At 43.4% G+C, this 230,686-nt stretch carries 195 protein-coding genes, 6 tRNA genes and 2 pseudogenes (2 of these 203 cut by a window edge); 92 read left to right on the top strand and 111 right to left on the bottom strand.

Annotated features, from left to right (window positions below):
• Positions 1-99, bottom strand: partial view of a FecCD family ABC transporter permease gene (locus AVL57_RS08265; RefSeq protein ID WP_057792850.1) — the 5' portion only. 900 nt of this gene lie to the left of the window's left edge; the window shows 99 of its 999 coding nt (coding positions 1-99); it begins with the start codon at positions 97-99; the stop codon falls past the left edge of the window.
• Between the two features lie 3 nt (positions 100-102).
• Positions 103-570, bottom strand: coding sequence for a low molecular weight protein-tyrosine-phosphatase (locus tag AVL57_RS08270; RefSeq protein ID WP_057792852.1), 468 nt, complete (start codon positions 568-570; stop codon positions 103-105).
• A gap of 94 nt (positions 571-664) precedes the next feature.
• Between AVL57_RS08270 and pepE the strand changes: the two genes are divergently transcribed.
• Positions 665-1,387 (top strand): dipeptidase PepE, encoded by a 723-nt coding sequence (gene pepE / locus AVL57_RS08275; RefSeq protein WP_057792854.1) that lies wholly within the window; start codon positions 665-667, stop codon positions 1,385-1,387.
• Between the two features lie 27 nt (positions 1,388-1,414).
• Here the strand turns inward: pepE and bioD are convergent.
• From bioD to bioB, 4 genes and pseudogenes are all read right to left on the bottom strand, one after another.
• Positions 1,415-2,029: pseudogene (bioD, locus tag AVL57_RS08280) on the bottom strand (dethiobiotin synthase); the annotation flags it as partial.
• Positions 2,026-2,901 carry a methyltransferase domain-containing protein gene (locus AVL57_RS08285; protein WP_057792858.1) on the bottom strand — a complete coding sequence of 292 codons (876 nt, stop codon included), beginning with the start codon at positions 2,899-2,901 and terminating at the stop codon, positions 2,026-2,028. The pseudogene bioD and the gene AVL57_RS08285, both read right to left, overlap by 4 nt.
• Positions 2,898-4,166, bottom strand: coding sequence for an aminotransferase class I/II-fold pyridoxal phosphate-dependent enzyme (locus tag AVL57_RS08290; RefSeq protein WP_057792860.1), 1,269 nt, complete (start codon positions 4,164-4,166; stop codon positions 2,898-2,900). Before AVL57_RS08290 ends, AVL57_RS08285 begins: the two co-directional genes overlap by 4 nt.
• Positions 4,166-5,281: a biotin synthase BioB gene (bioB, locus tag AVL57_RS08295; protein ID WP_057792862.1), complete on the bottom strand. Its 1,116-nt coding sequence runs from the start codon at positions 5,279-5,281 to the stop codon at positions 4,166-4,168. The genes AVL57_RS08290 and bioB overlap by 1 nt, the downstream gene beginning before the upstream one ends.
• Positions 5,282-5,379: 98 nt before the next feature.
• Between bioB and bioA the strand changes: the two genes are divergently transcribed.
• The 3 genes from bioA to AVL57_RS08310 all read left to right on the top strand — a co-directional run bounded on the left by bioA (position 5,380) and on the right by AVL57_RS08310 (position 7,774).
• Positions 5,380-6,657, top strand: a complete 1,278-nt coding sequence (bioA, locus tag AVL57_RS08300) for an adenosylmethionine--8-amino-7-oxononanoate transaminase (RefSeq protein WP_057792864.1) — start codon at positions 5,380-5,382, stop codon at positions 6,655-6,657.
• Positions 6,658-6,786: 129 nt separating this feature from the next.
• Positions 6,787-7,308 (top strand): DUF2937 family protein, encoded by a 522-nt coding sequence (locus AVL57_RS08305; RefSeq protein ID WP_057792866.1) that lies wholly within the window; start codon positions 6,787-6,789, stop codon positions 7,306-7,308.
• Positions 7,309-7,492: 184 nt separating this feature from the next.
• Entirely contained in the window at positions 7,493-7,774 is a 282-nt protein-coding gene (locus AVL57_RS08310; protein ID WP_057792868.1) for a hypothetical protein, read from the top strand.
• A 211-nt stretch (positions 7,775-7,985) separates the two neighbouring features.
• Here the strand turns inward: AVL57_RS08310 and AVL57_RS08315 are convergent, their stop codons facing one another.
• Complete coding sequence (locus tag AVL57_RS08315) at positions 7,986-9,218, bottom strand: GNAT family N-acetyltransferase/peptidase C39 family protein (protein WP_057792870.1); 1,233 nt, start codon at positions 9,216-9,218, stop codon at positions 7,986-7,988.
• A 2-nt stretch (positions 9,219-9,220) separates the two neighbouring features.
• A complete protein-coding gene (locus tag AVL57_RS08320) occupies positions 9,221-10,720 on the bottom strand; it encodes a RimK family ATP-grasp domain-containing protein (protein ID WP_057792872.1) in 1,500 nt (499 codons plus the stop codon).
• 338 nt (positions 10,721-11,058) lie between these two features.
• Between AVL57_RS08320 and AVL57_RS08325 the strand changes: the two genes are divergently transcribed.
• Positions 11,059-12,027 carry a calcium/sodium antiporter gene (locus AVL57_RS08325; protein WP_057792874.1) on the top strand — a complete coding sequence of 323 codons (969 nt, stop codon included), beginning with the start codon at positions 11,059-11,061 and terminating at the stop codon, positions 12,025-12,027.
• Here AVL57_RS08325 and AVL57_RS08330 read toward each other — a convergent pair.
• Complete coding sequence (locus tag AVL57_RS08330) at positions 12,020-12,415, bottom strand: hypothetical protein (protein ID WP_057792875.1); 396 nt, start codon at positions 12,413-12,415, stop codon at positions 12,020-12,022. The genes AVL57_RS08325 and AVL57_RS08330 overlap by 8 nt on opposite strands.
• 293 nt (positions 12,416-12,708) lie before the next feature.
• Here AVL57_RS08330 and asnS point away from each other — a divergent pair, with 293 nt between their 5' ends.
• On the top strand, positions 12,709-14,106 hold the full coding sequence (gene asnS / locus AVL57_RS08335) for an asparagine--tRNA ligase (RefSeq protein ID WP_057792877.1): 1,398 nt from the start codon (positions 12,709-12,711) through the stop codon (positions 14,104-14,106).
• Positions 14,107-14,206: 100 nt separating this feature from the next.
• Here asnS and AVL57_RS08340 read toward each other — a convergent pair whose 3' ends face one another.
• Entirely contained in the window at positions 14,207-15,349 is a 1,143-nt protein-coding gene (locus tag AVL57_RS08340) for a hypothetical protein (protein ID WP_057792879.1), read from the bottom strand.
• A gap of 349 nt (positions 15,350-15,698) precedes the next feature.
• Between AVL57_RS08340 and AVL57_RS08345 the strand changes: the two genes are divergently transcribed.
• The 6 genes from AVL57_RS08345 to AVL57_RS08370 all read left to right on the top strand — a co-directional run bounded on the left by AVL57_RS08345 (position 15,699) and on the right by AVL57_RS08370 (position 24,664).
• A complete protein-coding gene (locus tag AVL57_RS08345) occupies positions 15,699-16,694 on the top strand; it encodes a paraquat-inducible protein A (RefSeq protein ID WP_231701302.1) in 996 nt (331 codons plus the stop codon).
• Positions 16,691-18,325 carry an intermembrane transport protein PqiB gene (pqiB, locus tag AVL57_RS08350; RefSeq protein ID WP_057792880.1) on the top strand — a complete coding sequence of 545 codons (1,635 nt, stop codon included), beginning with the start codon at positions 16,691-16,693 and terminating at the stop codon, positions 18,323-18,325. Before AVL57_RS08345 ends, pqiB begins: the two co-directional genes overlap by 4 nt.
• A 113-nt stretch (positions 18,326-18,438) precedes the next feature.
• Positions 18,439-19,059: a PqiC family protein gene (locus AVL57_RS08355; RefSeq protein ID WP_057792882.1), complete on the top strand. Its 621-nt coding sequence runs from the start codon at positions 18,439-18,441 to the stop codon at positions 19,057-19,059.
• A gap of 5 nt (positions 19,060-19,064) precedes the next feature.
• The gene (locus AVL57_RS08360; RefSeq protein WP_057792884.1) at positions 19,065-20,174 is read left to right on the top strand and encodes a GGDEF domain-containing protein; all 1,110 of its coding nucleotides are present in this window, start codon (positions 19,065-19,067) and stop codon (positions 20,172-20,174) included.
• Between the two features lie 168 nt (positions 20,175-20,342).
• Positions 20,343-21,497 carry an efflux RND transporter periplasmic adaptor subunit gene (locus AVL57_RS08365; protein WP_057792886.1) on the top strand — a complete coding sequence of 385 codons (1,155 nt, stop codon included), beginning with the start codon at positions 20,343-20,345 and terminating at the stop codon, positions 21,495-21,497.
• 11 nt (positions 21,498-21,508) lie between these two features.
• On the top strand, positions 21,509-24,664 hold the full coding sequence (locus tag AVL57_RS08370) for an efflux RND transporter permease subunit (RefSeq protein ID WP_057792888.1): 3,156 nt from the start codon (positions 21,509-21,511) through the stop codon (positions 24,662-24,664).
• Positions 24,665-24,988: 324 nt separating this feature from the next.
• Here the strand turns inward: AVL57_RS08370 and AVL57_RS08375 are convergent, their stop codons facing one another.
• Positions 24,989-25,354, bottom strand: coding sequence for a DoxX family protein (locus AVL57_RS08375; protein ID WP_057792890.1), 366 nt, complete (start codon positions 25,352-25,354; stop codon positions 24,989-24,991).
• A 128-nt stretch (positions 25,355-25,482) separates the two neighbouring features.
• Here AVL57_RS08375 and AVL57_RS08380 point away from each other — a divergent pair, with 128 nt between their 5' ends.
• Positions 25,483-26,385, top strand: a complete 903-nt coding sequence (locus tag AVL57_RS08380) for a LysR family transcriptional regulator (protein WP_057792892.1) — start codon at positions 25,483-25,485, stop codon at positions 26,383-26,385.
• 45 nt (positions 26,386-26,430) lie between these two features.
• Here the strand turns inward: AVL57_RS08380 and AVL57_RS08385 are convergent, their stop codons facing one another.
• Entirely contained in the window at positions 26,431-27,060 is a 630-nt protein-coding gene (locus AVL57_RS08385) for a TetR/AcrR family transcriptional regulator (RefSeq protein ID WP_057792894.1), read from the bottom strand.
• 155 nt (positions 27,061-27,215) lie between these two features.
• Here AVL57_RS08385 and AVL57_RS08390 point away from each other — a divergent pair, with 155 nt between their 5' ends.
• Entirely contained in the window at positions 27,216-28,289 is a 1,074-nt protein-coding gene (locus tag AVL57_RS08390) for an efflux RND transporter periplasmic adaptor subunit (protein ID WP_171008962.1), read from the top strand.
• A gap of 3 nt (positions 28,290-28,292) precedes the next feature.
• Positions 28,293-31,337, top strand: a complete 3,045-nt coding sequence (locus AVL57_RS08395; RefSeq protein WP_057792897.1) for an efflux RND transporter permease subunit — start codon at positions 28,293-28,295, stop codon at positions 31,335-31,337.
• A gap of 111 nt (positions 31,338-31,448) precedes the next feature.
• On the opposite strand, the gene AVL57_RS08400 is transcribed toward AVL57_RS08395, so the two are convergent.
• From AVL57_RS08400 to AVL57_RS08410, 3 genes are all read right to left on the bottom strand, one after another.
• Positions 31,449-31,871, bottom strand: a complete 423-nt coding sequence (locus tag AVL57_RS08400) for a CBS domain-containing protein (RefSeq protein WP_041452560.1) — start codon at positions 31,869-31,871, stop codon at positions 31,449-31,451.
• 91 nt (positions 31,872-31,962) lie between these two features.
• The gene (locus AVL57_RS08405; RefSeq protein WP_057792899.1) at positions 31,963-32,973 is read right to left on the bottom strand and encodes a zinc-dependent alcohol dehydrogenase family protein; all 1,011 of its coding nucleotides are present in this window, start codon (positions 32,971-32,973) and stop codon (positions 31,963-31,965) included.
• Between the two features lie 379 nt (positions 32,974-33,352).
• A complete protein-coding gene (locus tag AVL57_RS08410; RefSeq protein ID WP_057792900.1) occupies positions 33,353-34,348 on the bottom strand; it encodes a zinc-dependent alcohol dehydrogenase family protein in 996 nt (331 codons plus the stop codon).
• 110 nt (positions 34,349-34,458) lie between these two features.
• Here AVL57_RS08410 and AVL57_RS08415 point away from each other — a divergent pair, with 110 nt between their 5' ends.
• Positions 34,459-35,376: a LysR family transcriptional regulator gene (locus AVL57_RS08415; protein ID WP_057792903.1), complete on the top strand. Its 918-nt coding sequence runs from the start codon at positions 34,459-34,461 to the stop codon at positions 35,374-35,376.
• Positions 35,377-35,491: 115 nt separating this feature from the next.
• Here the strand turns inward: AVL57_RS08415 and AVL57_RS08420 are convergent, their stop codons facing one another.
• Together AVL57_RS08420 and AVL57_RS08425 are read right to left on the bottom strand one after the other, a co-directional pair.
• Positions 35,492-36,052 carry a cytochrome b gene (locus AVL57_RS08420; protein ID WP_057792905.1) on the bottom strand — a complete coding sequence of 187 codons (561 nt, stop codon included), beginning with the start codon at positions 36,050-36,052 and terminating at the stop codon, positions 35,492-35,494.
• A 229-nt stretch (positions 36,053-36,281) separates the two neighbouring features.
• Positions 36,282-37,088 (bottom strand): SDR family NAD(P)-dependent oxidoreductase, encoded by an 807-nt coding sequence (locus AVL57_RS08425; protein ID WP_057792907.1) that lies wholly within the window; start codon positions 37,086-37,088, stop codon positions 36,282-36,284.
• Positions 37,089-37,435: 347 nt separating this feature from the next.
• Between AVL57_RS08425 and asd the strand changes: the two genes are divergently transcribed.
• Positions 37,436-38,560, top strand: a complete 1,125-nt coding sequence (gene asd, locus AVL57_RS08430; protein ID WP_057792909.1) for an aspartate-semialdehyde dehydrogenase — start codon at positions 37,436-37,438, stop codon at positions 38,558-38,560.
• A gap of 181 nt (positions 38,561-38,741) precedes the next feature.
• Here asd and AVL57_RS08435 read toward each other — a convergent pair whose 3' ends face one another.
• Positions 38,742-39,098 (bottom strand): VOC family protein, encoded by a 357-nt coding sequence (locus tag AVL57_RS08435; RefSeq protein WP_057792911.1) that lies wholly within the window; start codon positions 39,096-39,098, stop codon positions 38,742-38,744.
• Between the two features lie 124 nt (positions 39,099-39,222).
• On the opposite strand from AVL57_RS08435, the gene AVL57_RS08440 reads away from it, so the two are divergent.
• Together AVL57_RS08440 and AVL57_RS08445 are read left to right on the top strand one after the other, a co-directional pair.
• The gene (locus AVL57_RS08440) at positions 39,223-40,995 is read left to right on the top strand and encodes a hypothetical protein (RefSeq protein WP_057792913.1); all 1,773 of its coding nucleotides are present in this window, start codon (positions 39,223-39,225) and stop codon (positions 40,993-40,995) included.
• Positions 40,996-41,044: 49 nt separating this feature from the next.
• Positions 41,045-41,890, top strand: coding sequence for a DUF6279 family lipoprotein (locus AVL57_RS08445; protein ID WP_057792915.1), 846 nt, complete (start codon positions 41,045-41,047; stop codon positions 41,888-41,890).
• 10 nt (positions 41,891-41,900) lie between these two features.
• Here the strand turns inward: AVL57_RS08445 and AVL57_RS08450 are convergent, their stop codons facing one another.
• Positions 41,901-42,956: a 2-dehydropantoate 2-reductase gene (locus AVL57_RS08450; RefSeq protein ID WP_057792917.1), complete on the bottom strand. Its 1,056-nt coding sequence runs from the start codon at positions 42,954-42,956 to the stop codon at positions 41,901-41,903.
• Between the two features lie 69 nt (positions 42,957-43,025).
• Entirely contained in the window at positions 43,026-44,384 is a 1,359-nt protein-coding gene (gene glpT, locus AVL57_RS08455; protein ID WP_057792919.1) for a glycerol-3-phosphate transporter, read from the bottom strand.
• Positions 44,385-44,784: 400 nt separating this feature from the next.
• Here glpT and AVL57_RS08460 point away from each other — a divergent pair, with 400 nt between their 5' ends.
• Positions 44,785-47,313 carry a hybrid sensor histidine kinase/response regulator gene (locus AVL57_RS08460; RefSeq protein ID WP_232363243.1) on the top strand — a complete coding sequence of 843 codons (2,529 nt, stop codon included), beginning with the start codon at positions 44,785-44,787 and terminating at the stop codon, positions 47,311-47,313.
• Between the two features lie 70 nt (positions 47,314-47,383).
• Here AVL57_RS08460 and AVL57_RS08465 read toward each other — a convergent pair whose 3' ends face one another.
• On the bottom strand, positions 47,384-48,166 hold the full coding sequence (locus tag AVL57_RS08465) for a CmcJ/NvfI family oxidoreductase (RefSeq protein WP_057792921.1): 783 nt from the start codon (positions 48,164-48,166) through the stop codon (positions 47,384-47,386).
• 360 nt (positions 48,167-48,526) lie between these two features.
• On the opposite strand from AVL57_RS08465, the gene AVL57_RS08470 reads away from it, so the two are divergent.
• The 7 genes from AVL57_RS08470 to map all read left to right on the top strand — a co-directional run bounded on the left by AVL57_RS08470 (position 48,527) and on the right by map (position 53,766).
• Positions 48,527-50,275: a DUF6152 family protein gene (locus AVL57_RS08470; protein WP_057792923.1), complete on the top strand. Its 1,749-nt coding sequence runs from the start codon at positions 48,527-48,529 to the stop codon at positions 50,273-50,275.
• Positions 50,276-50,286: 11 nt separating this feature from the next.
• On the top strand, positions 50,287-50,805 hold the full coding sequence (locus AVL57_RS08475) for a hypothetical protein (protein ID WP_057792925.1): 519 nt from the start codon (positions 50,287-50,289) through the stop codon (positions 50,803-50,805).
• Between the two features lie 12 nt (positions 50,806-50,817).
• Positions 50,818-51,504, top strand: coding sequence for a HupE/UreJ family protein (locus tag AVL57_RS08480; RefSeq protein ID WP_057792927.1), 687 nt, complete (start codon positions 50,818-50,820; stop codon positions 51,502-51,504).
• Between the two features lie 168 nt (positions 51,505-51,672).
• The gene (locus AVL57_RS08485) at positions 51,673-52,350 is read left to right on the top strand and encodes a hypothetical protein (RefSeq protein WP_057792929.1); all 678 of its coding nucleotides are present in this window, start codon (positions 51,673-51,675) and stop codon (positions 52,348-52,350) included.
• Positions 52,351-52,410: 60 nt separating this feature from the next.
• Entirely contained in the window at positions 52,411-52,644 is a 234-nt protein-coding gene (locus AVL57_RS08490) for an FtsZ/tubulin family protein (RefSeq protein ID WP_057792931.1), read from the top strand.
• A 155-nt stretch (positions 52,645-52,799) separates the two neighbouring features.
• Positions 52,800-53,006 (top strand): ParD-like family protein, encoded by a 207-nt coding sequence (locus AVL57_RS08495; RefSeq protein ID WP_057792933.1) that lies wholly within the window; start codon positions 52,800-52,802, stop codon positions 53,004-53,006.
• Positions 52,999-53,766 carry a type I methionyl aminopeptidase gene (gene map, locus AVL57_RS08500; protein ID WP_057792935.1) on the top strand — a complete coding sequence of 256 codons (768 nt, stop codon included), beginning with the start codon at positions 52,999-53,001 and terminating at the stop codon, positions 53,764-53,766. The genes AVL57_RS08495 and map overlap by 8 nt, the downstream gene beginning before the upstream one ends.
• A 7-nt stretch (positions 53,767-53,773) precedes the next feature.
• On the opposite strand, the gene AVL57_RS08505 is transcribed toward map, so the two are convergent.
• Together AVL57_RS08505 and AVL57_RS08510 are read right to left on the bottom strand one after the other, a co-directional pair.
• Positions 53,774-54,130, bottom strand: coding sequence for a HopJ type III effector protein (locus tag AVL57_RS08505; RefSeq protein ID WP_057792937.1), 357 nt, complete (start codon positions 54,128-54,130; stop codon positions 53,774-53,776).
• A gap of 46 nt (positions 54,131-54,176) precedes the next feature.
• Positions 54,177-55,688, bottom strand: a complete 1,512-nt coding sequence (locus AVL57_RS08510) for a GGDEF domain-containing protein (protein ID WP_057792939.1) — start codon at positions 55,686-55,688, stop codon at positions 54,177-54,179.
• Positions 55,689-55,969: 281 nt separating this feature from the next.
• On the opposite strand from AVL57_RS08510, the gene AVL57_RS08515 reads away from it, so the two are divergent.
• Complete coding sequence (locus AVL57_RS08515; RefSeq protein WP_057792941.1) at positions 55,970-57,673, top strand: protein adenylyltransferase SelO; 1,704 nt, start codon at positions 55,970-55,972, stop codon at positions 57,671-57,673.
• A gap of 60 nt (positions 57,674-57,733) precedes the next feature.
• Here AVL57_RS08515 and AVL57_RS08520 read toward each other — a convergent pair whose 3' ends face one another.
• A complete protein-coding gene (locus tag AVL57_RS08520; RefSeq protein ID WP_057792943.1) occupies positions 57,734-58,114 on the bottom strand; it encodes a glutathione S-transferase N-terminal domain-containing protein in 381 nt (126 codons plus the stop codon).
• A 273-nt stretch (positions 58,115-58,387) separates the two neighbouring features.
• Between AVL57_RS08520 and AVL57_RS08525 the strand changes: the two genes are divergently transcribed.
• Positions 58,388-58,822: a DUF1499 domain-containing protein gene (locus AVL57_RS08525; protein WP_057792945.1), complete on the top strand. Its 435-nt coding sequence runs from the start codon at positions 58,388-58,390 to the stop codon at positions 58,820-58,822.
• Between the two features lie 139 nt (positions 58,823-58,961).
• Here the strand turns inward: AVL57_RS08525 and AVL57_RS08530 are convergent.
• The 17 genes from AVL57_RS08530 to aspS all read right to left on the bottom strand — a co-directional run bounded on the left by AVL57_RS08530 (position 58,962) and on the right by aspS (position 71,461).
• Positions 58,962-59,051: transfer RNA gene (locus tag AVL57_RS08530), tRNA-Ser, on the bottom strand.
• Positions 59,052-59,233: 182 nt separating this feature from the next.
• A complete protein-coding gene (gene nadA / locus AVL57_RS08535) occupies positions 59,234-60,289 on the bottom strand; it encodes a quinolinate synthase NadA (protein ID WP_057792947.1) in 1,056 nt (351 codons plus the stop codon).
• Between the two features lie 376 nt (positions 60,290-60,665).
• Positions 60,666-60,741, bottom strand: a tRNA-Lys gene (locus tag AVL57_RS08540).
• Positions 60,742-60,836: 95 nt separating this feature from the next.
• Positions 60,837-60,912 (bottom strand) — tRNA-Lys (locus tag AVL57_RS08545).
• 24 nt (positions 60,913-60,936) lie between these two features.
• Positions 60,937-61,012: transfer RNA gene (locus AVL57_RS08550), tRNA-Lys, on the bottom strand.
• 335 nt (positions 61,013-61,347) lie between these two features.
• Positions 61,348-62,136 (bottom strand): tol-pal system protein YbgF, encoded by a 789-nt coding sequence (gene ybgF, locus AVL57_RS08555; protein WP_057792949.1) that lies wholly within the window; start codon positions 62,134-62,136, stop codon positions 61,348-61,350.
• Entirely contained in the window at positions 62,136-62,702 is a 567-nt protein-coding gene (gene pal, locus AVL57_RS08560; RefSeq protein ID WP_057792951.1) for a peptidoglycan-associated lipoprotein Pal, read from the bottom strand. The genes ybgF and pal overlap by 1 nt, the downstream gene beginning before the upstream one ends.
• 40 nt (positions 62,703-62,742) lie before the next feature.
• A complete protein-coding gene (tolB, locus tag AVL57_RS08565) occupies positions 62,743-64,098 on the bottom strand; it encodes a Tol-Pal system beta propeller repeat protein TolB (RefSeq protein ID WP_057792953.1) in 1,356 nt (451 codons plus the stop codon).
• Positions 64,099-64,102: 4 nt separating this feature from the next.
• Positions 64,103-64,882 (bottom strand): cell envelope integrity protein TolA, encoded by a 780-nt coding sequence (gene tolA, locus AVL57_RS08570; RefSeq protein WP_057792956.1) that lies wholly within the window; start codon positions 64,880-64,882, stop codon positions 64,103-64,105.
• 8 nt (positions 64,883-64,890) lie between these two features.
• Positions 64,891-65,316 carry a protein TolR gene (gene tolR, locus AVL57_RS08575; protein ID WP_057792958.1) on the bottom strand — a complete coding sequence of 142 codons (426 nt, stop codon included), beginning with the start codon at positions 65,314-65,316 and terminating at the stop codon, positions 64,891-64,893.
• Positions 65,317-65,364: 48 nt separating this feature from the next.
• A complete protein-coding gene (tolQ, locus tag AVL57_RS08580) occupies positions 65,365-66,057 on the bottom strand; it encodes a protein TolQ (RefSeq protein ID WP_057792960.1) in 693 nt (230 codons plus the stop codon).
• Positions 66,047-66,445 (bottom strand): tol-pal system-associated acyl-CoA thioesterase, encoded by a 399-nt coding sequence (gene ybgC / locus AVL57_RS08585; RefSeq protein WP_057792962.1) that lies wholly within the window; start codon positions 66,443-66,445, stop codon positions 66,047-66,049. Before ybgC ends, tolQ begins: the two co-directional genes overlap by 11 nt.
• A gap of 452 nt (positions 66,446-66,897) precedes the next feature.
• Complete coding sequence (ruvB, locus tag AVL57_RS08590) at positions 66,898-67,902, bottom strand: Holliday junction branch migration DNA helicase RuvB (RefSeq protein ID WP_057792964.1); 1,005 nt, start codon at positions 67,900-67,902, stop codon at positions 66,898-66,900.
• A gap of 86 nt (positions 67,903-67,988) precedes the next feature.
• Positions 67,989-68,609 (bottom strand): Holliday junction branch migration protein RuvA, encoded by a 621-nt coding sequence (gene ruvA / locus AVL57_RS08595; RefSeq protein ID WP_057792966.1) that lies wholly within the window; start codon positions 68,607-68,609, stop codon positions 67,989-67,991.
• Between the two features lie 129 nt (positions 68,610-68,738).
• Positions 68,739-69,257 (bottom strand): crossover junction endodeoxyribonuclease RuvC, encoded by a 519-nt coding sequence (ruvC, locus tag AVL57_RS08600; RefSeq protein ID WP_013784876.1) that lies wholly within the window; start codon positions 69,255-69,257, stop codon positions 68,739-68,741.
• Positions 69,257-69,697 (bottom strand): dihydroneopterin triphosphate diphosphatase, encoded by a 441-nt coding sequence (nudB, locus tag AVL57_RS08605; RefSeq protein WP_013784877.1) that lies wholly within the window; start codon positions 69,695-69,697, stop codon positions 69,257-69,259. Before nudB ends, ruvC begins: the two co-directional genes overlap by 1 nt.
• 3 nt (positions 69,698-69,700) lie before the next feature.
• Positions 69,701-71,461, bottom strand: a complete 1,761-nt coding sequence (aspS, locus tag AVL57_RS08610) for an aspartate--tRNA ligase (protein ID WP_057792968.1) — start codon at positions 71,459-71,461, stop codon at positions 69,701-69,703.
• 162 nt (positions 71,462-71,623) lie between these two features.
• On the opposite strand from aspS, the gene AVL57_RS08615 reads away from it, so the two are divergent.
• Both AVL57_RS08615 and AVL57_RS08620 read left to right on the top strand, forming a co-directional pair.
• Entirely contained in the window at positions 71,624-72,547 is a 924-nt protein-coding gene (locus AVL57_RS08615; protein WP_063457190.1) for a DUF72 domain-containing protein, read from the top strand.
• 175 nt (positions 72,548-72,722) lie between these two features.
• Positions 72,723-73,211: a GAF domain-containing protein gene (locus AVL57_RS08620; RefSeq protein WP_057792970.1), complete on the top strand. Its 489-nt coding sequence runs from the start codon at positions 72,723-72,725 to the stop codon at positions 73,209-73,211.
• A gap of 120 nt (positions 73,212-73,331) precedes the next feature.
• On the opposite strand, the gene AVL57_RS08625 is transcribed toward AVL57_RS08620, so the two are convergent.
• The 8 genes from AVL57_RS08625 to AVL57_RS08660 form a co-directional block, all read right to left on the bottom strand.
• Positions 73,332-74,672, bottom strand: coding sequence for a sigma 54-interacting transcriptional regulator (locus AVL57_RS08625; RefSeq protein ID WP_057792972.1), 1,341 nt, complete (start codon positions 74,670-74,672; stop codon positions 73,332-73,334).
• A gap of 2 nt (positions 74,673-74,674) precedes the next feature.
• Entirely contained in the window at positions 74,675-75,259 is a 585-nt protein-coding gene (locus AVL57_RS08630) for a hypothetical protein (RefSeq protein WP_057792974.1), read from the bottom strand.
• A gap of 1 nt (position 75,260) precedes the next feature.
• On the bottom strand, positions 75,261-76,658 hold the full coding sequence (locus tag AVL57_RS08635; protein ID WP_057792976.1) for a sensor histidine kinase: 1,398 nt from the start codon (positions 76,656-76,658) through the stop codon (positions 75,261-75,263).
• A gap of 103 nt (positions 76,659-76,761) precedes the next feature.
• A complete protein-coding gene (locus AVL57_RS08640) occupies positions 76,762-77,043 on the bottom strand; it encodes an EF-hand domain-containing protein (RefSeq protein ID WP_231518523.1) in 282 nt (93 codons plus the stop codon).
• A 286-nt stretch (positions 77,044-77,329) separates the two neighbouring features.
• On the bottom strand, positions 77,330-79,414 hold the full coding sequence (locus AVL57_RS08645) for an EAL domain-containing protein (protein ID WP_057792980.1): 2,085 nt from the start codon (positions 79,412-79,414) through the stop codon (positions 77,330-77,332).
• Positions 79,415-79,611: 197 nt separating this feature from the next.
• Positions 79,612-80,052, bottom strand: a complete 441-nt coding sequence (locus tag AVL57_RS08650; protein WP_057792982.1) for a tellurite resistance TerB family protein — start codon at positions 80,050-80,052, stop codon at positions 79,612-79,614.
• Between the two features lie 99 nt (positions 80,053-80,151).
• The gene (locus tag AVL57_RS08655) at positions 80,152-81,804 is read right to left on the bottom strand and encodes an ATP-binding SpoIIE family protein phosphatase (protein WP_057792984.1); all 1,653 of its coding nucleotides are present in this window, start codon (positions 81,802-81,804) and stop codon (positions 80,152-80,154) included.
• 38 nt (positions 81,805-81,842) lie between these two features.
• Positions 81,843-82,148: an STAS domain-containing protein gene (locus tag AVL57_RS08660; protein ID WP_057792986.1), complete on the bottom strand. Its 306-nt coding sequence runs from the start codon at positions 82,146-82,148 to the stop codon at positions 81,843-81,845.
• Between the two features lie 179 nt (positions 82,149-82,327).
• Here AVL57_RS08660 and yciH point away from each other — a divergent pair, with 179 nt between their 5' ends.
• The 3 genes from yciH (at position 82,328) to pheA (ending at position 85,018) form a co-directional block, all read left to right on the top strand.
• Positions 82,328-82,660, top strand: coding sequence for a stress response translation initiation inhibitor YciH (gene yciH, locus AVL57_RS08665; protein ID WP_057792988.1), 333 nt, complete (start codon positions 82,328-82,330; stop codon positions 82,658-82,660).
• Positions 82,661-82,703: 43 nt separating this feature from the next.
• Entirely contained in the window at positions 82,704-83,504 is an 801-nt protein-coding gene (locus AVL57_RS08670) for a response regulator (RefSeq protein ID WP_057792990.1), read from the top strand.
• Between the two features lie 332 nt (positions 83,505-83,836).
• Positions 83,837-85,018, top strand: a complete 1,182-nt coding sequence (gene pheA / locus AVL57_RS08675; protein ID WP_057792992.1) for a prephenate dehydratase — start codon at positions 83,837-83,839, stop codon at positions 85,016-85,018.
• Between the two features lie 94 nt (positions 85,019-85,112).
• On the opposite strand, the gene AVL57_RS08680 is transcribed toward pheA, so the two are convergent.
• The 4 genes from AVL57_RS08680 to AVL57_RS08695 all read right to left on the bottom strand — a co-directional run bounded on the left by AVL57_RS08680 (position 85,113) and on the right by AVL57_RS08695 (position 90,788).
• Positions 85,113-87,437, bottom strand: coding sequence for a methyl-accepting chemotaxis protein (locus AVL57_RS08680; protein ID WP_057792994.1), 2,325 nt, complete (start codon positions 87,435-87,437; stop codon positions 85,113-85,115).
• 191 nt (positions 87,438-87,628) lie between these two features.
• Positions 87,629-88,774: a bifunctional chorismate mutase/prephenate dehydrogenase gene (tyrA, locus tag AVL57_RS08685; protein WP_057792996.1), complete on the bottom strand. Its 1,146-nt coding sequence runs from the start codon at positions 88,772-88,774 to the stop codon at positions 87,629-87,631.
• Positions 88,775-88,817: 43 nt separating this feature from the next.
• On the bottom strand, positions 88,818-89,909 hold the full coding sequence (locus AVL57_RS08690; RefSeq protein ID WP_057792998.1) for a 3-deoxy-7-phosphoheptulonate synthase: 1,092 nt from the start codon (positions 89,907-89,909) through the stop codon (positions 88,818-88,820).
• A gap of 249 nt (positions 89,910-90,158) precedes the next feature.
• A complete protein-coding gene (locus AVL57_RS08695; protein WP_057793000.1) occupies positions 90,159-90,788 on the bottom strand; it encodes a trimeric intracellular cation channel family protein in 630 nt (209 codons plus the stop codon).
• A gap of 118 nt (positions 90,789-90,906) precedes the next feature.
• On the opposite strand from AVL57_RS08695, the gene AVL57_RS08700 reads away from it, so the two are divergent.
• On the top strand, positions 90,907-91,587 hold the full coding sequence (locus AVL57_RS08700; RefSeq protein WP_057793002.1) for an alpha/beta hydrolase family protein: 681 nt from the start codon (positions 90,907-90,909) through the stop codon (positions 91,585-91,587).
• Positions 91,588-91,609: 22 nt separating this feature from the next.
• Here AVL57_RS08700 and AVL57_RS08705 read toward each other — a convergent pair whose 3' ends face one another.
• The 8 genes from AVL57_RS08705 to AVL57_RS08735 all read right to left on the bottom strand — a co-directional run bounded on the left by AVL57_RS08705 (position 91,610) and on the right by AVL57_RS08735 (position 97,362).
• The gene (locus AVL57_RS08705; RefSeq protein ID WP_057796263.1) at positions 91,610-92,449 is read right to left on the bottom strand and encodes an alpha/beta hydrolase; all 840 of its coding nucleotides are present in this window, start codon (positions 92,447-92,449) and stop codon (positions 91,610-91,612) included.
• A 98-nt stretch (positions 92,450-92,547) separates the two neighbouring features.
• The gene (locus tag AVL57_RS21410; RefSeq protein ID WP_257721355.1) at positions 92,548-92,682 is read right to left on the bottom strand and encodes a hypothetical protein; all 135 of its coding nucleotides are present in this window, start codon (positions 92,680-92,682) and stop codon (positions 92,548-92,550) included.
• Positions 92,683-93,044: 362 nt separating this feature from the next.
• Positions 93,045-93,404 (bottom strand): 50S ribosomal protein L19, encoded by a 360-nt coding sequence (gene rplS, locus AVL57_RS08710; RefSeq protein ID WP_013784897.1) that lies wholly within the window; start codon positions 93,402-93,404, stop codon positions 93,045-93,047.
• Positions 93,405-93,422: 18 nt separating this feature from the next.
• Positions 93,423-94,184 carry a tRNA (guanosine(37)-N1)-methyltransferase TrmD gene (trmD, locus tag AVL57_RS08715; protein ID WP_082604946.1) on the bottom strand — a complete coding sequence of 254 codons (762 nt, stop codon included), beginning with the start codon at positions 94,182-94,184 and terminating at the stop codon, positions 93,423-93,425.
• A complete protein-coding gene (gene rimM / locus AVL57_RS08720; RefSeq protein ID WP_013784899.1) occupies positions 94,185-94,706 on the bottom strand; it encodes a ribosome maturation factor RimM in 522 nt (173 codons plus the stop codon). It lies immediately after the preceding gene.
• A 24-nt stretch (positions 94,707-94,730) separates the two neighbouring features.
• A complete protein-coding gene (rpsP, locus tag AVL57_RS08725; RefSeq protein ID WP_013784900.1) occupies positions 94,731-94,982 on the bottom strand; it encodes a 30S ribosomal protein S16 in 252 nt (83 codons plus the stop codon).
• Positions 94,983-95,183: 201 nt separating this feature from the next.
• Entirely contained in the window at positions 95,184-96,494 is a 1,311-nt protein-coding gene (locus AVL57_RS08730) for a M20/M25/M40 family metallo-hydrolase (protein WP_057793004.1), read from the bottom strand.
• A 208-nt stretch (positions 96,495-96,702) separates the two neighbouring features.
• Positions 96,703-97,362 (bottom strand): DsbA family protein, encoded by a 660-nt coding sequence (locus AVL57_RS08735; protein WP_082604947.1) that lies wholly within the window; start codon positions 97,360-97,362, stop codon positions 96,703-96,705.
• 148 nt (positions 97,363-97,510) lie between these two features.
• Here AVL57_RS08735 and AVL57_RS08740 point away from each other — a divergent pair, with 148 nt between their 5' ends.
• From AVL57_RS08740 to nhaD, 5 genes are all read left to right on the top strand, one after another.
• Positions 97,511-98,788 carry an O-acetylhomoserine aminocarboxypropyltransferase/cysteine synthase family protein gene (locus AVL57_RS08740; protein ID WP_057793006.1) on the top strand — a complete coding sequence of 426 codons (1,278 nt, stop codon included), beginning with the start codon at positions 97,511-97,513 and terminating at the stop codon, positions 98,786-98,788.
• 458 nt (positions 98,789-99,246) lie between these two features.
• Positions 99,247-101,007, top strand: coding sequence for an ABC transporter transmembrane domain-containing protein (locus AVL57_RS08745; RefSeq protein WP_057793007.1), 1,761 nt, complete (start codon positions 99,247-99,249; stop codon positions 101,005-101,007).
• A 131-nt stretch (positions 101,008-101,138) separates the two neighbouring features.
• On the top strand, positions 101,139-102,185 hold the full coding sequence (locus tag AVL57_RS08750) for an efflux RND transporter periplasmic adaptor subunit (RefSeq protein WP_372620357.1): 1,047 nt from the start codon (positions 101,139-101,141) through the stop codon (positions 102,183-102,185).
• Positions 102,178-105,297 (top strand): efflux RND transporter permease subunit, encoded by a 3,120-nt coding sequence (locus tag AVL57_RS08755; protein ID WP_057793009.1) that lies wholly within the window; start codon positions 102,178-102,180, stop codon positions 105,295-105,297. Before AVL57_RS08750 ends, AVL57_RS08755 begins: the two co-directional genes overlap by 8 nt.
• 299 nt (positions 105,298-105,596) lie before the next feature.
• Positions 105,597-106,841, top strand: coding sequence for a sodium:proton antiporter NhaD (gene nhaD / locus AVL57_RS08760; RefSeq protein ID WP_057793011.1), 1,245 nt, complete (start codon positions 105,597-105,599; stop codon positions 106,839-106,841).
• Positions 106,842-106,957: 116 nt separating this feature from the next.
• Here nhaD and AVL57_RS08765 read toward each other — a convergent pair whose 3' ends face one another.
• The 6 genes from AVL57_RS08765 to ffh all read right to left on the bottom strand — a co-directional run bounded on the left by AVL57_RS08765 (position 106,958) and on the right by ffh (position 115,574).
• Positions 106,958-107,377, bottom strand: coding sequence for a tellurite resistance TerB family protein (locus AVL57_RS08765; protein ID WP_013784908.1), 420 nt, complete (start codon positions 107,375-107,377; stop codon positions 106,958-106,960).
• Between the two features lie 274 nt (positions 107,378-107,651).
• Positions 107,652-108,872 carry a hypothetical protein gene (locus AVL57_RS08770; protein WP_013784909.1) on the bottom strand — a complete coding sequence of 407 codons (1,221 nt, stop codon included), beginning with the start codon at positions 108,870-108,872 and terminating at the stop codon, positions 107,652-107,654.
• The gene (locus AVL57_RS08775) at positions 108,869-109,504 is read right to left on the bottom strand and encodes a condensin complex protein MksE (RefSeq protein WP_013784910.1); all 636 of its coding nucleotides are present in this window, start codon (positions 109,502-109,504) and stop codon (positions 108,869-108,871) included. Before AVL57_RS08775 ends, AVL57_RS08770 begins: the two co-directional genes overlap by 4 nt.
• The gene (locus AVL57_RS08780; protein ID WP_057793013.1) at positions 109,501-113,241 is read right to left on the bottom strand and encodes an ATP-binding protein; all 3,741 of its coding nucleotides are present in this window, start codon (positions 113,239-113,241) and stop codon (positions 109,501-109,503) included. The genes AVL57_RS08775 and AVL57_RS08780 overlap by 4 nt, the downstream gene beginning before the upstream one ends.
• Before the next feature lie 254 nt (positions 113,242-113,495).
• Entirely contained in the window at positions 113,496-113,906 is a 411-nt protein-coding gene (locus AVL57_RS08785) for a hypothetical protein (protein ID WP_057793015.1), read from the bottom strand.
• Between the two features lie 240 nt (positions 113,907-114,146).
• Positions 114,147-115,574 (bottom strand): signal recognition particle protein, encoded by a 1,428-nt coding sequence (gene ffh / locus AVL57_RS08790; protein WP_057793017.1) that lies wholly within the window; start codon positions 115,572-115,574, stop codon positions 114,147-114,149.
• Between the two features lie 322 nt (positions 115,575-115,896).
• Between ffh and AVL57_RS08795 the strand changes: the two genes are divergently transcribed.
• Positions 115,897-116,688 (top strand): cytochrome C assembly family protein, encoded by a 792-nt coding sequence (locus AVL57_RS08795; protein WP_057793019.1) that lies wholly within the window; start codon positions 115,897-115,899, stop codon positions 116,686-116,688.
• Between the two features lie 128 nt (positions 116,689-116,816).
• On the top strand, positions 116,817-118,109 hold the full coding sequence (locus tag AVL57_RS08800) for an HlyC/CorC family transporter (RefSeq protein WP_057793021.1): 1,293 nt from the start codon (positions 116,817-116,819) through the stop codon (positions 118,107-118,109).
• Here AVL57_RS08800 and AVL57_RS08805 read toward each other — a convergent pair.
• Positions 118,106-118,294 (bottom strand): hypothetical protein, encoded by a 189-nt coding sequence (locus AVL57_RS08805; RefSeq protein WP_057793023.1) that lies wholly within the window; start codon positions 118,292-118,294, stop codon positions 118,106-118,108. The genes AVL57_RS08800 and AVL57_RS08805 overlap by 4 nt on opposite strands.
• 165 nt (positions 118,295-118,459) lie before the next feature.
• The gene (gene sixA / locus AVL57_RS08810; protein WP_231751183.1) at positions 118,460-118,972 is read right to left on the bottom strand and encodes a phosphohistidine phosphatase SixA; all 513 of its coding nucleotides are present in this window, start codon (positions 118,970-118,972) and stop codon (positions 118,460-118,462) included.
• 169 nt (positions 118,973-119,141) lie between these two features.
• Here sixA and AVL57_RS08815 point away from each other — a divergent pair, with 169 nt between their 5' ends.
• From AVL57_RS08815 to AVL57_RS21300, 3 genes are all read left to right on the top strand, one after another.
• Positions 119,142-121,889: an insulinase family protein gene (locus AVL57_RS08815; protein ID WP_057793027.1), complete on the top strand. Its 2,748-nt coding sequence runs from the start codon at positions 119,142-119,144 to the stop codon at positions 121,887-121,889.
• A gap of 156 nt (positions 121,890-122,045) precedes the next feature.
• Positions 122,046-126,593: an EAL domain-containing protein gene (locus tag AVL57_RS08820; protein WP_057793032.1), complete on the top strand. Its 4,548-nt coding sequence runs from the start codon at positions 122,046-122,048 to the stop codon at positions 126,591-126,593.
• A 192-nt stretch (positions 126,594-126,785) separates the two neighbouring features.
• Entirely contained in the window at positions 126,786-126,950 is a 165-nt protein-coding gene (locus tag AVL57_RS21300; protein ID WP_167542083.1) for a hypothetical protein, read from the top strand.
• A gap of 189 nt (positions 126,951-127,139) precedes the next feature.
• Here the strand turns inward: AVL57_RS21300 and AVL57_RS08825 are convergent, their stop codons facing one another.
• From AVL57_RS08825 to fadI, 3 genes are all read right to left on the bottom strand, one after another.
• The gene (locus AVL57_RS08825) at positions 127,140-127,337 is read right to left on the bottom strand and encodes a hypothetical protein (protein ID WP_057793034.1); all 198 of its coding nucleotides are present in this window, start codon (positions 127,335-127,337) and stop codon (positions 127,140-127,142) included.
• A gap of 205 nt (positions 127,338-127,542) precedes the next feature.
• Positions 127,543-129,681: a fatty acid oxidation complex subunit alpha FadJ gene (gene fadJ / locus AVL57_RS08830; protein WP_057793037.1), complete on the bottom strand. Its 2,139-nt coding sequence runs from the start codon at positions 129,679-129,681 to the stop codon at positions 127,543-127,545.
• Positions 129,682-129,700: 19 nt separating this feature from the next.
• A complete protein-coding gene (gene fadI / locus AVL57_RS08835; RefSeq protein ID WP_013784923.1) occupies positions 129,701-131,011 on the bottom strand; it encodes an acetyl-CoA C-acyltransferase FadI in 1,311 nt (436 codons plus the stop codon).
• A 305-nt stretch (positions 131,012-131,316) separates the two neighbouring features.
• On the opposite strand from fadI, the gene AVL57_RS08840 reads away from it, so the two are divergent.
• From AVL57_RS08840 to AVL57_RS08920, 17 genes are all read left to right on the top strand, one after another.
• Positions 131,317-132,273, top strand: a complete 957-nt coding sequence (locus AVL57_RS08840; protein ID WP_057793039.1) for an AAA family ATPase — start codon at positions 131,317-131,319, stop codon at positions 132,271-132,273.
• Between the two features lie 3 nt (positions 132,274-132,276).
• On the top strand, positions 132,277-133,239 hold the full coding sequence (locus AVL57_RS08845) for a DUF58 domain-containing protein (RefSeq protein ID WP_057793041.1): 963 nt from the start codon (positions 132,277-132,279) through the stop codon (positions 133,237-133,239).
• A complete protein-coding gene (locus AVL57_RS08850; protein WP_057793044.1) occupies positions 133,239-133,811 on the top strand; it encodes a DUF4381 domain-containing protein in 573 nt (190 codons plus the stop codon). The genes AVL57_RS08845 and AVL57_RS08850 overlap by 1 nt, the downstream gene beginning before the upstream one ends.
• A complete protein-coding gene (locus AVL57_RS08855) occupies positions 133,804-134,838 on the top strand; it encodes a vWA domain-containing protein (RefSeq protein ID WP_057793046.1) in 1,035 nt (344 codons plus the stop codon). The genes AVL57_RS08850 and AVL57_RS08855 overlap by 8 nt, the downstream gene beginning before the upstream one ends.
• Positions 134,838-136,835, top strand: coding sequence for a VWA domain-containing protein (locus tag AVL57_RS08860; RefSeq protein ID WP_057793048.1), 1,998 nt, complete (start codon positions 134,838-134,840; stop codon positions 136,833-136,835). Before AVL57_RS08855 ends, AVL57_RS08860 begins: the two co-directional genes overlap by 1 nt.
• Positions 136,836-138,593: a BatD family protein gene (locus AVL57_RS08865; protein WP_057793050.1), complete on the top strand. Its 1,758-nt coding sequence runs from the start codon at positions 136,836-136,838 to the stop codon at positions 138,591-138,593.
• A 153-nt stretch (positions 138,594-138,746) separates the two neighbouring features.
• Positions 138,747-140,600 (top strand): DUF885 domain-containing protein, encoded by a 1,854-nt coding sequence (locus tag AVL57_RS08870; protein WP_057793052.1) that lies wholly within the window; start codon positions 138,747-138,749, stop codon positions 140,598-140,600.
• A 172-nt stretch (positions 140,601-140,772) separates the two neighbouring features.
• Entirely contained in the window at positions 140,773-141,330 is a 558-nt protein-coding gene (locus AVL57_RS08875) for a sigma-70 family RNA polymerase sigma factor (protein ID WP_057793054.1), read from the top strand.
• Entirely contained in the window at positions 141,323-142,027 is a 705-nt protein-coding gene (locus AVL57_RS08880; RefSeq protein ID WP_057793056.1) for a DUF3379 family protein, read from the top strand. Before AVL57_RS08875 ends, AVL57_RS08880 begins: the two co-directional genes overlap by 8 nt.
• A gap of 255 nt (positions 142,028-142,282) precedes the next feature.
• Positions 142,283-144,292 (top strand): GGDEF domain-containing protein, encoded by a 2,010-nt coding sequence (locus tag AVL57_RS08885; RefSeq protein WP_057793058.1) that lies wholly within the window; start codon positions 142,283-142,285, stop codon positions 144,290-144,292.
• A gap of 150 nt (positions 144,293-144,442) precedes the next feature.
• Positions 144,443-145,951 (top strand): sodium/proline symporter PutP, encoded by a 1,509-nt coding sequence (gene putP, locus AVL57_RS08890; RefSeq protein ID WP_057793060.1) that lies wholly within the window; start codon positions 144,443-144,445, stop codon positions 145,949-145,951.
• Between the two features lie 286 nt (positions 145,952-146,237).
• Positions 146,238-147,152: a sulfate adenylyltransferase subunit CysD gene (cysD, locus tag AVL57_RS08895; protein ID WP_013784935.1), complete on the top strand. Its 915-nt coding sequence runs from the start codon at positions 146,238-146,240 to the stop codon at positions 147,150-147,152.
• The gene (gene cysC / locus AVL57_RS08900) at positions 147,152-147,748 is read left to right on the top strand and encodes an adenylyl-sulfate kinase (RefSeq protein ID WP_057793062.1); all 597 of its coding nucleotides are present in this window, start codon (positions 147,152-147,154) and stop codon (positions 147,746-147,748) included. The genes cysD and cysC overlap by 1 nt, the downstream gene beginning before the upstream one ends.
• A gap of 17 nt (positions 147,749-147,765) precedes the next feature.
• Positions 147,766-148,548, top strand: coding sequence for a 3'(2'),5'-bisphosphate nucleotidase CysQ (gene cysQ, locus AVL57_RS08905; protein ID WP_057796271.1), 783 nt, complete (start codon positions 147,766-147,768; stop codon positions 148,546-148,548).
• Position 148,549: 1 nt separating this feature from the next.
• Positions 148,550-149,965, top strand: a complete 1,416-nt coding sequence (gene cysN, locus AVL57_RS08910; protein ID WP_013784938.1) for a sulfate adenylyltransferase subunit CysN — start codon at positions 148,550-148,552, stop codon at positions 149,963-149,965.
• A 19-nt stretch (positions 149,966-149,984) separates the two neighbouring features.
• Complete coding sequence (locus AVL57_RS08915) at positions 149,985-151,715, top strand: SLC13 family permease (RefSeq protein ID WP_057793064.1); 1,731 nt, start codon at positions 149,985-149,987, stop codon at positions 151,713-151,715.
• A gap of 235 nt (positions 151,716-151,950) precedes the next feature.
• Positions 151,951-152,652 (top strand): YIP1 family protein, encoded by a 702-nt coding sequence (locus AVL57_RS08920; protein WP_057793066.1) that lies wholly within the window; start codon positions 151,951-151,953, stop codon positions 152,650-152,652.
• Positions 152,653-152,708: 56 nt separating this feature from the next.
• Here AVL57_RS08920 and AVL57_RS08925 read toward each other — a convergent pair whose 3' ends face one another.
• Positions 152,709-153,593 carry a DUF3025 domain-containing protein gene (locus AVL57_RS08925; protein WP_057793068.1) on the bottom strand — a complete coding sequence of 295 codons (885 nt, stop codon included), beginning with the start codon at positions 153,591-153,593 and terminating at the stop codon, positions 152,709-152,711.
• Between the two features lie 69 nt (positions 153,594-153,662).
• On the opposite strand from AVL57_RS08925, the gene AVL57_RS08930 reads away from it, so the two are divergent.
• Positions 153,663-155,351 carry a M28 family metallopeptidase gene (locus AVL57_RS08930; protein WP_063457191.1) on the top strand — a complete coding sequence of 563 codons (1,689 nt, stop codon included), beginning with the start codon at positions 153,663-153,665 and terminating at the stop codon, positions 155,349-155,351.
• Between the two features lie 95 nt (positions 155,352-155,446).
• Here AVL57_RS08930 and AVL57_RS08935 read toward each other — a convergent pair whose 3' ends face one another.
• Entirely contained in the window at positions 155,447-156,229 is a 783-nt protein-coding gene (locus AVL57_RS08935) for an RMD1 family protein (RefSeq protein ID WP_013784943.1), read from the bottom strand.
• Between the two features lie 391 nt (positions 156,230-156,620).
• Here AVL57_RS08935 and asnB point away from each other — a divergent pair, with 391 nt between their 5' ends.
• Positions 156,621-158,294 (top strand): asparagine synthase B, encoded by a 1,674-nt coding sequence (gene asnB / locus AVL57_RS08940; protein ID WP_057793070.1) that lies wholly within the window; start codon positions 156,621-156,623, stop codon positions 158,292-158,294.
• Positions 158,295-158,412: 118 nt separating this feature from the next.
• Here the strand turns inward: asnB and AVL57_RS08945 are convergent, their stop codons facing one another.
• The gene (locus AVL57_RS08945; RefSeq protein WP_057793072.1) at positions 158,413-159,273 is read right to left on the bottom strand and encodes a transporter substrate-binding domain-containing protein; all 861 of its coding nucleotides are present in this window, start codon (positions 159,271-159,273) and stop codon (positions 158,413-158,415) included.
• A 31-nt stretch (positions 159,274-159,304) separates the two neighbouring features.
• Positions 159,305-159,955 (bottom strand): 7-carboxy-7-deazaguanine synthase QueE, encoded by a 651-nt coding sequence (gene queE / locus AVL57_RS08950; RefSeq protein WP_057796275.1) that lies wholly within the window; start codon positions 159,953-159,955, stop codon positions 159,305-159,307.
• Between the two features lie 117 nt (positions 159,956-160,072).
• Here queE and queC point away from each other — a divergent pair, with 117 nt between their 5' ends.
• A complete protein-coding gene (queC, locus tag AVL57_RS08955) occupies positions 160,073-160,729 on the top strand; it encodes a 7-cyano-7-deazaguanine synthase QueC (RefSeq protein WP_013784947.1) in 657 nt (218 codons plus the stop codon).
• A 16-nt stretch (positions 160,730-160,745) separates the two neighbouring features.
• Here queC and AVL57_RS08960 read toward each other — a convergent pair whose 3' ends face one another.
• From AVL57_RS08960 to AVL57_RS08980, 5 genes are all read right to left on the bottom strand, one after another.
• Positions 160,746-161,153: a hypothetical protein gene (locus AVL57_RS08960; RefSeq protein WP_057793074.1), complete on the bottom strand. Its 408-nt coding sequence runs from the start codon at positions 161,151-161,153 to the stop codon at positions 160,746-160,748.
• Positions 161,150-161,488 carry a hypothetical protein gene (locus tag AVL57_RS08965; protein ID WP_231518478.1) on the bottom strand — a complete coding sequence of 113 codons (339 nt, stop codon included), beginning with the start codon at positions 161,486-161,488 and terminating at the stop codon, positions 161,150-161,152. Before AVL57_RS08965 ends, AVL57_RS08960 begins: the two co-directional genes overlap by 4 nt.
• 104 nt (positions 161,489-161,592) lie before the next feature.
• Positions 161,593-162,519 (bottom strand): LysR family transcriptional regulator, encoded by a 927-nt coding sequence (locus AVL57_RS08970; RefSeq protein ID WP_057793076.1) that lies wholly within the window; start codon positions 162,517-162,519, stop codon positions 161,593-161,595.
• 171 nt (positions 162,520-162,690) lie between these two features.
• Positions 162,691-164,706, bottom strand: a complete 2,016-nt coding sequence (gene uvrB, locus AVL57_RS08975) for an excinuclease ABC subunit UvrB (RefSeq protein WP_057793078.1) — start codon at positions 164,704-164,706, stop codon at positions 162,691-162,693.
• A gap of 28 nt (positions 164,707-164,734) precedes the next feature.
• Positions 164,735-166,108 (bottom strand): MATE family efflux transporter, encoded by a 1,374-nt coding sequence (locus tag AVL57_RS08980; protein ID WP_057793081.1) that lies wholly within the window; start codon positions 166,106-166,108, stop codon positions 164,735-164,737.
• 1,089 nt (positions 166,109-167,197) lie between these two features.
• Here AVL57_RS08980 and AVL57_RS08985 point away from each other — a divergent pair.
• From AVL57_RS08985 to AVL57_RS09050, 14 genes and pseudogenes are all read left to right on the top strand, one after another.
• Positions 167,198-167,274: transfer RNA gene (locus tag AVL57_RS08985), tRNA-Asn, on the top strand.
• A 28-nt stretch (positions 167,275-167,302) separates the two neighbouring features.
• Positions 167,303-167,379, top strand: a tRNA-Asn gene (locus tag AVL57_RS08990).
• Positions 167,380-167,592: 213 nt separating this feature from the next.
• On the top strand, positions 167,593-168,174 hold the full coding sequence (gene rsxA, locus AVL57_RS08995; RefSeq protein ID WP_013784953.1) for an electron transport complex subunit RsxA: 582 nt from the start codon (positions 167,593-167,595) through the stop codon (positions 168,172-168,174).
• Entirely contained in the window at positions 168,174-168,743 is a 570-nt protein-coding gene (gene rsxB, locus AVL57_RS09000) for an electron transport complex subunit RsxB (RefSeq protein WP_013784954.1), read from the top strand. The genes rsxA and rsxB overlap by 1 nt, the downstream gene beginning before the upstream one ends.
• Positions 168,744-168,746: 3 nt before the next feature.
• On the top strand, positions 168,747-171,356 hold the full coding sequence (gene rsxC, locus AVL57_RS09005; protein ID WP_057793083.1) for an electron transport complex subunit RsxC: 2,610 nt from the start codon (positions 168,747-168,749) through the stop codon (positions 171,354-171,356).
• The gene (rsxD, locus tag AVL57_RS09010) at positions 171,353-172,453 is read left to right on the top strand and encodes an electron transport complex subunit RsxD (protein ID WP_057793085.1); all 1,101 of its coding nucleotides are present in this window, start codon (positions 171,353-171,355) and stop codon (positions 172,451-172,453) included. Before rsxC ends, rsxD begins: the two co-directional genes overlap by 4 nt.
• Positions 172,454-173,122, top strand: a complete 669-nt coding sequence (rsxG, locus tag AVL57_RS09015; RefSeq protein ID WP_057793087.1) for an electron transport complex subunit RsxG — start codon at positions 172,454-172,456, stop codon at positions 173,120-173,122.
• On the top strand, positions 173,119-173,811 hold the full coding sequence (locus AVL57_RS09020; protein ID WP_057793088.1) for an electron transport complex subunit E: 693 nt from the start codon (positions 173,119-173,121) through the stop codon (positions 173,809-173,811). The genes rsxG and AVL57_RS09020 overlap by 4 nt, the downstream gene beginning before the upstream one ends.
• Before the next feature lie 83 nt (positions 173,812-173,894).
• Positions 173,895-174,527: an endonuclease III gene (nth, locus tag AVL57_RS09025; RefSeq protein WP_057793091.1), complete on the top strand. Its 633-nt coding sequence runs from the start codon at positions 173,895-173,897 to the stop codon at positions 174,525-174,527.
• A gap of 199 nt (positions 174,528-174,726) precedes the next feature.
• Complete coding sequence (locus AVL57_RS09030) at positions 174,727-175,209, top strand: hypothetical protein (protein WP_061093582.1); 483 nt, start codon at positions 174,727-174,729, stop codon at positions 175,207-175,209.
• Positions 175,202-175,492, top strand: a complete 291-nt coding sequence (locus AVL57_RS09035; RefSeq protein WP_057793095.1) for a transcriptional regulator — start codon at positions 175,202-175,204, stop codon at positions 175,490-175,492. Before AVL57_RS09030 ends, AVL57_RS09035 begins: the two co-directional genes overlap by 8 nt.
• Positions 175,493-175,530: 38 nt before the next feature.
• Positions 175,531-176,232 (top strand): CPBP family intramembrane glutamic endopeptidase, encoded by a 702-nt coding sequence (locus AVL57_RS09040; protein ID WP_057793097.1) that lies wholly within the window; start codon positions 175,531-175,533, stop codon positions 176,230-176,232.
• Positions 176,233-176,337: 105 nt separating this feature from the next.
• Positions 176,338-176,595: pseudogene (locus AVL57_RS09045) on the top strand (iron-sulfur binding domain-containing protein); the annotation flags it as partial.
• Between the two features lie 296 nt (positions 176,596-176,891).
• Positions 176,892-177,755 carry an alpha/beta fold hydrolase gene (locus AVL57_RS09050; RefSeq protein WP_312038625.1) on the top strand — a complete coding sequence of 288 codons (864 nt, stop codon included), beginning with the start codon at positions 176,892-176,894 and terminating at the stop codon, positions 177,753-177,755.
• A 147-nt stretch (positions 177,756-177,902) separates the two neighbouring features.
• Here AVL57_RS09050 and AVL57_RS09055 read toward each other — a convergent pair whose 3' ends face one another.
• Positions 177,903-179,981, bottom strand: coding sequence for a S9 family peptidase (locus tag AVL57_RS09055; protein WP_057793101.1), 2,079 nt, complete (start codon positions 179,979-179,981; stop codon positions 177,903-177,905).
• A 333-nt stretch (positions 179,982-180,314) separates the two neighbouring features.
• Here AVL57_RS09055 and AVL57_RS09060 point away from each other — a divergent pair, with 333 nt between their 5' ends.
• Positions 180,315-181,715, top strand: a complete 1,401-nt coding sequence (locus tag AVL57_RS09060; RefSeq protein WP_057793103.1) for a M20/M25/M40 family metallo-hydrolase — start codon at positions 180,315-180,317, stop codon at positions 181,713-181,715.
• Between the two features lie 148 nt (positions 181,716-181,863).
• On the opposite strand, the gene AVL57_RS09065 is transcribed toward AVL57_RS09060, so the two are convergent.
• The 4 genes from AVL57_RS09065 to cspE all read right to left on the bottom strand — a co-directional run bounded on the left by AVL57_RS09065 (position 181,864) and on the right by cspE (position 186,037).
• On the bottom strand, positions 181,864-183,060 hold the full coding sequence (locus AVL57_RS09065; protein ID WP_057793105.1) for an alpha/beta hydrolase-fold protein: 1,197 nt from the start codon (positions 183,058-183,060) through the stop codon (positions 181,864-181,866).
• A gap of 553 nt (positions 183,061-183,613) precedes the next feature.
• The gene (locus tag AVL57_RS09070; protein WP_057793107.1) at positions 183,614-185,281 is read right to left on the bottom strand and encodes a GGDEF domain-containing protein; all 1,668 of its coding nucleotides are present in this window, start codon (positions 185,279-185,281) and stop codon (positions 183,614-183,616) included.
• Between the two features lie 188 nt (positions 185,282-185,469).
• Positions 185,470-185,658, bottom strand: coding sequence for a hypothetical protein (locus AVL57_RS09075; protein WP_013784965.1), 189 nt, complete (start codon positions 185,656-185,658; stop codon positions 185,470-185,472).
• Between the two features lie 166 nt (positions 185,659-185,824).
• Positions 185,825-186,037, bottom strand: coding sequence for a transcription antiterminator/RNA stability regulator CspE (cspE, locus tag AVL57_RS09080; RefSeq protein ID WP_013784966.1), 213 nt, complete (start codon positions 186,035-186,037; stop codon positions 185,825-185,827).
• Between the two features lie 553 nt (positions 186,038-186,590).
• Between cspE and gloA the strand changes: the two genes are divergently transcribed.
• A complete protein-coding gene (gloA, locus tag AVL57_RS09085) occupies positions 186,591-186,977 on the top strand; it encodes a lactoylglutathione lyase (RefSeq protein WP_057793110.1) in 387 nt (128 codons plus the stop codon).
• Between the two features lie 50 nt (positions 186,978-187,027).
• Positions 187,028-188,050, top strand: a complete 1,023-nt coding sequence (glpQ, locus tag AVL57_RS09090; protein WP_082604949.1) for a glycerophosphodiester phosphodiesterase — start codon at positions 187,028-187,030, stop codon at positions 188,048-188,050.
• Positions 188,051-188,143: 93 nt separating this feature from the next.
• Here the strand turns inward: glpQ and AVL57_RS09095 are convergent, their stop codons facing one another.
• The gene (locus tag AVL57_RS09095; RefSeq protein WP_057796280.1) at positions 188,144-188,950 is read right to left on the bottom strand and encodes a flagellar protein MotY; all 807 of its coding nucleotides are present in this window, start codon (positions 188,948-188,950) and stop codon (positions 188,144-188,146) included.
• Between the two features lie 316 nt (positions 188,951-189,266).
• On the opposite strand from AVL57_RS09095, the gene rnt reads away from it, so the two are divergent.
• The gene (rnt, locus tag AVL57_RS09100; RefSeq protein ID WP_057793112.1) at positions 189,267-189,923 is read left to right on the top strand and encodes a ribonuclease T; all 657 of its coding nucleotides are present in this window, start codon (positions 189,267-189,269) and stop codon (positions 189,921-189,923) included.
• A gap of 178 nt (positions 189,924-190,101) precedes the next feature.
• Here rnt and AVL57_RS09105 read toward each other — a convergent pair whose 3' ends face one another.
• A complete protein-coding gene (locus AVL57_RS09105) occupies positions 190,102-190,707 on the bottom strand; it encodes a peroxiredoxin (protein WP_057793114.1) in 606 nt (201 codons plus the stop codon).
• A 262-nt stretch (positions 190,708-190,969) separates the two neighbouring features.
• Here AVL57_RS09105 and AVL57_RS09110 point away from each other — a divergent pair, with 262 nt between their 5' ends.
• The gene (locus AVL57_RS09110) at positions 190,970-191,164 is read left to right on the top strand and encodes a bacterioferritin-associated ferredoxin (protein WP_013784972.1); all 195 of its coding nucleotides are present in this window, start codon (positions 190,970-190,972) and stop codon (positions 191,162-191,164) included.
• 108 nt (positions 191,165-191,272) lie between these two features.
• On the opposite strand, the gene AVL57_RS09115 is transcribed toward AVL57_RS09110, so the two are convergent.
• From AVL57_RS09115 to AVL57_RS09135, 5 genes are all read right to left on the bottom strand, one after another.
• Positions 191,273-194,107, bottom strand: a complete 2,835-nt coding sequence (locus AVL57_RS09115; protein WP_057796282.1) for a TonB-dependent receptor — start codon at positions 194,105-194,107, stop codon at positions 191,273-191,275.
• Positions 194,108-194,476: 369 nt separating this feature from the next.
• Positions 194,477-195,553, bottom strand: a complete 1,077-nt coding sequence (locus AVL57_RS09120) for a FecR family protein (RefSeq protein WP_057793116.1) — start codon at positions 195,551-195,553, stop codon at positions 194,477-194,479.
• A gap of 1 nt (position 195,554) precedes the next feature.
• The gene (locus tag AVL57_RS09125; RefSeq protein WP_013784975.1) at positions 195,555-196,115 is read right to left on the bottom strand and encodes an RNA polymerase sigma factor; all 561 of its coding nucleotides are present in this window, start codon (positions 196,113-196,115) and stop codon (positions 195,555-195,557) included.
• Between the two features lie 147 nt (positions 196,116-196,262).
• A complete protein-coding gene (locus tag AVL57_RS09130; protein ID WP_057793120.1) occupies positions 196,263-198,824 on the bottom strand; it encodes a TonB-dependent receptor plug domain-containing protein in 2,562 nt (853 codons plus the stop codon).
• Between the two features lie 293 nt (positions 198,825-199,117).
• Entirely contained in the window at positions 199,118-199,468 is a 351-nt protein-coding gene (locus AVL57_RS09135; protein ID WP_013784977.1) for a Grx4 family monothiol glutaredoxin, read from the bottom strand.
• Between the two features lie 508 nt (positions 199,469-199,976).
• Here AVL57_RS09135 and sodB point away from each other — a divergent pair.
• The 4 genes from sodB to AVL57_RS09155 all read left to right on the top strand — a co-directional run bounded on the left by sodB (position 199,977) and on the right by AVL57_RS09155 (position 205,571).
• Positions 199,977-200,558, top strand: coding sequence for a superoxide dismutase [Fe] (sodB, locus tag AVL57_RS09140; RefSeq protein WP_013784978.1), 582 nt, complete (start codon positions 199,977-199,979; stop codon positions 200,556-200,558).
• A gap of 242 nt (positions 200,559-200,800) precedes the next feature.
• Positions 200,801-202,723 carry a PrkA family serine protein kinase gene (locus tag AVL57_RS09145; protein WP_057793122.1) on the top strand — a complete coding sequence of 641 codons (1,923 nt, stop codon included), beginning with the start codon at positions 200,801-200,803 and terminating at the stop codon, positions 202,721-202,723.
• A gap of 43 nt (positions 202,724-202,766) precedes the next feature.
• On the top strand, positions 202,767-204,053 hold the full coding sequence (locus tag AVL57_RS09150; protein ID WP_057796284.1) for a YeaH/YhbH family protein: 1,287 nt from the start codon (positions 202,767-202,769) through the stop codon (positions 204,051-204,053).
• A 3-nt stretch (positions 204,054-204,056) separates the two neighbouring features.
• A complete protein-coding gene (locus AVL57_RS09155; protein WP_057793124.1) occupies positions 204,057-205,571 on the top strand; it encodes a SpoVR family protein in 1,515 nt (504 codons plus the stop codon).
• 100 nt (positions 205,572-205,671) lie between these two features.
• Here the strand turns inward: AVL57_RS09155 and AVL57_RS09160 are convergent, their stop codons facing one another.
• The 4 genes from AVL57_RS09160 to prmB all read right to left on the bottom strand — a co-directional run bounded on the left by AVL57_RS09160 (position 205,672) and on the right by prmB (position 209,705).
• Positions 205,672-206,136: a hypothetical protein gene (locus AVL57_RS09160; RefSeq protein ID WP_057793126.1), complete on the bottom strand. Its 465-nt coding sequence runs from the start codon at positions 206,134-206,136 to the stop codon at positions 205,672-205,674.
• Positions 206,137-206,346: 210 nt separating this feature from the next.
• A complete protein-coding gene (locus tag AVL57_RS09165; protein ID WP_057793129.1) occupies positions 206,347-207,522 on the bottom strand; it encodes an MFS transporter in 1,176 nt (391 codons plus the stop codon).
• A gap of 128 nt (positions 207,523-207,650) precedes the next feature.
• Positions 207,651-208,760 (bottom strand): chorismate synthase, encoded by a 1,110-nt coding sequence (aroC, locus tag AVL57_RS09170; RefSeq protein WP_057793131.1) that lies wholly within the window; start codon positions 208,758-208,760, stop codon positions 207,651-207,653.
• Positions 208,761-208,769: 9 nt separating this feature from the next.
• The gene (gene prmB, locus AVL57_RS09175) at positions 208,770-209,705 is read right to left on the bottom strand and encodes a 50S ribosomal protein L3 N(5)-glutamine methyltransferase (protein ID WP_057793133.1); all 936 of its coding nucleotides are present in this window, start codon (positions 209,703-209,705) and stop codon (positions 208,770-208,772) included.
• Positions 209,706-209,793: 88 nt separating this feature from the next.
• Between prmB and smrB the strand changes: the two genes are divergently transcribed.
• On the top strand, positions 209,794-210,387 hold the full coding sequence (gene smrB, locus AVL57_RS09180; RefSeq protein WP_061093583.1) for an endonuclease SmrB: 594 nt from the start codon (positions 209,794-209,796) through the stop codon (positions 210,385-210,387).
• A gap of 65 nt (positions 210,388-210,452) precedes the next feature.
• Here smrB and AVL57_RS21005 read toward each other — a convergent pair whose 3' ends face one another.
• The 11 genes from AVL57_RS21005 to AVL57_RS09230 form a co-directional block, all read right to left on the bottom strand.
• Positions 210,453-210,578, bottom strand: coding sequence for a DUF3149 domain-containing protein (locus AVL57_RS21005; protein WP_082604951.1), 126 nt, complete (start codon positions 210,576-210,578; stop codon positions 210,453-210,455).
• Positions 210,579-210,851: 273 nt separating this feature from the next.
• Positions 210,852-212,234, bottom strand: a complete 1,383-nt coding sequence (locus AVL57_RS09185) for a sensor histidine kinase (protein WP_057793135.1) — start codon at positions 212,232-212,234, stop codon at positions 210,852-210,854.
• Positions 212,231-213,574 carry a sigma-54-dependent transcriptional regulator gene (locus AVL57_RS09190; protein ID WP_057793136.1) on the bottom strand — a complete coding sequence of 448 codons (1,344 nt, stop codon included), beginning with the start codon at positions 213,572-213,574 and terminating at the stop codon, positions 212,231-212,233. Before AVL57_RS09190 ends, AVL57_RS09185 begins: the two co-directional genes overlap by 4 nt.
• Before the next feature lie 22 nt (positions 213,575-213,596).
• A complete protein-coding gene (locus AVL57_RS09195; RefSeq protein ID WP_057793138.1) occupies positions 213,597-214,805 on the bottom strand; it encodes an ABC transporter permease in 1,209 nt (402 codons plus the stop codon).
• Positions 214,806-214,815: 10 nt separating this feature from the next.
• A complete protein-coding gene (locus AVL57_RS09200; protein WP_057793140.1) occupies positions 214,816-216,129 on the bottom strand; it encodes an ABC transporter permease in 1,314 nt (437 codons plus the stop codon).
• 1 nt (position 216,130) lies between these two features.
• Positions 216,131-216,865, bottom strand: coding sequence for an ABC transporter ATP-binding protein (locus AVL57_RS09205; protein WP_057793142.1), 735 nt, complete (start codon positions 216,863-216,865; stop codon positions 216,131-216,133).
• Positions 216,866-216,883: 18 nt separating this feature from the next.
• Positions 216,884-218,140: an efflux RND transporter periplasmic adaptor subunit gene (locus tag AVL57_RS09210; RefSeq protein WP_057793144.1), complete on the bottom strand. Its 1,257-nt coding sequence runs from the start codon at positions 218,138-218,140 to the stop codon at positions 216,884-216,886.
• Between the two features lie 369 nt (positions 218,141-218,509).
• Positions 218,510-219,457, bottom strand: a complete 948-nt coding sequence (locus AVL57_RS09215; RefSeq protein WP_057793146.1) for a transposase — start codon at positions 219,455-219,457, stop codon at positions 218,510-218,512.
• A 294-nt stretch (positions 219,458-219,751) separates the two neighbouring features.
• On the bottom strand, positions 219,752-220,390 hold the full coding sequence (locus tag AVL57_RS09220; RefSeq protein ID WP_013784996.1) for a transglycosylase SLT domain-containing protein: 639 nt from the start codon (positions 220,388-220,390) through the stop codon (positions 219,752-219,754).
• Between the two features lie 66 nt (positions 220,391-220,456).
• The gene (gshA, locus tag AVL57_RS09225) at positions 220,457-222,055 is read right to left on the bottom strand and encodes a glutamate--cysteine ligase (protein ID WP_057793148.1); all 1,599 of its coding nucleotides are present in this window, start codon (positions 222,053-222,055) and stop codon (positions 220,457-220,459) included.
• 91 nt (positions 222,056-222,146) lie between these two features.
• A complete protein-coding gene (locus tag AVL57_RS09230) occupies positions 222,147-224,984 on the bottom strand; it encodes a M16 family metallopeptidase (protein WP_145974496.1) in 2,838 nt (945 codons plus the stop codon).
• A 230-nt stretch (positions 224,985-225,214) separates the two neighbouring features.
• On the opposite strand from AVL57_RS09230, the gene AVL57_RS09235 reads away from it, so the two are divergent.
• From AVL57_RS09235 to AVL57_RS09245, 3 genes are read left to right on the top strand one after another with little or no spacing between them, the layout of a single operon-like run.
• Complete coding sequence (locus tag AVL57_RS09235; protein WP_057793151.1) at positions 225,215-225,772, top strand: Hpt domain-containing protein; 558 nt, start codon at positions 225,215-225,217, stop codon at positions 225,770-225,772.
• Entirely contained in the window at positions 225,773-226,582 is an 810-nt protein-coding gene (locus AVL57_RS09240) for a pseudouridine synthase (RefSeq protein ID WP_057793153.1), read from the top strand.
• A 7-nt stretch (positions 226,583-226,589) separates the two neighbouring features.
• Complete coding sequence (locus tag AVL57_RS09245; RefSeq protein ID WP_057793156.1) at positions 226,590-227,678, top strand: ketopantoate reductase family protein; 1,089 nt, start codon at positions 226,590-226,592, stop codon at positions 227,676-227,678.
• A 66-nt stretch (positions 227,679-227,744) separates the two neighbouring features.
• On the opposite strand, the gene lysS is transcribed toward AVL57_RS09245, so the two are convergent.
• From lysS to AVL57_RS09260, 3 genes are all read right to left on the bottom strand, one after another.
• Positions 227,745-229,301 (bottom strand): lysine--tRNA ligase, encoded by a 1,557-nt coding sequence (gene lysS / locus AVL57_RS09250; protein ID WP_057793158.1) that lies wholly within the window; start codon positions 229,299-229,301, stop codon positions 227,745-227,747.
• Positions 229,302-229,326: 25 nt separating this feature from the next.
• A protein-coding gene (prfB, locus tag AVL57_RS09255; protein ID WP_126871927.1) for a peptide chain release factor 2 occupies positions 229,327-230,425 on the bottom strand; the annotation gives its coding sequence in 2 pieces (ribosomal slippage) (positions 229,327-230,349 and positions 230,351-230,425; 1,098 coding nt in all).
• A 177-nt stretch (positions 230,426-230,602) separates the two neighbouring features.
• Positions 230,603-230,686, bottom strand: partial view of a DUF2177 family protein gene (locus tag AVL57_RS09260; RefSeq protein WP_057796290.1) — the 3' end only. The gene runs 354 nt beyond the window's last position; the window shows 84 of its 438 coding nt (coding positions 355-438); its start codon lies beyond the right edge, outside the window; its stop codon occupies positions 230,603-230,605.

Below are 230,686 nucleotides of genomic sequence, written 5' to 3' on the forward strand. Positions count from 1 at the left end.
AACAATGAGCAGAAAGGTAATACTGCAAAGTAGGAAGATGGCCGCGCTTCCTTTTCCCGCACCGTCCTTGACCGCCGAGCCCCTTGAAACCGTGTGCATAGCTTAGCTCTGTTGAATATGTGCAATCAGCCCATCAGAGGCCTCTTCTATTAAGTCTAACACTAATTCAAAACCCCGTTTTCCGCCATAATATGGGTCTGGAACTTCTTTATCTTCACTGTTAGCGAAGTCTAGAAACAAGTGGATTTTTTCGTGGTGTTCCGGCGCGGACATTTCACGTAGATTGTCTAAATTGCTGTTATCCATTGCCAGAATATAGTCGTACTTTTCGAAATCTTTGTCATCGACTCTTCGGCACTTTAAGCCTTTAAAGCTATAACCTCGCTCTACGCCAACCGCTTGCGAACGTTTATCTGGTTGTTTACCAATGTGATATCCATGGGTTCCGGCAGAGTCTATGTCTAGTTTTAACCCTGCATCAGCCGCTTTGCGAATAAACACAGCTTCGGCCGTAGGTGAACGGCAAATGTTACCCAAGCACACGAATAACACCGATGTGTTCTGACCCATATAAAAATTCCTTTAAAACCAATAACGGCACTAAGCTAAACTTTATGTTAACTTTTACGTAAATAACGCCGTTTAAAAAAATTGTGGAGCAGTAATGACCGCACATGTATTAATGTTAAGTAGTTCTCGTCAGGGCGACGAAGCGTACCTTGAACATGCGAGAAGCCTTATTCTTGCACACTTAGGTAGCATTCGCGACCTAATATTTATTCCTTACGCAGCAGTGACACAAAGCTACGACAACTATGTGTCTGCAGTCGCTTCAGCCTTGCCAGAATGTAATGTGACAGGGCTTCATACTTTTGATAACCCTATACAGGCTATCAATAATGCAAAGGTAAACAATCAAGCTATAGTAGTAGGCGGCGGAAATACCTTCCATCTGATGCATACAATATACCAACAAAATTTGTTAGCACCACTTCAACACGCTATTGCTGAAAGCACACCCTATATTGGCTGGAGTGCAGGCTCTAACATTTGCGGGCAAAGCATTCGAACAACCAATGATATGCCAATTGTTGAGCCGAAAAGCTTTAATGCGCTGAATGTAGTGCCTTTTCAGTTGAATCCGCACTACAGCGATTATCATCCGCCTGGTCACAATGGCGAAACGCGAGACCAACGGCTAGCGGAGTTTACAGTGTTAAATCCCGGCACACCTGTTGTGGCCATTCGTGAAGGAACCGCCCTTTCTTTGTCTCAGCAGAAGTTAACGCTAGTGGGTGAAAAAGGCGGGTTTATCTTTTTAGGTGATGAAAAGCGCTCAATCGCGCCTAATGATGATTTAACAGAGCTTCTGAATAGCAGTTTGTAGCGCTTCTGAACTTGGCGCGCTTGAAAAAGGCACTTCCAGCAATAACGGTGCTGGCATGGCATTTTTAAGCGTAGCCAAATTGTCATCGTATCGAGACATACTACCGGTGATATCGTTAGCTACCCAACCTACAATATTTAGCCCGTCGTTTTGAATAGCTTGCGCGGTGAGCAGTGCATGGTTTAAGCAGCCTAGCTTCATACCCACTACTAAAATAACATCCATTTTTAGCTCGCTCACTACATCTGACAGAAACAGCGTATCGGTTAACGGTAATCGCCAGCCTCCTGCTCCTTCCATTAATAGAAGATCTGGTGTTTCTTGTTGCAGGCGAACCAGCCCTTCAATCACTGCATTACTCGTTAATTCAACCCCCGCCTCTTTTGCGGCTATGTGCGGTGCAATGGGTGGTAAAAAAGCAATAGGATTGATGGTACTGATAGGAAGCTTAATGCTGCTTGCTTGTTGAATTTCTGATGCATCTTCGTTTATCCAGTCGCTGCCCACTTTTTCGCAGCCTGCCGAAATAGGTTTGTAACCCAAACTTGCTTTTTCAAAGCTTTCAGCGGCTTTTAGTAGGTGACAGGTAACGTAGGTTTTACCTACTTCGGTATCGGTTCCGGTAATGAAATACTGCTTCATGGTTTCTCTAATCTGAAATGACACACTTTGTAAGTAAGCGGTAGCACGCCATCGACAGCGCTAATATTTTTGTAGGCTAACGATAACTTTTTGATATCACTACGTGACAGCGATTGCTGCTTAGCTCCTGTAGCTCCTGCCCCTACGTTTTTGATTGAACGAAGCAAGGAAAGTACATCTTGGTGCTCATCAACATAATCTTTATTGATAAGGCGGCTAACCCGCAGCCCTGCCCCAAGGAACGATTTAAGCCACAACTGTGCTTCGGGCAAACTTGTTATCGCAGCAGGTAATTGAGCAATACTTCTCGCTTTATGAAGTTCAGCAAAAGAACCACTAACCATTATGGCAATTTCTGCCATACCTGAAGGCTTAAGTACGCGGTAAATTTCGCTGGCTACTGTTTGTGGGCTGTTACACCACTGCAATGCCATGGAAGAAAAAACAGAACTGAAGCTACTACTTTCGAACGGTAACGACTGTGCTGAACCTTGTTTAAAATCAACATCAGGGAAGCGAGCTTGTGCTCTATGCACCATACCTGGTGCAATATCTAATCCCATAACGTTTGCGCCACGTTGCTGTAACGTGTGGCTATGAGTTCCCGTAGCACAGCCAATATCAAGTAGTTCGCCGTGCAAGGCGTTAGGTAAATTGTTTAACCCTGCCTGTGCAATTTCGCGCTGAATATGTGCTTCGTTATCGTACTTATTTGCGGCTTTTGAAAATTGCTTCGCAACAACCGCTTCGCTTATTCCGCTTTCTGATTGAAGGGCTAATTGAAGATTGGAATGGTCATCTAAATGGACTGCAAAAGCGCCTTGGTGGGAAAGCTGCTTAGGCACTTGTTTAGCGAAAAATTGCGGACTCATGCTATCGACTCCATCGCAAGGGCAATAGCATCAACAAGTACATCTATGTCTTGCTGGGTATGGGTAGCGCTTAGGGTAATACGCAATCGGTCCTCCCCTTTCGGTACTGTAGGGTAGCGAATAGCAGGTATCCATATGCCACGCGCTTTAAGGGCATCACTTAACGCTAACGCGCGTTTAGGGCTGCCTACAATAATGGGCTGTATTGCGCTATTTGAATTCGCAAGTTGTAAATCGCCATTTCGATCATCCCCAATTTGGGCACTAAAGCGCTCGCGAAAATACGCAACATTGTAATTCAACGCGTCTGTCCGACTGCTATCTGCAGCAATGTGCGTCAGTGAATACAACGTGGCTACTGCTTGGGCTGGCGGCATGGCCGTGGAGTACACGTAATGCTTGGCAAAATTTACTAGGTAATCAATTAGCGCTTGGCTTCCAGCAATAAAAGCGCCCGCGGTTCCTACAGCTTTGCCGAAGGTGCCCATCACTATGGGTACATCTGTTTGAGATAGCGCTTGCGCTTCAATACTGCCCAACCCGTTTTCACCTAATACCCCCATGCCGTGTGCATCGTCTACCATCAGCCATACATTGTGTTGCTTCGCTATATCTGCCATATCACGAAGGGGTGCGGTGTCGCCGTCCATACTGAATACACCTTCAGTGACGACCAACTTGTCACTGTTACTGGTGGTATCAACCTTTTCTAATAAATTGGAAAGGTGAGCTAAATCGTTGTGCCTAAAGCGACGCAGCTTGGCTTTGGTTGCCATAGCTCCTTCAAGGAAGGAGGCATGCATAAGCCGGTCTGCAAAAATTTCACCGGAATGTTTAAAGCTGGCCGCGGCACTTGGGGTTTGATTACTAGCACTTTGATTATTAGCGCCTTGATTATGAGCATCACTAAATAGCGCCATGCATAATGCTTGGTTAGCCGCGAACCCCGAATTAAACAACAATGCGGCTTCTCGGTTTAGACCGTCGGCAATGTAAGCCTCTAGCGCTAAATGCGCTTGGGTATGACCGGTGACCAAGGGCGAGGCGCCGCTGCCACCACCAAATTGTGCCAAGCCTTCTACCCAGCTTTGCAATACGCCTTCATGGTGACGCATACCAAGGTAATCATTACTGGCAAAATTTAAATAGTGCTCACCATCAATGCAGATGATGTTGTCTTTTTCGTACTGCTGGCATACCCGCTTACGCAAGTATCCTTGTTGAGCCCGCTCGGCTAAGCGGGCTTCAAGCCAATCGAAGGACATTATGCCTCCGCAGGCTGTTTCTGTTTACGCGGTGCGCTAGCATCGTAAAATAAATCGCTAGCATCAGAACCTTGTTCTTGTTGCTGCGCAATTTCTTCTTCTAATACTTGCTGATGCGCTTCATCAGAAAAATCGCGAGTACGTTCTGTGTTTATGCCTAACTTTTTAAACAGTATCACGTCTTCGTGGGTATCAGGGTTAGACGTAGTAAGCAGTTTACAACCGTAGAAAATTGAGTTCGCACCGGCCATAAAGCATAGTGCTTGCATCTGTTCATTCATGGCTTCGCGGCCTGCCGATAAACGCACGTGAGATTTAGGCATCATGATACGGGCTACCGCAATAGTGCGAATAAACTCGAAGTAATCTAAATCTTCTAAACTGGCTAGAGGCGTACCTTTTACTTTAACTAGCATATTAATAGGTACACTTTGCGGCTGCTCAGGCAAGTTTGCTAATTGGATTAGCAAGCTGGCTCTGTCGCCTGCGGTTTCGCCCATACCTACAATACCGCCAGAACACACATTCATGCCCGCTGCACGCACATTTTCAAGGGTATTTAGTCTGTCTTGATAGGTACGAGTGGTAATAATATCGCCATAGTATTCAGGCGAGGTATCAAGGTTATGGTTGTAATAATCTAGACCAGCCTGCTTGAGGGCTACCGCTTGATCGCGGGTTAACATACCAAGGGTCATGCAGGTTTCAAGGCCAAGTTGTTTAACCTCTTCCACCATTTTTACAATATAAGGCATGTCTCTGTCACGTGGGTTACGCCATGCGGCCCCCATACAAAAACGGGTAGAGCCCACTTGCTTGGCTTCTTTGGCACGCTCAATCACTTTTTCGATTTCAAGCAAACGCTCTTTTTCTAAGCCCGTGTCGTAACGCGCACTTTGTGGACAGTATTTACAGTCTTCCGGGCATGCACCGGTTTTAATCGACAACAAGGTGCTTACTTGTACTTCGTTTGGATTGAAGTGTTGTCTGTGAACCACTTGCGCTTGAAACAGCAAGTCGTTAAATGGCAAGGCATAAAGCGCCTCTACTTCGGCTTGTGACCAATCGTGACGAATTGTATTATTTTGCGCGTCAGGCGCGAAAGCCAGAGTCATTGACTGTCCTTTACTAATTAAGAATGCTGGCTTAGTCTATGCTCCAAACACGAGTTGTCAACTCTGACCATTTCAAAAGCTTTACTAACGGTTGAATTTTGAACAATATAGATTTTGATAAAAAACACATTTGGCACCCCTACACCTCAGCAACGAACCCACTACCTTGCTATGAAGTGGTTGGCGCTAAAGGGGTTGAGCTTACCCTATCAACCGGCGAGGTATTGGTTGATGGCATGTCAAGCTGGTGGGCGGCTATTCATGGTTACAATCACCCTGTATTAAACCAAGCGGCGCACAGCCAAATTGACGCTTTTTCTCACGTTATGTTTGGCGGTATTACCCACCAGCCAGCTGTAGATTTATGCCGTACACTATTACAAATGGTACCTGACGGTATTGAACGGGTGTTTTTAGCCGACTCTGGTTCGGTTTCAGTAGAAGTGGCGATTAAGATGGCCATTCAGTATTGGGCTTGCCAAGGCCGCCCCGAAAAATCGCGCATTGTAGCGCCTCGCAATGGCTATCATGGCGATACTTTTGCGGCTATGTCGGTTTGTGACCCAGTAAACGGTATGCACAGCTTGTTTGAAAGCGTACTTAGCAAACAACTTTTTGCCCCTGCTCCGCAAACCCGTTTCGGCCAGACGTTCAGTGAAGACGACATTTTACCTTTAGCCGAACTGTTCGAAAAACATCACCAAGAAATGGCGGCGCTTATACTAGAGCCCGTTGTTCAAGGTGCGGGTGGTATGCGCATTTATCACCCTGAATATTTAAAACGCTGCCGCCAACTTTGCGATAACTACGATGTACTGCTAATTTGCGACGAAATTGCGACTGGATTTGGACGAACGGGCAAGCTATTCGCCTGTGAGCATGCGGGCATTTCACCTGATATCATGTGTTTAGGTAAAGCCATTACCGGCGGATATATGACCTTAGCGGCCACCTTATGTACTGAAGACGTGGCGTTAGGTGTCTGCCAAGGCTCGCCCGGTGTATTCATGCACGGCCCAACGTATATGGGTAACCCACTAGCTTGTGCTGTGGCTAATGCCAGTTTGTCATTAATAAACGAAAATCACTGGCAGCAACAAATCCCTGCCATTGAGAAACAATTACACGCTGAGCTGTCAAAATGTGCCAGTTTACCGACTGTAGCCGACGTTAGAGTGCTAGGTGCAATAGGTGTGGTTGAAACTTTACACCCTGTGAACGTGGCCGATATTCAGCGTCATTTTGTTAAACAAGGCGTGTGGATAAGGCCTTTTGGTAAGCTGGTATATATTATGCCTCCGTACATTATTAGCCCAGACCAGCTGAGCAAACTCACCCACGCTATTTATACCTATCTTAGCCAGGCTTTAAGGTAAGGAAACAAGGTATAAGGGCAAGGCGAAAAACGAGATATAAATGTAGGGTAAAAAGATATGTTTTGACTGGTCTAACGTAATTTCTACGCCGCTTAATCGCTGAAAAATAACTCTAGGTCAGTCACTTATATGTTTATACGCATTTTTGATAAAGTCGTTTTCGCAACCCTATTTGTTGCAGCACTACAGGTTCCTATTTTAGCCGACCACTATCGTCAATATTTGAGCGGCTATTACGATGCCACCCGCGAGGAAGTATCTGCCATGTCGGCGTTAGCAACGCAACACGGCTATGCATCAGTGGGCGCAATGTTAACGGCGTTAAAGCAAAACAGCGAAGCTGTGGTAAGGGCAGATGCAGAACGTAAATCAACGCTTTTCACCAAGCTTAGCCATATAGAACAAGGGATCAAAACCCTTGAGCACGGCCATTATTATGAAAAAGCTTGGTATATGGTTACTCCATCAAATGCGCCTACGCTGCAGAAGGTATTAGACAATTTCAGCCCTTCGGTGCCACTTACCCCATCATCAATTATTTTCAGCTTTATTACTGCTTTACTGATTAATTTATTATTGTGGAGCCCTTATCTTTGCTATTGCCAAGTTAGGCACTTGAAGCACAAGCCTCAGCACGCTAGCTATCGCTAATGTGCTTGGCTTATAGCTTATCCTCTTCCCAGCCCAAAATGCGCTTTGAATAACTTCTATGCAAATTTGGCACTTTCCATGCAGTAACCTTAATACGAGTTTTCTTTATTTAGCGTAAAAATATCGCGCCAATTACAAAAAAACGTAAATATTATAGTTAGTTAAATAGTAAGGAAGAATAATCATGCCTACTGACGCACAATTACTTATTGGGAAAGTGTTGCAAATAAAAGACAAAATTAGTGCAAAACGTCATTGCATTCCAACTGAGCTTCAGACCGAGTGGGACGCACTTGACAAGAAAACAGCCTGCTTCGAAAGCACAGCCATTTTTAAATCTGCGGTAAAGGGCCAACATACCAGTAAGCACCTCGCCTACTCTGGTTCAATTAAAGAACTATCAGGTTTAGTTAGCCGCTTGAACGCGTTGAATGAAGAAGTAACGATTGCACAGGTAAGGCACTAATAAAGGCGCTTCGTTTTCCTAACTCAAGGCTTTTAAACTTAGGCTTTTTAAGTCGACCTTAAGTTTGCGTTCCTTGGCTTTATGAAACAACCGCGCCTTTTATTGTTAGTACAATTTTGGCTACTCAGTTACTCCTGTATAGTTACAGAAGCTTTAGAAATAAGTTTTCAAGCAGCCGTTTTTAATCAGCAGCTCTTTAGCGAGCAGTTCTCTAGATAGCAGCTTTTGTAGACAGCAGCACCAGTGTGCGGACTTTACGTGTACCGTAACTGGCTAAACGAACAAAGTCGTCTCGTGCCACCGGAATGTGTTGAAATTCAACACGCTGACTCTCGTTTTGACTATCGCCATCGTCAGCATCCGGATCGTGCAAATAAAAACATTGCTCATCGTAACTGGTAATAGCCACCCAATGTGGTGCTTTTTTCTTATCAAATGCATAAGTGCTTATTAGGCACACCACCGCTTTGCCAGCATCTAGCGCTTGCTCAATGGTATCTACTCGCCACTCTTCGGTAGTAATAGCCATTTTACTTTTTTGCGCCTGATGCAAAAAGTCTGCTTCTACTTGCCCAACAATATGTTTTTTATGTTCACTTCTTACGCCATCTACAAATAACGGCAAAGGCTGGTTTATTAACACCTCTGCGGTAAACCCCTCTATTTGCGCCGCCAACGCCAACCCAATAGGGTGGCAGCCACCATGGCCTGACGTCATAAATATTGTGGTCGCTGTACGCCAAATCGCCAATTCTTTTTGCTGGTTCATTTCGCATTTTTTTTGCAATGAACACATGGCCATCATTAATGCCGATGGCCCGCAGGTAAATTCAGTCGTTTGCTGATACCAAGGGTATATAGCATGAGACATGGCTTTCGATGACACCAATACCTTCTGCATACGTAACGCGTTTGAATGGTCGTCGTAATAATCAACGTACATACCAAACTGTTTAAAACCTAGCCGTTGGTAAAGTGAAATAGCGCCCTTATTGTCCGCAGACACTTCTAGGCGCATAAAGCGCTTTCCCTTGGCTAACGCCTGCTCCCCTAATATTGTTATTAACTTTTCAGCTATTCCCAAACCACGGGCTTCTGGTAACACCGCAATTGAATACAGCCGGGTGAGTTGCGTGCCTCTACGAAGTAACAATAATCCATAACCCGCTAGGATAATTCCTTGTGCGGTGTGGTGCTCGGCAATATAAAATTCAGCATGTTTAGCCGTAACGTAAAATCGAAAGCGACGAACATTCAGCTTATCGCTTTTAAAACACGTGTTTTCGATGTGCTGTATTTGTTTCACATCCTCTAACGTGGCTTTTCTCAACTGAATGGTTTTAGCTGTATTCATTTCAGCCTCACGATCACTTTTATGTTCAGGCGACAGCTTATTGTATTCAGACGGCATGCCACTGTATTCAGACGCAAGTGCACTCTTCATGCTTATCGCCCTCGTCGCTCTAGTCTGTCAGCAAACTCCTGCATAATTAACTCATACAAGGCTTTACCTAAATATTTGTCTTCAACCCCAGCATCTATACTTGGGTTGTCGTTAACTTCAATCACGTATACCTGATTGCCAGAATGCTTGATGTCTACGCCGTATAAGCCATCACCCACTACTTTTGCTGCTTTAATTGCTGCCTGTAGCACTGGCTTTGGTACTTCAAAGGTTGGCATTGTTGTAAAGCCACCGGATGAAAAACGCTCACCTTGATGGTGATATATTTGCCAATGGTTACGCGCCATAAAATACTGACAGGCATAAATCGGCTTACCGCCTAACATACCAATACGCCAATCAAACTCGGTAAAGATGTATTCTTGAACCAGCACTAAGGCTGATTCAGCCAACATTTCAACCAAGCGTGCTTTTAACACATCACGGTTTTCTGCTTTGTGCACACCACGAGAAAACGAGCTTTCCGGTAACTTCAGTACCAAAGGTAAGCCAAACTCCTCTATAAGCTTATCGCAGGTTTCATCATCAGAATTCGACACAAACATAGCTTTCGGTGCCGGTACTTTTTGATACGTAAAAGCATCTTGTAAAAACACTTTGTTGCAACAGCGCAATATAGACTGGGTATCATCCATCACTATCACCCCTTCTCGCTCAGCCGCTCTGGCTAAACGATAGGTGTGATGGTCTATTGCCGTAGTTTCACGAATAAATAACGCGTCATAGTGTCCCAAATCTTCAGGCGATAAACGTGAAACCACATTGGCTCTAAATCCCACCTTTTCAGCCGCTTTTACAAAGTGGCGAATCGCTTTTTCGTCGCTAGGTGGCGTCGACTCATCAGGATTAACTAAAATAGCCATATCCCAACGAGTGCGTTTACTTGCTTTAGAGGCACGCCATTGTTTCGTGGTGTAGCTTTCTAACTGAGCAATACACAACTGCTGTTGTTTGCTATCTAGCGCAGTAAAAGGCTTAGCCGCAATATCAGCAAAGCCAACTACGTTGTGTTTGCCACTTACTTTTTTACTGATCTTCTTGTTCGCATGGGAATCAGTCGCTGTCAGGGTAAGTAGTAAAATCGGACATGGATACTTTTCAAACGCTTGACGGGCAACTCGCTTAAAACGCTGATCTTTAACTTCACCAAAAAGTACCAATAAAGGCGAAGCAGGAATATCAACTTCATCAACGGGTAACGACAACGCAAAAGGTAGTCTATCTACACTACGTGCTTCTGCTAGTCGAAGGTCGTTAATGGTATTTACGCCGGGTAATACCAAATGATTACGCGCCTGCGCCAACAATGAACAGTAATACCCTTGGCTTAAATAGCGGGTAGTGTCACACAGGTTTATTACCCGTATTTTCGGTTCATTAAGTTTCGGAAACTCCGCCAAGTAATCTTGAAAGGTAAGTACCGTTAACGCTGTTTCGCTAAATGGCGTAACATCGTCAGCCACAATCAACGTATTGTGCATGTAATTCGCTTCTAAATAATATTAAGTAAGTTACAATTCGAGAAGTGCGGCATTAAGAATAATGCTCACCACTACTCAAGTAAGAATGGCGCTAAGTTTACGCCGAAAGTGAAAATTGCAAAGTGAATTGAGCACGGCTTTTTTTCATCGTTAAGACAACGAAAACTAATCTATCTCGCAGGGTTATTTATGGCGAAGCGCAGTCGCTCGCTAAAAGCGCTAGACGGTGATTGAAGCTCAGCTAAAACAAGGAAACAGCCTAAGAATACTGTTGTTTTTACTTAACTTTTTATAATTTATACTGCGAGTAGATTTCAGAGAAACAAGTAGGAGATTGTATGTTATTAGCCAGTTTAGCCATTCTTATTGGGCTGCCGGTTTTGCTATGGAGTGCAGGGAAATTTGTGGGTGGCGCGGCATCCGTTGCCAATCACTTTGGCGTGTCCCCGCTTCTTATTGGTATGCTGATTATTGGTTTTGGAACATCAGCCCCTGAAATCATTGTCTCTATCTTCGCTGCCATTCAAGGTAATTCAGGTATTGCTTTAGGTAATGCCTACGGCTCGAACATTGCTAACATACTGCTTATTTTAGGATTAACCGCACTTATCAGCCCTATAGCGGTTAAATCGAACATTATTAAAAAGGAAATTCCTGTATTACTGGGTATTACCTTTTTCGCTTCTTGGCAGGTGCTAGACCAATCGGTATCAAAGGATGATGCTTTCTCATTACTTGGCCTGTTTGTACTGCTTATTTCATGGAGTATTTGGCATGGGATGCAAGGCAGTAAAGACAAACTAGCCGATGAATACAGTGAGGAAATAAATGCATCTGAAGGTACAATCAAAACCCATATAGTATGGCTTCTTACGGGCCTACTCTTGCTAGTAGCCAGCTCTCGTATGTTAGTGTGGGGTGCTGTTGAAGTAGCCACCTTCTTTGGCGTTAGCGATACTATTATTGGCTTAACGGTTATTGCAATTGGTACGTCGTTGCCTGAACTTGCTTCATCGCTTATCGCAGTGAAAAAAGGTGAGCACGATTTGGCCTTGGGAAATGTTATTGGCTCGAATATGTTCAACACCCTCGCCGTGGTAGGTATTGCAGGTACTATTCAGCCTATGTCGGTAAGTGCTGACTTCTTATATCGCGATGTTGTCGTAATGTTGGCAGCTACAATAGCACTGTTTGTATTTTGCATTGGCTACAAGCGTCAAGGGCGCTTAAACCGAGTAGAAGGAGGGGCATTTGTGGCAGCTTACGCCATTTACACTTATTGGCTCATTAGCATCGCCTTTATGTAGCGGCTCCCATGGTAGTGGCCAGCGTAATAAGGCTAATAACAGCTATGCTGGCCAATACGAATAAATTAAAACCAAACTGATCGCCCTGCCGCCTGCTGCGGCGGGCGCGCATTACAATACTAACCAAACTTACCAACAAACATACTTGCAGCATGATTTGCATGGCTTTTACATATTCAGCCGACCACCCTGTGTCGCCTTCAATGCCCCAGTATTCTTGAACACCGCTGATAAAGTCGGGGCGAGCAAAATGAAATAGAACCAAGGTTACTACTAGTGCCAACCAACCTATTACATTGAGAGCCAGCATCACGCGAAAGAAATTTGTTTCGGTTCTAGGCCTTGAACGTCGCTCTTCAACACCGTACGGATTATATTTATTTCCCATTTGTCACTCTGTTCTCTGGCATCCCGCTTTAGGTTGAGTATACTAGCGTGCTATTGGATTATGCGTGATTAGCGGTATTTATTTTTAGTCTTTTTGTAAACGCCATTCTCGCGTTTTTGAAATGACTAGGTGCTATCTCGCTTTTTCAGGATGAAAATTCTAAAACATGCTGAATTATCGGCAGAAAATCCAAAAGATTGACGTAAAAACCATTATTAGTGCAAATGCACATTGTTGTTGCTTGTGGAACAATGACACAAAACAGCATAAATCAGTGAGACGGAGAAATTAACATGACGCATGCGCCCGTTGTCGACGTACTTAAAGGTAAGTACGCAGTTGGCGAATCGGTAACCGTTAAAGGTTGGGTAAGAACACGCCGCGACTCTAAGGCTGGGTTATCTTTTATAGCACTACACGATGGTAGTTGCTTTGACCCTATTCAAGTGGTAGCACTGAGTTCTCTGTCAAATTACGCTGACGTACAGCGTTTAACAGCAAGCTGCTCACTATCGGTAACTGGTGTAGTAAAAGCCTCTCAGGGCCAAGGCCAATCGGTAGAAATTGAAGCAACTGAGGTTGAGGTATTAGGCTGGGTAGAAAATCCAGATACTTACCCAATGTCAGCGAAGCGACACAGTATCGAGTACTTAAGAGAATACGCTCACCTGCGCCCTCGTACTAATGTAATTGGTGCGGTAACGCGTGTGCGTAACTGTCTATCACAAGCCATTCATCGCTTCTTCCATGAGCGCGGCCATTTTTGGGTATCTACCCCAATTTTAACGGCAAGTGACACAGAAGGCGCTGGTGAAATGTTCCGCGTATCTACATTAGATATGATGAACCTGCCATTAGACGACAAAGGTAACGTTGATTACTCAGAAGATTTCTTCGGTAAAGAAACCTACCTTACCGTTTCGGGTCAGTTAAACGTTGAAACCTATTGTACAGCCATGTCTAAGGTTTATACCTTTGGGCCTACTTTCCGCGCAGAAAACTCAAACACCTCTCGCCACTTGGCTGAGTTCTGGATGATTGAGCCGGAAGTTGCCTTTGCTGATTTGAGCGATATTGCTCAGTTAGCTGAAGACATGCTGAAATATGTGTGTAAAGCCGTGCTTGATGAACTGCCAGATGACATGAACTTCTTTGCTCAACGTATTAAAAAAGATGCTGTTGAACGCTTAGAAAAGTTAGTGAGTTCTGACTTTGTTCGCATGGACTACACAGACGCAATCGACATTTTACAAAACTGCGGCAAAACCTTTGAATTTCCTGTTGAGTGGGGAATTGATTTGTCTTCAGAGCATGAGCGCTATTTAGCCGAAGAACACGTTGGTGCACCTATCATTATGCAAAACTATCCTAAGGATATTAAAGCATTCTATATGCGTATTAACGACGACGGCAAAACCGTTGCCGCTATGGACGTACTTGCACCAGGTATTGGTGAGATTATTGGTGGTTCGCAGCGTGAAGAACGCCTTGATGTTTTTGACGCCCGTTTGGAAGAAATGGAATTGTCGAAAGAAGACTATGCATGGTATCGCGACCTTCGCCGTTATGGCACCGTACCGCACTCTGGCTTCGGACTAGGTTTCGAGCGCTTAGTCGCTTATGTTACTGGTATGCAAAACGTGCGTGATGTTATTCCATTCCCACGCACACCAGGTAACGCTAGCTTCTAAATTGCGGTTAATCTTGTGTATGTAAAGCCAGCACCTTGTGCTGGCTTTTTTGTTACCTTCATTTAGCGTTTCTTACTGCGCATTGTTTCAAGCTAATCTATTATGGCGTAACGTCATTACCAATGGCCGCTGAGCGGCATGGTATTACGGTATAGGTGTAGCCAATATCATCGTTTTTCAAAGGACGAATTGTTAAAATTTCATAATCGTTCAATTCCACTACCCGCGTACCTTCGGGGTTAGCACAGCGAGAAAATTCATCAGCTTCATAATTAAAGATAAACTCAGCGAGCAACTGCTTTTGCATAAGTCGAAACGCTGCTCCTTGGGCTGAAAGGTCAAAGCCAACCACTCGCTCTTCTTCGGTTGTGGTTTCAGAAGCGTTTCCCGATAGGGATTCTGGTAAAGTGTTTAAATCGGCTTCAAGCGCAGTAGCAGGTTTAAATTCATCTTCTAACTCCGCCTTTATCTGTGCTTTTATACTGTTAGCAGCCTCTGCCAACGTTACTGGCTTTGTTGGGTTACCGATTTGAGCAGCAATCACCCCCTTATCCTTTACTTTTGAACTAGTTGATACGAGCTTTGAAGGGGTATCTGAGAAAAAACTAACAATACCAGACTCCATCGACACCTCTACCACTTTAACCAATACCAATAGCATCCATCCATAACGAATCAAAGCGGTGGTAAACACGAATCTATATTCTGGCGCATGCCACAATCCATGAACGCCAAAAGGCTTGAGCAAAAGTAGTACGAGCAAATACAGTGGCATGAGTAATTGGACTAGAACCAGAGCTAACAGAGTGGTTATAAAAAACCAACTTGGAAGCATCAGGATAATGGCAAAATTATGACTGTAGGGCAGAGACGCGGCACTTACACCCGAAACACTATTCACTAACCCACTTGCCGAAGCCAATGCAAAATTAGCAATTACGGCATAAATAAACAGGATAAAGGCTCTACCTGGTAAGCTATTCCAGACCAGCATGAACCTAGGCCAGAATTCGTAAAGTATGGCAATAGTGACCAATACACCTATTACGACTTTATAAAAGCTACCTTGAAGGCCGAAGAACAGTGCGCTAAAAAACACCAAGGTTGCGGCAGCATAACAACGCTGTGCTAAATTTAGGCTTTGCCAAAACCTGACTACCCCTGATGTTCGTCTCAGCAATCTTCGACTAACTATACGCTTGAACACCCCTAGGCGGCGCTGGATTTGAATTATTATGCTCATGTAATGTCTTATATTGTGATTATTTTTAGTTGTACTTATCAGCGAAGCTTCCCGCTAACCGTGGAATACGCTATTCTGTTAACAATTACATTTCAACGGTTTAACCGTCGTTTTTATAGTTTGGGTTTACAATCCGGCGCTAAAGCTTGGTTCTACAGTTCAATGTTTCCATTTAGAATAAGGCGTTTGTTTTTTTACTCCTATGGCTGAAGGTACTAGGTTAACCCTCGTTTGCGAACAATGCCATCATCGCGTTGTTTTGCCAGAGTTAAATCATCGGGAACGAGCAATATGTCCTCGATGTCATCATACCTTGCTCACATTCAAGAGAAATGCGAGCGAGCGGCTTTTGGCATTTTCAATAAGTGCGTTTGTTTTTCTAGCCCTATCCCTACCTTTTAACTTTTTGACTTTTAAATCAAGTGGTCAGAAGCACAGTATCGATCTTCCCGGTGGTCTTTCCGTGTTAATGGAAAACGACTATTTATCCTTGGCTATTATTACCGGCTTAGCGACATTAATTTTACCCGGCATGGTGCTTTTAGGTTTTATTACCCTTGGGTTAGCACATTTAAACAATGCGAGAACGCCGTTTATTAAGCGGATGTTTTATTGGGTGAGAGCCCTGCTACCGTGGAGTATGGCCGAAATATTCTTAGTGGGAACATTAGTAAGCTTAATAAAAGTCACCGAACTAGCCGATGTGGCTATTGGTATGTCTTTTTATGCGTTTATTGGCTTTACCGCATTTATGGCCCTATCAATGTCGAACTTCGACAGTACAGGGTTTGCATTGTGGCTACACGAAGGCGAGTTACCACCGCCAAAACCTTTAGAAGAAAAACAAGCCAGTAGCAGTATACAACGCACTTGGGCGCTGCTGCTTACCGCAACTATTTTGTATATCCCCGCGAACGTATTGCCCATTATGCGAACTGAGTTTTTTGGTCAAGAAACCCCAAATACCATTATTGGTGGCGTGATTACTCTGTGGGAGGGGGGCTCATACCCCATCGCCATTATTATTTTAGTGGCAAGCGTAGTAGTGCCAGTAGCCAAAATTATCATTCTTTGTTGGTTGAATTTAAGTGTTCAACTTGGCAGAACGGGCTCTACACAATTACGCATTCGCTATTACCGCATAACAGAAGCTATTGGTCGTTGGTCAATGATTGACGTTTTTGTGGTCGCGGTATTAGTTGCACTAATTCAGATGGGTAATACACTTTCTATTTTTCCTGGCCCCGCAGCGCTTGCGTTTTGTGCGGTGGTCTTCACTACGATGATAGCCGCTATGACATTTGATTCACGGCTTATTTGGCAGCACTGGAAACAACTACCATGACAGAAGAGGCAAAAATCACGTCTACAAAATCAATCTCTCGCATATGGATTATTCCCATATTGGTGGTAGTGGTTGGTGGCTGGATGGTTTATCAGCAATGGAAAAATCAGGGGCCTCTCATTACCATTGAGTTACAATCTGCTACCGGTATTGAAGTTAACAAAACCCCTATCAAAGTGCGGGATTTGGATGTGGGCCAAGTAAAAAAAATCACGCTTAAGCCCGACTTAGATGGTGTATTAGTGACTGCGCGTATAGATGCTAATGCCTCACATCTCCTTACCGATAAAAGTGATTTTTGGGTGGTCGCCCCGCGGATCAGTTTTTCAGAAGTATCAGGCCTAAACACCTTACTTTCTGGCAGCTATATCGCCATGGCAGCGAATGACAGTGGCAAAGAACAGCTTAATTTTATCGCCCTAGAGCGCCCTCCGGTAACACCAGCCGGCACGCCGGGGTTGCACGTAATCTTGCAAAGCGATGATGAGTTTGCTTATAAACCGGGTGATCCCATCATTTATAAGGGCTTCAAAGTGGGTGAGTTTGAAGATGCGGTGTTTAATATTGAAGAGCGTGTGGTCTACTACGATGCATTTATTGAAGCGCCGTATCATAAACTTATTACCGAGAACACCCGATTTTGGGATGTGAGCGGCGTTAAGCTTAAGCTTGAATCTAGCGGTGTAAAAATGGAAACCGGCAGTTTAGAAACCCTATTAGCCAACGGTATTACCTTCGGTGTTCCTGAAGGTGTTCAGATTGGTGAACGTGTTGTTGAAAATGCCTCTTTTACTATTTACGGCGATGTTACTACTGCGTCAAATGCCCGCTACAAACTTGCCGCTGAATATGTGCTTTTAGTTGATGAAAGTGTACGTGGACTTACCGTAGGCGCCCCCGTTGAATATCGAGGAATAGAGATTGGTAACGTGATGGCTATTAACTCGTTTCCCGCCGTAGAAGGCAATATCCTTGAACGGGACTACCCCATCCCCGTCATTATTAACATCTACCCAGGAAAAGTTAGACAACCAGATACGGAAGAAGGTCTCAATGCCATCAAGCAAACCATGCGCAATTGGCTTCGAAAAGATTTAAGGGCTACCCTTCGAATGGGTAATGTACTCACAGGCGGCCTTTTTGTAGACTTACAACACGTTTCAAAGCCCGATGATAGTAACGAAATAGCGATGCTGAACGGTTACGAAGTTATTCCAACCGTGTCTAACGAGTTTACGCAGATTACCCAAAAAGCAGATGCTATTTTAGACAAGATTAATCAATTGCCATTGGGTGATATGGTATCGAATGTGCTGTTGGCCGTAGAAGACATGAAACTGGCGGCTCAATCCGTTGAAACGGCAAGTGATGACTTTGATGTGCTGATTGCAAATGTAGATACGGAGCTACTCAATACTAACTTAAATCAAGTATTGCTAAGCTTAGACAGCTTGTTAAAAAATTACAGTGAAGGCGGCTTGAGCCAATCTGAAATTAAAGAAACGGTAGATACGATGCAAGATACTATGCGCAATCTTCAGCCTTTGTTATTAAAGCTGAATCAGTCACCGAATAGTTTAATTTTTACTGATAGCAATAGCTCCGGTATTGAACCAAAAGCAAAAAATTAGCGAATTAGAAACTTTACCAACCAAACACGAAAATACGCAAAAGCATTGTGGGTTTCATCAACAAAGGTGTACGCACGAGGGTAAGCTTCTGAGCAAGTAGTAAAAGGATAACAATGAAAATTTTTATTAATTATTGGAACGCACTTGTTTGCAGCATGAGTAAAGCAAGGCTAGGGTTCGCTTTGCTTGCTGGCGCTTCGTTAATAGGCTGCGCATCATCTGGCAGCGCGTTGCAATATTACTTGCTTCATTCAACAACATCGCCTTCTGCGACTCAGTATGCATCTGCCCCACATCGTTTATTAATAAACAAAATTGTCCTACCCGATTATTTAAAACAACGAGGCCTTGTTTATCAGACAAGCTCTACGAGTTTACATATCGCGACAGAGCACCTCTGGGCTGAGCCCCTTGATGAAGGTATCACAAAGTCATTGAAAGCAGCCTTGCGAACACAAAACGTGAAGCTAGTTATCCATAATGTAAACACCAAAGAAGTAAATGACTATTTAACCCTTCAGATAGATGACTTTATTGCTACATGGCAAGGCGATATCATTCTGCGCGGGCAATACATTATAAAGCATATCAATGACTCACAGTCTGCTAACGATTTTGAGTATATACTTCCTCTCTCAACCGATGGTTTCCCAGCCAGTATTGAAGTTATGCGAGAAGCTATTAATGCCCTAGCAACAGATATAGCTAACAATATTAGTTCGGTACAAAAGTAACACTTATGCTTAACCCGATAAGAAAGTTTATAGAATTCGGAACACATAACTCGTTATCTGATGACGTAAATCGTCGGATCAGAGTAGTAAATATGTTTTCAGCTGTAGGTATGGGGTTAACTTTTTTCTTGGGATTAAGAGCGTTATTTGCACAAGATACTCTGCTCGCTTGTGTGTTGTTGTCGGCCAGTATTCTTTTTGCTATTTCACATAAAATACAATCTATGATAGGCGCCAAGCAAGGCAGTATTATTTCTGCCATGGTAATTATTGTATGCCTGATGTCTCTGATGCTCATACTTGTTATCACTGGCGGCAATGCGGGTACTGGACCCCTATGGATTTTTACAGTGCCTCCAGTGACCATGTTTTTTACTGGCTTTCGCCGTGGACTCTTTGCTCTGACGGGGTTTATCACTTTAGTTATTGTTATATTATTTACCCCTGATAACGCGTTGCTAGCTACTGAATACTCTTACGAGTTTAAGACCCGACTCATTTATTCATTTATCACTATCTCTTTTCTGTCTGCTTTTTACGAATACAGCCGCCAACGCAGTTATTCTACCGCATTATATTTGAGCGAACAGTTCGAACGACAAGCCCGTTATGACCCCCTAACAACCATTCTAAATCGACGAGGCGGGCAACAGCAGCTCGAACAAGAAATCAGTAGAATGCAGCGAAACAAGAAGCCTTTCTCTATCGCGCTCGCTGATATTGATAGATTTAAATCGATTAATGACACCTTTGGGCATGACGCCGGTGATGAGGTATTAAAACAAGTTGCGGAAGTTTTTAGCCGTCGACTACGAACACAGGATGGGCTCTCACGATGGGGCGGTGAAGAATTTTTATTTATTTTTCCAGAAACCAATGAGAAGGATGCTCAATTAGTTACCGAACAAATAAGAGAAAATCTGAGTGCGAAAGCAATTTCAGTGGATGGGAAATCTCATCGCGTCACATCAAGTTTTGGAGTGTGCGAAGTAACGTCGTTAATATCTCTTACAACAGCATTAAATTTAGCCGATCAAGCCTTATATCGAGCAAAACGTGACGGCAGAAATAAAGTATGTGCCGCATCTGAGCTAACCAGTAAAAGCAATCTATAATATACATCGACGCTTGGCGATGCTTCTCATATACACTGTTAATTTCTGATAATACTTGTTCTTGGGCTTTCACTTTGTTGGCTCACGTTTAGTTACAATTGATGAATAAATTAGAAACAGTTTGGCGTTACACTACCCTCAGCTAATTTTTTCAACGAAGACTCGTTTATGAAATGGATGAAATTCATACTTCCTGTTGCTATTCTGGCAATAAGTTATTTTATAATGAAAGGCATTGAGGCATCGGCTTCAGATTCAGCTATAACAGAAGCGGTAGACACTCGCCCCACCGTCACTATCGAGCAGATAGATGTTGAAAGTTCTGTCATCACATTATCTTCTTACGGTGAAGTGCAACCTCTAGAAAGTACCAATCTTGCTGCACAGGTGTCTGGCGAAGTTGAGTCTTGGAATCCAAAATTTGTGAGTGGCGGTTTAATCCGTCGAGGTGAATTGTTGTTCTCGATAGAAAAAGATGCCTACGAGGCCGCGTTATTACTCGCGCAAGCTAACCTTTCCAGTGCTCAAGCTCAATTAATACAAGAACAAGCACAAGCAGATGTAGCGGCACAAGAAGCCAAGACTATGCCCGATGCGAGGATCACCGACTTGTACCTTAGAAAACCACAGGTCATGAGCGCACAAGCATCAGTTAAATCAGCAGAAGCTCAACTCAAAATTGCTAAGCGCGATTTAGATAACTGCGAAGTGACTGCACCTTATGATGCCCTAATTATTTCTAGAGATATCAGTACTGGTGATTACGTTACCCAAGGGATGACCGCAGCGGTTATCTATAATATTGAACAGGCAGAAATCACCTTCCCTATCGCTGGCTTCGACCGTGCATTCTTAGATGAAAACACCTTAGGTACCAAAGCGATACTTACCCTAGATGATTTAAGCAAAACACAGGTTACCGCCACTATCCATCGCGACACTGGGGTTATCGATAGTGCCACCCGTATGACACATTTTGTTGCAAGAATTGAAGACCCCTACGCCTTAAATCAAAATAAACCTATTGTTAAATTCGGTACATACACCACGATTAGCTTTAAGGGTAAAAGGTTAGAGGATGTATACCGTATTCCTCAGGAATTGGTTACCAACCGTACGCTTTGGACAATTGATGAGAAAAGTAAGTTGGTCTCGCAAAAAATTGAGGTTATTCGTGAAGATGGTAGCGACTTTCTTATTCAAGGTGATTTCAATCCTAAAAAAGTGGTGATGTCATTACCTGAGTACCCGCAAAATGGCATGGAAGTAAAGGTCATCGATAATAGCGCTGATTTTGTGGCGAACAGCACCACCGCTAAATAGGAGCGCCGCCAATGAATAAAACGAATTCAGAAACCGGCATCATCGCGTGGTTTGCCAATAATGCAGTGGCCGCTAACCTTTTAATGATATTTATCATTTTGATGGGTTTGGCCAGTTACTTTACTATTCAGCGCCAAATGTTCCCTAACATCGAAATAAACTATATTACGGTGTCGGCACAATATCCTGGTGCTTCTCCTCAAGAAATAGAAGAAAGTATTCTTATTAAAGTAGAGGAATCGTTAAAAGACGTCACCGAAATTAAAAAAACGGTAGCCCGTGCTTTTCGTGATTCAGGAACAGTAACTCTAGAAATTGATACCGATGAAAAACTGACGGATGTTCTTGATAAAGTAAAGTTAAGAGTTGACAGTATCGCCACCTTCCCTGCAGGCATGGAACCGGTAAATATCTCTCAAATTGAGTTCCAACAAGACGTTATTGAAATGCCTTTAGTGGGCGACTTACCCCTTCCCGAACTTAAAGTTATTGCCAAAGATATTGAAGACGAGTTACTTCAACTAGGTAATGTTTCCTTAGTAGAAATATCGACACCTGACGATGAAATAGCAATAGAAATAAAACCGGAAATGCTGCGTAAATACAGCCTTGGCATTGCCGATGTTAGCCAAGCGATAAGTAACTATTCAACGAATCTATCAGCTGGGCAGCTGCGTACTAACGCCGGAATCATTTCTGTTCGAGTAGAAAACCAGTATTACAGCGGGGCTGAGTTTGCTCAAATCCCGGTGAAAATAGGCACAGCGGGTGCCAAAGTCACTTTAGGTGACATTGCGACAATAAAAGATGGCTTCACCGAGGGTGAACGCTATTTTAAATATAACGGTAAAAACGCCATTTATATGTCGGTAAGTGCAACTAAATCTCAAAATACAATTCCTGTTGCTAACACCGTAAAAGCCTATATTGAGCAACGAAATAAAACTCTTCCAGATGGGGTGAGCTTAGAAATACTGGTCGATATGACCTACTACTTAAATGCTCGCTTAGACATGATGCTAAAAAACCTGTTTCAAGGCTCAATTCTAGTCGCCTTGATGCTAACCCTCTTTTTACGCTTTAAACTAGCGTTATGGGTAATGGTAGGCTTACCCGTGTGCTTCTTAGGCGCCGTAATGCTGATGCCTATTTTTGGCATTAGCATTAATATTCTTTCGCTGTTTGCCTTCATAATGGTGCTAGGTATTGTAGTCGATGATGCCATCGTTATAGGGGAAAGTGCCTATACCGAAATAGAAAGTAAAGGTGGAGGTATCGACAACGTAGTACGTGGTGCCAAGCGTGTTGCAACGCCAGCTACATTTGGTGTTTTGACGACCATTGCCGTATTCGCGCCCTTTACCTTAAGTAGTGGCCCTGAAGGTGCTTTCTTTTATAATATCGCTATTGTGGTTATATTCTGTTTAGCATTCAGCTTAGTTGAATCAAAGTTGATATTGCCTGCGCATATTGCCCATACCCATTTTACACCCATCAAAAAAGGCAGCTGGCGGGATAAATTTAACACGCGATTCTACGGCTTTGTAAACGGCCCTTATAAGCGCACGGTGGAACGCGCATTGAAGTGGCGCTGGGCGGTATTTTTTCTTTTCTTTGGTATTTTGATGATTAGCATTGGGCTAATCAACGCAAACTATGTGCGTATGGTACCTAATCCAAAAGTTCCTCATGACTTTCCTAGCGTTCGCATTGAAATGAATGAAAACGTGTCGGATGCAACCACCATAAACGCGTTAAAGACAATAGAACAAACTATTTTAGATGTTGAAGAGCAGGTTATTGACGAGTTTGGCACAGGCATGATCCGAGACAGGCTCGCCTTCAACGATGAACGTACCCAAGGGCAAATTCTGACTCCTTTAGTGCACGAAGACGAACGCCCTATTGATACTTTCGAATTAGCAAGGCGCTGGCGTGAAGCCATACCTGAAATTCCCGGCATGAAGTCATTTACTGTGATTGATGATGTTAATGGTGGTGGCGAAGATGGCGAGTTTGGCTATCTTTTATTTGGCTCAGATATCAATACATTGAACGCTGCAGGGTTAAAGTTTATTGAAATGCTGCAACAACAAGATGGCCTATTCGATGTTAGTTCAACCATAGATCCAGCCAGCAAAGAAGTGCAATTAGTAATGTTGCCCGTAGCCTATGATTTAGGTTTAACCCTTTCTGACATTGCCTCTCAAGTAGGAGCCAGCTTCTATGGCGGCGAAGCCCAACGGGTTATTCGTAATGGCGAAGAAGTGAAGGTAATGGTGCGCTACCCTGAATTTACCCGGGAACGGTTTGCTGATTTGAAATATACCGTTATCAAAACACCCCAAGGCCGTGATGTATTGCTTGGCGACGTAGTCTTGCTGGATGAAAAACCAGGCATTAGCTACATTCGCCGTGAAGGTGGTTATCGCAGCGTTTACGTATGGGGCAATATTGATGAAGAGGCGGTAGAGCCAAACGAAGTAGTAGAAGAAATTCGCGAGAAACTACTTCCGCAACTTCAAGAAGAATTCCCATCGGTGATGACTGAATTAGGCGGCGATATTGAAGAACAGCAAGCGCAGCAAAGTGAGCAATTATTGTTTTTCTTTGCCGCAATGATTATGGTTTACATCCTTTTGGCCGTGCCGCTTAAAAGTTATGGTCAACCACTTATCATTATGTCGGTCATTCCCTTTAGCTTCACGGGTGCTATTTGGGGTCATTTCTTGCTCGATCTAGATTTAAGCATGATGTCCACCTTTGGCCTAATAGCCGCAGCGGGTGTGGTGATAAATGATTCATTGGTAATGACGGATTTTGTCAATCAACGCCGAGCCCAAGGTTACAGCGTAAAAGAAGCAGTAACAGAAGCAGGAAGCGCTCGCTTTAGGGCTATTACACTGACCTCGATTACAACCTTTGCGGGTGTACTGCCCATTATGTTTGAAAGTAGCCTACAGGCTGCATTCGTGGTGCCTATGGCGGCCGCTCTTGGTTTTGCCGTGCTGTACGCCACCTTGGTCACGCTTATATTAGTGCCTTGCTTGTACTTAATCTTGCTAGACTTAGCGGTACCGTTTTCGTGGATAAAAAGTCGAATTTTCAGACGGAAACCGTCTTTAGATATTAATGTTAATACTGAAATGGAAATGGAAAATAGATAGTGCTGCCGCTAACTTTGTAGTACGTGGACTGCGCGGTTGATACCTATCAACCGCGCTCGTTAAAGTCGTCAATTCGTCACATGGTAAAAGATTATGGCAGGAATAGTTCAGGAAATTAACGTTCTATTGTAGGACAAGGTCTCTACTTCGGCGCGTGACATCCATACTCTTGCCACAAATAAACCGAAATTCGGGGGTTGAATAGCAACCCCGTAAATATTTTTTTGGCTGGCCAATTTTGGCTATAGGCGGTTCCCCAAAAGTGACATAGACCCAGCGCCATGTGGCGCTATATACCACAGGCATTAAGCCTTCACTGCAGATTTAGCTTTCGCTGGCCTGAGACTCGCCTTTGCGAACCACAAAAATATAACTCATCAGTATCGCTAATACTAAGGCCGGTATTGCATTGGCGACAGCATCATAAACAACATGAAAATAAATAGCGCCAAGCATAATAATAAACAAACCGATACACGCATAAATGCTGGTTCGGCGTAACCATACCCCCACGGCACCGGCAACTTCACATGCCCCAATAAAATAGCCGAACCACGCCGGCAACCCCATTGCCGCAAACGACATGTGCATTTGTTCTACACCCGCTAACTTTGCTAAACCAGCAGCTGCAAATGCCACACTTGCTAAGCCTAAACTCATCCACATTCCTGCTTTCTTTACTTTGCTCATGGTCTTCTCCATTAAAATTCATAGCCAATTACTATTAACTTGCATAAAGCTTAAGCAAACAAAACAATAAAAAATATTGAATGTATTTTAATAACTAATAAACTTAAAGTTTATATCTTGGGGTCAGTATGAAACTTGAGCAATTAATTATGTTTCAATCTGTAGCTGAACTAGGCTCGCTGAGTAAAGCCAGTACCAGACTAAATAAAACACAGCCAGCAATTAGTCAGAGTATTAAGCAATTGGAAACCACGTTGAGGGTTACTTTGTTTAATCGGTCAGCCTATCGGCTAACCTTAACTGACGAGGGGAAAGTGTTATATCAACAAACATTGCGGGTTTTAGATGAAGCCAACTCATTGCGTAATATCGCTAGTAATATCGCTTCAGGTAACGAAACCAGTATTACCCTAACAACCGAGGCAACTTACAATTTGAAGGGCATTGTTCCATTACTCGCCACGGTACAAAAACAATTCCCAGATACACAATTTATCCTTAAACAGGAATATTTAACCGGTGCACTTGAAGCCCTACTCCAGCAAAATGCCACTTTTTGTTTATCTCCGTTAACGCCAGATCTCCTGCAAAATAGTCAAATAGATAGGCACATGTTGAATTCAGGCCAACTAGTTAATGTGGCATCGCCGCAACTCATTGCTAGGCATCCTGGGCTATATGCGAGTACTGAATTAATAAACGAGTACCAAATCGTGGTGCAAGATTCAGGGAGAGGTTCACTTAATAAGAGTTGGGGTGTACAGGATGGACAACGATGTTGGTATGTTAATGACTTCGCAACAAAAAAAATGCTTATTGAAAGCGGTATGGGCTGGGGTAAATTACCTGGTCACCACATTGAGAAAAGTATAGAAAATGGCAAGTTGGTAAAATTACAACTGAGCGATATCGAGAATACGATAACCTTCGATTATTACATCATCAAAAATAAAAAACAGTACTTGGGCCCGGTTGCGCAAGCCTTATGGGAGCAATTTAAAACTTATACTTTTAACACCTCGGTTCAATAACACGCCATCAAAATAGCTTACGTGATACGCAATAATGGAGAAGGGTTAAGCAGATTGTTCCGAGCTAACCTCGTATCGACACAAAATAAGTGCCGCAGTACTCTTAGCAATCTCTAACTTTCGGACTTCGGTTAAAGGGTCTTCTAATTTGAACAATTGAGGCCAGAAACACTGTCCTTTTACAAGGCTATCCAACTCTTCAACCACTTGGTCAATGTCATCAAAATCCATACGGTTGTCTTTTTTTGCGGCTTTTAACCACCTATGCATGGCTTTTTCTTGGGCTTGAAGTTGAGCAACTTCGTCTTTTAAACGATTAGGCTCGTAAAAAAAATGGCCAATAGCTACACGAGCCAACTCTAAGTGCTCATCACCGCTCATAAAGTTTATGTCGGCCATAATAAGATCGGTAAGTTGGTCGGCCAACAACGCCTTAGGATTGTAAGGCGCACCTATATCAACAAGGGCAGATTGCCACTGCTCTTTAATGAGATGCATAACCAGCTCTTCTTTCGCTGAGAAATGGTTGTACACTGTTCTTTTAGACACGTTTGCTAGCTCAGCCAATTTATCCATGCTGGTTCCGTTTACGCCAAATTCCTGAAATGCGTGCTTTGCCGCTTGAATAATGGCATCTCGCTTAACATCACTTCGGGTACGTGTAGTGCTAGTCATAATTTTGCTGTCTAAAAATATTATGTGGCCATTTTACACTGCACAGTTTACTTTTCAATGGATGATCTTTAAAATGCACCGCACAGTTTACTTTAATTATAGTGAATATAGTCGTCTATACTGTGTTCACCACAAATACGGATCGAAAAATTCTTATGCCCATTTCGCGAATTCGTCACCTTGTTGCGTTTACTGCCTTGTCTGTTCTTACCCTTGCTGGCTGTACATCAGAGGATGACATACAAAATAAAACGGTAGCCCCCCGCTATGTGAAACTTGCCGAGGTGAGCACGGTTCCTGCATTTGATGAATTTACCTTTCCGGCAGTGGTTTCTGCGGTGAAAACGGTAGATCTTAGTTTTGAAGTGTCAGGTCGGCTAGTACAAACCGATTTAACCACTGGTAACGACATTGAAGAAGGAAAGCTGTTAGCTACGATTGACCGACAGCCTTTTGAGCGCCGTGTTGATGAACAACGTACTCGCTTGGAACAGTCTAAACGCGAATTAGACCGTATTGAAAAAATGTATGCGCAGAAACTGGTTGCGCAGAGTACTCTTGATACGGCAAAGACCACCTACGAATTAGCTGAAATAGAACTAAAAACGGCAAAGCAGGATTTAAGTTACACCCAATTATATGCCCCTTTCGATGCCAAAGTGTCTCAGCGTCTTGTTGAAAACAATAGTTTTGTAGCCGCGGGAACCCCTATTGCTCGCCTACAAGATGTGTCTAAAATTTACTTCAATATTAATGTGCCAGAAAGGCTACTCACCGCGAACCTTAACCGTGGTATCAAACAAGCTAGTGCGTCGTTAACGACTGAAGAAACGCAGTGGTACCCAGTTAATTATGTAGAGCATAATACTCAGCCCGACCCAGTATCACAAACTTACGAAGTTGTTTTTGCCATGGAACCTCGTGCAGATTTACCCCTTACTCCGGGCGCACGTGCAGTCGTAAAAGTAAGTTTGCAAGGCTCGCCATTCCCTGATGGCGTTGTGGTTCCAATTCAATCGCTAGTAGGCGACAAAGCCTCAGGTTTTGCCGTTTGGGTTTACGATGAAAGTAGCCAATTGGTGAACAAAGTTAGCGTGACCGTCGAACATATTCACGAAGATTTTGCGGTACTAAGTGGCTCGTTAGCACTGGGTCAGAAAGTTGTTGCCGCTGGCGCAACCAAAATGCGAGCCGACATGAAAGTTCTCCCTTACGAGGGAGAAAAGTAAGTTATGGATATCGCTCGTTATTCAATTGATAAACCCGTAAATGTATGGCTTATGGTGGTGATACTGCTACTAGGCGGTATTATTGCAATGACCAATATTGGTCGTTTGGAAGACCCCGAATTCACCATTAAGCAAGTGAAGGTTTATACCAGCTACTCCGGCGCTGGTGCAGAAAAGGTGGAGCGGGAAATTACCGAACCTCTTGAAATTGCTATCCAGCAAATGCCACAACTTAAAAAGCTCACATCAATCTCTTCGCCCGCTTTATCTGAAATTACCGTTGAAGTGAAAAGTAACTACGACAGTAATGAGCTTCCCCAAATTTGGGATGAACTCAGAAAGCGCTTACGAGATGCAGCTACCTCCTTGCCGACCGGTGCGCAAGACCCTGTGGTTTTCGATGACTTTGGTGATGTTTACGGGCTTTATTACGCGCTGAGTGCGCCTGATTTCACTACCAGCGAATTGCGGGAATTTGCGCGCTTAATTCGAAGAGATTTATTAACCACTGAGGGCGTAGCGAAAGTCACTGTCAGCGGTGTGCAAACCGAACAGATAGTTGCCTATGTAAACCCTTATCAGCTAGCCGGATTAGGTATTTCATTTCCTGATTTAACCTCGCTATTTGAAGATAATTTGCGCCCTTTTAACGGCGGAAGAGTCTTGGTAGACGAAAAGAACGTACGTTTAATCGTAGAGCGGGCTCCAGATAAAATTAAAGAAATTTCTAACCTTTCATTGGTGATCCCTGGTACGAACCGTTCTATTAGGGTTTCCGATGTAGCCACCCTTAAGTTAGAACCTGCTGATATTCAGTCTCAGCTTATTCGTTATAACGGTGAAGAAGCCTTAACCGTATCGGTTTCAGCGTTATCTAACGTGAACATTGTGGATGTAGGCACCCGCGTGAATGCCAAAGTAGATCATTTACTTAATACCCTACCACTAGGTATTACCCTTACCCCTATTTACGATCAAGCTTCCGTGGTTGATGAATCGGTCGATGGCTTTATTGCTAACCTAGTGATGTCGGTCGTCGTTGTAACCCTGACATTGTGCTTATTCATGGGCTGGCGTTCAGGTGTGGTAGTAGGCATGGTGCTGTTAGTCACTGTGCTAGGTACAATTCTTATCATGTGGCTAATGGACATTCAGCTTCAGCGTATATCCCTTGGCGCGATGGTTATTGCCATGGGAATGTTGGTAGACAACGCTATTGTAGTGGCCGAAGGCATGATGCTTCGAATGGCTACCGGCGCCTCTGCCAAAGATGCAGCAAGCTTTATTGTAAAACGAACGCAGTGGCCTTTATTAGGCGCAACAGTAATAGGTATCGCGGCGTTTTCAGGGATTGGTTTATCTGATGATGCTACCGGTGAGTTCTTGTATTCCTTATTTGCCGTCGTATTAGTATCTTTAATGATGAGTTGGGTACTTGCTGTTACCTTAGTACCAGTGCTTGGCGAGCTAGTGTTCCGTAAAGGCGTAAAGCAAACGGATGGTGATGAACCAACCTTACTGCAGCGCTGGTTCACCAAAACCCTCACTGGGGCTTTAAAATTACGATGGGTGACCATGGCCGTGTTGTTTGTGATTACCGCGGTAGCCTACGGCAGTTTCGGGATGGTTAAACAAGGCTTTTTCCCACCCTCCAACGCACCGCTGTTCTTTGTGCATTATTGGGGCCCTCAAGACCGTGATATTCGGGCTACCGAAAAAATCATTAAAGAGGCTGAAGAACGTATTTTAGCGCAAGAAAATGTAACGGCTGTAACCACCATTATTGGTCAAGGTGCTGACCGCTTTACGCTGACTTACGCGCCCAAAAGTGCCAATGAAAACTATGGATTTTTCATGGTACGCGTTAATGAATTAGAAAATATTCCCGCCGTTCAAGAAAAGCTTTCCGGCTTGCTCGACAACATCGATCTTGATGCCAACTTCTACCAAGAACGCATGCAATTTGGGCCAGGTTCTGGTGCTAAACTTGAAGCACGCTTTTCAGGCCCTGATGCAGAAGTTTTACGCACCCTTGCCGAAGAAGCGAAAGGCATGATGCTGGCCGATGGTAATATTAAAGATATTCGCCATAATTGGCGTGAAAAAGGCGTAGCCATAAACACCCAGTACGATAATTACAATGCCGGTATTGCGGGTGTTTCTCACTCTGACTTTAGTCAAACCGTGCAATATGCCAGTAGCGGATTGCGTCTAGGCAGCGTGCAAGATGGAGACTATGCCTACAGTATTGTGGCAAAAATGGGGCATCCTGATGATACCGCCATTCAATCGGTGCGAGAAAGCCAAGTATGGTCGTCACAACAACGTCAATACGTGCCTTTTACGCAAGTATCTAGCGGTTTAGATATTGTGACAGAAGAGCTGCGCATTCACCGAAAAGACAGATTACGTACTATCACAGTAGAAGCTGAGCCTGGCGATAATGAAACTGCCGCGAAAGCATTTGCCCGTATTCGCCCTCAAATTGAAGCAATGGACATTCCTGCCGGGTATGCCCTTGAATGGGGTGGTGAGTTTGAAAGCTCTAGCGATGCACAAGCGGCGCTTGGTGCAGGTTTACCTGTGGGTTTCTTAGTGATGTTCATTATCTCTGTACTGCTATTTGGACACGCTCGTCAGCCGCTGATCATTTGGTTAGTGGTGCCTATGGCGATAGTTGGTGTAGTGACAGGGCTTCTGTCTACCAATATGCCATTTGGCTTTATGTCACTTCTTGGGTTCTTAAGTTTATTCGGCATGTTGATTAAAAATGCCATCGTACTTATTGAAGAGATAGATTTACAAATTGAAGAAGGGCTAGAAATTAAAAAGGCAATAGTAGAAGCAACATTAAGCCGTTTACGCCCTGTGACGTTGGCTGCATTAACCACCATATTAGGTATGGCGCCACTGTTATTCGATGCCTTCTTTGCAGATATGGCAGTGACGATTATGGGCGGATTAACCTTTGCCACTATTCTTACGCTTATTGCCGTACCTGTACTGTATAGCATTTTGTTCAAAGTAAGCTATCGAAAAGCCAGTTAGTTTGTTTACTGTAAATTAGGAAAGAATCAAAAAAGGTGCGTTTATACGCACCTTTTTTATTGATGTTAACATCGCTGATTATATGGTTTTCACAACTTCTACCAATAGCCTCTAACCTTTCTTAGCATTCACCCTCGCTTCCATAAATCGCATAACATCTCGCCAAGAGACAATGCCAACCGGGCATCGCTTCTCATCAATAATGGGAATGCAGGAAATCTTGTTGTCATTGAATAATGAAATTGCGCTAACAATTGAATCGCTTGCAGAAAGGGTTAACACATTTCGTGTCATAATTTGGTGCGCTTTTTTTTCTAGTGTCGCTTTGTCACGAAAACGCTCATTAACCGTATTTGCAAAAGGGCTTGTCGCCTTTAACACGTCGCGGTCTGAAATGATGCCTTGCAGTTGATTCTGATGCACGACTACCAAATGATGAAACCCCGTTTCAGCGAACAAGGTTTGTATCAACTCTAGGCTATCATCCATGTGCACACTGACCACACGAGTAGACATAATATGGGACAAACTCATGGTATTCCTTTTACTTTTACGTTAACCCTAGCGATTCCTGCTTTGCTAAATAAGGGGGCAGCGTGCGATGTTGCTGCCCACAATGCTTAGCTTAAATGCTCACGCAAATTTTGCCAAAGTGTTTACCCGATTCCTCAAAAGCAAACGCATCCGACAGCCTTTCAAGGGCAAATGTAGTATCAACCACAGGCTTAAAGTTCATGCATTCCAAGGCACTGACAAAGTCCCACTGGTCTTTGTTGCTTCCCACAATTACGCCAGTTAACCTAATTTGTTTTCGCATAAGGGTAGCCGTTGGAATATCACCCTTAATACCGGTTAATACACCAATAAGTATAATGCTGCCCCCTACTCTACACGCATGAATAGATTGCCCTAATGTGGCAGGCCCACCAACTTCAACCACGTGATCGACACCTTTTCCACCAGTCCATTTGGCAACGGTTTTGCCCCACTTTTCGTCTGTATTATAGTTAACCGTGAAATCTGCCCCCAAGGCTTTTGCTTTCTCTAACTTTTCATCAGAGCTTGAGGTTATTGCCACTTTCGCCCCCATTGCTTTGGCAATTTGAAGCGCATAGATAGAAACACCACCAGTGCCTAACAACAGAACTGTGTCGCCTGCCTTCAAGCCACCTTCAACAACTAAAGCCCGCCACGCAGTTAGTCCTGCTGTAGTGATAGTAGCCGCTTCTTCGTGAGACCACCCTGAAGGTGCTTTAGTAAACCATTGCTGCGGCTTTACCACGACCTCCCGGGCGTAACCGTCAATACCATCTCCGGGGGTGCGACTAAAATCACCTACTGTAGGTGCGCCGCTTAACCAGTCAGGAAAAAAGGTAGAAACCACATGGTCGCCTGGAACAAACTGTGTAACGCCTTCCCCTACTTCTACAACGACGCCCGCGCCGTCAGACATAGGGATGCGGTCACCCTCTGTGGGAATAGCGCCTGTCGCCACGCTGTAATCGTGATAATTTAGAGAGCTAGCGTGAACCCTTACTTTAATTTCGTCATTGCCGACGACGGTTGGTTCTGTTTCGTCTGCGCAGTAGAGCGACGCTAAGCCTTCACTGTTGTCTTTCAAACGCATTACTTTCATAAGATTTCCTTCCTGATTAGCAAGTGACGATAGTTTAGTGGAGGTTTACAGTTGCGGGCGCAAAATATCGACAGTGCAAAAAACACGCAACGCAACAAACGAACATAAGTAAATATGACCTCTTGATTAATACAAAGATGAGGCTTATGGAGATTAATTAAAGGCGAGAGAAAAAATAAAAGCCCCTTGGCGAGCATAACTGCAAACGCCAAGGGTAAAAGTGCGCAAAGGGAAGGCACTTAAGAGAACCCTTAGGGAAAGTAAAAGGAACAAATTTAAAAGTTAATACGAGAACTTATATTAGAGCTAATGCGAGTGCTTATATATAAACTCGTGAAAGTTCTCGTAGAAGAGCTAGGTCAAAGTCAGTCACAGGTGCTTAAGAGGCTACATCAATAACGATTTTGCCCATAGCCTTGCCGCTTGCTAGGCGCGCATGTGCATCACCTGCTTGCTCAAGGGTAAACGTCTCGCTATCTAATACTGGAGTTAACGCGCCTGCATCAACAATATCTGTAATAGTGCGTAATATCGCGCCGTGATTTTCACGTTTGTAGTTGTGGATCATAGGGATAAGCATGAACACAACGTGTAAGCTTAGCCCTTTAAAGTGAACGGGACTCAAATCAGTTTCGACCAATGATACCGTCGTTGAAACTTGGCCACATAATTTTGCTGCTTCAAAAGAGTTAGGCAAGTTACCGCCACCAACAGAATCATAAATCACATCGAAACCAGCACCATCAGTATGCTTAGCAACATAATCAGCCACTTTTTCAGAACGGTAATCAATATAAGTTGCACCAAGCTTCTCAATAAGTGCAGCTTGCTCATCCGAGCCGCCAGTAGCAAACACAGTAGCGCCCATATGACGTGCCATTTGAACCGCTAAATGGCCAACGCCACCTGCTCCACCATGCACTAATACGGTTTGATCTTTTGCTGTTTGCGCGCGAGTTAAGCCCTCATAGGCAGTAATGCCAACCAAAGGTAAAGCAGCCGCTTCACGCATCGACAATGATTTAGGCTTAGGTGCAATAAGACGAACATCGGCTAACATTAATTCAGCTAAGGCACCTTGCAAGTCGGCTAAACCACCCGCGCAACCATAAACTTCATCACCTACGCTAAAGTTATCTACGCCTTCTCCAACGGCTTCAACTGTACCGGCGAAATCCATACCCAATACACCGCCTGGTAACTTAGGAGAAAATGGTAGGTCTTGCCCCATTTCACGTATCATGGTGTCTACTGTGTTCACGCTGGTTGCTGCTATACGCACAATAACGTGACCCGCTTTAATTTGTGGCGCGTCTATGTCAGCCGCGGTAAATACTTCAGGACCACCAAATTCGTTAATAACCATTGCTTTCATGTGAGTTCGCCTCGTTGCGTTAAGTTCGAGACTAATAATAGACACTAGCCAGGCATATGATAATTGGGTTATAAACACATACAGTTTTTAGATTTTATTGATAATCAATTATGAACATCGATCACCTTAAGCTTTTTGTACGTATTGCCAACACCAACAATATCAGTGTAGCTGGGCGTGAACTGAATGTTTCCCCTGCCGTGGCCAGTGCCCATATCAATAAATTGGAAGAGAATTTAGGGGTACGGCTTATTCATCGAACCACACGAAAAGTGTCTTTAACCGATGAGGGAAAACTATTTTTACCTCATGCCGAAGAAGTGTTATCAAGTATTGAAACCGCACAGGCTGCTGTTGGGGTTGGCTCGCAAACGCCTCAGGGCACACTGCGAGTAACCGCGCCAGCTTCATTTGGTCGCTTACACTTAGTACCTGCAATGGAAGAATTTTTAGCGTCTTACCCACAGCTAAATATCGATTTTCGTTTCAGTGATAGTATTTTAGACTTGATAGAAGGCGGGTTCGATATAGCAATTCGAGATGCGGTATTAAAAGACTCTAATCTACACGCCAGAAAACTGGCTGATGACAAGCGAATTATTGTAGCGTCACCGGACTATATCAAGAAGTATGGCGAGCCGAAAACCCCGCAAGAAATAACTGAACATGCTGCTGTCAATCTTATAGGGTTGGAAACATGGGAGTTTAACACCCCACAAGGCGTAGTATCGATAAAGCCTAAAACCCGAATTCGTATGGATAACGGTGAAGCGGTGCGCGATGCAGCTATTGGTGGCAATGGCTTAACACTTACCGCCACCTGGTGCAGCTACCCATATCTTCAAAACGGACAACTGGTTCAAGTATTAAAAGATTACCCATTAACGGCGCAGTGTGCACTGTGGGCAGTATATCCAAGCAACCGTTTATTGGCCCCCAAAGTGCGCGCCTTTATCGACTTTTTAAAAGAAAGGTACAGTGGCGAACCCTACTGGGATAAAGCGCTACGAGAAGCAGGACTCTCATAAAAAACAACTAGGAAATAAAAAACCACAGTATCTACACTGTGGTTTTTTTTAAACACGATGAAAGTGTTTCTAGCCTTTGTAAATAGCGAAGGGCTTAAAGCTTAGGCGTTAACGACTAGATGCTTTTGCCTAACATGCGTCTTAGTGTGCCATCTTTGTCCATAATATGGTGCTTTAACGCGCCGGCCACGTGGAGTACAACGGCTCCAATCAATACATACCCTAAATAATGGTGCACTGTGCCGCCAAGTTTTGAAAGCTCGTAGTTAATTGGTAATGTTTTTTCGGGGTCTTCTACACTGAAATTCTGTGCGAACACTTCTAATCCAAAAACAGATAATCCATGACCACCGAGTACCGATGTCATTAATCCAGAAATAGGCATTAACAACGTGCTAAGAATAAGAACCCAGTGAATTACTTTTGCCACCCCGTGAACTAACGCAGAGTAGTCTCCTGCCGAAGTGGGCCAACCATTCTTTAAACGCCACGCCGTCCTTGCCAATGCAAGAAATAGCACGATAAACCCGAAGGCTTTATGCCAACTGAAAACCCAGTAAGCGCTCTCTTCTACCATATAGACGCCAGAAGCCAGCATGCCAATAATCATTAATCCAACAAGCCAATGTAGAAATATGGTGGTAGGTGAAAACTTTTGATGTGAATCGTACTGCATAGAGCCCTCTTTACGCTCGGTCTTGTAATTTTTATCTAATCAGCATGCATTTTGCTCACAACATTAATTATGAAACAAACCAAATAACTGCATAAAAACTGTGAGTAGGTTCATATTAACCGAAAAAAATAAATTAGCACGTGAGAGTAGACATAAAAATGGGTGTATACGCCTACTTCACGGCCCCACCGCTCATTTTTAGCCTACGATACACATTAATTTAGAATAGTTAACTAGTGTGACTAGCTACAATAGATTCAATCACGTTAACTAATTGCTTTCTATTTGATGAGTTTTCACCAAATGGATGTGCAGGCGCAAACTGATTGTTGTCATTATCGAAATATTCACCTTTCACGTTAGCAAACCTATCACTAAGCGCAGCTTCCACAAATATCTTCGCACCAATTGCTAGATCGCCACCGGCTACCCCATAGGCTTCCTTCACCATTTTACTTCCAAGCAACGATTTAGGGTTAACAGATACAAACAATGGCCCTGTTGCCTCATATTTTTCGGCAAAAAAGCGTGTCCACATGGTAATAGCAAGCTTACTTTGTGCGTATGCCATGCCATCACTCATAGAAGGACCTTGACTTAGCAGGTCAAAATTAACGGGAGCTTGGGCTGCAGATGACACGTTTACTACTCGCCCATCACTTGGCATAAGTGGCAACAAACGTTTGGTAATGATGAACGGCGCAATCGTATTTACCATGAAACGTACGTCTAAGCCTGCGTTTGTTACAATTGCGGGAGAATGAAACACTCCAGCATTATTAATGATAACGTCTATAGCTGAAAAAGCCTCTACCACTCGATTGACAAAATTATCTACTGCTTTAAAGTCGCTCAAATCTGCCACGAACCCAGTAACCTGCACTGCAGGATAATCGGCACCTAGCATTTGCTCTACATGCTTTAATTTGTCAGCGCTTCTTCCGTGAATGATCAAATTGTGCCCTTCGTGCGCTAATAATTTAACGGTTTCAAGACCAATGCCGTCGGTCGCGCCTGTTACTAATATTGTTTTCATCCGTTCATTTCCTTTTTAATTTCGTAAAGTAGAGCGTGTTTGACTCGGTACTCATTTAGGCTGCTAGGGTCTGAAAAACTGTTAGGAGGAGACTACCCTCCTACAGCATGAATGATAATTAAGCATTTTAAGAATTAGTTTCAACGAAACATTGATAATGTGCTTACCAAATGTGATTCACTTATATCTATAACGTAATATTTCTAAAAACTCGCTAGCCAGCGTTTTAAATTGTTTATAGACTGCAGGCATAATAATGAAAATGCGACAGGTATAGGGTTGGCAGGGTGATATCACCGTTAGTTCAACATGAATACACAGTTTAGTTTTATAGGGTTCTCAAGTTAATGTCTCAACAAAAAGTAGGTTTAGTGGGCTGGCGCGGTATGGTTGGCTCAGTGTTAATGCAGCGCATGCAAGAAGAGCAAGATTTTGCGCACATTGAACCCACATTTTTTACCACTTCTCAAAAAGGCCTTCCTGCGCCAGACTTTGCAGGTGCTAACGCAGGTGTACTAGAAGACGCCTTCGATATTCAAGCGTTAGCTAAGCAAGATATTATTATTACCTGCCAAGGCGGTGATTACACCAAAGAAGTGTACGCTTCACTGCGCGATAAGGGCTGGAATGGATACTGGATAGACGCAGCGTCTGCGCTTCGAATGAAAGACGATGCGGTCATTATTTTAGACCCTGTAAACCGCAAAGAAATTGATGCTGGCGTAGAAAATGGCATTCGCACTTTCGTAGGTGGAAATTGCACGGTATCGCTAATGTTGTTAGCACTAGGCGGCTTGTTCGAGAAAGACTTGGTTGAATGGGCTTCACCCATGACTTACCAAGCTGCTTCGGGTTCAGGTGCTAAGCATATGCGTGAACTTATTAGCCAAATGGGCGCCATCCACGCAAATGTAAAAGCAAATTTAGACAATCCAGCATCTGCTATTTTAGACATCGACAAGCAAGTTGCTGAATTTATCAGAAGTGATGATTACCCATCTGAGCAATTCGGTGTGCCTTTAGCGGGAAGTCTAATTCCTTACATTGATTCGCAGTTGCCATCTGGGCAAAGCCGTGAAGAATGGAAAGCACAAGCTGAAGCCAACAAAATTATGGGCTTGTCTAAGCAACCTATTCCAATTGACGGAATTTGCGTGCGTGTAGGCGCTATGCGTTGTCACAGCCAAGCTATCACCATCAAGTTAAAACAAGACTTGCCAGTTGAAGAGATTGAGCAAATTCTTGCGCAGCACAACGAATGGGTGAAAGTGGTGCCTAACGACCGTGATGCCACCATGCAAGAACTCACGCCAGCGAAGGTGACGGGGACATTGTCTATTCCTGTAGGTCGAATTCGTAAATTGACGATGGGGCCTGAGTATATTTCAGCCTTCACCGTTGGCGATCAATTACTATGGGGTGCTGCAGAGCCGCTTCGTAGAATGTTGCGTATTGTTCTTGGTAAGGCTTAATCATCCAGAGCTGAAATTCCAACGATTTAAACACCGCAATAGATAACTATCAGAGCCCAGCTTTTTCTAAGCTGGGCTTTTTTATGCAGGGCGCTTGTTCAGTTATATTATTGAGTTTTTGTTCAGGGGCTTTCTATACCAGCCCAATTATGTACCCGTGCTTCTACTTCTTTTAAGATCGCTATTCCTTTTCAGACCACACGGCGAACTCATTACCGCCAGGTTCAATGAAGTGAAACCGGCAGCCCCCTGGAAACTCAAAAATAGGCTTATTCACGTCGCCACCAGCGCCCTCTACCTTGCTCAACGTTTGCTTAATATCAGCACTGTAAAAAACTAATAACGCGCCGCCATTTTCTGTAATGCTAGCATGCTCAGCTTTAAAAAAGCCCCCGTCCAATCCTTGGTTAGCAAATGCCGTGTACTCAGGCCCGTAATCGGTAAATACCCAACCAAATACGGTTTCAAAAAAGCGTTTTGTACTGCTGATATCCAATGTACCAAACTCAACATAGTTTAGCTTTTCATGTGTTGCCATGGTTTTTCCTCATCTACTCAGGTAGATATGGTGAATACTGTAGTGTTAGCGGCTAATATTCCGTATTATTAATGCGTTAATGTATATCATCTCCAATAATATAAAAGCTACATGGAAGTATTTAATGCAAGCTCCTGATTATTCGAACTACAGCCTTGCCGAACTTGCAGATGTGTTAGCCAACATCGACAAAGAGCAATATCCCGATAGAGTGTCAGCCGTGCTCAAGGAAATAGCCTTGAGACAATCCTTAACAAGTAAAACCGAAACGTCTCAGCATCAAGATAGTTCCCACCTTCAAAATACTGCCACTCACAGCCCAGCATTCGTGAAAAATAAATACGATGACGAAGCATTGCATGCAAATTGGCTAATTCGTTTTTGGAAAGGCCAAGTATCGTTACCTATCAGTTATTGGGTGGTTGGCATTTTAATAACACTTGGTGCACTTGCGCTAAGCTCATTTGTTGAACTTAAAATAGAAAGTGCATCATCGCGAGCTGAGCTTGGTGTTTACATGATGCTTTTGTACGTGGTGTTAACACCCGTGGTTATCTGGCAATCAGTTGGCGTAATTCGCTCTGCCATCCGTCACCCTCATCGCGGAGGCTCTGCTGGTTGGGCAACAATCGCGATAATAATGACAGTAATAGGAATGATAAATTTCACTGTAGATTTCTATCGGTCAGGGGTACCCATTATTACTGAAAGTGTCTCTTTAATTGGCGCTGAATCCACTTATCCACCAACCAAGTTTAGGGTTTTAAATAAGGGCACCGAGCTAGAACTTTATGGCGGTATAGAAATTGGCTCCGAACTACTGCTGCTAGATGTACTGAAACAGAATGAAAACATAACAACAATACACTTACACAGTATTGGCGGAAGACTTATTGGCGCGACTCGTCTTGCTGCTTTAGTCAAAGAATATGGACTTAACACATTTGTGAAAACCTCTTGTTCTTCGGCATGCACTATTGTGTATTTAGCTGGAAAAGAAAGGCTATTGGGTGAAGACGGCGTGTTGGAGTTTCACGCTCCCGCATTAGGCGGCAAGTCTATGCATGACAACACAGAGTTAAGTTCCGCCTTTGACCAAGCGTATAAAGATGCCGATGTTCCGAATTGGTTTGCGAAAAAAATCCGAAATACGCCGAATACTGAACTTTGGGCTCCTTCTCACAAAGAACTTTTACGAGCAGGTATTGTCAGTAAAGTAGTGGACAGTAGCGCCTACGGGTTCAGTGGCTATGAAGACGAAAGCGAAATAAACACGCAAGCAGTAGAATCTGGTTTATTGACTCATGCCTACTTGGTTGCCATGAAAGAAAAAGATCCAGATACCTACTATCGAATTGTCGCTATAAATGAAGAGGGTTTACGGGAAGGCGCTTCTATTAATGCTATTGCAACCCGAGCACGAGCGGCGCTAGAAGAAAGAATTACCCATTATATCGCCCATGGTAGTGATGCCGACATCGTTGATTATTGGCATGTGATGATAAAACAAATGCAAGAACTTCAAGGGCAATATCCCCTTGCCTGCGCCGCATTTGTGTATCCCGATGAGGTGCCGCTAGAACACCATGCCGGAAATGAAGCTCAGCTATCGAGCGAAGTAAAGGCACTTGAGCTTGAGGCATTGGCAAAACTTATTGCTCATCAGCAGCTAAGCCCCTCTTTGTATTCTGATGAAAAAAGTGATGACATCATCACGAATTTAGTTAAAGACATGAAGGATAGCAGTAAGGCACATTTTGAGGTGGTAGTAGCGCCTAAAGATTTTCTTGAATCTCCAGATATCATGTGTGGCGCTGCCATAGAAATTCAGCAGCGATTCATCGATTTTGAAATCCAAAAGGCCGCTAAATTACTAAGAACAATTAGTGCTCGGTAATTAATTTATCTATCAGTAGCGTATAGCTACATCTACAACGGATTAAAAGATGAAAAAGTTATGGCTTGTTCTTGGCTTCTTAGTACTCACAGGGTGCTCGTCTAAGCTTGCATACAATAACCTCGATTGGCTTATTTATTGGTACATGGACGATTATGTAGAGCTTAACGATTCACAAGAAGCTATTTTCGATATTAAGCTTGAAGGGTGGATTGATTGGCACAGAGAAGAACAGTTGGCTTTATATTTAGCCCAACTAGAGCAGATTACCGAAGAGATAAAACAAGATAAGTTAAACAAAGCTGTCATTGCCAATCATCTAAATCAGGCTAATGAACACGTAATGACCTTACGTTCAAAACTAGCGCCTGAGTTAGCAGAACTCGCTTCCCGCTTAAGCGACGACCAAGTTATTTATTTGTTTGCTGCCATCCAAAAAGAAAATGACGAAGAGCAAGAAGAGCTTCATGAGTACGACTCAATGTCTGAAAGTGAAAGGCTTGAAAAGTTAATTGAGAATTTTGAGGAAGGTTTTGAAGAAAATTTGGGTGATTTGACTGATGAGCAAAAAGCCATGGTGGCGAACGCCGCTCCTCACTTTGCCCGTACCCGTGGAAACTGGCTTGAATACCGAATAACCATGCAGGATGAAGCCCGCCGACTATTTGCAAGCAAGCAAAACACAGAAGCATTTCAGCAGAAGCTGACCCATCTACTGACTCACCCCGATGACTACCGCACCGAAGAATACTTAGCGCGCAGAAAGGCAAACCGAGAAGCTTATTTGTCTTTGGCCGATGAATTGGTTAAAACAATGACCGCTAAACAAAAGTCACACTTGTTGAAAAGGCTTAACAAGATTATTGACGACATTAAGGATCTTCAAGACGATTAATAACGATAGGCTAGTTAACTGCTATCGCGTGTTGTAATGCGGCTGCACTTAACATAGGCGACCCATCATTTGCACTTTCAGCCGCTTTAATAAGTTTTAAAATTGCGGTGTTGGCGGGGGTGCTCACGTGATGGGCTTCACCTAACGCAACAATTTCGCCATTGAGATAATCAACCTCTGTTTTTCTATTCAGCGCTAAATCTTCATACATAGATGAGCGTGCCTGAGGGTCAATTTTTAACGTGGCAGCAGCCACTTTTTCAAACAAGAAGTTAGGCAATGACATAATGTAGGGCATAAGCTTAGGGATGACCTTCCCTGTTTTAGCCGGCTCAATACCAGCCGCTTTCATTGTCGCTAATGCCTCTTTTAAGACTACCGCCATCACCTTTCGATAGGCACTGTCATTCAACTGCTCAAGCAACGGCCTACCAGAAAGTGCATTAACGGCGTTATTCAAGTTCATAAGCAGCTTGCCCCACTGCACGCTGGATAAATCCTTAAACACCTTCACCGGTAAATTAGCCATTTCGAGCAGGCCCACTAGGTCTTTCGCTTGTCCTGATTTATCCCCAATACACAAATCGCCTTCTGTGCCACAATGAAAATGCCCGTCGCCCTGCCCCAGCACGTTAAATGGAACCATGCCTTTCATGACCGTATAATTCGGTAAGCATTCTGATAGCACTCGTCCGTTTCTTACGCCGTTTTGAAAGCTGATGACAACCGGATTATCCTTCAACGGATCACTATTTTCATATTGCGCAATAAGCGAAGCGGCCTCTTGAGTATCACCACTTTTTACGCACACTAAAATGTAATCAGCGCGCGCCATTACCTCGGCACTTTCAGTAAAATTAACGTCGGCCGGTTTAAGTTTTGTATTCCTGCCGCGCCAATCGGTTAACGTTAAGCCGCCATTCGCAATTTGATCTTTAAGCCTTGCACGGCCAATTAAGGTGACATTCGCGCCAATAGACAGCAAACAACCTCCTAAATAACATCCGATACTCCCAGCGCCTAATATGACGATATTCGCTTTGTTTGCTATTTCTATCTTGCTCATGATTAACCTGCTGCCAGATTTAAATACAACTAAATACTACAATATCACGCGATAGATAAACGTTATCACCTAGCTTACTGAAGACGTTTCTTTACTTTTTAAATGCGCAATCTCATGTTTAACCGTAAAGCCGATTAGCACAATGGCACAAATACACCCACCAGTAAGAAGTATAAACCCGCCATTCCAACCAAAATAATCGACGGTAAAACCTAAGGCAATGTTGGCGATAACAGCACCACCAAGGTACCCAAACAGCCCTGTTAACCCGGCTGCCGTACCTGCGGCTTTCTTCGGTACTAACTCTAACGCGTATAACCCTATTAACATAACGGGCCCATAGATTAAAAAGCCAATAGCCATTAGTGCAGCCATATCTACAGAGGGATTTCCGGCAGGATTAAACCAATACACAAGTACTGCAATCAGCACTAACACCATGTACAAAATTGCTGCTGGCGAACGACGCCCTTTAAACCATTTGTCGCTGATGTAACCGCATAACAGCGTACCTGGAATACCCGCCCACTCATACAGAAAGTACGCCCATGAACTATGTTCGAAGGAAAAGTCTTTTACCTCTGACAAATAAGTCGGCGCCCAATCTAAAACGCCATACCGAATGAGATAGACAAACGCATTTGCAATAGCGATAAACCACAAGAGTTTGTTGTTTAATACGTAGGTAACAAAAATTTCTTTAGCACTGAGTTCTTGCTCATGCTTTTCTTCATAATCGAGGGGATAGTCATTGCGATGCTCTTCAATGGGCGGCAAACCGCAGCTTTGCGGTGTATCTCGTAAAGTTAGAAATACAAAACCAGCAATTAATGCGGCGAAAGTTGCAGGTACATAAAAAGCGCTGTGCCAATCATTAAACCACGCCATTCCCAAAATAAATAAGGGGCCAATGAGTCCGCCGCCAACGTTATGCGCTATATTCCAAACTGAAACAACTTGCCCACGCTCATTTCCAGAGTACCAATGCACTATGGTTCGACCGCAAGCGGGCCACCCCATACCTTGCACCCAGCCGTTAATGAAAAGCAGCAGAAAAATAATCGCGATGCTTTGCGTTGCCCATGGAACAAAACCAAAAATAAACATGACCAAGGAAGACAGTAGTAACCCTGTCATTAGAAAGTATCTAGGATTGCTTCTATCAGAAACATTTCCCATTAAAAATTTACTTAACCCGTAAGCAATAGAAACCGCAGACAGTGCAAAACCCAACTCGCCTTTTGTGAAGCCTTGTTCTTCAATTAAATAAGGCATGGCCAGTGAGAAGTTCTTTCTTACCAGGTAGTAACCCGCATAGCCCACAAAGATACTTAGGAATATTTGCCATCTAAGCTTTTTGTAAACTGGATCTATATCTTGCTCGGGCAACCGAGTTTTATGTGCTGCAGGTTTAAAAAATCCAATCATAAAAGCTTCCAACTATCTGGCGAATCAACTATTTTTTTGTGGCTGTATTCTGCTTTTAGAAAGTTAATAAAACAAGCATATATCTGAATTAATCATTGAGGGGTCGGAAAGTCGCTACTACATAACATTCGTTCGGTAATAAGATTAAATTTCAACCATGATTTTCATGTTGTAGGTTTATCAGCCATGGAAGGGCAGATTGCAAAGCAATGCATCAGCGAAACAGAGAACAACCAAGTTAAATTTATTAGACTAAAGTCTGAATTTTGAATGAGCTGGCGGTTAATTCCGCTAAATTCAAGACATGGCGTTTTATCTTTGCTAATTTGCGAGGAGTGAATTTAGTTCGTTGGTGTTAGCTCAATCCTAGCAGTCACCTAACAAGACGTAAGATAATACTGTGCTATCCATTACCCAATTTTTTCTTAGAGCTATAGCAATCGTAAGCCTTTCTGCCTTTAGCTATATGGCGTGTGCCGATGTACTGGCCGAACTTGAATCGTTAGATTCAAGGGTTAACACCGAAATCCCTATGCCCATTGGCGAAGTAATCTCGAAGCTAGAAACACGATTACTCAACTCCAACTTTACGTCGCTTGAAAAAACTAAAATCGCGGCCAGATACGTTCAACTAAAACTCAAATTACATCACACTGCCCCCGATGATGTAATGACTATTCTTGAATCTTTGGTCTCTGAAACGAGCGATGGGTTAATAATAAAGTTGGGGCTGGCCAGAATGGTTGGCATTAATGCCAATTATGACCGGTCTTATCAGATGTTCGGTGAAGTCATTCAATCTCCCGCTGCCAGCCCGACTGTTAAGGCTATGGCGATTGCGTATCTCATCCTTTCATACAATGAAGGGCAAGTTTTTGCTTCAAGCGTTAATTTATTAAACACCCTAAACGAACTGGTTCATGAGAATAACCTTGCCTATGCTAAAGCTCTTTATCACTATATGGCCGCAGATTATTACCACTCAGTAAAGTCGTTCGATATAGCCTTTGAGTACTACGAGAAATCCTTAGCAGAGGCAAAATCGTTAAAAGAATGGCCGCTTGTTAGTGACAACCTTTATGCCATTGGTATTTTGTTTAGAAATATGGGCAACTACGACAAAGCGATTACCTATTTTGAACAGACCATAGAATCCGACACTAAGATAGACATTAATTATGCCGAATACATTGCTCTATATGGCATGGCGTCTACCTATTTTCGCACTGACAATATTGAAGAAGCGTTGAAACTGGCTGACACAGTCACCGCTCACCCACTTACTACTTCTTTTTACGATAGCGAAATTTACAGATTAAAAGCGAAGGCGTTGATGGAACGCGGACGTTTAAGCGAGGCAAGAGTGGCGCTTGATCAGTCTCGCAGTACCTATGATGATTACCGCGTAGGTGAAAAGACCACATGGCGGGCCGAACTTGAAAAGCTCGCGTCACAAATTACCGCTAAAGAAGGTGATTTTGAAACGGCGTACAAAGAATACCAAACCTACCATAACGAATATCTTGAAGCTAAAAAATACGAAGATTTAGAGCTGTTAGAAAGTGCAAACTTGGTTTATGAAATACAGCAACAAAAAGAAAAAACGACGTTACTAGAAAAAGAAAATCTTGTCATTTCAGAGCTACTTAAGGCTAAAGAAGACACCCAGCAAACGCAAAAACTCTTCACTCGATGGCTGGTGATTTTTATTGTATTAGCACTTGTTACATTGGTTATTATTTTAATTTTGCTAAAAAAGGCGCGCAAGACTAATGCCCTCTACATATCAGCGAAGGAAAAAGCCGAACTTCATAGCAGGCTTAAAACAGAGTTTATTTCAAACATAAGTCACGAAATCAGAACCCCGTTGAACGCCATCATTGGTTTTGGGCAAGTGCTAACAGACAAGTTAGAAGATAGACAAACTAAAAAGCTAACAAGCCAAATTGTTAACTCATCTGAAATGCTTCTGCAGATTATTAATGACTTGCTCGATTTCTCTAAAATTGAAGCAGGCAAGCTGACCCTAGATTACGGCCCTTATAACTTACGTCAAAGCATACGAAAGCTACTTGATATATTCCACGCGCAGGCAAGCAATAAGGGGTTAACCATTAAGCTAAATATCGACAAAAATCTTCCAAAAGAAATGATTTTTGATGAACTTAGGCTCAAACAAGTGCTTGCCAACCTAATTAGCAATGCGATCAAATTTTCAAGCGCAGGGGATATAGAAATAGGCATAAAAGTTAAACAGAAAGACGACACCCACTGCCTATTCGACGTATGGGTACAGGACAACGGTATTGGTATTAGCAAGTCTCAACAAGAAAACTTGTTTCAGCCATTCATTCAAGCTGAAAGCTCAACCGCACGAAAGTATGGTGGTTCAGGGCTAGGTTTGAACATTTGCAACAAACTATTAGAGCAAATGAATTCTAAACTTCATGTGGATAGCGACATGGGCAAAGGTGCCCGCTTTTACTTTACGTTAGAATTGAGTCATTCAATCGGTGACGAATACATCCACAATCAAGAAGCCACGCAGTTAATTACACAGTTCCAAAAAACACGGGTGCTTTTGGCCGAAGACAATGACATAAACGTTGAAGTTATAACCGCAATGCTAAATTCCACAAACCTACAAATACTTCGTGTTGCCAACGGAAACGATGCTATTCACAAGTTATCTCAACAGTCGTTTGATGCTATTTTAATGGATATTCAAATGCCAGAGATGGATGGATACGAGGCCACTCGGGTTATACGCCATCAAATGAATGGCACCTTGCCTATTATCGCCTTAACAGCGAACGCTATGCAGCAGGACATAGATGCTTGTTTAAATGCAGGCATGGACGACCATGTTAGCAAGCCAATAAGAAAAGAAAAGTTGCTTGAAGTGTTAGATAAATACCTCAACGCTTAAAAACGCAGTTATCTCGTCTTATACATCACCACTTTTTTGCTGTCCGCTTACGTGCCATGCCACAAGTAATCTAATAACGCACAAGGGTTCTGGTTTCAATACTCTTACGAGGTTTGGTTACAGCAGTATCGCCTTCCATATCTAGCGCACTATGTGCCAAGTGAGGCCTTCCACGATTATCGTAAATATTAAAGATAATCGCTTCTTCGGGTGTCATTTCTGATTGATAGAACCACTCGTGCCCTTTGTTTTCTGCCACCCCTAAAATTTGCCCTTTACGGTCGGGGTATTCTAACTCTATGTTCATCCAATCGTCTGCTTCCATCGAACGAGGGCAAATAAACCCTAAGGGAGAAGAAGGAATTTTATATTCCACTGGGCGCCAAACATTTACAAAGCCAAAATGCTCTTGCTGAAATTCTTGCGCCCTTTGCACACCCAAAATATCAACCAAACGCTTTCCCACCCCACCTTCACTGTAATCATTGTGAACATTGCGGGCGGGTCTTCGCGTAGCAATTGGGTCGTCAATTCGTACTGTGTGGTCGAAAACAATCACTTCTTTTGCTTTTATCTGCTGCTGCAGAATGGCTGTAAGCTCACTTTCATAATCGCTCGCCCACGCTCTAGATTCATCAAACGCATGTACCTTGGTTGGTGCGTTTATGAAAGTGATCCCATCTTCATCGAAATTCACTGAACACGTTTTTTTTCGTATATCAGTAACAGGCACTTTGGCTGAAATTAACTCTGGCGAAATCAAATTCCCAACAATGCCATCCACATCGAAATGAAATGCCTGAACTTCGTTAGTTTTGACATGATAGTGCACTGTGGCTGTGGCTGTGGTCATATAAAAGCACTCCTTAAAAACGGAAAACAGCTGAGATTTCCCCGATGCGAGGGAATATAGTTTTTTAAGGGCGATAGATAAATGGGATGCAGGTATAAACAGAATTCTGAAAATATAGATAATAATCAATCACAGTGGCTGATAAACCACTTGATCTCAACCATGACTGATGACAGTGACCGCTTTAAGGCAGCGCTTTTGGAAGGATTTAACTAGTCTTTACATTTCCTCAATGGCGAGCGTTGCGAGTTTACTTTATGATCTTTACATTACTAGCATGTCTGCTTTTTTCATCGATATTCAGTCAGCGAGAAGCTGCTCGCATGACGATTTTTTTTTAAGTGGGAAGGATCAACATCAATGTGGAATCTACGATGCCTATGTGTACTTGTAGCGCTTATTATACCGAGTGTGGCCTTTGCCCATCATGGAAGTAGTGGGCAATTCGAAACTAATAAAACAATTGAGTTGTCTGGCGACATTACTCGGGTACGGTTAGTAAACCCTCATGCCTATGTCTATTTCGATGTTACGAACGACGATGGCAGTATGACTAATATGCGTTGTGAACTGCAATCTGGCTCATTACTTAAACGTAGAGGTTGGAACACTGAACAATTCAAAATTGGTAGTGCTATTACCCTATTAGGCTCTCCAGACAGGAACGACCCGACTACCTGTTATATGCAGCAAATTACTTTTGAAAATGGAATAACAGCCACCCGCAATAGTGTATTTAACGATGATGGTAGTTTGGTGGTCAGTGATGACGATAACGCTTCATCACAAACTCAAAGTGAAATTGTTGAACAACGCCCTATTATTCGCACAGACGGTACACCTAACATTGAAGGAAACTGGGCAATGGTGCGAAGAGAAGGCAGCAGGCCTGGCGGTGGCGGCTCTTTTGCACAGTTAACCGAAGCTGGTGCTTTGGCGGTTGAAGGGGCTACTCAAGATGAAAATCCAAGATACCAATGTAAACCCACGAATATCATCATGGATTGGTGGTTTGATCTTATGGTTAATAAGATTGAGCAATCAAGCACCCAAATAAACTTAACTTACGGCTTTATGAGCCTTGAGCGCACGATTTACCTAGATGGCACCGTAATGCCCTCAAATTACGAAGCTAATCGCGCAGGGTTTTCAACCGGTGTGTGGGAAGGAAATACATTAGTGGTAACCACTACGGGGTTTGATGAAGGATGGTTGATGGCCCCCATGGGTGGCATCCCTGGAGGCAACGCCCGCCCTCCTCGTCCTGAAGGCGCGCCCGATGGAAAAAGTGGCCCACCAGGAGGCCCTAGGGGCAATGGTGGCCCACCCTCACCGGCTAAAAACAGCAGTGAGCTCGTGATTGTGGAACGCTTCTCTCTAAACGAAGACGGTACGGTATTAAAGCGTGAATATACCATTACCGACCCGCTTTATCTTAAAGCACCGATGACAGGTTCAGATGAAGTAACCTTTACACAAGACAGCTATCAGCCCTATGACTGTGACGACCTTACTGCCGAACGAGGCTCAGGCAATCTTGACCCCAGCGCCACAACACCTGACAACGAAGCTACAGGTAACGGAGTTTCGGGTGATGGCGTTTCAAAAAGCGGAGATTTAAAAAGCGGCAACGTAATCAGTCAATCTGTAATGAGCACGCTTTACAAGCTTGAAGATTCAAAGGTAGGTCAAACCATATCAAGTACACAGTGGGGCTACCCTATTGTGCTGTCCTTACACGCAATAGGCATGGCTACCATGGTGGGCATAGCGTTAATGTTAACCCTTCGCGTGCTAGGCTTCGCTTCAGTCATTCCGGTTACTGCAATGGCAAGCTACTGGAATGTTGCTTTAGTTGGGTTTGGCATCAATTTAGTTTCAGGGATGGCGCTATTTTGTGGAAATGCATCAGAGCTTTATTTCAACTGGGCATTTCGCATTAAAATTCTATTGGTTATTGCTGGCCTTGTACTTACTTGGCGGTTAGTCGCCATTTGTATTAAACAGGCTGATATTGTGTCGACTAAGCACAAAAAGCTTTCCGCTATTGCCATGGTCAGTTGGGTGGCCGCTATAATTGCTGGCCGTTTAATTGGCTATATGTCTTAAGGAGGTTACCTATGAATTCATTACTTTCGTGGGTTATCGACACCCTTAATGCTAGCCCTGTCAGCGGTTTTGTTATGGACAATGCCGTCGTGTTCCCAGTCTTAGAAATGGCACATTTTTTAGGGCTATGTTTACTTTTTGGTTCGCTGCTTGTAGTTGATTTACGAATGGTGGGCTTTGCTAAGGCAGTGCCTATCAAGCAGGTAGACGTGTTTTTACGTTGGGCGTTAATCGGTTTCGCTATCAATATGATTTCGGGTTTGCTTTTTGTTATAGGCGACTCTGACAGATACCTTGTGAATATTGCGTTTGGGGCAAAAATGGCCTGCATTGTATTGGCGGGCATTAACACCTTGTACTTTATAAAATGTATTAAACCGCAAATGGCTAGTATGCCCTTGTCTGCTCGTGCCTTAAATACACCAGCTCAATTAGGTAAAAATGCCTATGTGGTAGCCTGGTTGTCACTGTTATTGTGGACCTGCGTTATTATTTTAGGGCGCTTCATCCCTTATGTGGAAACTCCCTAATTGACGAGGTTGATGTGTGCACGGGCTCTGTCAGCTTTTCTTTTAGCTGGGCTTTTAGCTGGACTGTTAGCTTCGCCGGGGGTATTCGCCCATGGTGTAGCACAACAAGATCAAGGCTTTATAGCCAATGCCTTCGGTGTTCACGTTTGGCCTTTTATGTATTTGGGCGCCAAACATATGGTAACTGGCTACGACCACCTGCTTTATCTTGTGGGGGTCATTTTCTTCTTATCGAAATTTCGCGATATAGCCATATTTGTCAGCCTTTTTGCTTTAGGGCACTCCATAACACTGCTGGTTGGCGTGCTGTCTGGCCTTCACGTAAACCCCTATCTTATTGATGCCATCATTGGTTTGTCTATTTGTTATAAAGCTCTAGAAAACCTAAGCGAGTTTCGCTTTTTAAACCCTAAAATAGCCGTATTTGGTTTTGGGTTAGCCCATGGTTTTGGGCTTTCAAGTAAATTACAAGACTTAACGCTGTCAGCGAACGGACTATTACCTAACATGCTGGCATTTAACTTGGGTGTCGAAATTGGCCAATTGTTGGCTCTTGTAATTTTGCTTAGTAGCTTATCTTGGTTACGTAAGCAGCCTCACTACCTAGCTATTTCAAACACTGTAAATATAGGGCTATTTGGAGCTGGGCTTGTATTGTTCGGCATGCACATTCCGGCTATTTGTTGCGCTGACATGTAAGAGACATGCTTGAGATATTTATTGGGTAACGCATTTAAGTAATGCATTTGGGGAAAGCCAATAGCATAAAAGATGCCCTGAAAAATGCTTAAAAAACAGTACAGATAACGACAAAAGAAAGCATTAATAGTACGGCGAGAAAAAAACGCAGTGAAGGAAAAATAAATAATGACATTGTTGAACAAAATAATACTCACCACCGTCGCCGCTGGCGCTATTTTAGTGGTGGCTATTTTGCCCGCAGAATATGGCATCGACCCTACAGGTTTAGGCAGTACACTCGGCCTTGTGAACATCGCTAAAAATGATGCGACAGAAACTGAGCTTTCACAAGAAAAAAACACTAATCGTTTTGATGCACAAGACTTAACGTTGTCATTTAACATTGGCGAATACGATCCCACCCCCGAGCGCATAAACGAGTCGGTACAGGGGCTTATTCACCTTGAAGATACACCGTTTAAATCAGAAACCTTTGATATTGAAATTGAAGACTACGGCGAAATAGAACATAAATTCATTATGCCCGCTGATAGTACATTCGTGTATAGCTGGGAAGTACTCAATCCTAGTGGCGAAGGCGTGTATTACGATTTTCATGGCCACCCCTCAAGCCAAGACGCTACGAACTACCCTGAAGGGTTTGAAATGGCCTACGCCAGAGGTGAAGGTACTACCCAAAGCGGCGCTTTCACAACGCCTTTTGCAGGCTATCATGGCTTTTACTTTATGAATATTGAACAAGGGCCTATTACCGTTAGGGTTACGGTAAGCGGCTACTGGAAAGAACATAAAGAAATGTTTCGTGCGGTAGATGGCAAAGTGATAACCAAAGTCCCTTTTTAGATAGTGCCTTTTAGATAGTGCGTTTTAGATTCAGTGCTCCTGCCCTTCGCCACGAAAACCATGCTAACCATGCTAACCAGCACAGGTTACATCAATGTAGATATCAACGATTTTAGCCACATTCTATCACTTGAAGGTGATACCGCCCTTGGCGTTGGCGTGGCTCAAAGTGATGAAACGCTTTGTGATGCGTTAATTCATGCTTTGAAAAATCCATTAGTGCAAACCAACCACATTAGAGGCACACAAGGCGTACTAATTTTCGCTGAAATGCGCTCAAAGTCATCGACCTAATATTGGAATCGCTTTTCAGCATAAATAACACATGCGACAAAAAGTGTCGCACTAGATTACATCTGTGTGCTTCAAAGAGATACACAAACCTAGCAGTAGACAATATACGCATAGTATTACATTATGTAGCATTACATATACTCTATGGATTAATTATGGGAATAGTTAAAATATCTGATGCTTTGCACGAAGAGGTGCGTAAAACCAGCGCGGTTATGGAACGCTCTATTAATTCGCAAGCAGAATTTTGGATGAAAGTCGGTAGGTTAGCAGAGCAAAACCCAAAATTATCTTACGAACAGATCATTGATTTGGAGATGCGTTCTCAAAATGTATTTTCAGTAAGGTTAGTCAGTGAATAACCTTGTAAAATCGCCAAGTGAAATTTCACTCATGCGTGAATCTGGCAAATTACTGGCAAAGGTTTTCAGCGAACTCGATAGTTTTATTGCCCCGGGTATTACCACGCTTGAAATTGATAGCTTTGTAGAGCGGTACATTGTTGATTGCCTTAATGCGAGACCCGCAAGTAAAGGGCAATACGGGTATCAATTTGTGCTTAATAGCTCTGTGAATGACGTAGTTTGTCATGGCGTTCCTTCTGCTGCCAAAAAGCTCAAGAATGGCGATATCGTCAACATAGATATTACCCTTGAAAAAAATGGTTACATTGCGGATAGCAGCAAGATGTACGCTATCGGCACTGTTTCACCCATAGCGAGTAAATTAGTTGATGTAACGTATGAAGCAATGTGGAAAGGCATAAACACCGTTAAGCACGGCTCGACAATTGGTGATATTGGCTTTGCTATTCAACAGCATGCGCAGAAACATGGTTATAGTGTTGTTCGCGATTATTGTGGCCACGGCATTGGAAAGGAAATGCATGAAGAGCCTCAAATTCTCCATGTAGGTAGCGCGGGAACTGGGCTGAAATTGGAAGCAGGCATGACATTCACAATAGAGCCCATGATTAATCAAGGAACTTATAAAACGAAGCTCAAAAAAGACGGTTGGACCGTTGTGACAAGAGATAAGAAGCTATCTGCTCAATGGGAACACACGGTCTTGGTAACAGCGACAGGCGCAGAAGTACTAACGTTAAGGGCTTCTGAACGCTAATAAATAGCTAGCCTTTAATGAATAGCGGAAATGTCTTAAAACTCACGCCTTCATGGCCCGACTTCATAAAATTACGAATATTCGCGTGATCATCACCATCAGGATTCTTTAAAACGTCATCGCGATAGAAGCCACCAAACAACGCTAACGTTTGCCCTTGGGTAAGCTGAAGATACTGTCCTAACGCAAGTAACTTGCACGAACCATTGTTTTGGTTAGCATCGTTGCTTACTTCGCCATTGATAAAAGCCGTTGGCGTGAAAGTAAAGGCATTATCGATAAGCGCAATAACATCAGCAAACTCAACGCTTTCAGGAGAGTCATTAAGGTGCTTTGTTAGTGCATGAACATCGTTGTATTTCATAAGAAAATTCCGTATCTGAACTGAAAAAAGAGAGTTAAAATCGCATTTATAGGGTTGAGTTAGTCTGATCGCCACCGAACACTACTTGATTACGGCCATTCTCTTTGGCTTGTAGCAGCGCTTTATCGGCTCTATCGATAATAGATTCCGCTTTGCTGTCGGTCGACGCTAAGGTAGCGACACCTAAACTAACGGTAACTTGGAGCACCTGTGATGTGTTATCCAAGACAATCTCCAGCTTACTCACTGCCGCTCTTACCCGCTCGGCAATGATCTGTGCTTGTTGGCATGAAGTACTGGGCAAAATAGCAATAAACTCCTCGCCGCCAAAACGACCCAGGGTGTCATAATCCCGCAAGGTAACTTGAATGGTGTCGGCAATCGCTTTGATAACCGTATCTCCCACTAAGTGGCCATAGGTGTCATTGACTCGCTTAAATTTATCAACATCGACCATAATGATGCTGAGTGTGCCTTGTGACCGCAACGAACGGTTGTATTCACATTCCAGTTGCTCGAATACTTTACGCCTATTATATAAACCGGATAACGGATCTAAACTAACTAGGTTGATCAGTTGCTTGTTCTTCTCTGACAGTTTTTGATTGACACCTTTTATTGTGTCATACCAGGAAATCATAGCTCGGTAACCTAAATAAGATAGCGCCAATATCACCGCGAGTAAGATGAAAAGCGGATATGACAAACTATCTACGGTGTTTTGTGCTTGCATTAAACTCATAGTTTGGCCGCTTGCCCAGTCGATAGAGGCCATTTGTTGCAGGCTGATATAGCGTCCAGCACCAACAAAGCACAGTACTACGATAATAAAGCCACTTATCATCGCAATAATGGAGCCTTTGGCATTGTTCAACTTGAGACTACTGTTTTTAACCTCGGCTAACTGCCGCTGCACCGCAGGACCAAAAAAGTACAAAATTGGGGCGACTATCAGGCAGCTTTGCAGCCAGCCGCCAAACCACCAGCCTAACCATACAGGGTAAGCGACATTTAACCCTACATTATTGGTTAAAGCCCAGATAAATGCGCCGATAGAGCCGGCCAATGACGCCACCAAGGCAATCATGAAAAAGCCCACCAAAGACTCTAGGTTATTCAAATCTTTGCTTATCGGAGTTGTCCGGTAAAACATGGCGTACATCGCCAGACCAATTGGATTAGCGAATGCAAAAACAACAATCCACTCTATCGGCATACCGCCAAAAAGCGCTACGCAAAATGTGGAGAAATAAGCGGGTATGGCAGCCCACAAAAAGCCAAACCACATTACTAAGGGTACACAAAACAACATAGGAATATAAATGGTAAGGTAAATAGAGGTCGTACCTAGGTCGACCGCAATACCTGTCCATTCAAAGACTCTGGTTAAGATACCAGAGGGTATGATAATTACACATAGCGCTAACCACAGCAGCAGCACTGCTCGTGGCTTTGAACCGGCCCGCCACATGGTAAGAGGTGAGAACCTGATAAAAGTATTACCAAGTGGGAGATTAATGCGTGAACTTTCATCACTAATATCGGGGGTTTCCAACAATGGGATCGCCTTAAGAATACTTTACGAAGAGACCTTACCCCATCTGCTGACGTTGCGGATACACCAGCCAACTAGATGCGCTTGCTAAGCTCTTTAACATAACCCGAAATCAATAAAAATACCACCTGCGACATCTTTCAAAAAATGATTAATTGAGCCTTAGCGTACAGCCACGCCCAACTGCAATGCAGCTGCAACGTCAAATACTCATCGCAGTTTAAAGCAACGATATTTATATGTAGTACAATGCCGTTTAAATCAAACGTTTTAAAGAGTCGCCAATGATAGATGATCAAGAAAGTAAAACTGAACAGCTAATTCACACTATTAGCGACCTTGCAAAATACGTTGATTATTCATTTCTTAACAGCCTAGTGGCAGACCCACAAGCACAAGATGATGGCAATGAGCATAACCCAAGGCAGGTATTCTCTGGGCATTATGTACCGGTAACACCAACCCCCATAGGAAACCCCACGTATGTTGCTCATAGCCACACTTTATTTGAAGAATTAGGGTTTGATAATAGCCTTGCCCACACCCCTGAATTTATGCGCTTGTTTTCGGGCGACATGTCTTCCCTCCCTTCTGAAATAAAGCCCTATGGATGGGCTACTGGCTATGCACTGTCTATTTATGGCACTGAATATATTCAGCAGTGTCCATTTTCAACGGGAAATGGCTATGGAGATGGTCGAGCCCTTTCTGTGCTGGAAACAGTTACCAATGGAAGGCGCTTTGAAATGCAGTTGAAAGGCGCAGGAAGAACACCATACTGCCGAGGTGCAGACGGCAGAGCGGTATTGCGCTCCAGCGTGCGAGAGTTCTTAGTACAAGAACATATGCACGCACTGGGTATTCCTACTTCTCGTTCTCTTAGTTTATTTATGTCTCAGTCGGAAACTGTCGACAGGCCTTGGTATTTAGAAGGCTCAAACTCCCAAGACCCAGAAGTTATGGTGCCAAACCTTGTGGCCATTTCAACCCGCGTCGCCCCTTCATTTATTCGCGTGGGTCAGCTAGAGCTTTTTGGAAGACGGGCAAGAAGCATCGAACATCCAACGGCTTTAAAAGAGCTGCAGGTTTTGACAGCGCACTTGATTGAACGCGAATATAAAAACGACATCGATACAACACAACCCTTTGAAAGCCAGCTTGCTGTCCTTGCCGCTGCGTTTCAAGACAGGCTTACGTCGCTTGTCGCCCATTGGATTCGAGTAGGTTACTGCCAAGGAAATTTCAATAGCGACAACTGCGCGGCGGGAGGATATACATTAGATTATGGGCCGTTCGGATTCTGTGAGTTATTCGACCCTGCTTACCAACCATGGACTGGCGGAGGTCGTCACTTCTCGTTTCTTAACCAACCTGTAGCAGCAGAAAAGAACTTTGCTATGTTTTGTCGCGCCATTGAGCCATTGCTTGCCGATGCACCAGAGGAACTAGAAGCATTGCGCGATGTGAACAGCAACTTTGCCACGGTCATGCAAGAAAAAATGGATAACATGTGGGCCGCAAAACTCGGGCTTGCGGTTTACGACAATGACCTTTTGCTGCAACTGTTGCACTTAATGATGCGTACCGGTGTGGACTATAACCATTTTTTCAGAGAGTTATCTAACCTTCCTACGACTGTTGATGCGCTGAAAACGAGTTTTTATGCTCCGTTAAAAGAAGACATGATTTCCCAGTGGAATGGGTGGCTGCAAGATTGGCGAGCTCAACTTGAAAAGTCGGGGGATATTAACGAAGTCGCGACAAAAATGAAGCTTACCAACCCGAAATTTACCTGGCGTGAATGGTTAGTTGTGCCGGCATATAAAGAGGCGGAAGTGGGTACTTTCAATCGTATTCACGCACTACAAGAAGTGCTTACCAAGCCTTACGAAGAACAATCAGCGCAAACAGAAAGTGATTATTACCGTTTGCGCCCTCGAGAATATTTTGGTGCTGGCGGTATTTCTCACTATAGCTGTTCTTCGTAGAGAGTTAGCCCTTTAAGTAGGGCCAGCAGTTACAGTGAAGTTAGATACTACTGCGAGCGGTTACTTTGCCTCAACAAAGCGCGCTTCTAAGTAGCCGATAATCGCTTTAGAATCATATAGCCACTCAACGCCATCGTTACTTTCAATTCGAAGACATGGCGTTTGAATTTTTCCGCCGCCCTGTAACAACTCTTCTCTATAAGGCGAACCCTCTGATACATTCCGCTTTTGAATAGGCACATTGTATTTGTACATTGCCCGGCGAGTTTTAATACAGAAAGGACAACCAAAGAACTGATATAAAGCCAATTTTTGGCTTTCTTCAGCAACCTGTACTTGTTTTTCTGGCGAACGTTTTAGCTTAGTGCCACGGGTAATTACATCGACAAAAGCAATGATAGCCCCAAGTAAGTTACGAATAAGGGTTATAAAGAATTTCATTTTACGGCTCTACTAACGAATGATGAAATAAAAACGCGATTGTACTACTTGGTGCCGCCCTTTAATAATTAAGATGCTATTAATTTTAGTGTTTCGATAACCTGAGTTTGAAACATACTATGCAAGCACGACTTACACCTTTAGAACTTTCGCCGTTACAACTAACGAGCTAAACACCAAACAACACGCAGACAGGTGAATAGCAAAGCAGGAGAAAACATATGTTAATCTTTCATTGTAAAATAAAGTGATGTTCAAACAAAAAGAGAAATTATGAAAAAGCGGTATTTGCTAATTTGTTCATTACCCCTTGTAGGCTGCTCTGTTACCCCAACTAAATTAGGTGTAAATGGCGAAGCCCTTAACGACTGCCCTATTACTCCTAACTGCTTCCGAAGTAAGAATAACGAGTCTCAAGATACGACACCTATCCTATTTAAGGGCTCAAGGGCGGCAGCGAGAGAAAAAATAGTTAGCATTGTTAACTCTCTACCTCGAACCACAATAGTTGAGGAGCGAGATAACTACATAAGAGTAGAATTCAGATCGCAATTAATTGGTTTTGTAGATGATGTAGAATTTTTGTTTTCACAGAAGCCTGGTGATGGAACGCAGATTGACTTTAGGTCGGCTTCGCGGCTGGGAGTTTCTGATCTTGGCGTAAACAAAGCGCGAATGAAAAATATTAAAGCGTTGTTCGCTCAGTGACACTGAAAACTTTAAAACCCAAATAACTAAAAGATTTATGTTTAAAAGATTGTATTTTTAATTCTATAGTGTTTACAAAACATAGAATTACAAACACAAAAAAGCCCCGCTCTTGGCAAAGAAACGGGGCTTTTTTATTTGGCGGAGAGAGAGGGATTCGAACCCTCGTTAGGTTTAACCCTAAACACACTTTCCAGGCGTGCGCCTTCAGCCACTCAGCCACCTCTCCAAATTTTTGTGCTATTTGCGGTGAACGCAAACGGCGAAATATTGCCAAGGCGTTTGCCTGAAGCGCGCGTACAATTTATCTTGAGCGGGCGTATACTAGGTAAAGCGAGCGTCTTAATCAAGACGTTGCGCGAAAAAACACGCTAACTGCTGAATTATTACTCGCCTTTACCTTAATAAGCGTTATAGCCCGCCTTTTGCTTTTAATTCTTCCGAGAAGTTAAGCATTCGGTCAAGTGGGATTAAAGCGCCCTCACGCAGGCTGTCGTCAACGAAGATCTCATGGCCTTCATAAGTTACCCCTAACGAGGCTTTTATCGCCTCAAGGCCGTTCATGGCCATCCACGGGCAGTGAGCACAGCTCTTACAGGTTGCGCCGTTTCCACCAGTAGGTGCTTCGATAAATGTTTTATTTGGCGTGAGTTGCTGCATTTTATAGAAAATGCCCTTATCGGTAGCCACAATGAAGGTGTCATTATCCATGGTTTGCGATGCTTTGATCAGTTGGCTGGTTGAGCCTACTGCGTCGGCCATATCTACCACGCTGGCGGGTGATTCAGGGTGAACCAATACTGCCGCGTTAGGGTACAGCGCTTTCATGTCAGCAAGCTTTTGTGCTGAGAACTCATCATGAACAATACATTCGCCCTGCCACATCAACATTTCTGCGCCAGTTTGTTTGGCAATGTACGAACCTAAATGACGATCAGGGCCCCAAATAATCTTTTTGCCTTGGCTATCTAGGTGCTCAACAATCTCTAGCGCAATACTAGAGGTTACCACCCAGTCGGCACGGGCTTTAACCGCGGCAGAGGTATTGGCATATACCACAACAGTATGATCAGGATGTGCATCACAAAACGCACTGAATTCTTCTATAGGGCAACCAATGTCTAGTGAACAGGTTGCTTCCAATGTTGGCATTAGCACCGTTTTTTCTGGGCTAAGAATTTTTGCGGTTTCGCCCATGAAGCGAACGCCTGCCACGATAAGGGTTTGTTCTTCTGCGTCACGACCAAAGCGCGCCATTTCTAATGAGTCAGCTACACAACCACCAGTTTCTTCCGCTAGTGCCTGAATTTCAGGATCGGTATAGTAATGCGCAACCAGTACGGCGTTTCGCTGTTTAAGCAAAGATTTAATCTCAGCTTTAAGCGCCGCTCTACGGGCATCTGATAATGGCTGTGGTTTAGCGGGAAAAGGATACTCAACCTGTTCCACTCGAAAGGCTACTGACATTGACCTACATCTCGGTTGTGACAAGGGCGTGGATTATACCCGACTGTCATAAAAAATACATACTACTTAGTTAAGGACAATTGACTAATTTTCAACCATGCCATCCTAAAAAACTGAATCACAGATAAAAGAATTTGCCGTAAAGCGTTTACGCGAATTGATATGAATTGGTATTTAGTCTTTTGGAATTTTATTAAAGTTGATATTTAATTTTTTAAGATTTAGTTAGTAGTCGCAAGTTTGTAAAAGCAGAAGAATTTAACTTGTATATTTTCGCGCTGTAGCGGGCTTAACTTAGCTAAGTATCGGTAGAAGGTATTCGTGAAGATAACGATTTTCGAATTTGAGGCTTGGTAGAAAGCACATTTGGAGTTGATGGTGGGTCGTGCTGGATTCGAACCAGCGACCAATTGATTAAAAGTCAACTGCTCTACCAGCTGAGCTAACGACCCATCAAATAACACATTTACTACTCACACATTCACAAATGAAGCGGTGAGAAAACAAGCTATTGGTATTAGCTTGATTGTATTTCGCTTTCAAATGATGGTGGGTCGTGCTGGATTCGAACCAGCGACCAATTGATTAAAAGTCAACTGCTCTACCAGCTGAGCTAACGACCCGTCATTTGGAGCCAGGAGAAGAATTGGTGGGTCGTGCTGGATTCGAACCAGCGACCAATTGATTAAAAGTCAACTGCTCTACCAGCTGAGCTAACGACCCAATCTTTCCTGATGTTGCCTGTGTCTTGGCAACGGCGGCATATAATACTCAGATTTTTTTCTGACGCAACCCAAAAGGCGTTTTTATTTTGATTTTTGTAGTAAAAAGCATTCAACCGCTCAAAATCAACACAAATCGCGCATAATTCCTACCACAAAACCTGCATTAAACTTTTTTTGACCGAAAAATTACTACCGAATTAAGCCTAAAAAAATGCGTGTTTTTTGGAATTTCTTTGAAAATATACTCATAAATATTGTGACTGGTTCAGTACAAGTGAGGTATAAAATTTCAAAAGGGAGAAAAAAAACCTCTCGTTACGAGAGGTTTTTTCATTATAGATTATTTAATCTAGATTCCGCTAACCGCTTTGCAGAAGAATTAGGGTATTCACTTATTACTTGCTGAAAGAAATTTCGTGCCCCGCTACTGTCGCCGGTACGTTCGGCAATGACACCTAACTTCAATAATGCATCTGGACGTTTCACTGAATCAGAGAAACGGTTAGATACGATATTAAATTGTTCGATAGCGTCATCCCATTGCTGTTTGTTAAACAACAGCTGACCAAGCCAGTAGTGCGCATTTGGCGCATATTCACTATTCGGAAACCGTTGTATGAACGACTGAAAAGCGGGAATTGCTTTATCGTACTCACGAGATTTCAGAATAAGATTAACAGCACTGTCATACGCTTCGTCCTCACCCTCTTGTGGGGATGATGAGCCTGTAGAGGGGGTAACCCCTGCAGAATTACTTAGCGAGGCGCCAGCGCCACCAGCGTTAGCTAAACCGCCTTGTTTAAGTGCCTCAACACGCTTATCTATCTCAAGATACAATTCACGTTGACGTTCTAGCACCTTTTCCAGCTCGTTGGTATTAACTTCAACAGACCCTCGCAATTGGTCAACTTCACTTTGCATGTTGTCCAATTGGGTTTGTAAACGGTGCTGCATTTCAGTTCGGCTTTTAACAATGCGCTCTAAAACAGCAATTCGCTGTTCAAGATTGCTGCCGCCATTGGCATCTACCACTGGCGCCTGTGCAAAGGCCGAACTTGAAATAGCAAAGGCGGCACACAAGGTGACGCCTGCTTTAATAGATTTAATTGCTGTAAAAGCCATTATCGGTAAACAACCACTCCGCGACGATTTTGCGCGAATGCGTATTCAGTTGAACCCATTACCGCAGATTTTTCCTCACCGTATGAAACAACCATAATTTGGCTGCTGCTTACACCAGCGTTCATTAGGTAAGTTTCAACAGACTGTGCACGGCGCTCACCAAGAGCAATGTTATACTCTGGCGTACCACGGCTATCAGTGTGACCTTCAATAGTCACCTTCATGCTTGGGTTTTTCACCAAAAATGCCGCGTGTTTATCAAGTAAACGTTGGAATTCTGGTTTGATGCTAGCGCGGTCAAAATCGAAGTAAACGGTTTGTTCGTTTTTCAACGCTTCCATTTCTTGTTGAACCATTTCTTCTGAACGCTTCATGCGTTGAGCCGCTTCTGCTTCTACGCGCTGAGCTTCAGCTTGACGAGCATCTTGCTCTGCTTGTGCTTGTTCTTGTGCAAGACGGTTACGTTCAGCGGCTAGCTCTTCTTCGCTAGGGCCAGACGAACAGGCCATCATGGTCACCACTGGCAAGGCGATAATGAAGCTCTTCATTAATTTATTCATTTGCATCCTACTAATCCTTAAATGTTATTGTTTGATATTTCAATTGTTAGAACAAAAATGGTGACCAACTTGGCGATTTCACTTGCCCATCGGCTGCCGGCAATCTGGCTTTAAAGCGCCCATCAAGTGAAACAAGTGAAAGTACTTGTGTCCCTTCATGAAGGGTACTATAAATAATCATACTACCGTTAGGCGCTACACTAGGAGACTCGTCCAGAAAGGTTCTTGTTAGAACCTGAGGAGAGCCGCCGTCTAATGCCTGTTTAGCAATATGGTAGTTTCCATTGGTTTGATTAACCACTACCATCTGCTTACCGTCGGGCGTTAATGTTGCACCCAAGTTCTGTTCGCCTACAAAAGTAACGCGTCTTACCTTTCTAGAATTTAAATTTACGCTATATATCTGGGGTTTACCACCCCGTTCAGAGCTAAAAATTAAACCACTACCGTCAGGTAGCCATGAAGGCTCTGTATCGATGGCGCGATTGCGCGTTACTCTAGTCAAATTTTTCGTCGCAAGATCCATAACATAGATCTCTGGGTTCCCATCTTTCGACAAAACCATTGCAAGTTGCTTGCCATCTGGTGAAAACGCAGGGCTTCCGTTAATTCCAGGGAAATCGGTAACTGTTGTACGTTTACTCGTATAAATATCTTGTATAAATATTTGAGGTCTACGGTTTTCAAAACTTACATACGCTAACTTTTCACCGTCTGGTGACCAAACCGGAGACATCAATGGCTCTGGTGAAGACAACAAACGCGTTTCGTTCTCTCCATCATAGTCAGCAATTACTAGCTGGTAAGGTTTTTCGTACGCATCTCTGTCACGTACAATAACATAAGCAATACGTGTTAAGAATGCACCGCGTACGCCTGTCAATTTCTCGTACACTACATCACTAATGCGATGTGCATATTGTCTGAAATCTCTAGGGCTAATAATAGACTGTCGCGCCGCAATAACGTGTTCGTTACTTACGACTAACTCACCATTTTTCAATACCTGAGACTGGCCACCGTCTAGCTGACCTTTTAGTACATCGACCAATTGGTAAGATACTAAATATTTATCGGCCCCTTCAGGTTCAATACTACCTACCAACACAGTATCAACGCCAAGTGACGCCCACGCCGAGTAGTTAACCTCATCAGCGGTTTCAGGCATTTGTGGCATTTTACTTGTTGCTACCGGGCTAAATTTACCACTACGCATCAGGTCTGCCATGATGACTTCAGAAATATCGCTAGGCAATGTGCCTGCACCTTTCCACTTAAACGGCACTACGCCAATAGGTCGAGCGCTGTTTATGCCTTCAGTGATCACGATTTCTAACGTCGCGAACACCTTGGCACTAAATACCATCGCGATGGCGGCTATCCATAAACCTGTTTTTTTCATTGCACTACAGTTCCACTTTTAAGTTAATATCTTTTAATTGCTCATAGACGTCGGCCGCATCCGATACTGGCAGTTCTTCTGCGCGGCGTACGGCACTTTCCGCCGCTCTGCACAAGGCATCGTGCCCGCCTAAGATACGTATGCTAGTCACATAACCTGTGGTAGCCAACTTGATATTCAATCTACATACCTTACCTTTGAAGCTGTCATCGTCGTACAAGTTCCGTTTTATCGTTTGCTGAATTAACGCGGTATAACGCTCTACTTCAGTCAGAACTTGTGCATGTCTTCGTTGTTGCTGAGCCGCCTGCTCTTTCGCAAGTTGCTCTTGCATAATTCTCTCCATCTCAGCATTTTCTGCGGCTTCTTTTTTCTTACGCTCTGCATCTGCTTTCGCCTTAGCTTCACGCTCCTTACGTTCTTGTTCCTTTTGCGCGGCTAACTGCTCTAGCTCTTTTTGACGTTTGAATTCTGCTTCTTCAGCTTGTTTCTTCTCTCTAGCTTGCTTAGCCTCTGCTGCCCTTTTACGCTTTGCTGCAGCTGCCTGAGCTTCCTTCTTCTTTCTTTGCGCTTCTACCTCTCGTGCTTGCGCTTCTGCTTGCGCTTGTTCTCGCTTGGTATCAGCGATGGCTTGAGCATCAATAAAGGTAGCTTCAATAACCGGCGCATTTGTGGCCATTGTGGGCAAGGGAGAAGGTGAAAAGCTGACGCTAATTAGCAACACTGCAGCTACACCTAGGTGCAGTGCGATAGATTTATAAATGCCAACAGAACTTGCAGTCATCAATAAACCTACTCTGGCTCAACAGGATCTGTCATTAAACCTACAGAAGGCACACCTGCGCCTTGCAATAACACCATAAGTTGAATGACTTCATTATAAGCAACTTGCCCATCTCCTTTTACTACCACTGGCGTATTAGGATCTTTTTGTAGCTGAGCTTGTACTAAGGCTGCTAAGTCTTCTTGCGCCAGAGGCGACTCTTGGTCGTCTCCTACGTTAAGAAAGTAGCGGCCTTTAACGTCTACTGACGCTATAATAGGTGGATTATCTTCTTGTTCAATAGGGTTCGCACTCGCTTTAGGTAAATCAACTTTCACCCCTTGCGAAATAAGCGGAGCCGTAACCATAAAGATAATTAGTAGCACCAACATCACATCGATGTAGGGCACTACGTTAATTTCAGAAACCGGCCTACGGCGTTTTCTTACATACATAATTATTCCTCTCTCACCAGTGAGCTAAGCTCGCTTCTATGTTCGCGTTTACGCTTGCGGTTGCTGAGCTTGACCAGATACCGCCTGACGGTGAAGAATGGCAGAAAACTCTTCCATGAAGTTACCGTAGCTGTTTTCCAGTTTTTCAACTTGGTGACTAAAACGGTTATACGCAATAACCGCAGGAATGGCCGCAAATAAGCCAATTGCCGTTGCAATAAGGGCTTCAGCAATACCTGGTGCAACCATAGCTAGCGTAGCTTGTTGTACTTCACCTAATGCGATAAAGGCGTTCATGATCCCCCAAACCGTACCAAATAGGCCGATATACGGGCTAATAGAACCAGCAGTAGCTAAAAACGGAAGACGACTTTCTAATTCTTCCACTTGGCGAGACATAGTTACGCGCATTGAACGGTAAGTACCGTCTACAATAGCATTGGTACCGGTACTTGATTTGCGTAAGCGGACAAATTCTTTGAAGCCAGCACAAAAAATAGTGCCAATACCTGATAAGTTAGGGCGAGCAGAAAGCTCTTGATAAAGTCGATTTAAATCAGCGCCCGACCAAAACTTGTCTTCAAACTGACGCATCTCTTCTCGTGCACTTGAAAGCGCTTTACTACGCTGGAAGATAAATGTCCACGACGCGACTGATACGCCTAGCAACAGCAACATAACAAGTTGAACAATAAAGCTGGCCTGCAAAAATAGGCCGATAAAAGTAAGATCAGATGACACGCGTTATTTCCCCTAACAGTGTACGTGGTAGTCGTCTAGGCTTCATACTATCTAGACTGACACAAGCAACTTGAATATCAGCAGATACTAAAGTTACATCTTGTTTATTTTTAATGGTTTGTTGAAACGTCATACTCGCTCCTTTCAATTCTACAACCTGCGTTTCAATACTCAACAGGTCATTGAATCGAGCAGGCGCATAGTTATGCATTTCAACGCGTTTGACGACAAAAGCCACCGATTGTTCCATTAATATATCTTGTTCGAAGCCAAGGGCTCTAAGCCACTCGGTTCTAGCCCTCTCCATAAACTTAAGGTAGTTGGCATAATAGACAATGCCCCCTGCGTCGGTATCTTCGTAATACACTCTTACTTGGTGTAAATGCATAAATATTCTTTCACCGTCAATAAAATTAATCTATCGTTGAGATAACTGGCAGCATATCATTAACTCAACTTACCGTAACCACCCCTCTCAACATCAGCTACGTAGAGTGTTTAGCTGTGTTTAATGATAAAATAATAAACCATTAACACCCTCGCAACACATTAGTTTTTCTAAGGCTAAAAAACAATTTTACTCAATTGTAAGAATTTAAACTAAGCCTATAATACGCAGCATCAGTCCTACAGAGCGTAATGGTGTATCACACGGTTATGCAAGAGTTTTTCTCCTGTTAGACATGAGTTCCCTGGATTTATTTCCTTTAACACTTGTTGTTTTGGCCCGTTCATTGAGCGGGCTTTTTTTTGCCTGAAGAAAAGTGAAGGAAAGTAGTAAATAAAAGAAACTAAGCATGAGCGTACATAGGCTTGCTCATGCAAAAAAACACTTAGTTTCTAAACTGAAGGGGTAAAGCCAAAATGAAGATAGGCACGTTGCGAGACGATACGTCCACGCGGAGTGCGCTGTAAGAAACCTTGCTGAATAAGAAAGGGTTCAATCACATCTTCAATGGTTTCTTTCTCTTCACCAATTGCTGCTGCTAAGTTGTCTAGCCCTACTGGACCACCATCAAATTTCTCTATGATGGCACAAAGCAATTTCCGATCCATATAATCGAAGCCTTCTTTATCTACATCTAGCATATCCAATGCCTTTGCAGCGGTTTCAACGCCAACCGTACCATCAGATTTAATTTCAGCGTAATCTCGAACTCTTCTTAATAGCCTGTTGGCAATACGCGGTGTACCTCTAGAGCGACGTGCAATTTCTTGTGCCCCTTCTGGGCTCATATCTAAATTCAAGTAACTCGCACTGCGAGCAACAATGGTAGTGAGATCTTTAACCGAATAAAACTCTAGGCGTTGAACTATGCCAAAACGGTCTCGCAATGGCGATGTAAGCGAACCTGCACGGGTTGTAGCCCCGACTAAGGTGAAAGGTGGCAAGTCTAGCTTAATAGAACGAGCGGCTGGCCCTTCGCCTATCATGATATCTAATTGATAGTCTTCCATGGCCGGATACAGAATTTCTTCTACAACAGGGCTTAAGCGATGAATTTCATCAATAAAAAGAACATCGTTGCGCTCAAGGTTAGTAAGCAGTGCGGCTAGGTCTCCGGCTTTTTCAAGTACCGGCCCCGAGGTGGTTTTTATACTTACATCCATCTCGTTCGCCACGATATTTGCTAGGGTAGTTTTACCCAAGCCAGGCGGACCAAATATAAGTAAATGATCGAGGGCATCGTCACGCTTTCTAGCAGCCTGAATGAAGATTTCCATCTGCTCACACACGTGGGGCTGGCCTGTATAATCATCAAGCATTTTGGGGCGAATAGCACGGTCGATAACTTCATCTTCGGTACTCGCATCGGGCGTAATCAGTCTATCAGCTTCTATCATCAGGGCTCTGCTTTAAGGTAAATCGGCAACGTAGGTCTATCGTTTTTGGCATACTTTGGCTTATTTTGACCTGCAATAAATAAGATTCAAATAGCGGCTTTTAGGGCTTCACGAATAAGCGACTCGCTTTCCATGCCTTCTTTATACACGCTATCGATAAGTTTGCTTGCCTGAGCTGGCTTATAACCTAGTGCCACCAGCGCACTCTGGGCATCTTCTCGTGTGTCGTTTACTTCCACCAGGGTATTGTTATTAAGTAAGTCGCCACTTGGCGGTGGAATAGCAATACTTTGTACTTTGCCGAACTTCGCTAATCTGTCTTTTAACTCAACGACTAACCTTTCTGCGGTTTTCTTGCCAATGCCCGGCAAGCTCACTAATGCAGAAACGTCCGCATTTTGAACCGCAGACAAAAACTGACCTGCTGACATGCCCGATAATATAGTTAGGCCTAGTTTAGGACCAACCCCATTGGCTTTTATTAGTTCTCGGAACAAGCCTCGCTCCATTTTATCAGCAAAGCCGAACAGTAATTGCGCGTCTTCTCGCACTACGAAATGGGTATAAACAACGACTTCTTCACCCACAGCTGGTAGTTGATAGAAACTGGTCATAGGCATATGAATTTCATAGCCTACCCCGTTTGCATCTACCAAAATTTCTGGGGGCTGCTTTTCGGCCAATATACCGCGAATACGTCCAATCATGACTGCTCTCTTACATGGTATTTTCCCAATGTAGGGAAATAAAACGAATAGGAAGGTTCTATTGTTTACAAACAGTGTTTACAAAAAGTGATTACAAAAACGCATGCTTTTTATAGGCGAGCAAAGCAATTAGCGTAAACGGCCTCGCACTGTTTTACGTGCTTGCCCTGCCATATTTATTAGGCTTTGCTCGGTATGAGCATGACATAGCGCCACAGCTAGAGCGTCAGCAGCATCAGCTTGCGGTGTACCGCTTAAACTCAATAAATGCTTCACCATGTGCTGCACTTGCGTTTTATCTGCACTACCCTTGCCTACGACAGCCTGTTTTATCTGCCTAGCCGAGTATTCTGCTACTGGCAATTCACCTTGAGTGGCTGCCACAATAGCGGCGCCGCGGGCTTGCCCTAACTTTAATGCAGAATCAGGGTTTTTTGCCATAAACACTTGCTCAATAGCAAATTGCGCAGGGTTGTACTGACGAATAATATCGCTAATACCGGTATAGATATTAGCAAGTCTCGACGGCAAATCTGCCGTTCCTACGCGAATACAACCACTCGCCACATACACAAGTTTACCCTGCTTACGCTCAATAACGCCGTAGCCTGTAACCCTAGAACCTGGATCTATACCCAGTATAACCATTAAGGTACGTTTGGTACAAACATTGATACCGCCTCTTTGTTTGAAGGCGACCAAAGTCGCGCTAATGCTTGTGCTTTATCTACCCACTCATACTGCAAATGTTCAGTAAGCACCAACGGCAAGGTACTGTCTACTTGAAGAGAAAAAACGTGTTCGGTGTTAAACCGTGTTCCGGGGGGATATCGATGCAGCCAACGGCTGCGAATTTCGTATTGGTTTTGTCTATTGTGATTAAACATTTCAATAGACAACTGTTTGGCGTCAATCCCTGTTTCTTCCGCCACTTCTCGGTACGCGGTTTCAATGGGTAATTCACCGTCTTCCATTGCGCCGGTGACCGACTGCCAAAATTCAGGGTCGTCATTGCGTTGTAGCAAAAGTACCTTGTGGTGCTGATCGTACAGCACCACAAGGACTGACTCGGGCTTTTTATAAGCCATCGTTTACGACGGCTTTTTTACCGTTGCAATCGCCAACTCTTCCAACTGCTTTGGATTCGCAGGGCTTGGCGCAGACGTTAATGGGCATGCCGCTGTGGTGGTTTTAGGGAATGCCATGACATCGCGAATTGACGTCGCACCAGTCATTAGCATCACTAAGCGGTCTAAACCAAACGCAAGACCTGCGTGAGGCGGTGCACCAAAGCGTAAGGCTTCAAGTAAGAAGCCAAACTTGTTCTTCGCTTCTTCTTCATCTATACCCAAAATGTCAAATACGGCAGATTGCATTTCTTCATTGTGAATACGTACTGAACCACCACCAAGCTCGCAACCGTTTAATACCATGTCGTAGGCATCAGACAATGCGCCGACAGGGTTGGCTTTAAGCTCTTCTGCAGTTAAGCCACGAGGCGCAGTAAACGGATGGTGTATAGCATGCAGCTGTCCATCGAACTCTTCGAACATTGGGAAGTCGACAACCCACAACGGCTTCCACTCGCCTTCTAATAACTCAAAGTCTTCACCTAGTTTAAGGCGAAGTGCGCCCATGGCTTCGGTAACTACCGTGTTAGTGTCGGCACCAAATAACAAGATGTCGCCAGCTTGAGCGCCAGTGCGCTGCAAAATACCGTCGGTAATATCTTCACTTAGGAACTTAAGAATAGGTGATTGTAAACCTTCTTGGCCTGGTGCCATTTCGTTTACTTTCATCCACGCTAAGCCTTTCGCGCCGTAAATGCCTACGAACTTAGTGTACTCGTCAATTTGCTTACGAGACATGCTCGCACCGCCTGGTACACGAATAGCCGCAACACGACCTTTAGGATCGTTAGCAGGGCCACTGAATACTTTAAACTCAACGGTTTCCAGTAAGTCAGCAATATCGGTAAGCTCTAGCGGGTTGCGTAAATCGGGCTTGTCGCTACCAAAACGTTTCATTGCTTCGGCGTAAGTCATACGCGGGAAATCGCCCAAATCTACATTCAACATGGTGTTGAATAAGTCGCGGATCATGCTTTCAGTAATGGCCATAACACCATCGGCATCTAAAAACGTAGTTTCGATATCGATTTGGGTAAATTCTGGTTGGCGATCGGCACGTAAATCTTCGTCACGGAAGCATTTAACGATTTGATAGTATCTGTCCATGCCAGACATCATCAGCAATTGCTTAAACAATTGAGGCGATTGCGGCAGTGCAAAGAATTCACCTTTATGGGTACGGCTAGGTACTAAGTAATCACGAGCACCTTCAGGTGTCGCTTTGGTCAAAATAGGAGTTTCAATGTCTAGAAAGCCTTCGCCTTCTAAGAAACGACGTACTGCACCGGTTACTTTAGCGCGAAACTGTAAGCGCTGGCTCATAACAGGGCGACGTAAATCAAGGTAACGGTAGCGTAAACGCTGCTCTTCAGAGTTCTCTTGGTTCCAATCAAGTGGTAGCGCATCAGAGCGATTGATGATTTCTAGACCTGTGCCTAAAATCTCAATTTCGCCGGTACGCATATCTTTGTTGATTTGGCCTTCAGGGCGAGCACGCACTTTACCGGTAAGCTTCACGCAGAATTCACCGCGAAGTTTATTCGCTACGCTTAATACCTCTGGTAAATCAGGGTCGAATACCACTTGAACGATACCTTCGCGGTCTCGTAAGTCGATGAAGATTACGCCACCTAAGTCACGGCGTTTGTTTACCCAACCACACAGGGTGATTTCTTGCCCAATGTATGATGAATCGATGTTCCCACAGTAATCTGTGCGCATGGTCGTTGACCCCTGATATTCTTATCTTGCGTTACACGATGGTAGGCAAACTCTTGAACCTGCTTGCCATTACTCTACAATGTGGCGCTCGCGCCCCTTGCCATCATGCACTATGTGTTAAATTAAGGTCGCATAGTATAAACAAATGCGCAGTAAAGCCCAATGACAAATACAAACAATCCTGCAGTAACTAAATTATCAACTTCTTCGGCGCTACCCAAGGTATTTATTGGCTTGCCGCAGTGGCAGCATAGTCATTGGCCCAAAACCTGGTTTGCTAATTACCCAAAAAGTGACAATCAACTGATTCATTACGCCAAGGAGTGCAATACGGTTGAGGGGAATACGACCTTTTATTCTCTTCCCCATTCTGATGCCGTATCACGCTGGGAACAATCAGTAGGTAGCGATTTTTCATTTACCTTTAAATTCAACCAACAAATTACCCATGTTCATCAATTACTGCATTGCGAAGATGAAGTGAATGAGCAATTACAAATACTTGCGCCGCTTGAGCATAAATTAGGCGTGATGCTGCTTCAACTACCTGCAAGCTTTGGCCCTGAAAAGCTAGAACGATTGGCGGCGTTTTTGCATCTTATACCTCGCCATATTACCGTTGCGGTTGAAGTCAGGCATTTAGCATTCTTCGGCAAAGGCGATGAAGAAAAACAGTTAAATCAGTTATTAATAGAGTACAACGCCAACCGTATTATTATGGACACCCGCGCGTTATTTACCGGTGCTGATACAAACTCTAGCGACAGTGCGCTTTTACGTGAGGTGCGGAACAAAAAACCTAGAGTGCCCGTGAATGTGATTGCCACCGCAAACAACCCTGTGGTTCGTTTTGTAGGAAATGATAATGATGAAGATAATATTGCGTGCTTAACGCCTTGGGTGAATAAGATTCATCAATGGCGACTTGAGGGGAAAAGCCCGTATTTCTTTTGTCATCGACCTGATAACAAAGATGCTCCCTGGTTGGCGCAGCAGTTTATTGACTTATACAATAGTAAGTACAGTGATGCGACAATTCCTAATCTGGCAATTAAAGAACAGCCTAGCCAAGATAGCTTGTTTTAACGTACATTCGTATGCGAATAAATTTCGCATAAAATGTTGCTGTTACGCCTAGCCAAAAGAACGAAAGCCTGACCATACGTCAAGAATATTAACTAGTGCTTATTCTTTCCTTCCTATAAACTGACGACTATTGAGACAATCTCAATAGTAACTCTATATTTAAGTGAAATAATTAATGGAATCACCAAAGCTTGATCGCGAAACATTGCGATTAAAAGCCCTAGAAAATTTAAACATTCTAGACACCAAACCCGACGCACAGTTAGATGCCGTTACCAAAGCAACCCAAGAATATTTCAAATGCAAAATCTGCTTGGTGAGTTTAATTGCTGAAGACAGACAATGGTTTAAATCTCGCCAATGTTTAGATGTGTCAGAAACACCACGCAATATTTCTTTTTGCACTTACGCGATAGCGGAAGAAGAATATTTAATTGTTACCGACGCCACAAAGGACAGCCGTTTTGCTGGCGGGCCATTGGTGAAAGGCGAACCTCATATCCGGGCTTATGCAGGCGCTATTCTTCGTTCAAATGATGGGTACGAGCTTGGCACCTTATGTGTCATTCATGATGAACCAAGAAAATTCTCTGCTGAAGAAATTCGCGTGTTGCAAGAAATGGCTAAGAAAGCAGAAACCATTATCAATGAGAATAAATGGTAAGTTAGCAATCGCTGACAAGGCTGGTAAAACCCGCTCTTCTAATCTAAATAAAAAAAGCTGCCACATTCGGTGGCAGCTTTTACCTAATAAGCTTTAAAGACGCTTTCAGTGCTGCTCTTACTAACGAAAATCTCCCGCATCTAAATCATGCTTTTTCATTAACTTGTGCATATCGGTACGATTACGTCCGGCGAGTTCCGCCGCACGTGTTACGTTGCCATCTGTCATTTTCAAAAGCTTGTTCAAATACTGTTGTTCAAAAGCATCTCTGGCTTCGGTTAACGTTGGCCAACTTTGCTTAGTGGCTGACAGCGCTTGCTCTACAAGGTGCAGTGGCACTACTGGTGTTTGTGTTAAAGCAACACATTGCTCTACCACGTTTACCAATTGACGCACATTTCCTGGCCAAGATGACTTCACTAACAACTGCATTGCATCATCTGAAAACTGACTAACGTTAACACCATGGCGCTGAGCACTTTGTTGCAACAGTGAACGAGCAAGCAATGGAATATCTTCACTTCGCGCTTTCAACGATGGAAGCTTTAAGTTCACTACATTTAGGCGGTAGTATAAGTCTTCCCTGAAAGTGCCCTCTTCCATTTCTTTGAGTAAGTCTTTGTGAGTAGCCGAGATGATACGAACATCAATATCAACATGCTTACTACTGCCTACAGGCCTGATTTGGCGTTCTTGTAATGCTCGTAATAATTTAACTTGTAATGTCATTGGCATATCGCCAATTTCATCTAAGAATAACGTACCGCCATCGGCTTCACGAAACAAACCTGGATGAGCGGCTACTGCACCGGTGAAAGCTCCTTTAGCATGTCCGAACAATTCTGACTCAAGTAAGTTTTCGGGTAGTGCGCCACAGTTAATAGCGACAAAAGGCTTATCGCGTCGGTCACTTGCCTGATGCATCGCGTTAGCTAATAGTTCTTTACCTGTGCCACTTGCGCCGCTAATTAGTACACTGACTTCTCGTTGCGCAATTCTGTATGCTTGATCAAGGACGTTAAGCATATCTTGAGAGCGGGTAACAATACTTTTCGCCCATTCACCGGGCTGAGCCGCTTGTGACTGACTTAATGCTTTTTGTAACAAAGTACGCAGCTCATCATGGTCGACTGGCTTCGGTAGGAAACCAAAAACACCACGCTGAGTGGCCGCCACCGCGTCCGAGATTGTGCCGTGAGCGGTCATCAAAATTACGGGAATATCTTTTCGAATGCCCATGATTTCTTCAAATAAACTTAACCCGTCAAGTCCAGGCATACGCAAATCACTGAGTACTACGTCAAAAGCATCATTTTGAAGCTTTCTTAACGCAGCATTGCCATCTTCAACCGCAGTAACTTGATAACCCTCACCTTCTAAGCGAATAGTTAAGAGGCGAAGTAAACTTTTATCATCATCAACCAACAATAAATGGGGTTTGTTCTTGCTACTTTCATTCATTGTTAGTTGTTCCTGTTTTTATCCATAAGTGTTGCTTCAATTTGGAGTAGTTCTTCTAGTTTTTTCTGCTGAGCCTTAAGCTCGGCATACAGCTTTTGTAATTCTTGACCTCGAAGAGTATTTTCTTTACTTAATACACTCAACGCAGACTCAAGTTCCATTAATTGTTTGTTTGGGTTACTTACCACAACTTCAATGACCAACGCAGCGGCGTCGGTAAATTCAGGCATTAAGTCATCTATTGAAAGTTGGGCACGTAGCCTATCTTGATACGGGGTATCGCTGGATAAGGATAAAAGGTAAGCGTGAATTTTGTCTTTTTTTGATTGACCAAGCGCTGCTAACTGCGCTTTGCGTTCAATCCAAGGCGTGGCATCAGCTTCAAGCCAAACTTCCAACCAGTAAGCCATGTCGCAATTGTAATCAAAATTTTCAGGTTCTGAAATGAACAGGCAAATATCGTCGTCTACAGCCACTTCAATCATCTGGGGTGGTAAAACTTCAATTTTCTGTTCGATTGGCTGCTTAGACAACACACTGCAACCCGACATCATCGTCAGGGCCAGTATCATACAACTTATTCTCATTTTATTTTTCCTGTTGAGGAATCGTCACCCTAAAGCACACATCAGCATAATCAACATCGACAACTTGTACGTCGCCATGCATCAGTCGCGCGCAATCCGCAACAATCGATAAGCCTAGCCCTGTGCCTATAACATTATCATTTCTCGGCTCTGCGCCACGGGTGAAAGGTTCAAACAGTGTTGCAACCGACTCTTTGGCAATCCGCTTGCCTCGATTTGCAACGTCCAATATAGCAAAGTTATTATCTAAATATATATGTACATTAATGGGTCGACCAACAGCACCATGCGCTACTGCGTTAGACACCAAATTGTCGAGTATTCGCCTGAATAACTCTTCGTCAGCCCAAATATGCTTACAATCAACCGACACTGTCACTTCGCGTTCTTGTAACGCTAGGGCGTAATCACCTAAACATGCATCAACCAACTTCTTCGCATCAGTATTAACAATGTCGGGCTGAGCTTGCTGTAACAACAAGTTATAATCGAGTAATTTTTCGATTAGTGTGTTTAGTCTTTGCGTACTTGCGCTAAGTAGCGACAATACTTCACGTTGAGGGTCATTTAAATCGCCCACAACATTTTCCGACAATAAACTACATCCTTCTTTAATACTGGCTAACGGTGTTTTCAACTCGTGAGCAGCATGGCGCAATAAGGCTGTGCGAATATGCTCTAATTGACCAAGGCGATCGTACAGCCAATGCAGATCTTTCTCCACATCTATTAACTCTCGCGGTGCTTGGCGAGACAAAGGGGGAAGATCACCTTGCTGATGAGCCACTATACGAATTATCTGCTTTAATTTATTGACTGGATTAACAATTAGTTGGCTTCCCAAAAGGATAAGCAACAAGGAAACACTTACCAACATCGCCGTAGACCACGCTTGCTTTGCTTGCATCGCGTTTAAGTCATCTTGCTGCACTTTGACCCGCTCGGAAATCGCAAGTTCCACGTCATCTCGAAGTTGTGAAACACTTCGTGCTACGTTAGCAAGGTACGCATTAAGTAGGAGTTGGTCTTCAATCAAGCGGTAATCAGACAGGTCGCCCAATTGTTCTGACAACCTTTCGCAGGTTTCCTGAACAGATAAGGCTTGGCAAAGATTATCAGCGGCCACCGCGAACTGATCGAGTGCATTATCGGATAAGGTGGCAACTTTCTCGGTTCGAATAACCGCGTATTGGCGAATACTTCGCTCTAAGTCAACAACAGCACCATCTAAGCGCTGCATATCGCCCACAACATCAACCACGTATCGGGTTTCCAATGTGGTCATTTGCCCCACTTTGGCTAAGTCACTTTGACTTTGCCACAACAGCGCAATCAATGGGATCAACGCCAGCACGAAGCTACCTAGCGTTAGTTGACGTAATGAGCCTAGCTGAACCAGCCGTTCACCAAATGAAAATTTCTCAATCAGAGTGGTATTCCTTCAAACAAGTACCGGCAGGCGCATCTGCTAGACTATTATATATATTGTTCGCTAACGACAGCTATTCACTGACCGCAGATTTTGCATTTCCTGGTGTCAGTTTACTTTTTGCTAATTCGGCTTCGGTTAATTTGCCATCTTCATTGTCGTCAATTAACCCAAAATTACGCAATAGTTCGGTGTGACGAACCGCTTCTTTCAGTGATATCAAACCGTCTTTATTGGTATCTAACTGCTGCATTAACGTTTTTGCAGGTGACGCGTGCGCTTCAACTACCGAAATAGCTTGTATCGCCGCGATGGTAAGTAAAATCAGAAAAACCTTCTCTAGTCGTTTCATCATGAATCCTCCGCATTACTGCTTGTTTATAAATCCCTTAAACTAACTTCGATAACTCTGTTAACTCTGATTGGATAAGCTAAAATTGAGCCAAAAATACAATAAACTTAAATATCATGTGCTTACAATAAATAAATCGACTCTCCCCCTGTACATTGTATCTAGAAACAGACACAGTTACACGAAGTCCTGTAATTGTGTCTAATAGACTAATAACGCTTTAAAATAGTTTGTTGATAAAGCCTGTTATAACTGCGCAACAAATAGCCCAGTGCATAAGCTATGCTACCTATCCTTTACTACTATTAGTTTTACCAATGATAAACTGTTTTGGTGACAGAATAAGCTCATCCATGGGAATGGGTTTGCTAAACATAAATCCTTGAATATAATCACAACCGTGTTCTATCAAATAATGCCACTGGGTTTCATTCTCTATACCTTCGGCACATACGCTAAGTGAAAGGCGTTTGGCCAAATCGATAATAGCGCCGGTCACTAAGCGGCTCCTTTCTGACGTTTCTAGCTCATGTACAAACTGCTTATCAATTTTTAAGGTATCGATACTTATTTGTGTTAAATAGCTTAGTGAAGAGTAGCCCGTACCAAAATCATCTAGGGCAATTGCGCATCCCATGTTGCTCATGCGTTTAAAGAATTTATTTGATGACGCAAAATTCTCTAAGTAAGCAGACTCGGTTACCTCGAATTCTACGTATTCTGGATTTACATTGTGGCGCGTGAAAATCTCATAGATATTGTCAAACAGGTTGCTATCACGAAGGTCGTGACCTGATAGATTCACTGACACACGAAAACGATGGGGAAGCCACTCCCTTAATTTGGGTAGGTCAATACAGACTTTTTCAATTACCCAACGTGTAATGGCTGATATTTTACCGCCTTGTTCCGCGATAGGAATAAATTCATTCGGCATGACCAAACCATATTCGGGGTGTTGCCACCTAAGCAGTCCCTCTAAGCCGATAACCTTCCCTTCGTGATCGACTTTAACTTGGTAATACACCATAAACTCATCGTTCTTTAAACCTTGCTCTATGGCATTAGCTAAATGGAATTTACGCTTGTGTGACTCCACCATATCAGGTGTAAATATGGTAAAGCTTCCACGTCCTCTGGCTTTAGAGCGGTACATAGCAAGGTCTGCATTGCTCATAAGCTCGCTTAAATCATAGTCGGCGTCTACGGCTCGCGCGACGCCAACACTAACGCCAACAGACAGTGACAGCCCACGCAATTCAAAAGGACTGGTGAAGGCATCAATTAATCGACCGGCCATATTCTCAAGGCTGGTATCTCGCGTTTCCCGATCGGGTAACACTAAAAATTCATCGCCCCCTAATCGGGCTACCAAGTCCCCTTCTCGTAACAGAGCGCTCACCCTATCTGCCACTTCTATCAATATCAGGTCGCCGGTCTCATGACCGAGTGAATCATTAATGCCTTTAAACCCATCTAAGTCGAAAAACAAAAGAGCAAGATCATCATCATTTCTTCGCGCTCGGGCTAGCTCTAACCGCAAGTTATCAAGCACAAATTGCCTATTGGGTAACCCAGTTAGGCTGTCATAGTTAGCCAAGCGAATCATGGTTTCTTGTTGGTCGACCAAGGTCTGATTTTGTTCATGATTGATAAGTAGTTCAACCTCTATCATTTCTAATAAAAGGTTGATGTTTTCTCCTAACTCCCCAATTTCATCTCTTGAAGTAAGGTTTTGTCGCAAGGCGTAATCTTTTGTGTCTGTGACTTGTTTGGTGAAAAAACTTAACTCACTTAAGGGGCGAAATACACGACTAATGAAAAACAATGTGCCAATAATGCTTATTACCCACAGCACAAAGATAATAGGCACTACATTCAGTAGTAAGCCTTTAACACTTCCCGAGAGCGGTGCTTTAGCATCCACGAACAGTACCAAGAAACCATCTGGCTTTTGCGATGAGCCTATTACTCGTCGTGCAGTAATGACGTCATTTTCAAAGGATACCCCTTCAGTTAAAACAAATGGGTCAAGCGCATTGAAAAAGGGCTCATTCAATCGATTAGCAGATGGGCCTTCTTCTTCTAATAAAAGGGTAAAGTTACTGTCATAGATTCTTGCTGAAATAACATGCTCATGCTCCTTTAATAGGATCAAAACACTTGAGAGAGAGGAAGCATTTTGGGCATTTAACAACATCGCTGGCGCTACATTTTTTACCACGCCATTAGCAAGAGAAACCGTATGAGAATGTGCCAAATTGAGATATAGCGCTTTATGTTCTATTACTGCAAACCACAACACCGCGGCAGCCATTACAGACATAGACAAGGTAACGACAATACTAATTGGGGCCTTTATAGACTTAAACACACCCACTTCCTCTAACACCACCCGCGTAATAGATTGTAATCATGTTTTAAATAAATCTTATGTAGTCATCATAATCTCAAATGTGCCTGAGACCATGGAAATGCATGATTTATTTATAGCATTATTTTTTACTAATTACCTGTGTAACAAGTAGTTTTTTTCGATATCAATAGCGCGAGTGAGTGTTAAGTATTGCTTTAGTTTTCTGGCGAAACACGCAGTTTGGCTTTAATAAAATGGGAATGCGGCACATGCAATAAATCTGATATGCGCCGAATTGTATGCTCTTCAATAGGGGCAAGTTGATTATCTGCATAGGCAATAGCCCATAAGCCCTCAAGAATGTCCCGCTTTTGTTCTTCTTCACAGGTTTGATTAATTATCTTGGTAAATTGTACTAAATCGACGGCATCTTCTGCTGATGTACGGCCTTCTTCCATGAGTAATTTTAGTTCATCATCAGAAAGCGCAAACTGCTTATACAAGTGCGTTTTATAAGCGTTAAGCTCACTGTCTGTGACATTATCGTCAGCCCTCATTATTTCACTTAACAACGCAGCGGTGGCAAGTTCGACTGTATGTTTCTGCTGCACTTCTGATTCTTTCGTTTCGAAAAGCTGTAACAAAGATTTAAGCATTAGGCGCTCCAAATAAACAACGAATCTATGGCATAACACATCCACCGCTTCAAAGTGGAAATATACGGCAAATCGTTGGCATTTTTAGTTTAGTGGTAGTTATTCAACGGCTGTATTGAGCAAACAGTTTATTTTTCTTCCGCCTTTTTCAAACCACACTTTACTACTTAACGCTCTAATGAGGCCTAATCCTCTTCCGAATGTGTCATTACTTTCAGGGCTGGCTTTCTGCGCCCACTCAAAACCGTTTCCGCTGTCTTCTATAGAAAGAAAGACGGTTTCTTTCGCTGGATCGGACTCGATATTAATAATAATCGTCCCTTCATCTAAGGCACTCAGTAGCCTTTCTCGCTGCTCATAATATAATTGGAAGCCTTCTGGCGAATGCTTTAGACGTGAGTCCATGTTCAAAATACCGTGTTCTAAGGCGTTGCTGAACATTTCGGAAACCACGGTAAAGAGCACCGAGCGAACATGTTCAATGCCGCTACATTGAGACGTTTGATGGAGCATACGGGTTTGAATGTCGGGTTGCTTTAAATGTTTGGCACTTAAGGTGATGGTGATATTTAACGGAATGTCGTCGGTAGCTCGATAAGGCTGAACCCCTTCTAACGACTGACTTTTGAAAATAACTACTGACACATCGTCTTCAAAACTAGGTGTAGCCGAAAATGCTTTAGCGTGATTAAAAATTCCTTCGGCAGTGATATCAGTGGCATCAGCACACCATTGTTTTATACCCTCTTCGGTTAACATATTTCCCTCTGCATCAACCGCTTCTGTTAACCCATCGGAATAGACAATTAATTTGTCATTCCCCAACATCTCAAAAATTTCGCACTCACTGTCAAATTCATGTTGCTCGAGGATACCTAACGCCATATGGGGGGAAGAAATAGCTTTAACAAATTTCCGCTTGTCTGACACCACCAACATCTGTGGCATGCCACCTTGCCAAAGGGTAATACGAGAACCATCAGAGCCAACTTCACCGATAACCGCAGCCATAAACATATCGCTAGGTAAAAATCGCAGAAGTATTTTATTAAACTCTGTCGCCATTTCATTTATCGATAACCCTTTTAAAGACATTTCTTGAAATGCGCGCGTTACCGGTAGTGCACCTATGGCTGATGCCAGTCCATGCCCGGTAAAATCTCCTACTAAAAAATATAAACCACCACTAGGGCTGGCTTCACATACAAATACGTCACCATTAAATGTTTCTGCTGGCGTTAATGCGTGATCAAAATATTTAAGAACGTGGCTTTTATTAACAATGGCATGGCTGAAAATATGCTCAACAATGGCATGCTCTCTTGCTACGCGTTGCTGATAAAACCTAAGCTCTTCATTTTGCTGTTCTATATGGGCACTTAGGTTGCGAATTTTTTCATGCGCGCGAATTTTGGCGGTAAGAATATGTTTGTCGAAAGGTTTGGTGGCAAAGTCATTACCCCCAACTTCTAAACACTTCACTAAGCTTTCTTTGTCATCCAATGCTGTGATAAATAAAATTGGTAAGTATCGGCCGCCGGCTAAAGTTCTAATTTTCGGTGCAACCTCGAAACCGCTCATACCCGGCATTACCACATCTAGTAGCACTAAATCGGGTATCGCATGCTCTACTATCGCTAACGCATCGTTGCCACTCGAAGCCTCAACGCAATCGGTGAACCCAGCTTCGCTTAACATGCTAACTAACATAGTGCGGTTAATTGGCTCATCATCAACGATAAGAATTTTCATTTAAATATAGCGCCCTGTGGCTTGCTTGCTAGTGCGTCTCAACGAATAATAAATTTTTTGTCAAAGCGCGATATTTTTAGTATTCGCTCTACGGGTGGTCGGCTATTCTCAATACTAAATGTCAGCGGCCGTTGTGATAAAACTTTCTGCATATTTAGCAACATACCTAACGCTGAACTGTCCATGTATTCTGTTTTAGCCAAGTCTACGGTGATGTGTTTCACGTCAGAGTCTAAATCTTGATAGGCTGAGCGAAAGGCTTCCACTTTGCTAAAATCAAACTTTTCCCCCATCTCTATAATTAAAGTCTGTTGTTCATTAACTTTATCCGTTGATACATTCATTTAATGACTCCTTCTGCGTTGACTACACTGGTTGCTTTATTTTCTAGTGACAAACGCAGCGTATAATTAGGCATTACTAAATTTAGTCTAGCGCAGATATTTCAGCCTGCCATGCTACAATTGTAGACAAGCCTAAATAAGGCTCGTTTAACGTACAAGAAAGATGCTCAGAGGATAAAATGCAAGATTGGCAAGATGCACTGCTGGTATACAGTACCGATACAGGTAAAGTTAAACCTTCGCCTAAAGAAGCAAAGCGTTCCACTTCCGACGATGGTATTGTTCGCATACATAGAGAAACAAAAGGCCGCAAAGGGAAAGGCGTGTCTATAATTAAAGGGCTTGATTTAGCTCCCGATGCGTTAAAAAAACTTGGCACTGAATTAAAAAAGAAGTGTGGCTGCGGTGGCGCGGTTAAAGATGGACAAATTGAAGTTCAAACGGATGACCGCGAGAAGTTAAAAGCTTTGCTGCAGGATAAGGGCTTTAGCGCTAAAATTGCTGGGGGTTAATTTACCCCCTTACTTTCCTTGAAAATACCAAAAAGAGAACGGAATGGAAAAGCTGTCAATTTCTGATTTACATATCATATTAGTTGAACCCTCTGATACGCAGAGGAAGATTATTACTACTCTATTGTTGAAAGAAAAGGTAAAGGAAATTGATCCTGTTAGTACCCTTTCTGAAGCTATTTCGGCGGTTAAAGCGCACGGTGCAGACCTTATTGTTAGCGCGATGTATTTCGAAGACGGCACAGCATTAGATTTGATCAAGTTCATTAAAGAAAGTGACGCTTTTAAATCTATTCCATTCATGTTGGTCTCAAGTGAGAACAGAATAAGCAAGTTGGAAGAATTTAAACAAGCCGGTGTTTCAGCCATTCTTCCTAAGCCTTTCGAGCCTCTTCATTTGTCTCGCGCGCTTAATGCTAGCCTTGATTTAATTAATCACGACGAACTTGAACTCGAGCTATTCGATATACACGATGTGAGGGTACTGCTTGTTGACGACAGTAAATTAGCGCGTAATCACATTCGTCGTGTACTTGAGGGTATGGGACTACAGCGAATTAAAGAAGCTGAAAATGGCGCGATGGCACTTACCTTTATAAAAGATGAAGCCTTTGATTTAGTGGTTACCGATTACAACATGCCTGAAATGGATGGCCGAGAGCTGTCTGAGTTTATCCGTTTCAACCCAGAAACTACGCATATTCCTATCATCATGGTAACGTCTGAAGCAGCCGACAGCGCTCATATGGCCAATATTCAACAGACCGGCGTGAACGCGTTATGTGACAAGCCATTCGAACCTACAGAAGTTCGACAAATGCTTGCAGCCTTATTAGGTAACTAAGGCAGCAAGTTATTAAGAAACACCCCATATTGCCTAAAGCAGTAAGCTCATACTATGTCAGTGACTTGCTGCTTTAGGCTGAACTCACAATTCGCCTACCCCTTCTACCAACATCTATCAAGCCCTCCCCCCTATAAATATTAGAAGCAATGTAAAAACAGGTTGACACTGAAAGGCTGTACGCATAAAGTCAGGCGTATGAAACAGAATAATATACATGCAGTAGCTATCTTTTTTGCGTTTATGCTCTTTAAATAGGGAGGCGCAGCTACATGCATAAAAACCTCCCTCAAGGGAGGTTTTTTTTTAGCTAATACGATAAGTGGAAAACTATGTCTGATAACGCCTTAGATGCTGTAAGAGAGCGCATAACATCTTTAGATAGCGAACTTCTAACCTTGTTGGCCGAGCGCCGTGTGCTTACCAATGAAGTCGCTGAAACTAAAATTAAGCACCATATTCCAGTTCGGGATCAGAAACGTGAAGAGCAACTGCTTGTTCGCCTAATTAAAGAAGGTAAGGACGCAGGTCTTGACCCTCACTACGTTACCCAGATATTTCACGTCATCATTGAAGATTCAGTGTTAAACCAACAAGCAATGCTTGCTGAACGTGCCAATCCAGGTAGTACGCTTCCTCTTAATCGTGTGGCTTTCTTGGGCGATAAGGGCTCTTATTCGTACCTTGCTACCCAGAAGTACTTTTCTAGACGCCCAGGTGAACTGCTTGAAATAGGTTGTCAGAGCTTTAGCGAAATTATTCAGAAAGTAGAGAACGCAGAAGCCGACTACGCTGTGCTGCCTATTGAAAATACAACGTCAGGCAGTATTAATGAAGTGTATGACCAACTTCAACATACTCACTTAAGCATTATTGGCGAACTTACTCACCCTATTCGTCATACCTTGCTTGTTGGTGCTGACACGACGGTAGATAAAATAAAAACCGTGTACGCGCATCCACAAGTATTCACACAATGCAGCCACTTCCTAGCTGAGCTTGGCAACATTGAAGTGAAAACCATGGACAGCACGTCATCGGCTATGTTGACCGTGAGTGAGTTACAGCGAGATGATATTGCAGCTATTGGCAGTGAGGCTGGTGGAAACCTTTATGGCCTTACTGCAATAAAGAGTAACTTGGCCAACCAAAAAGAAAACCATAGCCGTTTCATTGTGGTTGCACGTAAAGCGGTAGTGGTACCACTTCAAGTTCCGGCTAAGACTACATTGGTAATGTCTACGGTTCAAAAGCCTGGCGCGTTAGTTGAAGCGCTTTTGGTGCTAAGTGAAAACAATATTAATATGACGAAGTTAGAGTCTCGTCCTATTCCTGGTAACCCTTGGGAAGAAATGTTTTACATTGATGTGAAAGGCAATGTGGAAGACGGACCTGTGCAAAATGCCATTGAAGCCCTTCGAAACATCACTCGCTATATTAAAATATTGGGCTGCTATCCTAGCGAAGAAATCAGCCCTACAAAAGTAGCGGCAGCAAGTGCATTAGCGGAGTAACGCGGCACTCGTATTCAACTTAACACCACGCACCTCATGACTTTTTTGTTTGATGGTGCGTGCCTCTTTTTTCTCTATCCTGTACTCGTTATCGCTACACTTTATATCTATCGACTTGAGACTGCATTGCCTGAGCAACTTCAGACAAGAATTGCGTCCTTTTTGAAATAAAATCGACTTCGTGCTCTATCTTCTCAGACATAGTAGAAATTTCGAGAATATTTTGATTCACACTTTCGGTCACGGTCGCTTGCTCTTGTGTTGCTGCGGCTACCGTATCTGCCATGCCTTGCACTTGTTCAATCACCTGCATAAGCTCCTTCATTGCAGTGGCAAGTAAATCAAACAAATGTATTCCACCATCCGCCGTTGTTTTAGCTTTTTCCATTTCAAGCACTGAGAGTTCAGACGACTTAATCATACTGTTTACAATGCCGCCGATTTTGTCAGTACTTGATTGCGAGCGAGTAGCTAGCGCTCTCACCTCGTCGGCCACTACGGAAAAGCCCCGCCCAGCTTCGCCAGCTCTCGCCGCCTCTATCGCAGCATTTAGAGCAAGTAAGTTAGTTTGATCGGCTATAGAAGTAATATCGCCTAATAAGTCATTGATGCTGCCAACTTCAGTATTGAGTGCGTTAATAACTTCACTAGAGCGTGAAAGCAAATCTACCATTAGCTGAACATTGTTAGAGGCTAAATCAGCACGTTCTATATTTTCTTTAAGCCCACTCATGGCCATCTCACCTTGGTCGCGTGTACCCACTGTAGTTCTAGCAACGTCTGAAACCGATACCGAAAGCTCCTCTACAGAGGATGCAACACTACTACTTTGCTCTCTTTGGGAATGGACAGCAGTCAGACTTTCACTAACCGTCTCAGTAAATTCCACCGTGGTTTGTGTGAGTACTCTCGCATCAGCCTTAAACTGTTTCACCAATGCATGTATCTGGTCAATGAACGCATTGAAAGGAGAGATAACATCGTTAATTTCAGCAATTGGCGATGCTTCTAGTCTAATAGTCAGGTCACCAGAACCATTAGCTAAATCATCACATGCAGATTTTAATTTCGTAAGGGGAGAAACCAACACATTTGCAAGTCGAAGGGCAACGGCTATTGAAACGACAATTAACACACACGCTATGCCTAAAACCGTAAGTAGTAGGGTGCGTTGGAGCTTGGTTAACGGTAAGAGGGCTTCTTCCACATCAATTTCAGCTAACAGTGCGTAGGTATAACTACCTAATTTTATAGGGCTATAATAGGAATACACTTCAACACCACGATAGTCTTCAACAGTGGTAAAGCCAGTTTTAGATTCAAATGCCTTTTTCACTGAGGGGGACTCAACTTTTTGAATGCCAACACTTGTCCCTGCCCTTTGAGCATTGGTCGCTACAGACGGGTAGCGTTGTTTGATAGCATCACTATACCCCTCTGGGTCTTCAACAAAAAAACGGCTTTCTGTCACTAAAAGAGATTCAGGTGAAACCAGATAAGTTTCCCCTGAATCGCCAAATCCTCTCGCCTTCCAATCAGAGTCATGGGTAAGAATATTGCTAACAACATCCAACGGAATTTGAAAAATGAGTATGCCTAATAGATTGCCGTTAGTATCTACAATTTGGGAGCCAAAGAAACCCGCCATTGCGTTATAAGAAGGCAAATAACTGGTTAACTCACTAATGACGACTTCATCGGAGGCAGGACTTTGCATAGCCAAGCTGAACGCTTCGCCAATACCCGTATCAGCGTAAGGCCCTGACTTGAGGCTTGTAGCAAAGTCGAGCTCTTTAAACACGCTGTACACGATATTGCCAGAATCTGGATCGACAATAAAAATATCGTAATAGTTGAAGGTTTGTAAAAAACTGCGAATTTCTTCATGGTACTGCTCATGAATGTCAGCGTATGTCGTACCGTTATTCAAACTAACTAAGGTGTCTTTTTCACCAATGTTATAGGTTGAGCCTGCAATAAAGTCGTACTGTAGCTTCTTCGTAACTAAGGGTAAACTTTGATATAAATTTTCTACGTTGAGTAAAGGCTGGTTATTACGTTGTTCATATAAATCTGCGAAAGCAACAGAGTAATAATTGCTTAACTTCTCACTTTGCCCACTACTATAAGCATCTAATTCCGCATTATATTGATTGAAAGCCTGTTTAAATCTTGGTGTGGATTGGGTGATAATCGATGATTCAGAAAAATTGCTTATCTGCTTGCTCACGAAATCAACGTAATCTATAAACGCTTCTTTAGTCTGCACATTCTGCAACACTAACTTATCTTCTGCGGCTTGTTCTAATGCGCTTTTCGAAAGGTTGTTTGCTGTCCAATAAGTAGCAAACGCAAGTATTATTATGACCCCTATAGTAAGCATAGTTGTCGATAAAAGAAGGCGGAATTTTAGAGACATTGACTAATCCGTTAACGTTTTGGGAGGTGTCGCGACAAATTTAAAGACTAAACATAGAAGAAAAATATCAATTCATCCTCTCAACTATAGTCTAGATTTTTGCTTACCAGTAACGTTCTCGCTTAAATCAAAATATCCCTTTTAAAAATGACTCCACCTTCTAATCAACTACTTTTAAACGTTTTCGCGAATCAAGGCTTTCTTAGTAATTTGCCATCGTCAGCTTTCAATAACAGTTGTTTACTATCGACTAGGCATGTTTTTGCATAGCTGCCAAACCAGTTCCCTATGGTGAGAAACTGTTTAATGAACGCTTTTTTATCACCCTTTTCCAACACGTTTAAGGCTAGACCGAAACGGTCATAGAAACGTCGGAGCAAGGCAAAGTTTTCGGGGTTATTGAAAATAATATCGGCATACAACTCGGGGGCTTGTGCGAACAATCGCCCAACCATAGCTAACTCTAACCGATAGATAGGCGAGCTAAACATGGTGAGGGATTCAAGATCTGGATCTTCTCCACGCAAATGCTCACCATACACGAAGGTGTTGAAGTGGCGCATTACCTGAATATAAGCCATAGATTTATCGTGCTCTTCGGCGGTACTGTTGTGAATAGTTGCCCCCCAAATTCGCATTTGATCAATAAGCCAGCCATAAGCGCTCTCATTACGCCCCTCACACACCACCACAACTTGCTTGATCATACCTGGTGCATCAGGACCAAACATAGGGTGCAAGCCAACGACGGGCCCCTTGTGCACTGCCATCATGGCTTCAATCGGCTTAACCTTAATACTCGTGATATCAGCGAGAATACAGCTTTCGGGTAACATAGAGAGCTGACCTATCACCTGTTCAGTAAGGTTAATAGGCACCGCTACCACAGCTAATGCCGCGGTTGAAAGCACGGCCGCTGCGTGGCCACTTTCCCAGTCTTCTCTCTCTACTACAGAAACAGAGTAACCGCTTCGCTCGAACAAGCTTACGAATATTTTACCCAGTGCACCTGCTCCACCAATTACCACAATGGTACCAGCGTCAGCATTAACCCCTAGGTATCGATTATTTTGCGTATGATATGACTCGCGCATGATGCGACGAAGTAAATCTTCTGTAAGATCAGGAGAAACGCCTACGGCTTCGGCCTGCGCTCGTCGTGAAGCAATGAGTTCTTTTTCTCTGGAAGGTACATATACAGGCATGCCAGCTTCGGCTTTTACCTGACCCACTTTTGTAGTGAGTGCATTACGTTTAGCGAGAAGTTCAACGAGCTGGGTATCCAGCTCGTCTATTCCTTCACGCAGCGTATCTAATTGCTGCGAAAAATCGGCCATTTAGTATGTCCCTCAAATCAAATGGCACTGGCTACCTTACCCGTTAGGCAACATCGGTGCGCTTATTTTGACGTAATGGTAGCACAGTTATTAATTTATCTCTGGTTTGGGCAATAAGCGATTCTGTTGTTTCCCAGTCAATACAACCGTCGGTTATAGACACACCGTATTCCATTTCGCTTAGTTTTTTGCCATCAGACTTTTGGTTACCGGCTTTTAAGTGGCTTTCTAACATCACGCCAATAATAGACTGATTACCTTCTAGTATTTGATTTACTACATTTTGTGCAACCAATGGCTGACGACGGTAATCTTTTGAGGAGTTAGCATGGCTACAATCGACCACTAAGCCTGCTGTTAGCCCTGCTTCTTGCATTTCAACTTCACACTCAGATACACACACCGAATCGTAGTTAGGTTGTTTGCCGCCACGTAAAATAATATGGCCATCTGGGTTACCACTTGTCGCGATAACACTTACTTGACCTTGCTTATTAATACCCATGAAGCGATGACCTGATGCTGCTGACTTAAGCGCATTTAGGGCTATATCTAAGCTGCCATCAGTACCATTTTTAAAACCTACAGGCATTGAAAGACCACTGGCCATTTCACGGTGAGTTTGTGATTCAGAAGTACGAGCACCAATTGCAGACCAGCTGAATAACTCTGCTAAGTACTGAGGACTAATTGGATCTAGCGCTTCAGTCGCTACCGGAAGTTCGAGTTCGGCCAACCAAATCAATAATTCACGGGCTTTACGCAGGCCAGCTTCAATATCGAATGTGTCGTTAATATGAGGATCGTTAATTAATCCTTTCCAACCCGTTGTGGTGCGTGGCTTTTCAAAGTAAACACGCATCACTATGAATAAAGTATCTTTGCATGATTCATGCAGTTCTTTTAACTTAAGCGCGTATTCTTTAGCTGCTTCCACATCGTGAATAGAACATGGCCCACATACTACCAACAAACGATGGTCACGGCGGTGAATGATATCAGAAACAATTTTGCGAGAATCTGAAATGGCAGCAAGTGCTTTTTCTGAGGCAGGCAACTCAGCACTTAATGTTTCTGGCGTAATAAGTACATCTTCTGCACTTACGTGGATATTATTTACAGTGTCCTTGATCATGGGGCTCTCTTAACTACTAAAAAACGGAAAAAATGAAACGTCAAAAGAGTTATATTTTCGCGTGTAAACTTAAATGTACAACAGGCATTTTCTAATTTTCTTTAACGTCATTGACTTTTTAACAACAAACGAATAGGCAAGCAAGCATTAACGTATAATACTTTGCTTTAAGTTAAAGAAAAACGCTTTTCATATGACGATCGGTCAAGTTCACACCTGTTTAGTTCACTTTTCAACCAAAGGTGAGTATTAGCTTTTCGGCGTGTAGCCCTTCTTAAATATGTTAGGTTTCCAGCCCCAATGTAGGGAACCTAGACGAATAAACACGGTTGTTAGTAGTGAACCTAAAATACACCATGCATAGGGCGCATCTAACGTAAACAAGGCGGCATACGCCAAACCTCCAGAAAGACACGCTGTAGCATATAGGTCGCCACGCATAACCAATGGAACCTCTCGACAAATGACATCCCTTAGTAGACCGCCAAATATGCCTGTGGTCATGCCCATGGTTAGTGCCACTATCATACCAGTGCCTTCTATCAGCGCTTTTTCCATGCCCATGATGTTAAAGATGGCTAGCCCTGCTGCATCCATCAAAATAAAGTAATAGTTAGATAGTGGCGGTAAATAGCGGATGGATAAAACGGTGAGTATGACTGCGCCATAGGCAGAATATAAATAAGAAGGCGTTTCCACCCAAAAAATAGGTTGGGTAAGCAATAAGTCTCTAATGGTTCCCCCGCCTAAGGCAGTCACACTTGCCACTACAACCACGCCAAAACCATTGATACTTTTTTCATGCCCCATTAGTGCGCCCGATACCGCAAAGAACGCCACACCAAATAAACCTAAAAATAGAAAGTAATCCGCTGTCATCCCTGTCTCATTTGCGTATTTGTCATAGGTTTTATTCTGAAAATAGTCGAGTACAGATCGTTAATTTACAAATTTCGTGTCAGTATTATTGTTTCAAACATGCAAACCTATCTTTTACATGAAATTTATACTCATTTTATTATCAATTGTTACCGGTGTTACCGCCTGCGCCGCGCAACGCGACTATGCTTTCCCCAATAACATAAACACTGCCGAACACTACGTTTTCTATTCCCATGGTTTCATTGTAGAGGGTGATGACCCAACACCCATTCACCCTCGGTGGGGTGTATATGATTTCCCGAGTATTCAAAAAGCACTTGATGACGATAGCTATACTTTAATAGCACACCACAGACCAAAGGGCGTAAGCCCAATCGACTATGCGAAACGCCTTGCCGGAGAAGTTCAACAACTTATCACTTTAGGTGTTCCCCCAGAAAACATTACCCTTACCGGCTTTTCCCGCGGCGGCGCTATTACTATATTGGCAGCAAACGAGTTAAAAAACGCTAAGGTCAATGTTGTGATTTTAGCGGGCTGTGCAGGGTTAATTAATCGAAAGCGCGATATTCAGTTATACGGCCGCGTGCTTTCAATTTATGAAACTTCTGACGATGTTGGCTCGTGCAACCTGTTAGAAGCACGCAGCCCTATGCTTAGAGAATTTAAAGAGATAGCCATTTCAACCGGTAAAGAACATGGCGCGTTTTATCGCCCAATCGATGAATGGCTTGTACCGCTAAAACGCTGGATTAACGATTCAGTTAGCAAGCCTGAGATTAACAAGAATGAATAACGGTTAGGCGACAATAGCTGTCTTACTTTTTCTGACGACTTCCGTAGAGCCAATCTAACCCCTGAATAGCGGTGGTGGGAAATGTCGTAGCGTGGGTGGCCTCATCAATCAGTTTGAACTTGAGATTTATCTGCTGCTCACTCTGCTGCATTATTTTTTGAGCCAGCTTTTGTGCACCTTCAACCATATCTTGCCTTTCACCATATTCAGGGCGCTCTAACGCCCCCACGGCTAGATAAACATTTACAGGTGTTTTGGCGGGTACGACTGCTTCAGACAAAATGGCATTGTCGCAAAACCACACCGATGGGCTACCAATAATGTAACTACTAAACATATTTGGGCGAGTAAAAAGCACATAGGCACTAAATAGCCCGCCTAAGGAATTTCCAACTAACGTTCTAGGCATCCCCTCCACGCGATAGTTATTTGAAATATAGGTGAATACTGTGTCATTGATAAAGTCAGCATGATGCGCTGCTTTGCCCGTTTCCAGCTTCCAGTCTTCAGCATGGTAAGGGGTATAGTCGCGAACACGACTTGCGGCGCCCTTAGACCCTTTCGAGTAGGATATGGCCACTATAATAGCCTGCTCCATTACACTACTGTTCATGGGAAACCGTGTTACCCCTGACACGACCTGAAATGCATAAGAACCGTCCAACAAATAAATCACTGGGTAAGATGCTTTAGGGTTCGCTCGGTAGCTTTTTGGCAACTTGATAAAAATGGGGTAAGTTCGGTGAGATTTATGGTCTTGAAGCTCGACAACAGTACTTCTAGGTATTGTGAATTCAGTGTCTGCACTAGGCATCGTACTAGGCATGGTACTAGGCATGACACTAGACACGGCACTAGGCATGGCACTAGACACAGCACTGAAAGCTAACACTATTAATACCCAGAAAAAACGCGATAGCATATGGCCACTCATTGTTTTAATTAACTATTTTCAACATATTATCTCGCAAAGGTGCATTGAGCAATTGTGCTATCGTCAAGATATGGGGTGTGGGTGTCGGTGAAGGTGCCAATGACCTTCCTGCGCATGGATGCGCTGGCAGAGCCCCCATAGATGGGTTTACGGCTTGTCATCGGCACTATTCTTCAACTCACCTAACATGGCTATAAAGTGCGACCGGAGGGATGCGGTGTTGGGCTCTCTGACCTTCCAGCGCAGGATGCGCTGGCAGAGCCCCCATAGATGGGTTTACGGCTTGTCATCGGCACTATTATTCAACTCACCTAATATGGCTATAAAGTGCGACCGGAGCGATACGGTGTAGGTGCTGATGACCTTCCTGCGCATGGATGCGCTGGCAGAGCCCCCATGGATGGGTTTACGGCGAGTCATCGGCACCTACACCGCATTTCTCCCCGCTTTTATTACAGGCACAAAAAAGCCCGCTAATAAGCGGGCTCTTTCGAAGTTAACAATAACGCAAGGATTAGTAATCTTAGTTAAGCTTTTCTTTGATACGTGCAGATTTACCTGAACGTTCACGAAGATAGTAAAGCTTAGCACGACGAACCGCACCGCGGCGTTTAACTTCAATTGAAGAGATAGCCGGGCTGTGTGTTTGGAACACACGCTCAACGCCTTCGCCGCTAGAAATCTTACGTACGGTAAAAGACGAGTGCAGACCACGGTTACGCTTAGCGATAACAACACCTTCATAAGCCTGAAGACGCTCTTTGTCACCTTCGGTAACGCGAACTTTAACAACTACTGTGTCACCCGGGCCGAACCCTGGAACATCAGATTTAAGCTGTGCTTGCTCAATTTTCTTGATGATATCTTGACTGACTTTGCTCATCATATCCTCTCGTCCTAGTTAACTGTCATCTCGCTGCAACTGCGTTTGGAATATTTCCAATAACCGCTGCTGCTCCTCAGTCAGAGCTAGGTGATTTAACAAATCAGGGCGACGCAGTAAGGTTCTACCCAAAGACTGCATTAATCGCCACTGCCTAATTTTTTCATGATCACCACTTAACAACACTTCAGGCACCGATTGACCATCTAGTACTTCTGGCCGCGTATAATGCGGACAATCCAGAAGACCATCGGTAAAGGAATCTTCAACTGCTGAAGCTTTATGCCCCAACACGCCGGGAACTAATCTAGCAACTGCGTCCATTAAGACCATTGCCGGCAGTTCACCGCCACTTAGAACGTAATCACCAATGGAGACTTCTTCATCTACATGGCTTTCGATTACGCGCTCATCAATTCCTTCATATCGACCACAGATTAAAATCGTACGGTCAATTCCAGCAAGACGTTGAACGCCTGCTTGGTCAAGGGGTTTCCCTTGGGGTGATAAGTAGATCACGCTACTGTTTTCGCCACCAACTTTCTTGGCAGCTTGTATTGCGTCGGTAAGCGGTTTAACCATCATCAGCATGCCGGGTCCGCCACCATAGGGGCGATCGTCAACTGTGCGATGGCGGTCATGGGTAAAGTCGCGGGGGTTAAAGGTATCAACCGATAATTTTCCAGACTTAACAGCCCTGCCGATTACACCCTGTTGGGTAAATGGCGCGAACATATCTGGAAACAGGCTAACCACCCCGAACCATTTTTCCGGTGTCACTTAAAACCCCGGGTCCCAGTCAACTTTAATGACCTTCGCTTCCCGATCAACCTCTTGTACAACGTCGTCGAACACAAAAGGTATTAATCTTTCTTTTTGACCAAAAGCATCGCCTACATTAGCTTTAACGTGAACCACGTCATTGGCACCTGTATTAAATACTTCTTTCACCACACCTAAGTCGTAACCTTGCGTAGTTACCACTTTCATGCCAGTGAGCTCGCGCCAATAAATGCCATCGTCCCCTAAATCGGGAAGTTGCGAAGCGCTAATGTTTATATCCAAGTTTTTAATGCGTTCTGCATCATCTCGGTTATCCACACCAACAATCTTTGCTACCAGGCCTTTACCATGCGTTCGCCATTGGTCAATTTGGTATTCGTTTTCTTCGCCAAGAAACCAAGGCAAGTACTCAAAAATACCTTCTGGTGTTTGTGTATAGCTGTTGATTTTGACCCAACCTTTTACACCGTAAGGTGCACCGATTTTGCCAACAACCACAATGTCAGACGCTAAACTCATCTATACTCACCAGTTAATTGCAACTTACGCTGCAGATTTTTTAGCTTCTTTTACCAAGCTAGTTACGCGCTCAGATAAGCTCGCGCCAACACCAACCCAGTAATCAACACGTTCTAGGTCAACGCGTAAACGCTCTGCTTGACCTTGTGCTGTTGGGTTGAAGAAACCAACGTTTTCAATAAAACGACCGTTTCTTGCACGACGGCTATCAGCCACCACTAGTTGATAAAATGGACGCTTTTTCGCGCCACCACGCTGTAAACGAATAGTAACCATAAATGCCTCAAACTCGTTGTAGCGTTACCGTTAACTTAATCCTTCTTTAGACGCTTATAAATTGAGCGCCTAAGAGAAGGCCGCCGAATTATACGGATATGGGCTGTGAATGCAAGTATAAATGCGGGTTAAATAGGGATTATGCATCCCTATTTATTATTTATTGGCTATTAGTGTGGAAGGAGTAAAAATTTCGCTTGCTTATAAGGCCTTAGCTTCCCCTAAACGATAGAGTAAAATAGCCGCTTTATGCATGTTTTGCGCAAAGGTGGACATGTCGGCCACTTCATCCTTTGTATGTCCGCCATCGCCCATCAAGCCTAGGCCATCAATTGCCATGTCTACATGATCTGCTGCAAATGAAATATCAGCGGCACCTGCGTTTCTTGGGTTAACCGGCGCTACAGGGCCATAACCTAAAGATTCACTCACATCGCTATACATCTTTAACAGTGCATAGTTTTGGTCGGTAGGTGCCATTGGCGGATAACCATCGGCAAAGGTTAATGTCGCAGAGGTATGCGCTAGGTTGTTCGAAGCCACTTCCTGCATAACCTTTTTAGCTTTTGCCAACTCGTCGGCGGTTAATGTGCGAATGCCGCCTTTCACGGTAACTTCTTTTGCCACCACATTGGTTTTACCAAAGCCTTGTACGATAGAATTCTCGGGTTGTACTTCAACTTCAGTACCACCCGCTATTAACCCAGGGTTAAAGGTAATATTACCAACGCCCGCTAACTGTTCGCGAAAACTATTTAAAATACGAGCCGTTTCAAATATTGCACCATAGCCCACATTGTCGGTGAATATTTGTGATGAATGCGCAGGCTTGCCTGCAACATCTAACTGCCACCCTATTGAGCCGCGACGTGCAACCACCGCCGTTTTAATATCGCCATCGGCATCTTCAAACCCTAGCGCGATATCTGCCCATATTGCTGCATCAACTAAAGCTTTCTTAGATAGTGAAAGTGGGCGGCCACTACTTTCTTCATCGCCTGTCATCACTACTTTAATACTGATTTTATCAAGTAAATCTAAGGCTTTCAGCGCTTGCAGTGCCGCAATAATAATCACATCGCCGCCTTTCATATCGGTGATGCCAGGCCCTGCAATATGGGTGTCATCAACGACACTGTAGTGCTGAAATGCATCATCTTTAGCAAATACTGTATCTAAATGGCCTATCATCAGAATCTTTGGCCCCGAATTGCCATAGCTGGCCACTAAGTGCCCAGCCCGATTAAATTCACTTCCATCAACCCACTGGGTATCAAACCCCATTGCATCGAACTCGGCTTGATAAATAGCCCCTACTTTTTTGACTCCGTCGAAATTCATGGTGCCACTATTGATATTCACCGTTTTTTCTAACAGCGCTTGGGATTGGGTGAGGTTATCATTAATATGCTTTGTAATTTTCTGCTCGGTGGCAGTATTAGCCATACTGGTTTGGCTAAACATGAATAGCATGCCAACGAACAAGGTGTTGAATTTGATTCTTTTGATCATGAATTTTCTCTTATTTATTATCATTTAAGGCTTGAATAGAAACAGGAAGAATAATGAGAGTAAAACGGGCGTTCTGTAATGTCTAGTGCGACGAAAAAAGGGAATGTTAGTGAATAATGTTTAATTAGAAGCCGCTAAAAATGCGTAAACAGTTTTGCGACATGGGCCCAAGTTGACCCATGTCATATGAGAGTTTTATAGCTGTAGTTTATAAACCTAACTGAGCCAACGTTACATTCGCATCGTTATAATCAAGGGCAATAAATCGATAACCTGATTCATTTTTTAAAATTAAGCTGGGAAAGCCCTGGGCGCCAATAGCTTGCCCCATGTTTATTTCTTCTATTAATGTTCGTTGAGTTTCTGCGCTGTTTAAGTCTTCTTCGAATTGCTCTGGGTTTAATCCTAACTCGCTGGCCAGTTCAATCAACGTACTGTCATTGGACGGATTCATGGCGCGAAGATAGTACCCTTGTTGAATAGCATTTATCATCGATTCTTCTTTACTGGCATCTTGATTTCTTGCAGCAATTACCGCACGGCATGACGGATAAGTTGAGCGTCGTGGCTCGCATTTTTCCCAAAAATCAAAGTTGAATGTGGTACCCGGCACCCGCTGCATAATGGTTTTCCAATATCCGCTGATGGCAGCTTGCATAGCACTTGGCATGGGTTCGTTAGAATCGGGCGCTAGCCCGCCTAATACATATCGCACCTCTATGTGATCTGGCAGGTTTTGTTTTATGGTGTTCCATACTGGTACAAACGCCCAGCACCAACTGCACATGGGGTCGTGCACGTAGTAGAGAATAGATTTACTACCTTGCTGTGTTACTTGTTGTCTGGGCTGATGCACTGGCTTTTCCAAAACACTCTCCTACATTTAATTAACAAATAAATTTTTAATACTTCACAAGTAAAGATTTTTGGATTACCTTGATCAAAAGCTTTATAGACGTCTAACCATCTAAACATCTAAACGCACAAAATATGAATTAACTTTTAAGGTATGTTCAATGAAACCAGAAACCATTGCATTACACGCAGGCTATACTAGCGAAGAAACTACAAAAGCAGCAACTACTCCTATTTATCAAACCACATCGTTTACGTTTGATAATACGCAACATGGTGCTGATTTGTTCGACCTTAAAGTGCCAGGTTATATCTACAGCCGCATAATGAACCCCACCAATGCTGTGTTAGAGCAACGTTTAACTGAATTAGAAGGTGGTGTTGGGGCATTAGCGGTAGCCTCTGGCATGGCCGCTATTCGCTACGCCATAGAAGCTATCGCAGAAGTCGGTAGCAATATTGTAAGTGTTGGACAGTTATACGGCGGCACCTACAACCTTTTTGCCCATACTTTTCCTCGCCAAGGTATTCAAACTACCTTCGTACAAGCAAATGACTTCGACGGCCTTGCTGCTGCTATTGATGAAAATACCAAAGCGGTATTTTGCGAGTCTATTGGTAACCCTGCAGGAAACGTTGTTGATATTAAACGTTGGGCCGATATTGCACATGCCGCAGGCGTGCCGTTAATTGTTGATAACACCGTTGCCACCCCTATTCTTTGCAAGGTGTTCGATCACGGTGCAGATATAGCCATTCACTCCCTAACCAAATATATTGGCGGTCACGGCACTACCGTGGGCGGCATTATTGTTGATTCAGGTAACTTTGACTGGGCTGCCCAGCCAGAACGATTCAGTATGCTGACTACACCCGATCCTAGCTACCATGGCGTTACTTACACAGAAGCACTTGGCCCAGCTGCTTATATTGGCCGTTGCCGCGTAGTGCCTCTGCGTAATACAGGGGCTGCACTTTCAGCACAAAGTGCGTTTAATATTATGCAAGGTTTAGAAACCTTATCGTTACGGATGGAGCGCCACTGCGAAAACGCAGAAAAAGTGGCTGCGCTTCTTGAAAAGCACCCTTCAGTGAATTGGGTTAACTATGCGGCTCTGCCTGATAGTGAGCACTTCGACACCTGCCAACGCATTTGTGGCGGTAAAGCGGCCGGTATTATTAGCTTTGGGATTCAAGGTGGATTGCCAGCAGGCGCTAAGTTTATCGACGCCCTACAGCTAATTCTACGCTTAGTTAATATTGGTGATGCAAAGTCTTTAGCCTGTCACCCTGCTAGCACTACACACCGTCAATTAAATGCTGATGAGCTTGCATCGGCCGGCGTTAGTGAAGATATGGTTCGTATTTCGGTAGGTATTGAACATATTGACGATATTATAGCTGACATCGAGCAAGCCCTCATTGCTAGCCAAAGCTGAGCGCTTGAAGCTGCTAAGCTAAGCGCTAAAAGCTTTTAAGCTTTTAAGCTTTTAAGCTTTGCACTTCAAAGTGCTTGATTACATATAGGTACGTCGGGGTTCCAAATTATAAATGGAACCTCAGACTTTTGTTTTTACTTTGAACCCAGCCGTTTTCTACTCTTGTTTTTTCTTTTCTAAAATCTTTTCTTTTTTAGCTATTTCTTTGCGACTTCCGGCTTCTCTTACAAATTTTTAACCCGGCCCGCGTAAGTCAGGCCCAAGTCAGGGCAAGCCAGGTTCCACCCACCTGATTTACTGCAACTGTAGTCGCATGAATAAATCAACTTTTCCTAATTCAGCGTATAGTCATAACAATTAATCGTTCTCGGCTTCTGTTCGAACGCATCAATAGCGCAAATTAGATACGGTTTTCCGTAGCATCGCTTTATCCTGTTGAAAATTTAAAAGAGGTTATTTTGGCAACACCGTTAAATGAAGTGTCAACAAAACAAGTACTGCAGTGGATAGGTTCACACTTAAGCCAATACAAAAAACGTGTCGCTGGGGCCATTGCCGCCTTGTTTACTGCCGCTATAGCATGGTTAATGTTAGGACAAGGCATTAAATACGCTATCGATAGCGGCTTTGTAGAAAGCGCTTCTGAAACCTTAAACCAAGCCACGGTTATTGTATTGGCAATAACGCTGATTGCGTGCATTGCGACCTATGCCCGCTTTTACTTGATGACATGGTTGGGCGAGAGAGTCAGTGCCGATATTAGAAATCAGGTTTACTCTCATTTGCTCTCACTTCCTCCTTCATTTTTCGCAGAGCTTAGAACCGGTGAGGTTATTTCTCGCTTCACTAGCGACACTACGGTAATTCAAACCGTGGTAGGTATGAGCCTCTCTATGACACTTCGCTCGGTAGTAACATTTATTGGCGCGTTAGTGTTGATGGGTATATCTAGTCCCCTACTTACTTTTTGCGTCATCATCGCTGTACCTGCTGTACTAGTACCCATAAAAGTTTTAGCACCACAAGTACGCAAGTTCGCTAAAATCAGCCAAGATAAGGTGGCAGATTTAGGCTCTCACATTGATGAAAGCCTGCATGAAATTATGACGGTTCAAGCGTACACCGCAGAAGACAAAGAACGCGCTCACTTTTCTTCACGAGTAGAGTCGGCGATGAATGCAGCTAAACATCGTATCCATTATCGGTCTTTATTAATTGGCTGCATTATGTGCTTAAGCATGACAGCGATAATATTTATTGCGTGGGTAGGCGCACGCCAAGTTTTAGAAGGCAAAATGACCGTTGGGGAATTGTCCGCCTTTCTATTTTATGCGGTGATGGCAGGTGGCAGTATCGCTACTGTGAGTGAAGTGATTGGTGAAGTACAACGAGGCGTAGGTGCAAGTGAACGCCTTTATCAGCTACTGAATGCAACATCAGAAGTGACCTCGCTGTCTGAACACTCCGCTTCATCGCAAGTACCTCAGGTAGCGCCTGCTATTGCGTTTAAAGATATGAGCTTTGGCTACCCTGGTACTAAGCCATTATTTGACAATCTAAACTTAAATATTAAAGCCGGTGAGAAACTTGCGTTGGTAGGGGCGAGTGGCGCTGGAAAGTCATCGCTATTCCAATTACTTATGCGTTTTTACGACCCCACTAACGGTGAAATTACGTTCGATGACACGCCCATTATAGGCATGCCGCTAAGCTGCTTGCGCCAGCATATCGCCATTGTTACCCAAGAGCCTGTGGTATTCGCCAGTAGCGTAATGGAAAACATTCGCTACGGTAGCCCCAAGGCAAGTGACGATGAAGTAATGAGTGCAGCCAAAAAAGCCTTTGCTCATGAATTTATCGATAACCTAGAAAACCGCTATCACACTCAGTTAGGTGAGCGTGGCATCAAGCTTTCTGGCGGGCAGAAACAGCGTGTCGCCATAGCCCGTGCAATATTAGCAAATCGCCCTATCTTACTTTTAGATGAAGCAACAAGTGCGCTAGATGCCATGAGTGAACGTATGGTTCAACAGGCAATGAATCGTTTAATGGAAGGCAAGACCAGTATTGTTATCGCACATCGCCTTGCCACCGTTCAGCATGCAGATCGCATTGTGGTAATGGATAAAGGCAAAATTGTCAGTATCGGAACGCATGCACAATTAATGAAAAGCGATACCCTGTACAGGGAATACGCTGAACTGCAATTGCTTAGCTAAGCTGCCTATGGTGCTATAACACTAGAATTTTGCTTGGGTTAAGTGGCAAAAAAAGAACGCGAAAACAGCCACTAATTATCGTTATTAGAAAAAATATAAAACTAAAAGATTTCGGAAAAAAAATGACAAATATGATCTCCCGATACGCGAGGGTATCGGCGTGCTGTGTAGTATTGGCACTCACAAGTGTACCGGCTTACAGCCAATTTATGGGTGACAAACAGGCTAAGTTAGTCGTGACTGAGCCTGTCTCTTTTATGTATGAAACCCGAAAAGTGGAGGCTGTGGGTAGTGCCGAGGCGCTTCGCTCCATTGCACTTTACCCCGCCGTTGCCGATGAAGTCATCGAAGTCAATTTTGTTCCTGGCCAACTTGTTGAAGCTGGGAAAGTATTAATAAAGCTAGATAATCGTCGCCAGAAGAATGCCGTTAAGCGTGCTGAGCTAACATTAAAGGATGCACAGCGTACGCTTGATAGACTTATCACCAGCCATGCCCAAGGCGCAGTGCCTATCAGTGAACTTGACCTTGCCCGCACTCAGCGTGACTTAGCCGAAGTGGCTTTGGAAGAGGCTATTGTCGACTTAGATGACCGTTTTATAAAAGCACCTTTTGACGGCGTTGTCGGCATTACTGACATTGAAGTAGGCGACCGAATTAACGAGCAAACGTTAATCACTACGCTTGACCACAGAAGCAAGCTTTACATTAATTTCAAAGCCCCAGAAGCGGCATTACCTGTGCTGATGAACGCGCCCGATGTGACATTGGAACCTTGGAGTGACCGTGAAGTGTCCATTAAAGCCGAGATTGCACAAATTGACTCGCGCATTAACGAAGCAGATCGTACCTTGCGAGCCCGCGCACTGTTAGACAACTCAGCAGACAAATTTCGCCCTGGCATGAGCTTTCGGGTGAATTTAAGCATTAAAGGCGACCGTTATGCAGCCATTCCAGAAGCCGCATTACTATGGGGTGCCACTGGCGCATACATTTGGCTTGCAGAATCTGGAAAAGCGAAACGGGTTGATGTGAATGTTCATCAACGTTTGCGTGGCGCGATTTTAGTGTCTGGCGCCATTAGCGAAGGCGACACGTTAATTGCTGAAGGTGTACAACGCCTTCGAAATGGACAAGCGATTACGACGGAATTGGTTGGGGGCCCCGCCAATGAGTAACGCGCCGGTAACCAATGACCTTCCCTCTTTATCAATTCGACGACCGGTACTCATTGTTGTTCTTAACTTACTTATTGCAATTGCTGGTTTATCGGCACTAAGTGCACTAGAAGTTCGAGAACTTCCCGATGTAGATACGCCAAGAATTACGGTTACCGCCACTTACCCTGGTGCATCACCGGAAACCGTAGATGCAGAGGTTACCAGTCGCCTAGAAGGCGCGGTAGCTCGTGTTAGCGGCGTAAAAAATATTTCCGCACAAAGCGAAGAAAATTCAGCACGTATAAGGGTAGAGTTTCGCGCTGGCGTTAACTTAGAAGATGCCGCTAACGAAACCCGAGAGTCGGTGAGCCGCGTTCAGCGACAGCTACCGGATGATGTCGAAGAGCTTGCGATTATTCGCGCAGACAGTGATGCGCAAGCGGTGGTAAGCCTTGCGATTTCAAGCGACACCTTAGACATGGAAACCTTAACTGAGCGTGTTGACACCGATGTGGCTCCGCTTTTTTTGAGCATTCCTGGGGTGGCCGATGTCAGTATGAGTGGCGACAGAGAACGTGTACTTAGGGTATCCGTTGACCCACTTCGTTTAACCAGCTTTGGGTTATCGATGGCTGAAATTGCCAGCGCACTAGCGCTAGCCCCTTTTGATGTGCCCGCAGGGAGTATTCAATCTTCCGACCAAGCCTTAATTGTGCGCGCCGACGCTACATCAGTTAGTGCTGAAGATGTAGGTAATATTGTTGTTTCAGGTGATATACGAATCGGCGACGTAGCCAGTGTGTATTTTGGTCCTGCCGATTCCAGCAGTATGGTTCGCCTTGATGGCCGCCCGGTTATTGGTTTAGGCGTTATCCGCCAAGCCAGTTCAAACACCATTGAAATTTCAGATGAAGTGCTTTCTATGGTGAAAGACTTAGACAAACGCTTTACGGATATGAAGATTGTAGTGACATCTGACGACGCTGAATTTATTCGAGACTCGGTAAAAGAAGTGGTGGTATCGCTGAGTCTTACCGTGGCGTTAGTTGTTCTCACTTTACTCGTGTTTATTGGCTCTTGGCGAGCCACTATTGTGCCAGCCCTGAGTATTCCTGTCTCACTGGCCGGCGCGCTAGGTATTATTTGGGCCATGGGCTTTTCAGTTAACATTCTAACCTTATTGGCGTTGGTACTTGCCACAGGCATGATTGTTGATGACGCCATTGTGGTATCTGAAAACATTCAGCGCAGAAGAGCCATGGGGCTTGGTCCTCGGGCAGCAGCGGTTATTGGTACTCGTGAAGTATTCTTTGCGGTTATTGCTACCACGGCAGTATTAGCCTCGGTGTTTATACCCATTGCATTCCTGCCATCTACCGCAGGACGCTTATTTAGAGAATTCGGCGGCGTGCTAGCTGGGGCAGTTATCATATCTTCGTTTGTTGCTTTATCGTTAGTACCCGCGCTTACCGCTAGGCTTTCGAAAAAGCAATCTACGAAGTCGGGCTTTTTCGATGCCACCTTTGGCCGCTTCGGTCACGCCTGTTTACGTTTGTATCAAAAGTCACTGGTGTTTGCGCTAAAATACGCATGGGCGGTAGGCATAGTAAGCTTATTGGCTGGCGGTGGTGCGTACTTGCTGGCAAAGAATATCGATAATGAATTAATGCCAAGTGAAGATAGAGGCACAATTCGTATATTTGCTCGCGGGCCTGATGGTGCAGGCTTGAACTTCATGGACCGACAGGCCGAGAAGATGGAAGAAATGCTATTCCCTTATGTAGAAAACGGCACCATCGACTCAATTTATACGGTGGTGGGGCAATGGGATCCTAATATTGTATTTATTACGGTTCCGCTTAAGCATTGGGATGATCGCGACAAGTCGTTACAAGATATCGTGGGTGAAATTCGCCCTGGCTTGCAAGCCATTCCAGGAGCGCCGGGCAATGCCTTTGGCGGAAACAGCCTTAATTTACGGGGTCAAGGTGGTGGTTTAGAACTGGCACTTACTGGTGATACCTATGAAAATATTCATAAAGCGGCGTTAGCGTTTGCTATCGAGATAGAAAATGCGTTACCTGAAGTGGGTAGACCGCAAATTAGCTACGACCCTACTCAGCCTCAAATGCGAGTTAATATTGACAGACGTCGTGCAGAGGAATTAGGTGTACCACTGCCTGATATTGCCAGCGCCCTTCGCGCTGCGGTAAATGGTGATGATATTGCTGATTTAAACGTGGGTGACCAAGCCATTCCCATCATGCTACAAACCAATAATAGAAATTCTATTAACCCCTCAGACCTTACTAATCTGTATGTGAAAAGCAGTACTGGCAACCTGGTGCCATTATCCAGTGTCGCATTTATTACTGAAGAAGGTGTGGCCGCTGAACTTGAACGCCAAGCGCAGCGCCGTGCAATTAATATCGAGATGGATTTGCCGGAAGACTTAGCGTTAAGTGATGTAGTAGACAGCATTCGCGAACTTGGTAACGAAACGCTACCCGATGGCATGGGATTAGTATTCTTAGGTGAAGCACAAACCTATGAAGAAACGTCTAAGCAAGTCGCCCTAACCTACGTACTCGCATTTATTATTGTACTGCTAGTGTTGGCAGCGCAGTTTGAAAGTGTGAATTCTGCCGTTGTGGTAATGTTAACGGTGCCCTTCGGTATTGCTGCGGCTATTTATGCCCTGTACCTAACCAGCACAAGCATTAACATTTACTCGCAAATTGGCTTGGTAATGCTAATAGGACTATTGGCGAAAAATGCCATCTTACTTATTGAGTTTGCCGATCAGTTACGGGATAAAGGCTATAGCGTTTACGATGCCATTATAGAAGCGGGTCGCGTTCGTCTTCGCCCAATCATGATGACATTGGTGTCCACTATATTAGGCGGCTTGCCTCTGATACTTTCAACAGGCGCAGGTGCCGAAGCGCGAAATGCGATTGGTTGGGTTGTCTTTGGTGGACTAGGTATTGCGGTGGTCTTTACCTTATACCTAACGCCAGTGCTATATCTTGCATTAGCAAGATTTACTAAACCTCGCGCCGATGAAAGTCAGCGGTTGGAGGGAGAGATGCGAGACGCTGAACTGCGCGAAGAAGCTAGTGTAAGTTAAGGCCTACTTAGAAGGCGTAAATACCCGCTTACTCCTTTCTGCTTCTAATATTCCTTTAAAGCCTCGTTTTTAACGAGGCTTTTTTATACTTCAGTAGCTGATACACGCAGCGCTATTTTGTTGGCATCATCATTATAACTATCATCAACCTTGCACTTTCTTCACTGATAGCAAAAAGTTATCACCCTGATAGTTAAAATATCGCATAAAATAGTTCATTCATGCCCATCTCACTGTTTATTTCATTTCCTAGCTCTTACAATCCGCGCGAATAAAAATTGCTGTTAGGAACTGACACCATGTTAGACGTGGCACTCATTGTCATCGCCATTCTTGCACTACTGTGCGTTATCTTTGAAGACCTCATTCATGTAGACAAAGCCAAGACCACCCTTTTGCTAGGGACTATTTCTTGGTTACTACTATTTATATTTTCCTCTTCTATTTCTCAGACTGAGCACATCAACAACGCGTTAATGAGTAACCTTACCGAAATTTCCACATTGTGGTTGTTTTTGGTGGCAGCGATGACCTTCGTGGCGTATTTAAACCGGAAAGGTTTAATTGAAAATGTAATGAATATTGTGATGCCCGAGAAAATTAGTTTGAAAGCATTACTGTTTTTCACTGCTATTTTCAGTTTTTGCTTCTCCTCATTAGCCGATAACATTACGGCAACTCTGGTATCAATTGCGTTAGTGCTATCTTTGGGCTTGCCATTAAAACAGACTATCCGTTTTTCCGTTCTGGTGGTGTTTGCTGTCAATTCAGGTGGGGTCTCATTGATTACCGGCGATGTCACAACCTTGATGATTTTCCTGCAACACAAAGTGTCTATTACCGAACTTCTCATGCTGATTGGCCCATCGTTTGTCACCGTGATGTTGCTAGCTGCATTACTGAGTATTGGTATTACTGGGGAAGTAAGAATTAAAAAGCAGCGAAATGATATTGCATCGGTGGATTACATCATTGCCGCCATATTTCTTGCTACCATACTATTTACATTGGCCGCCAACGTCATATTTTCCATTCCGCCGGTTCTTAGCTTTTTAACCGGTATGGCAGTCATGTTTATGGTGGCAACGCTCTACGGGAAACATAACGACAACGACCCCATACTCGACTACATTCGGTACATTGAATTCGATACCCTGCTGTTTTTCTTAGGTGTGCTGCTCCTTGTAGGCATGTTGGAACATATTCACGCCCTTAATGGCTTTATGTATTTATACGATTCACTGCCTGTGAGTGTAGCCAATTACCTAATGGGGATAGTGTCTTCCATGATAGATAACGTACCGTTAACCGCAGCGTTATTAAAAGCTGATATCGCAATGACGACACCCGAGTGGTTATCGTTCACTTATGCGGTGGGTGTGGGAGGCTCTTTATTAGTAATAGGATCTGCAGCGGGTATTGTGGCCATGAGTAAGGTGGAAGGGCTAACGTTTGCAACCTTCTTACGTTACTCTGGCCTATTACTACTTGCTTATAGTGTTGGCTACGCCATGGTATTACTGTTAGCGAATGCGCTGTACTAGCAAAGACAAGTATTGAGATCACTATTTATTGACCGCACGCTTTGCTAGCTATGTTTAGAAACTTGTGTTGCCGAACATCTAGCGAAGATCTAGGCGTTTGCCCAAGCTCTAGGCAGCTAGTGCGGCGCTTGGTTGTTAAGCTGATTAGACAGCGTACTGCTGCCTGCTATCAATGCCTTGGCCAATAGTTTGTGGGTAAGTACCGATAACAGCTCTGTTTCTGCTTCACTTCGCTCTCCATCAACGCCAGTGATTGCCATGGCAACCTCTAGGGTTTTTTCCGCGTTAAAAGATAGGTCATCTTTTAACGCGCGCATGAACTCAAGTTCATCGCCAGTATCAATAGCTTGTCTGGTCTGGTAAATCGTATCGTTTAAAAAAGCTTCCCGGCAGATTGGACTCTGCCAATCTAGTTCTTCAACCATGGAATTGAGATAATCTTGTTCAGATAACGTCACCATACCGTCTACTTGGTATAACAATACTGACAATTTGATAAGTGCTTGGTTAAAGGTTTGTTGCTGTGAAAGTTGCATAGTTTCATCCTCTTCGTGCCATACGCATTGGCACCACTACTTGCCCGCATCCTGCTAGGCAGTTTATTGTTTTTCACGAGAGTATTAATGTTGCTCCTGCTCGTTGACAGCTATATTACGCCACCATGAACAATTAAGTTCAATGTGTGAATTAAATGTAAAATAACTGTTGCTATTATAGTCTTTTCTTTGCGAGATCCAAGTAAACTTGCGTATAAGAAGCCCGAAATAAGTGTAAAGACAAATGTAAAAACCAATATAATAAATAGAGCCGCTAGCGCAGCCCTAGGGTGATATCGTTAATGTAGAAGTTGCCTGTAAACGTTTTGTCATTTTCACCATGAGGATCGAGGGCAAAAAATTGCTTTTCTTGATCGGCAAGCGCTTGATAGCCTCCAATCACTTGATACATCCATACCTCACGATCAAACGCTAACGCTTTTTCTTCATAATAGGTTAACGCTGTTTTCGGTTGGCCCGAATCAATAACCTCACAGAAGAAGTCTTCTATGGCTAACTGTAATTCATCCTTTTCAAGAGATACCGTAGATTGTTCGGTTACATCGATATCTTGCTGTGGTTCAGCATCATCATGTTTAGTAGCACGTTGATGAATATGCGTAAGCGAGGACACAATCTCTTGGTAATCGTTTTCGTGCTCAACATTATTCACATCTGGCGCAGCGGCACTCATCACGCTGCTTGATTGATTAAACAGTACTGGCACTTGCGTCAAGTTAGTGTAGTTACCCGGCGCAAAGTCAGGGTGTTGCTCCATGTGTAGCAAGTAGCCCTTAAGCAAGCGAGTACGACCTTGGAATTCTCGAAACCGGCCAAGTAAATCTATCAAACGCGCTTGCACCACCGAGAGTTCTTGCGCGGCTTTTGAAAAGCGCTGCTGCAAAGACACCACCAGCAAATGGCGAAGTTCGCGGTTTGAACCCGCTATTTCACTTAATTCATCGAAGCGGAAACATTCCAGCTGTGATAGCAAGTCAGTCACCTGCCCTTGCGCTAGTTCATTTTCACGAATTTTCGCATCTACCGACGACACATAACCAAACTCATTAGTAATGCGCCCGAACAACACACGTACGCTGTTCGATAAAGACTCTGACAGTTGATACACATGCTCGGTTAAATCGCTCATGTGCGCAGCGGATTCGTTGTATTTATTGTAATGCAGGGCTTCTTTATAATGCTCTGCTAAGGTTTTTAAACTCGCGAGCGACGCACCGATATTGGCATTAATGGTGCGGTTTCTTTCATCTTGTAAGCTACCTTCTAGTAACGTACGAACTGCACTTTTAAGTCGTAATTCACTTTGCGATTCAGGGCGCCACAGCACACCAAGCTGCACCAATTGCTCTAATACCTTAGGGCTGTGGTTTTGCTCATCAACCGTGCCGTTTATATAAACCTGCATGATAAGGTCGCTGTGCTTACCCAATGCATTTAGTAAGCGAGCACCTGTTTGAATAAGCGCTTGGCTCATAACAAACTACCCTGGGTAATAGCAGCATCAGCTTGCTCAGATAAACTTAACGCTTCTGTTTCATCAATAAAACGCAGCATTTCATACAAGTGCTCTACTTTACCGGTGGCAAGGTAAATCTGCTTTTCTGGGTTTGGCTTGGTTAAGTAACCCATTTCGGTTAAGCGTTTAAATACCTGCTTTAACTGGCCATCTAAATTCACGCTGGTAGAACCAAACATGCGGTAACGAGAAATTTTCTCTAGTTGCTCGGCATACGCAGGGGTATCTTCAATAGTAGTTTGCAGTTCGTTTAAGCGAATAGCGTTGCCCATAGTCACCGGCATATCAGACTCATTGGCTTGTTGTACTAACAACAACCATTCCACCAGCGGCACTAAGTTCGACGCAGTATCCTGAAACTGTTGGGTTAGAATTTTGCGCTCTGCCTCACCAATGGTTAAGTAACTGGCAAAAAAAACATCGCCTTCAGCTGTGCTTGAAAGTGTGCGGTTTAGCAATGCTAAATGAGGCTCTAATTGCTGAGCTTTCTCACGGTTTTTCAAAAAGCGCCATGCTTCTTCGTCAGTAACCTGACAAATAAAAGTCCCTTGCAATAGTGCGCTTAACACGCGGCCTTGTTCCGTCATCATGATAATGTCTCCTGGCTAGCGGCATTCCCTTTATCTTGTGCTTTTTTAGCCTGTAGGCGAGCAGCAATACCACTGGTTCTCGGCTGAACTACCTGCAACTGGCGGGTGACTTTGTCAATAAGGTAGCGATTCTCAAACAAAGTCAGTACTTCCGATTCAGGGTTCGGGAATGCGCCTACAACACTAATATTGTTGTTCTGACAGGCATCGAAAATTTTCTTCACGTTGCTTTGATGCAGTGTACCCAACTCATCAATGGGCCAGTGTACGGTTGCTTCTGCATCGCCTCGCAATAAACGGGTAAAGGCCAGTAAGAACTTACATAAAATAAGGTAAGCCATACCATGACTAGACGATTCATTTAACTGGCGATCGGTGCGAATAACCAAGTCGCTCTTGCCTTCACGTAAATGAAGTTCGATATCAAGCAATTTACTGATGCCGCCAGTAAGTGCAGCGCGCCCTAAAATGTCTAGCACACGACGCATACTTAGCCCGTACTCTTCATCAGGCAAGGTATTTGCGCCCTCTTCCATCCAGTGCTCGTACAGCTTTCTAAACTGCTCTAGTTCTGGCCAAAATTCTAGCTCGCTAATGCGAGAGCGAATCTTCACCGCAGAATCAGACACACCATCTAGGAACAATTCACCGTCAACTTCTTGAGTAATTCGGCGGCTTTGCGACACAATACGCTTGTCTATATCTGCAAGTACAAAGTAGTACTGAGACAAATCGGCACCGAATATTCTGCCTTGCTCACGTAAGCCTTGTAGTTTCTGCGGCACTATTACATTAAGCAACTGAGATAAGTGAGATACCATACGGCGATGGTCGAAGCTCTTTACCCCGTGGGCGTTAATAGTGGCGCATTCTTCACGCGCGCGTTCCCAGGTATCAGACAGCCCAGTTCCAGCTTGCGCTGCAATTAGCTGATCGAATCTTTCTACATAAGCACGAATATCGCTATAAAGGGTGTCTCGTTCTTGCAAATGCCCTTGTACTTCAGAAATACGCTGGTTCACACTGACATCGTCATGCTTAATTTCAGTAAACTCTTTTGCAGCTTGCAGGGTAAGCTTACTGAGTGATTTGCTTAACGTACGAACTTGTTCTAGTTGATCTGTTGCAGTTTTCAGCCTAGTTTCAAGTGAAGCCTGCATCTCAAGTAGTTGTTCACGCGTCGCTTTATATTCACTTTGCTTTTGAGCCAAACCGCGCTCAGATTCCCCTAACGATTTCCGCGCTTTTGCCAGTTCGTCTTGCCATACCACTTTTTGTTTAGTGAATATGGTAGTGTACCAACGCTCATAATCGGCCACTTTATGGCGGTGGGTTTCGGTGCGGTTTATATCTTCTTTCAGCTTATTAATTTGCTTCTTAAGCTGACCTATTTCGTCGATGTCTACACCGCGATTATTCAGCTCATTTTCAAGCCACTTTTGCATATCTTCACGGTCGCGAGCGGCATTCGCTTTTGCCTGCTGCATGTCTTTATCAATTTGAGAAATACGCCCTGTGCTATCGGCAATTAGCTGTTGCCAATGGAAGCTATGTTCTGTTTCCGACTCTCGCTGCTGATCTTTTATTTCGTCACGGCTAAGTTCATATTGGGCTTTGGCTTGTTTTTGGGCTTGAAGATTAGCTTCAAGCTTTGTTTTCGCCTTTTGCTTGCGTGCGGAAAGCGCCTGCTGATATTCACTTAACAGGCTATCACGGTCTTGTTGAGCGCGCTTACGGCTAGCTTCAGCACTTTTAACCGCATTGTCTTTTTGCGTCATCGACAATTCAGCATTGCGAACATCTTCATTGGCTTTAGCTAAGCGCGTTTCGCATTCATTCTGCGCAGCAAGGGATGCCGCTTGACGAGTTTCAGCTAACTGAAGCTGTTGCTTCAAGGCTTGTTCAGTTTGCGCGTATTCTGGCGTTTCAAGCTCTGAGAGGGCTAAGTTGATGCCCATCAGCGAAGTGCTAGTTCCGCTGGTGTCTGATTTAGCGTCTTCGGCAGCTTTAGTCACGCTGGGGCTTAAGTCGTTCCGGTCTAACAATTCAGGGCGAAGTACTTTACCTAGGGTTAATTCCCAATCATCAACATTGGCACGTAAGAACTCTAGCAATGAGCCCTCACCTGGGTACAGCAAGCTATTGATTTTTGAAACTGCACTTTCTTCTTTTTGAAAGGCAACGCGCGCTTTATCAAGGGCGTTTGAAGCATCTTGCCTAAACTGCACCGCTTTACTATGGGCTTGCTGAGTTTGTCGGTAAGCCGCTCGAGCTGCATCTTCGTTAACTGACGCTTCTTTAGTGGCGGCATCAAGCAAATCTAATTGCGACTGCTCAAATTCGTTGTAACCCGCGTTAGATAGCGAGGCCTTTAGTTCAGCTTCCGCGACTTTAAGTTCACCAGAGGCGGTTTGATAATTTGCTTGTAAGGTGCTGAGCTGGCCTGCGTAATCATCGCGAATGCGGGCAATGGCTTCATGTTCTTGTTGCGTTTGCTCTGCTTTGGTTTCCGCTGCCTCTTGCCTAGCCGCTGATAGCGACTCTAAGGAAAGTGACAACTTATCGCCTAGTTCAGCCAATCGCTTGTTATAGGCTGATTCTATATCTTGGTGTTTTTCGGTAAGTAATAGATAGCGGCTGTCGGCCAATTCACGGGCGTTTTGCCATTGCGCTAAATTAGCAACGTCTTCTTTTAACTGGTCGATATTCTGGTCTTGCCATTTATCGAATTCACGTTCAACGGTATCCAGTTCACTGGTGTATTTTTCAACATCGGCCCGGGCAGACGAAATAACTTGATTAAGATGATCCCGCGTATCGTGCCACTGACTATCAGTTTGTTTACGCTGGAAGGTATTCTCGTCTAATTCGTTTTTAGTGGTATCAACGCGAGTAGATAAGTGTACCTTATCAAGCTCAAAGCTATGCTTTAAGTTGGCTAACAGTTGCTCAATGCTGCTTAACGCCATATCGGCTTGTTCAAGTTTGCTGAACTCAGGGCGAATATTGTCGAACTGTTTAATTAACTGGCACTCTTTAATCCAGTCATCAACACGATTACGGCTTAAGCCTGATGTAGGCGGTGTTACCCCATCTTCTTCCAAAATAGCGGCAATCATGGCTTTGATGGTTTCCATCTTGCCTTCTTTTGAATGCACTGCTTTTGCAAGCTTTTCAATATGACGCATATGCTTGCTGGGCTCGCACAGGCTGAATATTTTGGCGTAACCTAATAGTTCTCGACCGTTACCGCTTTGGTTTAATACACCATGATCGTTTTGTACAATCGCGCGGAAATCTTTGGTGTTCAGCAAACTGGTTACCATCACGTTATTGCGTTTCATTGCGCGAGCAAGTTCTGCACTGCTTACGCTAACGTGTTTACCACTTTTTTGCTTAATTAAGTAATCGTCAATATCGAACGGTTTACCTACTAAGCGATAGTTAACGCCCGTGCCATTAGAGCTTAAAACCGCTTGGCATATATCACCGTCGGCGCGGGCATACTCATAAATAATAAAGCTAGATAAACGAGGTAAGTACCAACGTTCAAAACTGTCACGGGTGGCTGGTACTACACGACTAGGATATTCGCCGTAAAAAACTGGAATGAGCCGCTGCAAAGTCGTTTTACCCGATGCATTCGTACCACAGATGTTGGTATGCCCATCAAGCTTTAATTCAACCACACCCGGCAAATGGGTATCGATGAGAACAATACGTTTTAAGCCTGCCATTCAGTATCCTATTATTTTGAGTATCAGCACACAGCCCCCTTTGGAGCTTGAAGCACATTTATCTATTTTAAACGTTGTATTTTTACAATTAACAAATTGCACCTCAGATGCTACTTGTAAATCGATTAATGAGCCGTTCAGTGTATTATGAAATGAATGATTTGCACAGGCAGTATGAAGAGACAAACACAGTAGAATGAATGACTGCTGTTTTTTTACGCAATGGTGATAAGTGTTGTACTAAAAAGGGAAAGTTAAGCGACTACCTTGGCAGTAGTAACGTGGAAACCATGCTTAGTAAGCCATGCGAAACCTTCGCTCGAATTCTCGACATGACAAATATTGTCCTTGTGTTTCTCTGCATCTAACATGCGATTAAGCTGGTACGTTTTAAGTGCGTGATCTTTATAGACCCTTGCAGTATGTGTCATATTATTAACTTGTGCCCAAACAAGCATTTCATTAATGACAGGCTCTACGTCTGGGGTAGACAACGCCCATTCGTCAAAATAAACAAGGTGTGCCCAAGGAGTATGATTAAGCTGTCGGCCTACTTTTTTAAATTCTTGGCTAAATTTCTCTGCAATAGCAAGATCCCAAGCGCCTTTGACATGCACAATCACCACATTATTGTCTGTTCTAATGAAGTAGTTCGCTTTGATCATTATGGTCTCGTATCAAAAACTAATCGCGTAAGACTTTATTATAGCTCACGGTTGTCTAAACCATAATTTTACTAACTGATAAAATTCACTTAATTAGCAATACAGGAGCGGTGATAGACGCGAAAACTGCTTACGTTCTGTCACTTAAACCAAACGACTCGCCTATAGAATTTGATGCAAGAAAATAAAAAAAGCCCCATCTTAAAGGATGAGGCTTTCAACATAATTAATTTTTTTAGGCTATCTTGGAGGGAACATACCACCACCGCCGCCGAAGCCACCAGGGCCCCCACCACCAAAGCCACCTGGACCGCCCGGCCCACCAGGAGGCATCATGCCTTTCATCTGGCGCATCATTTTCTTCATGCCGCCACCAGACATTTTCTTCATCATTTTTTGCATTTGAGTAAACTGCTTAAGTAAACGGTTCACATCCTGAATCTGAGTACCAGAACCTGCAGCAATACGACGTTTACGAGACCCTTTGATGATATCAGGGCGAGAGCGTTCAGCGGGTGTCATCGAGTTAATGATGGCTTCCATCTGATTGAACTGCTTGTCGTTGGCTTGCTCTTTGATTTTTTCAGACATACCGCCCATACCCGGCAGTTTGTCCATCATTCCCATCATGCCGCCCATGTTCTTCATTTGCTCAAGCTGATCTTTAAAATCTTGAAGATCGAAGCCTTTACCTTTTTGAACTTTCTTGGCCAGTTGTTCCGCTTTGTTACGGTCAACTTTACGTTCTACTTCTTCAATTAAGCTGAGTACATCACCCATACCTAAAATACGTGAAGCGATACGCTCTGGGTGGAATGGCTCTAGTGCATCTACTTTCTCGCCCATACCGATAAACTTAATAGGTTTACCTGTAATATGACGAACAGAAAGGGCAGCACCGCCTCGCGCATCACCATCGGCTTTCGTTAAGATTACACCGGTTAATGGTAGTGCATCGTTAAAGGCTTTTGCTGTATTTGCCGCATCTTGCCCTGTCATGGCATCAACCACGAACAAGGTTTCAATTGGCTTAACAGCAGCGTGTAAGTCTTTAATCTCGTCCATCATGTCATTATCGACATGCAAACGACCTGCGGTATCAACTAGCAGTACATCAAAGAAGTTTTTCTTCGCTTCATTAATGGCGCCTTCAACAATGTGAATAGGCGTTTGCAAAATAGTTGACGGGTGAAAAGATACATTCACTTCACTAGCAAGGGTTTCCAATTGTTTGATCGCCGCTGGGCGATAAACATCGGCACTTACTACCATAACCTTTTTCTTTTCACGCTCGGTTAGATATTTAGCAAGTTTAGCCACTGAGGTGGTTTTACCCGCCCCTTGAAGGCCTGCCATTAAAATAACTGCAGGAGGCTGAGTGGCAAGGTTTAGCTTTTCGTTCGCTTCACCCATTACCGCTTCTAGCTCAGACTGAACAATCTTAATAAAGATTTGCCCAGGCTTCAGGCTCTTAGTGACTTCAGTCCCTACTGCACGTTCTTTAACTTGTGCAACGAAGGATTTGATAACCGGTAATGCAACATCCGCTTCAAGTAACGCCATGCGCACTTCGCGAAGCGTTTCTTTGATGTTGTCTTCTGTAAGACGCCCCTTACCACTGACATTTCGTAATGTCTGGCCTAAGCGTTCTGATAAATTTTCAAACATAGTATGAAACTTCTATTTATTTCAGACGTAATGCGCCTATTGTAACGTAAAAGGGCGACTTAACGTACCGTCTAGTGAAGGAAATTTCTTTCCTCTGTCTACTGCTCATGCATACAAGCCTGCCATGAGCCGCCATTAAACTAATTCAGATGGTTATTGTCTCATCTCGTAGGCTTGCATGCGAGGGAATTAAACGAACTCTATTGCCCCAATACATGGTACTTGCATAAAGAAAAACAAGGAGACGGTTGAATTTAAGCTCAACTTCCAGTATCAATACCGCCAGTATTGGTGATAAACACCATTTTTTACAGGAAACATCATGAACACCGCTTTCGCCATTGCCGCCGCTGCGCTTTACGCTATGGCCGCCATTGTTTTACTTGGCAAGTTTGTACACCAAGAAGGCCCGAACAAACGCTTAGGCTTAGGCATTGCTAGCTTAGGTGTTGTTGCGCACATTGCGTTTTTGCTTAACGTTATTATAGTAGCGCCTGGCCAAGACATGAGTATTACCAACGTGCTTTCATTAGTAGCTTGGATAATCACCACCGCCATGCTGATATTTGCTCGCGCTATTCCCAATCTTATTTTGCTTCCAGTGGTGTTTGGGTTTGCTAGCTTATCGGTACTAGCCTCGTTGTTTATTCCCGTGTCTTATATTATGCATATAGAGTTGCAACCAGGGCTAGTGGTGCATATCAGCTTATCTTTGTTTGCTTATTGCACACTGGTTATTGCCTTTCTTTATGCCTTGCAGATGTCATACATTACCTATCGATTGAAACAAAAAGGCGCAACGCTGTTACATTCATCTTTGCCACCTTTGATGTTAGTAGAAGGCATATTGTTTAAGCTTTTGCTGGCAGGAACTTGCTTGCTATCTGTGTCACTTCTTAGCGGGTTTGTTTTCTTAGATGATATGTTTAATAAAACGTATGCGCATAAAACGGTGCTATCAAGTGCCGCGTTAGTGGTGTACTTAATATTATTGATAGGTCAGAAGCTTCGAGGATGGCGCGGAAAACAAGTGATATTCATGACAGTACTCGGTGTTATTTTACTGTCACTTGCGTACTTCGGTAGTAAATTAGTTCGAGAAATATTGCTATAAATCGCCATTAATCCAAATGAATTAGTCAAATTTACGTGCACACCTTGCGTATGCTGCGTATATTGCACATGTAGACCCAATTTCAAATTACAGTATTTGAACATCAATAAATGATAGGAACCCAATAGTTGGACGACATATCTACGAGTACGCTGTTTATCGCGCTCGGCGTACTCATATTACTTTCTGCGTATTTCTCTAGTTCTGAAACAGGCATGATGTCGATAAACCGATATCGCCTTAAGCACCTGCAAAACGAAGGCAATAAATCTGCCCAACGGGTTCAAAAACTTCTCGACCGCCCCGATAGACTTATAGGTCTTATCTTAATAGGGAACAACCTTGTTAATATTGCCGCTTCATCGTTAGCGACAATTATTTGTATTCGCTTGTTTGGCGATTATTGGGGCTTATTTGCAGCCACCTTTGGCTTAACTTTAATTTTGCTTATTTTTGCTGAAGTTACCCCGAAAACATTAGCTGCGCTTTACCCAGAAAAAGTGGCCTTCCCAAGTTCGGTAATACTATTACCCTTGTTAACGATACTTTATCCGTTCGTGGCTTTTATCAATGGCATCACCAATGGCATTTTAGCGCTGCTCAAAATTAGCCCCGCAGATGGCAATGACGACTCTTTAAGTCGCGAAGAATTACGTACCGTTGTTTATGAAGCCGGAAGCCTTATTCCCAAAAAACACCAAGATATGTTGGTGAGTATTTTGGATTTAGAGAGCGTAACAGCGGAAGATATTATGGTGCCAAGAGCTGAAATTGTTGCCATAGATATTAACGACGAATGGAAGCGAATTCAGAAGCACCTTACCCACGCTCAACATACCCGTGTGTTACTTTACCGCGATAGCATTGATGATGCAGTAGGGTTTGTACATGTGCGCGACGCCCTTCGCTTGTTGTCGAAAGACCAGTTCACTAAATCGAGTCTGCTTCGTGCGGTAAGAGAAATATACTACACGCCAGAATCTACGCCATTACATACGTTGATGTATAAGTTCCAAGCAGAAAAAGAACGTATCGCGCTCGTTGTCGACGAGTATGGCGATATTATGGGTTTGGTTACATTAGAGGATATTCTCGAAGAAATCATCGGTGACTTCACCACCAGCATGGTGCCTGATCACAGTAAAGAAGCGCACGTTCAGCAAGATGGCTCTGTATTGGTAGATGGCAGTGCTAATATTCGTGACCTTAATAAAGAAATGGATTGGAACTTGCCTACTGAAGGGCCGAAAACATTGAATGGGCTATTGCTAGAGTATTTAGAAGAGATTCCAGAGAACAAAGTGAGTGTTCGCTTGGCAGGTTACCCGTTAGAGATTGTGGATATTACAGAAAACATGATCAAAACGGTTCGCATTATGCCGGAGTACTTCAACGCCCCCCAGTCTGGCGCTTCAGACTAGATTTTATCTACTGCTTTTTGAGCACGTTTGGCAAGCACTTGCGCTTTTGCAGCCGCAACCTTGTCAGACAACGTAGTCAATTTTGTAATAATGTCCTGCATCTCCTCGTCTTCGCGCAAATCTGCTTCCGCCATATGCGACTGCAATGAACGCTTGAGGAGTTCAGGAATAGATTTGCTGGTCATTCCCCACCCTGCTTTCGAATAAACTTTGACACTCTCAATAATTATTATCGGTCAAAAACAAAACTTCTGAAGCAAAATCCACAAATAAATCTTTAGTCTAATGTAACCATTGTCATTCAAGCCAGATACACCACGTGTATCGACCTTTTATCGCTATTTGAACCTTCAGCCTTGGTAATGTGTTAGCAAGGTGCCTTTTTGTGTTCTGAGCGAATAACGGATGACGGCGATGGAAGCAGTAGCGAATAAACTGGTTGTGTAAGACTGGCACAATGCGTCAACCAAATAGCTAACTAACGGCATGTGGCTAACCACCAATATTCGTTTGAGGGGTTGTTTAGAATTCACAGCACTGTGAATGCGCGCCGACAAATAATCGCTAACCAATTCTGCCGAGCCGTCGGGAATAATATCTTCATTAACTTCGACTTTATCAGCGACGATATCGAGGGAGACCATATCAAGGGTTTGACGCGTTCTGCGATAAGGGCTGATTAGCGCCAAATCCACGGCGTTATCAGGACAATAATTCGCACACAACCACTGCGTAGCGGCCAACGATTGCTGTCTACCAACTTGAGTGAGCTGCCGACTTTTGTCATCCAAACGCGGTGCTTCTGCCTCTCCGTGGCGCATGATAAATAAAAAAATGTCGTCGTTGCTACTTTGACCTGACATAACATTACGCATACTATGTTTTAAGTGCAGTTACGATAACAGAGTGCTTTAATTACGCATAGCACAAAACCTAAATAGTGGTTATTAAACTGTATTATTTCATTTCAGGGATTGTGAGTAGTTTGTGGTTTCCTGACAATTTTGTCTTGAGTTTTTACAATGAGATCATGTGACTAACGTTCAAAAATTTGACAATGCATATCACTTTACCCTGCCTAACGGCCTTAGGGTTATGTTATGCCACGAGCCACAATCCAGCACCTCCTATGTTTCTATGGCGGTTCGTGCGGGTCATTTTTACGATCCAAGCGATTGTCAGGGGTTAGCCCATTTACTAGAACATATGCTCTTTATGGGAAGTCGACATTTTCCAAACCCAAATAGTATCAACGGGTTCATCGAGCAACATGGCGGTAATATTAACGCGTGGACAGGTACTGAATATGCGAATTATCACTATCAGTGTGACGGTTCTGCGATTGCACAAACCCTTCCGGCCTTTGCCGATATGTTGCGCCAGCCCATCTTAAATGAAACCGCGCTTATAAACGAAATCAAATCCATTGATGCAGAGTTTCAGTTTAAAATTAAAGACGATTTACGCCGGCTTTATCAAATTCACAAAGAAACGTGTAATCCCGCTCACCCCTTCTCTAAATTTTCTGTTGGCAATGCTGATATATTTTCAAAACACGAAGTTAACAGCCTTCGCGAGGCATTAAGAGCTCTGCACAAACAGTATTATTGTGGGCGCAATATGTGTTTGTGTATTTCAAGCCCTGTTCCTATTGCTCAGCTAGAAGCGTTAATAACGCAGAGTTTTTCAAGTTTTGAGGCCGGCGCGTTAGCCAGTGATTCTTGGCCTGCGCTTTATTCCTCTTCTCAGCTTGGCATTCAAATTAATATCAAACCGCTGCAAACAGCGCGGCGAATGATAGTAACCTTTGCATTACCAGGCATTCACAATGATATCGATACCAAACCGCTAAATTATATTAGTCATTTACTTGGCGATGAAGGCGAAGGCAGTCTACTTGCCTACTTAAAGAGCCAAAACTGGGCGGTAAATCTAATTGCTGGTTCGGGTATTGAAGGCGACAAATTCAAAGACTTCAATATTAGCTTTCAGTTAACAGAGCTTGGGTTAGCAAACCAACACCATGTGGTAATGGCACTATTTAGTTACTTAGAATTGGTTAAGCTTTCTATTAATGATTCATGGCGATTCGAAGAGAAAGCACAACTTACCGCACTAGCTCTAGAATATGAAGAGAACGTCAAGCCGCTAACGATGGTTAGCGAATTTGCTCAGCATCAGTTTTTATTCACTCCGGAGCAACTAAGAAAGCTTCGCACGAGTATCGGTAGCTACGACGGCGCAGTCATGAAAGAGGCCTTGTCGTTCTTTACGCCGTTTAACATTCGATTAAAGGTAATCTCTCCGGATGTAGAAACCGACAGAAGCTGCGCATATTACAATGCAAGATACCGTGTTCAGCCTATTGCTGAAGAACAATTGAACGCCTTTGCGTCACCAATAACGATTGAAGCATTATCGCTGCCCCCTCCGAACCCTTATTTAGGGGAAAGCTACGCGTTAGTGTTACCAGAAACAGGATTCGATAACCCTACGAAATTGGTTGATAAAGACGGCGTGCGCTTCTGGTTTGCACAAGACCAACAGTTTTTTAGCCCCAAGGGCGACATTTATGTCTCGTTTGATATGGTGCACTTTTCTGATTCTTTAACCGCGGTTGCTGCTAAGCGAATTTGGTTAAGTGCATTAAATGACTACTTGCAAGCCAAGTATTACCGCGCCGAAATTGCGGGGCTGCATTATCGAATTTATGGCCACCAAGCTGGCTTTACATTGCATACCCGAGGCTTTACCAATCAGCAGATGTTATTAGCTGAGCAGTTGCTAGAAGCGGTCTTATCGTTTAAACCATCAGAGTTTAATTTTCAGCATTACAAACAAATGCAGCTTCAAAATTTACAGAACTCATTGTTGAACAAACCAACTAACCGCTTGTTCTCTAGGCTGAGTGTGTTGATACAACGTAATACTCAAGCTCCTGTGGAGTTATTGCAAGCGGTAGCCAACACTTCCTATGAAGATATGATTAAAGTGCGTGACACTGCATTTGACGATTATTTCATAGAAAGTTTTGTGCATGGCAATTGGGCCAGCGAGCAAGCGATGGGATTCGCACACACTATTGATAGTAAATGTGTTAACACTAGCGGTGCACCTTTGTCTCGCGCGGTATCGAAACTTCCCGTTGGCGAAGCTTTTTATCATCAAGTCAGTTGTGAGCACGACGATGCGGCTGTTGTGCTGTATTTACAAGCCCCTACTGCAGGCCTACACGACACTGCACTTTGTATGGTGTTAGAGCAAATGTTGGCGGCACCATTTTTCAATGCGCTTCGAACAGAACAGCAGTTGGGCTACATTGTGGGAACCGGCTATGTTCCCCACAATCAACACCCTGGGATGGCATTTTATGTGCAAAGCCCTAATAACAGTGCCAAAACGCTACTTGATGCCATGACCGTATTCCTGTTTCAGCAGTTAGAAGAAATCGAGTTTTATCGTTTTTATTGGTCTACTATCAAACAGAACTTATTAAAGCAACTTGAAGAACGTGACCTTAATTTGTCGATGAAGTCGCAAAGACTATGGATAAGCTTAGGTACTCAAGATTTAAGCTTTAATAGAAATACACAACTTGCTGAGTGTATTAGTGCGTTAAGTTTTGAAGATATACAAAGTTACGCCCATCAACTTGCCAAGCGAGAGCGTTGCGGAGAGTTGATTCTGTTTGCAGAAGGAAAGCACGAAAAACTAGAAACGCCAAAGCACAGAACCATAAATGGAATTTCAGAGTTTAAATCCCAAATTCCTTATTACTAGCAAAAGATGGTTAACAATTGAACCATCACCCTCCTATAACTAAAAATCGCTTGTAGAGCCCGCGTTATTTCGGCATATTTATTATTCTGGCTGTTAGGGATGCGGCCAGCCTAACTATAAATTATAATGATAAGGCGTAATGCCAAAGGTGTGTAGGTGCGCTCAACCCTAGCTTACTCAGTTATAGTCATATGGCTTCAACTGCTCGGAGTAATTTTCTCCGATGCGGCGGCCATAGAAGTTGCTGATTTACAATTTACTGAGTTAGATAAACGAGACGGTTTATCCAATACTGTTGTCCTCGACATTGCCGAAGACGACAAGGGATACATATGGCTTGCGACACCTAACGGGCTTAACCGTTACTCTGGTTATGAAATTAATCAGTATCACCCGTCAGATAACGACCCCCATGCCCTTCCTAGTGGATTTATTCAAAAATTATTTGTCGATTCTGATGGCATCCTTTGGATTGCGACTCATTCAGGATTAGCCCGTTACCGACCCGAAAGCGATGATTTTGAAACATTTTCCAAACAAAACTCTGTCATCAAACTCGATGTAATCACAACAATTAGTGAAGGTATTGACGGTAGCATTTTGTTTTCGGACCATAAATATGCCTATTCCTTATCTAAGAAAGAAAACGACAAAATTAAGATAATCTCCCAAATCTATAAAGCTGAAAGTACCATCAAGTTAATATTTGATGAGTCGTCTAGAATTTGGTTTGGTTCAAATGAGCTTGGTGCAAAGATTTTAGATAAGAATACCAACGAAGTTTTTGATTTGGGTATGGTCAACCCATGGGGGATCAGTCTAGATACAGGGGCTTTGCATGATATTACAGTAATAGAAGGCAATTATTGGTTGGCCACTAATGAAGGCGTATATGTTATCAGTGCGAATGGCGGCCAACTCAAGCATATAAGTAAAGAGTTAATGAACCTTGATGGCGACGTAAATGTCACCTCTATCATAGAGTTTGATGAGCATGTTTGGTTCAGCTCAGACAATGGCCTTTTTATCGTTAATACCAATATTGAATCACCAAAAAATATATCTTCTGCAGACATTACCCATTTAAGTTCAGACAAAAAAAATATAACCAAGCTTACTCAAAACATTATTTTCGGTATTACTAAAGATAGATCCGGTGCGCTGTGGCTGGGCACTATGCAAAATGCGTTCAAATTCCACTCAGAATTTTCAGAAATACGTTTTCATTCTAGTGCACTTAAAGACACAGATGGAGATAAAAACTCAACGATATGGGGTCTAGCTCAAGATTCTTCCAATGACATATATTTTGCTTCTCAACAAGATGGAGTTGGGAGGCTTGATCGCGTCACTGGTGATTTCGACTATTTATCTTTCGATGAGGAGATATCTCTTGGCACTAGCTATTGGGATGTTGAAATTGATAAAGAAGGGTATTTTTGGGTTGCCAGTTCAGGTGGTTTAAGTGTCTATAAGCGAATAGATAATAAGCTTGAACTTTTAAAACGTTATTTCCCAGGGCAGTTTGTTGACTATATATATAAGGGTAAAGACAGAGTTTGGGTTTGGCTAGAAGACAATGGTTTGTATTCATTAGACACCACCTCTACAAATTCGGCATTACCTTTACCGGTGCATCACGAAGTAGATAACACCTCAAATATTCTACTCCCTATCTTTACTGACAATAACAATCGCCTATGGCTTAGACAAGAAAGTGGCATTCTTATTTACTCCCTCTCTAGCAACACGGTAGTAGAGCGAATTGGCAAAGAAAAAGGCCTCTCGTCACCCGTTTACGGCGTGTATGAAACACCTGACGCGTTCTGGTTAACCACCCGTTCGGATGGCGTGCTTAAAGTTGACAAGAAAACTCTGCAGGTCGTACAGCGACAAACTCGTGATGATGGAAATGGATTCATCTTTTCATCTATTGGTACCCACGACAGTATTTGGTATGCAGACAGCGCAGGTGTGCATCAAATAGATTTATCTACATTGAGTGAAATATCCAAAGTTTCGAATGCCCAACTTGAATTTAATTCTTTAGGGGAAAGTGCAGTTTTAGCAACTTCTAATGGCGATATCTATTTTGGTGGCAACAAAGGCTTCAATAGGATATCTAAGGCACATCAGGTTTCGACGGTTGAAACTGAAAACCGGACAAGCAAACCTGAGCTATTCGAATTTCGTATTTTCGGAGAGTCAAATCAAGCTAACACTGGTTTACTAGGAATCGATAAGCAAGCTGCTGAAGAGACATCTCTTGCGAATATCACTTACAACAGTGAAAAAATGCTAGAGTATTTTGAATCTAGATTCAGCATTTCGTTTGGTTTAATTAACGCTGTCTACCCAAAAGAGGTTTCATATCGCTATCGTCTAAAAGGCATGGATAATCTGTGGGTTTACAACGAAAATGTCAGAACTGCTCAATTTAACAACATTTCGTTTGGCAGTTATATTTTTGAAGTCCAAGCTATCGAGCCGGGGAAACATTGGTCTAAAAGTCGCGAGTTAAGAATCTATATTAATCGCCCGCCTTGGCTTCATACTGTCGCATTAGTTTTTTATGCACTTTTACTTACCATTGTTTTGGCCTTTATCATTCGACAATACCAATTACGTAAATCGAATCAACTTTCCATACGTGAATCAGAAGAGCGACTCAAACTTACCTTATGGAGTTCTGGCGACGAGCTATGGGATTGGGATGTATACCGTGGTCAAGTATATCGAGCAAACACATGGGGCACGTTAGACTTCCCGCAAGACGATATAAGAACCACCGGCGCCTATGATGCGAATATCCATCCTAATGATATAGGCCGTGTTAGAGACGCCTTACGCAGCCATTTAGAAGGTAAAAGTGACTTCTATGAGCTTGCCTATCGCGCTAAAACCTTCAAAAACCAATGGATATGGTTACTCGATCGCGGAAAAGTGGTTGAACGGGATCACAACCAGCAGCCGGTTCGTATGACCGGAACCTTGAAGAATATTAACCACCTAAAAGAGGCTGAAGAGCAACTAAACCTGTTTAAGCGTTCAATTGAAAATATTTCTGAGGGTGTGTTTATTACCACCACACAGTTTAAATTTATTTCAGTAAATAACGCTTACTGTAGCTATACAGGTGAAACTAGAGAACAAGCCCTTGCAAGCTACCTGCATTTCCATTTGTATCCCGATGCGTTTACAGAAGAGATTAAAAAGACCCTGAAAACGAAAGGTAATTGGTCGGGTGAAGTAGAATCAGTTCGCGTTAATGGTGAACGTTATGAAATGGAACTAAACATAGATGCAGTGCACGATGACGACGGAAAGATAAGTCACTTCGTTGGTGTATTTAGTGATATCACCTCACGTAAGAGTACCGAAAAAGAATTACTTAAGCTGGCTAATATTGACCCGCTAACTGAACTACCTAACCGCTCTTTCTACCAAGCAAGTCATCAGAACTTAGTTCGTAAAGGCGCCCCTCACACCTTGCTGTGTTTGGACATGGACAACTTCAAGAAGATAAATGACTCGCTAGGCCACCAAACTGGCGACATTTTAATTAAACAAATTGCCAAACGCCTACAACGCATTACGGGTAAAAATGCGACTTGTTATCGTCTTGGTGGCGATGAGTTCAGTGTCTTAATGGAAGATAGTGCAGATATTCATACTGTCACCCATTACGCGCAAAACTTACTAGACACCCTCGCTCGCCCGTTCATTATCAATAAGCAAGAGTTTGTGTTGGGCGCAAGCCTAGGGATAGCCTTCTTCCCTGACGATGGCAATACGCCACAAGAAATGCTAAAAAATGCCGACACAGCCATGTACTTTGCAAAAAATAATGGTGGTAATAGCTATCAATTCTTCAGCGGTGAAATGAACCAAAATGCGGTTCGTCAGTTACAAATCGAAAACTTAATTCGCCAAGGTATTAAAGACGACTTATTTACGGTTTACTACCAACCGAAAGTTGATATCGCCTCTGGCAAACTGGTGAGTATGGAAGCGTTAGTGCGCTTTGAACACCCGCAGAAAGGCATAGTGAGTCCTGGGCAATTTATTCCCCTTGCTGAGCAAACAGGTCAGATCATCGAAATTGGTGAACAGGTATTACGTAAAGCCTGTATAGATACCAAACGCTGGGTCTCTCAAGGCTTATTTACCGGCCGAGTAGCCGTAAATATCTCTGTTAAACAATTCGAACTTCCAGATTTAGACGACAGAATTAACCGCATTTTAAGCGAAGTAGGCCTTTCTCCACTGCACTTAGAATGTGAAATTACCGAAGGGACCTTAATGGAAGACCCTGAAAATGGTCTTCGGATGATGAGCCGATTGAGAGAGCGTGGCATACACCTTGCCCTTGATGATTTTGGTACTGGGTACTCTTCCTTGGCCTATCTGAAGCGATTCCCACTCAATACGCTTAAAATAGATAAAGCCTTTATTGACGATATCGCTAAAAGTAGCGTAGATCGTCATATGGCAGCAGCAATAATTAATATCGCCCACAACCTAGGCTTAAAAGTAGTGGCTGAAGGGGTTGAGGAAGAAGAGCAATTAAATATTTTGCGTCGCTATGATTGCGAGATGTTGCAAGGCTTTTTATATAGCCGCCCCCTTAACGCAGAGCGATTTGAAAAATTACTTACCGAAAATCAAAAACTTCACAACCTGCTTGGCCATTCAAACATCTGACTATTTTTTGGCGCTTACTACTTTTGACTAATTCAAGTGTCAAAAAATGCACCGAAACCAAATTAAACACTTATACATCAACAACTTAAAAAGTTGGCACATCTCTCGCAATATCTTCTGTAACCGGTAAACATCCTTTCTATCGGTTTTGTTTGTTCGTTCTTAAAATAAAAAAATCAGAGGAATATTAAAATGTTAAAAGAGTATGCTGTTGCATTAGTACTATCTACCGCTACCCCTGTCGCTGCTGATAAGCAAGAAGGCGCTAACCAAGCCCCTGAGCAGCAAAAAGAGTCTGTTACTCAACCTCAAAGCTACCGCCCTAAAACCGGCAACGGTTACGGCGTAGGCTTATAATAGCCTTCAAGAATTCCAAAAAAGAGAGTATAGACTCTCTTTTTTTATACCTGAAATTCAGCTGTGCGCCTAATACATAGGCTTAACGAGAAATAGAGGGGGGTTATCCTTGCTTTAAAAGCTTTAACGGCTTCAAAGGCTTTAAGCGTTTTAAACCTAACAGGGCTTCTAAAGCCTTTCTGTAGCCGGTTAAGCTTCTACCATTAGATTATTAAACCCTACAGCCCTGCGCCAATGTATATGTCTGGCAATACCGAACAAAGGGAATACAAAAGGCCCTATCACTAACGCAAGCGCTGCCCAGTACTTAGCATTCATTCCCCACTTCACAGACTCTACATAAAAGAAAACACCACTTAATAGACTTAACGATATTAAAACAAACAAAAAGCTCTCCTACTTAGCTCAGTAATTAAGGAAACTGAAAAACTCTTTTTAATACAACGCCAAAATTTTGACTGGTATTTTTTAAAACTGCGGGATTGTACTGAAAATTGACTAGTAAACCACCAAAATTATTCATTACGCACAAAAAAGCCGGGAACCCGTCATAATTTTTCAGGAGCCCGGCTTTTTATCTATTGCTTACATATTAGTAAAAGGAGCTGTTCTCTTCGGCCATCTTCACCAATACATCAGCAGGTGCGAATTTATCACCCACGGTGCTAGCGTAATGATTCAAACGCTCAACAACATGTTTAATTCCCAACGTGTCCATATAACGGAAAGGACCGCCTAGGAAAGGTGGAAATCCGATGCCAAAGATAGCACCAATGTCGCCATCACGGGCATTGCGAATAACACTCTCATCTAAACAGCGAGCGGCTTCATTAAGCATCATAAGCACGCAGCGTTCAGCCACTTCTTTTTCACTCAATTTAGTTGACGGTGTTAAACCCAGAAGTGAGTAGATACTTTCATCCACTTCTTTACCTGGCTTTTTGCCTTCGTAGCTGTAAAAACCTTTTTGGTTCTTTTTACCTTTACGACCATCAGCCAGTACTTTATCGAAAGCAGATGGCGCCGTAAAACGCTCTCCAAAGGCTTCTACTAGGAAAGGAATGATCTTAGTACCAACATCAATGCCAACCTCATCAAGCAACTTCACAGGACCTACAGGGAAGCCAAACTTAACGAGAGACTTGTCGATGTGCTCGATAGGCTCGCCTGCAAGAATTAAGCTAGCCGCTTCATTCATGTAAGGTGCTAAAATGCGGTTAACGTAAAAGCCTGCGCCATCTTTAACAACGACGGGTGTCTTACCCTGCTTTTTCGCAAATTCAACAGTAGATGAAATAACTTGATCCGACGTAGTTTCATGAGCGATAACTTCCGCCAATGGCATTTTATCTACAGGTGAAAAGTAGTGAAGACCAATCACGTTTTCAGGACGAGCAGCTTTGGCAGCAATTTGGGTAATTGGAATAGAAGACGTGTTAGAGGCAAAGATAGTGTTCTCTTTGCAATTTTCTTCAATATCCGCAACCATTTTTTGCTTAAGATCTAAATCTTCAAATACCGCTTCAACTACAATATCGGTATCTTGATAGCCGCTATAGTCTAAGGTGCCAGTGATAAGCGACAGTTGCTTTTGCATTTCGCTACTACGCATGAAGCGCTTTTTCACTTTCTTATTTAAAATGTCGTAGCTATATTTCATTGCATTAGCAATGCCTTCAGGGCGAACATCTTTAATACGCACAGGTACGCCAGCTTTAGTAGAGGTTACAAACGCAATACCGCCGCCCATTAATCCCCCGCCTAGTACGCCAACTTTCTTCATTTTCTCTGGCGCTACGCCTTCAATACCGTTTTCTTTCTTCATGTCGGTAGTCGCGAAGAAAATTTGGCGTAATTGGAAAGATTCAGGCGTCATCACCAACTTTCCGAATGCTTCAGCTTCGGCTTTAAGACCAGCTTCAATGCCATCACGCATGCCAGTTTCGATAACATCAATGATGTAACCGGGCGCAGGATAGTTACCTTTCGTTTTTGCAAACGTCGCTTCGCGCGCTTTTTTGAACATCATGCCACGGCCTGGGCCGGTATTTTCAAGCATTTTGTCCATTACGCTTTTTTGCGCCGCTTCACGCTCAGGCTTGCGCTTAAGGGCAAACTGTTCAGCCACTTTAAGCAAAACGCTTTGCGGTACTACATCATCAACAATGCCGTACTTTTTAGCTTGCTTCGCGCGTGCTGGCGCACCAGTAAGCATCATTTTCATAGCTTGCTGTATACCAATCAAACGAGGTAATCGTTGTGTGCCACCACTGCCAGGCAATAAACCAAGCTGAACTTCGGGCAAACCCACCTGAGTGCTTGGTGAATCGGTACAAATTCGATAATGACACGCAAGGGCAAGCTCTAAACCACCACCAAGCGCAGGGCCATTTATGGCTGCAACAAAAGTTGCTTTCATGCGTTCGATACGGTCAAAAATAGCTTGGCCGCCTGCTGCAATCGTCGTCGCGTCTTCTGCGGTATTACACGCAGCAAGCATGCTAATATCCGCGCCGGCTACAAACGAGTTTGCTTTGCCACTAGTTAGCACAACACCTTTAATACTGGTATCTGCATCAATGTCATCCAGCATGGCAGATATTTCATCGCCAAAAGCTGCTTTTAGCGTATTCATAGACTCACCAGGTACATCCATGGTGAGTATGGCTACGCCATTGTCTTGTTTGGTTAACGTAAAGGCACCAGATGTTGCTTGAACGTCATTTGTCATTGTTGTGTCCTGACTCATATTATTCTGTCTCCACAATCATAGCTGCACCTAAACCACCCGCTGCACAAGCGGTTAGTAGACCAGTACCACCACCTCGGCGATTAAGCTCGTTAAGCATTTGAGTAATCATTCGCGTACCTGTCGCCGCAAACGGGTGACCATAAGCAATAGAACTTCCCATAACGTTAAATTTGTCCATATCAATTTCACCGGTCGCTTTCGCGCGGCCAAGCTTTTCTTGGGCAAATTTATCGCTGGCAAACATCTTCACGTTAGAAAGGGTTTGCGCCGCAAAGGCCTCATGCATCTCGATAAGCGTAATATCGTTTAATGTCATGCCTGCACGGTCTAGTGCGATTGGGGTTGCGTAAGAAGGCCCCATTAACATGTCTTCCCAAACGTCGATGGCTGAGAATGCGTAACTTTTGAGATAACCTAATGGCTTATAACCCAACTCTTTCGCGCGGCTCTCCGTCATCATAATAACGGCTGAAGCACCATCAGTTAGCGGGGTGGCGTTAGCTGCCGTTACCGTACCGTATTTTTTATCAAAAACGGGACGAAGCTTTGCGTAGCCTTCAAGCTTAGAATCGAAACGTACGTTGTTGTCACGAGATAACGCACCTTTGTAGGGTTCTGCATAAGCGGTCATCACTTCACTGTCTAGCTTACCTTCTTCCCAGCTTTGCGCCGCAAAACTGTGTGAACGATGTGCTAGTGCATCTTGTTCTTCACGTGAGATGTGGTGCGACTTCGCCATTTGCTCAGCAGTTTGTCCCATAGACAAACCGGTTGAGTATTCTGCAACCGCTGGCGGCACAGGGGCTAGATCTTTAAGACCTAAACGCTTAAAGATATTAAACTTCTGACCCAAAGTTTTGGTTTTTTGAAGATCAACCAATGCACGAGCTAGGTTCTTAGATACACCAATTGGCGATACAGACGTAGAGTCAGCACCACCAGCAATACCTACCTGAACGTGGCCAGCCATCATACTTTCGGCAATATTCACAGTGGACTGGAAACTAGTGGCACATGCGCGAGAGACGCTATATGCATCGGTGTGAACATTCATGCCAGTACCCAATACAATTTCACGGGCAATATTTGGGGCTTCAGGCATTTGAACAACTTGACCGTAGACAACCTGATCAACCCATTCTTTTTGTATACCATGGCGTACGAGCAGTTCGTTAACGACCATTTTACCTAAATCGACAGCGGGAACGCCGTGGAAATATGTCGCCATTTTTGCAAACGGAGTACGTAACCCCGCCACAATGGCGATGCGATCACCCTCGCGGGTAGTAACAGATTGTCTTGTTGACATAATGCACCTAAATTAATGACCACGTGAAATAAGTGGTCTGACCTGTAATAAACCCAATTTTTACAAACAATGAACAAAATAGCAAATTATCAACGTTCACGAACAGTTTTCAGCCTATTTGTTTCGAATAAGCGTCGCCTATCTGAAAATTAGATGTTTTTAACGACTTGAACTAGACGACAAGGGAACCATATAAGAAAAACATAGTCTGTTTTATGCCAATTTATCTACTCGCGACACACATTTGGGCGAGTTAATTGGTTTACTTTTCCTGATAACTAGAATTTCAACGGAATAATTGCATTATGGCAGCGGAACAATTTCAGCAACTGCAGAAGTATTTAGATCAGCAAATCATTGGTCAAAGTGCACTTACGAAAAGCCTTCTTATTGCGCTTTTAGCCGATGGCCACCTTTTAGTAGAAGGGCCTCCAGGTTTAGCTAAAACACGAGCAATCAACGCGCTTGCCAATGGTATCGACGGCGACTTTCATCGCGTTCAATTTACCCCAGATTTATTACCTGCTGATTTAACCGGCACGGATATCTACCGTCCTGAAACGGGTGAATTTGTTTTTCAAAAAGGCCCACTATTTCACAACTTAGTTCTGGCCGATGAAATTAACCGTGCACCCGCTAAAGTTCAATCAGCGCTGTTAGAAGCCATGGCAGAACGTCAAATAACGGTTGGCAGTAAGACCTACCCGCTTCCGCCATTGTTCTTGGTTATGGCTACACAGAACCCTCTTGAACAAGAAGGGACTTACCCATTACCAGAAGCACAGCTCGATCGCTTTTTGATGCACGTCGACATTGATTATCCAGACGCAGAAACAGAGTTAGAAATTTTGCGATTAACCCGTGGTGAAGCGCTATCAGTACCGCCAGTAACACCGCCTAAATTAACTCAGCAAGATATATTCTCTTCACGTAAAGAAGCCCTAGCGCTTCATATGGCGCCTGAGCTTGAGCAATATTTGGTGCAATTGGTCATGGCCACCAGACAACCAGCTAAGTTTGACGCCAACCTTGCCGAATGGATCGCTATGGGTACTAGCCCTCGGGCCACCATCAGCTTAGACAGATGTGCACGTGCACACGCGTGGCTAAGTGGGCGAGATTTTGTTGGCCCTGATGATATTCAAGCGGTTGTACATAACGTACTTCGCCATCGCATTATTTTGTCTTATCACGCAGAAGCACAAGGCATTACTATGAACGATGTGCTGAACCAAATTGTTGCTACCGTAGCTGTTCCATAAACGATGAGTGATGTTCATTCGCAGTTAGCGTTACTGCAAACCAACGGTGTTAATTTGTCCACTGCTGAGCTTTTACGTTATCAGCAGTTGGCTAAGCTATTTAGTCTTGCGCCCAAGCGCTCGCCTCAAGCTCGCCTTGCCGGTAGCTATTTGACCAAACATAAAGGTCGAGGCATGGAGTTTGACGAAGCTCGGCACTACCAACCAGGCGACGACATTCGAGCAATCGATTGGCGCGTTACCGCTCGTACGGGTAAAACTCACACCAAAATATATCGTGAAGAACGTGAGCGTCCTGTATTTTTGTTTTGCGACTTCTCGCCATCAATGATGTTCGGAACACGGCTACTGACTAAATCTATGCAGGTTGCCCACATCTGTTCGTTGATAAGTTGGTCTGCGGCAGCGCATGGCGATAAGGTAGGCGCGTTGTTGTTTAACCAAAGCCAGCACAAAGAAGTGAAACCCCTTGCTCGTAAGCGGGCTGTTTTGCACATTTGTCACGAGTTGATGGATTTGCATGCCACCAGCCATGAGCAAGTGGCGAGCACTGAGGACGATACTCAAGCTTTTGCAGACGCATGTGCTCGACTTCGTCGTTTAGCTCGCCCAGGTAGCCTCGTTTATCTACTTTCTGATTTTCAGCATTTAGGTAGTGCAGCCCAGCAACATTTAAGTCAGCTTTCGCGCCATTGTGAAGTTAGAGCAATTATTGTTGACGATCCTATTGAACATAGCTTGCCCCAAACACGCTCCATTCAACGAGTAAGTGTTTCTGATGGCATTAATCAACAACGATGGTTATTAGGCGATAGAAAAGAAGAAGACACCTATCAACGTTGGCGTGAACAACAAAACAGTGCAATGGAACAATCACTTAAACAAGCAAATATTTCTCGCTACCACATTTCTGCGGGACTGCCTCTTGATACCCAAATTCAAGGCATGCAACAGGAGCGCTTTTGATGCAATCAGCCCAAGGTATGCCGCAAACCGATCCTCTTGCACAGCTTAAAGATATACATGTTCCTGACAATGTAGCCGTTTGGCCTCTGGACTGGGGCTGGTGGTGCTTAATTACGTTATGTTTAGCAGGCACAATAAGTCTCATTATTTATCTTGTTAAAAAGCGTAAATTCAACAAGCCCCGTCGCGATGCACTAAAGCTACTGGCAAGTATTTCGTCTTCTGACGACAACTGGCCTATGCAAATCAATAATGTATTAAAACGTACCGCGGTGACCTATTTCAAACAACAAGAAGTAGCAGGGCTTTATGGTAACAGTTGGCATGAATTTCTATTGAAAACGCTGCCAGAAAAACGTAAAAATAATATGAGCGATTCACTATCAACACTGCATTCTCAGCAGTACGCGCCGAAATGCGACAACAAACATTTTGACGAATGTAGTAAAGCAGCAAACGCGTGGGTGAAGCACTTTAAAGTCACCTCCCCTTCAAATAGTAAAGGAAAGCTGGCTTCACAAAAACCTTCATCGTTTAATCAGCAAAAAAGTCAGGAGGCAACCCATGCTTGATTTCGCATGGTGGTGGGCTTTGCTCCTACTCCCCCTCCCTTTACTTGTTCGATACCTAGTGCCAGCGAAGCCACAACATGTGATGGCTGCCTTACAGGTGCCTGCATTAAGACCGGGCATTCAAGACACTCCCTCACCGCTTAAAAGCAGCAAAATCCCAGTTCTACTTGCATCGCTAATTTGGCTCTGCGTGGTTATTGCCGCAGCCCGCCCCCAATGGTTGGGGGAGCCAATAAGCATTCCAAGTGAAGGCCGAGAGATGATGTTGGCGGTAGATTTATCTGGCAGTATGAAAATTGACGACATGGAATTAAATGGCAGACAAGTGAATCGACTGACCATGACAAAGTCCGTGCTGTACGACTTTATCCAGCGCCGCGTGGGTGACCGCTTAGGCTTAATATTGTTTGCCGATACCGCTTATCTTCAAGCACCACTCACTTATGACAGAGATACGGTTTCTACTTTACTAAGCGAATCTGTGATTGGTTTGGTGGGAGAACAAACTGCAATCGGTGATGCTATCGGCTTAGCGGTTAAACGGTTTGATGCAAAAGATGAATCAAACAACGTGCTTATTTTACTTACCGATGGACAAAATACCGCAGGTTTTATTACCCCTGAGCAAGCAAAAGAATTGGCAGTAAATAAAAAAGTGAAGGTTTACACCATTGGCGTGGGCGCAGATAAAATGCTGATCCAAAGTTTCTTTGGTAGTCGACAGGTGAATCCTTCTCAAGAGTTAGATGAAGACATGCTAAGTGACCTTGCTACATCTACCGGTGGACAATATTTCCGAGCTAGAGATATAAAAGAGTTAGAAGCCATTTACGCAAAGTTAGACGCACTAGAACCAATACAAGGTGAAGCGAGAAAAATGCGACCGCTAACAGCCCTCTTCTACTTTCCATTGGCGGTAGCCTTTGCTTTGTCTGCCTTATGGGCATTAATAATGATTGGAAGTACGTTGATAACATCACTGTCACGCACTCACGTTTCATCGAGCGACAAAAAGGAAAGTGTGTAATGGAAGATTTTATTACCAACTTCCACTTTTTGCGACCTGAGTGGTTTATAGCGCTTATTCCCGCGCTTATTCTTTATATAGCTCTTAAGCGAAATACGTCGAAAAAGTCGGGTTGGCAATCGGTTATTCCCTCACATTTATATCAGCATATGGTGGTAGGGAAATTAACAAAAGGGCAGAAGCCTCCATTTTGGTTGCTTGCATTCGGGTGGCTGCTTGCCGTTGTTGCCTTAGCTGGTCCAACATGGGAGCGCCTCCCACAACCTGTTTATCAACTAAAGATGGGGCATGTCATAGTCATGGATATGTCATTGTCGATGCGCGCTACTGACATTACCCCAGATCGACTTACCCGAGCCAAATACAAAGCCATCGATCTTGTAAACCAAATAGGTGAAGGTGAAATGGGTTTAGTGGCTTATGCGGGTGATGCATTTGTGGTGAGCCCGCTTACCCAAGATGCCGCTAACATAACGACACTCTTACCAAGTTTATCACCCGAAATTATGCCGGTGCCCGGCAGCGACCCATTGTTAGGCGTTGAGACCGCTGCTGAGTTGTTAACAAACGCGGGCTACAGTAAAGGTATGATTTACTGGATAACCGATGGCGTTGATTTACGCCAGCAACAAGAGTTACAAGAGTACGTTGCTGACATGCCTTTTACGTTGAATGCACTTGCTGTAGGAACAGATGACGGTGCTCCTATCAGGCAAATCACCGGTGAATTGCTCAAAGATAGAAGTGGCGCTATTGTGATACCTAAACTTAATAGCGGTGCAGTAAATGCAATTGTCCGTGCTAGCGGCGGTAAATTTAGTGAAATTACCACCAATGATGATGATATTACTGCACTCGCTTCCTTGTCGCTACTCGATAGAGACAGTGAATCAGAGGAAGATGCGAATAATACTGAAGGCGACCAATGGCGCGAGTTTGGCCCCTACCTTTTATTGGCTCTGCTTCCGCTAATGGCGCTTGGATTTAGGCGCGGATTAGTGTTTGCTGTTATAGCAGCTATCTACATGCCGATGAGCAGTGAATCAGTGATGGCGCAATCTGTTACCCAGGAGCCGCCGTCTGAGAGTTCAACTTCCTCTTCTGTGTCATGGTGGCAAAAGCCATTTTTAAATGCCAATCAAGAAGGCTTGGCAAACTACTCAGATAACGCCTTTGATCAAGCCGCGTCTACATTCGAAGACCCTGCTTGGCAAGGTGCGGCGCATTACAAGGCCGGCGACTACGAACAAGCACTTGCCGCTTATCAACAACAAGGCGGTATTGAAGGTTTGTATAACCAAGGCAATACACTGGCTCGTTTGGGCAAGCTAGATGAGGCCATCGCCAAGTATGACGAAGTACTCAAGCAAGATCCTAACTATCAAGATGCTGCGGCAAATAAAACCTTATTGGAACAGTTGAAACAGCAGCAAGAAGAGCAGGAACAGCAAAACCAAGAAAATCAGCAATCGAATGAGGGTGAAAACCAACAAGATTCTGGCGAAGGTGAAAATCAAGAAGGTAGCGACGATAGTAGCCAAGATAGCCAAAATAATGATGGTTCAAACAGTGAAGATACATCTGAAGAAAACGGTGAGCAGAGCGCGTCTGATAACCAGAATGCTAACGATGAAAATGACAGTCAAAGTGATCCCCAGTCTTCACAAAATGAAGGGGGTGAACAAGATGATAGCAAAAACCAAAATGAGTCGGAGGCGCAAGATGGTGCCAACGGTGAAGAAAACGACAAAGAAGACGCAGGCGCCCCACAAAATACTGGGAATGAAGAAAGTAGCGATGAAGCCCAGCAAGAAAGTGATGCCGCCATGGCTCAAGCTGGCGAGATGACAGATGCTGAAAAAGAACAACAGCAACGTCTTGAAAATTTAATGCGCAGAGTACCAGATGACCCCGCGTTCTTATTAAAACGAAAAATGCAATTAGAAGCGCAGAAGCGCCAAAGACAACGCATGCCTTCAAATCGGAGTGATTGGTAGATGAAAGCAATTTTATTCACTACAACCCTTTTCTTACTTTTACGCAGCATGGTTGTGCTGGCAGATGTGACTTCAGTTGAAGCCACTATAGATAAAAATCCGGTAATGCTTGATGAGGCTATTCGGTTAACCGTTGTGGCAAATGGCGGCGCAGACCGTGAGTCTTTTGATAGCTCAATATTATTAAAAGACTTCGTTGTTGGTAGAACGTCGGTGAGCAGTCAAACCTCTATTGTGAACTTCGATACCAAGAAAACCACCACCTGGACTACCACCTTGTTTCCGCGTAAAGAAGGTACCTTCACCATTCCTGCTATTAGTATAGAAGGTAAGCAATCTGCGCCAATGTCGGTGAATGTTATTCCCGTTCAACAATCTGAGAACGTTGCCCGCGATTACTTCGTGACTACTAGTATTGATTTAAAAGAAGCCTATCTAAACCAACAACTTTTCTACACCATAAAATTGCATCTTGCGACAAATATCGAGCGCGGCAGCTTGCAATCGCCCACCATGCAAAATGCAGAAATAAAGCAGTTAGGTGACGATAAGCAATATACCGACATTGTAAACGGTCGCCGTTACCAAATTATCGAACGCCAATTTGCCATCGTGCCCCAAGCATCAGGCGAATTTACCATTAGAGGGCCGGTATTTACTGCTGAAGTGGCTGCCGCTAATACGAATCAACGTTTCGGGTTATTTAATAGAACTCAACAAGTGAACCGTGTTGGACCCGATATTACGGTAAATATCAAACCTATCCCTGCTGGTATTGACTACCCATGGTTACCCACTGAATTGGCGCGGGTTGATGAAGAATGGCCCCAAGGCGATGCCTTTGTAGTCGGTGAACCTATCACTCGTGTGGTAACACTTACCGCACTAGGTGTAGTGGAAGAACAGTTACCAGAAATACCAGAGTTTTATCCTCCTCACTTTAAATTGTATCCAGATCAATCCTCTACCACCACAGTAGAAAAAGACAGCACCTTGATTGCACAGCGTAAGAGCTCGCTGGCGGTAATTCCCACTCAAGCAGGCAGCTTTGTATTACCTGAAGTGACTATCCCTTGGTTTAATACCTTAACCGAGCAAACAGAGTATGCGACTATCCCTGCCCGTACAGTCACTGTTCAACCAGCTACTGCTGCCACGTCGCCCACTCAGCCAGGTTTCGACAATCAAGCGGCGAGTAGCGCAACTTCAGTACCTACTAATCAAGCCGGCCAAACTGAAAGTGGTGGCGAGCTAAATAGTGAACCACAAAGTGGATTAGCTAATAGCGGTGAAGCACAAGCTCCTCATTACTTAACTTGGCTATTTGCAGGTCTCTGGGTACTCACGGTTATCGCTTGGGTAGTGACTTATGTAATTCAAAGAAAGCGAAAACCAAATTATACGGCGACTACCGCCAATACTGTTTTAGTAGCGAATTCAGGTGATGAAACGGCGGCCTTTAAATCATTGATGGCGTCAGTAAAAGCGAGTAATACAGCGGCTATTGCTCCAGCATTACAAACCTGGTTGAAGTGTTTATATCCCCACCACAAAGGTTTTATAAATCCATCCGACCACCGCGCAACTAGCGAGATCCAGTCTCATTTAAATGCATTGCAGCAAACACGGTTTAGCCAGTCGAAAAGCAACTGGAAACCCGAATCAATGCAAAGCGCGATTAAAAAAGCCAGAGATACTTGGTTAAAAAACAAGAAGTCTGGTAAAAATACCTTAACTAATTTGTACCCCTCTACCTAGATATGGCGCACAGGAAAGGCGCTTTACTTGGACTGCTTGGCACGAGTAACTTTAAAAAAGAGGCATTAACTCGTGCTAGGGGTACAAATTTAAAGATAAAGCTAAAAATTAGACGGTAGAAATACTACCGCGACCACCTAACCAGGAGAATTCATGAAAACACCACTGCTATCGTTATCACCAATTGCTATTGCAATGCTTGGGCTAATGGCATGTTCACCCGCACCTGAAACAAGCCAAACCACTCAACAAACGCCGCCAGCAGTAGAAACTGAAAGCCAAACTGATTCAGCACGAGTTAATGCTTTTTTTGAACGCACTTTCGAAGAAGATCTCAAAAGCTCGCCTATGTTTCAAAGCTACCTAGGCATCAAGTGGGACTATGATAAGTGGAATGATGTTTCTGAAGAGCAAAAAGAAAAAGACATTGCCAAAGCAAAAAATCGCCTTGAAACTATTGAAAGTTTCGATACAACTAAGCTGAGCGAGCAAGAAAAATTAAGCCTTCGTTTATATAAATTGGGTATTGAAAGAGATTTAGCTAACGATGAATTTCGTCATCACAGCTATGTAGTACACCAATTTCGTGCCGCCCATACCCAAGTGCCTAGCTTCTTAATTAATATTCATGGTGTAAAAAGCAAAGAAGACGCACAAGCCTACATTAGCCGTCTAGACAATGTGAGCGAATATTTTAAACAAGTTATCGAGCAGATGAAGCTACGTGAGCAAGCAGGCGTATTTCCCCCTGCTTGGGCTTATGAGCAAATGATTGCTGCATCACAAAATGTGGTTACTGGCGCGCCGTTTGATACCAGTGATACCCCCTCCACTATTTGGGAAGATTTCAATACAAAGGTCGATAACCTTGAGCTTGATGATGTAGAAAAAACCACCCTACTAGGTGAAGCGAAAGCCGCGCTAGTTACGTCTGTAATGCCGGCTTACAAAGACTTTATTCAAGAATTAGAACATCAAAAAACCATTACCCCTGAAGGTGACGGTGTATGGCGCTTGCCTGATGGCGATAAGTGGTATCAAAACCGCTTGAACTGGTTTACTACCACTGATTTGACCGCTGATGAAGTGCATCAGATAGGCTTAGATAATGTTGAACGTATCCATGCTTCTATGCGCGACATTATGAAAAAAGTGGAGTTTGAGGGTACGTTGCAAGAGTTCTTTGTTTTCATGCGTGAAGATGAGCAATTTTATCTTCCAGCAACCGAAGCCGGACGTCAGCAGTACTTAGATGATGCAACCAAAGCCATTGACGACATGCGCGATGCTTTGCCAGATTACTTTGGTATTCTCCCTAAAGCGCCTATGGTAGTTAAGCGTGTTGAGGCGTTCCGTGAGCAATCAGCAGGTAAGGCCTTTTACCAAAGCCCAGCGCAAGATGGCAGCCGCCCTGGTACGTATTACGCGAACCTTTACGACATGAGCGCAATGCCAACTTATCAACTAGAAGCATTGGCGTACCATGAAGGCATTCCTGGCCATCACATGCAGCGCGCCATTGCACAAGAACTTGAAGGTGTACCTCAGTTCCAAAAATTCCTAAGCTTTACCGCGTACACCGAAGGATGGGGGCTATATTCCGAAGAGCTAGCTAAAGACATGGGTTTTTATCAAGACCCATACTCTGACTTTGGCCGACTTGCGATGGAATTGTGGCGCGCATGCCGACTGGTTGTTGATACCGGTATTCATGCTAAAAAGTGGAGCCGTGAAGAAGCGGTGACCTATTTAGTTGAAAACACGCCTAACCCAGAATACGATGCACAAAAAGCAATCGAGCGTTATATCGCCATGCCGGGCCAAGCCACAGCCTACATGATTGGTAAGCTTAAAATTATGGAGCTACGAGAAAAAGCCATGACTGAGCTAGGTGATAACTTTGACTGGGCCGGTTTTCATGATGAAGTGCTTAAACATGGGCCTGTTCCACTTTCAATTTTAGAGGAAAATATTAATACTTGGATAGCCAGTCAGAAAGCTAGCTAGTAGTTCATTCAAGAATTAAACGGGTTCTGTTAATGAACACGGTCGTTATTGAAACCGTTATCTACGCGATTTAATAGCCAACAGTTATGAAACTTAAAGCAGCCTTAAGGATAACCTTCCGGCTGCTTTTTTGTGTCATAATTAACAAAATTAAAAAAATGTGGGATTTTTTATGTTTGCACGAAATAGATCTGGAAGCAGTCGGGTCTTATCCAACATGAAAGCAAAACACAAACGATACGAAGCGCTCGTCAATGCGTTTCATGCAGATATATTTCGCTATGCATACTGGCTGGTTAAAGACCGCTCGGTTGCGGAAGATATTGTGCAAGAAACCTTTTTAAGAGCATGGCGCTCACTCGACTCACTCAACGATGAAAAAGCGGCCAAGTCATGGTTAATTACCATACTGCGCCGTGAAAATGCTCGTCGTTTCGAACGTAAACAATTCGATACTGTCGATATTGATGATGTGTCGGTGCATGATGAAACCCAAGATGCAGAAGTCGATGTACAAGACAGAGAGCTGCATCGTCTATTAGGCGGGTTGAGCGACGAATACCGCGAGCCCCTTGTTTTACAACTTATATTTGGGTTTAGCGGTGATGAAATATCACAGCAACTGAATTTAAATAAAAATACCGTAATGACACGATTATTTCGAGCAAGGAACCAATTGAGAGAGGCATTAGAAAGGCAAAATGAACAGAGAGGTCAGGCAAATGGATGAATTAGAATTTAGGCGTCGAATTTACGCCGATCCAGAAACCACTGACAGTGATGTTATCGCCGCAGCGAAAGCTGATGAGAGCAAACGTAAGTTCTGGAATGAACAAAAGCAATTCGATAAGCAGTTAAAACAAGCTGTAAAAGTAGATGTGCCTGAAGATTTAAAGCACAAACTTATTTGGCAGCAATCGGCGAATGAATTTGCAAGCTATCAGAAGCGAAGCCGCTGGTATGTGGCTATGGCTGCAAGCGTTGCCTTTACCGTGGGGATAGGTTTTACCATGTGGTACCACCAACCGGTTAGCATTGGCGGGCAAGCACTTGCTCATATGCAATATGCGGAAACGGAGCAAGCTCACACATTCTTGCCAGTAGATTTAGAACAGGTAAATGCGAAACTAGCCAGTTTTGGTGGCAGCTTTACTGACATGATTGGGGATGTTGAAGTAGCCAATTACTGTCACTTAAGCACAGTAAGAAGCTTGCATCTTATCGTTGACACCCCACAAGGTAAAATGTCTGTATTTATTGTACCTGAACGCAAAGATGTCAGAGTACCCGCTGAGTTCGAAGACAAGCAATACCATGGCGAAAGCATAAAAATGCAGCATGCAAATATTATGGTAGTGGGTAATAAAGGCGCCGATTTAACTGAAATGAAAAAGGCCGTTGCCGACAGAATTCACTTTTCTGCTTAGCGTATGCTATACCAAAACAGCGGTGTCAGCTTTTTTAAATAGCGTTACACCACTATTTAGATTTACAATTTATAATCGGCCCTCGCGGCCGATTTTTTATACTAATGTATAAGATAAAATAGCGTTGCTATCGAGTAGGAATATTTAAACACTGCATAGTTTACTTTATACTATCGTCTAATAAAAATAACATCTGGTTTCGTTTTCGCTGTCTTGGTTTCACTCTTGCGGTAATAAGAAAACGCGTATTCCCCTATGAATAAATGCTTTAGCTGTGCTGTTCCCCCCTTTTGTTACTATTTTTTTCAGAAAGCCCTTACCTGTCTTTTTGCGTTACTAATTACCCTTACGTCAGTGAATGCGGTTGCTAACAACGTATTAAGCGAAGAAGAAAAATTTCGTCAATTAGGCAACCTCGTTAACACCATCATGTACATGTGGAATAGCCCTTCTGGTTTGAGTGATGATGAGATTACAAAATTAATCTTAGCTAGCGAAATTCAGCAGGATTCATCAGAGATTGGCAAGGTAATCAAAACTGTTCTTTATCACTTAGATGGTTCTTTATCGACATCAGATTCAAAAATCCCCCTAGATTTGGCTGAGGAAGCATCGCCAGCTGATTGGGCGTACCTTAAGAATATTAATGTAAGCCGGTATATTGCTTTAAAAGCGGTCTTTATTATGTATAAAACTGCGAATGCTCATTTAGATACTGGTGAACGTCTAGAGTACAGTATTCCCCTACTCTATTCGCTTAAACAAGAAGCCTTAAAAACTTCGGATCATCACGCAGTCGCCATAGCGAGTATTTGGCTTGCTATGGAATACTCGGAAATAAATCAAATGAAAGCGGTTGTGGAAATCGAGTATGCACTACCTTTCTTAAAACATATTGACTTAGAGAACGGCCTAGAGACTTCACTTAATAAAAGAATGGCGCACTCATGGCTCGCCGATGCCTATACCACCCTTAATGACTACAGTCGCGCTGTCACTCATCAGCAATTTGTCATAGAAGATAGCAAGGAACACGACATTGCTACGTCATATGTCTACATTGGAGTAATCAATAGTCTAAACCACTTACAGCGATTCGATGATGCTTTCACAATGGTGGATGAGGCTGAACAAGTTTCTATAAAAAAACAAAGTGCTCCACAAACTCTATTCAGTTTATGGTTGAAAGTAAGTGTTTTTTTACACCGAGATGAGCCGAACGATCGAGAGCAAATAATAGCGTTAACTGAGAATTTGTCTCACTTTGAAGGCATTGCTCTTCCAACCAATATAAACCTATTACCCGTACTTTCCGCACTCAAGACAACTTATTTAGCACTTGAAGGCAGTGACGCTGAATTTAAAAAGGCGATGGACACATTAACTTCGGATTTTAACTCACAAGCCAAGCACTCTTCTTACAGCACATCAATTTTGTTGAGTAAGCATGCTCATCTTAGCGACCTATATAGATTAAGAGGTGATTTTAAGAATGCTCTTCTCCACCAACATGAATACGATTTTATTAGAAGCCAACCAAATGGATCATATGCCCACTTGGATGAGTTAAACATCGATTCAGCGTTGCAGCGAGACATCACAATTAACATATTGCAAGAAATGGCTCGGCTAAAAGACAAACAAAACCTAAAATTAAAGGCTGATCGTTTTCAAGCCCTCTCATTTGCTTTGGTTGCCGTAATGTCGACGTTTCTGCTTTTCTGGTTTTGGCGTAGACAACGCTCCCGTGCTAAAGCCAGTGAAATTGATGATTTAACAGGCGCCCTTTTTCGACGCGCAATGTTTAAAGAAATCGCAAAGCCCATGTCCAATAAAATTGCATCTTGTTTAGTGCTTATTGACCTCGACCACTTTAAGCAAATTAATGACAGGTACGGTCATGTGGTGGGTGACGAAGTGCTAACAAAATTTGGACAAGTCGTTCGCCAACGTATTAGAAAGACAGATAAGTTCTGCCGTTACGGCGGTGAAGAATTCTTGTTGTATTTACACGATACAACAGAAGAAAACGCGAACGCCTTGCTTGAAGATATAAAAATATCGTTAGAGAGCCATCAAAACTGGTCAAATACTGAAGCGACCTTCAGTGCCAGCTTTTCTGCCGGCGTCATTCAGGTAAAAGGTGAGCGCAATATCAATAAGATTATTAAGGCATGCGATAACTTACTCTATCGCGCTAAAAGTACCGGCAGAGGTAAGATAGAAACCATGTCGTTCACCGCTTATTTGAACGAAAACATATAACATCTGCTTTCATTTTGACCTTGATAGGTTTCTACATTTAGAAAACTTTATCGAGCTTTGCACGTACTCAACATATTCAAGGTTAATGACTGACGTAGAGAGTCTTTGCTATTGATGTTAGCATTGCATGAAAAAACATAGGGAATTTATATGGCTACGGGTACGATCATTTCATTGGGACTCTATTTTGCTGTCATGCTGGGTATCGGTCTTTTCGCTTACCGCCAAACAGATACTAATGTAGAAGGCTACATGTTAGGTGGCCGGCAACTTGGTCCAGCCGTAACTGCATTATCAGCCGGTGCATCAGATATGAGCGGATGGATGCTCATGGGTCTTCCAGGTGCAATGTACGTTTCAGGCCTTTCCGCCGCGTGGATAGCCGTTGGTCTTGTTCTAGGTGCATTAGCCAATTACATTTTAGTCGCACCTCGTTTAAGGGTTTATACCGAGGTGGCTAATAACTCCATTACCCTCCCCGATTATTTTGAAAATCGCTTTGCTGACAATTCTCGCTTACTTCGCGTGATTGCCTCTGTGGTGATTGTTATTTTCTTTACCCTTTATACTTCTTCTGGCGTCGTCGCCGGCGGAAAGCTTTTTGAAACTTCATTTGGTCTATCCTACGAAACGGGTTTATATGTCACTGCGGGTGTAGTGGTTGCTTACACACTGGTAGGTGGCTTTATGGCGGTGAGCATGACCGATTTCGTACAAGGCTGCATCATGTTTATATCCTTGGTACTCGTACCTGCAGTGGTTATCACTGAACTTGGTGGCATAGGCGCTTCTATTAATGCACTCGACACTATTAACCCAGCACTGTTCAATGCTTTTATGGACGCATCGACCAATGAAGCTATCTCGGTAATTGGTATCATATCTTTGATGTCTTGGGGTGTAGGTTATTTCGGACAGCCACACATTATTGTACGCTTTATGGCAATCCGTTCGGTAGAAGATATTCCTACCGCTCGCAGAATTGGTATGAGCTGGATGATTGTTTCTATTATTGGCGCGCTAATGACAGGCTTGTTTGGCCTTGCTTATGTTACGGGCAATGGAAATAACATCGACCCTGAAACTGTCTTTATTTACTTATCTCAAATTCTATTCCACCCGCTAATTGGTGGCTTCTTACTTGCCGCTATTCTCGCGGCCATCATGAGTACTATTTCATCACAGCTATTGGTGACATCAAGCTCGTTAACTAGCGATTTCTATCAAACCTTTGTTAGACGTGATGCGTCGGATAAAGAACTGGTCATTGCCGGTCGCGTTAGCGTAGTGGCGGTCGCCCTTGTTGCTATCTTCTTAGCCTACGACAGAGACAGCAGTATTCTAGATTTAGTGAGTAATGCATGGGCTGGTTTTGGTGCGGCATTCGGACCACTGGTATTGTTTAGCTTGTTCAAACGAGAAATGACTCGTCGTGCAGCCCTTGGCGGCATGATTGTGGGCGCTGTAACCGTATTACTGTGGATTTACCTACCGGTGACAATTAACGGAGAATCGTTAGGTAGCTGGATGTATGAAATTGTTCCTGGGTTCATTCTATCTAGTCTGACCATTCTAATACTGAGCAAATCAGGTACGCCTCGTGAAGGAGTGCTTGAAACCTTTGATGCCTTTCAAAAGAAACTTGAATCGCATAAGTAGCCGATAGATAGTTATTTAAAGCCCCGTTTTACGGGGCTTTTTTGTAAGTTTAATTTCTTAATTGTTGCACTATTTACTGATAGTTTGAGTATGCAGTAGATGCGACTGATGCCTTAAATTTCGTCGCTTATGCAAAAATTGTATGACAGTTTTATTTCTTGGAATAAGGTGGCTATTTTAAATAGCTAAATCGCATACTACATTAGTAAATAAATGTGTTATTGTTCTATGCATAAAAATAACTCGTATATAACTTTATCTTATATAACATAAATCGGACTCGAAAATGACTGCAAGTATCCCGTCTGTTACGCATCTGAAACAACTCGAAGCCGAGAGCATTCAAATTTTCCGTGAAGTTGCTGCGGAATTTGATAATCCGGTCATGCTTTACTCTGTCGGAAAAGACTCTTCGGTGTTGTTGCATTTAGCGCGCAAAGCTTTTGCCCCAGGTAAAATTCCATTTCCATTGCTTCACGTAGATACTACGTGGAAATTCCAAGAAATGATTGAGTTTCGAGACCAGCAAGCTAAAAAGCATGGTTTCGATCTGTTAGTACACATTAATGAAGAAGGTGTTGAGCAAGGTGTTGGTCCATTCTCGCATGGTTCAGCAAAGCACACTGATATCATGAAAACGGCCGCACTTAAGCAAGCGTTAAACAAATATAAGTTTGATGCAGCCTTTGGTGGTGCACGTCGTGACGAAGAAAAATCTCGTGCAAAAGAGCGTGTTTATTCGTTCCGTGATAGCAACCACCGTTGGGATCCTAAAAACCAACGTCCTGAGCTTTGGAACATTTACAACTCTCAAGTTAACCCAGGTGAAAGCATTCGTGTGTTCCCAATGTCCAACTGGACTGAGCTTGACATCTGGCAGTATATCTACCTAGAAAACATCGACATTCCTCAGCTTTACTTGTCGAAGCCTCGCCCTGTTGTTGAGCGTGATGGTGTATTAATTATGGTAGATGATGAACGTATGCCAATGAACGAAGGCGAAACGCCTGAAATGCGTTCAGTACGTTTCCGTACCCTTGGTTGTTACCCATTAACAGGTGCTGTTGAGTCTACTGCGGCTACCTTGCCAGAAGTTATTCAAGAAATGCTACTGACCAAAACTTCTGAGCGTCAAGGCCGCGTGATTGATCACGATAGCTCTGGCTCTATGGAGAAGAAGAAAATGGAAGGGTATTTCTAATGGCCACCGACAACGTTGTTTGGCACAAGCACGAGGTGAATAAAACCACCCGCGCTGCAAAGCTGAATCAATCGCCTCGCGTGTTCTGGCTTACCGGCCTAAGTGGTTCTGGTAAGTCTACTCTGGCCAACTTGCTTGAGAAAAAACTTCACGAGCAAGCCAAGCACACTTACCTATTAGACGGTGACAATGTGCGTCATGGCTTATGTGGCGACTTGGGTTTTAGTGATAAAGACCGTGTAGAAAACATTCGCAGAATCAGCGAAGTTGCAAAACTGTTTGTTGATTCTGGCACGCTGGTTTTAACGGCCTTCATCTCTCCTTTTAAAGCGGATCGCGACTATTGCCGTGGCCTTTTAGAAGACGGCGAATTTGTTGAAGTGTTTATCGACACACCTATCGAAGTGTGCGAAAAGCGCGACCCGAAAGGGCTTTATAAGAAAGCGCGTAGCGGTGAGATTAAAGATTTCACTGGTATCGACTCTGCTTATGAGGCGCCGGAAAAGCCTGAGATACATTTAACGTATCAAGATGAACCTGCAGAGCAAACTGCTGAACGCTTATATGCGTTACTGCAAGAAAAAGGACTTGTGTAATGGCCCAGGCTAATACAATGACTAATACACTGGCACAAACCATTCTTCGCATTGCTAAAGAAGCAGGCGATAAAATAATGGCGATTTACGATAAAGATTTCGCCATTTATGAAAAACAAGATACCAGCCCGCTAACCGAAGCAGACTTAGCGGCGCACAACGTAATTGTTGATGCCCTTGAAAAAGAATCTGACCTTCCTATTTTATCGGAAGAATCGGCAGATATTTCATGGGATGAGCGCAAGCAATGGCAGTCTTACTGGCTTGTTGACCCGCTTGACGGCACGAAAGAATTCATCAAAAAGAACGGTGAGTTCACGGTAAATATTGCGTTGATTGAAGACGGCAAACCTACTATGGGTGTGGTGTACGCACCAGCACTTAACAAAAGCTATGTAGGTATTGTGGGTGAAGGCGCATGGACTGAAGTAGACGGCGAATTTACTGCTATTTCTGCACGCAAGCACGATGGTGCACAAGTATGGAAGATAGTCGGTAGCCGTTCTCATCAAAGCCCCGAAATTCAAAATTTACTGTCTCAATTAGAGGGTGAAACTGAATTAGTGGCCATGGGAAGTTCATTGAAGTTATGCCTAGTGGCTGAAGGTGAAGCTCACCTTTATCCTCGTTTAGGCCCTACTTCTGAATGGGACACAGGCGCAGCCCATGCTGTAGCCTTAGCTGCAGGTGCAAATGTGACTGTGCTAGACCCTAACGATCCGTTAAATGACAACGCCGACGCTCTTACTTACAACCAAAAAGAGTCTGTGTTAAACCCCTTTTTCCTTGTGAGCGCATAACATGAACAACGAAAACAATTTATTAAAGCAAGACATACTGTCTTACCTTGAGCAGCACGAACAAAAAGACATGCTACGTTTCCTTACATGCGGAAGTGTAGATGACGGTAAAAGTACCCTAATTGGTCGCCTACTTCATGATTCAAAAATGATTTATGAAGACCAACTTGCTGCTATCACTAAAGACAGCAAAAAATCGGGTACTACTGGTGAGAAAGTCGATTTAGCCCTATTGGTTGATGGCCTTCAGTCAGAGCGCGAGCAAGGTATTACGATTGATGTAGCATACCGCTACTTCTCTACTGATAAGCGTAAGTTTATCATTGCTGATACTCCAGGACACGAGCAGTACACACGTAACATGGTAACTGGCGCATCTACATGCGACCTTGCCATCATACTTGTTGACGCCCGTGGCGGTGTAAAAGTACAGACTAAACGTCACTCATTCCTAGTATCTTTGTTAGGTATTAAGCACGTTATTGTTGCTATCAACAAAATGGACTTAATGGATTACTCTGAAGAAGTGTACAACCAGATCAAGCAAGACTATCTGAAGTTTTCAGAGCAATTGGATATTCCAGATATTCAATTCGTACCACTTTCTGCACTTGAAGGTGACAACGTAGTAAACGTGAGCGAACACACACCATGGTTCGATGGTATTCCGCTTATGCAGATGCTAGAGAACACAAAAATTGGTGAAGACGATAATCATGATGATTTCCGTTTCCCTGTTCAGTACGTGAACCGCCCTAATCTAGATTTTCGTGGGTTTGCCGGTACGGTTGTATCTGGTCAAATTGAACCAGGCGATGAAGTCACTGCTCTTCCTTCTGGTAAAACGTCGAAAGTAAAATCGATTGTGACTTTTGAAGGCGACCAAGAGCGTGCTTATGTACCTCAAGCGGTTACCCTTACACTAGAAGATGAAATTGATATTTCACGTGGCGACATGATTGTTAAATCAGGTAACTTGCCACTACTTTCTACCCAATTTAAAACGCATTTGGTATGGATGGACGAAGAACCACTTATGCCAAACAAGCAGTTCTTGTTTAAGTTTGCTACCAAGTCAACGACAGGTGTTGTGTCTCATATCGATAACCAAATTGATGTGAACACCCTTGAAGAAAAAGATGCGATGCACCTTAACTTGAATGAAATTGGTGTAGTAGATGTGAAGTTCACCCAAACCGTAGCGTGCGACCCATACAAGCGTAACCGCCCTACGGGTTCTTTCATCGTTATTGATCGCATGACTAACAGCACTGTTGGTGCAGGTATGATCATTGATGAACTTGCTAAAGATGCACAACACGCTTCTCCAGACTTCTCAGAGTTTGAATTAGAGTTTAATGCTCTAGTACGTAAGCACTTCCCTCATTGGAGCGCTGTGGACATTAGCAAGCTGTAAAAGCAGGACTGGAAAATATATGGATATTAACCAGTTTATCGTGCTGGCGATTTTCGCCAGCACGATTTTTGCGCTGATTTTTTCAAATCAGCGCCCGTCTACTGTTTTTTCAGGCGCCGTGTTATTACTATTGGTTTCTCAACAATTGTCACTTGATGACATTTTGTTGAACCTAACCAACAAAGGGTTAATCACCCTTGTCTTGCTGCTGTTAGTCAGTAGTGCAATTGACAAAACTGCGTTAATAAAGCGTATTGGTCGAAAGCTCGTGAGTACAAGCTTCTCTAAATCGTATTGGAAACTGTTTTCACTCACCTTCGTCTCATCAGCGTTGTTGAACAATACGGCTATAGTGGCCAGCCTTATAGGGCCTATTAAACAAAACCAATATCACCCCGCTTCCCGCTTACTTATTCCGCTTTCTTATGCCGCCATACTTGGTGGAACGGTGACCTTAATTGGTACCTCGACCAACCTGATTGTCGATAGCTTTTTACAAGAGCATGGTCATCCTGGATTTAACTTTTTTGATTTCACACTATATGGGCTAGTTGCCGGTTTAAGCTGTGGCGTACTGATGTTTGTGCTCACGCCATTACTGCCTAATATTGCGAACAAGAACGACAACTACCAAGAGTACATGGTTGAAGCGAAGGTAAACTCAGGTTCAGAGCTAATTGGCAAAACCGTTGAGCAAAACCACCTTCGTAATTTACCTGAATTATTTTTGGTTGAAGTGGTTCGCGACGGTAACCTTATTTCTCCCGTTGGTCCCGACTTAGTGATTGCAGAAAACGATAAACTTATCTTTACCGGCAATGTGCAAAAGCTTGATAACTTAAGCCACATAAAAGGGTTAACCACCTTTGCTGAAACCGACGGCATTTTGCGTGAAAGCTTAACCGAAGTGGTGGTAGCAAACCGCGCTCAAATTATTGGGCAAACCATTAAAAACCTCGGTTTTAGAGCATTGTTCGATTCGGCCGTAGTGGCGATTCGCCGTGACGGCGAGCAGTTATCAGGTAAGTTGGGTGAAATAAAACTTAAAGCAGGTGATTTTCTATTACTTGCCGCTGGGCCAGATTTCAATACTCGACAAAATTTAAGTAAAAACTTCTTTATATTGTCTGAGCAAAAAATCTCTCGCCCGCTAACTAACCGACAGGAATGGATAACCCTTGGCGGTTTTCTAACTGTAGTAACGTTAGCCGCGGCTGATATTATTTCACTCGCGATGGGTCTGTTGTTTTTGGCTGCCGTATTGATTGGTTCCAAGGTAACAAACAACGGTGAGATGAAGCGTAATTTACCGCTTAACCTAATTATCGTGATTGTTGGGGCGTTAAGCTTAGCCACGTCGTTAGAGTCTTCAGGGGTTATTGCCATTTCTACTGCGCAGTTAATTCCGTATTTGGCCGACACCGATTGGTTTATTGCGTTAATCGTAGTGTATTTCGCTACCTTACTGTTGACGGAATTTGTGACCAATAACGCAGCTGCTGCGCTCATGTTCCCTTTTGCTTATGGACTAGTTGAAATCATAGGCGCACCACTTATGCCATTCGCATTAGCGGTTGCCTTTGCGGCAAGTGCTAGCTTTATATCGCCGTTTGGATACCAAACTAACTTGCTAGTATTCAATGCCGCTAATTATAAATTTAGCCACTTTATTCGAATAGGGTTACCTATCTCGTTACTGTATAGCGCTATCGTGCTCTGCTTATTGAACTTAACGTATTTAAGTCATTAACAGGTAAGCACGCGATTGACGAGGTATAGTCGTCATTAAAGGGCCAGTATTCATTCAATACTGGCCTTTTTTATATGTGCGGCATTACTATAAGTACAAATAAGCCCCTCTACTACGCATTCGACACAAGTTTTTACTAAAAACAGGTACAGTTCTTTAAGCAGCGCCTGTACTTAGCTTCGCTATATCAGTAACCTAAACAAAACTAATATAATATTTCATCTCGGAGCAACGGATGCATTCAGTATCAAACCCCTTTCAAGCGTGTAACGATATATTCTTTCGGCCTAATGGCGTATTTAAAGCTGTTGGTGAGAAAAACAACTGGAGTTGGTTTCCTTTTATTATTGTTATGATGATGACCTTGTCGTCTCAATATTTGTACGTAAACTTCGTTGATATTGAATGGTTTGCGAATATTAATATTGCAGCCCAAGATGCAATGAGTCCGGCAGAAGAAGACCAAATGCGCGCCTTTTTCACTAGAAACACCCTCATGCTTTCCCAGTTAATAGGTGCATTCTTTGCACTTACCGTGGTTAACGCTATTTTTGCCGTTTATTTAAATTTAACAACACGCAGTGACGACAGTCATGTTTTCGGCTTTACGGATTGGTATGGCTTTACGTGGTGGGTGTCTATGCCTTACGTGGTAACGGGTCTTATTGCTGCTGCACTTATTATGTTTGCGGGCGATCACCAAATATCCCCTGCCATACTTGCTCCACTGTCACTTTCTTACATACTAGGTATTGAAATGACATCACCATGGTTCGCGTTTGCACAGGCTATTCGCGTTGAGTTGTTCTGGACTATCTATCTTACGATGGTAGGTATCACTCAATGGACCTCGTTCTCTACGAAAAAGGCAGCAATTATTGCTTCCGCTCCTTACGCCGTGATTTACGGTATTTGGGGTGTTTTCGCACTTATTTAAGTTCTGCACCACTTTCAATTCACTTCTTACACCTAAGTTTGGTGTAAGAAGTGAGTTCAAACCGTCGTTATGTCGAAAAGCGGTAACTGAATAGAAGGTTTTGCTCCCGGCCTCAAAGGCCTAAAGTACTCGCTATTGTTATAGAAATTTTCATCTTGTTCTTCGTACCACCCTGGTACACCTAGCAAAGGAATAGGTTTTAGTAGCGGAGATTTGTTGAACGCATCAAGCTCAGTGATACGTTTCACCAATGATTTGTCTACCTCTTGGCGTTGTTGCCATTTATTCATATTACTAAACCCTTTAGGCACACTCACTGCCAACCACTTCCCCGTAAGCCCGATAAAAGGCGAAAGCATCATTTCAAGGTTTGCATGCCCGAAAATAAAGGGGGTTATGTGGGTTCCCCACTCGTGCCTATGGGTTAAAAAGCTATCCTGCCACTGATGTTGGGCTAACGTATTCAACAACATGTTTGATTTATTGGCATCCCCTTCTTCTAGCGCGAGTACCACGCCGCATTCATCAAAATGCGTAATGCGGTTTCGTCGCTCGGTTCTTGGGTGTGTGCCATGGTGAGCAATATCTTGCATGTGCATGGTGTTCAATAATGCTTTTGTACTGGGAAATTGTATCCAGATAAGAGCATTGAACAAATCATGCCAGCTATTTTCACGAGTGGGGACACTGTTGTCGCTCGCGATTATTTCTTCATAGTAACGGCTGTGGTTTGGGTCACTTTGCTTATCAAGTTCCCCTTGCGCTACAAACATAGGGCCCTGCCATTGGGGCTGAAACGCTTCACGTAAAAGATTAAGCCTTGCAGCACTAGGAAAGTCAGTGTCGTCTAATAACATGAATTCATTCAACAGCGTATGTACTGGTAAAGACGCATTATCTTGAATATGGTGTTTACACCAAGGAGTAACAGGTATTGGCATACTTAATATTGGTTCATCTTAAGGTTTTCTCTATACTGGGCGATATTGTAGAGCAAACAGAGACTAACAATGAAAAAAATGTTTTTGCCCTTGCTGGTAACTGCCGTATCAGCGGTAAGTGCTTGCAGCCCCAATAACGCGCCTGACGACGCGCTTGATAACGACACTGCGCAATCCGAAACGCAAAACCAAACAAAAGAAATTGCTTCGAACTTCGACTCAGTTTACGCCAGCATTTCAGATGCAGATATTCGCGAACCATTAAAAATACTGTCATCTGACGAATTTGAAGGCCGCTTGCCCACCACCATCGGTGAAACAAAAACGCTGGATTATCTCACCCGAGAGTTTGAAAAAGCAGGGTTATCACCGGGGAACGGCGATAGCTACCTTCAGAAAGTGGCGTTAATGGAAATTACCGCTAGCCCTGAAATGACCATGACGATTGGCGACAATAGCTTTGTGTATAAAGAAGACATGGTTGCTTCATCTAAACGCGAGCAAGAAACCGTATCACTTGAGAATTCAGAACTGGTATTTGTTGGCTACGGTGTTAACGCACCTGAATACGACTGGAACGATTATGAAGGCTTAGATGTTACCGGCAAAACTGTGGTGATTTTGGTAAACGATCCAGGTTTTGAGAACCCCGAAAGTGGGAAGTTCCAAGGCACGACTATGACCTACTATGGCCGCTGGAGCTACAAGTATGAAGAAGCTAGCCGTCAAGGCGCTGCAGGTGCGTTAATTGTTCATGAGACTGCCCCAGCCTCTTACGGTTGGTCAGTAGTAGCGAATAGCTGGAGTGGCCCTCAGTATGGGTTAGTATCTAAAGACAAAGGTGCTAGCCGTGTTGCCATTGAAGGTTGGTTAACATTAAGCGCCGCTGAAAAAGTGTTCGCAGATGCAGGTTTTGACTTTCAAGAAGAAAAGAACCAAGCCAAGCTTGGGCCTTATCATAAAGCAATGGATATTAATGCATCGGTAACCGTGCAAAACACGTTTAAAAAATCTGAAAGTCACAATGTCATTGCCACACTACCTGGCTCAGAGCTACCAAACGAGCATGTTATTTACACCGCGCACTGGGATCATTTAGGAAAAGATGAAACCAAAGAAGGCGATAATATTTACAATGGTGCACACGATAACGCCACAGGAAGCGCTGCTATTTTGGCGATGGCTAAAGCCTACGCACACTTAGATATTTCGCCTAAGCGTTCTGTATCGTTTTTAATAGTAACGGCCGAAGAACAAGGTTTGTTGGGCAGTAAATACTACGCAGACAACGCCGTCATCCCACTGGAAGATACTGTGGCCAATATTAATATGGATGCCATGAACGTACTTGGAAAGACAAAGAACGTAGCCGTGGTAGGCATGGGCAAGTCAGACTTAGAAGATTACCTTAAAACTGCTGCCGATAAACAAGGTAGAACCATTACTCAGGAAGACCGCCCGGAAGCAGGTTATTACTATCGCTCTGACCACTTCAGCTTTGCGAAAAAAGGCGTGCCTGCACTTTATGCAGAAGGGGGTAACGAGCCTGCTGACGAGACAACTGCTAAATACCGTAAACGCATGAATGTGATTGTCACAGGCTGTTATCACCAAGTGTGTGACCAATACCGTGACGATTGGGATTTAAGCGGTATTGTACAAGATACCCAGCTATTGTTTGACGTTGGTTTTAACGTTGCGAATGCAGAGCAGTGGCCAGCCTGGAAAGAAACCAGCGAGTTTCAACGTAATAATTGAGTTTAGTCTCAGATAATACAAACATTTAAAAATAATAAGCCCTGTGGATACAGGGCTTTTTTATTGCTAAAACAACGCACGTTATATCGTGCTTCTTACATGAATAACCCTTTAAGCTCTTCAGCACCAAAGGTCGCTATTTCAAACGCGATCAAGATAATAATTATCCACTCTAAAAACGATGAATGTTTATGATTTAATTCTTCTGCCAACATCTCGAACAGCTCATGAATAACATTTAGCTTGTTTGAAAGCACATCTACCCTAGGGCGAATATCTAGATATCGGGCTGTGGCATTATAAGCATGCTCATATTCTGGGTATTCCCAAAAGAACTCTGGTGTATCAAGTAACCCATAATGCAAAAAGATGTCGCTCTTTGTACTAAACAAATGCCCACGAATCTTTGCCAATGCGGGTCGACGTAATGTTATCTTGCCCGTTTCGGCCAACGCTTTCGGCAAATACGCATAGCGAGTAATGGTGTCTTGCGCTTTATGCTCGTATTCATTGAGCTTAATTGACTGGGCTAACCCATGGCTGATTGATAGCCGAAGTAATGGATCGTCAATCGATAAGGTAATTAAGTCCCGTTGTAGCCTAAGCACATCGCTTGTAAACGCAAACTGTAGATGCTCTTGGTGAATACCAGACAATAATTTAGGGCTCACCTGTAACCTATTTAACAAGGCAACACGCTCTTCTTCTACCACGCCCCAAAAAACCACCACGCCATACTCGAAAAGCCAAGCTTCACCGCCGGTCACTTCAATGTGCATGGCATCACGATAGCGCGAACCCTGAACACTTGCGTCCATTTGAAGGCTATCTACATCAGGAATAACATATACCGAAACTCGGTCGTTTGAAAATTGCATACCCTTTACCAGGTGTTGAAAAAACCGGCAGATTATGCGCTCAAACAAGGTAAAGAGATACAAATATAAATCATTTAAAATCAGTAGCTTATAAAATACATTTTGATATGGATATAGTGAGAAAAAATCGCATTCTGCCTACTATTTGTACGACCTATTTTCTGTTGCACCTAATAACAGCGAAACTTTCACCTAAGAACCGTGAGTTTTGGAATAACAATTTCCATTTTCTCATCATATTGTACTTGCAATTTCCTGTCAGACTGGCACATTCAAGGCATGCGAAAGCGCGATTAAAAAAAACAACAATACCTTCGCCAACTCGTTCGCGAGTACCCGACAGAAAAAACCTCAATTATTTTTCAACAAGTGAACAGAGAGAATCCGTTTTATGTGTGGTATTTTCGGTATCCTTGATATCAAAACCGATGTGTCTGAACTCAGAACCCAAGCCCTCGAATTAACAAAATTATTGCGCCACCGTGGCCCTGACTGGTCGGGAATCTGGAATAATGACAATACCATTCTTTGTCACGAAAGATTGGCTATTGTTGATGTGGACACCGGCGCTCAGCCGCTTATCAGCCAAAATGGCAAACAAGTTTTAGCCGTAAATGGCGAAATTTATAATCATAAGCAACTCGCTGATGATTTAGCAGAACCTTATCCGTTTAAAACTCGCTCAGATTGCGAAGTTATTCTTCCGCTTTTTCAACAAAAAGGTGTGAGCTTTGTTGATGAATTAGAAGGCATGTTCTCATTTGTTCTTTATGACGACGAACAAGATGCTTATTTAATTGCTCGCGACCATATGGGTATTATTCCTCTATACACAGGTTACGATGAGCACGGCAACTTCTACGTTGCTTCAGAAATGAAAGCGTTGGCACCTATTTGTAAAACCATCAGCGAATTTCCTCCAGGTCATTACCTGTGGAGTAAAGACGGTCAAATCACGAAGTACTACAAACGTGATTGGATGGAGTACGATGCAGTAAAAGACAACACCACTAACCTTGACGATTTACGTGTAGCGTTTGAAAAATCAGTGAAGTCTCACATGATGTCAGACGTACCATACGCAGTATTATTATCAGGCGGTTTGGACTCATCATTAGTCTCTGCAATTGCAGCTAAGTACGTTGCAAAACGTGTAGAAGACGAAGATAAAACAGAAGCATGGTGGCCTCGCCTGCATAGCTTCGCGGTAGGCCTTGAAGGTGCACCAGATTTGAAAGCTGCTAAAAAAGTGGCTGATATGATTGGTACTGTACACCACGAAATTCACTTCACTATTCAAGAAGGGCTTGATGCCATTCGTGACGTGATTTTCCACCTAGAAACCTACGATACCACTACCATTCGTGCGGCAACGCCAATGTACCTAATGACCCGTAAGATTAAAGCTATGGGTATTAAGATGGTATTGTCTGGTGAAGGTGCTGATGAAATTTTTGGTGGGTACTTATACTTCCACAAAGCGCCAAATGCGAAAGAGTTCCACGAAGAAACGGTACGTAAACTAGATCGTCTTCACTTGTTCGATTGTGCTCGTGCGAACAAGGCAACTTCAGCATGGGGTGTTGAAGCCCGTGTTCCATTCCTAGATAAAAACTTTATCGACGTGGCTATGCGCTTAAACCCACAAGATAAAATGTGTCTTGATGGTAAAATGGAAAAATGGATTTTACGTAAAGCGTTCGACAACGGCGATACTCTGCCTGCCGAAGTGCTATGGCGTCAAAAAGAACAGTTCGGTGATGGCGTAGGCTATTCTTGGATTGATTCTATCCGTGATTTCGTTGAGAACGAAGTATCTGACCAACAATTTGCTTCTGCTGAGTTCCGCTTCCCAGTGAACACACCAGATACCAAAGAAGGTTACTACTACCGTACTATCTTCGAAGGTTACTTCCCGCAAGAAAGCGCGGCCCGTTGTGTACCTAGTGGCAAATCTATTGCCTGTAGTACGGTTGAAGCGCTTGAGTGGGATGAAAGCTTTAAGAACAATGCCGATCCTTCAGGTCGTTCAATGAAAGACGTGCATTCAGGTGCCTCTGACTAGTTCTAGTCACCTGAACTTTTAAATAAAAAACGCGGCTCTTGCCGCGTTTTTTTTATGAGTTCTATGTATGTTATATAAGGGCTGTAGATAAAGTCTAGAGCGAATTGTAAGCCCTACTTTACTGTTCAATTACGTACCAAAGCCGCTCGTCGGCTAACGGTGTTTCAGGCGGTAATAAGGGGTTATCAAGCGTATAGATTCGTCTGTTTTTGATGTCTAACTGCTCTAAAATGGCTTCATTAGAAGATTTAAATAACGCTTCAAAAGAGCCGTCCTCAATTGCACGATTTAATCCTGTTTCAATTAGCCGTGCTAACGTTGGGTTACTCTTATTAACGAAGTAGTACATGGCAGTTGGGTAATAAACTGCCATATCAGGCTCTAATTTAAGTGATGCCGATCGCCCTTCAAGTTCAGCTGATACCTCGATAACCGAGCGAGGAAAGAAATCCCCTTTGTTTTGAAGCAATAACGAATAGGCATCTTTAAAGTTAGGGACTGTAGCAACATTAAAGCCGTTGGCTTGCAGTATTTTAGTGTCTGGCCATTCTTCACCTTGTAATGGTGTGAAGTTCATTAATTCACTTTTTGATGAAACCCGGGCAAACTCCGCTTCCCTGTCTACATTGATAACAAATACCCGCAGGCCAATAAGTCCTTTCGCAATGGGAATTCGAATAGGGAGAAGATCTTTTTCACGTTGGCTGTCCGTCATGCTCCACACCACGTTCACTTCACGATTTTCACGCAGTTGACGCAATGCCTTTGAAGACAAAAGAATGCGATCTGATGGCAATAACTCGTAATTTACACCCGTTTTATCAAGGGCAAGTTTAAGCAAGGCAATGGGGTATTCGGCGCGAGCGTCAGAGTCATCTAGCGGTTTAGGGTAGTTAATTGTCCACAATGCCGCGGCACTTTGTGTTGCTACAAGCAACGAACACAAAAGCAGTGCCGTTTTTACATACTTCAACGCCATTATCGAACTCCTTTGCTCACGCTTATGTAATTTATTCTATACCAATATATTTATGTGTTTGTAAGGATAGTCGCCAATTACGGGCTATGCAGGTTTGTACTGCAAGTTCGGTCGCCCGTGGTTGCTGACTTATCGGCTGTAAACAAACCTGCTTACCTGCTAACGAAGAGACATCGGCTAGCAGCGCATCTAACTCATCAATGTGTTTTTGCATGGCAATAGGGTGTTTAATCTCATTCGCACGCTCAAGGGCGCTTAACAAAACCGGCATCCCTCCTTTCATATTGATTTTAGGCGAGACCGTCACGTAAGTCCTATCATCACATAACACTTCATACGTGCCACTCGTTTCTATTTGCGTGGAAAAGCCGCTGTCATGTAACAGAGTGGTAAGCGGGCGCAAATCATACATGCATGGCTCACCACCGGTGATAACCACATGCTTTGCCACATAACCTTGTTCAGAAAACAGCGACAACAATTTGTTTTCATCGATTTCAAAAAAATGCTCAGACTCATTAGTCTTATCAATAACCTGTTGTGCCGTGGTTACTAAAGCGTTGTCCAGCGTCCAGGTATGTTTGGTATCACACCACGGGCAACCCACAGGACATCCTTGTAAGCGAACAAAGATAGACGGGATACCGGTATGTGCCCCTTCTCCTTGGATGGTTTCGAACATTTCATTGATGTTCAGCGTGATTAATTTCGACAAAATGTCACCCTTTAACGATTGTATGTTTCGATTTTACCAAGGATCACATAAAATTCGGGCATAATTTCTCAAAACTTTAAAACTATGTCAGAAAACGTTGTTGTTATCTATTCAGGTGGAATGGACTCATTCACAGTTTTACACAAGGCCTTACGTGATGGTAAGACCGTTCACGCCCTTTCTTTTGATTATGGTCAGCGCCATAAAAAAGAACTGGATTATGCGGCAGCGGTGTGTAAATCGTTAAACGTGCCTCACAAAATTGTGGATATTAGCGCTATTAATAGCTTAATAGGTGGCTCATCGCTAACCTCTGATATCGATGTACCAGAAGGGCATTACGAAGAGCCCAGCATGAAGCAGACCGTAGTGCCTAATCGTAATATGATTTTACTGTCGTTAGCGGTGGGTTATGCCGTAAGTTTAGAAGCAAACGAAGTGTATTATGGTGCTCATTCGGGCGATCATGCTATTTACCCAGACTGTCGCCCTGAGTTTGTGGAAAAAATGAGTGATGTTTGTCGCATTGCTAACTACACCCCTGTTGAGATCGTAACGCCCTATATTAAAGACAGTAAAACGGCAATTTTAACCGATGGCTTAAAAATGGGCTTAGACTACGGCGAAACATGGACGTGCTACAACGGAAGAGAGAAAGCGTGTGGTAAATGCGGTGCCTGTGAAGAGCGCTTAGAAGCTTTCAGAGAAAATCACTGTACTGATCCACTTAGCTACGAATAATCGGTTTGGCGCCTACTCAGGCGCCTTCTAGCTTAGTCACTGCCATACGGAATGAGTGGCTTATAGCCACCGAAATAAAAGCGCTACACCCGAGTGCACCACCAATCCCTTCTAGCAACGGCAGTAGCACCATAAAAATAATGGCAAAGCATAACGATGAAATTGTGAGCAAGTAATACGAAAACCGATGCGGTGCGCTCATACCTACAAAACTTCCCCCGAAAAATACGGTGGCCCAAAATTCAGCGGTTTCTGATGAACGACTTTCGCTCATTAGCACGTTCTCGATAAGTAGCACTGAAAAGTAAAATAAAATTGTGAGTAAACTGGACGCTCGAATTACATTAAACTTTGGCAGCTTCGCTAATCGGTAGGTGGTGAATGCACCGGCAAGGGTAATTAAAATAACTAATAACGCCGTCAAAACAACGCCCTTAAAAGAATAAGGCTACTGACTGCGGTAAATGCAATAGCCCCTAGCCGACCACCAAAACCTTCGAATATATTGCGCGTAAGGGTATATACCCCAGCCCCTACAACAGAAATAAATACTAACGCTTCCCACCCAGTAATAATGGCACTTGAACACATACCTGCGAAGGCACCAGCATAAATAGCAGCTTGAGGATGATTGCCGTACTTTTTCGGCCAATGCCAAAAACTGCCGACTAAACCAGTAAAGGCGGCAGCCAATACCACGGGTACATCAAAATGATGATGCAGTGAAAAGCACAAATACGTTCCGAAAAAGAACGACACTAATTTAACTAGAAAGAAAATAAACCATTCCTTTTGGGTGAAACGAAAAACGCCCTGTTTTCACAAGGCGTTTTCATACAGTATTTGATTTTCGCGTACCCAACCTACTTTTGACTTTCGCCTATAAAGTAAGTGAGTTCCTTAATGCAGTGCCGTAACACTGGATTTAATCGCGTGTTTTTACCATTCATTACAAACAAATCATGGCTAAAGTTATACAAGCTGCCATTGGCAATAGGCACTAATCCTAGCGCTGCGCCCTGCTCTTTGGCCATATAGTCTGGCAATAAGCCAATATACTCGCCCGTCATAATAGCTGACATTGCGGCATCGAAAGAGTCTGAGAAAGTTTGAATAGCAAGGCGAGACTCATTATCAATGTAGTTTGCCGATGATAAACCAGAAATACCAATGGCCGGATAATCTTCAATTTTTATATTTTCAGGTAACGCAGTATCACGATACTTCGCTAACGGGTGTGTAGGTGAACAATACAAACGCCCATCTGTGGTGATCCCGATAGGATGAAAAGTCACAGATTCAGGTTTTACCATATCGTAGGTAGATACCACCAAATGACATTCGCCGGATAAGGCAACATGCTCTACTTCATTGTATAAACGGGTTTGGATATTAACGTGAATATCATCAAACTTTTTCATGGTGCTTTTAACCGCTTTACTCACGGCTAAATGCATTGAAAGCGGCAGGCCAGCCATAAGCACTAGCGTAATGTGACCTGAGTAGTCATCGTGTAATGATTTCAAATTGAACACAAAATTATCGAAGGCATTGAAAATACGCTTGGTTTCTTGAAAAACCACTTCGCCCTCTTTTGTCATTTGAAAGCCACCACGACCCCGGTGGCATAATACTAAATCGAGACGTTCTTCAAGTTTCTTAATTGCAGCACTGATATTAGGACGTTGCATACGCAGCACGGGTTCTGCAGCAGTAAAACCATTACAACTTGCTACTGCATAAAACACGCGTAACAACTTAATATCCGACTCTTGAAGACGATTCAGCATAAAGGCACCATTATAGGTATAGTTATAGATACTTAAGTATCAACTATATGCAACTGGCGCCCCGATTACAACGACAATTTAAGGCGAATTTCTGCAATAAACAAACTGTTATAAACGACTGAAACAAAATTGCTGAGATTGTTTTGTCATCAAGAACGTTTAATTGGTTTATTAAGACAGTGCAACAACCTGTTTTCGGAGTGCTTCCACATCATCTCTTAACGAGGCCGCCTTCTCGAATTCAAGCTCTCTGGCATATTCAAACATCTGCTTTTCAAGCTCGGAAATTTGCTCCATTAACTCTGTCGCACTTGCTGCTTTCTTCTGTTTCTTCTTCTCTTCTACTTTGCGAAGCCTTACTTTGCCGGAGGCAGGATGAGCACCTTCGCCCAAATCCATAATATCGGTAATCGGCTTATTCAAACGCATCGGCGTTATATTATTGGCTTTGTTGTACTCAACCTGTTTTTCACGGCGGCGTTCAGTTTCATCCATGGCTTTTTTCATAGACTTTGTGATTTTATCGCCATATAAAATGGCGCGCCCGTTAATATGACGTGCGGCTCGACCTATGGTTTGAATAAGTGAGCGTTCGGCTCGTAAAAAGCCTTCTTTATCGGCATCTAAAATCGCCACCAGAGAAACTTCAGGCATATCGAGGCCTTCACGAAGTAGGTTAATGCCCACCAGCACATCGAACTTACCAATACGCAAGTCGCGAATAATCTCAATGCGTTCTACCGTGTCGATATCAGAATGCAAATACCGTACTTTAACGCCATGCTCATTTAAGTATTCACTTAAATCTTCGGCCATACGCTTAGTGAGTGTAGTAATAAGTACCCTTTCATCAAGCGCTACTCGCTTGTGAATTTCCGATAATACGTCATCCACTTGGGTAGCGACGGGGCGCACTTCAATGATGGGATCTAATAACCCTGTTGGGCGCACCACTTGCTCTACAATATCACCATGGGTCTTTTTAAGTTCGTACTCACCGGGAGTGGCCGATACGTATACCGTTTGTGGGCAAATTTGCTCAAATTCTTCGAATTTAAGTGGACGGTTATCTAGTGCTGATGGTAAACGGAACCCATATTCCACCAAGGTTTCCTTTCTAGAGCGATCCCCTTTATACATGGCACCAATTTGAGAAACCGTTACGTGGGATTCATCAATGAACATAAGGCCATCAGCAGGAAAGTAATCTAATAAGGTTGGGGGCGGCTCACCAGGTGCGCGACCCGATAGATAACGTGAGTAGTTTTCTATGCCCGAGCAATAACCAAGCTCCATCATCATCTCAATATCAAATTGAGTACGCTGAGAAATTCGCTGCTCTTCGATTAACTTATTAATTTCTAGCAGCTGCGCCTTTCGAGACTTCAATTCTCCTTTTATATGCTCAATGGCATCAAGGATTTTTTCTCTTGGGGTAACATAGTGAGTTTTCGGAAAAACCGTTGCACGCACAACTGTTTTGTCGACTGCGCCTGTTAGCGGATCGAACAAACTAATTTTATCTATCTCATCGTCAAATAGCTCAACACGCACTGCTTGCTTTTCTGAGTCTGCAGGGAAGATATCAATCACGTCACCACGTACGCGAAATGTACCCCGTTCGAAGGCTAAATCGTTGCGTTTGTATTGAAGCTCGGCAAGTCTGCGCAAAATATCGCGCTGATCCATGGTATCGCCCTGTCGCAAATGCAAAAGCATTTTCATATACGACTCGGGATCACCCAAACCATAAATAGCAGACACACTGGCGACAATCACAACATCTCGGCGCTCCATCAATGCTTTTGTGGCAGACAAACGCATTTGCTCGATGTGATCGTTTATCGAAGCATCTTTCTCTATAAAAGTATCAGTACTAGGTACGTATGCTTCAGGCTGATAGTAGTCGTAATAAGAAACAAAGTACTCAACGGCATTGTTAGGGAAAAAATCTTTCATTTCCCCGTATAACTGTGCCGCCAAGGTTTTGTTATGCGCCATAATCAGCGTTGGCCTTTGAACTTCACTAATAACATTCGCCATGGTAAAAGTTTTACCCGAACCGGTAACCCCTAACAGGGTTTGCGCTGCTAGGCCACTTTCTAACCCATCAACCAGGGTTTCTATGGCAGCAGGTTGATCGCCGGCTGGCTTGTAGCTTGAATGAAGTTCAAAACCTTTACTCATTAATCAAATACCTTATTTACCTTGCCACCTAGGTAGCATGTTGTTCCTGTTTAAATATCGAGAGCGAATTTTTGAATACGACAAAAGACACGGTCGCCATGGCAATGTTTGCCACTACCGTTCCCCAGTACAATCCTGTTAAACCGAAAAAGTAGCTTCCCGCAATACTTATTGGCACAAAAAATACAAACAATCTGATAACACTCAAAGCCAATGCGCTCAAGGGGCGGTGCATCGCGTTTAACGAAGAGTTCGTTAAAATAATAAGCCCCTGCATGCCATAACCTAAGGGCACTATCATCAAAAACAATTGAATGAGGCGGCTAACCTCGGGTTCACTGGTAAAGGCTACGGCAATCCAGCCAGAACACACCCACATAACAACGAATACGAATAACTGCCAAAAAAGCACAAATTTTAACGACACCATATAAGCGCTATGCACTCTATCGAATCTATTTGCACCAACGTTTTGGCTAATAAACGGTGGTAATGTCATAGAAAGTGCAAGTACCACTATACTGGCAATAGACTCCATTCTGCTCCCTACTCCCCACGCCGCCACAGCTTCTGCCCCATAACCGGCCACCACCGCGGTCATTACACCACCGGCTATTGGCGTAAGCATATTAGCCCCAGCGGCTGGCAGGCCTATTTTTAAAACGTCCCCGCTAATTGCTTTTAGCTCTATTATTGAGAGCAACCGAGGCAGAATTAGATTTCGTTTAACCGCCAATAAATAAAGTATCCACGCAGCGCCCACCATCCACGCTAATAGCGTAGCCAGCGCAGCGCCTTGAATGCCCATTGCGGGAACCGGACCTGCGCCAAAAATAAATAAAGGGTCGAGAAGTGCATTTAAACCACCTACGGTTGCCATCACAATACTCGGGGTTCGGGTGTCGCCACATGCTCTTAATACGCTGTTACCCACCATTGGTAGCGACAGAAAAATACTCGATGCGTACCACAAGGCCATATAGTCCCTTATATAAGGTAACAACGTTGGCGAGGCGTTCAGCAATGTAAATATGGGTTCAATGGTGAAGTAACCAATTAACGCCAACGTACCCACCAATAAGGTAGAAAGCATTAGTGAGCCTGTCGCGTAATTCTTTGACTCACTTAATTCGCCACTGCCCTGCAGTTTGCCAATGATAGCCGACGTGCCAATGCCTAACCCAATATTTAAACTAATAACGGTGAAGGTGACAGGAAAGGTAAAACTAATGGCAGCCAGAGGTTCTGTACCTAACAAACTGACAAAGAAGGTATCGATTAACCCGAAGCTCATCATCATGACCATGCCCAATATCATAGGTATTGTCATGCGTTTTAGGGTAGCAGGGATATCACCGTTTAAAAGATTCGCGGCTCGGCTCGGGGACTCGTCTGTTTTCACAAACCCTCTCAATAGTTGATTGGTAGAAATAACTGGCGCTAATAAATAAGTGGCTATCGTAAATAACTAAACTTGCCTTACAACAAGAAGCTGACGCTAGTCTATGTGAGACTGACTACATTGGCTATGTTAAATCGACCAAGGTAAGTTTGAGCTAGGTCAAGTGTCGGTTGTCACAACTAATCATCTTATAAAATTAATACTAATGACTAATTTACACGTTTTAAGTGTACATTGGCGAAGATGTCGCTGAACACGCTTTTTTAATAGCTAACGCTTGAAGGCTTATCAACTTAGTTTATGAAATAAGCCAATTTAGTGTAATGACAATTTCATTACGGCTAGATTGCGCTTTTAAGACAGTCTATCGGTCGATTAACACTAAGTTGCCGTAGAAGCTACACCACACAAAATGTAAAATTTATGTAAACCTTTCATTTCTTACTGTTATATCGTTGAAAAAGTAACTGATAGTCGACGAATTAACACACAAGATATTTTTTGTCCAACAGATCTATTAAGATCTTAACTAGAGATCTAGCATAAACAAGTAAATCATTGATATAATTCTGTTTTTAGTAAAAACAGGTTAGTGGAGCTTACGATCATGACCACGATGATCTTACCAATTTATCCTCAAGTTAATAACTATCAACATAGTTATCCACAGAATTAGTGGATAAGTAGCTCTACCCCAGCAATTACGCCCTATGCTGGGTAACCCCTTCCTAATTATGTAAGTGAAGACTAACCTTGAGATACTAAGCCGTAGGTTACATATTTATTAAACACTGTACACAATACCAGTATACAAAACATTTTTTATTCTATTTTATTATATAGGTTTCGTATTTTGCTACTCCAAAAAACGAGTCGCTGTTCGTTAATATTCACTCCTTCGATAATACAGTTAAATACGGCGATACGAATACTCGCTCAGTAATTAAGCATCACTTTCTTGGTTTTGGTGCAAATTTGAGCACAAAACCCCTGAAAAGCTATTTTTTGACCACTTAGCATAAAAAATTGATTAAGGTTGTTGACAGAAACCCAGATGCTCTTTAATATTCCGCCCCGTTGAAAAGCAGGTCCCCTTTAGCTCAGTTGGTTAGAGCGACGGACTGTTAATCCGCAGGTCCCCCGTTCGAATCGGGGAAGGGGAGCCAACTTTTCATCGACAACTTTAAGTGCAATTCCCCCTTAGCTCAGTTGGTTAGAGCGACGGACTGTTAATCCGCAGGTCCCCCGTTCGAATCGGGGAGGGGGAGCCACTTGGTTGGCTCATTACCGCTTTATACTCCTTCTATTATCTCATACGTTTTTTTCTTCCCGAAATAGCTTATATATTCATTAAATAACCCTAATTCAATCAAGTTGTTAATCTGCGCCTAAAAAGCGATAATAGACAAATTATTCCTGTTTCAATTTCGAGTACGGCCATTATGCCGAGACTCAACTAATTCCTCGTAGGAATTGCGATTTTCATGACTGAATTTTTATTACTATTAATTGGTACCGTATTAGTTAATAACTTCGTGCTGGTGAAGTTTCTTGGCTTATGCCCTTTTATGGGTGTGTCGAGCAAACTCGAAACCGCCATGGGCATGTCTATGGCCACCACGTTTGTGTTAACGCTAGCCTCGGCCACAAGCTACTTAGTAGAGACTTATCTACTTGCGCCCTTAGGTATTGGCTACTTACGAACATTGGCGTTTATTTTAGTGATTGCTGTTGTGGTTCAGTTCACCGAGATGGTGGTGCATAAAACCAGCCCTACCCTTTACCGCTTATTAGGTATTTTCCTTCCTCTTATTACCACCAATTGCGCTGTGCTTGGTGTTGCTTTGCTGAACCTTACCGAGCAGCATAACTTCATGGAAAGCCTTATTTATGGCTTTGGGGCGGCTGTGGGGTTTTCCTTAGTGCTTGTTCTATTTGCGGCCATGCGAGAACGTTTAGCTGCTGCCGATGTGCCTGTTTCATTTAAAGGGGCATCGATTGCAATGATAACGGCGGGTCTTATGTCATTGGCATTTATGGGCTTTAGCGGTTTGGTGAAAGTATAATGACCATGACATACGCCATCATCGCATTAGGCGCGCTTGCGCTTCTCTTCGGTTTAATTTTAGGTTATGCCAGTATTCGATTTAAGGTGGAAGGCGACCCATTGGTTGATCAAATCGATGAAATATTGCCCCAAACTCAATGTGGACAATGTGGCTACCCTGGTTGCAAACCCTATGCAGAAGCCATTGCTAATGGTGATGAAATTAATAAATGCCCCCCAGGTGGTGAGTCGACCATAAAAAAACTTGCCGATTTGATGGGGGTAGAGCCAAAACCTCTCGATGCGGCTCACGGCGAAGAAGATACGAAAAAAGTCGCCTTCATTCGAGAAGACGAATGTATTGGTTGTACCAAGTGTATTCAAGCATGCCCCGTTGACGCCATATTAGGTGCAGCAAAGCATATGCATACAGTGATTGTCGAAGAATGTACGGGCTGCGATTTATGTGTAGATCCCTGCCCAGTAGACTGTATCGATATGGTGCCTGTTACACCAACCACAGCAACATGGAAGTGGGATTTTTCCTCATCACCTAAAGGTGACATTCCAATTAAAATGGTGTCGTAAGCGTTGAACTACCCAGATTTTGATAACATTATTGAACGCCTAAATTCAGGGAAACTCTTTTCGTTCCCAGGCGGCGTGCACCCTGATGATAAAAAGAGACTGTCGAACAAGGCCGCTATTGTGCAGCCAACAATGCCAGATCTGCTTACATTGCCCATACGTCAACATGTAGGTTCAGAAGGTATATGCTGCGTTAATGTAGGTGACTATGTTTATAAAGGCCAAGCGCTATCTAATGCTACAACACCCTATGCTGTGCCAGTGCATGCGCCCACCTCGGGGCATATCGTTGCTATAGCACCTCACGTGGTTGCTCATCCTAGTGGTCTTACGGAAATGTGCGTTAGCATTAAGCCCGATGATAAAGATACGTGGGGCGAGCTATCACCTTTAGCTGATTATACTGCGGTAGATAAAAATACGATTGTAGATGCCATCTGCCAAGCCGGCATTTCTGGCATGGGAGGCGCAGGCTTTCCTACCCATATTAAAACCGCCACCAGTAAGCCCGTTGAGTTTTTAGTGCTAAACGGCGTTGAGTGCGAACCTTACATTACTGCAGATGATCGCCTTATGCGCGAACACGCGTGGCAGATTCGCCAAGGCTTAGACATTTTAGCGCATATCATTGAGCCTAAAGCGATTGTTATTGCTGTTGAAGATAACAAGCCAGAAGCAATTCAAGCACTTAACATTGCCTGCCAAGATAAAGACGCCTATCGGGTAGTGCCCATTGAAACAAAATACCCTGCTGGCGGTGAGAAACAATTAATTCAAGTTATCACAGGCCGCGAAGTACCCCGTAATGGTCTACCGGCAGACATTGGCGTCATGATGTTTAACGTTGGGACCTGCTTTGCCATTGCCGACGCTATTTTACACGGCAAGCCACTTATTGAACGTATTGTCACAGTAACCGGCGATGCCGTTGCTAAGCCTGCCAATTTTCGTACGTTACTTGGCACACCGGTAAAGCACTTGCTCGACGAAGCTAATTACCAAGTTAAAAAGCAAACGTCTCCAAAAGTGATTATGGGTGGCCCCATGATGGGCTTTGCCTTAGCAGATGCCACCATACCCGTGGTAAAAACCACAAACTGCTTGTTAGTACCTAGTAAAAAAGAATTAGTAGACGATAACGCCGAACGCCCGTGTATTCGTTGTAGTGCGTGTGCTGACGCATGCCCTGCCTCGTTGTTACCACAACAAATGTTTTGGCACGCGAAAGCGAAAGAGTACGACAAAGCTGAAGAGTATGACCTTTTCGACTGTATTGAATGCGGCGCGTGCGCTTATGTATGCCCTAGCGAAATACCTTTGGTGCATTATTATCGCCAAGCTAAATCAGAAATTCGATTACAACGAGACGAAAAGAACAAAGCAGAAAAAGCGAAACAACGTTTTGAAGCACGAAATGAGCGCCTAGAACGAGAAAAAGAAGAGCGTGAAGCGAAACACCGCCGCGCTAAAGAAGCACGACTCGCCGCGAAGAGTAATGCTAATAGCGGATCTACATCGACGGCTCCTTCCACAGAGCAAAATAGCTCTAAAGATAAAGTCGCGGCTGCATTAGCCCGAGCCAAAGCGAAAAAAGCCGCCCTCCAGAGCGCTAATTCTGACGAAACAAGCGTGGCTGACGCAAAACCTGCATCCCCAAGTACCACAGCTAGCGCAGGTACTTCCGCAAGCTCACCTGCTGATGATAAAAAAGCCCAGGTAGCCGCCGCCATAGCACGAGCTAAGGCGAAAAAGGCTCAGAAGCTTAGCGAATCAACAGCTGATGCACCTAAAGCTGATGCAGATTTGCCTGAATCTCAAACGACAGCGCATGTAGAACAACACGCCCCTGAACGCCCAATTGACACCAAAAGCGAAAATACAAATACGCCTGCCGACGATAAGAAAGCACAAGTTGCCGCTGCTATAGCGCGAGCAAAAGCGAAAAAAGCAGCTCGTCAACTACAAGGTGAAAGCAGCGCCGAAGTAGTTGCAAACGAATCACCACTAAGTCAGCCAAAAGAAGACGGTTCTGACACAGCTTCATCAACGCAGTCGCAAGATGAGAAAAAAGCCCGGGTAGCCGCAGCAATTGCTAAAGCAAAAGCTAAAAAAGCAGAATTACAAAAACAGCAGAAGCGTGGCGATTTAGAAACACCTAAAATAGCCTCAACAGATGCTGAAGCTACTATTGAGCCCAAGGCTGACCTTATCAATACACAAAGCGAAAAGCCGCTTGATAAGCCAAGCAGTAGCGCTGACAGGGTTGAAAAAGAAGCAAACAGCGAAGCCACTACCAACGCTGATGACAAGAAAGCCCGAATAGCCGCGGCGGTAGCTAAGGCAAAAGCGAAAAAGCGTTTAGCTGAATCTCAGAAAACACAAGCAGACGATGTGGCCACTGCTAATCAAAATGTTGAGGCTGAGCAACAAAAGGTAACAGAGAACGCAGAGCCATCTGCACCTACCCACGAGGCCAAGCAAAGCGCTCCACAGTCAGTAACATCTGAAGAGGCAAACAGTCCTGCCCTTGAGAAAAAGCGCCGTATTGCCGCAGCGGTCGCTAAGGCTAAAGCTAAAAAAGCAGCTGCAGAAAGTGAGAACAATCAATCATGAAGTTAACCTTATCTAGTTCTCCCTATCAAAGAGTGAAGCGCGATACTGGCCAAGTTATGCGCTTAGTCATTTACGCCATGGTGCCAGGAATTATTGCCCAAACCGTATTTTTTGGATGGGGTACACTCATTCAAGCCTTTTTAGCAGTGGCCAGTGCACTGGTTTTTGAAGGGGTTATTTTATGGTTACGTAAACGCCCTATCGAGCGTACGTTAACCGACTACTCTGCCATACTAACCGGCCTGCTAATTGCCATCAGCATTCCCCCAACCCTGCCATGGTGGATGACAATTACAGGCGTATTTTTCGCCATTGCGGTCGCCAAACAAGTGTACGGAGGTTTAGGGTTTAACATTTTCAATCCAGCGATGATTGGTTATGTAGTGCTATTAATCTCATTCCCTGCGGCCATGAGTTTATGGTTGCCACCCCAGCACCTAGCAAGCTTAACACCTAGCTTTTTAGACTCTGCAGCACTTATATTTACCGACTTTTCTACCACCGGCTACGATGTTACCCAGTTGCGTACTGTGGCTGGCGGGGTTGCAGACGGAGTAACAATGGCCACACCGCTCGACACGTTGAAGACTGATTTAACCTTGGGCATTACTTACTCAGAATCATTGCTTAGACCTATTTTTTCCACTGGGCTATTTCAATCTGCCGGTGCAGGCTGGGGATGGGTAAGCTTAAGTTATCTACTTGGCGGCCTGTGGCTTGTGCGATTAAAAGTGATTAGCTGGCACATTCCAGGCAGCATGCTGGCGTCTGTAGCGGCGTTTTCATTATTGCTATATATGGTTGATGCCGATCATTATGCATCGCCGCTTTTTCATTTAATTAATGGCGCAGTGATAGTAGGTGCATTCTTTATTGCCACCGACCCGGTATCAGCTTCTACCACCCCCAAAGGGCGTATTATCTATGGCGCAGCCATTGGCTTTTGGGTGGTTATCATTCGAGTTTTTGGCGGTTACCCAGACGCCATTGCTTTTGCAGTCATTATTATGAACATGGTAGTGCCGCTGATTGATTACTATACCCGCCCCCGCACATACGGGCATCAGGTTACCAAAAAAGCAAGGCGAGTAGAGTAAATGGTAAAAGAGACGCTAATAAAAAATGGTTTGATGTTAAGCGCGTTTGCGATAGTAGGTACTGCGCTCATCGCCCTTACCTACAACGGTACGGCCGATCGCATTGCACAGCAACAAAAGCAAAAATTGCTTAGCATATTAAATGAAGTGGTGCCGCATGAGTTACATGACAATGAGCTCTATGCCGATTGCACTTCAGTAGTAAGTTCGAATTTAGGTACGCAAGAGCCTCATACGGCCTATCGTGCACGGATAAACGGCGAACCGGCAGCCTTAGCCATTGAAGCTACAGCACCAGACGGTTATAGCGGTGATATTGCGCTAGTCATTGGCGTAGATACGCAAATGAATGTGCTAGGTGTTCGCGTGTTGGAACACAAAGAAACCCCAGGGTTGGGTGATAAAATTGAATTGGCAATCAGCGACTGGATAACCTCATTCACCGGAAAACACTTCTCGGTAAGTGCCCTACCAGTATGGCAAGTGAAGAAAGACGGCGGCGAGTTCGATCAATTCACTGGCGCTACAATAACGCCACGAGCAGTAGTGAGTGCTGTGAAAAATGCACTCCTGTATGTGCAAGACAATCAACAAACCTTATTTTCTGCCCCTAACTTGTGCGGTATTGAAAATGACCTATTACCAACTAATGAGGTGTTAAGCGAATGACAGATTATCGCGACCTTACCCTCCAAGGTATTTGGAAGAACAACCCTGCGCTAGTTCAACTTCTCGGCCTATGCCCGTTGCTAGCGGTTACTGCCACCTTCATCAATGGATTAGGATTAGGCTTAGCCACTACCCTTGTATTAATTGGCAGCAACGTCACCGTTTCATTGGTGCGAAATATCGTTCGTAACGAAATTCGAATTCCCGTATTTGTTATGATTATTGCCGCCTTCGTGACGATAGTACAGCTGCTCATGAACGCCTTTACCTACGAGTTATACCTTGCGTTGGGTATCTTCATCCCGTTAATTGTTACCAACTGCGCCATCATCGGTAGAGCGGAAGCCTTTGCCTCTAAAAACAGTGCTGGCGCATCAGCCTACGATGGCCTAGTGATGGGCTTAGGATTCACCTTCGTACTTGTAGTGCTTGGTGGTATGCGCGAAATTTTAGGGAATGGAACTTTGTTCGTGGGTGCCGACAGACTATTTGGAAGCATTGCGAGTAATTGGACACTCACCTTATTTGAAACCGACTCCCCTTTCTTATTGGCCATATTGCCACCCGGTGCGTTTTTAGGCATGGGACTTCTAATTGCCTTTAAGAACATGATTGATGCTCGAATTGCTGCCCGGGAGACCACAGTAAAAGAAAAGGCCACTCGCGCACGGGTTACCGCTGAAGCATAACGAAATCTAAGTGGCTAGTAGCTAGCGGCTAGTGAAAAAGAAAATCACCAAGCCCGAGTGGAAAAAGAATAAGCGAAGTAAACATGAATAATACAAAAAGACGTGAAATCTTAACCCGACTTCGGGATGCTAACCCTCACCCTACCACTGAGCTTAACTTCTCCACGCCCTTTGAGTTGTTGGTCGCGGTCACCTTGTCAGCGCAATCAACCGATGTAGGCGTAAACAAAGCCACAGATAAATTATTTCCAATTGCGAATACCGCACAGGCTATATCTGCGCTTGGTGAAGATGGGCTAAAAGAATATATAAAAACCATTGGCTTGTTCAACTCCAAAGCCAAAAACGTGCATCGATTAAGCGAAATCTTAGTTGAAAAGTACGATGGCGAAGTACCCGAAAGCCGCGAAGCCTTAGAAGCCCTCCCTGGCGTTGGCCGTAAAACAGCTAACGTAGTACTTAATACCGCATTTGGCTGGCCTACGATTGCTGTAGACACCCATATTTACCGCGTAAGCAACCGCACTAAACTTGCTATGGGTAAAGATGTGGTTGCGGTTGAGCAAAAACTCGAAAAAGTGATCCCAAAAGAATTTAAAGTCGATGTACATCACTGGCTCATTTTACATGGTCGCTATACCTGTGTTGCCCGAAAACCTAAATGTGGTAGCTGTATCATTGAAGACTTGTGTGAGTTTAAGGATAAAACTGATTAGCTACACCACTGATTGATTATTTATATTACTTACGCTCTAGTACACTTCTCCTCTAGCTCAGAAAATTTGGAAATTTTGGACGAAATTGACGTGATTATACTTACAAACTTTCCATACTGGAAAGCTATGCTTTGCCAATATTGAAAGTGTGTATTATATTACTTTCCACATTGGAAAGTTAATAAGAGAACATCGCGATATGAAAGATAATGAAAAAAACGTTTCGATAAACGAAATTAAGTCATCGTTAAAGGCTATCGAAAAAACAGAACAAGACACAATCAAGACGCTAAGAATGCCAATTTGGCTAAACATTTTTATATCCGGTTCATATGGTATGGGAGTGTTTTCCTGGGCTTCTACCCGACACGACAATCTGTGGATGTTGGGTGTTATTATTTCTTCTGTAGTTTTCTTTTTTGCTGTTGCAATTTACATGTACAGCAAGCGGCTTGTCGGTATAAAGCCGAAAGTATTACCGACTCACAAGTCAGAACTCAAATTTGGTTTCACTATAGCTATCTTTTTTGGCTTGGTTGTGGTGCTCTCCAGAGAGCTCTCTATACGTGAATTATGGTGGGTAGCTTATCTTGGCGGAGCTATTGGCTCGATTTCTCTCGGCTATTTGCTTTATTTTTTCCCTACAGGTAATTATCGAGCAGGTAAAAGCAACCATGTATAAGGCAGAGTTTGATCATGTTATCCATGCGCCAAATCGATTGCAGATTTGTTCGATTCTCAGTATCACGGCAGAGATAGAGTTTAAGGTTTTGAGGGAAGAATTAGATCTCAGCGAATCTGCACTTTCTAAACATTTAAAAACGTTAGTCCAAGCAAATTATGTCTGCTTGAGTAAACGAACTGATTTCGGAAGACAACGCACATGGTTATCTCTCACAAAAGAAGGGCAACGAGCCTATTTAAATCATGTAAGTGCCCTGAAGGCCATCGTTAAAGGCCTATAACGTTGCATGGCGCAGTATTAATAAGGGTATTTAAACCAATGGCATCGCTTAAACTACATTGTTTTCATCACAAACACTCATGGGTTTTGTGGTTTGATATTTCGCTTTTTATTGGAACTATGTTTCTGGTGAGAAATATTTATTTTTCACAATTCAATTTTATAGCGAACGGCCTTTTGTGGTCTTTCTCGACACTGATAGTTGCCATGCTTTTAATGAAACTTAGAGGAATTACCTGGCGAGATATTGGTCTGCACAAAACCGAAAGTTTCAAAAAATCCTTGATAGCAACGATCTTTATTTTTGTGTTTACGGTTATTTCTATTCTGACATTTCAGTTACTTAAAGACAGCTTGGGTTTAAACCTATCACCTGATCACTCTCACCAACAGGCAAGCTCAAAATTTGGTGATCTGTCTGGTAACTGGGGCTTGTTTATTATGATTCTTCCATTCATCTGGCTTCAGTCGATGTTAGAAGAGTTATTAGACCGCGGTTTTTTAATCAACTGGTTCGAAAAAGCATTATCAAGTACCTGGTTTGCAACCGCAACTGCCGTCTTACTTCAAGCACTTATTTTTGGATTTAGACACTCATATGATCTATCAGAGCGCTCCATCACTGTTGGTTTGATTGGTATTGCCATGGGAGTAGGCTATGTATGTTTTGGTAGAAACTTATGGCCTTTAATAGTTGCACATTGCATGTTAAATACCATGTCGATGTTAGATCGGGTTTAAAGGTATTAGATTAAATACGCTCTCGAAGCCAAGAGTCTTGTAGTGTCTATTTCGGTAGAGGCTGACCTTCATGCCTTAACATAGAAACATGATCTGTTTTCACTATCATTTGGCTGGCCTACCATCGCTGTAGACACCCATATTTACCGCGTAAGCAACCGCACTAAACTTGCTATGGGTAAAACCGTTGAGAAAGTGGAAGAGAAGCTACTAAAAGTAGTGCCAGCAGAATTTAAAGTGGATGTGCATCACTGGCTAATCCTGCACGGACGTTACACCTGCATTGCCCGCAAACCTCGTTGTGGAAGCTGCATTATTGAAGACTTGTGTGAATTTAAAGATAAAACTGAATATGCTGAGTAACTTAAACAAGGGGCTTAACCTGCTAGCGGCAGCTAACTAAGAGCTAGCTGCCGCCCTGCGAAGCGTTACTTGCCAAAAGCGTCTATCGCAATACTACCCGCCTGTTAGAAAATTCTCCGTCCGAATAGTGTTACTAGTCAACGCATTAGATTCCAATTAAACTCCTATCTAAAAGCAAAAGTCTGCACATCGTTGTAAGCCAATATAGAAATCATTAGGAATTATTTATCATCGTTTTATTGATTACTGCTGTTATTGTAGGATTGATGATTATTTTATCGACTAAGCGGCGTCGTATGCTATTGAGTCGATTAATCTTTGATTTTGTTAATCGTACAGAAGCTAAGTTAGCAAGATTGTATTGTGGCAGTCGCTCAATTGATGGGCTTGAGGTGTTCTATCATAGCAATACAAAACATTTCTCTAATGATAAGCCTGTACTGGTGCTCTTACACGGTTTCAGTGCTGATAAGTATGTGTGGAATCGTTTTGCCAAAAGATTCTCTTCTCAATATCACCTAGTTATTCCTGACCTTAAAGGCCATGGCCAAACTGCTTACCACCCCGATGATGATTATTCTGTTCCCAGCCAATGCCAGATGTTATTGGCACTATTAGATCAATTAAACATTAAGAACTTCAGCATAGTGGGTAATTCTATGGGCGGAATGATGGCGGCTAAACTATTTGATGAAATGCCTAAGCGAATTGAAAAAGCAGTATTGATCGACCCAGCAGGCGCTAAGTCACCATTTGCTCAGAATATGATAGACAATAAATTTAACCCTTTTGAACATGAAGTTGAACAGGATTTTTTTGAATTCTATGATTTAATCATGGCTAAACCACCATTTATCCCAAAGTTTATTTTGCGCGCACTCGCATGGGAATATATTAATAAGCGAGCGCAATATACCCACATGTTCCATCAATTTTTCAACTTGCGGGATTTTTACTCTCGTGATTACCAATTCGATTATCCTGAGTCGATGCTGATATGGGGGCTTAACGATAAGCTGTTACCGGTAGACGATTTTACCCACTGGAAATTGATGCTCAATTCAAACACACTTATTTATGAAGATCTTGGCCATATGCCTATGGTGGAAGATGTTAAACGTGTATCTAAAGATATTTTAAGCTTTTTAAATAAACATTAAATAAGCAATAAAAAGGTTAGTAAAAGATAGCTTATTTGCAACGAATGCCTAGCCAAGTTAACGGCATTTAAAAAGTAAAAAGCCCTAATACTAAAACAGTATGTAGGGCTTTGATTTTTAGGTTTTACTTCTAAAGAAAACTAATCTCTAGTCTTCTTTCTTTTCACTGTTCGTGTCGTCTTTGTACTTATCAAACCACGCTAAAATATATCCAACTTTACGTGCTAAGTTAGAAGGTTTAGCTGCGATACCATGATAAGCCCCTTGAATACGCACCAGCGCGCTATCTACACCTTGTAAGCGTAATGCACCATAATATTGTTCGCTTTCAGACATAGGAGTACGTACATCTAATTCACCGGTGAGCACCATGGTAGGCGTTGTTACATTGCCCACTAATGATAACGGCGAACGGTTCCAATATTGCTCGTAATCGTTCCAAGGTAAGTCTGTAAACCAATACTTGCTCATATACGCATAGATATCAGATGTACCAATCATACTTGTCCAGTTTATAACGGGTTTCGCCACTACAGAGGCTTTGAAACGGTCGGTCTTTCCGATGATCCAAGAGGTCAGCGTCCCCCCGCCAGAACCGCCAGTAACAAATAAGTTAGACTCATCCACATAACCTTTGGCAATAGCGGCATCCACCATATCCATAAGGTCGTCATAATCTTGTGATGGATAATTTTTATCAATTAAATTAGCGAACTCTTCACCTTGAGAAGTAGACCCACGAGGGTTGCCATATAAAACAACATAACCAGCAGCAGCCATTAATTGTATTTCTGTTGAGTAACTGGGGCCATACGCAGTGTGAGGCCCGCCATGTATTTCTAAAATTAGCGGGTATTTTTTCTTAGGGTCAAAGTTAGGAGGGGTAACCAACCAAGCTTGTAAGTCTCTATTATCTACACTGCTTTTTAGTTCCAACAATTCTGGTTTATTCACTGTTATGTGATCAAACACATCACCATTTAAATCAGTCAGTTGTTTAACCTTCCCTTTACTGGTCACTATTGCAAGATCAGCAGGGCGATCGCCCATTGAAGCGGTATAAACAACACTGCCTTTAGGAGTTACATCGTAATCGCCCGATGTGTACGGCCTACCTAAACTAGTGCCACCTAAATCACTTGTTTTCGTTGAAATTTTACCTGACAAACTAACATAGGCGACACTTTTCTTACCCATATCATCATAGCTAAAATATACCCCTTTACCGTTGTCAGCCCACTTAATTGCACCGACAGAGCGGTCTAGCTCACTAGTCAGGTTTTCGATGCCCGTGCCATCTGAATTCATTACATATAAATGGCTTAGCTGATTTGATTTTCCATTATCTTCATTACCAACAAAGGCAATTTTATTACCGTTAGGGCTTAAATGAGGGCTTCGTTCAGGGCCACTCATATCAGTTAATTTAGTCACCTTTGACGTTTTTACATCAATGCTAAACAGATCGCTATTAAGCATATCGAAATCAGCTTCGTCGCTGGTGTTAGCAGAGATAACGATCTGTTGACCATTGTCAGACCATGCAATGGTACCGGCGTGGTCATGTTCCCCAGAAGTAATTTGTCTTGGCGTTCCGCCAATGGTTGGCACAACATATATTTGCATGTTGCCGGGGCGTTTCATTCCCACGCCGTCTCGTTGGAAATTGGTTTGGTCGATATACTGTGGGGTTTCTGCCCACTTAGCGCCTTTAGGCTTAAAATCTAAATTAAATAACGGTTTGGCTTTAGTGGGTGTAAACATAGCAAAAGCTAAATATTTACCGTCTGGTGAAAAACTCATACCGCTCGGGCGCATTGCGACATCGGTTACGCGAGTTGTGCTATTTGATGCTAAATCTTTTAGATAAACTTGAACCTTACCTTCTTTACTTGAAAGGTAAGCCATTTTAGCGCCATCAGGTGAAAACACAGGATTAAAGTGGTTTTTACTGTCAGAAAGAATAGGCAGATGAGCACTTCCATCTAAGGCTATTGTCCACAGATTCCGTCGCATTGAATCTGTCATAATATCCATGCTACGACGCTCGTACACAACATGTTTGCCATCAGGTGTTACCACTGGGTTTGCAGCATACTCAAGATTAAATACGTCTTTTAAAGACAAAGTATTACTTGCTGATTCGTCTGCCAAAACCGAATGGGTAGTTAATAATGTGCTTATGACTAGTGTTAACGCCGACTTGCTTAAACATCTCTTATTCATGGCTCGTTTGCTCTAATTGTTTTAATTCGATAAATAGAATGACTATTGAAGGTCTAACATAGCTTATATAACAGTAGAAATACCTTACCTTTGATGTAAAAAGTAGTATTTATAGGTTGAATTTCATATTCTGGTCGCGCTCAGGGTTTTCTTCTTTTAGCTAAGAGACTGTAGCTGTAAACGGCAACATCTTCTACGCGAGCAAATTCGCATTACTTTACGGCCTAAACCGTTAAAACTAGAAAAGAGCGCTTAAATAATAAAAAACAATTTTGGGGTACGTTGCAGTTACTATAAGAATTCGGCCCAAATAACAGTATTAATGGAGAACACATGCATCAACTTAGACGCCTCACTTTTACCGCTATTGTAGCTTTTTTTAGTTTTCCGCTACTGGCAGCTTCTAATGTGATAACAAACGAACAAAAACAAACTGCGAACGACCTTATAGAAACTGCGCTGAAAAGTGACTTAGGTATGGACATCGTGACATCGCTGACCACAGAAATAGGCCCTCGATTGGGAGGCTCTGAAGCTGAGAAACGCGCGAGAGACTGGGGGGTAAAGTTAGGCGAACGTTTGGGGTTCGACAACGTCAGTATCGAACCATTTACGATGCCTTTTTGGGATAGAGGGCATCTACACATATCGCTAACCTCGCCTTACCAGCAGGACTTATACGGTACTGCTTTAGGTGGTGGCGCTCCATCAAAAGAGAGTATTGATGCCGATGTAGTATATTTTAGAGATATTCACGCATTATCAGATGTTAAGGATGGCAGCCTTAGCGGAAAAATTGCTTTTGTCGATGGCGACAAAATGGTTAAAAGCCAAACCGGCGCAGGTTATGGCCAAGCCAATCAACGTCGAAGAATTGGCTGGCAACATGCGCAGCGTGGTGGCGCTAGCGCATTGGTGGTTCGCTCTGTCGGTTCAGACTCACATCGATTCCCGCACTCAGGGATGATGAGTAAAGACGGTGACAAATGGGCAGATATTCCAGTTATCGCTATCTCAAATCCTGACGCTGATCACCTTCGCCGCTTACATGGTTTAAGCAAGCCTATAAGTCTTTCACTGCATTCAGAATCAAAATGGAAAGGCGAAGTGAAAAGCGGAAATGTTGTTCTCGATTTAGTGGGAAGTGAGAAGCCTGAAGAAATCGTACTTATTGGTGGCCATCTAGACAGCTGGGATTTAGGCACTGGCGCAGTTGACGATGGCGCAGGCGTTGCTATCACTACCGCAGCTGCCGCGTTGATTGCTAATTTACCGACTCGCCCCAAGCGTACTATACGGGTAGTAATGTTTGGAGCAGAAGAAGTGGGACTACTTGGTGCATTCGCCTATGCAAAACAACATGATGCGAACCTACAAAACCATGTTTTGGCAACCGAATCTGACTTTGGTGCGCAAACTATTTGGCAACTAGTATCGAACGTCAACCCAGAAGCTACCTTGCTGATGGATGAAGTAGGAAAAATATTGTCCCCTCTTGGCATAGTGAGAGGAGGATCAGATGTTCCCGGCGGTGGTCCTGACATCATTCCCTTGGCTAAAAAAGGTGTACCGACCATTCGATTAAACCAAAATGGACAGGATTACTTCGATTTACATCATACGCCTGATGATACGCTTGATAAGATTGATCCCGATGAATTAGCGCAAAATATTGCCGCTTATGCAGCAAGTATATATTTAATTGCTGATTCAGATGTGGCATTAAAGCCTTAGGGTGGCATAAGCGGGCTAGGACTGAGTTAGTACAACTGAGCAACTCTCCTACCCGCTTATTATCCTCCTTCATACAAAGAGAATATGAGAAATGATTCTCTCCAATGACTTGAAGCTTCAATCACGGAATCAGGTTAAATTTCGCGCTTTAACGCTCGCCAAGCTTGTTCAATAACCGTTCCCGTCTACCCTCGTAAACGTCATAGCCATCGTAATCCGAAGAAGCTAGCGCTAATGCCTTATTCACCTGCTCCAGTGCTTTTTCAAACTGGCCTGACTGCTCATAGCCATAGGCAAGACCATTGTATGCATCCGGCGCATTGGGATAACGTTCAATACCGTACTGAAATAGCTTTATAGCTTCATCGAAATCTTGTTCTGACACGAAGTGATAACCTAATTCTCTTATTACCCATTCCGCCGCTTCGATTTTCTCGCCTCGTTGCTGTGATACCACTTCGTAATACTTTTCAATCGAGCTCAAATCACCATCATAGTCTTTCGGGCGCATATACTCTGAGTAAAATAAACTGTAATACGCTTTAAAGCTTGCTGCATTGGTCACAAGGTTATGAGGTACGTCATTGAATACATCGTTATGCCACCGTAGTCCCTCCGGCTTGTTTTTACGGATATCTGAAATCATCGCATCGTAATAAGGGCGCATGGGCGCACCTTCGTTGCCAATAGCGGTATAAAGGTAATGATCGAGCTTTTTATTATTCTTTATGAACTCAACCGTAGTCTTTGCCGTTGCACCATGTGCCCACCATACTGCAGCACTGTAAGTTAAGGCAGCATTGAACAATTCAGGCGCTTGCTGCATTGCATACAATGAGAAAGCGCCTGCAGCCGATGCACCTGCAATAACTCGAAAATCATGCACCCGATATTTACTTTCCACCATCGGCATCAATTCTGAAGTGATAAATTGTAAAAACTTAGCACCTCCGCCGCCATAACCCACGGGACCATTGGGGTCTTTATTTACGTTAGGGTATAAATCCCGAAGACGGTCGGTGTTTTCGATTGCCACCACAATAACTTCTGGCGCCGCCCGCTGAGATTGCAAACTTTCAAGAACCGCATTCAACATGACGAGCGTAGTAGCGCCATCAAGACGGTAAATAATAGGGTATTTTTTATCTGGGTTTTCAGCATAGCTTTTAGGGAGTTGAACAACCACAGTGCGCTCTTCTAATAATACCTTCGATGTTAGCTTTTCGGTAATTAGGGTGTAACTGGAGCTTTGTGTTTCATCTTCTACAGAAGCATCTTGCCCATAGGAGATTGGGCTGATTGATAGTAGAAAAAAACATAGTACCTTTATTCGCTGCAGCGCCATGAAAGTTAAGTCCTTTTAATGCGTTATGATAAATTGTGCTATTTAATTACGTTACCACAAAATCAACGGGGTCGGAAAAGGAGGCGAACAAGGATGTGGAAAAAGGTGCCATAGGAAGACAGAAATGAGAGCCGATCCCCCCAGGCGAGCGACTTTTCATTTGAGCGGGCTGGACGCTTGAGCCACTTGCAAATAAGTGATTAATCATTAATCTATCTATTAAGTGAACAAAACAGTGAGTGTTGAGCATGAGACCTGAATTAATCTTTTTACTGCCCTTGGCCTTGATGATAGCCGCTTTTTTTTACGCTCAGCATCACCGTAAAGCTTCAAAGAAACCTTGACAAGGTTCACTGTGATGGTGAAATGCGTAATTTTTACTGAGTTTAACGCCTAATACGATAAAGCTTGGCTCTCCACGCTTGGCGGTTTAAATAGCTGGCACTGAAACTAAAAGCGAAGTCATATTATTTACAGAGGCTAAGCGTTTCCACTGAGCTCTTATTTAGAGCCCTTATTAAGAACTCTTACAAAAAGCCTTTTCACTAAGCGCCTAGCCAGAGCGCGGATGCTTCGATTTAGCTTTGTGTTGATACATACGTTTATCTGCCAACGATATACATTCTGAAGGCACCTTAGTCTCAAGGCTTGTTGCAATCCCAAAGCTAACGCCCGCATCACTCCATTGCTTGCTAAGCTCCATTGAAACATTCGATACTATTGATAAGGCGCTATCAGCCACGTTTCGGGTTTCTCTGGTCGAATCGGCTTGCAATACCCCTACAAACTCATCGCCTCCTGAGCGGAAGATATCTCCCAAAAAGTAAAACGATTGTTGCAATAGGCTCGCAGCCTTAATAATAAGTTTGTCGCCTTCATCATGACCGTGTTTATCGTTAATGGCCTTTAAACCATCTAAATCGATGAAAATAATAACGTAGTAGTCATCTAAGGCTTCAATGCATTCTGTTAGAGAAAATCTGTTACCAAGCTGAGTCATTGAGTCTATGCGCGATAAGTACTGGTTTCGATTGAACTCCTTTTGCTTTAATTTAAACCACTCAGTTAAGCTCAACAAAATACATAAGCAATCTAGCGACAATGCAAATATAACAACAGATTCGGGGTACGCTAGCTCACCGAAATACTGGCTGTGAGCAGCAATGTAGTAGCCAAGTGATGCACTGTAGAGTAGATTGCCTGCCAAAAAATATTTCGCGCGGAAATCTTGCTGTCTAATCATGCTCACACCCACCGCTATGGTCACCACTATCCAGAACATAGCCAATAAGTGAGATAGTAAATATGCGATAGAAAATGGCATAAACCACATGCCAACGCCTAATACAACGCTTACTAGACTCAAAGTCTTAAGAAATTTGAACAATTTTTTGTGGTCGGTTTTGCACTCAAATAAATCTGAGACAAACTGAGCAGCACAGGCAATAGCGAAAGGAAAAAGTAGCATTCCCCAATAACTGGTATTGAATGGGAAATGTACGATATCACCAAGCATTCCAGAAGCTGCCATCCAGCCAATAGCATGAATACCCAAATAACCTGCACAGGTTAATGCTACTCTTTTCCTCGTCCCAGAATAGATGAGCAAGGCCAGCAAGGACAAAATGAACATGGTGGTAATGCCAGCTATGGAAATACCGTTATTAAATTTTTGGAAACGATAAAACTCTGTACTGTCTAACACAGTAATGGAAACTGGCGTAGGAAACTGCTTGGCCTTAATAAACAGCCATAATTCTACTCGCTCATTTGCCATAACGGTTTGCACCGTCACGGCTTGAAAATGAAGCACCGGAGGCGTGCTGTCATCAAGAAGTTGAGAGAAGACTTGAGTGCTAAGTTCAGGCTGAACAGGCGACGAATATGAAGCTAAACCAACATCAATGAAGTTGGCATTAACGACAACAAAGTACTGCCCTTTTTGCGAAATATCTAAGACTACTTTGGTGAAGTAACTTCCCGACTTCCCGCCCAGTGATGGCACAACCGGGGCGTATTCATAAGCCTCTTTTAAAATTGCGAGCTTATTTTTTGATTCGAGATTTGATGTATCAAAAGAGTAATCTAATTCGTGCCACACATTAGCATCAGCGATTATACGCTTATCATCAACGACTGATATAGGTTCCTGACCAAATGCGGGGACTACCACCAGTATGAGGAGAAAATAAAAAACACCCAAATGAAAGTAAGAAAGCAAAATCGAACCTTGTCTGCAGGTAAAAGGGCAACAAAACTGTTACTTGTCCTATATCAAGCATAAACCTGCTTGCTCAGAATACATAATATAAAAGAGGAAATTTACTTTTTATACGCAATATTCTGTAAGGCAATAGCGACACACGAGCTCTTAACGCAGTATTAATTTTGCTTCAGCCTACTTATTAGCTAAGCATAAATACTTTCAACCGTAGTATTAAGCAACCAACGTAAAAATACTTTAGTATCTCTGTTGTTGTGAAATTGAACTGACTTTTGACACTCTTTATCGGTAAAAACAACGTTGAAGTTATTTACTGAGATTGTCGAAATAGGAGGAAGTGTACGGAGCGAAGCGCCGTTAATAGTATGAGACATATAATTTTTCTTTGTATAATAATATTGCTAGTTTTTTATTCGTTTTAAAATTCCTTTCAAAATTCTGTTCTTATCAAACCAAAAATAAATAAAAATATTAGTACTGCACAATTAAAAAAGGCTAAGTAGAAACTTAGCCTTTTGTCGTTGTATTTTAAAGTTCTACTTAAAGAACAACAACGTTTGCAGCTTGAAGGCCTTTTTGACCTTGTTCTACGCTGAAGCTAACTGCTTGGCCTTCAGAAAGAGTTTTGAAGCCGTCAGAAGCGATTGAACGGAAATGTACGAATACGTCTTTACCGCCACCGTCTTGAGTAAGAAAACCAAAACCTTTATCTTCGTTGAACCATTTAACTGTGCCGTTTACTGTATCAGACATGTTTGTAACCTTATATATTTGAAGTAATTGGTGAAATTCACCGGATAGCAATAGATTTAACTTACTAGTAACGCAAATGTATATCTATTAAAACTTCGATAAAACTGAAGAATAAAAGGGTACAACGCAGTAGTAGAAAAAGCTTTTAATTATCTAAAGCGGGCGTAATGTACATCTTTCAGTCAGGTAAGTCTACCGATATCGCTATTTATTTCACTTACCGTGCAACATATTGCTGTACAACTTTCATTACAATTGGCCACATACCGTAACCCTCGTGCCCTCCCCCCGCATATACCTTCAATTCGCGGCGCAAGCTCGGCTTAAAACTTACTTACGTATGTTGATAAGATCGTCAAGTTATTTACTACATCAACCTCGCCGCCTTAAAATAGACAATATTGGAATGTGGGGCTTTTAACTATCCTTTTTTGCTAGCGGTTTAACGATAGGCGCTTGCAGCCATTGTATTTGCGCCATAGTGTCTCATTCCTTTCACATACCCATAGTAAACTGATATATATGATGTCCTTAGAAGGACGGGGAGAATCGAATGAGAATGCTACACACCATGCTTCGTGTTGAGGATCTTGATGCGTCTTTGCACTTCTACACTAATTTGATGGGCATGAAGCTGCTAAGAAAGTCTGAAAACCAAGCTTATGAATACACGCTCGCTTTCGTGGGTTATGGTGAAGAAACTAACACTACCGTACTTGAACTCACTTATAACTGGGGCGACAACACCTATGAAAAAGGCACGGCTTACGGCCACATCGCCATCGAAGTAGACGATATTTATCAGTTCTGCGAAAACCTAGAGCAAAATGGCTGTGATGTATACCGCAAGCCAGGCCCCGTAAAGGGCGGCTCTACTGTCATTGCTTTTGTTCGCGATCCAGATGGCTATGCCATCGAACTTATTCAAACAAAACAATAAGTCTCTATTTTAAAATACAGCGGCCCTATTAATAAGGATATTGCCCTATCATGCTAAAAATTCGTCACGCTCTACTTACTTTCTCGCTTTCTATCTCGATTTTTGCAAGCCCAGTACTATTGGCGAAAGACTTCGATGTTATTGCTCATAGGGGCGCGTCAGGTTATCTGCCTGAGCACACATTAGAAGCCGCCACGCTTGCTTTTGCCATGAACCCTGACTTTATTGAGCAAGATGCGGTTATTACTAAAGATGGGATTGCTGTGGTCTTGCACGACATACACTTAGAAACAGTAACCAATGTAGAGCAAGTATTTCCAGAGCGTGCACGTAAAGATGGTCGCTTTTACGCCTTAGACTTCACGTTAGCTGAGCTTCGCACTCTGCAAGTACACGAACGAGCGAACAGCAAGGGTGAACAAGTTTTTACAAAACGCTATACAGGGAATACGGCAAATTTTACCGTGGCAACCTTAGAAGAACACTACGAGCTTATTACTCAGCTTAATCGAGAGTTCAATACCAATGTAGGGGTTTATACGGAAGTAAAATCACCAGCGTGGCATAACGAACAAGGAGTAGACGCTAGCCAGATTGTGATTGCATCACTAACACGATTTAATCTTGCCAATAAAGACGCCAACAGTTACTTGCAGTGTTTCGACTTCGATGAAATAAAGCGCATTAGAAAAGACCTAAACTATGCGGGAAAAGTGGTCATGCTAATAGGTGAAAACAGTTGGGGAGAATCAACCACAGACTACGATTGGATCAAAAGTGAAGCAGGCATGAAAGAAGTGGCAAACTATGCCGACGGTTTAGGCCCCTGGTTAGGTCAACTACTAGACCCACAAGCGATGGAAGCAGGTAAATTAGTACCCGCATCCTGGGTTGAGTATGCCCATTCAGAAGGTTTCATTATTCATCCCTACACGTTCCGTCAAGATGCCCTTCCGCCAGGCATGACAGCAGAACAGCTTCTTTCTACCCTTAAACACGTGGTGAACGTAGACGGCGTATTTACCGACCATGTGCCGCCGGTAAAAGCCTGGCTTGAAGCACAAGGCGAATAGCAACAACAAATATATTATTCACTTCACGAAAAAGCGGCCATTAAGCCGCTTTTTCAAATTTGTTTATATTTTTTACTTAGATTTTAGATAACCCTAAGATTTAGATAACCGCACTACTACCCTTCTATTTTGCGCTCGCGACTCTCGGGTATCGTTATTTGCTATATGGCGCTTCTCACCGTGCCCCGTCAGTTGAATTCTGTCATCGGGCACGCCTATGGTAGTTAAGTAGCTTTTTACTTCATTGGCTCGGCGTATAGATAATTGTTCGTTGTTCCATCGCCCGCCATAGCTATCGGTATAGCCATCAAGCAATACTAACTCTAAGTCGCTATCTTCTTTTAGGTATTCCCCAATCATTGTTAGGCGCTTTTGAGAATACTTAGTCAGTTCGGTACTGTTTTTCTGATACGACAACACCGTATAGGCAATATCGTCGAAGTTGTAAGGCAATAAGTTAGACACACACTTAACGAAGTCTCGATACACCTTCGAGAAATTACTGGCGTTTAATGCAACACTCACTTTATCGTATTCGTTATACCAGTCTTGATAATAAATGGTAGGCCAGAAGCCTTTTTCGAGTTCACTTAGCATAGTCCATGCAGCGTCTTGCGGAAGGTCACCGTTATATTGCGTGCGCAATGTCATATCGGCGATGGTTTTAGGCGCTACACCCGGCATCCACTTTGGCGGTACAGAATAAACAGCAGCTACATCGAAGCGGTTAGGCAATAAATGCATGTCTAGCTCAAATTCCATATTAAGCCGTTTAGAAGCCACGCTTGTAAACATGGCATCGCCGTAACCGGGTAAAGGATGGTTCAATGTACATTGCAAACGCGATGCATCAACCACTTCCCAGTTAGACGTTTCTACCGTAGCAGAATACTGACGCATAGCACCGCTTGCGACCGTAGTAAAAAACAACGGAATAAGTAAACCGAATTTACGCTTCACAACTATACCCACTCAACTGATAAACCATACCTAACGAAAAGGCGCTTACAGAATATATCGTCCTTAGTGTAGAAAAGTTTAGCCTTCTATACCATTAATACCATCAATTATGCCCTCATTTCAGGTTTCTAACGCCCCACATTGAAATTCAGGCTGGATACCGTGGGTTATCCTTGCCATAATCCCAGCACTTTTTGTAGCATTTCTATGTTGATACAGCTTTGTTACGTAACCAAAGAACCTGCTAAGAGAAACTATGTCTGAGTTGCACCACTCCCTTCCTCATCGTTTTAGGGGCTACTTCCCTGTTGTTATCGACGTTGAAACCGCCGGTTTTAATGCTGGGACCGATGCCTTACTTGAAATTGCTGCCGTAACGGTAAAAATGGAAGAAGATGGTCTGATTTATCCCGACCAAACTTTTCATTACCATGTCGATCCTTTTGAAGGCGCGAACTTAGAGCCTGCAGCGCTAGAGTTTAACGGCATTGACCCTCACTGTGCCCTGCGCGGTGCCATAGAAGAAAGTGAAGCAATGAAGTCGTTGTGCAAAGGTATTCGTAAAGCGCAAAAAGATGCGGATTGCCAGCGCTCGGTGATTGTGGCGCATAACGCCACCTTCGACCAAAGTTTCGTCAACGCGGCTATCGCTCGTTGTAATATCAAACGCACGCCTTTTCACCCCTTTGTGTCTTTTGATACCACCAGCCTTGCTGGTTTAACGTTAGGCCAAACTGTTTTGGTTAAAGCCTGCCGTGCGGCAGGTATTGAGTTTGATCAAAAAGAAGCCCACAGCGCATTATATGATGCGCAAAAAACCACGGAACTGTTTTGCTTTATGGTAAATCGTTACAAAACATTGGGCGGCTGGCCCTTAGCTGGTGAACCTATCAGCCCTGATGAGCCTTGCTGATAAGCAACGTCTGAAATACTGCCTTGGCTGCAATCGCTTCAAATTAAAATTTATTCAGTAGAAATAAAAAACAGCGCCGAATGGCGCTGTTTTAGTATTAGGTAGACGTATTTGCATAAAGCCTGTTTAACAAGCCTGAGTGCTTACTTTTAAGGCTTTTGTAGATACTTTCGGCCTATTATAACTTTTCAGCCTCTGCTGCAAGGTACTTAGCTACGCCCTCTGGTGAAGCGTCCATACCCGCTTTACCTTGTGTCCAACCCGCTGGGCAAACTTCGCCATGATCCTGATGGAATGCAAGTGCATCGACCATACGAAGCATTTCGTCTACATTACGGCCTAGCGGAAGGTCGTTAATTACTTGATGACGTACTAGGCCTTCTTCATCAATCAGGAAAGAACCTCTAAATGCCACGCCATCTTCTGGATGCTCTACATCATACGCCTGACAAATTTCATGTTTCACGTCGGCCACTAACGTATATTGAACTGGACCAATGCCACCTTCGTTTACAGGCGTATTTCGCCATGCGTTATGAGAAAACTGTGAATCGATAGAAACCCCAATCACTTCTACGCCGCGTTTTTTAAATTCTTCAAAACGCTTATCAAAAGCAATAAGTTCAGATGGGCAAACAAAGGTAAAATCTAGCGGGTAGAAAAAAAGTACCGCTTTTTTGCCTTTGATGGTTTCAGATAGTGAAAATGAATCAACTATTTCACCTGAACCTAATACTGCAGCAGCGGTAAAATCCGGCGCTGGACGGCCAACTAATACACTCATGAATATCTCCAATTTATATAAAAACTAAATAATAAGTAAAACGTCTTTTCACTGGGCGTTTTCTAACTCTCTTTATTGGTACTTTATCTTAGATAACAAGCGGTAACGCACTCTACTTCTGCTAATTTTTCAAGATTTATTCACTCATCGTACCAACGGCCACCCTTTTTGATGATTTCTTGAGTGTGAATACGACTAAATCTCACTTGCATTAGAATGAAATAGCAATTATTATCATTTACAGACTTATTTGGAGTGTTTTATGTTTGTATGTATGTGTTACGGCGTTACCGATAAAAGCATACGCGCCGCAGTACAAGGTAATGGCGTAGGTAACATGCGTGAATTGCGTGAACATATGGAACTTGGTTCCCAGTGTGGCAAGTGCATCCAAATGGCACAACAGATTATCGATCAAACCATCATCGATGATTCTATGTTTAAAAACGTAGGCTAGCCCTTTCTTTTTTCCTAGGTATTTTCCTAGTTTCTATTTTTTAGGTCTTATTTTTTAGATTCTATCCAAAATTTATCTGACCTTCTATTTCAATCAACTTTTGTGTCGTTAATCAACACTGTATTCCAATCCTAAATAATAGAATGCGCCATTAATTCCCCCAGGCGATGTTGGCGGATATAAAGCCCCCACTTCCCCACTAAATGGATTGCTATCAGGTTTTGTATCAAATAAGTTTTGCACACCTAGCGTAACTCGCCACGCTGGTGAAAAAAACCATGCTACTTGCGCATCTGCCGTTAGCGTGTCGCTTCCAAAAATATCCATTCCCGCTGAAGCATCTAAATGGTCTTCGTAGTATTTGCCGTAGTAGTTTGCCCGCCACGTAAAATTAAAGTCACCAATGTACTGTTCAAGCGTCAAACTGCCTCTGTGTGCTGGCAAGTTATCTTCTAGCATTCTAATACGCTGTGTTGTCAGGTTTGGCATTAAGGTTATCTCACCATCAACCATGGTGGGATACAAGGTCACCCGCTCTACTTGTGTGTCTGTCCAATTGTAAGCTAACAACAATGTCTGCTTCCAATCTTGTACCATGAAGTCGTAGTGAACCACTAAATCGACCCCTTGGGTTTGGGTATCAAAGTCATTGGTGAAAAATTTTGCGGCATTGTAGTTCGCCGCATCGTCGCGGCCGTTCGCACTAAGCACTTGGATGTCTGCCTCACTAAGCGGTATTGCTGACGTGGTACTGATCCTGTCCATTAAACGGATATTAAAATAGTCGAGGGTTGCGAAAAAGGTATCACTTACGTGCATCACCGCACCTAAACTAAAGTTAACCGACTCTTCTGGAGTGAGCGGTGTTGCACCTAGCTGTTGTGATATCAAATCAGTGGGCGGCAGTGTGGCTTGGTCTTCTAGTCCATTCGCGCTATAAGCCGTGGTGACATTAATCACATTACTTTGACCAACCGTCGGCGCTTTAAAGCCAGTATTGATAGAGCCTCGAAGGGCAAATAAGTCATTAACCTTATATCGCGTACTTAGCTTACCATCAAAGGTAGAGCCAAAATCAGTAAAGTGTTCAACGCGGGTGGCTACACCAAACTGCCATGCTTCACTTAAAAAAAACTCCAAATCTATGTACACCGCCCAATTACTTCTGCTCCAGTGCCCTGCAGATTGAGGCTGGTAACCAGGAAATCCGTTCGAGCCAATGCTGAACCCTTGCGATGCCCCCGTTGTGGAGTCGAAAGCAAGCGAGCCTGCGGCATAAGAGGCATCATCACCGGCTTTTTGAAAGTAAGTTTCTCTGCGCCATTCTGCGCCCATAGCAATACTAATTGGCTCTTCAAATACGGATTGAATTAGCTTTGCGAAATCAAGATTAAACGTACGCTCTACTTGGCTAACTGAGCCTGGAGAAAAAGAAAGTGGCGAGTCTGGCCCGAGGGAAGGATTAACGGTGCCAGACAAACGGTAAGCGATATCTGAGTAGCCAACACTGGCGCTTAAATCCATCGCCCAGCCATTGTCTAATTCCGTTTTGACGCCAGCAAATACAGAGGCATCAGTAATTGTGCCACCAAATTGTGGGGTAAACCCACCAGGAAACCACTCGTTAAAGGCAAAGCAGTTCGCACCAAGTGCCGTGGTGTTATCGGCAATACGCAAATAATCGGGGTTATCCAATACATTAGTATCATCAAGGAAAATGGTGGGGCAGCTAATCCCCTGCCCTATACCGTCTAAATCCCCAACCAATAAGCGACTTTCGCTCGTTTCTTCGTTTGTTTCAGAAAAAACACCTTCTCGGGTTTGTGGGTTACGAAAGTAAAAACCGCCACTTATTTCACGATGGGCATAAGTTGCTAACGCGTAACCTTCGTAGTTAGGCGAAATATCCCACCCAGCATTTACCGACATTTTCATGTCTTCATTAACGTCTAACGCGCCCCATATTTGCGCAGGGCTGCTTATAAACGTATTACCCGCATCAATGAGGCCTTGTGCATCATCACGCTGAACAGAGCGTGATGTGCCTTGTTGCTGTCGATATTCTACCGTGGCGTTCAAGAAGCCGTTTTCACCTAAACGAAAGCCTTTATTAGCCTGTATCTGAAATAACTCACCATCACCTTCAGAATAGGTACCCGTTTTAAGTGCGACGCTGCCCCCTGAATCACTATCATCAAGTACGAAGTTAATCACGCCAGCAATTGCATCTGAACCGTATTGTGCCGCAGCACCATCTCGTAAAACTTCAATTTGTTTTAATGCATAAGCAGGGATAACCGAAATATCCGGCCCCTGTGCGCCATCAGATAAGCCACCGCCAAGAAAAGTAATGACTGCCGAGCGATGTCTGCGTTTACCGTTGACGAGCAGTAATGTGTGATCTGACGCCATACCTCGTAAATTAGCAGGTCGCACTAAACTGGTAGCATCATTAATTGGCTGGTCGTTTACGTTTAAAGAAGGCACCATGGTGCTTAGCATCGACAAGGCATCGCTGTTGCCTTGTGAACGTAACGATTCTGAGCCAATAATATCGAGTGGCACGGGCGATTCGACCACACTACGAGGAGAACTTCTGGTACCCACTACAGCAATACGCTCAAGTGCATTACTCGTGTCTTCTTCTTGAACCTTCTCTTCACCCTCGTCTTTTCTATTTTGAGCAACTACATCACTGCGAGAACGAATACTGACTTGCCCAGCACTGTCGGTCACCACGGCAAGCTCGGTGCCATCAAGCAATTTTGATAAGGCTTCGTTAAGGGTGAAGTTACCCTCTAAAGAATTGGTTTTAACCGTTTGCGCTAAGTCGAAAGGAAATAAGAGTGTGGTATTAGCTTGCTTTGCTAGTTCTGTTAGCGCGTCGTCGGCATCTTGGGCTGGAATTGAAAACTGAAAGGCCGTTTGATTAGACTGCTTTATTGGGCTTGGCGCATTTTCTTGTTTGCTACGTTGACCAGCTTGAGACTCGGGCTCTTGCGCGTATGCGCCCTGAATGGGACCAGCACAAACGGCTAACACAAAGCAAATACTTGCCTTGCGCACACTGTTATAGCTGCGCACTACTGCACGATAAAAATTGGCCGAACGCAAATGATGCAAGATGAGAAATCGTACTTATTATCTGTTTTATTATATTGTCACAATAGTTAAGCTTATGCCAAGAAATGCAAGTGCATTGCTTTTATAAGACAAGCATTAACCTTAAAGCATTGCTTTTGACCATCAATCGTGAGTTATCTACGAGTTAGCACTTTGATGGCTCTATAGTGGTCCTACTCTAGGCTTAAACTAGCCTCGGGAAACCGATAACTGAATACTGGTATCAGATACTTTCTCGTATTCAATATTAAAACTGTTTTTAAGGGCCGCTAGCAAGCCATCGATATCACCCACCTTAAAGTAGCCAGCAACACGGCGGCTTTTAAGTGACTCGTCAGAAATCTGGAAATGTACTTGCGTATATCTGCCAATTTCAGCAAGCACGGCTTCTAAGCGCTCACCTTTAAACACAATCATGCCTTGCTGCCATGCTAAGTCATCATCGATATCATTTTGCGATAAACTTTCACGGGCATCAACATCGCCTTTAACTGTGGCTTTTTCACCCGCAAACATAAGCAGGCCTTCACCTTCAACGGGTGCTTTGGAAAACAATGATTGGTTACTACTGAATGCACTGAATCTGTCTTTAACTAATACCTTTCCGTCGGTTACCACTAACTCAAAGGCATTATCGTCAACATATTGCATGTTAAACGCAGTACCCACCGCTGTAACCGTATTATATCCCGCGGTTACGGTGAAAGGTCGGGTGGTATCGTGCGCGACTTCAAAATGCGCCTCGCCTTTTAGCAAGACAATGTTTCGCACATCGTTAGAAAAATCGACGGTTACCCGTGAATTTGTGTTTAATAGTAATGTGGAACCATCAGAAAGCACGAGGTTTCTTTGCTCACCAATACCCGTTTCAATTTTTTCAGACATGTGAGCCACTACATTTGGCTCTTCAAGCCAAACACGGTCAACCACAACACCTACCGCAATAGCCATCACTAAAAACGCGGCGGCTACGCTCATGCGAGCTTGAGTGACTATGCCCTCACGGCGGTTATTGCGATTGTGGGCTCTGGTTTCGGTTTTGTTCTGATGACGAGGAAACAAGCCACTTAACTCGTTAAGTACTGACATGTCATCCCACAAGCTTGCGGCCTCCATAAGCGCCTTGCGATGATTTGGGCTTTCGGCAAGCCACGCATCTAGCTGTGTTTTTTCGTCTTCGCTAAGTTCACGATCGAGACGGCTTATCCATAAGCAGGCTTGCTCTTGGATATCTTCTTTGCTGGAAAACTGACGAATATTGTTCATGTTAACTACGGCTTATGTCCTGAGTCGCATTACGAGATGTGCGCACGGGGGCGTCATCTTTAGATAGCTCGGCTAAATATTTCGAGCACAACATTAATCCTTTAGCGACATGCTTTTCTACCGTACTCTCGCTTAAACCAACGAGTTCTGCGATGTCTTTTTGGCGCATGCCATATACTTTTTTAAGTAAAAATACCCGCTTAACATCCGCAGACAACGTATCTGTCGCTCGGCAAAAGTGGATGAAGCGTTCCTTACTTTCTACATTTTTTTCTAGGCTATAACCCACCAGTTCGTGGGGTAAAATGTCCATGTCATCAATAGGCTGATTATTTTTATTTTCGGCTCTGGCAACATGGTTTAATGCTAAGTTACGTGCTGTTTTCAGCATGTATGTGCGTTCAAAGCGAATCTCTTGATTCATCTCAGCTTCATAACTTTTTATGAATGCTTCTTGAACGATGTCTTCTATATCGTCGGCACCCACAATAGTACTCACCGCACGCATTAGCTTTGCGCGATATTTTAAGAAGGATTCGGTGACTGTCGACTTTCTGGTCATATTAAAATTTTGCAGGTGTTTCAAATTGCTTACAGTTATTGAACCATCATGCCAATTAATTGGTCTTCTTGCACGATGAAATCTTATATTTTTAGCATTTAGAGAAATAAAAGGAGGCGAACGCCTCCTTTTACCTGGTTTCCGTTTTTAGAAAGTGTATACACCTCTCAGGTAATAGAAACCGCCATTGATACCGATGGGAGACGTAGTCGGATACAATGAACCTGCAATACCTGCATATTGTGTGTTTTCATCTGGGTACTCATCAAACGCGTTTTTCGCACCCACTGTTACGGTCAGCTCTTCTGTGAAGTTATAAGCCATTTCCAAATCAATCGTGATTTCAGACCCTACTTTATCGATAGGTAGTGCTGAATCTAGATGATCTTCATAGATGCTACCGAAATAGTTTAGGCGAGCTAGGAAGCGCCAGTCACCATTCGTATGGTTAGCTGTTGCACTGTAGCGTACTGCCGGAAGGTTATCTTCCAACATGCGGATGCGTTCAGCTGAAATATTATCAGATGCTCTATCTACTTCGGTGGACGTCCAGTTGTACGCGAGCGAGAACTTAGTTTCGCCTTCAAACATGTCCATACTGTAGTTTGCTACAACATCCAGACCTTCAGTAGTCGTATCGAAGTCATTAGTGAAGAAGCTAATTTCGCTGAAGCTAGATGCATCGCTAATACCTTGATCGAGCAAAATCGCAATATCTTCATCAGTAAGCGCAATACCAGAAGCAGTACTGATTCGGTCAGTCAATTCGATGTTGTAGTAATCAGCTGTAATGAACAAACCGTTATCAAAGTCTGCTACCACACCAAACGTGATACTTTCAGATTCTTCCGGAGTAAGCTGCTCACCACCTTTAAGTTGTGATACAGGATCGGTAGGAGGAAGCGTAGCACGGTCAATAAGCTTGCCATCAGTACCAAACGCAGTTGTTACGTTACGAACGTTACTTTGACCCAGCGTAGGTGCTTTGAAGCCTGTTGAGAAAGCACCACGGAATGCGATGTTTTCAAGTGCTTGCCAGCGGAATGCTACTTTACCTTTAGTAGTATCACCAAAGTCTGAGTAATCTTCGTAACGAATAGCACCGGCTAACATGAAGGTTTCAGTGATGTACGCTTCTGCATCTACGTAGAACGCGATGTTATGACGCGACACTAGACCTTGGCTGTTTGCCGCTAAACCAGGGAAACCATTTGAACCAATGCCAAAGCCTTGTGAGGCTAGTGGACCAATCTCGTAAGATGCGGTATCACCTGCAAAACTCTCGTAGCTTTCATGACGGTATTGGAAACCACTTGCTACAAATAACGGCTCATATAAGCCAATTTCGAAAGGTTTAGTGAAATCTACGTCAAGGGTTTGCTCTGACTGCGTGTAACGACCAGGGCTAAACTCGAAGGGTGTATCGGGACCCAATGAAGGGTTAATAGTGTTGCTGATAACAAAATCAACTTCGTTTTCACCCAAGTTCAAGCTTACATCGTAAGTGATGTCGTTCGCTAACTCGCCACGGGTTCCAAATACCAATGACATATCGGTGACCGTTCCACCGAAACGCGGTGTGAAACCACCTGGTAAAATTTCGTTGAACGCGAAGCAATCAGGGTTATTAGCCACTTCATTGATGTAACGTTCATTAGTTAACACGTTGTCACCAGGCATAATGTCGGTAGGACAGTTGCCTGACAAATCATCAGTTAAATCACCTACCAACAAAGAGCCATCATCAGCCGCGTAAACACCGCCACGAGTGTGCGGGTTACGGTAGTAGAAACCACCTTCTACTTCACGCTCAGCGAAGTTACCGAACATATAGGCTTCTGCGGTATCGCTTAGCTCTAATCCTAAGTTAGCGAATAGTTTGTAGTCGTGCTTAATTTCAGGAGAACCCCAGATTTGCGCAGGGTCGGCAACAAAGGTATTACCACCAGCCACTAGGCCTGCCGCATCATCGCGCTGAACACTGCGAGAAGTATCATCGGCAGTTCGGTATTCTGCAGAAAGGTTAATGAAACCTTTGTCAGATAAAGGCATACCAATATTACCAGACAACTGAATCATGTCGCCGTCACCTTCGTAATACGAGCCGTAGCGTGCTTCAAATGAACCGCCTTCCGACGCATCGTTTAATACGAAGTTAATAACACCGGCAATAGCATCTGAACCATACTGCGCCGCAGCACCGTCACGTAATACTTCAATTTGTTTCAAAGCCGCTGCTGGAATAACCGAGATATCAGGGCCTTGTGCACCATCAGACAAGCCACCACCTAGGAATGTGATTACAGCAGAACGGTGACGTCGCTTACCGTTTACTAGCACTAGGGTGTGATCTGATGCCATACCACGAAGATTAGCAGGGCGAACTAGGGTAGATGCATCATTAATAGGCTGGTCGTTAACGTTAAACGACGGAACTACCGTTTGCATCATAGAGACAACATCGGTGGCACCCTGATTTTTAAATTCTTCATCAGAGATGATATCGATAGGTACTGCAGACTCAGCGACAGAACGTGGTGCTGCGCGTGAACCTACAATAGCGATTTGTTCATAATCTTCTGCGCTCGCTTCTGCAGCATCGGCCGCTTCTTGGGCATGTACTGGCGCGATGGCCATAACAGAAAATGCCGCTGACGCAGCAAGTACGCCTCGAACGTGTTTGGTCAATAAAGACAAAGATGTATTCATAGTGGTTTCCCGGGATTTTCCCCCTGTCACCTCTACGCTTTAATGAACGTAATAAGTGCAGCGAGTGATAGTTATTTTGTACCTTTAACACTGACCATATACTTGTCAGCACCCGTTTTTTATAAGATGTAAACTCCTATAAAACAAACGTTTTTGCACAAAATAATTATTTATTTTCAGACCATAGAGGATTTTGTTTTCTGGTCTGTCTATTAGTATTTACGGGAATTGAAAGTGGTGTAATTTTGCGGGTTTTTAATCAAAAAAGCCGGCTAATTGCCGGCTTTCTAATCTTATTCTTCAGTCTTGTGTTTTTCTGCCGTTTCTTTAATTAACGGCTGCAATTCGTTTTGCTGAAACATTTCCATAATGATATCACAACCACCTACTAACTCGCCGTCTACCCATAATTGTGGGAAAGTTGGCCAGTTCGCATACTTTGGTAATTCAGCGCGAATATCTGGGTTTTGCAAAATGTCTACATATGCGAACGGTTCACCACAGCCCATTAGTGCTTGTGATGCTTGTGAAGAAAAACCACAACTTGGCAGTTTAGGAGAACCCTTCATATATAAAAGAATAGGGTTTTCTTCAATTTGTTGCTTAATTCTGTCTACGGTGGATTGTGTTTCAGTGTTATCCATCAGGTCCTCTCAGCGGAAAAGTTATTCCCTATAAGTGGGAATGAGCGTGTAGAATTCAAGGGTAATATTATCATAGTTTCTTGCGGGGGTTTATACTCACCGCACCTGAAAAAGGTATTTATATGACCTGTGATGCTCACACCAATTGTGGATGACAATAATCTCATATAGCCTAGTCGTATTGGTAAGATGAAAGTGATCTTATATCTTACGCTGATATTACTTACTATCAGTACCCCAGTTTCTATCGTTTGCGAAGTGGCTATACGCATCATCATCTCGCTTTCACGATAAGGGGATTTGAAAGGCAATTATTATAACTAGACAAGAATTTAGAATTTTCATAAATTTGTCATTGAGTTATACAAATTTGCCCCTACATCTACCGCATGCTTTTGCTATTATAAAATAAGCATCTTAGATAAAGTATTTATACAGGCTCGTTGAACAGGCATTGCGAGCTAAAATTAACGTTGTTTAAAAACATTAAACCAACACGGAGACCGATATGGCTTTTGAATTACCAGCATTACCATACGAAAAAAATGCACTTGAACCGCATATTTCTTCTGAAACGCTGGACTATCACTACGGCAAGCATCACGCTACTTACGTTACTAAATTAAATGGTTTAGTTGAAGGTACTGATTTGGAAAGCAAAAGCCTAGAAGAGATCATCAAGTCTTCTGAAGGCGGTGTTTTCAACAATGCAGCACAAGTTTGGAACCACACGTTCTACTGGAACTGCTTAAGCCCAAATGGCGGCGGCGAACCTACTGGTGCACTTGCTGATGCAATTAATGCAAAATGGGGCTCATTCGCTGATTTCCAAGCTGCATTCAATGACAAAGCAGTGAACAACTTTGGCTCTAGCTGGACGTGGTTAGTTAAAGCTGCTGACGGCTCTCTAGACATCGTAAATACAAGTAACGCTGAAACACCAATTTCTGGTGACGAGCTTACGCCTGTATTGACTGTTGACCTTTGGGAACACGCTTACTACATTGATTACCGTAACGTGCGTCCTAAGTACCTAGAAAACTTCTGGGCACTTGCTAACTGGGAATTTGCTAGCGCGAACTTCGCGTAATCATTTTCAGATAAATTTTAAAAACCCGCTGATGCGGGTTTTTTTATGCCTATCATTAAATAATATACAGACTTTTAAGTAATACTAATGGGTGTATTTGACTCTATTTAAACGAAAAAATTCCATTTTTCGTTAGACCAAACATTTCACGTCTATACAAAAGTTTACTATGATTTTTGTTTCCTATTTCTAAATACCGACTAAGCTGAAATTACGGGCAACCGTTTTTTTAAGAGGTATTTATGGGTATTTTCGAACATTACCAAAACCGATACGAAGAACGAAAGCAGGAAGAGTTTACCATTGAGGAGTTTCTTGAGATTTGCAAGGACGATGCAGCAGCTTACGCAAATGCGGCTGAACGATTGCTAAGTGCCATTGGCGAGCCTCAAATGATAGACACCGCGACGGACCCCGCACTAAGTCGCATATTTTCAAACCGCGTTATATCTCGCTACCCCGCGTTTGATGAATTTTATGGTATGGAAGAAGCTATTGAGCAAATAGTCTCTTACCTAAAACATGCCGCACAGGGGTTAGAAGAGAAGAAACAAATTCTCTATTTATTGGGCCCAGTAGGGGGCGGTAAATCGTCGTTAGCTGAACGTTTAAAAGAACTAATGCAACATGTGCCGATTTATACCATTAAAGGCTCTCCGGTAAATGACCATCCTTTCTGCTTATTCGACGCCAAAGAAGATGGCCATCTACTTGAGCAAGAATATGGCATCCCTAAACGCTACCTAAAAACCATTATGTCCCCGTGGGCGCGCAAGCGTTTGCATGAATACAATGGTGACATTACAAAATTCAAAGTAGTGCGTGTTTACCCTTCTGTGCTCGATCAAGTGGGTATTGCGAAAACTGAGCCTGGCGATGAGAATAACCAAGATATTTCAGCCTTGGTAGGTAAGGTAGATATTCGCCGGTTAGAGCAATACGCACAAAACGACCCAGATGCCTACAGCTACTCAGGTTCACTGTGTAAAGCGAATCAGGGCTTAATGGAGTTCGTAGAAATGTTTAAGGCACCTATTAAAGTGCTACATCCGCTGCTTACTGCCACCCAAGAAGGCAATTATAACCCTACCGAAGGTTTTTCAGCGTTGCCTTTTGATGGCCTGATTTTAGCTCACTCAAATGAATCAGAGTGGCAAACCTTTAGAAACAACAAAAATAACGAAGCCTTCTTAGATCGAGTTTATATTGTAAAAGTACCTTACTGCTTACGAGTAAGCGAAGAGATACATATTTACCGCAAACTGCTAGATAGCAGTGAACTTAAAGGGGCACCGTGCGCGCCAGATACCCTTGAATGCTTAGCGCAGTTCACTGTGCTTTCAAGATTGAAAGAACCAGAAAACTCAAGTTTGTTCTCAAAAATGCGGGTGTACGACGGCGAAAGCTTAAAAGATACCGATCCTAAAGCTAAGTCGTACCAAGAATACCGCGACTATGCCGGCGTAGATGAAGGCATGGAAGGGTTATCTACCCGCTTTGCGTTTAAAATACTATCCCGTGTATTTAACTTCGATCATCAAGAAGTTGCGGCCAACCCTGTCCATTTGTTCTATGTGCTTGAAAGACAGATTGAGCGTGAACAATTTCCGCCTGATTTAAGTGAGCAATATTTAGAATTTTTAAAAGGCTACCTCATACCAAAATATGTTGAGTTTATCGGTAAAGAAATTCAAACCGCGTATTTGGAATCTTACTCAGAATACGGGCAGAATCTTTTTGACCGCTATGTAACCTATGCAGATTTTTGGATCCAAGATCAGGAATATCGTGACCCTGAAACCGGTCAACTTTTTGACCGCGCTTCGCTAAATGCTGAACTTGAGAAAACTGAAAAGCCTGCGGGAATTAGCAACCCTAAAGACTTCCGTAACGAGATTGTGAATTTCGTACTTCGCGCACGGGCCAACAATGGTGGCAAAAACCCATCGTGGACGAGTTATGAAAAACTACGCACTGTGATTGAAAAGAAAATGTTTTCCAACACGGAAGATTTGCTGCCAGTTATTTCGTTCAATACCAAAGGGTCGGCCGACGAACAGAAAAAGCATGACGACTTTGTGAATCGAATGACGGAAAAAGGCTATACACAAAAGCAAGTCAGACTATTGTGTGAGTGGTATTTACGAGTTCGTAAAGCCTCATAATGGGCTATTTACTCGTGGTTCACCCTATGACAAGCAGGTGGTTATGGCGCATTTCATCGACCGAAGACTTAACAGTAAAGGCAAAAGCACGGTAAACAGACAGCGCTTTATTAAACGCTACAAACAGCAGATAAAGCGTGCTGTTACTGATGCCGTTGGTAAACGTTCTGTTACCGACCTAGACTCGGGCGAGCAGGTAAGTATTCCTACTCGCGATATTTCCGAACCTGTATTTCACACAGGAAAAGGGGGCAAGCGGGACATCGTCCACCCAGGCAATGACCAGTTTATTGCAGGTGATAAAATTGACCGCCCCCCCGGTGGCGCAGGTCAAGGCTCTGGCGAAGGGGAAGCGGGTAATAGCGGTGAGGGAGAAGATGAATTCGTATTTTCTATCTCAAAAGATGAATATTTAGATATTTTATTCGACGACTTAGCGCTGCCCAATTTAAAGAAAAATCAGTTTGATAAAGTGATTCAACATGAAACCTATCGTGCTGGCTATCAAACTGACGGTGTGCCGAGTAACTTAGACATTGTTCGCTCTCTTAAAGGCTCGGTGGCGAGACGAATTGCGTTAACCGGTTCAACCCGTAAGCGTATTAGAGAGTTAGAAGAACAGTTAGCCTTGTTAGTTGCTGCGTCTTCTGACAATGCGCTCGCAATTGAAGAAATTGAAAAAGAACTCGCACTACTTAAAGCTAAAGTCGCTAGAGTCCCCTTTATCGACACCTTCGATTTACGTTTTAAAAATTACGACAAGCGCCCTATCCCGACGAGCAAAGCGGTAATGTTTTGTTTAATGGATGTTTCAGGCTCTATGGATCAAGCGACCAAAGATGTGGCCAAGCGCTTTTACATTTTGCTGTATTTGTTTTTAACCCGTACCTACGAAAATGTAGAGGTGGTGTATATTCGCCATCATACTCAAGCGAAAGAAGTCGACGAGCAAGAGTTTTTCTATTCACAAGAAACCGGCGGCACCATAGTTTCTAGCGCACTGAAGCTAATGGATGAAATTGTGCGAGAACGGTTCAGCGACGGCAATTGGAATATCTACGCGGCCCAAGCATCGGATGGAGACAACTGGGCTGATGATTCACCTTTATGTAGTTCACTTTTAGTCAATAACCTATTACCCGCCACCCGTTACTTTGCCTATATTGAAATAACCGAACGCCAACACCAAACCCTTTGGCGAGAATACGAAAAGGTAAGTCAGTCTTACGACAACTTAGTATGTAAACACATTCAAACACCGGATGATATTTACCCTGTATTCAGAGAAATATTTAAGCGTACTGAGCAGTTAAGTACGCAAGGAGGTTAGCCCATGTCTTTAAGTGAAGCGCGTCAAAAACATAAATTAGATGATGGTCCAGATTGGACGTTTTCGTTACTGACCGAGTATGAAACAGAAATAGACCGCATTGCTAAAGATTTTAAGCTAGACACTTACCCTAACCAAATTGAAGTTATAACTGCTGAACAAATGATGGACGCGTATGCCAGTATAGGTATGCCACTAAACTATACCCATTGGTCGTTTGGTAAAAAGTTTATTCAAACTGAACAACAGTACCGCAGAGGTCAAATGGGATTGGCCTATGAAATTGTGATTAATTCCGACCCTTGCATAGCGTACTTGATGGAAGAAAATACCATTACTATGCAGGCGTTAGTGATGGCTCATGCATGCTATGGCCACAACTCATTTTTTAAAGGTAACTACCTTTTTCAAACCTGGACAGACGCCAGTTCAATTATCGACTACTTAGTGTTTGCCAAGAAATACATAGCAAAATGTGAGCAAAAACACGGGGTAGAGGAAGTTGAGAACATTCTTGATTCTTGTCATGCTTTAATGAATTACGGCGTGGATAGGTACAAAAGGCCACAAAAGATATCGCTTCAGGAGGAGAAAAGCCGCCAGAAAGAACGTGCCCGCTACTTGCAATCACAAGTTAATGAACTGTGGCGAACCTTACCGAGCAACCCTAAAAGCAAAGACACAGATATTCTACGTTTCCCTTCAGAGCCGCAAGAAAACTTGCTGTATTTCATTGAAAAAAATGCGCCTTTATTAGAACCATGGCAGCGCGAAATTGTACGCATTGTGCGCAAGGTGTCCCAGTACTTCTACCCACAAAAACAAACCCAAGTGATGAACGAAGGCTGGGCCTGTTTTTGGCATTACCATATCTTAAATAAAATGTATGATGAGCGATTGGTCAGCGACCGTTTTATGATGGAGTTTTTGCACAGTCATTCCAGTGTGGTGATGCAGCCCGATTACAACAGCCCCTACTATTCTGGTATTAACCCTTATGCGCTAGGGTTTTCCATGTTTATGGATATCAAACGGGTGTGCCAATCTCCCACCAAAGAAGACTATGAATACTTACCGACTATCGCAGGTAAAGATTGGCTTGAAACTGTGCATTTCGCCATGCACAACTTTAAAGATGAAAGCTTCATCAGTCAGTTTTTATCACCCAAGTTAATGCGAGATTTTAAATTATTTGCTTTGGAGGACGACGCGAGCAATTCCTATGTGAGTGTGAGCGCTATTCATGATGAGAACGGCTATCGGACTATTAGAGAAAAACTCTCTGCCCAATATAATTTGAGTAATTTAGAACCTAATATTCAGGTATATAACGTTGATGTAAGAGGTGATAGATCTTTAACCCTTCGCTACGTTCCTCAACATAATATTCCATTAGGAAACTCCAAGGGTGAGGTTATGCGTCATCTTCATAGATTGTGGAAGTTTGATGTAAGACTTGAACAAGAAAATAGTGCGGGGCTTCCTACTCTACTGGCCGAGTGCCGAACCAGTAAGTAATTGCACTTTACGCCTTCTGTTATTTGGGGGCGTCAGCTAAATGCACACTCTTAAATCTTACTTCCAGAGCCTAAAGCGCTAAAGCAATCGTATGAGTATGTTAGCCATTCAGTGTCTTAATCGTTTGATTGGGTTTAGGCTCCTCTAAAAAGCCGTTTTGAGAAGCGTAGAGAAATGCGTCATCGATGCTTTCCACGTGAAAGCTTACGTAATTCTTGGCTCGTTCGGGCAACATTGTAGCCAGCTGGTAGCGCTTGACTGGATTAGTTTGATATACATAAAACGTTGCTTTAACGCCCTTTTCGTAACACCATATTCCGTATTGGGTGAACTTATCCATTGCATCAAAGGTGGTTAAATCCCACTTATCTAACAGCACGATATGTAGCCAATGCATGTTAAATCTTGAGGCAACCTCTTGTTTAACATCGGTAATGTAACTATTCGATATTTCAGTAGACCACTGGCCATCTAATTCACTAATAAGTGTAGAGCCAACAATCTCGATGCTGTAAGCCGCGTGGGGAAATTTTTTACTACACACCACTTCAGAGCGTGGATTCATGCAAACACCCCTCAATTAATATAATGAGAATGCTAACGTCAACGCGTGTAAATCAATTTAGGTAAAGATACTGCTAGCTATTACAGCATGACGCTTTTTAATTTTCATACTAGTATCACTTCACGTTTGATTCAGTATAGCTGGTTATCTTAACTAAGGTAGGTTTGGACAAAAGCTTTAATGAAACAAGCTTTACAAGGAAGAAACCATCTACATAAGTTGCTTGCGCTTACAGAAAAACAAGGAAATCGCCCCTATCGCAGAGAACACCGCGGCGGTGGCAAAAGTTTCGTAAGCATTGGCGCCTTGGTTCCATTGCTGCCCTGCCATGTAATTACCAAATGCGCCACCAAATCCAAAGGCTACACTAATATAGATAGCTTGACCTCGGCTGTGGAATGCCGGTGGTAAAAACTGGTGGATAAAGTGTACCGATACCGCATGGGTCAATCCGAAGCTTAATGCATGAATCACTTGGCTGAGTAATATCACCGCCATATTATCGGCCGCTGCCGCTAACGCATACCAACGCAGTGCTGTTAATAGCAAACTGGCAAACAGCAAATTCCATACGCCAAAACGTGCAGTTAAACGGCTGGCAATAAGAAAAATAACCACTTCTACCAATACACCAAGAGCGATGAATAAACCCGTTTGCTGACCGCTGTAGCCCAAGTCGCGCATGTACAACGCAAAAAAGCCGTAATAGGCACCGAAACTAATTTGTAAGCATATTGAAGCAAAAATAAAAACCACAAAAGGGCGCTGTTTGGCATACTGCCAAATGCTTCCAGTAGCTGTGTGTTTCTCGGCACTCGCTTTCGGAGCTTGAATATATAACGTGGTCACGAACAAGAGTAATAGTACGCCTACACTCACGATTACAGGCGTTTCAGTAGAAAAACTGTCTAAGGCTTTACCTACGCCGACGGTTAAGCAAATAAAGCCGATACTTCCCCACAACCTAATAAGTCCATAGCTGGCTTTAGTTCCCACTACAGACTTCATAGTAATAACCTCTAACTGAGGTAAAACCGCAGTCCAGAACATCATCATTAAGCCGAAGGAAAGGGTAAGCCCCCAAAAACCTTCAAATAAGAATACCGAACAAAAGGTGGCTACCGTAAGAAAGCTACCTAGCCGCAACACACTTACCGCATTGCCGGTTCTATCGGCAATGCCAGCCCACAATCCAGGCCCTAAAATACGGGCAAGGGTTATCACTGCGAAAAGCTCCCCTATTTCAGCAGAGCTAAAGCCACGACCATCAAGAAATATGCCCAAGTAAGGAACTAACACGCCTAATTGACCAAAGTACAGCCAATAGGTTAAGGCGAGAACAATGAGTGATTTATGGTTAGCAAAAGGCAAATTAGCGAATGGCACTGCACAACTCCGTATGCGATAGCACCACAAGTAATATTACCTGTGGTGTATGAAGGGAATAAATTGGGTTGTTACTATTTTTACTGACGCGCTGTTTACTTAGCGCTTAGTTTGCGTTTTATTAGCGCTTATTCAGCTTTGCCTGCCTGACCCGCGATAGGGGCCGTCGTCGATACCACAGAAGCGTTTTGTGCACGGTGACGTAAGTAATGATCCATCAATACTATTGCCATCATTGCTTCAGCAATTGGCACTGCGCGAATACCCACGCAAGGGTCGTGACGACCTTTGGTGATAATTTCAATTTCTTCGCCTTGCTTATTGATGGTTTTGCCTGGCACCGAAATACTTGAGGTTGGCTTAAGTGCCATATGCACTTCAAGATCTTGCCCTGTTGAAATACCGCCTAAAACGCCACCAGCATGGTTTGATAGGAAACCTTCGGGTGAGAGCGTGTCACGGTGCTCACTGCCTTTTTGGTTGATAACCTCAAAGCCATCGCCAATTTCGACGCCTTTAACTGCATTTATACCCATCATCGCGTGAGCAATGTCGGCATCTAATCTATCGAATACTGGCTCGCCCAAACCCACTGGAACGTTTTTAACGACTACTGAAACCTTAGCACCAATGCTATCGCCAGATTTCTTTAGCTCGCGCATGTATTCATCTAGTGCTTCAAGTTTGCTTTCATCAGGGCAAAAGAAAGGGTTGGTGTTCGTTACTGTATGATCAACGTTCTCAACGCTAATTGGCCCTAATTGAGAAAGGTACCCATGTACTTCAACGCCATGTACTTCTTTTAAATATTTTTTAGCAATACCACCCGCCGCAACACGTACCGCGGTTTCACGGGCAGAAGAACGACCACCACCGCGATAATCACGAGAACCATACTTTTGATCGTAGGTGTAATCAGCATGGCCTGGGCGAAAACGGTCAGCGATATTTGAGTAGTCTTGGCTGCGTTGATCTTTATTTTTAATCAACAAACCAATACTGGTACCCGTGGTTTTTCCTTCAAACACGCCAGACAAAATCTGCACTTCATCATCTTCACGACGGGCGGTGGTATAACGGGATGTACCAGGTTTACGTCTGTCTAAATCGCCCTGTAAATCAGCTTCACTTAACGTGAGGCCTGGAGGGCAACCATCAACAACACCACCAATGGCGATACCGTGGCTTTCTCCAAATGTAGTAACGGTGAAGAGTTTTCCAAAGCTGTTGCCTGACATAATCTAGAATTAATCCTTGCTGTTAAAATAGTTTTTTAATGTTGTGTTGTTCACGGCAAATATCCCCTGCCCGCCATTATCAAAGCTAAGCCAAATGACTTCAAGGCCTGGGAAGCGAGTGTCCATGTGCACTTCGCTGTTACCTACTTCAATGAACAACCAGCCGTTGTCGGTTAAGTATTGTGGTGCTTTACGCAGCATAATATCCACAAGTTCTAACCCGTCATCGCCGGCCGCTAATGCAAGCTCTGGCTCATGATGATATTCATCAGGTAAGTCGGCCATGTCTTCAGCATCAACATAAGGTGGGTTTGATACAATTAAATCGTACTTCTGCCCGGTTAAATTAGTAAATAAATCAGAATGAATGGGGTAAACACGGTGACTGAGTTGATGCTCTTGAATATTAATATCAGCCACTTCAAGAGCATCTTCGCTTATATCTACCGCATCAATCTGTGAGTCGGGGTACGCATGCGCAAGCGCAATCGCAATACAACCACCACCGGTACACATATCTAAAATATGTGACGGTGCTTCTTTAACGAAGGGCTCAAAGTTATTTTGAATCAGTTCCGCAAACGGAGAGCGAGGAATAAGCACGCGCTCATCAACGTAAAATGGCATGCCGCAAAACCAAGCTTCGTTGGTAATGTAAGGCAGTGGCATACGAGTTTGCACACGTTTTAAAACAAGCTCAGCAATTTTTTCCCGCTCACTTTTTGTAAGTCGTGATGACAACATACTGTCGCCAACATGCTCAGACAACGAATGCGGCAAGTGCAGCGCTTGCATAGTAAGGCTCAATGCTTCATCCCAAGCGTTATCGGTACCATGACCAAAATAGAGGGCGGCGTCGTTAAATCGACTGGTAGCCCACCGAATCATATCAAGTATGCTGTGTAAATCTTCGATGGCTTCTTCTAAGTAAAACTTGTCGGTCATAAGAGCTTGGGTACATCAGGAATATGAAAGCTGGTATCATACCCAAAGATAACGCCTGCGCCCACGTTAATTTGCATATCGGTTCATAATGAAAGCATTTAAAAAAGAACTAAAAGCCATGAAAAAAGGCACTGAGAAGCCCAAAGTGATTGAAGACACCTTCTCATTTGCTGATGCTATGCAAGGTGTAAAGCCCATTGAGCAGGACAAGATTGTACCGAATAAGAAGGTTGCTCTTGAAAAGAAAAAACAAATGGCAGGGGTTAAACACCTTAAAGGCAGTAAGCAGGTAGCGGCGAGTTTCAGCTTTTCAGATATGTACCAAGCCGTACTTCCACAAGATGGACCCATGCGGTATTGCCGAGAAGGCGTGCCGACGCATGTACTAAAGCAGCTTAGACGAGGAGACTATTCCCCTGAGTTTTTGCTCGATTTACATGGTATGACCCGAGAAATGGCAAAAACCGAAATAGCCTCATTAATTTATGCCGCCCGCAAAGCGTCGGTAGACTGTGTTTCTATTATGCACGGGTTTGGGCAAGGCGTATTAAAAAACGCGCTTCCCCACTACTTAATACAGCATCCCCACGTGAATGCATTCCACCAAGCGCCCCTTGAATACGGCGGACAAGCAGCATTGCTTGTTTTGCTAGATGTGCCCACGCCAGAATATAAGCGATAGCAAACTTAGTCCTGTTTACTGAGGGTTCTTGACCTAAGGGACAATGCTCCAGGCTAAAGCCCTGCCTACTTATCAAGCTCTGCGCTGTTGTGCATAAACATGTATGTGTAAAACACGCCCATTCCAATAATTATACTGATACCTAAAAGCGAGCCCCATACAACGGGATCTGAAATCATACTTAGTAACATAGTGTTTCTCCTCACAGGGTTAATAAGTTAATGATAGCGATTTCTTGGGGAGGGTTTGTGATCTAGATCAAGTCTGAAATGCGGTAAATAAAAGGGTTCTAGAGAAGTTGATCGAGATCAATATAGAAATAAATCAAAAATAATTCAAAATGACATTGCAAATCATTCTCATTTGCAATACATTGTACATGCCTGTTCGACGTAGGTTAAAAACGGTCTTGGCTTAGCGTCGTAAGGGGAACAGACGCCCGTCTGTTCCCCTCTTTTTTTCTATTACTTTGTTGTTTTATCAATAATAAAACGTACGCATAATCCCTTGTCTTTTCGGTTTTGAATCACTAAATGGCCATTATGCGCATCGGTAATTTCTCGGCATAGCGCCAGCCCCAATCCACTTCCATTCGCCTTAGTGGAATAAAAAGGAACCAGCGCATTTGTCATTACGCTATCCGTCATGCCTTTTCCGCTATCGAGGACTTCTATAATCACTTGAGAGGCCGTTTGCTTGATAACGAGCTCCACATCCTGTGGGTTTCCTCCCGACTCATGGGCATTTTTCAGTAAGTTAATTAATAGCTGTTCTACTTGGACTGCATCGGCTTTCACCTCGACAGCTTCTGGCATGGTTAACGTGAAATCACATTGATTGCTGAGTTGCGCCGTTATTTTATCCCAATCAATTGTTGCCAAAACCGGCGGAGGCAATTTGGCAAACCTTCCATACCCTTGGACAAACTGATTTAAATGGGCAATACGCTCTTCGATGGTATGGAATACACGCACCAGACGAGTATCTCCGTTTTGTTGCCCCACTATTTGACCGCTATGCAATAGGCTAGAAATAGGCCCTAGGGAATTATTCAGCTCGTGACTAATTACCCTTATTACTTTTTTCCAAACCGACACTTCTTGTCGGTTAAGCTCTCGAGTCATTTGCTTAAGAATATACAATCGGTGAGTTTGGTTATTAAGTAAGAAGGTTCCGGTAGCCATATGCCATGTTTGAATACCGCTGGCATCTTGCGGCAAAGTAAATAGGCCTTCTCGATTTTCTAACAAAACATCTTTAAGCGTATCAGGTTTATTTTTAAGTAACGTACCAAGGGTGTAACCCTCTAAGCTTCTGGTACCCATGCTTTTCTCACCCAAGCTGTTCGCACCTACCCTACTGGCATTATTTGCCTGTGAGGCACTATCCTTCACTTTACTTGTTGGGTGGAAAAACTCGCAGGCTTGGCGGTTACTCAGCACTACATGCATCTGATCGTTTACTAGTAATAAAACGTCAGGTGAACTATGCAGCACTTTGTCTAACATTAGCTCTCGTTGATACAACCACTGTTTTTCTCGGCGAAGGGTTTCTGCGGTATCGTTATAAAGCTGGCATAAGGTTTCAAACTCATCATTCGTTTTACAAGCCAGTGTTGATGAAAATTCACCGTCTTTAAAATTGAGCAAGCCTATTTCGAGGGCATCCAATTGATTAGTTATTTGCGCAGTACAGACTTTCACTGCAGTTGCGCACAAGCACAAAGACGTGATGACAAGCAGCGTTTTTTGAACAACCAACAAGTCGCTTACATACAACATAGGCGACATACCGATAGCTGTTGCGCAAAGCGCAGCTACTAGAATCTTATTTTTAATTAACCTCACGATTTATAATCAATTCCGTATTTATCTAATCTGCGGTAAAGGGCCTGCCTTGATAACCCCAAGTACCTTGCGACTTTAGATATTGTGCCGTTAAATTCTGTAAGCGCCGCCTCTATCTCTAACTTGCTGGGTTCTTTTCCCCGGTTGGGCTCGGTATTCGAATCCCCATTTACAAAGGGTAAACCAAAATCTTCAGCATCAAGGGTACCATCTGGGTGCAAAATACTAACTCGTCGACACACATTCTCAAGCTCACGTACATTTCCTGGCCACGCATAGGCTTGCAGTGCTTGCTGCCCAGTAAGGCTAATATCTCGACCAGGCAAAAAATGCTTGGCTAAGGCCAACACATCGTCACCTCGCTCATTGAGCGGCGGCACATTAATTTCAATAACATTTAATCGATAAAACAAGTCCTCGCGAAATGCACCGTTGGCGATATCGCGGGTTAAATCAGAATTGGTAGCCGATATAATTCTTACGTCAGTTTTTTGTGTTTTCACCGAGCCCAGTTTTTCAAATTCACCGGTTTGCAATACCCGCAATAATTTAACTTGGCCCGACAAAGGCAAGTTGCCAATTTCATCTAAAAACAAAGTGCCTTGGTTGGCGGCTTCAAAACGGCCAATTCGCGTTTTATTAGCGCTGGTAAATGCCCCCACTTCTGCGCCAAATAGCTCTGCTTCAATAAGCTCTTGAGGAAGGGCTCCCGCGTTTACCTTTACAAATGCCGACTGATTAAGCGGTGATTGAGACTGAATGAGTTCAGCAATTTTTTCCTTACCACTCCCATTGGGCCCAGTAATTAGAACAGGCACATCTGATTTAGCCACCTGCACCGACATATCTACCACCCGCTGCATGGCTGCACTTTCGTACACTAATCCAATACTTACTGCTGCCTGGCGTGTTTTGTCAAAATTTGCCGCTTGTTGCTTCAATACTTTATTTTGGCTAACGGCCTGCCCTAACGCCACAAGGTTTTTAATGGTAGTAATAAGCTTGCTATCATCCCAAGGCTTTGGGATGTAGTCTGCCGCTCCCGCTTTTACCAACTCTACTGCTTGTTCTAATTCCGTCCACGCTGTGATGAGAATAATGGGTAATAGCGGGTTTAGCTCACGAAGTGCAAAGAAGAGCTCGCGCCCTTCCTCGCCAGAGGTGGTGTCTGCACTGAAATTCATATCTTGCAGCACTAACCCAATCGCTTGGTAATTAACTATTTGTAGCGCCGCTTTTGGCGTGGTGGCTGTCACCACATCGTAACCATGAATTTCTAGCAATAATGACAACGCCTCTAATACGGCGGCGTTGTCATCAACAATTAACACTTTTGTCATGTCTACACTTCTTAAATACGGCTTATATGCTACGAGTAGCAATACTGGGGGAAATATTAGCGGCCCGCATAGCAGGAAAAATAACGGCGACTATGCTCATTACAAAAATAAACACGGCAGTACCGAGGATGAATTCTGGTTCTAATGATGAAATAGAGTAGGATTTCATCATCACATCACCTAAAACCACTGCTGCTATTCCCCCTATCAGTAAGCCCGCTATACATACCATGGTATTTTCGACTAAAAAATACCTTACGATAGCAGACTTTCTTGCCCCTAAGGCCCGTCGGGTTCCAATTTGCTTTGTGCGTTTACTAATATTGAATTGCGTGAGCCCGAATATGCCAAGTGCAGTCACCAGTAAAAGAATAACAACCAATACAATTAACATACGCATCATGAGCACATCAGTGGCGTCATAGTTTTCTTTGGTTTTATCTAACCCATCGACATTAATGATGACCCGTTTATCGTAAACGTCCAACATATTCTGTTCAATATTTGCCATGATATTAGCTCTTTCAGTTTTATCCGTTCGAACTAGAATATGTTGATAATTTTGCACATCCATAAACGGTACAATAGCCGTGTTTTTATCACGCATACCATTGGGCCAAGGGCTTTTCATTGTTCCTACAATACCGATAATTTCAAGGGGTCTATTTTTAAGATAAACCGTTTCACCTAGTGCACCGCCATCAGAAAATAGTGCATCAGCGAGGGCTTGAGAGACTATACTCGTATTGGGGCCATTACCGCTGAAATCATTGCCAACGATAACTTCTTCAGGCCTAAAGTTACGCCCTTCAAGTAGTTTTATACCAAAAGTATTTAAGCCGTGCTCATCCATATAATAGTAAGGCACGCTAATGGATTTAGATTTCTCTGGAGATGGCTTCAAACGCACTGATGATGAAGAACCACCACCTGACAAGGGTATGGCTTGAATTAAACTGGCGTCAATTACGCCAGGAAGGCTTCTAATCATTGTTTCATCGAGTTCGGCTTGTTGACTGAGAGAGCGGTCTTTTCCAAATGTCATAACCGACAAGCTAAAGATTTCCTTTTCTGGGAACCCTGTATCTTCGCGAAGATATGAAACATGATCGTTAATCATAAATGCCGCGTTGCTAACAATCGCCATAGTAAGCGCAATTTGAAGTAATAAAAGCACAGCACCAATTTTAGAGCGGCGTATTGCGTTGAAGATAGGTTTAATGTCTAACATAGCTTGCTCCCTATTGGCTTTTTAAGTAGATAGCGGGTTGTGTTCTGCACACTAACCATGCTGGATACAGTCCAGCCAAGAAACTGGCCACAAGGGCAATAATTGGCGCAGCGAGCAACATTGAGACATCCATAGTTGCTAAGGCATCATAATAGCTGTTGGTCACGCGAATTCCCCATAAACCAATTTGCGCAATCACAATACCTAACAAGCCGCCAGCTAATCCAATCACTGATACTTCAACAATATGCTGGGCAAATATATGACGCTTGCTGGCACCTAGTGCTCTTCGGACACCCACCTCTGGCGCTCGCTTTAAAAACTTCGCCAGCAGTAACCCTAAAATGTTGGACACACACACTAATAGGAACATAAAACTCAACCCCACCAGAATACGGTTATCTTCAGATACGACTGAGTTGTACTCCAGCCATTCCGTCACGTTTCTAAGCTTGTATTCCAACGCTTCTCGGTTAAATCGCCCTTTTTCTCTTTGATCTTCCATATAGGTCATTAGGAAATTGGCGAACTGTTGCTTCTCTTCTTCCGTGTTCAGTTGAACCCAAAATTGAAGCCATACGTGCTCTGAATGCATTAAGTCTTGATAGTTTTTCATCCCCTCATGCTTCCAGCCGTTTAAGTTTCCCCATGTGGTAATTTCTTCTAGCGCGCCAATGCCAAAAGGAATATAGAGCTGTTCAGAGGAATTAAACGCACCGTTGTTCACGTCGTAGTACTTTACATGGTGATCCCAATTCGCTGTGACACCCACAATTCGGTAACTATTATTGTCAAGATAAATATGTTGACCAACCGAATCTTCACCCGCAAATAAACGGTTGTTTATTTTTTCCGAGATCACTACTACATACTCGTGGGTGTCTTGTGAGTTTAAGGACCATGGGGCGCCATAAATAAAAGGTCGGTCGAAGATAGTGAAGAACTCGCTATTCACCAATCGCGCGGGCTCCATAGTAGGTTTCACGTCAGGCGAATTAAGATGCACAGAGAAGCCACTTCTAAAGCTCGGCGACTTAGGTACTGGAACATCTGCGTTGTAGAGGTTCACGGCATCCTGATAGGTCAGTTGATAAGGTAGATTGTCAGATGAATGCCACTCATTGCCATCGTCCATGATATTCAGCTGCGGATAAAAAATAGCGCCACTTTTGTGGGGAATGGGATCCATCGACATCATGTGGTAAACCGACAGACTTGTCATAGTCAGTCCAATACCAATAGCAATGGCGAGCACCATCAAAAAACTAATGACAGGCGTGCGTTTAATACTTCGCCAACTCAAATCGATATAATGGAAGAACATATTATACTCCTGACGCAACAACGGTTTCATCGTTGCGGGTGGCTGCTACTGTCGGTTTACCTTGATACAACGTAAAGTCGGCTAACTGCCCGTCTACCACTTGAATATTTCTAGGCGCTCGGCGGGCCAATTCTGCATCATGAGTTACCATCACAATTGTTGCGCCATTTTTGTTTATTTCTTCCAGTAGCTCCATGACTTGGCGTGCCATAAGGCTGTCCAGATTTCCCGTAGGTTCATCGGCAAGTAAGAAACGAGGCTTGCCCGCAAGAGCGCGTGCTATTGCCACACGCTGCTGCTGCCCGCCAGATAACTGTTGGGGTAAATGTTTCGCTCTGCTGGCTAGTCCAACTTGCTCTAAACATTGTTCAATTCTAATTTTACGTTCTTTAGCGGCAATGCCTCGATAACGCAGGGGCACTTCAACATTTTCATATAAATTCAAATCAGGTATTAAATTGAACCCCTGAAATATATACCCAATCTTCTGATTTCTTAGGTCAGCAGTTTCATTGTCAGAAAGCCCGCCGATATCGACACCGTCTAAGGTATATTGCCCTGTGGTAAACGGTTCGAGCAAACCAGCTATGTTTAAAAACGTTGTTTTCCCAGAGCCAGAAGGCCCAGTAACGGCGATAAACTCCCCCTCATTAACGGTTAAGGAAAAGTCTCTTAGTGCATGGGTTTGTACGCTGTTCGTTTGGTATATTTTGCTTACGTTATTCATGGTCAACATTGCTATTTATCCTTTTTATTAGCGCAGAAGTACTGTAGCCGCTTGATTAAACTGTTCGTAATTTGAAACTATTATTTCATCGCCTTCTTGCAAGCCGCTGAGGATTTCGACTTCTCGAATGCTGGTTGCACCAATCTGAATGTCGATTCGCTCTGCAAGGTCGCCGGTGACTAGATAAGCTGTGGTGCCGCCGGCTTGAAGGAAGCTCCCACGATCTACCTTAAGTACATCCCTTTTGTTCTCTAACAATATTCGTGCTGACACCTGTTGGTTCTGACGAATTGACTGCACACTATTTTCAGGAAAGCGCACTCTTGCAGTAACCTGTCTATCGACTACCTCTGGGGATATTGAAACCAGTTTGCCAATCACTTTCTGGACACCCACTTTTAACTCAACACTCATCCCTAATCCCAGCTCATTTGCGTAACTCTCAGCAACGTTGAGCTCGGCTTCATAAGCAGTTAAATCTACCAATTTCATTAATGGCTCATTTTTCGCAACAAGTGCATTCGGCTGAATTAACACGTTCCCCACGACACCTGACACGCTCGCTCTAATAGTTAAATCAGCAAGTTGGCGGGTAAGGTCATCAACAACCAGAGCTTGCCTGGCAACCTTCTCCTTCGTAGTCTTTAGCTCAAAAGCTAACGTATCTGTTGCTAATTCAATTTCGCTAATGGCGTGCTTATAAGTCACTTCTGCCTTAGCTAGATTGTCTAGTGCCTCTTCTAAATCTATCTGGCTAATGAGGTGGTCTTTGATAGACAGTTTTGCTCTTTTTTCTTCTCGCTGAGCAGCGACCAATTCAACGTTGGCAATATCAGCTTGTTTATTTAATAAAAGTGCCTGTCTACGTACATCGAGCTCTTGCCTAGCAAGATCACTTTGCAAGCTTGCTAGCGCAGATTGCTCTTGCTTCATAGTATTCTGTAATTCAGGAGAATCGACTATTGCTACAATATCCCCATTTTCTACCGAATCACCTGGCTTAACCTTTAGTAGGACATAGCCTTGCTCAGGGCTGTAGAGCTGCGGGGCATTTGATGCGATTATTCTGCCAGTGGTGACAATATCCCTGATTAAATTACCTTTCGTTACTGCACTGAATTTCAGCGAATCACGACTGCTAGATAATCCAGCGTTAGTGCTAGAAGAAAGGAATAAATATCCAAAGACACACGCGATTAAGATGATGACGGAGACACCCACCCATTTTTTTCGCGATGATTTCGTTTCAACAAGGGTATCTTGGCTACTTGTATCTTGAATCATAAGGCATCCTCATGATTCACTAACTCAAAATTAGCGAGCAAGACTACAATAATAAAGATAAAAATAGGCAGACTGATAAAGTGAAAAAGCAACATGTTCATCTAGTTTTTTTGTTGAAGGTTTTAACTAGTAATACGAATAGCGTGCCAAAAATTAAACAACTGATTAATATAGTTATTTTAAACTTACAAGTAGCAAGCATGTCCGATCGGACACTTTTTATTGTCCGTTTAATCTGAACGGACGCGTTCGTTAACTTAAGGGTTAACTATAAGATAATGAATGAGTGTTACTGAAAAAGCGATAACAACTCGCCTCAATAGTTTCTGATGCAAAATACGATACTTTGGTAGGAAAATAGTCTTCAATTTAGCAGGCTAGTTGATGGCTCACTCCAGTTCTTCGTTTTACCAATCCCAAGCTTATCTTGCTGGAGAAGTTACTCTCAATAGAGCCTACAACGGCAGACCAATCTGTTTGTGATAAACCGGTGCGCGATAAAATAGGCTCACAATTTCGCGGTATTGCTCCCTTTATGTTACTTCTTAGCTGTCTACCGGTTTGATCCACAAGCTGCAAATAATCATCGACTCGAAATGGTAAGCCTTTTAACTTGTTCTGTTGTGAATCACCAATAAATGGAAGTAGCTCTGTGGGTTGTTTGTTCGTTTTCGCCTTTGCTATGCGACGTTTCACACTGGTATACATTGCCTTTTCAGGTGTCTTCGCATTACCAGCTCTAATAGGGTTTAAGTCAACATAGGCCATACAAGCCAGTAACGCTGACTCATCTAACAGAGCTTGAGACTTAAATCTCCCTTCCCAAAAGCGCCCTGTGCATTCGTCCTCCTTGTTTGCTTTCCTTGCAATAAACTCATTAAGAAGCCGCATGAACCAACTTATATCGTACAATCGCTTTCTATAAACTTCCACGCAAGCAAGTACCGATTTTATTTGTGCTTCAGAAAGATTAGGCCTCTGATCTCTATTCATAAATTGACGAGTGAGCAAGGTTCCATTATGAAGCGTATGCCAGCGAGTTAGCACTTCCTCCGGACTCATTGCGAGCGCTAGGGTTTTATCTACTCGGAGGACAGTATGCGTATGATTACTCATGACTGCGTAAGCACAAACATCAATGGCAAATACACTCGCAAGTTTAAGCAAGCGGTTCTCTACCCACTGCCTTCTATGCTCGAAGCTTTTTCCACTGAACCTGTCTTTACCGCATAGAAATGCTCTACGGACACAACGAGAAACACAATGATAGTAAGGAGTCTCATCTAAACATATTAGTGACTTACGAGGACGCGGCATGCTGAAGTTTTGGTGTGGGTATTTGATGTTTATAGTGGATTAATCTGTCATAGGAGAAAACTGAACCTTGGGTTAGTTTTCCCTCTGTTTTGAATCAATTGACTGAGGTTTTCATTTTATCAAACAAACCTTGGACATCCATGTTATGTCCAAGGTTCTAATAACTGTGAGTGTCTTAGTTCTCTCTTTTCACCTGACCTAAATAAACCTGAGCCTATGGGTGTCTAAACTTTTAAAATTTGTGGGTGTCCATGTTTTGAAGGTGAGTGTCCAACAATCTACGCTTCCACAAACCTAGCTAAAAAGCTTCATGAACCAGCCTTTGCTTAGTTCTTCTTCACAGGTTTTAAGTTGGGTGGCGTAGCGTAACGATCTTGCTTTCACCTTAGATGCTACTTTCTTCAGCCAAGGTTTACGGTCGTAACTTCTACGTTTATAGCCACCCCAGCCTTCGTGGTAATTCAAGTATTGAGCGTATGCATCCCACTTTGAAATGCCATTTACCTTCTGCGATTTATAAATAAACCAACCCATAAAATCGATGGCATCTTCGAAATCGTCGCGATCAGCGCCGCTGTTATCAGTTTCGCGCATGTAGTCGGCCCATGTGGGTGTCTTAGCTTGGGAATAACCATAAGCGGAGCTAACTCTGCCCCAGGGGACTAAGCCGAAAAATACATAATCACGGGGTGGCAATGCATCGTGCCTAAAGGAGCTTTCTTGATACATCATCGCCATCGGCACATGAATGGGTACGCCCCATTTATCACGTGCATCGGCTGCAGCATCGTACCAATCATCTTTTTCAAAGAAGATTTCGCACAAATTACTGCTGTCTTTCGGCGGTGTTGTAGCGCACCCAGCGATAAATAGCGGAAAAAGCACGACCAAACTTGATAAAAAAATGCACAACGGTTTGAACTTTTGATGCATAGCTTGTCTTAACTTATGTTCTAGTAAAATGTGTGTTTCCCTGGAACCTTCTACGCCTGATTTATATCAGGCGTTTTTTTTTGCTAGCGGTTCGTTAAAATAATCACGAATGAAGCTGTCGAAGTCTTTAGTATCAGCGGCTTCCACATCAGCTTGCGCTGCTAACGATGTCTCAGCGGCATCTACAAACATAGCTTCCGTAGTTTGCTGATAATCGAACCCTTTCATCTGCTCTTGATAACGTGCAGCTAACTCTAGGCCGTAAACACCATTATCTTTGTCATGTTTAAGCAGTTCATCTAAAAGAACACCTGAAGGGGTTAACGCAGGGTTTGCAACTTTCTTCGCCTCTGCAGCAACTGCGTCACTATATCGAGTGGTATCATTTGCCAAATCGAGTATTTTCGCCACTTCCTCAAACTCTTCAAACAGTGATGAAGCCCACGCTGTTAGTGAAGTTTCCTCATTGTTGTGATTAAGTACCAAATTAGGTTTTCTACCTTCTAACACCACTCGGTTCATATTGTCTTTAGCTTCATTTAGCTGAGCTTCGTCTAATTCAGCACTGGGCTTCAACAAGCACGTCAACAAAAACACATCAAGAAAATCGAATTGGGTTTGGCTAATACCAATAGGCGAAAATGGATTTACATCTAACGCACGCACTTCAATGTAGCTTATCCCGCGCTTAACCAGCGCATCGGTCGGCTTTTCCATAGACTGCGTAGGCTGCTTTGGACGAATTGGCGAATACAGCTCGTTCTCTATCTGTAAAATATTTCTGCTGAGCTGCTGATAATTACCACCTTCACCAGCAGAAAAGCTACTAAAGCGATTTGATGGCGTATCCATAGCACCGCGAAGCAAACGAACATAGTTATCTAACTGGTTGTAACAAATTTTAAGTGAAGACTGCTCTGCACTGGTATATCCCAAGTCACTCATTCTCAATGATGTGGCATACGGCATGTAATACGTACCCTTGCCCACTTTTTCGAATGGTAGTGCATGTTCTTTTCCTTTCAAAAACGAACCACACAACGCAGGTGAAGCACCGTATAGATAAGGAATTATCCAGCAGTAGCGACGATAGTTTCTAATCAATGAGAAGTAATCGGCTGAAGTCTGATCTTGGCTATGCTCAGTACCGTTAAGCGCAGCCCAAAGTTTCCAGAAATCATTAGAGAAAGAAAAGTTAAAATGTACGCCAGCAATCGCCTGCATCATGCTGCCATAGCGGTTTTTTAACCCAATGCGATATACTCGCTTCATTTTGCCAATGTTAGATTCGCCAAAATAAGCAATAGGAATATGCGCTTCATCTTCGATAAAGCACGGCATGCTGAGTGGCCAAATTTGCTCATCGCCAATATTATCAATGGTGTACTTATGAACATCTTGTAACTGCGTAATAGTTTTAGCGGCGCTACTTTCAGGTGGCGTAATAAACTCTAACAACGACTCTGAAAAGTCTGTGGTTATTGTGTCGTGCGTTAGCGCAGAGCCCAACGCCTTTGGATGAGGCTCTTGCGACAGAGCACCGTTCGGCTTAATGCGTAACGCTTCACGCTCAACACCACGTTTAATTTGCGTAAGTGCCGTTAAAAATTCAGGTGATTTAAGCGCAGCCAAACGCTCGTTGAAACACGTTGAGTTTACAGTCAATGTTCATATCCATGGATGAGTTGTTCCCCTCAAAATGGGGAACAACGTATTAAATTCAAGTCAATATTACCAATGACTTGCTATCAGATACTTAGTTTATCTTTTCTCGACTATTGGTATCTACCGATAATTCGATGATCGGCATATTTAACGACTCCAATTGCTCAAGAATCGCATCTTTATCGCCAACAACGATAACTTGCAACGCATCTGTCGACAAATATTGCTTAGCAAGCGCGTTAATTTCGTCTTTACTGATGCTATTAATTATTTCAATTTGCTCGTTTCGGTACCCTTTTTCAAGGCCATAACTTTGCAACTGACGAAGAAAGCGCGCTTTACTATTGGGGGTTTCAAACTCTAAGGCATCGCTCAACGTAAACGCATTACGCATAAATTGAATTTCCTCGTCGGTCGCCCCGTTTTCGATGTACTGATTTATTTCTTTAAAAACTTCAGTAATGCCTTGGGCAGTGTTCGCTGCCGTTAAATCAGTTCCAACTTCAAACCAACCTAGGGTTTTGCCTCCCATAAACGCACTATTCGCGCCATAGGTAATGCCTTTGTCTTCACGCAAGTTCAGATTTATCCGGCTATTAAAGCCGCCACCTAGTGGGAAGTTCACTAAACGAGATTTAAAGTAATCGCCGGTTGCATCAAAAGGTAAGCTACGTTTAACAATATAAACCACCGACTGCACTGCACTGGGGCTATCTACCAAAAACACTTGGTTCTTATCGTAGGTAGGGAAAGCATCATAATCTTCAAAGGTATAAGCCTCAACTTCCCATTTCGACATGAAATCTAATGCATCTACTACCGCATCAGAACTCATATTACCCACGACTACCGCACTCGCTTTACTGGGTGAATAATACTGATTATAAAACTGTTTCACATCGTCAAGTGTGATGGACTGGACCGTTTCAATGGTGCCTTCATCAGGAAGACTTACGCGATTGTCGGCACCAAATAATACTAAATCTCGCGCACGTCGAGCCAAACTAGACGGCGTTTTCGCTTGCTGCTGCAAGCCTTGCAACACCCGCTCTTTCATTCGAATGAAATCACTTTCTTCAAAAGCAGGGTTGAAGAATTTCTCTTTTAGTAGTGCCAAAGTTGGCATTACGTTTTTAGTTAACGTAGACACATATACCTGTGAGTATCGGCCTGCTGCACTAAAGCGAATTGAGCTGCCTAATTTAGCTAGCTCGTTCGCTAATTCTTCATTTGTATAGTTTTGCGTAGATTCATTCATCATTAATGCGGTGAGATACGCTGTACCCGCTTTACCCTCAGCATCTAGCAACATACCACCATCCATACTAATGGTTAACGCTACCGTTGGTGTTTCACTCATGGTCACACCAAGTACATTCACACCATTTGCTAGTTCACGCTCCCAGTAATCCGGCACCGTCACTACAGGTGCTTCCCCGGCTTTCGGTTGTTCGGTTCTGTCAAAACTAGATGGTGAAGACGTATATTCGTGATTATCGGGCTGCGTTTCAGGTAGTGTTCGAACGGGGCGCTCAAACGTGGGCTGGGCAGCCTGCAGCTGAGGCTGGCCTTTTGGCACAATACTCAACACCACACTATTGGCGTCTTTGATATATTTTTTATAGACACGCATTACATCTTCAGCGGTCACTGAATTATAACGGGCGATATCTTCAGACACTAAATCTGGAGTTTGATAAAAAGTCTCATTGGCCGCAAGCGCAGTCACTTTGCCGGCTACGCTTTGTAAGCCAAATACGGTAGATGCTTCAATACTGCCTTTGGTTCGCGCTAAATCGTCTGGTTTAACACCGCGGGTTTCAAATTCAGCCAGGGTGGCTTCTATTACCTTTTGAAGCTCATCCAGTGACTGCACTTTTGCTGGATTAGCCAAGGCAATTAATTGAAATTCACAGGCAAGCTCCCGGCATGGGTGTGACACTACAGCTTGGACAGCCATGCCTTCTTTCACTAAATTTTTATAAAACAAAGACGTTTTACCGCCACCTAGAATGTCAGACAGCACATCTAATGGTGCTTCATCAGGGTGGCGTGCATATACAGTAGGGAAAGTGATTTGAAGTAAGGGTAAGTGGACCTTATCTTCTAAGGTCATATAGCGTGTTTCAGATAGGGTCACGGGCTGAGGCTCAGGATCTTTAACCTCAGGCCCTTTTGGAATGTCTCCAAAATATTGCGCTATTAGTGCTTTGGTTTTCGCACTGTCTATATCACCACCTATGGTTAACACTGCATTGTTTGGCCCATACCAGCGTTTGAAAAAGGCTTTAAGGTCGTTTACGTTAACTCGATCTAAGTCTTCAACATATCCAATCGTCATCCATGAATAGGGATGCCCCTCAGGATACATAGCCTCGCCATTTAGCTCATGTCTTAGTCCGTAAGGCTGGTTATCTACTCGCTGAGCGCGTTCGTTTTTAACGGTTTCACGCTGGTTTTCAAATTTGGTTTGGTTGACTGCTTCAAGCAAATACCCCATTCGGTCTGCTTCAAGCCACAACACTTTTTCAAGCTGGTTGGCAGGCACAGTTTCGTAATAATTGGTTCTGTCGGTATTTGTCGAGCCGTTTAAACTACCACCGGCTTCGGTGATCACCTTAAAATGCTGTTCATCTGCTACATGTTTCGAGCCTTGAAACATCATATGCTCAAAAAAGTGCGCGAAACCAGACTTACCGACTTCTTCACGGGCCGAGCCAACGTGGTATGTCACATCTACATGAACGAGTGGATCGGAATGGTCTTCGTGAAGAATAACCGTTAATCCGTTACTGAGCGTGTACTTTTCGTATGGGATAGTAACTGCGGAGCTATCGGCGGGGGTGTCTACGTTTGCTCTTTGACATCCATTAAGTACGCTAATAGCAAAAACTGCAACAATAAGGCGAAACGCCAAACTTCCTGACATGCTGGATCCTTCTAGGTGGCCTCGCTTTTGCAATACATTTAACTCGCATCACACTAGCGTTTATAATAATACAACCGTTGAGACAATGGCCTGGGGCATACGTTTCATCGAAGACTACCAGACTTTTTAACGCTTTACTTGCTCTGACTTGCTATCATTGTATTAATTTATAAAATTCTGAAATACACTGACAGTGAACACAGTACAGAAACATAGTTAAAGGAACTTATATGGATCAGCCCGCAACAGTCTTAGATTTTGAATTTGGCATGTCTCAACTAAGTGGTAATAAAACACTGTTGTTAACCTTATTGAATAAGTTTTCGGATGAATATCGCTCAGCAAACGATGATTTACAGCGATTAGTGAAAGAAGGTAATTTCGACGACGCATATTCTTTAATTCACACGCTAAAAGGTGTGGCAGGTAACCTTGGGTTATTTGCTTTACATCACGCCAGTAAGCCCGTTGAAGCAAGTGTAAGAAACGACAAATGCCTTCCCGATGACTACGCCAGCTTTTCTGCTCTAGTTGATGAAACCATAGCAGCTGTTGATGCATTATCGGCTGCTCCTGAGCCCGCTGCGCCTGAAGTAACTAGCGCAGTAGCGGCACAAGCGCGCGATCAATTTATTACAGCATTAAAAGCCAGTGAATTCATTTCCCAGTCAACACTTGATGAGTGGCTAAGTGTGCTTTCACTGCCTGCTGAAACGAAGCAAGGAATTGAAGACGCGGTAGACGAACTAGACTACGACGAAGCCATTAAATTGCTCGAAAAAGCCTAAGTGAACGAAATACCTATTTTAGTTGACGATAACGATGTGCTTATCGTCAACAAGCCTTCCGGCATAGCCATGCATGACAGTGCTAATACTCAAAATGCTAATAGCACTGGTAAGAATATAAGAACTAGTGAAAGCGCTGATTCTGCCAATACCACTAATATAGACAACAATATAGACACCCATACATTAGGCATCGTCAGTCGGCTTCGCGAGCAAACCGGTTATAACCAGCTTCACCTTTGTCATCGCTTAGATACCGGCACCTCTGGCTGTTTATGTTTAGCCAAAAATGCCCATACAGCAGCACTTATTGGTGATGCCTTTGCCACCCGTCAGGTTAGTAAATACTACCTAGCCATTAGTGCCGACAAGCCGAAAAAGAAACAAGGTACTATTGTGGGTGATATGAAAAATCGCCGTGGCGGCCAGTTCATGTTACTCAAAAGCAAAGAGAACCCTGCAGTCACCCAGTTTTTTAGTCAATCAGCCAAACCTGGCTACCGCGGATTTATCGTCAAACCGCTTACGGGCAAAACCCATCAAATTCGGGTGGCCCTTAAAAGTGTGGGCGCAGCTATACATGGTGATACGCTCTATAGCGGTAAACCATCCGATAGATTACATCTACATGCAGGTTGGTTAAGCATTCCCCTTCCCTCTCGCACTATTTCAGTGAAAGCGCCAATACTCTCAGGTGATTTATTTGCTGACAGTGAAGTGGCGACCTGGTTAGCTGAATTGCCGGAACCGGATACTTTTAACTGGCCTGACGTTGCGCCTTCCTTACTACGGTTAGTTAGCAAAACCTAAGCAAATTATGAAAAGTAACAAAGCAATTCTAGGCGTGCAGAAAACCGAAAACGTAAAGGCTGAGCAGGTCGCGATAAAAAAAATCCACATTGCAGGCCGCGGCGCTATCGGTTCTTTACTTGCGGGGGCTGCCGAAAAGCAAACCATGCCTTACGCGCTTTATCCAAGAAGCCCTGTATCTCAAGTTGATAAATCTGGTTTTCAGAAACCTAGCCTTGAGCAACATAATGGTGAGCTACCTAAAACTGAGACACCCACACGCTATTCACAACATGAGAATGGGACACCCACTTCTTATTTCCTAGAATGGATTGATGGTACCGCATACCCCGTTACGCAAATAAGCAGAACCAAACCTCATCTTTCTGATAACGATATTCTAGTGCTGCCTTTAAAGGTACATCACCTGAAAGCCGCGCTTACTCAATGGTTGCCATTTTTAGGGAGCAACACACCAGTTGTGCTTTTACATAATGGTATGGGCGGATATGAAATAGCGAAATCGCTATTGCCATCGGGCCAGCCATTGCTGCTTGCTAGCACCAGCCATGGGGCGATGAAGCGCACGGCAACTCAGGTTATTTACACCGGCGTGGGCGCCACTCAAGTGGGTATTGCCCCTCATTTGCTTTCGCACGAACACTCAGCCATACCTGAATGGGCGAAAAGTGTGTGTCACACTTTGCATGCGCTGCTTCCACCAGTGAAATATCAAACTGATATTATGCAGGCATTGTGGGCCAAGCTTGCTATTAATGTGGTGATAAACCCGCTAACTGCGCTGAATAATATAACCAATAGCCATATTGCTGGTGAGCAGTTTACTAATGAACGCAAAACGCTTTGTGAAGAATTTGCTCAAGTGGCTAATGCATGTGGGCAGTGTTTTGATGCGATTGAAGTTGAACAGCAGGTAATTAAAGTCGCAAGTCTTACCGGCAATAACTACTCCAGTATGCATCAAGATGTAAAGAACCAGCGACAAACCGAGATTGAAGCAATTAATGGCTACATTGTTAATATGGCACAAAAAAAGGGTATTGAAGTTCCCCTCAACACCCTTCTTACAAAACAAGTCACTGCGCGTTTAACATAAGCGCTGTAAACTGTTTTTTATATACGCTGCTTTTTTATAACGTATGCATAAGGTCATCTACACAGCTTACTCTTCTTCAGCGCCTTTCGACACTTCAGGCTTCATGTGCGGGAATAAAATCACGTCTTTAATCGTTGGACTGTCAGTAAATAGCATGGCCAATCGGTCAATACCAATACCTTCACCAGCCGTAGGCGGTAAACCATACTCTAATGCACGAATGTAATCTTCGTCGTAGTGCATTGCTTCATCGTCACCAGCATCTTTCTCTTCAACTTGCTTAGAGAAACGCTTAGCTTGATCTTCAGAATCATTCAACTCGCTGAAGCCGTTTGCTAGCTCACGGCCGCCAACGAAGAATTCAAACCTGTCGGTAATGAACGGGTTGTCATCGTTACGACGTGCAAGAGGCGATACCTCCCACGGGTATTCAGTAATAAACGTAGGCTGTTCAAGCTTCTCTTCTGCTGTAGCTTCGAAGATTTCACATAGGTACTTACCAGCGCCCCAGATACCATCAACTTCAGGCTCTTTAATATGCAACTGCTTCGCCATGGCTTTAAGTGCATCAAGGTTAGCTTCTGGGTCGCGAATAGCGGCCTCATTGGCTTCTGGCCAGTATTTTAGAATGGCGTTGCCCATACTTAAGCGCTCAAACGGCTTACCAAAGTCGTACTGAACTTCTGAAACCACGTTACCGTCGGTATCTTTAGTGGTGTTAGTAATAACACTAGAACCTAGAATATCTTCGGCAAGGGTACGCAACATATCTTCTGTTAAGTTCATCAGGTCGTTGAAATCAGCATAGGCCTGATAAAATTCCAACATGGTGAACTCAGGGTTATGACGCGTTGAAAGCCCTTCGTTTCTAAAGTTACGGTTAATTTCGAACACACGCTCGAAACCACCTACCACCAAGCGCTTCAAGTAAAGTTCTGGGGCAATACGCAAGTACATATCAATGTCTAACGCATTATGATGAGTAACAAACGGTTTCGCAGTAGCACCACCTGGAATAACCTGCAGCATAGGCGTTTCTACTTCAAGGAAGTCGCGCTGAGTTAGGTAGTTACGAATACCATTTACAATCTTACTTCTGATCATAAAGGTTTTACGGGTTTGTTCGCTGGTAATAAGGTCAACGTAACGCTGACGATATTTAGTTTCTTGGTCACTTAGGCCATGGAACTTCTCTGGTAGAGGGCGCAGTGCTTTGGTTAGCAATGCATACTCTTCCATGTTCACATATAAATCGCCTTTACCCGACTTATGCAATACACCAGCAACACCAATAATGTCACCAATATCTAGCGCGCCGTATTGGGCTTTAAGGGCTTTTTGAGTGTCTTTGTCTGCGTAAGCTTGAATGCGACCTGTCATGTCTTGAAGCAACATGAAAGGACCACGTTTAGCCATAATACGGCCAGCAATGCTTACTTTGTTACCTTGCTCTTGCAAGGTTTCTTTATCTAGTTCACCGAACTTGCCTTGAAGTTCGTCAGCATAGTTTTCACGACGGAAGCTGTTTGGGAAGCCATTTGCACGGCACTGCTCACGAATTGCGCTTAGTTTTGCTCGGCGCTCAGCAATTAATTTATTTTCGTCGGTTTGTTGGTCAGTCATAACCTATTCACTTTCGTTGTTCGGATTACAGCCCTGATTTAAGGCTGGCTTCGATAAATTTATCCAGACCACCATCTAGCACGGCCTGAGTGTTGCGTGTTTCCACGCCAGTACGCAAATCTTTAATGCGAGAGTCGTCTAGTACGTATGAACGAATTTGACTTCCCCAGCCGATATCTGACTTGCTGTCTTCCATCGCTTGTTTCTCGGCGTTTTGCTTTTGAAGCTCATACTCGTAGAGTTTAGCTTTCAACTGCTTCATCGCCTGATCTTTATTCTTGTGCTGCGAGCGGTCGTTCTGACACTGCACTACAATACCTGTAGGTTCGTGGGTAATACGCACCGCTGAATCTGTTCTGTTTACGTGCTGACCACCCGCGCCAGATGCACGGTAGGTATCAATACGTAAATCTGAAGGGTCGATATCAATATCGATATCGTCATCCACTTCAGGGTAAACAAACGCTGATGAAAACGACGTATGACGGCGGTTGCCTGAGTCAAATGGCGACTTACGCACTAAGCGATGCACGCCCGTTTCAGTACGTAACCAACCAAAAGCGTACTCACCTGCAATACGCAAGGTAGCACTTTTAATACCCGCTACGTCACCATCAGATACTTCAATAAGTTCGGTTTTGAAGCCGTGAGCCTCACCCCAACGAAGGTACATACGAAGGAGCATATTAGCCCAGTCTTGCGCTTCTGTACCGCCAGAGCCAGATTGAATATCAATATAACAATCGTTGGCATCGTTAGGCTGTGAGAACATGCGGCGAAACTCAAGCTTTTCAAGTTGCTCAAGTAGGCCTTCTAATTCTTTATTGGCCTCATCGAAGGTTTCTTCATCTTCTGCTTCAACGGCGAGTTCAAGCAAACCTTCAACGTCTTCGGTGCCCTGCTCAAGGTTGTGAATGGTTTCTACAACCAGCTCTAAGGCCACCTTTTCTTTGCCTAACGCTTGTGCGCGTTCTGGCTCGTTCCATACCTCAGAGCTCTCAAGCTCTCGGTTAACTTCTTCTAAGCGCTCTGACTTTGCATCAAAGTCAAAGGTACCCCCTAAGCGCGTCGGTGCGCTCGCGGATATCTTTTATCGCATTGGTAACGGGGTTTACTTCAAACATAGTCCGCTTATCAACTGTAAAATAAGACCGCGGATAGTACCGAATTTGCACGAAATTTGATAGGGGGTAACGAAATAAAAGGCAGCATTTTAGGGGATTGGTTTTACTGCCTTATTTACCTAAAGAGCCAGCCTAAAAAGCCAGCTTAAAGAGCCGACTAAAAATCGGCCAGAGCGTTTATTTCTCTTCACTATTTCGCACCTGTTGAAAGCCCGTCCAGCCCGCCATTGCGCTTACACTGGTTAAGAAAGTGCCCCAGGC

Source organism: Alteromonas stellipolaris (assembly GCF_001562115.1).
Taxonomy (GTDB): Bacteria; Pseudomonadota; Gammaproteobacteria; order Enterobacterales; family Alteromonadaceae; genus Alteromonas; species Alteromonas stellipolaris.

Excerpts from the sequence above, each read along its gene's own strand:
- tolR (WP_057792958.1), bottom strand. The coding sequence starts at position 65,316 with ATGTATGTAAGAAAACGCCGTAGGCCGGTTTCTGAAATTAACGTAGTG.
- pqiB (WP_057792880.1), top strand. The coding sequence starts at position 16,691 with ATGACAGAAGAGGCAAAAATCACGTCTACAAAATCAATCTCTCGCATA.
- AVL57_RS09030 (WP_061093582.1), top strand. The coding sequence starts at position 174,727 with ATGAAAGATAATGAAAAAAACGTTTCGATAAACGAAATTAAGTCATCG.
- AVL57_RS08945 (WP_057793072.1), bottom strand. The coding sequence starts at position 159,273 with ATGGCGTTGAAGTATGTAAAAACGGCACTGCTTTTGTGTTCGTTGCTT.
- AVL57_RS08360 (WP_057792884.1), top strand. The coding sequence starts at position 19,065 with ATGCTTAACCCGATAAGAAAGTTTATAGAATTCGGAACACATAACTCG.
- AVL57_RS08390 (WP_171008962.1), top strand. The coding sequence starts at position 27,216 with ATGCCCATTTCGCGAATTCGTCACCTTGTTGCGTTTACTGCCTTGTCT.
- AVL57_RS08840 (WP_057793039.1), top strand. The coding sequence starts at position 131,317 with ATGGCAGCGGAACAATTTCAGCAACTGCAGAAGTATTTAGATCAGCAA.
- nadA (WP_057792947.1), bottom strand. The coding sequence starts at position 60,289 with ATGTCAGTAGCCTTTCGAGTGGAACAGGTTGAGTATCCTTTTCCCGCT.
- cysN (WP_013784938.1), top strand. The coding sequence starts at position 148,550 with ATGAACAACGAAAACAATTTATTAAAGCAAGACATACTGTCTTACCTT.
- rsxD (WP_057793085.1), top strand. The coding sequence starts at position 171,353 with ATGAAGTTAACCTTATCTAGTTCTCCCTATCAAAGAGTGAAGCGCGAT.
- rsxG (WP_057793087.1), top strand. The coding sequence starts at position 172,454 with ATGGTAAAAGAGACGCTAATAAAAAATGGTTTGATGTTAAGCGCGTTT.
- AVL57_RS08290 (WP_057792860.1), bottom strand. The coding sequence starts at position 4,166 with ATGTCCTTCGATTGGCTTGAAGCCCGCTTAGCCGAGCGGGCTCAACAA.
- asnB (WP_057793070.1), top strand. The coding sequence starts at position 156,621 with ATGTGTGGTATTTTCGGTATCCTTGATATCAAAACCGATGTGTCTGAA.
- tyrA (WP_057792996.1), bottom strand. The coding sequence starts at position 88,774 with ATGGCCGATTTTTCGCAGCAATTAGATACGCTGCGTGAAGGAATAGAC.
- AVL57_RS08415 (WP_057792903.1), top strand. The coding sequence starts at position 34,459 with ATGAACATCGATCACCTTAAGCTTTTTGTACGTATTGCCAACACCAAC.
- AVL57_RS08885 (WP_057793058.1), top strand. The coding sequence starts at position 142,283 with ATGAATAAATGCTTTAGCTGTGCTGTTCCCCCCTTTTGTTACTATTTT.
- AVL57_RS08695 (WP_057793000.1), bottom strand. The coding sequence starts at position 90,788 with ATGACAGCGGATTACTTTCTATTTTTAGGTTTATTTGGTGTGGCGTTC.
- AVL57_RS08310 (WP_057792868.1), top strand. The coding sequence starts at position 7,493 with ATGCCTACTGACGCACAATTACTTATTGGGAAAGTGTTGCAAATAAAA.
- AVL57_RS08805 (WP_057793023.1), bottom strand. The coding sequence starts at position 118,294 with ATGACCAGCAAATCTATTCCTGAACTCCTCAAGCGTTCATTGCAGTCG.
- AVL57_RS08505 (WP_057792937.1), bottom strand. The coding sequence starts at position 54,130 with ATGAAATACAACGATGTTCATGCACTAACAAAGCACCTTAATGACTCT.
- AVL57_RS21410 (WP_257721355.1), bottom strand. The coding sequence starts at position 92,682 with ATGACAAGCCGTAAACCCATCTATGGGGGCTCTGCCAGCGCATCCATG.
- AVL57_RS09040 (WP_057793097.1), top strand. The coding sequence starts at position 175,531 with ATGGCATCGCTTAAACTACATTGTTTTCATCACAAACACTCATGGGTT.
- cysD (WP_013784935.1), top strand. The coding sequence starts at position 146,238 with ATGACTGCAAGTATCCCGTCTGTTACGCATCTGAAACAACTCGAAGCC.
- AVL57_RS08365 (WP_057792886.1), top strand. The coding sequence starts at position 20,343 with ATGAAATGGATGAAATTCATACTTCCTGTTGCTATTCTGGCAATAAGT.
- AVL57_RS09075 (WP_013784965.1), bottom strand. The coding sequence starts at position 185,658 with ATGTCTCATACTATTAACGGCGCTTCGCTCCGTACACTTCCTCCTATT.
- AVL57_RS08400 (WP_041452560.1), bottom strand. The coding sequence starts at position 31,871 with ATGAGTTTGTCCCATATTATGTCTACTCGTGTGGTCAGTGTGCACATG.
- ruvA (WP_057792966.1), bottom strand. The coding sequence starts at position 68,609 with ATGATTGGACGTATTCGCGGTATATTGGCCGAAAAGCAGCCCCCAGAA.
- ruvB (WP_057792964.1), bottom strand. The coding sequence starts at position 67,902 with ATGATAGAAGCTGATAGACTGATTACGCCCGATGCGAGTACCGAAGAT.
- AVL57_RS09060 (WP_057793103.1), top strand. The coding sequence starts at position 180,315 with ATGCATCAACTTAGACGCCTCACTTTTACCGCTATTGTAGCTTTTTTT.
- gloA (WP_057793110.1), top strand. The coding sequence starts at position 186,591 with ATGAGAATGCTACACACCATGCTTCGTGTTGAGGATCTTGATGCGTCT.
- AVL57_RS08640 (WP_231518523.1), bottom strand. The coding sequence starts at position 77,043 with ATGATGAAACGACTAGAGAAGGTTTTTCTGATTTTACTTACCATCGCG.
- fadJ (WP_057793037.1), bottom strand. The coding sequence starts at position 129,681 with ATGACAAATGACGTTCAAGCAACATCTGGTGCCTTTACGTTAACCAAA.
- AVL57_RS09145 (WP_057793122.1), top strand. The coding sequence starts at position 200,801 with ATGGGTATTTTCGAACATTACCAAAACCGATACGAAGAACGAAAGCAG.
- prmB (WP_057793133.1), bottom strand. The coding sequence starts at position 209,705 with ATGACCGACAAGTTTTACTTAGAAGAAGCCATCGAAGATTTACACAGC.
- pheA (WP_057792992.1), top strand. The coding sequence starts at position 83,837 with ATGTCTGATAACGCCTTAGATGCTGTAAGAGAGCGCATAACATCTTTA.
- AVL57_RS08485 (WP_057792929.1), top strand. The coding sequence starts at position 51,673 with ATGACATTGTTGAACAAAATAATACTCACCACCGTCGCCGCTGGCGCT.
- ffh (WP_057793017.1), bottom strand. The coding sequence starts at position 115,574 with ATGTTTGAAAATTTATCAGAACGCTTAGGCCAGACATTACGAAATGTC.
- smrB (WP_061093583.1), top strand. The coding sequence starts at position 209,794 with ATGAAAGCATTTAAAAAAGAACTAAAAGCCATGAAAAAAGGCACTGAG.
- AVL57_RS08470 (WP_057792923.1), top strand. The coding sequence starts at position 48,527 with ATGTGGAATCTACGATGCCTATGTGTACTTGTAGCGCTTATTATACCG.
- AVL57_RS08285 (WP_057792858.1), bottom strand. The coding sequence starts at position 2,901 with ATGAGTCCGCAATTTTTCGCTAAACAAGTGCCTAAGCAGCTTTCCCAC.
- pal (WP_057792951.1), bottom strand. The coding sequence starts at position 62,702 with ATGCAAATGAATAAATTAATGAAGAGCTTCATTATCGCCTTGCCAGTG.
- asnS (WP_057792877.1), top strand. The coding sequence starts at position 12,709 with ATGACGCATGCGCCCGTTGTCGACGTACTTAAAGGTAAGTACGCAGTT.
- AVL57_RS08765 (WP_013784908.1), bottom strand. The coding sequence starts at position 107,377 with ATGCAACTTTCACAGCAACAAACCTTTAACCAAGCACTTATCAAATTG.
- AVL57_RS08385 (WP_057792894.1), bottom strand. The coding sequence starts at position 27,060 with ATGACTAGCACTACACGTACCCGAAGTGATGTTAAGCGAGATGCCATT.
- glpT (WP_057792919.1), bottom strand. The coding sequence starts at position 44,384 with ATGATTGGATTTTTTAAACCTGCAGCACATAAAACTCGGTTGCCCGAG.
- AVL57_RS08395 (WP_057792897.1), top strand. The coding sequence starts at position 28,293 with ATGGATATCGCTCGTTATTCAATTGATAAACCCGTAAATGTATGGCTT.
- AVL57_RS08355 (WP_057792882.1), top strand. The coding sequence starts at position 18,439 with ATGAAAATTTTTATTAATTATTGGAACGCACTTGTTTGCAGCATGAGT.
- AVL57_RS08515 (WP_057792941.1), top strand. The coding sequence starts at position 55,970 with ATGATAGATGATCAAGAAAGTAAAACTGAACAGCTAATTCACACTATT.
- aroC (WP_057793131.1), bottom strand. The coding sequence starts at position 208,760 with ATGTCAGGCAACAGCTTTGGAAAACTCTTCACCGTTACTACATTTGGA.
- AVL57_RS09135 (WP_013784977.1), bottom strand. The coding sequence starts at position 199,468 with ATGGATAACACTGAAACACAATCCACCGTAGACAGAATTAAGCAACAA.
- AVL57_RS09055 (WP_057793101.1), bottom strand. The coding sequence starts at position 179,981 with ATGAATAAGAGATGTTTAAGCAAGTCGGCGTTAACACTAGTCATAAGC.
- AVL57_RS09120 (WP_057793116.1), bottom strand. The coding sequence starts at position 195,553 with ATGAACAATATTCGTCAGTTTTCCAGCAAAGAAGATATCCAAGAGCAA.
- tolA (WP_057792956.1), bottom strand. The coding sequence starts at position 64,882 with ATGACTGCAAGTTCTGTTGGCATTTATAAATCTATCGCACTGCACCTA.
- AVL57_RS08620 (WP_057792970.1), top strand. The coding sequence starts at position 72,723 with ATGGAATCACCAAAGCTTGATCGCGAAACATTGCGATTAAAAGCCCTA.
- AVL57_RS08925 (WP_057793068.1), bottom strand. The coding sequence starts at position 153,593 with ATGCCAATACCTGTTACTCCTTGGTGTAAACACCATATTCAAGATAAT.
- AVL57_RS08475 (WP_057792925.1), top strand. The coding sequence starts at position 50,287 with ATGAATTCATTACTTTCGTGGGTTATCGACACCCTTAATGCTAGCCCT.
- AVL57_RS09035 (WP_057793095.1), top strand. The coding sequence starts at position 175,202 with ATGTATAAGGCAGAGTTTGATCATGTTATCCATGCGCCAAATCGATTG.
- nhaD (WP_057793011.1), top strand. The coding sequence starts at position 105,597 with ATGTTAGACGTGGCACTCATTGTCATCGCCATTCTTGCACTACTGTGC.
- rsxB (WP_013784954.1), top strand. The coding sequence starts at position 168,174 with ATGACCATGACATACGCCATCATCGCATTAGGCGCGCTTGCGCTTCTC.
- AVL57_RS08495 (WP_057792933.1), top strand. The coding sequence starts at position 52,800 with ATGGGAATAGTTAAAATATCTGATGCTTTGCACGAAGAGGTGCGTAAA.
- AVL57_RS08375 (WP_057792890.1), bottom strand. The coding sequence starts at position 25,354 with ATGAGCAAAGTAAAGAAAGCAGGAATGTGGATGAGTTTAGGCTTAGCA.
- AVL57_RS08670 (WP_057792990.1), top strand. The coding sequence starts at position 82,704 with ATGGAAAAGCTGTCAATTTCTGATTTACATATCATATTAGTTGAACCC.
- AVL57_RS08305 (WP_057792866.1), top strand. The coding sequence starts at position 6,787 with ATGTTTATACGCATTTTTGATAAAGTCGTTTTCGCAACCCTATTTGTT.
- AVL57_RS08380 (WP_057792892.1), top strand. The coding sequence starts at position 25,483 with ATGAAACTTGAGCAATTAATTATGTTTCAATCTGTAGCTGAACTAGGC.
- AVL57_RS08930 (WP_063457191.1), top strand. The coding sequence starts at position 153,663 with ATGAAAAAAATGTTTTTGCCCTTGCTGGTAACTGCCGTATCAGCGGTA.
- AVL57_RS09210 (WP_057793144.1), bottom strand. The coding sequence starts at position 218,140 with ATGATTCAAGATACAAGTAGCCAAGATACCCTTGTTGAAACGAAATCA.
- cysQ (WP_057796271.1), top strand. The coding sequence starts at position 147,766 with ATGACTAATACACTGGCACAAACCATTCTTCGCATTGCTAAAGAAGCA.
- AVL57_RS08490 (WP_057792931.1), top strand. The coding sequence starts at position 52,411 with ATGCTAACCATGCTAACCAGCACAGGTTACATCAATGTAGATATCAAC.
- fadI (WP_013784923.1), bottom strand. The coding sequence starts at position 131,011 with ATGTCAACAAGACAATCTGTTACTACCCGCGAGGGTGATCGCATCGCC.
- AVL57_RS08520 (WP_057792943.1), bottom strand. The coding sequence starts at position 58,114 with ATGAAATTCTTTATAACCCTTATTCGTAACTTACTTGGGGCTATCATT.
- AVL57_RS08340 (WP_057792879.1), bottom strand. The coding sequence starts at position 15,349 with ATGAGCATAATAATTCAAATCCAGCGCCGCCTAGGGGTGTTCAAGCGT.
- AVL57_RS09215 (WP_057793146.1), bottom strand. The coding sequence starts at position 219,457 with ATGCCGCGTCCTCGTAAGTCACTAATATGTTTAGATGAGACTCCTTAC.
- AVL57_RS09220 (WP_013784996.1), bottom strand. The coding sequence starts at position 220,390 with ATGCATCAAAAGTTCAAACCGTTGTGCATTTTTTTATCAAGTTTGGTC.
- yciH (WP_057792988.1), top strand. The coding sequence starts at position 82,328 with ATGCAAGATTGGCAAGATGCACTGCTGGTATACAGTACCGATACAGGT.
- AVL57_RS08330 (WP_057792875.1), bottom strand. The coding sequence starts at position 12,415 with ATGGGAAATAAATATAATCCGTACGGTGTTGAAGAGCGACGTTCAAGG.
- ybgF (WP_057792949.1), bottom strand. The coding sequence starts at position 62,136 with ATGGCTTTTACAGCAATTAAATCTATTAAAGCAGGCGTCACCTTGTGT.
- queC (WP_013784947.1), top strand. The coding sequence starts at position 160,073 with ATGTCAGAAAACGTTGTTGTTATCTATTCAGGTGGAATGGACTCATTC.
- AVL57_RS08700 (WP_057793002.1), top strand. The coding sequence starts at position 90,907 with ATGAAATTTATACTCATTTTATTATCAATTGTTACCGGTGTTACCGCC.
- AVL57_RS08450 (WP_057792917.1), bottom strand. The coding sequence starts at position 42,956 with ATGAGCAAGATAGAAATAGCAAACAAAGCGAATATCGTCATATTAGGC.
- AVL57_RS08880 (WP_057793056.1), top strand. The coding sequence starts at position 141,323 with ATGGATGAATTAGAATTTAGGCGTCGAATTTACGCCGATCCAGAAACC.
- putP (WP_057793060.1), top strand. The coding sequence starts at position 144,443 with ATGGCTACGGGTACGATCATTTCATTGGGACTCTATTTTGCTGTCATG.
- AVL57_RS08860 (WP_057793048.1), top strand. The coding sequence starts at position 134,838 with ATGGAAGATTTTATTACCAACTTCCACTTTTTGCGACCTGAGTGGTTT.
- rsxA (WP_013784953.1), top strand. The coding sequence starts at position 167,593 with ATGACTGAATTTTTATTACTATTAATTGGTACCGTATTAGTTAATAAC.
- AVL57_RS09095 (WP_057796280.1), bottom strand. The coding sequence starts at position 188,950 with ATGCGTCAGTATTCTGCTACGGTAGAAACGTCTAACTGGGAAGTGGTT.
- AVL57_RS09230 (WP_145974496.1), bottom strand. The coding sequence starts at position 224,984 with ATGTCAGGAAGTTTGGCGTTTCGCCTTATTGTTGCAGTTTTTGCTATT.
- AVL57_RS08875 (WP_057793054.1), top strand. The coding sequence starts at position 140,773 with ATGTTTGCACGAAATAGATCTGGAAGCAGTCGGGTCTTATCCAACATG.
- rimM (WP_013784899.1), bottom strand. The coding sequence starts at position 94,706 with ATGAGTTTAGCGTCTGACATTGTGGTTGTTGGCAAAATCGGTGCACCT.
- AVL57_RS09190 (WP_057793136.1), bottom strand. The coding sequence starts at position 213,574 with ATGACAAAAGTGTTAATTGTTGATGACAACGCCGCCGTATTAGAGGCG.
- AVL57_RS09150 (WP_057796284.1), top strand. The coding sequence starts at position 202,767 with ATGGCGCATTTCATCGACCGAAGACTTAACAGTAAAGGCAAAAGCACG.
- AVL57_RS08630 (WP_057792974.1), bottom strand. The coding sequence starts at position 75,259 with ATGAGAATAAGTTGTATGATACTGGCCCTGACGATGATGTCGGGTTGC.
- AVL57_RS09200 (WP_057793140.1), bottom strand. The coding sequence starts at position 216,129 with ATGTTCTTCCATTATATCGATTTGAGTTGGCGAAGTATTAAACGCACG.
- AVL57_RS08680 (WP_057792994.1), bottom strand. The coding sequence starts at position 87,437 with ATGTCTCTAAAATTCCGCCTTCTTTTATCGACAACTATGCTTACTATA.
- AVL57_RS08845 (WP_057793041.1), top strand. The coding sequence starts at position 132,277 with ATGAGTGATGTTCATTCGCAGTTAGCGTTACTGCAAACCAACGGTGTT.
- AVL57_RS08525 (WP_057792945.1), top strand. The coding sequence starts at position 58,388 with ATGAAAAAGCGGTATTTGCTAATTTGTTCATTACCCCTTGTAGGCTGC.
- AVL57_RS08920 (WP_057793066.1), top strand. The coding sequence starts at position 151,951 with ATGCATTCAGTATCAAACCCCTTTCAAGCGTGTAACGATATATTCTTT.
- AVL57_RS09130 (WP_057793120.1), bottom strand. The coding sequence starts at position 198,824 with ATGAATACATCTTTGTCTTTATTGACCAAACACGTTCGAGGCGTACTT.
- AVL57_RS09110 (WP_013784972.1), top strand. The coding sequence starts at position 190,970 with ATGTTTGTATGTATGTGTTACGGCGTTACCGATAAAAGCATACGCGCC.
- ybgC (WP_057792962.1), bottom strand. The coding sequence starts at position 66,445 with ATGCATTTACACCAAGTAAGAGTGTATTACGAAGATACCGACGCAGGG.
- AVL57_RS08755 (WP_057793009.1), top strand. The coding sequence starts at position 102,178 with ATGAGTAACGCGCCGGTAACCAATGACCTTCCCTCTTTATCAATTCGA.
- AVL57_RS08320 (WP_057792872.1), bottom strand. The coding sequence starts at position 10,720 with ATGCACAATACGTTGATTGTGGCTGACGATGTTACGCCATTTAGCGAA.
- AVL57_RS08650 (WP_057792982.1), bottom strand. The coding sequence starts at position 80,052 with ATGCTTAAATCTTTGTTACAGCTTTTCGAAACGAAAGAATCAGAAGTG.
- AVL57_RS09155 (WP_057793124.1), top strand. The coding sequence starts at position 204,057 with ATGTCTTTAAGTGAAGCGCGTCAAAAACATAAATTAGATGATGGTCCA.
- AVL57_RS09125 (WP_013784975.1), bottom strand. The coding sequence starts at position 196,115 with ATGACCAGAAAGTCGACAGTCACCGAATCCTTCTTAAAATATCGCGCA.
- AVL57_RS08370 (WP_057792888.1), top strand. The coding sequence starts at position 21,509 with ATGAATAAAACGAATTCAGAAACCGGCATCATCGCGTGGTTTGCCAAT.
- AVL57_RS08480 (WP_057792927.1), top strand. The coding sequence starts at position 50,818 with ATGTGTGCACGGGCTCTGTCAGCTTTTCTTTTAGCTGGGCTTTTAGCT.
- AVL57_RS08660 (WP_057792986.1), bottom strand. The coding sequence starts at position 82,148 with ATGAATGTATCAACGGATAAAGTTAATGAACAACAGACTTTAATTATA.
- lysS (WP_057793158.1), bottom strand. The coding sequence starts at position 229,301 with ATGACTGACCAACAAACCGACGAAAATAAATTAATTGCTGAGCGCCGA.
- tolB (WP_057792953.1), bottom strand. The coding sequence starts at position 64,098 with ATGAAAAAAACAGGTTTATGGATAGCCGCCATCGCGATGGTATTTAGT.
- AVL57_RS08420 (WP_057792905.1), bottom strand. The coding sequence starts at position 36,052 with ATGCAGTACGATTCACATCAAAAGTTTTCACCTACCACCATATTTCTA.
- AVL57_RS08935 (WP_013784943.1), bottom strand. The coding sequence starts at position 156,229 with ATGCAATTTTCAAACGACCGAGTTTCGGTATATGTTATTCCTGATGTA.
- AVL57_RS08445 (WP_057792915.1), top strand. The coding sequence starts at position 41,045 with ATGAAAAAGTTATGGCTTGTTCTTGGCTTCTTAGTACTCACAGGGTGC.
- AVL57_RS08775 (WP_013784910.1), bottom strand. The coding sequence starts at position 109,504 with ATGATGACGGAACAAGGCCGCGTGTTAAGCGCACTATTGCAAGGGACT.
- pepE (WP_057792854.1), top strand. The coding sequence starts at position 665 with ATGACCGCACATGTATTAATGTTAAGTAGTTCTCGTCAGGGCGACGAA.
- AVL57_RS08780 (WP_057793013.1), bottom strand. The coding sequence starts at position 113,241 with ATGGCAGGCTTAAAACGTATTGTTCTCATCGATACCCATTTGCCGGGT.
- AVL57_RS08850 (WP_057793044.1), top strand. The coding sequence starts at position 133,239 with ATGCAATCAGCCCAAGGTATGCCGCAAACCGATCCTCTTGCACAGCTT.
- AVL57_RS09020 (WP_057793088.1), top strand. The coding sequence starts at position 173,119 with ATGACAGATTATCGCGACCTTACCCTCCAAGGTATTTGGAAGAACAAC.
- AVL57_RS08655 (WP_057792984.1), bottom strand. The coding sequence starts at position 81,804 with ATGAAAATTCTTATCGTTGATGATGAGCCAATTAACCGCACTATGTTA.
- AVL57_RS08440 (WP_057792913.1), top strand. The coding sequence starts at position 39,223 with ATGCAAGCTCCTGATTATTCGAACTACAGCCTTGCCGAACTTGCAGAT.
- rplS (WP_013784897.1), bottom strand. The coding sequence starts at position 93,404 with ATGAGCAAAGTCAGTCAAGATATCATCAAGAAAATTGAGCAAGCACAG.
- AVL57_RS08740 (WP_057793006.1), top strand. The coding sequence starts at position 97,511 with ATGAAACCAGAAACCATTGCATTACACGCAGGCTATACTAGCGAAGAA.
- AVL57_RS08465 (WP_057792921.1), bottom strand. The coding sequence starts at position 48,166 with ATGACCACAGCCACAGCCACAGTGCACTATCATGTCAAAACTAACGAA.
- AVL57_RS08705 (WP_057796263.1), bottom strand. The coding sequence starts at position 92,449 with ATGCCTAGTGCCGTGTCTAGTGTCATGCCTAGTACCATGCCTAGTACG.
- AVL57_RS08410 (WP_057792900.1), bottom strand. The coding sequence starts at position 34,348 with ATGAAAGCAATGGTTATTAACGAATTTGGTGGTCCTGAAGTATTTACC.
- AVL57_RS08315 (WP_057792870.1), bottom strand. The coding sequence starts at position 9,218 with ATGAAGAGTGCACTTGCGTCTGAATACAGTGGCATGCCGTCTGAATAC.
- asd (WP_057792909.1), top strand. The coding sequence starts at position 37,436 with ATGTCTCAACAAAAAGTAGGTTTAGTGGGCTGGCGCGGTATGGTTGGC.
- AVL57_RS08405 (WP_057792899.1), bottom strand. The coding sequence starts at position 32,973 with ATGAAAGTAATGCGTTTGAAAGACAACAGTGAAGGCTTAGCGTCGCTC.
- AVL57_RS08690 (WP_057792998.1), bottom strand. The coding sequence starts at position 89,909 with ATGATCAAGGACACTGTAAATAATATCCACGTAAGTGCAGAAGATGTA.
- AVL57_RS08435 (WP_057792911.1), bottom strand. The coding sequence starts at position 39,098 with ATGGCAACACATGAAAAGCTAAACTATGTTGAGTTTGGTACATTGGAT.
- AVL57_RS08750 (WP_372620357.1), top strand. The coding sequence starts at position 101,139 with ATGATCTCCCGATACGCGAGGGTATCGGCGTGCTGTGTAGTATTGGCA.
- AVL57_RS08425 (WP_057792907.1), bottom strand. The coding sequence starts at position 37,088 with ATGAAAACAATATTAGTAACAGGCGCGACCGACGGCATTGGTCTTGAA.
- glpQ (WP_082604949.1), top strand. The coding sequence starts at position 187,028 with ATGCTAAAAATTCGTCACGCTCTACTTACTTTCTCGCTTTCTATCTCG.
- AVL57_RS08325 (WP_057792874.1), top strand. The coding sequence starts at position 11,059 with ATGTTATTAGCCAGTTTAGCCATTCTTATTGGGCTGCCGGTTTTGCTA.
- sixA (WP_231751183.1), bottom strand. The coding sequence starts at position 118,972 with ATGTCAGGTCAAAGTAGCAACGACGACATTTTTTTATTTATCATGCGC.
- AVL57_RS09235 (WP_057793151.1), top strand. The coding sequence starts at position 225,215 with ATGGATCAGCCCGCAACAGTCTTAGATTTTGAATTTGGCATGTCTCAA.
- AVL57_RS09050 (WP_312038625.1), top strand. The coding sequence starts at position 176,892 with ATGCTATTGAGTCGATTAATCTTTGATTTTGTTAATCGTACAGAAGCT.
- AVL57_RS09195 (WP_057793138.1), bottom strand. The coding sequence starts at position 214,805 with ATGTTAGACATTAAACCTATCTTCAACGCAATACGCCGCTCTAAAATT.
- AVL57_RS08865 (WP_057793050.1), top strand. The coding sequence starts at position 136,836 with ATGAAAGCAATTTTATTCACTACAACCCTTTTCTTACTTTTACGCAGC.
- nth (WP_057793091.1), top strand. The coding sequence starts at position 173,895 with ATGAATAATACAAAAAGACGTGAAATCTTAACCCGACTTCGGGATGCT.
- AVL57_RS08795 (WP_057793019.1), top strand. The coding sequence starts at position 115,897 with ATGAACACCGCTTTCGCCATTGCCGCCGCTGCGCTTTACGCTATGGCC.
- AVL57_RS08970 (WP_057793076.1), bottom strand. The coding sequence starts at position 162,519 with ATGCTGAATCGTCTTCAAGAGTCGGATATTAAGTTGTTACGCGTGTTT.
- bioB (WP_057792862.1), bottom strand. The coding sequence starts at position 5,281 with ATGACTCTGGCTTTCGCGCCTGACGCGCAAAATAATACAATTCGTCAC.
- cysC (WP_057793062.1), top strand. The coding sequence starts at position 147,152 with ATGGCCACCGACAACGTTGTTTGGCACAAGCACGAGGTGAATAAAACC.
- AVL57_RS09205 (WP_057793142.1), bottom strand. The coding sequence starts at position 216,865 with ATGTTGACCATGAATAACGTAAGCAAAATATACCAAACGAACAGCGTA.
- AVL57_RS09065 (WP_057793105.1), bottom strand. The coding sequence starts at position 183,060 with ATGGCGCTGCAGCGAATAAAGGTACTATGTTTTTTTCTACTATCAATC.
- sodB (WP_013784978.1), top strand. The coding sequence starts at position 199,977 with ATGGCTTTTGAATTACCAGCATTACCATACGAAAAAAATGCACTTGAA.
- AVL57_RS08770 (WP_013784909.1), bottom strand. The coding sequence starts at position 108,872 with ATGAGCCAAGCGCTTATTCAAACAGGTGCTCGCTTACTAAATGCATTG.
- AVL57_RS21005 (WP_082604951.1), bottom strand. The coding sequence starts at position 210,578 with ATGTTACTAAGTATGATTTCAGATCCCGTTGTATGGGGCTCGCTTTTA.
- aspS (WP_057792968.1), bottom strand. The coding sequence starts at position 71,461 with ATGCGCACAGATTACTGTGGGAACATCGATTCATCATACATTGGGCAA.
- uvrB (WP_057793078.1), bottom strand. The coding sequence starts at position 164,706 with ATGAGTAAAGGTTTTGAACTTCATTCAAGCTACAAGCCAGCCGGCGAT.
- queE (WP_057796275.1), bottom strand. The coding sequence starts at position 159,955 with ATGTTCGAAACCATCCAAGGAGAAGGGGCACATACCGGTATCCCGTCT.
- rpsP (WP_013784900.1), bottom strand. The coding sequence starts at position 94,982 with ATGGTTACTATTCGTTTACAGCGTGGTGGCGCGAAAAAGCGTCCATTT.
- AVL57_RS09245 (WP_057793156.1), top strand. The coding sequence starts at position 226,590 with ATGAAAAGTAACAAAGCAATTCTAGGCGTGCAGAAAACCGAAAACGTA.
- AVL57_RS08915 (WP_057793064.1), top strand. The coding sequence starts at position 149,985 with ATGGATATTAACCAGTTTATCGTGCTGGCGATTTTCGCCAGCACGATT.
- AVL57_RS09105 (WP_057793114.1), bottom strand. The coding sequence starts at position 190,707 with ATGAGTGTATTAGTTGGCCGTCCAGCGCCGGATTTTACCGCTGCTGCA.
- AVL57_RS08785 (WP_057793015.1), bottom strand. The coding sequence starts at position 113,906 with ATGATCAAAGCGAACTACTTCATTAGAACAGACAATAATGTGGTGATT.
- AVL57_RS09160 (WP_057793126.1), bottom strand. The coding sequence starts at position 206,136 with ATGAATCCACGCTCTGAAGTGGTGTGTAGTAAAAAATTTCCCCACGCG.
- AVL57_RS21300 (WP_167542083.1), top strand. The coding sequence starts at position 126,786 with ATGTTAAAAGAGTATGCTGTTGCATTAGTACTATCTACCGCTACCCCT.
- AVL57_RS08870 (WP_057793052.1), top strand. The coding sequence starts at position 138,747 with ATGAAAACACCACTGCTATCGTTATCACCAATTGCTATTGCAATGCTT.
- AVL57_RS08615 (WP_063457190.1), top strand. The coding sequence starts at position 71,624 with ATGACAAATACAAACAATCCTGCAGTAACTAAATTATCAACTTCTTCG.
- cspE (WP_013784966.1), bottom strand. The coding sequence starts at position 186,037 with ATGTCTGATACAGTAAACGGCACAGTTAAATGGTTCAACGAAGATAAA.
- AVL57_RS08855 (WP_057793046.1), top strand. The coding sequence starts at position 133,804 with ATGCTTGATTTCGCATGGTGGTGGGCTTTGCTCCTACTCCCCCTCCCT.
- AVL57_RS08730 (WP_057793004.1), bottom strand. The coding sequence starts at position 96,494 with ATGATCAAAAGAATCAAATTCAACACCTTGTTCGTTGGCATGCTATTC.
- rnt (WP_057793112.1), top strand. The coding sequence starts at position 189,267 with ATGTCTGAGTTGCACCACTCCCTTCCTCATCGTTTTAGGGGCTACTTC.
- AVL57_RS08270 (WP_057792852.1), bottom strand. The coding sequence starts at position 570 with ATGGGTCAGAACACATCGGTGTTATTCGTGTGCTTGGGTAACATTTGC.
- ruvC (WP_013784876.1), bottom strand. The coding sequence starts at position 69,257 with ATGGTTATACTGGGTATAGATCCAGGTTCTAGGGTTACAGGCTACGGC.
- nudB (WP_013784877.1), bottom strand. The coding sequence starts at position 69,697 with ATGGCTTATAAAAAGCCCGAGTCAGTCCTTGTGGTGCTGTACGATCAG.
- AVL57_RS08625 (WP_057792972.1), bottom strand. The coding sequence starts at position 74,672 with ATGAATGAAAGTAGCAAGAACAAACCCCATTTATTGTTGGTTGATGAT.